We start from the raw sequence: 230686 nt of genomic DNA on the forward strand, positions 1-230686 counted from the left end.
TGAACTTTGCATATTTATAGATGGAAGTGTTGGGCTTATTAACTAGATATAAATTTGATAAGAATTTGGTATATGAGGATATCATTTCTAAATTAAAAATAGGTACTAACATAATTCTATTAGAAGACTTCCCTCTATCAGATTATGATTTTCAGTCATTCATTAATCATATTGGAACATCTGTTTTCGAAAACAAAAATAATGATAGACACGACATTTATGATGTAAAAATATCTAAACAAAATGATTTATTTAGATCAATAGCTAACTCAAATTTATCTTTCCCCTTACATACTGATTGTGCGGATTTTGATGTAATACCAAATTGTATTGGTTTATTATGTGTAGAACCTGCTATTCAAAAACAAGGTAATAGTACTTTTATGGCTTTAAACGATTTATTGAAACAATTATCAAAAAAACAAATTCACGAACTTGTAGAGAAAAAATGGAGATATAGAAATCAATCTAGAGGCATTCTAACTATTGATTCTGGGAAATATAAGTTATGTTATGATAGAATTACTATAGAATCATTTTCAAAAACAACAGATAAAGAAAAGGAACAATTAAGTAGATTAGATAGCTTGTTTAAAAAAAACTCACTTGAATTAAAACTAAAAAAAGGAGAATTAATCTTATTTAGAAATGATTTAATGCTACACGGACGAACTGAAATTGATATAAATTCAAACAGATTATTTAAAAGAATTAGATTCAACATTAATTAAAAAACTTTGTCTAACCATTGAGGCTGTTGCGCAACTATAGTTTAACAGAAAATCAAGCGTTTATAATCAATCATTGAATTCTAAATGTATAGTTTGTATAATATTATATAAGAAAAGGTTAACTCAATTTAAATATTTTATTCACCCTTTTCGGGAAGAAAACACAACAAACAAAGGACACAGTAAACTCTTCTCATCTTTCCTTAATTTCACAATATCTACAAACTAAAACACTTCTATAGATTAAAGTGAGATTCACTCTGGTAAACGTTTTTAACTTTTTTCGGAAAAGTAAAATACTAACAAACAAAGTAATCCTCAATGAAAGTTTCATTTATTAAACTTTTTTTAACATTATAAAGCAATTCGATACCCCACAATGCTATAAATTGCAAGACACAAATCACTCAATTAAAATAGGTTACTCATGAAGTTAAAATTACTTTTAGTATTATCCACTATTTTCTATTTCTCAGAAGTCCAGTATGGATATTCCCAGCAAGTTTTTATTAATGAAATTCACTATGATAATATCAGTACTGACAGCGACGAAGCAATAGAAATTGCTGGCGTATCAGGAACAGATATTTCTGGATGGACATTGGTCCTGTATAATGGATCTAATAGCTCTGTCTATAACACTTTTTCACTTTCAGGATCAATTCCTGATCAACAAAATGGATTTGGGACTCTCCTGGTTACAACTGCCGGTTTACAAAATGGGGCTCCCGATGGAATTGCATTAGTAGATGCAGATAATACAGTACTACAATTTTTAAGCTATGAAGGAGTAATAACTGCAATAGATGGACCTGCCGCCGGATTAACCAGTATCGATATAGGTGTAGAAGAATCAAATAATACACCCTTAGGAAGTTCGTTGCAATTAGTAGGTACGGGAACCATTGCTACAGATTTTATCTGGGAATCCGTAGCTACGAACTCTTACGGTATGATTAATACAAATCAGGTTTTTGGAACTCTTGTACTAACACCTGTTATTAATGAGTTTGTTTTTAATCATACAGGAGCTGATACTGATGAATTTGTAGAAATACTAGCAGCAACCGATATGAACCTAAGTGAATATTGGTTATTAGAGATAGAAGGAGATGAAAGTGGTTCTGGTATTATTGACGAAGTAATACAACTAGGTACAACAGATGCCAATGGATATTTTACAACATCATTAGCAGGTAATATTTTTGAAAACGGAACACTTTCTCTTTTATTAGTAAAGAACTTTACTGGAACTCCAGGACAAGATCTTGATGCGGATGATGATGGAATATTAGAGAGTACCCCTTGGGAAGAACGTGTGGATGGCATTGCTGTACAAGATAATGATATCACAGATATAACCTACGCAACTGTAACTTTGACAACATCATTTGATGGAAGTTCTTTTACCGTAGGTGGTGCTTCCAGATTTCCGAATGGACAAGATACTGATACAGCAATTGATTGGGTCCGAAATAATTTTGATGGCGAGGGATTACCAAGTTTTCCTGCAGCAGTAGCAAACCCTGGAGAGGCTATTAATACGCCTAACCAAGCTACTATAATCGCTGGTGGAGGTACTAACGATGCAACTATACTAATCAATGAGATTGATGCTGATACAGAAGGTACAGATGTCTTAGAATTTATTGAATTATATGATGGGGGTAATGGGAATATCTCTCTGGATGGATATACGCTGGTGTTTTATAATGGGTCTACTGATCAAAGTTATGCTACCTACGATTTAAGCGGTTTCTCAACCAATGATACTGGCTATTTCCTTATTGGAAATGCAGATGTCCCTAATGTCTCTATAACTTTTGCCAGTAATGGGTTACAAAATGGAGCAGATGCTGTAGCTTTATACAAAGCAGATGCTATCGATTTTCCTAATGGAACAGTAATCACTACAGATAACCTCGAAGATGCCATTGTATATGATACAAATGATAGTGATGATGTAGAACTAATAGCATTATTAAATGTTGACCAACCTCAGGTAAATGAAGATGAAAAAGATGCTAAAGACTTTCATTCTTTGCAAAGATTTCCTAATGGTTCCGGTGGATTACGAAATACGATTTCCTATACACAATCTATTCCTACTCCCGGCTCAGCAAATACCAATGCAACAGAGGTTGTCAACCTTGTTATTAATGAATTAGACTCAGATACAAATGGTACCGATACTTTAGAATTTATTGAATTATATGATGAAGGGGTAGGTAATACACCTCTTGATGGATATGTATTGGTATTATATAACGGAAACAATGACACTAGCTATAACACAATTGATTTAGCCGGGTTTTCTACCAATGAAGCAGGATATTTTGTTGTGGGTAATGCAAATGTTACTAACGTAAACCTTGTGGTTACTGGCAATACTTTTCAGAATGGAGCAGATGCTGTAGCATTATATTTAGGAGATGTCTCAAATTTTCCTAATGGTACAGCAATCACCACAGATAATATAATTGATGCTATCGTATACGATACAGATGATGAAGATGATACAGAATTGTTGGCGTTACTCAACCCGGAACAACCTCAACTAAATGAAGATGAGAATGGAAGTAAAGATAGTGAGTCTTTACAGCGAATTCCTAACGGAGAAGGTGGTGCAAGAAATACAAGTACTTATATAGCAAAAGCACCTACGCCTGGTGCGGATAATAATGGTATTATAGTCGTTCCAGGAGAAATTATATCGATCGCTGATGCCAGATTAGTAGCAGAAGGAACTCCAGTAACTATTACAGGAGTATTGACGGTAACTGATAGTTTTAATGGTCCGGCTTTTATACAAGATAATACGGGAGGAATTGCTGTTTTTGATCAACAGGTTCATGCTGATGCCAATATAAAAGTAGGAGATTCTATTACATTAACTGGAGCACGTGCTGTTTTTAACGAACAAATTCAAATTAGTGGTGTCGTAGAGGTTATACAACACGGAACTCCTCAGAATCCGATCATCCCACGAGATATCACCTTAGCAGAATTATCAGAATATCCAGGAGAATTAGTACGTATACTAAATACAACCTTTCCTAACCCGGGGGATCTTTTATTTGGTAATGCTAACTTTTCTATTATTGATGGCAGCGGTAATGGTGAATTGCGTATTGATAATAACACAGATATCGTAGGTTTAGTACAACCAATTACTTGTCCTGAAATCACTGGGGTTATAGGTCGTTTTAATGAATTCTTCCAGTTATTACCTAGACAATTTAGTGATATCCCCTGTGCTACCGAGTTTATTGCTCCTGGAGATACCGTAGGTTTTCCTAAAGAAGATACATTTGATGTAGTAGCCTTTAACATAGAATGGTTTGGAGATGAAAATAACTCTCCTGTTGGATCCAATCCATTATCTGATGCCATCCAAAGAGATAGTACAGCAACAGTACTCAAAAAATTAAATGCGGATGTATATGCCGTAGTAGAAATTGCGGATGATGTACTATTTGATGAGTTAGTAAATCTACTACCTGGCTATGATTATATTTTATCAGACGCCTTCTCCAACCCTACCTCAACAGATGTGGTTCAGAAACTTGGATTTATTTATAATACCGAAACGGTTTCTGTGGTAGAAACCAGAGCAATGCTTACATCCATACATCCGTTATATAATGGCGGTGATGATTCTGCTTTGGTAGATTATCCAGATGCAACTACACGATTTTATGCAAGTGGACGGCTTCCTTTTTTGATGACTGCAGATGTAACCATCAATGGAGCCACAGAACGTTTAGATCTGATTGCGCTTCACGCCAGAGCTAATAACAGCAGTGATCCACAGAACAGATATGATATGCGCAAATATGATGTAGAGGTGCTAAAAGATACTTTGGATGTACAATTTGCCAATAATAAAGTAATATTGCTAGGTGATTATAATGATGATGTAGATGTGACGGTAGCGGATATTAGTAGTACAGTTTCCAGTTTTCAGGAATATGTAGATGATACCGCTAATTATAATATTGTATCTTCTGCATTAAGTGAAGCGGGTCTTAGATCTTTTATTTCAAGAGAAAATATGATCGATCATATTGGCATTACTAATGAATTAGAAGAAGCCTATATCGAGAATTCAGTAACCGTTCATTATGATGTATATGATAGTGATTATGCTTTTACTGTCTCAGATCACCTACCCGTTTCTGCACGGTTTTTACTGACACCAGAAGTTGTGGCTAATGAATGTATAGGGGCAACTATCGTTGCTTTTGAACAAGGTAAAAGAAAAGATGGAAGAAACATATCAGGATATAGAAGTAATCCAGAGAAAGCATTAGGTAGTCCTAATGAAAACAGATTTTTTAATTTTGTGAGTTTAGGTTTTGGTGGAGCTATTACATTAGAGCTAACTAATGAGATATATGATAACCCAGATGGTGATGAATTTACGGTCTATGAAAGTACAGGATATACTTATACAATTCCTTGTAATTTTTATCCTGAAACCGCAGAAGTCTTTGCGTCTCAGGATGGGATTGATTTTGTCTCCTTAGGCACTACTTGTCAGGACGGATCATTTGATCTCGCAACAGGAAATTTAGATACTGCTAAATATATAAAAATAGTAGATGTAAGTGATCCTGCAAAATTCCCTTGGTTTTTCTCTGATGGGTATGATCTGGACGCTATCCAATGCATCGATACTTCAATTACAACTGATAAAACAACCGAAAAAACAGATCTTAATAGCATTGAAAACCATTCTGCTTATGATGCAGAATTAGTAACCGAAGAGTTTAGTTCAGGAAAAACAACTATGTCTGTAACTTCTAATCCTGTTGATGATGTGCTATCCATATCTTTTGAATCGTTTTCTGCAGAAAAAACAAACATCATTATTATGGATATCAATGGTAAAGTAGTGTACAATAATGATATATTGCCAGACTCTAATATTTTTATATGGAATATTGATTTTCAACCCTTTGCCTCAGGATTTTATATGATACATTCTACTACTAAAAATCAAAGATTCTCAGAGAAATTTATAAAAAGGTAATTTTTTAGAAATCATTCTATACGATAGATGTTGTTTATAATCTACTTCAGTTCACTAATTAATTAAACGAATTGAACTGAAGTAGTTTTTAAAAATTTAAATCCTTAATTGTTGCAGTTTCTATATCAGGAGGTATCGGTTAAGGTAGTAACAATAATTATCGTGATCCTCTGATGTTACTAATACACTCTTAAACCTCAAGCATTACATATCATATTGCGTAACAATCCCAGTAGTTGGTCTCTTAATATTTCTTGTATTAAATGGCATATAATGCTCCTGATTGACTAAAATACCGTTATGGAATATCTTGATCTCTGGTGGTGGTGTTTCCAGATATGCTTTTTTCTTCTCTAAGAATTTAATCCAAAAAAAGCCAATAATATCCAGTCGAAAACAAATTAGTTACCCAAGTAGTTATTAAAAAAGTTATAAGAGATCTATTAAATAGTAAAATTATGATGATAATCAATCCATAAATACACCAAAGCATATTACCCTATTTTTCTTATTTCTTCTTTCGCAAATCGTATCCAGTATTCTCTAGGATAAGAACATATTAGTTTTGGTTCTTTTTTTCCTTGCTTCAATATCTCCTTATAAAAGATAATATCATTCATATTAATTTTACCCATAAGGTTAAAAAGATACTATCCTATTAACATTGCTACTATAGAGCCAACAACATGCTTAAAAAAATATTGCATTACAAAACCATCATAATCAGACCCATATATTACAAATAGAAAATAGTGAAATTGTGATAAGACATATAGCCAAAAGCAAATAAATAAAAATACCAGCCGTTAGAGTCTTTGACAATTATTTTTCTAAATAAGATATTTCTGTATTATTTATTTGATTCATAATCGAATAAATAATACAGAAATATATTGTCATAAACTACACGGATTATATAAATATATATTAAGAAAACCGACCCCGAATATACTTTCTAGCAGGCTCTTCGATAAAGCGATAAGTTACATAACTGGTAAGAATACTAATCAAAATGATTATGAGTATAACGATTCCTGTCCATTTAGGATCTATATTGGGCATCATGTAATGTTGATAATACTTTATATAAGAATGGTGCAGCAAATAAAATGAAAAACTGATGTGCCCTAACATTTCCCATACAGGCTTAGAAAGAAACATAGTGATTTTACCCTGTACATTAGAAAAAACTGATATAATTATACCTATTGGAATCCAATAATATACACCTAACTTAAAATTGGCATGTACATAAGGCTGCAATATTAAAAAGAGCAAAAATACTAGTAATGCCCTATACTCCCATTTGGTAGCTTCATCAATAGATAATTGAAAACTTCTTCCTTTTATTAATAAAAATAAACCAATTCCCATGGTAAAATCGGCAATTCTTAAAACTGGGCTGATATATAACCAATAATAGGCATTTTCATATCCAATCAACAGAATTGCAAGAATTATAATAAGTGTAGTCACCGCAATGAGTGTTCTTTTTATAAACCGCTGCTTTATTAATACAGCTGTTATTAAAGGAAAACCTATATAAAAGAATAGTTCTGTAGAAATACTCCAGGAAACCCCATTAAATGAGAAGTAATAATCACTCACCGGAATCACACTCTGAACCATAAATATGGTAGACATCATCTTTTTAATATAAAAAAGAGTGTTTCCATATATAAGCTCTGAATAAGAAAGTGGTAATGCTACTAATAATCCTACATAATACATAGGTAAAATCCGTGCCAATCGCCTGCTAAAAAATGTTTTAAAAGAAAAACTCTTTTCTATGATTGCATCTGTATATCGATATGCTAAAATATATCCACTTAGCATAAAGAAAAAACTGACCCCTATATATCCCTCTCTAAAAATATAACGATACAAAAATGACCAAAATTTATTTTCTGAAGGAATGATATAATTAAGATGGCTCATAAAAACCATCAACGCAAAAATAAATCGAAATGCATGTAAACTACGTATCATCTAACTAAATAGGCAACGAAGATAGTTTTTTTGGTAACATCAAAAAAAGTAATCATTTTCTATCTACTGCTTTTTATTATCTGCTTTACTATGGATATTAATAAAATTTATTACTCCATGTTTTTTAAATTATACAGTAATACTTCTTGTTCATCAGTAGATAAAAAATTGGTATGTAATCCATATATAACTGTATCATTAACGACATCAAAAAATTCAATATAATTATCCAACACAAACATTTTTAAGGGTTTCAAATCATAATCAAAAACATATATTGTACTATTCTCAGGATGATCATCTACTACTTTTCGTCTTTTATATAGTGCATAAATATAGGTGTCAGACATTATAATATCATCAAATTCAAGGGTGAAATTTTGAGGCACTCCCACCATGGTTTCGCCCTCATTTTCGGTAACATTAAATAATGGTTCTTCTTGATGGGGTAAAACAACTGTTTTAGAGTAACATTCTACATATTTAAAAACACTTATATATTGAAGTATCAATTGATACTAATTCTTGCGTTAATTTTTTTTCTTGTACATAAGAATATGATGACTCGTTTGCCGAAACAGTTTCTTACGGAGAAGAAAATTGCATTGAGAAACCTATAGAAGGTAGTGATTATTTTTAATTATAGTCAATACTAATATTATCCAGCTCATAAGTTCCATCAAAATCTTCGGTGTCGCTACCTGTATAACGAAAAGCAATATAAACAACACCTGTTTCACAAGATAAATCTATGATTCCTGAAGAATACCACTCGTCAAAATCATCAGAATTTTGAATAATGTAACCCTCTGATAAAGTAATCCATCGTGCATTCGCTATAGTGGTTGGATTACCATCCCAATTTTTAGAAAATACAATATCTAAGTTACTTAGATCTGCAAAACTGTTTGATGTTTCAAAATGTAGCGTCTCTCCTTCTTGTTGATCCAAATTAATCGACGGCGTGACCAACCATGCGATTGTTCTCTCATCCTCTGATCCATAGGAACTCACTCTTGCAGATATCCCTTGGGATGGGTTGGTACCATCAGAAGTATAAGCCTCCCAGGTTTCTGTACCTTCTTGAGTAAAAATAGTCCATCCATTACCAGTAATGGGTTTTCTATTTGTTTGGGTTTCAAAATCATCAGAAAAAAGAACGGTAGTACCTGCTATATCAGCTGTGCCGCAAGAAAAATCAAATCGTTCAGGATTATCAAAAACTAATGCTGTAGGATCATTAATAACTATATTAAAAGCATCTCCAAAAAAGTTTTTAGTCAATATGCCTTCTATACTTCCTTGTTTTTCTGGTAATAATACACCTTTAAAATCTGAAAATGTACTCGTACTCAAAATACAGGAATATCCCAATGTACAACTTTCTAGTATGCGTTCTCCATCGTATTGATCTGTAGGTTCTGCAGCAAAAGTATGTGTTGTAGTACCCAAAACGGCATCTTTATTAAATTGTACATCATTGATTTTAATAAACATGCTGAGTTTATTGTTAGAGAAATCTTCAATACCCAATTCTAATGGGGTAATCGTTGTAATTTCTGATGATCTGATAATGTATTCGTTCTGCGAAAATGAAGGTATCTGTCCAATCACTTTTCCATCAAGTACTCCCAATGTTGGAACTCCATTTGATATTCCTAATGACAATCCAGCTAGTTTAATATACACTTTCCTTCCAAATTCATAACTGGTGAACATTGGGTTGACATCAATAGCAATTCTGATCCCAGCGGTTGGATTTTCTTTAGCATTCTGAATAATAAGTTCCTTAAAAAAATTACCTGCTCTATCACTGGAGATGACATATCCTTGTACAAACTGATCCGGGGTATCAAAAGTAATTATGGCCTCTGCATCATCCTTTAATTGTTCCTGTGCTAAACTTCCTAAAACGGCTCCTATTCCTATAATACCAGATTCTGGAATTACAGACTCTTCTATTGCTAATACAGGAATATCAAAATCATCGTTTTGTACACAGGAAGTTATTAGTATTGTTACTAACAATACGGTCACTCTTTTCTTTACATTCATTATATTCATTTCTATTCTTTTTATGTAGTCATTGACTATGATTAAATACCCCCTTGTTTTTACTAAAATCGTACATATATATTGAGGTAATATGAAGTTCTATTTCCATAAAAATATCTGGATCCGTAGACAGGAACAGTCCTATTTGATTCTTCTAAGGCGCTTCTGTAATCTACATTTCTTGCCTGCTCAAAACCACCTGTCTTGTATAAGGTATCGAAGACATTATTAACCGTTGCAAAAAAACCTACATAGTACTTTTTGACTCTCCATGACTTGCCTCCTATAAGATTTACAAGCATATACTCATCAAACTGTTCCTGTTTTAGTAATTCTCTGGCTATAATAGGATCATAATCATTAAAAGGAATACCATTTTCTGGATCTATACTAAAATTCTCTGTTCGTTTTAACGGACTGATATCAATATATGCATTAGAGAAATAGTTAGAGGTGATGCCTACCCACCAAAAATCAGGATCCCGATACTCAACTCCCAGTTGAGCTGCGCGTTCTGGACCCCCTGCGACGTGATAATTCTTCAGTAATGCTTTTCCTAAGGGTCTGGGCGAAGGCTTCACTGCATTATCACGTTCGTCAAAAACGGTAAAACTTTCACTTGTGCTTGTTAAAGTAAGATCAGGGTCATTAGTATATGTAAACTGACCTAATGCTGCTGCAGCTTTAAGTTTTATTGTTGGAGTGATCTGGTAAGATATTCCCAGCTCACCTCCAATATGTTCTTTACCAATATTTGTTAATGTTTCTTGTACAAAAGAGCCTGATAATGCATTAGTATAGAAAAAACCAATATCTGTAGCATCCTCAATAGCGGTATAATAACCTGTCAACCTAACTTTTAATTTAGGTGAGCTGATTCTATAACCTACATCAACAGATTGTATTTTTTCACTTTCCTGATCTCCTATAACTATATCTGATACTGTATTATTATTTTGTCTCACATTAGAATAAGCATTTCTAATCGTGGGTGCTTTTGTAAAATAGGTGGTTTGAAAATCTAACTGATTACGCCCATCAATTTTAAATGTTACTCCGGTTTTTGCTCCATAATCTGCAAAATTTAACGAAGAACCCTTCCCAAAAGATTCATTCCCTGGAAAATATCCGTTCTCAAATAATCCGTTTCTTTGATACGATGTTTGCGAAATTGTTCCTCCTATAAAAAAATTGATTTTTTTTGTTTTAACCTGTGCCTGTAAAAACCCTCCCAGTGTACTCGCAGTCATCTCATAGTTATACTCGTATCGATCCCCAACACCTACTATTCTATTGGGATTTTGTAAGTCACTCTGTGCATTATTGATTAATTCATTAATGGATAAATTAGCGTTATTTAACGCATAACCATCTACATCTAGAAAGCCTGTTCCTCCCATGAGATCCAATACCTCTGCATAGTTTTCACTAACCATTATTTTATAGTTGATACTTCCGTTAATCTGTATACGATCCGTAATCTCAGTATTTACTATTGAGCTAAGATGTAATTGGTTACTATCATTTCTATCCTGATACCAGATATATGTGGCATTTTTTCCTTGTTGTGTATTTAATTGATTCACTTGTATTAATTGATTCCAATCTAATTGACCATCCTTTATAAAACGTTGCTCTGCCAGGTACGCTTTCTGAAAATCCAAAGCAGTTGGGTTGACATCTCGTAAATAATAACTAGGAAGATTACTGGGGTGTGCAGGATTGGTATCATTACTCCCTCCTCCTCCTACATAACTTACCTGATCATTAAATGTTATTAAATCAGTTCCTCCATTATCCAGCCTAGTAGTGCTTATATTGCCTGTTTGTAGTCCAATATTGGTTTGTAAATTCGTCTTTTCTCCCATATTCCAATAATGATTGAGCATTACTATTGGTTCTTCTATTTTCCGAATTCTGGAATTTTTCTTTTTACCATTAAAGTAACCCCAATTTGGATTATACGTACTGCCTTTTAATGCAGACACCTCATCCGTTATTGCAGTAGATATCCCTCTCCTATTTGGGGTGTAAAAACTACTTATATTTATACTATGCGATTCATTTATCTTTTTTTCTATGGCAACAAATATAGAATTAGCATCATATAACGTTCCTTCTATGATTCCTTCATTGCCATACCGACGGGATAGTGCAATAGTGTATGCCCAACCATTATTCATAACTCCACTACTATAACTTCCCATGATTCTTCCTGTATAGCTTCTATTAGAGGACGCATAAGATATTCTCCCTCCTTTCCTGTACTGAGAAGCTCTCATATTAATATGAGTAGTTCCTGATAGTGCTCCAAAGGTGTACTCATTAGGGGCTATACCCATAGAAAATTCCTGATTACGCTGTACATCATTTAATCCTCCCCAATTACTCCATTGAGGTCTTCCGTTAGAAAACTTATTCATTTCTAAACCATTGATCAACACTTTTCCATACTCATTACCTATACCTCTGGGCCGAAAAAAAGTCGAGCTAAAATCAAATGCCGCAGCGCTAAGAAATACATCCCTCGATGCATTGAGTAAGCCAGAAAGGTTATATGAAGAAGTAGCATCACCCTCATCCAGTTCGTTATCTGAGAGGCTGATTGTACCTATAGATAGTTGTTCTTGTTTAAAATCATATTCTAAATCAATCGTTTTAAGATCCAGTATAATTCCTTGATTAATAGTGATAGGAAATTGTTTAGTGATATAGCCTTTTTTAAGTATGACAGCTATTTGTTCTCCTAGCGGAAGTACATTCTTGTTAAAGTCAAATTCTCCTTGGTCATTAGTGTTTGTAAAGATTAAGGTTCCTTTTATTGTAACGGTAACATCAGCAAGATATTCATTAGTGAATACATCCACAATGCTACCTTTAAGTCCAGCTTGTTGACTATAATTAATTGAAATAAAACCTACACATGCGAATAAAAAGAAGATCTTCTTTCTAAATTGAAATGTCTTCATCTACGCTTGATATAAAAAATTATTCTTTCTATAAAAATGAAAAAAAAAGAGCGTATTCTACCCTTGTCATAATAGAATACATAAGAGGTATTAAGATTCATGTGAGTGATTTATGTAAATTTGAAAAGCTCAAAAGTAGATGGGTACCACAGATATTATCAGGGGAATAGAACTAGAATTTGTAAGGGGACAAATACCCTTAGTCTTGATTCACTAAAAATAGTTGGACAAAAAATAAAAATTCATTTTTTATAAAAGAAAAAGAAAAAATCGTTTATAAAACTCTCTTTATCATAAACATACATTCCACACAGAAAATAATTCGGTAAAAAATCAAAGATAAGTTTATGATGTGAATACAGATATCCGTTTTTTTCATTGAGCAAAAAAAATGTCTTTTGTTCCAATTTGAACATATTTATCTGAACTCTATATTTATGAAAATCTCGTGCTTCTTTTTAACATTTATCTTTTTTTTAGGTTCTATTGGTCTCTACGCACAACATAAGAAAACATATAAAATAAACACGATCGCATTTTATAATCTGGAGAATCTATTTGATACAGAAGATGATCCTATTACCTATGATAATGACAGAACACCAGACGGAAAAGATCATTGGACAGTCCCTTTGTATAAAGACAAACTAAAGCATATGGCAGCTGTTATTTCTAAAATCGGATCAGACATTACAAAAAATGCCCCTGCATTACTTGGAGTAGCAGAAATAGAAAACCGTAAGGTGCTGGAAGATTTAATCAATGAACCGATACTGTTACCAAAAGATTATGGAATTATACACTATGATTCTCCAGATAGAAGAGGAATCGATGTAGGCTTATTATATCAAAAAACGTTATTCAAACCTACTCAGAGTAAAGTTCATGAATTGCTACTATACGATCTAAAAGATACTAATAAAAGAATCTACACCAGAGATCAATTAGTAGTAAGCGGTTATCTGGATGGTGATTTAATTCATCTTATTGTCAACCACTGGCCCTCTAGAAGTGGTGGTGAAGCCAGAAGTAGATATAAAAGAGAAAAAGCGGCAGCACTTAATGCCACAATAATTGATTCTATTTTTGACATCAATCCCTATGCAAAAATCATCACGATGGGAGATCTTAATGACAATCCGGATAATAACAGTGTCAAAAAAATACTAGCTGCAAAATCAGAAAAGCAACAAGTTCACTTAAAAGGGTTGTATAATCCTATGTATACCTTGGCAAAAAAAGGGTTAGGTTCGCTTGCCTGGAATGATAGTTGGCATCTTTTTGATCAAATCATTGTTTCTAAAAGCTTATTAGGCAAAGATTATACTTCTTATCGCTTTTATAAAGCAGGTATCTATAATCAATCTTATCTCACCAATGTACGGGGAAAATACAAAGGGTATCCCTATCGTAGTTATGCGGGTGGAATTTATACAGGTGGGTATAGCGATCATTTTCCTGTGTATGTCTATTTGATTAAAGAGGTGGAAAGTAGGTAAACATACATCAAGATCTGAAGCAAAAAAGAGAAAACAAAATTTAATTCGTTTTATAAAAGAAACAAGAACAAATACAATAGACACTACTGGAATATTACCTAACATCAAATTAAGAAAAATTAAAGAGTTAGCAATTTATCCATTTAAAGAGATTAAAGATTTAGATGTAGCTAGGTTTCAACTAGATGGTAATAAATCTAAAGAGCACAGGATATTTGTAGTAACAGACAAAGAAAAAACGAAAATCTTACAATATTTTCTCTTAACAGAAGATAAAGAAAAGATTATGTCATACTCTTTACTTACTAAAGGAAAAGAAGGTCCTTCTTACTTTTTTCTCTATTAGATTTTTATTTTATAATTAAGGAATTAATAACGAGCAATACTATAGGCCAAGTAAGATACAAAGGATGCCCTAATATGGTAGTCATACATTGAAATGTATACTTAGTCAATCCAGCATAAAAAAACTGCATGAAAATTACTTTTCATGCAGTTTTTAATATATTGTAAATTCTTAATTACAAGATCCGCCAGCTAACGCAATCAGGGCTTTAAAATCTTCTAATGAAAGACCAGTATCTTCACCATCTTCATCGATAATAGTTCCATTTTCTCCTTCGCAAAGCTCGGCGGTTTCTCCATCAAAAGAACAGGTTGTGCAACCACTATTACTTCCTCCATCATCATCACTTCCACAAGATGTAAATCCTAGAGCCATACTTAAAACGGCAACAAACATAATTTTTTTCATAATTTGGGGGTTTTTATAAATGAAGTGCAAACATATATAAAATTATGTTAATAAACAAAATAAAATGTTAAAAAAGAGTATTTCGTCGTAATAAAATATTTTTAATCTATGTTTTCTCTACCACTTCAATATCTATAGGCTTACCAATATATACTAAAAAACTATCTTCATCAATTTCTCGCATTTGCTCACTATATGCAGATATAATCCTAATGTTACTATCTGGATCTTTAATAAATAACGGAATCATATCTTCTTCCTGTTTTGTCATGGTAATCAGGGAAGCATAATGATCCTCGTCATCAATTTTAATTTCATTAATTCCCGGATACTTTTCAGCTAAATCTACAAGCTTCTCATAATCATCAGTATGTGAGAACAAACCTTCTTCAGGATTATTCTGTGGATCATTCATCTCATCAGTACTTACTAACCTAAATGATCCGTTTTCTCCAAACTGATCTCTGAATTTATTAATTGCAAATTTATTAATATCACTATTCCCTGTAAGTGCCATTAAGAAACCAATATCGTTAAGCTCTACATTATCGGTTAGCTGATCACTATATATACTACCCTCTATAGCATCAATACCCAAACTTTTTGCCTTTTTTACATTATCTCTATTACTATCTACCAGCACTACGTGTCGTTTATTACTCTTCAAGTAGGTCGCTATCAATCTTGAAACTTTTGAAGCTCCCACTATCATAATCCCTTCTGACCTAGATAAAAATACACCTACCATCTTTGCAAATACTCTAGCAGTAGTTGCATTTAATAAAACGGTTCCTAAAACAATCATAAAAACTAAAGGTGTAATATACTCTGCCCCAGGCTCTCCAATATCAGCTAATTTAATACCAAATAAAGAAGCAATACCGGCTGCTACGATTCCTCTGGGACCTACCCAACTAATAAATAATTTTTCATTGGTTTTAAGTCCGGATCGTATAGAGCTAAGAAATACACCTAACGGTCTGACTACAAAAACAACTACTGCAAAAAGCAATAAAGCATTCCAGTTTAAGACTAATAAAAGATCTTCAATATTAATATTAGCGGCTAATAAAATAAATAATATAGAAATCAATAAAACACTGAGAGATTCCTTAAAATATAGAAGCTCCTCAATATTAGGTAATTTTGTGTTCCCTAATACCATCCCCATAACCACTACAGATAATAATCCTGATTCATGTGCAAAAGCATCGGATAATACAAACACACCTAAGACAGTAGCTAGTGTAAAAACGTTTAATAAATAATGAGGGATTACTTTCTTCTTAATTCCAAACGCTAGTGCATGAGCAAAGGTGAAACCAAAAGTGAAACCAAAAAGCACTATTTTAGCAAATTCAATGAGTGCAGTAATAGTATACGCTTTTCCTTCACCTACACTAATAAACTCAAAAACCAATACTGCTACCAATGCTCCTATCGGGTCAATCAAAATTCCTTCCCACTTAAGAACAGTAGAAATATCCTTTTTTAATGGTACATTTCTCAATATAGGTGTTATTACTGTGGGACCGGTAACAATAATTAAGGAAGAAAACAGAAAAGATATAGGCCAGCTTAGATCAAAAATGAAATGGGCAGCTAATCCTGCTCCAAAAAACGTAATAATCACAGCAACCGTAATTAACTTTAGAATTACGGGGCCTACCGTTAAAATTTCGTTCTTTTTTAAAGTGAGTCCTCCTTCAAAAAGAATGATACTAATAGCCAGAGATACAAAATAAAACAAACTATCGCCAGGAAATAATCCCTTTGTACCGTTCCATATTGGTTCTATAAGCTTAACCGCACCCTCTGTATATAATGTTGCAATGGGTCCTACTAAAAGACCTATTAATATCAAGGGCAAAATCGCCGGTATTTTAAACTTCCAAGCCACCCATTGGGCTAAAATACCTAGTATTATTATTCCTGCTAATTCTAACATGTTTTAGGTCTTAAATAAATTGATTGCTAAAATATTGTGTTTTTTTCTATAATTAGTCATAGCCATCAGTTTTTATAATTTTAAAAATTAACACAATATTTTGACTTTTAAAATTTTGTAATATAATAATTTTGGACGGGCTTATAGATCATAAATGTAAAACAATACTAATAGGTGTCGTATTTTCTCCTAACCTGAAGAACAATATATATAAGGCTATGTACATAATAGATTTCTTTGGTTAAAGAAAGTAGTAGAAAAAGAAAAAACAATAAAGAATAAATTGCCGTTTTTCTATAGGTATTGATAAAATAAACTATCAAAAGGCAGTGCCATTTAGATATCAAAATAAAGTTAGTTGATCTGAATGAATTTTTATATATTCATTCTCCACTTTTTATATCTGCCCTGACTACTTCTCCTTTAGAATATTGTTCAACTGTATTTGCATAAATCCACTAGTCAAAAATTTACCTTAATGTCTCGATAGCTTTGAAACAGCTACTTAGCTGCTATACTTTTTAACATCGTAATCATTTTGGAAACAAAATAACCTGAAACACTTTAAATCAAAAGATAAACGTGGTTCAACACATAGCCAATCTCAATAAAAATGAACCTCATCATCCAAAATACGCTTTTACCTTCTGGGAGAACATGAAGAAAATATTAAATCATTTTTTACCCATGCATTGGTTCTGTTTTTTGAGAGTAATTTATACTATCATATTGAGTCAAATGGAAAAACATTCTTATTAATGAACAAGGAAGGAATTGACAATGTTAAGAAAATTAAAGCACAATTCGACTATGGTATTCGATTAGAAAATATAATATCAAATAATAATTATGATGAAATTTTGTTAAAAAGTCTACAAATTAAATCCTGATCATTCCCTTTTTTTCTATTTTGCAGAAATTTTCAAAAAACTAAGTTGCATATAAAGAACAAATAAGCATCCTACGTGAAAGTTATTTGATTAAAATAGCATATTTGCATATGCTAAGAAACGAATACTAATGTTTACTACATGAATTTATATCCTATAAGGGCGGGAAACTTTAAACTAGATGGTGGAGCCATGTTTGGTGTGGTACCAAAAACCTTATGGAATAAAACAAATCCTGCTGATACCAATAATCTTATTGATATTGCTGCCAGATGTCTGCTTATAAAGGATCACGATCGACTGATTCTTATAGACTCAGGCATGGGTACTAAGCAATCTGATAAATTTTTTGGATATTATTCTCTTTGGGGTACGGATTCATTAGATAATTCTTTAAACGAACATGGATTTCACAGAGACGATATTACTGATGTTTTTCTAACACACCTACATTTTGATCATTGTGGTGGTGTTGTACAATGGAACCAAGATCGCACAGGATATGAGTTAGCTTTTAAAAATGCAAAAATATGGAGCAATAAAAACCATTGGGAATGGGCTACTAAACCAAATGCCAGAGAAAAAGCGTCTTTTCTTACTGAAAACATCCTTCCAATACAAGAAAGTGGACATCTGTATTTTATTTCAAGAACAGAAGAAACCTTCCAAAAAAATACAGAATTAGGGTTTGGCGTATTATTTGTGGATGGTCATACAGAAAAACAAATGATACCTCATATTGAATATAAAGGAAAAACTATTGTATTCATGGCTGATTTGCTTCCTACTGCTGGTCACGTTCCATTACCATATGTCATGGGATATGATACCAGACCTCTACTAACCTTACCAGAAAAAAAATTATTTCTTGAAACTGCTGCTACTAATAATTGGTATCTTTTTTTAGAACATGATGCACATAATGAAATTATTACTGTACAGCACACAGAAAAAGGAGTGCGATATAAAGATACTATTACTTGTAATGAACTATTTAATTAATACATTTATGATCCCGAAATCAAATAAACATCTGTTAGCATTTATAGCTTTATCCTTACTATTAATTAGTTGTGGAACGCCAGCTATCGTGTCTACACCAATAGAAAATATAGATACTATTCCTTTAAAAAGTATCACTCTTTCTGAAGCTCAACTACAAAATTGGAATACTGCTGACTTAGTACTAGATACTATTCCTGGAATGAGTGTTAACAGGGCTTACAGCGATCTGATTAAAGATAAAAAAGGACAAACAGTAATTGTGGGTGTTATCGATAGTGGAGTCGATATAGAGCACGAAGATTTAGACGATGTAATCTGGACTAATCCCAATGAAATAAAAGGAAACGGAAAAGATGATGACCAGAACGGATATATTGATGATATTCATGGTTGGAATTTTTTAGGAGATGCTGAAAATGAAAATCTGGAATATACCAGAATAATTAAAAAGCTAAAGCCAAAATATGCGGGGAAGAATCTTGCTTCTGTAAGCGAATCTGATAAAGAAGAGTACCAAACCTACATACAGGCAAAGGCAGAATATGAAGAAAAATATCAGGAAGCTATAGCTAATAAAAACCAATATGAGCAAATATTAGGCATGGCTACGCCGTCTCACGGAGCAGTTTCTAAAGCGTTGGGTAAAGAAGACTATACATTAAAAGAACTGATGGCAGTCAAAGCAGATACGCCAACTATGCAACAAAACATTGCATTTCTGTCTCAGATGTACGGATTCCTTGAAAATGGAGAAAAAATTCCGGATTTGATTAAAAATCTAAATGAAGGAATTGAACATTTTGACGAACAATTAAAATATGATATCAATCTGGATTTTGACGGAAGAAAAATTGTTGGTGATAATGTAGATGATATTAATGATGTCAACTACGGAAATAATAATGTAATGGGTCCTAATCCTGAAAAGAAAGGAATAAAACACGGGACACACGTTTCTGGAATTATTGCAGCTGAAAGAAATAATGGAAAAGGTGTAAATGGAATTGCTCAAAATGTAAAAATAATGGCAATAAGAGCGGTTCCTAACGGAGATGAATATGATAAAGATATTGCACTTGCTATCAGGTATGCCGTCAATAATGGAGCAAAGGTAATCAATGCTAGTTTTGGTAAGTATTATTCTACCCATTCAGATTGGGTAAGAGACGCAATAAAGTATGCTGGCGAAAAGGATGTTCTAATCGTGAACGCTGCCGGAAATGAAGGGATTGATCTTGATCAAAAAGAAGTATATCCAAATGACCAAACCAGTACACTTCAAGAAGTATCCGATAATTTTATAACTATTGGTGCCCTTAATTATGAATATGGGTCTAATCTGGTAGCAGATTTTTCTAATTATGGGAAAAGTAATGTAGATGCATTTGCCCCGGGGGTAAAAATATGGGCAACCACTCCTAATAACACCTATGAATATCTTCAAGGAACATCTATGGCTGCTCCGGCAGTTTCTGGAGTTGCAGCAATGATACGATCTTACTACCCTACATTAAAAGCATCAGAAGTAAAACAAATACTAATGACTAGCGGACTCACAACTAATGCTACGGTAGTGGTAGGTGGAGAACCAACAAGTACTAATAAGTTTACTGAATTATCTAAATCTGGCAAAATGGTTAATCTCTATAATGCATTAATTCTGGCAGATAAAATGTCAAAATAAATAAAGGACGCAACTATGTTTAAATTCTTATCTATAGCATTTTTCTCAGCAGCTTTAAGTGTTTCTGCTCAAAATAACACTGCGTATTGGCAACAACATGTAGACTATACTATGGATATAGACATGGATGTAAAAACATATCAATATAAAGGAACTCAGGAATTGGTATACACTAATAACGCTCCTGATACATTATATAAGGTTTTTTATCACCTATATTTTAATGCTTTCCAGCCTGGTAGTGAAATGGATGTTCGTTCAAGAACAATTCCGGATCCGGATCCCAGAGTATTAGATAGAATTAGTAAGCTCACTCCTCAGGAAATAGGATACTTAAAAGTTTCTTCACTAAAACAAGATGGAAAAACTATACAACATAAGACTGTCGGTACCGTCTTAGAAGTTACACTGAATCAACCCATTCTGCCGGGAGAGAAAACAATTTTTTCTATGGAATTTAATGGACAAGTACCCGATCAGATAAGACGTTCAGGTCGTAATAATAAAGAAGGTGTCGCATTGTCCATGACGCAATGGTATCCAAAAATGGCAGAATACGATTTTGAAGGGTGGCATGCTGACCCTTATATTGCCAGAGAATTTCACGGTGTATGGGGAGATTTTGATGTCACTATTCATATCGATAAAGAATACATTATCGGTGGCTCAGGATATTTACAAAACCCTGACAAAATAGGATACGGATATTCAACTAAAGCAGTAAAACTAAAGAAAAAAGATACTAAACTCTCTTGGCATTTTAAGGCACCTAATGTACATGATTTTAGCTGGGCTGCAGATCCTCAGTATGTGCATGATACTATACAAGTTCCTGATGGTCCTACATTACATTTTTTGTACAAAAACAAGATAGAAAATCTGGATAAATGGAAAAAACTACAACCTAAAGCTGTAGAACTTATGCAATATTTTAGTGATAAAATAGGTCCTTATCCTTATGATCAATATTCAATCATTCAAGGAGGTGATGGCGGCATGGAATATGCTATGTGTACATTAATCACAGGAGAAAGAAGTTTTGGAAGCCTTGTAGGAGTAACTGCTCACGAAATGGCACATGCATGGTTTCAACACATTTTAGCAACTAATGAAGCTAAACATGAGTGGATGGATGAAGGCTTTACCACTTATATTTCTACATTAGCGATGAACGAAGTAATGAAAGAAAATAAACCTGATCCATTAGTTGGAGTATACCAAAGCTATTTTCAACTCATTAATTCTGGATTAGAACAACCACAAACGACTCAGGCAGATCGATATCATCATAATATGGCATATACTAATTCTGCGTATTCTAAAGGAGCTATTTTTCTTTCACAATTAGGGTATATTATAGGACAAAATAATCTAGAAAAAACAATCAAACAATATTATAATCAATGGAAATTTAAACATCCAACACCAAACGATATTAAAAGAATAGCAGAAAAAGTTTCTGGTATTCAATTGGATTGGTATTTAACTGATTGGACGATGACAACTAATAATATTGATTACGGTATAAAAAATGTTTCTGAAAAAGAAAATAGTACATTAATAACTTTAGAACGTATTGGATTAATGCCTATGCCAATGGATGTATATGTTGAATATACAGATGGAACACAAGAATCTTTTTATATTCCCCTTAGAATGATGAGAGGAGCAAAAGAAAACCCTTTTCCATCTCTAAAAAGAACAGTTTTGCAAGATTGGCCATGGACACATCCTGATTATTCTTTTACAATCTCAAAACCAAAATCCGAAATCAAATTTATACAAATTGATGTGACCAATAGAATGGCCGATAAAAATGGAGCTAATAATGGGTTTGCTCAATAAAAAATTATACATAGATGTTTTCTTTTATATTTTATGAATAAGTAGTATTAAATAATATGGAAGCAACTTTTGGCACTAAAGAAAAACTAAAAAGCAAAAAAGAAATAGAACTGCTCTTTTCTAATGGAAAATCGATTGCTAAATATCCCATAAGATTAATCTATAAAAAAAATCACACAGATCATATTGTTTCTAATAATACAGGAGTATCTGTGAGTAAACGTAATTTTAAAAAAGCAGTAGATCGCAATCGTATCAAGCGTTTAATGCGTGAAGGTTACAGAAAAAATAAGTATCTTGTACCTCATAGTACTTCTCATTACTTTACATTGATGTTTTTATTCACGGGCAATAAAATGCCTGATGCAGGATTAATTGAATCTAAGATAAAAACAATTTTAAAACAACTCGTTATAAAGGAACAATAAAGACAGTGCTATCTATGATATCACTTATCAGATTTCTGAAAAAGAAAATATATGAAAAAGAAAATTTTATATCCGGCACTTGCCCTTGTGTTATTGCTCTCTACCGTAAGTTTTAAATCAGATTTTTTTGAAATTGCAAAACAGATAGAAATCTTTACTACCATGTTTAAAGAACTAAACATGAATTATGTAGATGAAACGAATCCGGCAGAACTTATGGATACCGCTATCAAAGCTATGCTGGATGATCTGGATCCGTATACTAAATATTGGAATGAACAAGATGTAGAAGCCTCTAAGATTAGAAATGCAGGAGAATATACAGGTATTGGTGCATCTGTAAAAACAGTGAAAGATAAAATTATCGTAATTGAACCTTATAAAGATTACCCCGCTGATAAGGCTGGTCTTAAAGCAGGAGATGAAATTATTCAGATTGGAGATATAAAGGTTGCTGATTTTAAAGAAGATGCAGGAGAACTTCTTAAAGGAGCTAGCGGTACTACAGTAGATATTACTTATAATCGGCAGGGAGAAACAAAAACTACAGTACTTTCTAGGGAAGAAATAGAAGTAAAAGCAGTTCCTTTTTATACATTACTAGAAGATAATACTGGATATATTGTATTATCTAAATTTAATAATAAAGCTTCATCAGAGACCATTGCTGCTCTAAAAGACTTAAAAGCCAAAGGAGCTGATAAAGTGATTCTGGATTTAAGAGGAAATCCAGGAGGATTATTAAGTGAAGCTATCAATGTAACTAATATTTTTGTTCCTAAAGGAGAATTGATCACAACCACTAAATCAGTAGTAAAAAAGTATAACAAACAATACTCAACAAAAAAAGATCCTGTAGATATCAATATACCCTTAGTAGTATTAGTAAATGGCAGAAGCGCTTCTGCTAGCGAAATTGTAGCTGGAGGAATTCAGGATTTAGATAGAGGAGTTATAATTGGTGCGAGAAGTTTTGGAAAAGGATTGGTGCAACGCCCAAAAAAATTAACGTATGGCACACAAGTAAAAATTACTATATCCAGATATTATACGCCTAGTGGAAGGTGTATACAAGCTTTAGACTATTGGAACCGTGATGAAAACAATAAAGCTGTTAGAATTAATCAGAAGGACTTTAAAGCTTTTACAACAAAGAATGGAAGAACAGTCTATGATGGAGGAGGAATTCAACCTGATATTGAAATGGAAACTTCAAAATTTAGTAATGTAACTACTTCTCTCCTCCAATCAGATGCTATTTTTAATTATGGAACAAAATATTATTATACGCATCCCAAGGAGGACGTTACTAATTTTGATTTTACTGAAGCTGATTACGCTGATTTTAAGGCGTTTCTTAAAACAGAAAATTTTAATTATGAAACAGCTACAGAAACTGCATTTAAAAAATCTCTAGAGGCTGCAAAAAAAGAAAAACTCGACATTGAAATCTTAGAAGATTATAATGCGCTTATGGGTACTATAAAAACATCCAAAGAAAAAGGATTAGATACCCATAAAAAGGAAATTATCAATTTATTAACTGATGAAATTATCAAACGATATTCTTATAGAGAAGGACTCTACAATTACTATGTGAAACATAATCCTGAAATAGAAAAAAGTAAGGAAATACTGAATAATAAAATAACTTACGATAAAATATTAAAATAATAAATTGTGTTTTACACAATAGTCTTAATCCATTAATATCATAGCGATATGAGGAATACCATCTTCCAGATATTCTTCTCCTATTTGCTTAAAACCATGTTGTTTATAAAACTTTTTTAAATAGCATTGTGCTGATATTTTGATATCACTAGTATTAAAAAATTCATTCACTGCAGCGATACTTTTTTTTAATAATTCATGACCATATCCATAAGCTCTTTCTTTGTCCGATATTACAACTCTTCCAATACTTGCTTTTTCAAAATAATCTCCAGCATCAAATAAACGGGTATACGCAATAATTTTATCATTTTTAATACCTAACACATGTAATGCTTTTTGATCCTTATTATCAATATCCTGATATACACAATCTTGTTCTACAATAAAAACTTCTGCTCGTAAACGCAACATGTGATATAATTCCTTTATCTCCAGCTCATCAAAACGCTTTATTTTAAATTGTAAATCCATATACATAAACTTAATAAAATACTATATAACTAATCCTGAACGATAATATCCTTACTATCTTCTTTCTCGTATTCTGGTTGTAAAGTCACATGATTAATGCCAAATTTCATTCTTAAAACATCTTCTATCATATGTAAAATTTCTACAAACTCAGACACCTTAATATCATCATTAAAATCAATATGAGCTTCCAGATGTGTTTCATCTTCATTTAATTGCCAAACATGGATATGATGAATACTTTTTACAGCGGGTAATTTGTTTACCTCTATCACTACATCTTTTATAGCAATCTTATCCGGAGTATATAACATTAATATTTTAAACGAAGGTTTTAATAAATCATATCCTACAAATATCAAATACATAGCTATAATAAAGGTAAGTACACTATCTACCCAGTATAATCCATAAAACTTCATTAATAATCCTCCTGATAATACAGCAATAGACGCCATCATATCTGTTATAAGATGCATATATGCAGATCTCATATTCATATTTACTTTACTGTCTTTTTTAAGTAATAAAACACTAATTCCATTGCCTATAATAGCTACAGAAGAAAGTATTATTACTGTCAATGATTGTATTCTATGTGGATTTTGAAATCGTTCTATTGCCTCAATAATAAGAAATATTGCTATAACAATCAGAGTAGCTGCATTTATAAATGCGGCCATTATTTCAGCTCTTTTGAAACCAAAAGTTCTTTTGATAGAAGCTTCTTTTTTTGCTAATCGATTAGCAAAAAAAGTAACTACGAGTGAAAGTACATCACTAAAATTATGTAATGCATCTGATAATAAAGAAAGGCTACCAGAAACTAAACCACCAATTACCTGAGCAACCGTAATGATTATATTCAAAAAAATAGAAAAGATTAAATTTCTCCCGGTTAATTCATGATGCGAGTGTGAATATGTATGGGAGTGAACCTCTGACATATCATTATGAACACATAGAAATTTTTGCAACACGGTTCTGATGCCTTCCTCCTTCAAATGAAGTTGCCAGAAATGTTTTTACCATATCCAAAGCTTGGGGCATAGAAGTAAATCTTGCAGGAATACTAATAATATTGGCATTATTATGTTGTCTGGTTAATTCAGTTATTTCTTTTGTCCAGCATAATCCTGCACGTACATTTTTATACTTATTAGCAGTCATAGAAACCCCATTACCACTACCACAAATCAAAATTCCAAAATCAACGGCTTTAGTATCAACAGCCTTGGCAACCGGATGTACAAAATCCGGATAATCCACACTACTATTTTCATCAGTACCGTAATTAGTTATTTCAATACCTTCTGACTCTAAATATTCTTTGATTGCAAATTTATACTCAGTTCCCGCGTGATCATTTCCTATAGCTATTTTCACAATTCTATTTTGGTTTTTACTAAATGTATACTTAACTAAATCTACAACAAAGATACTTTAATCCATATTATTCTCCTAAAGTATAATCAGCCTATTATTTGCTAATAAAAACCTATAATACAATGAACTACCACAACCCAAGGATATGAGATATCAAAACAAGACTACTTCGTTACAAGAATTAGGAAACTAGACTCCTTATATTCTGATTCTATGCACTACACTAGAGGCAGATCCTCAAGGAATTATATTGTTCCAATCAGGCAGGTTTACCTCTAAATAATTACAATGTTAATAACCCCTTCTGTACTGTTAACATTAGATGTGTATAAATAGTTCCTAAAATTAAGTAAGTTTATTTTGTTCTTAAAATTTTTATTCGAATACAAGAATTAACAATTAAAATCAAAATTATTAAACTGTTTTTTTTGGATAAGTTGTACACAAATAAAAATACCTTATCAACTCTCCTTTTGATGAAAATCTATTAATAAAAATATGTATTTATAAGCTATTAACAACTGTTGATTAAATTTTATTTATACTAGATTTTCAAGGAGTTGCTATGATTATATCCTGTTCATATTTTTCTGAAAATTTTAGTTAACTTAAAAAACAAATAAAAAGTATGAAACTTATACCGCTATTCACACCACATAATAATCACTATTTTTTATTTTAAATTTTAAAAAAACACAAATGAATATATAATATATGTTGACAACTAAGATTAAAATTGAATACTTAAAAATGTAAAGTAAGATATTATATATTTAAACAATTGTTAAGTGTGAATTGGTATTTAAATCTGTTATAATTTGTAATGCTTTTTCTTTATCTTTTTGGTGTACTTTTAAATTAATTCCACCTAATGCGTTAGAGTAAAAAGGAAAGACTCCAATCATTGTTTCGTTCTCAAAAAAAAATGAAATACCTTCTCTTTCCAAAAGAAGTCGTAATATTGCATAATCGTTTGGATATGTAAAAGTCGCAATCGTAATAAAATCTTTCATAGAAACACTAGATAATAAAGTATCTAAATATACAAATTATAAAAAAAAGTAGATTCATTTATTTGTATAGCTTCTTATCAGAATATGTAGTACCATCCTTTATTTCTGATTACTTTTTTGTTTCAATTTTCTGATCTATTGTATTGCTGATTTGGTATGTAAAAAAATATAAATCTGATAAAGATATAAAAACATTATTTTTAAAATTGTAAACACAATGCTTAGTATCAAACGAATATAAATCCTTCTTATCTATATAAAAATGAAGTAATTTTTAGAAAAAAAGAATGATATTTAAAATATTAAACTGTAATTAATTGATTTACAGACATGATATTTTTTAACTTTAAAAACGATATTTAATGAAAGTTTATGCATAAAATAAAGTATGTTATCGGATAAACTGTAATTTTAGATCGTAATTATTTAATAAACGTTAATGAAAAGAAAAAATTACGGAAGAAAGAAATCTTCAAAAATTGATAATCTTACTCAAGAAATTTTAAGAGTATTAAAATCAGAACCTAATACTACTTTCAATTATAAACAAATAGCTTCAAAATTTGGAGTAAATGATGCTAGTAGTCGAAATCAAATTATAAAAAAATTAGCTCAATTAGCAGCAAAAAAGGAAATTAAAGAAGAAGAGCGTGGCAAGTTTAAGATCATTCCTAATACAAATACGTATACTGGTAGACTAGATATCACATCTAAGGGTACGGGGTATGTAATAGTAGAGGACTTAGAAGAAGATGTTTTTGTACCCAATAATAATCTGAATAAAGCGCTACATGGAGATGAGGTAGAAGTATATATCTATAAAAGAAAACGAAGAGGTAAAAGTGAAGGAGAGATTTCGAGAATTATCTCCAGAAAAAAAGATGAGTTTGTAGGAGTTATAGAAATACAGAAAAAATATGCTTTTGTAAACATACAGGACTCAAAAATGTATACAGATATTTTTATTCCCAAAAATAAAATTAATAAAGCAGAAGACGGAGATAAAGTACTTGTAAAGTTAGATGACTGGCCAGACAAGGCAGACTCACCTTTTGGTACTGTTATTAAAGTGCTTGGTAAACCCGGTGAACATAACACAGAGATTCATTCGATTCTGGCGCAGTATGGATTGCCCTATGAGTTTCCTGCAGAAGTAGAAGAATATGCAAATACCTTGGATACTTCTATTCAGGAATCTGAAATTAAAAAACGTAGGGATATGAGAAAAACTTTAACGTTTACTATAGATCCTAAGGATGCAAAAGATTTTGATGATGCATTATCATTTGAAATATTAGAAAACGGAAATTATGAAATAGGAATTCATATTGCAGATGTATCTCACTACTTACAACGAGGAACCATTCTTGATGATGAAGCATATGAACGAGCTACATCAGTATACCTTGTAGATAGAGTAGTACCTATGCTTCCGGAAGTATTATCAAACAATGCATGTTCTTTGAGACCGCACGAAGAAAAATATACATTTTCTGCGGTTTTTGAATTAAATGATAAAGCAGAAATTAAAAATCAATGGTTTGGTAGAACTGTTACGTATTCTGATGCAAGATTTGCTTATGAAGAAGCACAACATATTATCGAAACCAAAGAAAATAATATTCCAGCAGAAATTTCTATTACTGGAAAAGCATATCAGGCAGATCAAAAAATTGCAGATGCAACCTTAAAATTAGATGAACTAGCTAAAATTATGCGGGGTAAACGTATGCGTGATGGTGCCATTTCTTTTGATAAGGTAGAAGTAAAGTTTAGTTTAAATAAAGAAAACAATCCCGTAGGAGTGTTTTTTAAGACTTCTAAGGATGCTAATAAATTAATTGAGGAGTTTATGTTACTTGCTAATCGAAAGGTTGCAGAATATATAGGAAAACAATCGCCAAAGAAGACATTTATCTATCGTGTACATGATGAACCTAATGATGAAAAATTAGCGGCATTACAAAATATTATTGGTCGTTTTGGGTATAAGTTAGACTTAAGAGATCGTAAAACAACAACCAATTCATTAAATGGTTTATTACGTGATGTACAAGGTAAAAAAGAACAAAACTTAGTTGATACCTTAGCAATACGTAGTATGAGCAAAGCAGAATACACCACGCATAATATTGGACACTATGGATTAGCATTTCAATACTATTCGCATTTTACTTCTCCCATTAGAAGATATCCGGATGTTATGGCACATCGTTTGTTACAACATTATTTAGACAAAGGTACATCTGTACCAGAAGAAGCATATGAAGAAAAATGTAATCATAGTAGTTCCATGGAGAATCTGGCTGCCAGTGCAGAAAGAGATTCTATAAAATTTATGCAAATAAAGTTTATGAAGGATCACGAAGATGAACAGTTCTTAGGAGTTATTTCTGGTGTTACAGAATGGGGTATTTATGTAGAGATTATAGATAATAAATGTGAGGGCATGGTGCGTCTGAAAGATATAAAAGGAGATCATTATATTTTTGATCAGGATGAGTATGCTGCTATAGGTCAAAATACTAAAAAGGTATATCAATTAGGAGATGAAGTATATGTAAAAGTTAAAAATGCTGATTTAGTAAAAAGGCATCTTGACTTTACATTACTTGGTAGTAAAAGTGATATGGAATAATAATTAAGATTTGATATACTATTTATAGGTTTATTTTGTTGTAAAAATGTATAAATAAAATAGAATTAGTTTTAAAGATATAAACAGATGGGAAAAAGAATATTGGTTTTTTTAATTTTTTTTACTGTAGTTATGCAGGCACAGGATGTGATAAAAAAAACGGTAGGAGATTTTAATGAAGTGAAGGTGTTTGATAAAATAGAAGTGATCCTTCGTAAGAGTTCAGAAAACAAAGTTGAAATTTCTGGTATGAGTAGGGATGAAGTAGATATTGTTAATAATGATAATGTTTTAAAGGTTAAAATGTCTTTAGATAATTTATGGGATGATGATAATACAGTAGTCACAGTTTATTATACTGACATATCAAAAATAGATGTAAACGAAGGTGCTAAAATCATTGCGAAAGACGTGGTTACATCAGATAAATTAGACCTTAGAGCACAAGAAGGAGGTGATATAATTGCAAAAATAGAAACAACTAAATTAGCAGCAAAAGCAGTTACAGGTGGCAAATTGACGTTAGATGGAAAAGCTATTGAACAGGAAGTGACCGTGACCGCTGGAGGTCAGTATCTGGCAGAAGATCTAAAAACCAAAAGTACTATGGTTAAAATAACTGCTGGAGGGCGCGCTAATATTAGTGCTAGTGAATATGTTAAAGCAAATGCCACTGCTGGAGGAACCATTAAAATTTATGGTCATCCTAAAGAAATAGATACTAAGAAAGTTTTTGGTGGTAAGATTATAGAGGTAAACTAAGTTGTATTTTCTAACTTTGTAAGAAATACACTATATTTTTATGTTTCAAGATGCTCATGCAGCGATACCTTTAGGATTTATTTTAGCTTTTTTGATAGGGCCTGTTTTTTTTGTGCTACTCGAAACAGCAGCACTGAAGGGTTTTAGAGCCGCATTAGCAGTCGATTTAGGCGTGATCTTAGCAGATATTACTTTTATATTGATTGCTTATTTTGGTACCAATCAGATTTTAGAGAAGATTAAAGATGATCCGGCTTTATTTATTTTTGGAGGTATGTTATTAGCTACATATGGTATTATTTCTTTTATAAATGAAAAGAAAAACTATAATAAGTTAAGAGACACTTCTGTAGAAATTATCAATAAACACAACTATATTAGATTATTTATCAAAGGGTTTTTGCTAAATTTTATTAATATTGGTGTACTAGCTTTTTGGATAGGAATCGTTGTGGTTGCAGGACCACAAATGGATATGGACACCAATAGAATCATTATATTTTTTATAATGGTTTTAAGTACTTATCTTTTTATTGATGTTCTGAAAATTTTACTGGCTAAGTCGTTAAAACAAAAATTAACACCTAAGCGAATTTTCTTAATAAAAAAAATAATTAGTATTATTATGATTGTTTCTGGTGTATTTTTAATTTTAAAAGGTGTGCTTCCGGATCGTATGGAAAGACAAATAAAGGATCGCATTGAAAAAATTACGCCTGATACAGGATTCAAATAAAAAACCTCGTAAGAAAACTTACAAGGCTTTTTGAGGTGTCGAGCGGATTCGAACCGCTGTAGATGGTGTTGCAGACCACTGCCTAGCCGCTCGGCCACGACACCCTTTTCATCTTAGGTTGGCAAATTTATAAAAAAATATCAAACTAGCAGGTTTATTTATCTTTTTTTACTTCTGGTAATCGTTACCATTTCTACATTTCCACCAATAGGCGGATTTATTTTAGAAACGTGAACTATTGCTTTACGTATCATAGGTAATTCTCTTAATATACGTGTTAAAATTCGTTCTGCCGCATGCTCTAATAATTTAGAACGGATAGCCATCTCTTCTTTTACAATAAGATTAAGATGTACATAATCTACGGTATCTGCAAGATGATCTGTTTTTGCTGATGTTGTAAGATCAGCTTTTATTTTTAGATCAACTCTGTAATCAGAGCCAATTTTTTTTTCCTCTATAAGACATCCGTGATAAGCATATACCTTGATGTTTTTAAGTTTAATAGAACCCACTATATTTTTTTACAAAGGTATGAGAATCTTTGATAGGAAGTAGGGGAGATGAACCCTTTTTTACAAAGCTCACTAATTGAATTTAATTCTATGATGTTCTATCTTGGATATAGTGGTCAGATAATCAAAATATAACAGGAATTAAAATTAAGATGTAAAAATAAAAAATCTTTTTCCTGACATTTATTATGAAGTATTGGTAACTCTAATATACCGATGTTTATATTAGGTGTGTCATAGGGCATGATAATCACATAGATTTTATATAAATATTATGCACCATTAGAAATATTAGGTAGTTTTGTCTTTTTAAAGAAGTTTTGTTTGTAAACAAAAAAAATTGCATACAGATAGTTACAGAGTAGATCTGATGTGTACTATTATAAACAGCTATCAATAGTAAAGAAATGGCAGAAGAAAAGAAACCGCTCAATTTTTTGGAGCATATTGTAGAAGAGGATCTTAATAATGGGATGAAATCTGATAATTTACGTTTTAGATTTCCGCCAGAGCCTAATGGATATTTACATATAGGACATACGAAAGCGATAGGCATAAGTTTTGGGCTTGGTTTACGTTATAATGCACCAGTAAACTTACGTTTTGATGACACCAATCCTGCCAAGGAAGAACAAGAATATGTAGATGCTATCAAAGAAGATATAAGCTGGCTGGGATATCAATGGGATAAAGAATGTTATTCCTCTGATTATTTTCAACAATTATATGATTGGATGGAGCAATTAATTAAACAAGGTAAAGCGTATGTAGATAGTCAGTCTTCTGATGAGATTGCATCACAAAAAGGAACCACTACAGAACCAGGAATTAACAGTCCTTACAGGGATAGATCGGTTGAAGAAAATCTTAATTTGTTTGAGAGAATGAAGGCTGGTGAGTTTGATGAAGGTGTACATGTAGTACGTGCAAAAATTGATATGGCTGATCCTAATATGTTAATGAGAGATCCATTGACGTATAGAATCCTTAAAAAAGAACATCATAGGACTGGAGATGAATGGTGTATCTATCCTATGTATGATTGGACTCATGGAGAAAGTGATTATATAGAAAGAATTTCGCATTCCTTATGTTCCCTGGAGTTTAAACCACATCGAAAATTATATGATTGGTTTTTAGATCAAATTCACATAGAAGAAACTATAAGACCAAAACAGCGAGAGTTTGCACGTCTTAATCTTAGTTATACTATTATGAGTAAACGTAAGTTGCTTAGATTGGTAGAAGAAAAGATCGTGAAGGGTTGGGATGATCCCAGAATGCCTACAATTTCAGGATTACGAAGAAGAGGATATACTCCGGCTTCCATTAAAAAATTTATTGATACCGTAGGAGTTGCTAAAAGGGAAAATGTAATTGATGTCTCTCTTTTAGAGTTTTGTGTTCGAGAAGACCTTAATAAAGTTGCATCAAGAGTCATGGCTGTGTTAAACCCTGTAAAATTAGTGATAATTAACTATCCAGATGGGCAAGAAGAGTGGTTAGAAGCAGAAAATAATCCAGAAGATGCATTAGCGGGTTCTAGAAAAGTTCCTTTTTCTAAAGAATTATATATAGAACGAGAAGATTTTAAGGAAGAAGCTGGAAAAAAATTCTTTAGACTAACCTTAGGTAAAGAAGTACGTTTAAAGAATGGCTATATTATTAAGGGGGAAAGTGTAATAAAAGATACAACAGGTAAGATTACAGAAATTTATTGTACATATGATCCAAAAAGCAAATCGGGTAGTGGTACAGAAGAATCAAAGCGTAATGTAAAGGGAACTTTGCATTGGGTATCAATACCGCATGCTATTCCTGCAGAAGTAAGAATGTATGACCGTCTATTTAATGATGAGGCTCCGGATAGCCATAAGGAAAAAGATTTTATGGAATTCATTAATAAGAATTCATTGCAGGTAATTAAAGGATTTGTAGAGCCAAGTCTTAAAGAAGCAAAAGTATTGGATCAATTTCAATTTCAGAGGTTAGGTTATTTTAATGTAGATCCAGATAGTACCGCAGAAGCTTTGGTATTTAATAAAACAGTAGGGTTGCGTGATACCTGGGCAAAGGTAAAACCAAAACCGATAACACAATCAAACAATTCCTCAGGAACTCAAAACAAGCAAAAAGGAATACCTGCAATTGAAGAAATAAAAAGAGCAGGTAAAAAGTATACTAATCTACCAGAAGAGAAGCGAGAAGTGCTTAAAACAAAGATTATAAATGCGGCATCAGAGGTATCTATAGAAGAGTTAGTACCTTTATATGGAACAGCAGCAAAGAAGGTAGGAACTCGTATTGTTGTAACCATAGCTCTGGGAGTACTTTTAGATAAAAAAGGATTACAACCAGATGAATTAGCAACAGCGTTTATTATAAAAGGAGGTAATGATAGTAATGAATTATTAATGTCAGAAGCTTCTAAATTAATTACGAAGTATAAGTTAAACTAGTGAATCCAAAAAAGATTAATAGATTTATCAGATTTTTAAAATCTGATAAATCTATTATGTTTGAAGCTGGGGTTGTATCTAAAAAACTGTGTAAACAGAAATTATGGATACTGTCGGATACTACATAAAACCGCAAGTTATATTAGTTTTCTGATATATGTTCATCCTGTGGGATATCTATTTCTGTTTTAAAATCAGAGAATATATCTTTTGTTTCCGGATCATTTAAGAGTTTATCTGATTCAATAAAATGCCATTGGTCTTCCTTTTTATTATAAAAACCAAAAAGTGAACTTTTTAAGGTTACTTTTCTTCCGTTAAAATCCATTTTTATGGTGTTTGTAACAAGACAGCGATATTCTTTACCTTCTTTTCTGATATCTGCAAGTTTATCAACCTTAGAACTTATAATTTTTATTTTTTGTGCAGACATAGTTCTGTATACTTCTTCTATACCTTCTCTTAATTGTTTTTCATTATATTTTTTAGCAATTTTAGGATGGGTATATTTTACAATGGTATTTACATCTTTTTCCATAGATGCTTCAGAAAGTGCTTTAGCATCTTTTAATGCAGATTTTTTCAATCCATTTATATTTTGTGAAAAAGCACTTCCGGATACTAAAAATAAAAGGAGTATATATTTTTTCATCATTAGATATTTATTTTTAATAATCAATTATTCTTATGGTTCCAAATAAATCATCAATTTTAATTATAAAAAATGACTCAATATAAAACGTTTTAAGAAAGAAAAAAAGTTGAATAATATAATTTGATATAAAAACAATAAAATTTAAGTAAAACGCATTGCAAGCTGTTTAATTAAATTCTGAATGTTCAGTATATTATTTTTTTTAATTTTTACATGCAAAAACCGATCCTTTTTTTAGAGATCGGTTTTTGTGGCATAAAAAATTTTTAATGATCAGAATTTTTATTTTTTATAGCCTTTTTGGCATTTTGTTTTTTCATTTCTTCTCCAATCTGATTGGAAGCAGTAAAAGAAGCAATCATATTATTCAACATGTCGCTACCGGCTTGAGGGGAGTTAGGAAGTAGTATTAAATTACTATTTACATGTTCTCCGATTGATTGTAAAGTATCATAATGTTGAGTTACAACGATGAGGGCAGAGGCTTCCTGAGAATTAATACCTACATTATTTAATACATCAACACTTTCTTCTAGTCCTCTTGCAATTTCTCTTCGTTGATCAGCGATACCTTGTCCTTGTAATCGTTTACTTTCTGCTTCAGCGCGTGCCTTAGCCACGATCTTAATTCTTCCAGCTTCTGCTTCATATTCTGCTGCAACTTTTTCACGTTCTGCTGCATTAATTCTATTCATTGCTTCTTTTACCTGCATATCAGGGTCGATATCGGTTACTAGAGTTTTAATAATATCATACCCATAATTAACCATAGCTTCATTTAATTCACTTTTTACAGCAATAGCCACATCATCTTTTCGCTCAAAAACATCATCTAATTTCATTTTTGGAACTTCGGCCCGTACTACATCAAATACATAAGATGTAATCTGATCATGAGGATTTTCAAGCTTATAAAATGCATCATATACCTTTTCTCTAATGACTTGAAATTGTACTGAGATTTTAAGACGTACAAATACATCATCTTTAGTTTTAGTTTCGACCAAGACATCAAGTTGCTGAATTTTTAAATTAATACGTCCGGCAATGCGATCAATAATAGGAATCTTAAAATGTAATCCCGAATTTCTAAAACTAAGAAATTTACCAAAACGTTCAACTACTGCTGAGGTTTGTTGTTTTACTGTGAATATTCCCGAAATGAGAATAAAAATCGATAGTATAACTAATACCGGAATAGATAGATAGCTCATATTTTTATATTTAGAATATTAATAATTTATTGGTAATCAATTTACTAATTAATAATGGATGATATGATGTCATGTAAATATTATGTAAGCGTGCACGCAGAGCCTTTTTATATAAGTATATAATGCAGAGATTATGTTACAATATATAGTAAGATGTTTTTATTATTGTATTGAAATAGGTGAGGAGATATATAAAATTCATTTCTAAAATATTAAAAGTTGATACTCGGTATAATAAGAAATTTTAATCTATAGAATTACTTAAGTATTTACCTTGAGTGAAGGGTATAGAATAACGCAACAAGACTTTATTATCCTGATTTTTGCAGGGAAGTAGTCTTGTTTCATATATTATAAACCCCATTGATAGAGGTAATTAATTCTACAATTTTTCTATTGTATTTTCAATGCGTTTAATAGTTTCTTCTTTGCCTATTAGTGCAATAATTTCAAATAAATCTGGACCTTGCAGAGATCCAACTAAAGCAATACGAAGTGGCATCATAATTTTACCAAATCCTATTTCCTGAGCTGTGATCCAACCTTTAATTATGTTTGAAACATTTTCAGCAGAAAGATCGGTAATATCATTTATAATTCTTGTGAGCTCATGCATTAATGCAGGTGTATCTTCTTTCCAGGCTTTTTTGGTAGCTTTCTCATCATATTCAGAAGGAGCGATAAATAAGAAAGAGCTAAGATTCCATAAATCTTTAAAAAAGACGGCACGTTCTTTTACAAGATTTACTACGGTGGTCAGATCAAGAGAAGAAGTAATATTTTTATCTGCAAGTAATTGTTTTAATTGTTCCACGTGGAGTACAACATCAGCTAGCTGAAAATGTTGTTGCTGAAACCAGGTGGTTTTTTTAGGGTCAAATTTAGCACCGGCTTTATGTACTCGTGTAAGATCGAAGTCTGTTATAAGTTCTTTTAAAGAAAATAACTCTTGTTCTGTTCCAGGATTCCATCCTAGAAAGGCTAACATATTAACTACAGCCTCTGATAAATATTCATCTTCCCGGTATCCCGAAACAATTTCTTTAGTTTTAGGATCAGTCCATTGTAAAGGAAAGACAGGAAAACCACCTGTTATTCCATCACTTTTACTTAATTTACCTTTTCCATTAGGTTTTAAAATTAAAGGAAGGTGTGCAAAAGTGGGAGGAGTCCAGTCAAATGCTTTATATAAAAGGACATGCAATGCTAAAGATGGGAGCCATTCTTCACCTCTGATGACATGAGTGATTTTCATGAGATGATCATCCACAATATTAGCAAGATGATAGGTAGGCATTCCATCACTTTTAAATAATATTTTATCATCCAGCACATTAGTATCAATCTTCATTGAACCACGAACTTCATCAGTTAAAAGTAAATTTTCATCAGTAGGACATTTAAACCTGATTACGTATTCATCTCCAGCATTAATTTTTTTCTGAACATCTTCTGGTGATAGTGATAAGGAATTAGATAGTTTTTCTCTATTATGCCAATTATATATAAATGTTTTTCCCTTAGTTTCATGATCTTTTCTATGTGCGGTGAGTGCTTCAGAACTATCAAATGCATAATAAGCGTGACCACTTGCAATTAATTGATCAGCATATTGTTTATATAAGTGCTTTCTTTCACTTTGTTTATAGGGACCAAATCCACCATCTTTTTCTGGACCTTCATCATATGGAATATTACACCAGTCTAATGCATCTATAATGTATTTTTCTGCTCCCGGTACGAATCTATTTTGATCAGTGTCTTCTATACGTAAAACAAAAGTACCTTGATGTTTTTTTGCAAATAGATAATTGTATAAAGCAGTTCTTACTCCGCCAATATGTAATGGTCCCGTAGGACTGGGCGCAAATCGTACCCTGATATTTTTAGTCATGATGCTGTGTATTTATGAGCCCGTATCAATTAAATGGTGTGGTGATAGGATATTAAAACACTGCCAAAGATACGACCTAAAATAAATGAAGTAAAAAGTTTTATTAAAAATTTAAGTGAAGTCAGCAAGTGATTATGTTTTCATTTGATCAGGTATATGTTTATTCATAAGTTTAAACCAAATAGGAGGGAAGAATGATAAAACCATTGAGGTAGGGTAGCCATAAGGCAGTTGAGGACTTAAGTCATGATGATCTAGGATTTGATATTTTTTAGAAGCACGATAATGATGATCACTGTGTCTGGTAAGTTCAAAAAGCAAGATTCTACCTAATAAGTGATTAGAGTTCCAGGAATGAATTTCGCGAACACGTTCATACCTTCCGGATGTTGTTTTTTTTCTAACTAATCCGTAATGTTCTATATAATTGATAGTTTCTAATAACAGGAAACCTACAATTCCACATAATACAGCGAAGACTAATCCTGTTACATTAAAACATAAAAATATTATTGCTAAGTAAAAAATAGTAATGATTTGATACCAAAGCATATCATTTTTGATAGATAAAAACGATAATTTATGTTGTGTAAGTATAGATTTTTGAATTTTCCAGGCACTGTAATATTGTCCGATAACAGAAGTAAACCAAAAGAAATATAGAGGTTGATTAAAAGCTGCGGTTGCGGGATCATCCTTTGTAGCAGCTTTTTGGTGATGACCAAAATTGTGTTCCACATAAAAATGCATATATAAAGAAGGTAACAGAAGTACTTTTGCTATAAAACGTTCTTTAGTAAATCGATGTCCTAATTCGTGAGCAACATTAATACCATTTGCACCTAAGACAATTCCTGTAGAAATTATAATTCCTATAATTTCATATAGATGTAATGTAGTTGTGGTAATAGTAAAAAGAGCAAAAAACAGAATAGAATATATAATCGGAAGATTGATATACAGGAGCCAGTTAAATACTTTTCTTTTTGATTTTGAAAGACGTGTAGTATCATCTAGGTTTTCTGTTGAGGCTGGTGTAAAAAATTCAATAAATGGAATAATACCAAAAACATATACCGGAGTTAAAAAAGAATAATATCCTCGTAAAAATATACTTATAGAAGCAATGATAGGTATCGAGTATGCAGCAATATATTTTAAATCCTTCATAGTGAGTGCTATTCTTAATAGAATTGATTATAATAAATATAACAATTCTATTAAGAATATTGTTGTAGTTTTATAGATTAGTCAATTATAGAGGATTATATATGGATAGTTTTGAGCTTATAAAGAGCAAACTGGAAGAATTTATTAAGAGATATTATGTCAATGAATTAATAAAAGGAGTTATTCTTTTTTTTACAATTGGTGTATTATATTTTTTGGTGACGGTATTGATTGAATATGTGATGTGGTTAAGTATTGGAGCAAGAACTATTTTGTTTTGGCTTTTTATAATTGTAGAATTTAGTTTGTTTATTAAATTTATAGTAATCCCTGTTGCCGGTTTATTGAGGTTAACTAAAGGGATTGATTACAAAGAAGCATCATTAATTATTGGAAAGCATTTTGCGGATGTTAATGATAAATTATTAAACTTATTACAATTAAGAGAGAATGAAGAATCTTCCTCTTTATTAATAGCAAGTATAGAGCAAAAGTCAGAAGAATTAAAGCCAGTTCCTTTTAAACTCGCTATTGATTTTAAAGAGAATCAAAAGTATTTGAAGTATGCTATCATACCGATCTTAATTTTTATAGTAGTAAGTTTTTTTGGAAACAAAAACTGGTTTTCTGAAGGTTATGGACGCGTAGTAAATTATGAAGTCGCTTATGAACCGCCTGCTCCATTTCAGTTTTTTATTATTAACGATGAACTAACCGCTTTGGAGAACAAAGATTTTGTTATAGAAGTAAAGACCACAGGAGATGTTGTTCCGGAAAATGTTACGGTAAGTTATAACGATGAGATTTATTTTTTAAAAAATACAGGTGTCGGATCTTTTCAATATACATTCACTAAGCCAAAAGAAAGTATTAATTTTATTTTATCTTCTAATGATGTAAATTCTAAAGAATACGAATTAGAGGTTGTACCCGTACCTACATTATTAGATTTTGAAATGTTTTTGGATTACCCTTCATATACAGGAAAAAAAGATGAAGTGTTGAAAAGTTCTGGAAATGGAATAATTCCTGAAGGCACTAAAGTTTCGTGGAATGTACACGCGCGAAATACGGACGAAGTGCATATGAAAACCATGGATTCTCTGTATGTGTTTGAAAATAAAGAAGGGAATTTTCAGTATAAAAAAGGGTTGTATAATGATTGGGATTATGAGATCACAACATCAAATACAAATGTAAAGGATTATGATAATTTGTCTTTTAGTATTAATGTGGTAAAAGATCAGTATCCTGAACTTAATATTACTTCAAAAATGGATTCTATAGATAATAGCTCCTTGTATTTTTATGGACGAGTAAGTGATGATTACGGATTGCGTAAGTTACGTATGGTTTATTATGATGTAGATAATAATGAGGATAAAATTTATAAAAATATACAAGTAAATCCTTCTGTGTTTAGTGAATTTGTTTCGGTTTTTCCTGGTGATTTGTCGTTAACAAAAGGTGTGGATTATGAATTTTATTTTGAAGTTTTTGATAATGATGTCATTCATAATTATAAAAGTACCAGAAGTCAGGTTTTTAATTTTAGACAATTAACAAAAGGTGAAGAAGAAGATAAAAGGCTTAAAGAGCAAAACGAATCTATTTCAGGATTAAATAAATCTTTAAAAAAGTTTAAAGAGCAGCAGGAAGATTTACAAGCATTAAGTAAAATCCAAAAAGAAAAGAAAAGGTTGAACTTTAATGATAAAAAGAAGTTACAGGAATATTTGAAAAGGCAAAAGGAAGAAGAGAAGGTGATGAAGAATTTTGCTAAAAAGTTGAAAGAGAATTTAAATGATTTAGAGAAAAAAGAGGAACCCTTTAAAGATGCTTTGAAGGAAATGATGGAACGAAATGAAGAGAAACTGAAAAAGAATGAAAAACTTTTAGAAGAAATTAATGAAATGATGGAGAAGATGCAGAAGGAAGAATTAACAGAGAAGTTAGAAGAATTAAGTAAAGAAAATAAAAATGTAAAAAAGAATTTAGAGCAATTGTTAGAGTTAACGAAACGTTTGTATGTGATAGAAAAGCATGAAAAATTATCTGATAAGTTACTAGATTTAGCAGAACAACAAGAAAAATTATCTGATAAAAATGAGAAGGATAATACAAAAGAAGCTCAGGAAAAGTTGAATGAGGAATTTGAGAAATTTCAAAAGGAAATGGATGGGTTGAGAAAGGAGAATGAGAGCTTAAAAAAGCCAATGAATTTGGATCAAAAAGAGGAGGATGAAAAGGATATAGAAAAGGAACAACAGAAAGCGACTGATAATTTAGAGAAGAAAGAACAATCTGAAGCTAAAAAGAATCAGAAAAGTGCGGCTCAGAAAATGAAAGAGATGAGTAAAGGAATGCAGATGGAAATGGGCATGAGTGGTGAAGCACAGCAACAAGAAGACATGGACATGTTGAGACAAATTTTGGATAATTTGGTCGACTTTTCTTTAGAACAAGAAGATTTAATGAAGCAATTTAAAGGAATTGATGTAGATAATCCTGCTTATTCAGGTAAGTTAAAAAGACAAAGTGTATTAAGGGAAAACTTTATTCATATCGATGATAGTCTATATGCTTTAGCACTGAGAACACCAAAAATCTCTGATAAAGTAACGACTAAGTTAACAGATATAGAGTTTAATTTAGATAAATCTCTGGAGCGGTTAGCAGAAAATCAAGTTGTTTTTGGATCCACTAATCAACAATATGTAGTCACGGGATCTAATGATTTGGCATATTTTTTAAGTAAAGTATTAGAGCAAATGCAAAATAGCATGCCATCTAGTGGAAAAGGAAAGGGTGATTCGAAGGGTTTTCAATTACCGGATATTATCAAAAAACAAGAGGAGCTTAATGAAAAAATGAAGGAAGGCTCAGAAAAGGGAAAAGGTGAAAAGGAAGAACAAGGTAAACAATCTGGTAACAATCCAGGAGATAATGAAGGCGGCAAACAGGGTGGCAAATCAGGAAAGGAAGGAAAAGAAGGAAAAGAAGGGGAGGGTAATCAAGGAAAAGGTCAGGGTAAAAATGGAAAAAACGGCAAAGGCGAAGTAGAAGGAAAGGATGGAAATAATGGGGAGTCAGAATTGCAAAAAGAAAACATGAATGGAGAGTTGTTTGAAATTTATAAGCAACAGCAACAACTACGAAATGCGTTAGAGGAAAAGTTAAGTAAAGAAGGAAAAGGCAGAAAGTCGGGAAGTAATATTCTAAGGAGAATGGAGCAGGTAGAACAGGAATTGTTAGACAAAGGTTTTAATCAAAATACACTTAGCAAGATGTTAGAATTAAAACATGAGTTGTTAAAGATGGAAGATGCGACATTTGAACAAGGAGAGGAAGAGAGAAGAGAAAGTAAAACGAATAAAAATTCTTTTGATAATGAAACAATTGATCCGCTTGGGAAGGCTAAACAATATTTTAATACTACTGAGATATTAAATAGACAAGTATTACCTTTGCGCCAAAATTATAAACGTAGAGTTCAGGATTATTTTAAAAAATCAAATGATTAATTTTTATTACGAAATTGACGAATTAGAATTAGATGAGAAGGTTGTTTCTAATTGGATTAAAGATATAATCAAGTCTGAAAGTAAGAAAGAAGGCGAGCTTAATTTTATCTTTTGTAATGACGCGTATTTATTAAAAATTAATCAGGATTTTTTGAATCATGACACGTATACAGATATCATTACATTTGATAATTCGATTGGAAATGAGTTGCATAGTGATGTTTTTATTTCTTATGAAAGGGTGATAGATAACGCAGTGACTTTTGATGTTGTAGAAGAAGAAGAATTAAGAAGAGTGATGGCTCATGGTGTTTTGCATTTATGTGGATATAAAGATAAGTCCGATAAAGAGAAAGAAGTAATGAGAAAAAAAGAAGATGAAAAACTATTAATGTTTCACGTAGAACATTAATAGTTTTGTAGTTATCATGTTCCACGTGGAACATTTGGTTGTGTAAGGATAACATCGTTCCACGTGGAACAATTTATATAGAAGTATGTTTGATAAAGAGTATGATGTAATTGTAGTTGGAGCTGGTCATGCAGGAAGCGAAGCAGCGGCTGCCGCCGCTAATTTGGGTTGTAGTACACTATTGATTACAATGAATTTGCAGAATATTGCTCAGATGAGTTGTAATCCTGCTATGGGAGGTATAGCAAAGGGGCAGATAGTACGCGAGATAGATGCATTAGGAGGGTATAGTGGTATTGTTAGTGATCGGACTGCTATACAATTTAAGATGCTTAATAAATCAAAGGGTCCTGCGATGTGGAGCCCTAGAGTACAGAGTGATCGTATGCGTTTTGCAGAAGAATGGAGGATGATGATGGAGCAAACACCAAATTTAGATTTTTATCAAGAAATGGTAAGTGGTCTTATTGTGGAAAATGGACAAGTAAAAGGAGTTCGAACATCACTTGGAATAGAAGTAAGAGCAAAAAGTGTGGTACTTACTAATGGAACTTTTTTGAATGGGTTAATCCATATTGGAGACAAACAATTTGGTGGAGGTAGAGCAGGAGAAAGAGCGGCGACAGGAATTACTGAGCAATTAATTAATTTTGGTTTTGAGGCAGGAAGAATGAAGACAGGAACACCGCCTAGAGTTGATGGAAGATCGTTAGATTATACTAAAATGATTGAACAGCCAGGCGATGAACATCCAGAAAAATTCAGTTATTCTGATGTAACAAAACCATTGACTACACAGAGAGCTTGTCACATGACATATACATCTACGTTAGTTCATGATTTACTGCGAGAAGGTTTTGATCGTTCTCCTATGTTTAATGGTAGAATAAAAAGTATTGGACCTAGATATTGTCCCTCTATCGAGGATAAGATTAATCGTTTTGCAGATAAGGATAGACATCAATTATTTGTTGAACCAGAAGGTTGGAATACGGTAGAGGTTTATGTGAATGGATTTTCTACATCTTTACCAGAAGATGTTCAGTTTAAGGCATTGCGTTCTGTTGTTGGTTTTGAAAATGTCAAATTTTTTAGACCTGGATATGCTATAGAATATGATTATTTTCCACCTACACAATTAACACATACATTAGAAACAAAATTAGTTTCAGGTTTGTTTTTTGCCGGTCAAATAAATGGAACTACAGGATATGAAGAGGCAGCGTCTCAAGGATTGATGGCAGGAATTAATGCTGCGTTAAAAGTAAAAGAAAAAGAAGCCTTCATATTAAATAGGAGTGAGGCTTATATAGGAGTTTTAATCGACGATTTAATAACAAAAGGAACAGAAGAGCCTTATAGGATGTTTACCTCCAGAGCAGAATATAGAACTTTGTTAAGACAAGATAATGCAGATTTCAGACTAACACCAAAGGCACACGAGATTGGTTTAGCTACGGATCAAAGAATGAGGAAAATGGAACAGAAAGAAAAAAAGTCTGCTGCTTTTGTTCAGTTTTTTAAAGATACCAGCGTTTCTCCAGAAGAAGCAAACCCTGTGTTAGAAGACAAGAATTCTTCTTTAGTGAATCAAAGTGGAAAGTTATTTAAATTGTTTTCTCGCCCGCAGATTACCTTAAATGATATTAAGCATTTTGATAAAGTAGCAAAATATATTAAGGAGCATGATTTAGATAAGGAGGTGTTAGAACAAGCAGAAATTCAGATAAAATATTCGGGTTATATAGAAAAGGAAAAAAATAATGCAGATAAATTAACTCGATTAGAAAATATTAAAATACCCAAAAATTTTGATTATACTAAATTAAAATCTTTATCACACGAAGCTTGTGAGAAAATGACAAAGATCCAACCTGTAACAATTTCTCAAGCATCCAGAATAAGTGGTGTGTCACCAAGTGATATTTCTGTTCTTTTAGTGTATATGGGTAGATAATGGAAAAAGTTTTGATTAAAGAACGATTAACTATTAGACTTAAAATAATGGCGGTTCTTGTAATCGCTTTTTATTTGGTGATTTCATATTTGATGATCGATTTTTCTATGGTATTAGCTGTGATATCTTTGCTAATAGGTGTCTTTTTTACAAGTTTTTCTAAAGATCATTTAATAACAAAGAAATTTGAAAATGAAACATTATTTAGTTGCTTTGGACTTGTATTGTGGAGAAAACCATTAGTTCTTGAATTTCCGGATTACATTTCTGTTTTTCATGCTTCGTTCGTAAGTGTTGATGAGATTGAAGGAACCGAGGATAAATATAAAAAGTGGGTGCTTAGGTTTTTTAAGGAAAACAGGCATGTGACAATGCTAGAAGATTATCAATATGATTATATCGTTAGTAAGGCAAATGAGTTGAGTTTACTTTTGGATATTCCTGTTCACGATACATCAAAAATTTAGTTCCACGTGGAACATATATAGAAAGTTTATTTATTATAATTAATAGAATACAACCTGATAGACTTGTCAGGTTTTAAAAAGCTGACAAGTCCGATTTTATTTAACAATTTAGTAATTTGTGGAAGTTTCACTATCAATTAAGTTTTAAAAGAATAATATAGGCTGAATAGATAAAGGATTAAAATAAAAATACAGTAAAGGAACAGGAAGGTTTCAATAGCTGTTTATAAGAGTAATGAACAAAAAAGATTTGGATTTTTTTATTGAGTGTAAAGATTACACGGTTTCGGGAGAATATTTTAAGTTGCTGCTGGATGGTGAATATGATATGTTGGTAACGAATCCAAAACCGGATGATAAAGTATTAGGTACTTATTATGAAAGTGAAGATTATATTTCACATACAGATTCAAAAAGAAGTTTTTTTGAAAAAATTTATCATATTGTAAAATCATACGCTCTCAGAAAAAAAGTAAAGCTTATTTACGAAATTAACGGAGAAAAAGGTGATCTCTTAGATATTGGAGCAGGAACCGGTGATTTTTTGATAGAAGCAAAAAAATCAAACTGGAATATAGAAGGAGTGGAACCAAGTCAACAAGCCAGACAATTAGCAAATATCAAAGGAATTGAGCTAGTATCTGATACTACGCAATACACTTCCTCTTCATTTGATATTATTACCATGTGGCACGTATTAGAACATGTGCCGGATCTGCGTAATCAGATTAAGGAATTGAAACGATTATTAAAGCCAAATGGATATGTGCTTATAGCAGTTCCTAATTTTAAGTCATATGATGCTACTTATTATAAATCGTTTTGGGCAGCTTATGATGTGCCCAGACATCTTTGGCATTTTTCTAAAAAATCTATTCAAAAACTTTTTGAAGTAGAAAGTATTTTATTAGAAAATGTGCTTCCTATGAAATTTGATTCATATTATGTTTCGCTCCTATCAGAAAAATATAAAACAGGTAAAATGAATTTTAGTAAGGCTTTATTTTTAGGATACAAATCAAATCGTAAAGGGAAAGTTTCAAAGGAATATTCCTCACATATTTACATTTTGAAGAATAAAAATAAATAAGTATTCTTCTTTTTATGCTTTATCCGTTTTAATCAGTCAATTAATTTGATAGCAATAAGTGTTTTCGGATATGATGAAAAAAGTCATAAATCATCAAGATTATTGTTTTAGACAATACTTTTCATTATTATTTGTGTTTTTAAGTGATTTAGACGCTTTTTATTAGGGCAAACTGTATATAATTATTGTTTTTTTCTTAAAGTTGATTAAAACCTTTTATTTGCGGCTATCATCCATTGTTTTTTCTGATTGAAAACAATTATACTATTGTTTTTTCTTATTTATTAGTAATTTGATAAACTAATTAGTTATACATCAAATGAACTTTGATATTTTTGCGCAAACTAAATTTTTTGAATAATGAAAAAGTATATTTTAATTGCAATAGCATCAATAGGAATGATCTCTTGTAATCAACAAGTAGAAAAAACTGGATATGTTAATAATACAAAAGTGGTGTCTGAGTTTAAGGAGATGAAAGTTGCTCAAGAGAAGTGGACAAAAAAGAATAATGAAGTTAGATCAGAATTAGAGCAAAAGGCACAACAATTTCAGATGGAGGTACAAGGGTATCAAAGTATTATGAAATCGATGACGGCTGCTAATAGAGAGAAAAAAGAGCAAGAGTTAATGGCTAAGCAACAAGGTTTACAAAGAGAGCAGCAAACAAGAATGCAAGAAATACAACAAGGTAGCCAGACTGAGATCGATTCTGTTATAAGTAAAGTGAAAAGACTTGTAAAAGAATACGGAAAAAAGAATGGATACACATACATCTACGGAGAGACCGAGGCTGGAAATTTATTTTATGCTGATGAGAAATTGGATTTGACAGATGTAATAATCGCTGAATTAAATGGAGAAGAGGTGAAGAAGGAAAATGAAAATAAGGAAGATACCAAAAAAGAAACTCCAGTAACTGAAGAACCAGTGAAAGAAGAACCAGTGAAAGAAGAAGCTCCGAAAGAATAGTTATTTAAAACATAATTTTACTTGTTAATACAAGCAAAACCCTCATAAATTTTACTTTATGAGGGTTTATTTTTATGATAGCAGTATTTATTTTATAGAAAAAGATAAGTAATCTATAGTGTCCTGATTATTTTAAGTCAAATTCTACTTTTATATATGGTATAAAAATTAGATTTTACTAAGATAGTATGTCGAAGATCTATCATAATAGTACAGTACCTTTTTCCCAAGAAATCATAATTGAAATTCTTATATAAAAATACGAGAGTTTAATAATTATAATTTACAAGAATTAAATAGTAAATCAGGAGGAATATGTGCAAAAATAAACACACTTAATCGGAAAAAAATGCATTTTTTAGCTATATTTTCATTTAGAAAAAACTGAAAATAATGGTCGTTTTTTGGATTTTTATTAATTTCGACCTGTTTTTTGTCAACAAATCAGGCGGAATTAACCCTTGTTGTAAGTGCTCTAATTCTACATTTTTTTTAATTTAAGATGTTGAATAACAATTTTTTATGTATATTAATGGCGAACTGTAAATGCTATGATTAGAAACATTATTCTAAGACCATTTATATCGTAAGAATATTATTACAAAAAAAAGATAAAAATAAGCCAGATATAAACATATTATTTATAATTTTATAACTTTACAAAATTTATATTAACAATATTATTAACATGCGCCCCAAATCGCTGAAATAATATGTTCAATGTTCACCTTAAGAATAAGTGTGATATTATGATAAGAAGACTTAACCTAACGCGATTGATATGGATACCGTTTTTATTAATGGTATCAATGTTATGTGCTCAAAATAGAAATATTGGAGCACCAGATTTAGATAATAGTTCTAATAATCAAATTTGCGCTACACCAGAAACGTTAAGTACAGAATTCGTAATCATAGCTACGCTTTCTCCAGGAGATGCATTCCCATCTGGTAATCAGTTTATTTTGCAAATATCAGATCCTGACGGAAGTTTTCCAGATAATCCTGAAACATTGGCAATAGCTGATGGGCCCAACAATGGTACTGGATCTGAACAAGAGATAATTTTTGAAAATTTTCTTATCCCAGAAAATGCAAATAGTGATTTTTACAAATTACGTGTAATTTCTTCTACCGTCGATAATATAATAAGTGACTTATCTGAGGACTTTGCGATTCATTATTTTGAAGATAACTTGCGACGTATTTCTTTGAACAATAATGATGATCTTATTCTATGTGAAGGAGGAAGCTTTAGTGAGACAATTTCAATAACATTAGAGGATTTTGATGGAAATGTTGTGGATCCAGATGAGTATGCATGGGAATGGTTTAAAGACGGCACTTTGGTTTTAGGAGAAAGTGGTTCAAGTCTTACTATTAGTTCTGTAGGAAGGTACTATGCCAGATTACCTTTTGGTCTATGTAATTCTTCCTTTGAATTTGAAGAATCTAACCGCGTTGATGTGATCATTTTTTCTACTGATGATGTAACTATTAGTACTGATGCTGCGGATTTTTCATTTTGTCCTAATGAGGATAAAACACTAATTGGGAGTATTACTGATTTTTCATATCAATATCAATGGTATAAAGACGGAGCTTTATTAGAAGGTTTTACTACTTCTACAATTACATTACCAGATAATGATTTTGGAGGTGATTATGAATTAGAAGTATTTTTTGGTGGATGTTCTCTAAAATCGACACCTCCTACTACCGTTACTAATGAGGGTTCTAGTATTCTTATACCCTTACCAGAAAGATTAATAAAACTACCTACTCAGGATAATTTATTGTTAGAAGTCACTACAGATGCTCCCATAGGAAGTCCTGTAGTATGGCGCGTAGGTGGTAGTATCCAAAGTTCTGGAGCGTTAACAGAGGCAACATCTTCTTTTGTAGCTAATTTTTTTGAAACATATAGGGTTGAAATTAGTGCAAACGATCCTTGTGACTCTGAATTGTTCTCAGAAACTGAGGTGTTAGCACCTACTGGTTTTGATTTGGTAATTGGTACACAAGATGATGTATCGTGCGATCAGGATATCATAACCTTAGAATTATTAGAAATGACAGGTTCAACTTTTGAAGGGTTTAATGTACCTCTTACAGAAGATCAACTTCCTTTTTTTGATTTTGAATGGTATAATAACGGTGTTGCTACAGGAGAAACTTCTTTAACACTGGATATAAACCGCACAGACGTAGATGGTATTTATACCCTTCAAGCGACATTGCGTGATAATACAGAATTCGTAGATTTGCCTTCTAATCCAATACCTATTGTCTTTTTGGAAACAGATATTGTATTAGATATGAATCCGGAAGTTTTACCAGTAAATGGATCTGTTACGCTAACGGCTCCTTTTAATGCTGATTATTCCTATATCTGGTTTGAGGTAATAGATGGAGAAAATATAATTATTGAAGGAGAAACGGGAAATACTCTTGTAGTAAGTGAGGAAGGAGATTATTTTGCTGAAATAACATCATCTTTGTGTTCTACACCTACATTAATTACAGAGGTAAGATTAGAAGCAGCGGTTTCAGGACTCATACCAAATGTGATTACTCCAGGTGGAAATAGTGCTAATAATGACTGGGTATTGCCAGCTATATATAATGAATCTGATGTAGAAGTTACTATTTATAGTGCAAATGGTAAACTGGATTTTGAAAAATCAGGAGGATATAGTAATGATTGGCCAGAAAATTCTGCCTCTAATGCACAAGAAATGCTTTACTACTATATTATTAGAAAAAATAATGCCTTTGTTAGAAAAGGAACAATTACAGTAATAAGATAAGTCAATGATAAAAAAATTACTTATAATCACTTTAAGTCTCGTATTTGTAAATTATATAACGGGTCAGGAAGAAGATGCTGCTTCAACGAGTGGTGTTTTACCATCTGAGATTCCGTTACATAATTCTATCAAATACAATCGATTTTTATTCAATCCGACTTTTTCTTTAGTGAGAGAAAACAAGAATTCTATCAATATATATAATAGAAACCCAAGAGCTAGTTTTAATGATAATTCTCAAACGTATTTCTTAAATTATTCTGCAAGAATTGAAGAGAAAATGGGTGTAGGAATAGGTTTGTTTCAGCAAAATGTTGGAATATTTAGATTTTTTGGTGCCAGTTTAAATTATGCATATAATCTGGAATTGGATAGAGATATGAACTTTACATTTGGAGTGAATCTAAACTATTCTCAGAGTTCGTTAAAAAGTAATTTAGATTTGGCGGTAGTTAACGATGATATCATAGACAATTATGAAAATAACTCTGTTTTTTTACTACAACCTGGTGTTAATTTTAACTATGATAAATTTGATGTAGGTGTATCTGTGGCAAATTTGGTCGCCTATAATATTACAGGAAGCGAGTTAATTACTGATAATTTCGTGTATTCCGGTCACGCAATGTACACTACAGAATTAGATCTGAGGAGAATGGATAATGAGCTTAGAGGAATGGTGTATGCTACAAAACCTGGAGAAGAAGAATTGAGATATGGTGGAAATGTTTTATTCGAAATCTTAAAATATGGTTGGGGGCAAGCTGGTTATAATAGCTTTTATGGAGCCTCTATCGGTATAGGAGCAAATATTACTAATATGATCTCTGTAGGATATACTATAGAGCCAGGAATCGGAGGAACTGCGAATGCTGCAGAATTTGGTGCTACTCATGAATTTGGGCTAGCATTTAATTTTGAGAAAGAAAAACGTACAGCAAAGCGTAGAACGACCTCATCCACAGAAGCATATTTAGAAAGAGATAGTGAGATTAGAAGGTTGAAAAAAGAAATTTTAGATCAAAATAAGGTAATAAGAGAATTAAAAAAGAGCAATAGTGATTCCTTAAGTCAGGCACAAAGAACCATGAATAGACTTGAAAAATCTATCAGGGATGCTAAAGCTGAAGAAGCTGAAAAAGCAAGACTACTAGAAATTCAGAGAGCAGAGGAGGTAGCATTGCTAAATAAACAAGAAGAGGAACGTCTTAATGCACAGAATAGATTAACGCAAGAAAATTCAGAGCAAAAAACTGCAGCAGAAGAAGAGGAAGAAAGATTAAGAGCAAATAGTAGGTTATCTACAGAAATAGCAGAGCAAAAAGCTGCCGAAGAGGAAGAGGAGAGATTGCGAACCAATAGCAGATTGGCTTTGGAAATGGCTGAACAGAAAAGAGCAGAAGAAGAGGCCGCAGGAAGGCAAATAGAAGAAGAAAAAATTGCACAGGAAGAAGCTGCTAGAGAGGCAGAAGCGATTAGACAAGAAGAAGCAGAAGAGGCAAGAATAGCTCAGGAAGCAGAGGATAAAGTAGCAGAAGAAAAAAGAAAGCAAGAAGAAGCGTTGGCTATTGAAGCAGCAGAAATTGAAGCTGCAAGGATAAAAGTAGCAGAAGCAGCAGCTATAGAAGCTGCCAGAGTACAAGCAGTAGAAGAAGATCGTCTGGCATCAGAAAAAGCGCTGGAGGAAGAAGCTGCAATACAGAAAGCCGCAGAGGAAGAAGAAGCACGTTTAGCATCTGAGAGAAGACTTGAATTAGAAATGGCTACTCAGAAAGCTGCAGAAGAAGAAGCTGCTCGTTTAGCTTCTAGCAGAACATTAGAAAGAGAAGTATCAGAGCAAAAAGATCCGGAAGCAGAGGCAGCTAGAGTAGCTCAGGAAGCTGAGGATGCACGTATTGCAGAAGAAGCAAGAGTAGCTCAGGAAGCTGAGGATGCACGTATTGCAGAAGAAGCAAGAGTAGCTCAGGAAGCTGAGGCAGCTAGAGTAGCAGAAGAGGCAAGAGTAGCTCAGGAAGCTGAGGATGCACGTATTGCAGAAGAAGCAAGAGTAGCTCAGGAAGCTGAGGCAGCTAGAGTAGCAGAAGAGGCAAGAGTAGCTCAGGAGGCTGAGGATGCACGTATTGCAGAAGAAGCAAGAGTAGCTCAGGAGGCTGAGGCAGCTAGAGTAGCAGAAGAGACAAGAATAGCTCAGGAAGCTGAGGCAGCGCGTATTGCAGAAGAAGAAAGATTAGCAGCAGAGGCACGTTTAGTAGAGGAAGCAAGAATTATTAAAGAGGCGGAAGATGCTCGTATTGCAGAAGAAGAAAGATTAGCAGCAGAGGCACGTTTAGTAGAGGAAGCAAGAATTATTAAAGAGGCGGAAGATGCTCGTATTGCAGAAGAAGAAAGATTAGCAGCAGAGGCACGTTTAGTAGAGGAAGCAAGAATTATTAAAGAGGCGGAAGATGCTCGTATTGCAGAAGAAGAAAGATTAGCAGCAGAGGCGCGTTTAGTAGAGGAAGCAAGAATTATTAAAGAGGCGGAAGATGCTCGTATCGCTGAAGAGGCAAGATTGGCAGAGGAAGCACGTCTAGCAGAGGAAGCACGTATTGCTGAAGAGGCAAGATTGGCAGAGGAAGCACGTCTAGCAGAGGAAGCACGTATTGCTGAAGAGGCAAGATTGGCAGAGGAAGCACGTCTAGCAGAGGAAGCACGTGTTGCTGAAGAGGCAAGATTGGTAGAAGAGGCACGTCTAGCAGAGGAAGCAAGACTAGCAGAAGAAGCACGTATTGCTGAAGAGGCGAGATTGGCAGAAGAGGCAAGACTAGCAGCGGAGTCCGCTGTACCTGAACAAAATCAAGGTGATATTGATAAAATACAGGAAGAATTAGAGAACAGTAGTAGAATTACTGATAAGCTAATCGCATCAAGAGATTCTCTATTGACTACCAGTATTAATCTGGATAAAAGAGAGTTTAATGAATTATTAGAATCTTTAGTGGATATGAATACTGCTGCAGATGAAGTAAAAGAAGACACTGATCCATTAAGTTCTAAGAAATTGACTGCTAAAAACCGATTTATTAAATTCGCAGAAGCAACGAGACCGGAAGCTAAGTTTGCTACTAAATATATACCTGGATATCCAGAAGGTTATTACTTGATAGGAAATGTGTTTAAAGGAGGAACTTATGCTGATAGCTTTACTAAAACACTTGGCGATCTAGGGTTTAATGATTCTCAAGTTATTGTGAACCCGGATAATCAATTTCAATATGTAGCGATAGAAAGCTATACGGATAAGGATGAAGCTGCGAGAAATTATTTAAATAATCTTGATAATCGATATTTTGGAGATATGTGGATCTTACATATAGCTAAGAATAAAGTAGAGTCATATAAAAAATTATTACAGGAAACGCGTTTGATAAAAGAAACCGTAAGAGACGATACAGTACTTACAGAAAACCTTTCTTATATTGGTGGTCATAATATTGAAAATGGATATTACTTAGTAACTAATATTTTTAAAAGAGAAAATTATTTTGAACGTGGTATGGAAAGATTAAGATCTCAGGGATTAGAACCAAAATCTTTTAGAAACCCAAAAGATAATTATATATATGTTTATTTAGATCGACTAGACAGTCTTGATGAGGCAAAACAACGTCTATTCTCTAACGTAAACAATTCATATGACGGAGATCTTTACATATTAAAAATTCAATAATCAGAAGATATGAACACGATAGATGATTTTGAAAATTCAACGAAATAACAGAAAGCTTATGAAGACACTTATACCCTATAGATTAATAATACTACTGATAGCTTTTATATCAGTTGGTAACATAAGCGAAGCATTGTCACAAGTTAGTGCTCCATTTGTAGTAACAGAAACCCAAGATAATGTCAGAGGTAATTTAATACAGACAGGTAATGACATTGTTGGTTTAATTCGAAGAAATGGAACTAACTTTAATGCTAATGACCCAACGAATGTAACTTTTAATAATGGGGATTATACCACTGCATTTATTGATGTAGACGGTGATCCAACGACCTTTAGTTCTAGTGAGGCTCGATTATCAGCACCTAGAGAAGACTGTAGTACTTTAGTGTATGCCGGATTGTATTGGTCAGCAAACTATTATATTCAGAGAGGAGATAATGTTATAGATTATACAAATAATCAAATAAATTCCAGTACTAATACAAATACAGCGCTGATTATTAATAATGGAACCTTAGCACAAGAATATACTGTTCGTAATTCTGAATTTGGTGATGATAATTCTAATATAGAAACTGCGGCTGTTACTTCTTATTTAGTGGTTTCTCAGCCCGCTAACGGATGTGGGATTACGAATGCTGCTCAGTTAGCAGGAAATATTGCTGTGGTACAAGAGGGAGGTAGCTGTAGCAACAGAGAAAAGGTGATCAATGCACAAAACGCAGGAGCAATTGGAGTGGTGATTGTGAGTAGCAGTAATAGGTTACCAAGACTTACGGGCAATGGTCCTACCATTACAATCCCGTCTGTATCTATAGGTAATGATGATATTACCAATGCTAATGTAACTGGTCAGAATCTTGTAAATGCATTAAATGCACAAACAGAAGTGGTATTAGGAACGTTATCTACAACAGGAGGAGACAGGATAAACGGTCTTTCTGCGAGTGACCCCAGAAAAAGAGGACCTGCAGATTTTAGAAATATTAAATTTAAAGTTCCCGGCGGAACGTATGTTGATATTACTGCACAAGAGACGGTTTTTGATGGATATAGAAATACAATTTTTACTCCTGGTGATACAGCAAATGATGAATTACCTTATGTATGTTATGCAGAAGTCACAAATCTTTTAGACCCAGACAATCCATTTGGAACATATACTGTAGCGGATATGAATGCTACACAAGGATATACGCCTGGAGGAGATGGTGCCTGTGGTGGATGGGTATTAGTAGCTATTTATGAAGATCCTTTAGAATCTGCAAAATATATCAGTATAAGTGATGGTTTTGCACAAATCTCAAGAGGAGATCCTCCAGTAGATTTTGATTATAGTGGTTTTACTACGTTACAAGGAACACAACCTGTTGAAGCCAGATATGGAGTAGCATCCTTAGAGGGGGATAAAAGCCTTACAGGAGACGCATTATCAATAGAAAATACGTTAGGAGTATTTACTCCGCTGGGTAATGGAACAAATGTACTAGGTGATGTGAACCCAACAAATAACTTTTTTAATGGATCTATCTCTATTGATGATGTGATTATACCAGATCGTACACCTAATTCTACGAACACATTAGGTTTTGATGCGGATTTGTTTGAGTTACCCAATAATGGAAATGTTTTGATTGGTAATAATCAAACAAGTGCTACTTTCAGGCTTTCTACTAATGGAGATCGGTTTAGTGTATTCTATAATGCTTTTTCTGTAACTATTATAGAACCAGAATTAAGAATTACTAAAAGGGTATACGATGATAGTGGTGTATTAGATATAACAGATGCCAATGTAAATCCAGGAGATGAGTTATTTTATGAACTGGAAATAGAGAATATAGGGAATGAAATTTTTGTAGATGGTCAGGTGACAATAACGGATGTTCTACCTGCTAATACGGACCTTTTAGGAGTAGAAGACGCAACTTTACCTCCTGGGGTAACATATTTTGAGGTGTCTCCGGGTGTATTACAGTTTGATATTCCACGTGATTTGGTAGAAACCTTTAATGATAATATTCCCGGTGGGGATTTACCTATATTCATTAGATTTAGGGCACAACTAGTAGCTACTTGTGAGGATTTAAGAGATGCCTGTTCTGATGTAATTAGTAATCAGGCTACAGCTACCTATATAGGTGCTGTATCAGGAACGGTTGGAAATACAGCTAGTAGCTCTGCTATTGGTGCATGTGGCGATGGCTCTGGTACCGCTTCTAATATTTTAGTCAATGTTCCACCTTGTACTTTTGAAGTTACTTTTTGTAATGATGAGCTGACGTTAGTAGCTGGGACAGGATATGATTCTTATACATGGTCTGGACCAGGTATTTCACCCCCAGAAACTACAAATAGTAATATATATCCCGTTGCAAATCCCCAAAGTGGCGTTTATTCGGTAGTTAAAGAAGATACCAATCCTGCGGATGGTACTTGTATGACATTAACAGAAGAATTTGATGTAACTGCTTTTAGGGAAATTGAAAACCCCGTATTAGATTATGTAAATGGTACGACCGTTTATATCGAAACATGTGGTAGTTTAGATATTCCACAAATTTTATTATGTGGGGATCAAGATTTCTTAATAGAAACTGATTTTGCAGGTTTTAATTTAGAGAGTATTTCATGGCAGCGATTAAATGCTTCGGGATCTTGTCTTTTAGATCCTAATGATCCTTGTTCATTATTAGATGGTAACTGTACTGATACGAACTGGGTAGAGGAAGCAGGAGGAAACACTAACGACTTTACAGTAAGTGAAGCAGGAGATTATAGAATTCAGGCAGAGTTTGATGGTGGTTGTGTAATTGATTTTTATTTCAGTGTATATAAAAATGATTATCAGCCTGTATTAACCATGAATTTGATAGAGTGTGGTAATGATGGTAGTGTTACAGTAACTAATGTTCCGGATGATTTTGCGTTTAGCTTAACTTCTGGAGGGCCTTACACAAATACTACAGGTGTTTTTCCTATTTCTACTGCAGGTGATGTAACTGTATATGCAATTGATACTACTTTTTCAGGATGTGAATATTCTGCGACGATTAATGTTCCAGAGAGTAATCCTATATTTGTAGTAGATGTAACAAATCCATCTTGTGCAAGTGAAAACAGTGGTGACCCTAGAGGTACCATTTCGATAGGAGTTTCTGGAGGAAACGAGCAGTATTATTACGAAATTTCTGGAGGAGCACTGGTGAGCCCTATTGTGGTTCCTAATAATAATGATCCTAATTTTACCTCTACAGGATTACAGCCAGGAACTTATGACATACGAGTAATATCAAATCGACCGGCACCAGAGTGTGTATACGATGATATTGTAACAATTAATCCGCCTACAGAGTTTAGAGCAAGAGTAGAACCCTATGCTCCGGCAACTTGTGATACAGGGGCATTAGTTCAGATTATTGTAGAAGCTGGTTCTGGTGACTATTTATATGATGACGGTTCTGGTAATTTTATAGCAAGTAATATTTTTGAAATTCCAAATCCGGATCCTGCAACAACGTACACTTTTTATGTAAGTGATCAGACAGTTCCCGCAGGCACACCTGCGTGTATAATTACTGCAGATATTACTGGGATTTCTCCTTATGAAGCATTTACTATCGATACTATTACTCCAATCGATCCTGTCTGTCCAAATGAGGGAGGTCAGGTACGTGTAGAGATTTCACCAGAAGTAACAGGTAGAACATACTTATATGAACTATTGAGAACAGCCACATGTGATGTTAATGATACCATCTATACACAGATTGCTCAGATTAGTAGTCCTTTAGACGAAGTTACTTTTCCTAATGTACCAGCTTATGATTGTTATCATATCAGAGTATCTCATGAGAATACAACACCTCCGGGAACAACACCGCCTACCATCTGTCCGATTATAGAAGGTCCCTTTGCAATAGAAGCGGATGCTGCGATAGATGCTACAGTGATAACTCAACGTGAATTAAGTTGTGTACCAGGTAGTGAAGATGCAATTATACAGATTACAACAGCAAGTGGAGGTACAGGAAATTTTGCATGGAGTTTTAATCCTACTAGCGGGTATACAAATATTACCTCGTTCCCTGTTAATATTCCTGTGACTACAGCAGGTAATTATACTATATATATTGCGAATCAGGGAACACCAATTACGTGTGCAATATCCAGAGATGTGGTAGTAGCAGATTTGCTAGAAGTAGACAGTGTAGTGATTACACCTAATGATTCTAATTGTACCACACAAACCATTGATGTCACTTTATCTGCGACGCCATCTCCATTACCCACACCAGCAGTATATACATATCGTGTGACTCCTGATCCTGCAAGTAATACAGGAAATACTGGTTTTGTTGCTACGACTACATATACGTTTACTAATGGTGTTTCATATTTGGTAGAAGCAATGAGAAGCGATTCTCAGTGTACGAATTCTGATAGTTTCTTTCAGGATGAGATCGATGAGATAGAGATTACCAGTGCGGGTCAGACAGAACCCGTGACCTGTATTGGAGATAATGACGGAGAATTCTCTTTTACAGTAAGCAACAGTACTTCTTTTCAATATATTATTACAGATGCAGGAAGTGTGGAACTTTTAAATGCAACAGCTACCGGGACTGATCCTGTAACAGTAGTAGTAAATGGAATTCCTTTAATAGCAGGTACCTATACGATCGAGGTCATTGATCAAAGTATTATACCAGCGGCTAATAATTGTACAGCAACTACTACGGTAACCATTGCCGAACCAACAAATCAAATTACCTTTACTCCAGAGATAGTTTCACAGGATTGTATTACTGGAACGAATACGGTAGGAGTCAGTGGTGTATCCGGAGGAAATGGTCCTGCGTATACTTATGAATTGTTTGATAGTTTGGGTGTATCTCAGGGACCTTCCAGACCTATCAATCAAACCTATACGAATGTTCCTAACGGTACAGGTTATTATATTGTGGTCACAGATAGTGAAGCATGTCCTTTTGAAGGAGTACCATTTAATATCAATGCCTTGCCAGCGATTACCGTAACAATACCTACTAGTGAGTTATGTCTGGACGATGGTATAGTAACATTAGATGTAGTGATTACAGGAGGGACTCCTGATTACTCCTATCGTATAGAACGTAATGGTACACCAGTAATTGGAGATACTGCACTAGGTGCAGGTGTCACTACATTTACGACTCCGGATTTAACGCAGGAAGGAAGTTATGAAGTTTTTATAACAGATGCAGCAGGTTGTATCGGTAGTGTTATACAAGTAGTAGAACCCGCAGTAAATATAACAGCTACTTTTGTGAAGCATATTACCTGTGATGCAGGTAATAGTCCAACAGATGCTGGTGAAATCAGTTTATCTGTTGCAGGTGGATATGCTACTTATGATATTGATTATTCTACAGATGGTGGAGGTACGTATACTAATTATGTAACAGCAGGTAATAATCCATTTGCTAATTTCACGACCACTACGGCAGGAACCTATATATTTCAAGTAACTGACAGTGAAGGGTGTACTCATACATCGCAACCGATTCAAATTACTGAGCCTCTTGCACCAACAATTACTGCAAATGATATCACATTATTATGTGATGGAGATACTGGCACAATAGAAGTAACTGTAACAGGCGTAGATCCTGATTATGAAATCGCTTTTGGTCCTGCTCCTTTTACACCAACAAATGCTGATTATAATCCTATTACTGCAAGCAGTACACTCTTTCCAAATTTAGGAGAAGGTGTATATGATATTTTTGTTAGGGATAGTAGTGGTTGTGTGTATACAGAAGATGTAGAAGTGATAACTCCTGATCCTATCACATATGTTAGTGATACAGTAACAGGAGTTACTTGTGGAGGATTATCAACAGTAACTGATTTAGGAGAAATTGTATTGGAAATAACGGGAGGTACAGCTAATTATACCTTCAATCTAGTAAGAGCAGAAGATTTATTGACTTTTCCTTATGTATGGGCTACTACGGATCCTTCTACTCCAAACCCTAGAGCGTCTTCTGGTGTAATTAATTTTGAAGGGTTAGATTTTGGACAATATTATATCATTGCAGAAGATGCTAATGGTTGTACAGAAACCTTTGGAGTATTTGATGTCTTTTCAGAGTTAGGTGCGGTAATTCCAATGGTAACCGTAACTGGATCGTGTCCAGATGGAGTAATATATGATATTGAGATAACTCAAGGTCAAGGAATAAATCCACCAACAAATCCACCACCAGGGTTTGATATACGTATTGTAGGAGAACCATCTCCAGGTCTTGGAGATTTCATACCCCTAAATGATGAGCCTTTAAATGCTACGGTTGTAGATGCCAATACACCAATTAGGTTTCATAGGTATGGTGGTGGTGGTGCATTTGGTACTTTAGAATTCGAAAGAGCCTATATCATAGAAATTAGAGATAATGTTACAAATTGCTTATATCAACAATTAGTGCCTCCTGAACCTCTTCTTTCTGCACCAGCTATTACCAATGTAGTGGTGACGGATGTGACTTGTAATGAAACTCCAGCATTAGGTGATGGATCTATTAGTTTTGATATTTCAGGCTATGATCCTTCTGTTACACAAGTATCTTGGGAGGTTTTTGATCAATTTACAAATGAGTCATTAGATATTACCTATACACCTACTGTGTATTCAGGTTCTCAGGGAGGATTGACCGGAGCTGATGTTCCCGTAACTATTATTAATATACCACAAGGACAATATTATGTCGTGGTTAGAGAAGACGATGGAACCCAATGTCCATCTCGATTTGACTTTGTAATTGAAACTCCAGAGGCTATATCAGCGGCTCTCGATGGACAGACAGAAGCAAATTGTAATACAAATGCTACAGTGGTAATTAATACCAGTGGAGGTACACCTTTTGCGATACCCCCTACAGATGATGGATATACCTATGAACTAGTAGCTACTGGTGCTGTAGAACCTGCTACACCTTTTTCTTTGAATTCAAACACAATAGATATCGGTGCAGTAGACGGTGAAGTACAAGATATATGGGTGGCTGATGCTAATGGTTGTACCTTTGGCCCAATTACCGTAACAACAGTATTAACACCAGGACCTACTGTTACGGTTCCACCATTTGTAGATAATTTCTGTGATGATGATACCTATACGTTTGATGTAACCGGTACTGCGACTGTAGTAAACGCAGCTGGAAATATCTTCTATGGTATTGATGATGCCACAGATGCTACTGATCCGATTATATTTACGGAAGCACCACCAGGCACATTTACATTTACAGTACCAACTTCTGGTACGTATACAATTACCGTACAAGATGCTAATGGATGTATAGATACAGATACGATGTTAATTTATCCACCAGTGGATATCACTGCCGCTTTTACCACAATTACAGGTAATTGTAGAGACGCGGATAACATTATTACAACAACTATTGTTTCTCCAGGTTCTGGAGCAGCAAATCAAACATTTGATTTAGTCGATGCTACGACTATGGTATCAGTAGTTCCACCAGTGGTAAATGCCGGAGGAGGAGTATTCCAGCAAGTACCTCCTGGAGATTATATTGTGGTGATTACAGATACAGGTATGGGCGCTACTGCATGTACGGATAGCTTCCCTGTATCGCTTACGATTCCAGAAGACCCAGCACCAACTACAGATACAACACCAGTATCTTGTTCTGGAAGAACTGATGGATCTATTACCGTAACGCTAGCACCAACGGATACAGATAGTCCATATACGTATCAGCTTTTTAATTATAATGCAGTGACTATGACTACAGGTACTCAGGTGGGAGGGGATCAGATCGATGATGGATTATTTGATAATCTTCCAGCCGGAGATTATCAGGTGGTTGTAACAGCAGATACTAATTGTTCTGTCACAAGAGAACCGGTTAACGTAGGAACACCAACAGTATTAGACGCTAGCGCTACAGCAAGCACCTATGCATGTGCTCCCGCTGATACCCCAGTGTTACCAGAGATTACGGTAACCATTGTAGGTGGAACACCACCATATAGTGTATCCTATACAGGACCTTCTTCATCTGGTACAGATGTAGATGTGACTGATGCGGATCCTGCAGCAGGAGTACAATATGTAATCCCCGTACCGATAGGAGGTACTTATACTATTGATGTAACAGATGATAATAATTGTGCATTTGCTACGATTACTGAGATAATTCCGGATTTCCCTGTATTATTGAATCCAACGGTAACCTTAGATACACCTCTTAGTTGTACAGCAGGTGAATTTGTGACCGTTCGTGTAGAAGGTGGAACAGGTGCAGGTGGACTTTACGATTTTGTAGAAACTTCGGGAACAGGTCTTTCTGTACTTAACGTACCTTATACAACACTAGATGATGCAGGAACGGCACCAGTAGAAACAGGAGCTGTTTTTGAATTACCTTCTGTGGGGATATATCAATTTGAAATAACAGATCAGACTACTGGATGCACAGTAATAGTTGCTCATGAAGTAGAAGCCTTTGAGGAAGGAAAGATTATTGCAGATGAAGAAACCCCAGAAACCTGTTTTGAAGGTCAGGATGGTAGAATTAATATTACTATCAGCGATTATGTAGGTACTTTTGATTATACTGTGATTGATGTTGCCACTGGTATAGAAGCAGTTGATATTTTAGGAAACCCTATCCCAACGGCTACTGGTACGATTACAACAACAACAGATCCAGAAACGGTTGTATTACCTTTTACTGGTACGGTAGGTAACTATCAAATACAAATCGTTCAGCAAGCGGCTCCGTTCTGTACACGCTTATCTGATGTCGTACCGATCACAGGACCTCCGGTACCTTTTGAAATTTCATTTTTAGATGTAAATCCGGTAGAATTTTGTGATCCGGCAGCAAATGGAGCATTTCAGGTAAATTACACGGGAGCACAAGGAACAGTCAGTTTTGCTGCTGTAATGACAACTACACCTTTTACAGTAATTCCACCTAATACTACAGGATTGTTTGAAGGGTTAGCTGCAGGTGATTATGAGGTTACAGCGACCGATGATAACGGTGCATTTGTTTGTACAGATGTAGAAACATATACTATAGCTCCACCAGCAGATGATGTAGGAGTGACGTTAATACCTTTTGATAGTAGTTGTTATGAGGCGGCAGATGGTCGTATCGAAGTGACTGCTACAGGTACCGATGTACCATTCTTATATACGATTACTGTTGCAGGGGGTACAGAGAGTGGAACACAAACAGTTCCGGAATTTGGACCATTAACTCCAGGTACATATACAATCAATGTTTATGATAAATATGGTTGTACAAATTCGTCCACAACTACTATTACTGAGCCAGCAGAAGTAATTGCAGAAGTGGTGAGTGTAGAGGAAATTCAGTGTAACGAAACGGATGTAGATGTTGTAATTAGAGGAATTACATCTGCGGTAGGAGGTATTGTTGAATATTTTGTAGTAGATGTAAACGGAGTAGAGACTTCTAACGGTAATAACCCTAATTTTACTTTAGGAGAAGGAACCTATCAATTCTATGTAGTTGATGCAGACGGATGTAGATCCGATTTAGTAGGACCTGTAGTTGTGATCCCAATTGATCCAATTACCATAGATCTGGATACCGATTTTGCTAACATCAACTGTTTTAACGAAGAGACGGGAAGAGTAGATGCTACGGTACGTGGTGGTATTGGTGAATATAGATTTGTATTGACTAATACAACTACCAGTCAGGTTTGGCCGGCTATAGGAACACAAACTAGTAGCGAATTCACGGATTTACCTGCTGGAGATTATATATATAGGGTAGAAGCTGATAGAAATTGTTTTGCAGAGGCAAACTTTACAATCATTAATCCAGATGAATTCGAGAATATCGAGCCTGAAGTAACTGATGTATTATGTTTTGGAGAAGATAATGGTTCTGTAATTGTTTTTGCAGCGGGAGGTACTCCAGATTATTCTTTCTCTATCAGAGAGCTGGGTAGTACTGATATTGTCCCTTTCTTTGGTGATGATACGGATAATGACCCTAATCAACATACATTTACGATGTTAGCACCGGGAGATTATGAAGTCGTTGCTCAGGATTTAAAGGGATGTAGTCAGGTATATGAAGTTACCATAGGTGAACCGGATCAATTGATGATTGACCCAGATGATGTATTGATTTTACCTGAGACTTGTTTAGGAGATAATGATGGTTCAGTATCTATTATAGTTACTGGAGGTAGTGGTGTGTATTTCACTAACATTACTAATAATGATTCTGATTTTGCAGAAGGTGTATTTACCTATGATATGCAGCCAGGAGGTCCATTGACGATTTATGTAAGAGATGAGAATAATTGTAGAATTGATATTACAGTAGATATTCCTAATGGAGTAGATATTAGTGCTACTTTAGTACCCGCATTAGATTGTCCTGAGTATGATCCAATCACTGGTAATTTGATTCAACCTGCTATTTATTATGTAGATTTTCTAACGACAGGAGTAGATATTAATAATACAGATATTACCTATATTCTGGAAAGTGTAAATGGTGATCCGGCTCCTATACAAGACACAACAGAGCCTACACGATTTATCGTGCAGCCTAATGTAGTATATCAGGGAAGTGTAGAGCACACTTTAGGATGTGTAAGAGACCTAGGTACGATCACAGTGGATGATTATACACCATTGAGTACACCTATCGCAGAGATGACAGGAAATCCTGAAGATCCTAATGAGTATGAGATCTCAGTAACCGGAGGTAGTGGTGAATACCTCTACTATATTGCAATGCTGCCAGATGATTTATCAGCAGCCGAGTTAGAACAGGCGTTAGCACAACTTACAGATGCTGATTATACTTTACTAGATAGTAATATATTCTCGCTCCGTGAAACTGCTAATTACGTATTACGTGTGGTAGATAATGAGATTGGTTGTCAAATAGATATTATTCAGCGTTTAACGTATATCAATATTGCGATTCCTAATTACTTTACACCGAACGGTGATGGTACAGATGACTTATGGTATCCATATCAAATTTTTGAGAATGATCCAGATCCGTCTAATCCTACATTTTTCTTTGATGATATGGAAGTTAAAGTATTCGATAGGTATGGCAGAATGTTAGCTGAGTTTATTGGAGATCAGGGACCAGATGGTGGCTGGGATGGTATTTACCAAGGAAAAGAATTACCTTCTGGAGATTATTGGTTTACTATTATTCTAAATGACATTGATAATAGAGAGTTTACAGGTCACTTTACATTATACAGATAAAGATGAGAAATATCAAAAAGCATATTATATGGACCTTGCTACTGGGCGGTTTAGTAATGAACGTAGAGGTACTTGCGCAAGAGTTTTCCGCTCCTGTTCAGAACCAGTATATAGCTGATAACACCTATTTAATTTCTAGTGCGTATGCAGGTGTAGGAGATTGTTGGCAGGTACGGGCTTCCGGTTTTGAGCAATGGGTAAATATTGCAGATTCTCCAGGAACTCAATCAGTATCTATTGATGGACGAATATCCGATCGCTCTGGTGTAGGCGCTATATTATTCAATGATAAGAATGGCGCTACCTCTCAAAAAGGAATCCAAATGTCTTTTGCCCACCACCTGACTTTGAATGAATATAGCAATCAGTATTTGTCTTTTGGACTTAGTTATAAATTTACTCAGTTTGGTATAGATGCTTCAGAATTTAATAATGGTAATCCAGATAATCCGTCTAATCCAGGACTTGAGGATGTAAGTGTGAATAACTCTAATTTTGATATCAGTGTTTTGTATCGATTAGGTCGGTTTTTCTTAAGTGCTAATGCAGTAAATTTATTACCCAAAGAAATAGATGATTTTACTGGAACTGAACCTACATCCATTCAGAACTATTTTATTTACACAGGATATACATTATATGATCGATTTACCAATATAGAGATCGAACCTTCAGTACTGTATCAGAACTTTGCTAGTGATGGTCGTAGTACCGCGGATTTAAACTTAAAAGTAAGAAAGCTACACAGAGGAGATTATTATTGGGCTGGTGTTAGTGTACGTTCTTTAGTAGATCAGGATTTTAAACCATTATCAGTTTCACCAATGTTAGGGATCAAAAAGTCTAATTTTTATGTGGCTTATGGATATCAGATAAACGTAAATGAAGTATTACAAGCAACCACAGCGGCAGGATCTCATATGATCACACTTGGATTCGATTTTGGTTGTAGACAAAGTAAATGTGGATGTACCTATTAAAAAAAGGTAGTATACTAATCCAATATACCTGCTCCAATAGAGCAGGTATTTTTTTGAATAAAGGAAGCGTAACGTCATTTGGTACAACTGTTATCATTGTTTTGGTCAAATACTGCATCATGAAGAAGTAGGATTATGAACAAAATAACGCACTGTATAAATTAATAGTTACTATTATTAAAAATAGATAAAGAATAATGTAACAAAGTAAGGAGAAGTGACATTAATACATGACATTTTATTTAATCCATAAATCACTCTAATTTAAAATTAAAGAATATGAAAAAAACACTACTTACCAGAATTATTTTAGGATGCTTTCTATTCGTAAGTATTTGGGTAACTGCACAGGAAACAGTACCTTTTACTGAAAGAATTTCACTGGATAATATCAAGGGAGATCTTGTTATGACAGGAAATAGTATTGTAGGAGTAATCCAAAGAAATGGAGCCAATTTTAATGCAAATGATCCAAATAATGATACCTTAAATAATGGTGACTTTACGACTGCCTTTATTGACGTTGATGGAGATCCTACTACATTTAGTTCGAGTCAGGCAAGACTATCTGCCCCAGACGAGAATTGTAGTACCTTAATTTATGCAGGGTTATATTGGTCAGCTAACTATTATATCCAGAGAGGAGATACATCCAGAGATTTTACGGATAATCAAATAGATTCAAGTACGGATACAAATACAGCACTAATTATTAATAATGGAACATTAGCACAAGAATACACCGTACGTAATTCTGAGTTTACCAGTGATATTTCTAATATTGAGACTGCTGCTGTTACTTCTTATTTAGTAGTTGCACAACCCGCTACTGGTTGTGGGATCACTAATGACGTTCAATTAGCAGGTAATATTGCTGTGATACAAGAAGGAGGTAGTTGTACCAATAGAGAAAAAGTAGTGAATGCGCAAAACGCTGGGGCAGTTGGTGTGGTTATTATAAGCCAAACGAATCAATTACCACAATTGACAGGAGATGGTGAACAAATTAATATTCCTAGTGTATCGATTGGTAATGATGATATATCAAATGCAAATGTAACTAATCAAAACCTTGTGGATGCACTAAATGCACAAACAGAAGTAGTATTAGGAACATTGTCTACGACAGGTGGTGATAGAATAAGCGATCTTGCTATTATAGATCCAAGAAAACAAGGACCTGCAGATTTTAGAAATATTAAATTTAAATCCCCAAACGGTTCTTATACTGCTGTAACGGCAGATCAAGTGGTTTTTGATGGTTATCGCAATACACCCACCAATCCTTTAGGCGACTTAGCAAATGATGAAGTAGCTTATGTCTGTTATGCAGATGTAACCACTTTGATTGACTCTGATCATCCTTTTGGAACCTATACGGTAGCAGATATGAATGCTACACAAGGTTTTACACCTGGTGGAGATGGTACTTGCGGAGGATGGGTATTAGTAGCTGTTTATGAAAATTCATTAGAGACTGCAAAGTTTATCAGTATGAATGATGGGTTTTCACAAATTTTCAGAGGAGATCCTCCTGTAAATTTTACTTACACTGGGTTTAAAACACTTCCAGGAACACAACCTGTATCCGTAAAATTTGGTATTGCCGCTCTGGAAGGTGATAAAAGCTTGACGAGTGACGCATTGTCTATTGAGAATGTATCGGGTGTCTTTACGCCCTTAGGAAATGGCACCGATGTTCTTAATGATGTAAATCCTGTAAACAACTTTTTTAATGGTTCTATTTCACTTGATAACAATACTATTTTGGATCGTATTCCTGCATCTACAAATACTTTAGGATTTGATGCAGATCTTTTTAAATTACCAAATGAAGATAATGTATTAATTGGGAATGATCAAACAGAAGCCATATTTAGATTATCTACTGATGGAGATCGTTTTAGTACTTTCCTTAATGCCTTTTCGGTAACTACTTTAAATCCAGAACTTTCTGTGATTAATAGAGTATATGATGCCAATAGTCTTAACGAGATCACAGGGCAACCAGTGCAGTTAGGCAATGAATTAATCTATGAATTAGAGATCGAAAATACAGGAAATGAAAATTTAGTAGATGGTTCTATTATTATTACAAATTTAATTTCTGACAATGTGAATTTTATAGGAGTAGAAGATGATACATTACCTGCAGGGATCACATATTCAGAAATATCACCGGGTACAATACAATTTAATATTCCTTCTGATAGTGTAGAAAGTTTTAACGATGATAGCTCTGGGGCAGATGACCCTATTTTTATTAGATTTAGAACCCAACTAATAGCTTCTTGTGAGGATCTAAGAGATTCTTGCACTAATGTGGTCGAAAATGTGGTTACCAGTTCCTATGCTGGATCAGTGTCAGGTATCTCAATTTCGGATGAAGCGGTTACTGATGAAGATGCTTGTGGTAATAATATTGGTCAAACAAATAATATGTTAGACGTGCCTGTTTGTAGTTCTGAAGTGACCTTGTGCAGTGGAGATTTGACATTGGTTGCAGGTATTGGTTATGATCAGTATACCTGGACAGGACCTGGAATTGTATCAGAAGTAGTGACAACAAGCAATATATTACAGCTAAATAATCCTCAATCAGGAATTTATATGGTAGTAAAAGAAGATACTAATCCATCAGATGGCACTTGTATGACATTCGCAGAAGAATTTGATGTTTTAGGTCTAGCAGACATTCAAAACCCTATATTGGATTATGTAAATGGAACTACGGTAGTAACTGAGAATTGTACGGGTCTTGATATTCCTCAAATTTTACTTTCTAAAGATCAAGAGGTGTTATTAGAAACTAATTTTGATCTATCCAATTTAGAAAGTATTTCTTGGCAGCGATTAAATACTTCTGGAGCCTGTGTGGAAGATTCTACTGATCCTTGTTTTTTATTGAATGATAATTGTTCGAACGCTAACTGGATAGAAGAGCCATCCGGGAACACCCCTCAATTTACTGTCGTTGAAGCGGGAGAGTATAGAATTGAGATAGAATTTAATGGAGGTTGTATTTTATTATTTTATTTTAGAGCAGAAGAGGTAAATGCCTTAACCGTAGAAGATTTTAAAAAACGTTCAATTAATATATACCCTAATCCTTCTAATGGATTGGTAGCAATCAATACTGCAGTAAAAAATGTACGAGTGATCAATGTAACAGGAGCGGTTGTATTACAATCAAAAAATAATACGTTTAATATAGAAGAGCTACCAGATGGAGTCTATTTTGTAGAAACTGAGACCTTAGAAGGAGAAAAAGTATTCTTTAAATTAATAAAAGAATAAACTTTTAGCCCTTTAAATAATTAACAAAGAGCAACTCTACAGTTGCTCTTTGTTGTTTTATATTGGTTATATTAACTCTTAAGAGCCCGTTATATACAATCCAAAAATAGCCACAATAAAATAACAGGTAATAGTTAATGCACCTTGATAATCTTTTGCTACTCTCTGCCCAAAAAGGAGCATTAAAAGCGTTAAACAGGCTAAAAACATACCCCAGATAGCAACAGATACCTGAGCAAATACTATCAACTGATATATTCCAATGACACAAAGTACTGCTGTAATCATTTCCATAATCAAAATAACTGCAAGTAACAAAGGAACTATAGCCCCCATAAAGGTAGCTTCAAAATGACCTTTTAGCCAACTTAGATTTCCTTTCCAATCAATAGTTTTATCTACTCCAGATTGTAAAAATGTAATCAATAAAAAAGCCAGAATTGTTATTGAAACAATATGTGTCATAAAATTATCCATAATTCAGTTTTAAAATTTAATTATATATCAAAACAGTTAGTATGTTTTTTTAATTGCGTTTAAAAAGGGAAATATCAATTACTTATTGGTGGGTTTTTTTTATGAAGTAGCCGTGTAAGTTTAATTGATAAATCGGTTAAAATAATTTTTGCATTTCCGTTTCGCTCTATATGATACATAGCATCTTGCAGTTCATTACTGATATCCATGATATTAGCACTATGAATAAAAGGAGCAAAGTTCTCTAGTTTGAACCCATTTGTTTTAGGCTCCAGAAATACCAGTTCTTTTGCACCGTAATTCATAAGCATAGCTTGTCTAAAAAAATCAAGACAATAGCCTAAAAATTTCTTCTGTGTTTCTCTCCCTGATCCTGCGATAGATTCACTCCAGGTAATTAAATCATTGACAGCAGATTTGTTTCCTTTGGCTCTAAAAGCTGTACGAACCCACTGGATGAACCAATCTTCAAACTGATCTTCACCGCCATCGTGATGTAATATATGTAATGCTTTACTATAATCACCATTTGCACGATGCGCTATCTTTAAGGCCTCACTTTCTGTTACCTCGCTAATATTAAGAATAGCATTTTTAATCACTTGTTCTCCTAAAGCAGGAAAATGAAGTACCTGACATCTTGATCTAATGGTTTGTATAAGCTGTTCTTCGTCCTCTGTAATAAGAATAAAAACAGTTTTTTCAGGAGGTTCTTCAATTAATTTTAATAATTTATTAGAAGCAGCAATATTCATTTTATCTGCCATCCAGATGAGCATCACCTTATAGCCACCTTCATAACTTTTTAATGATAGTTTTTTAACCACCTCTAATGCTTCATCTACTCCTATTTGACCTTGTTTTTTTTCGATACCAAGGAGTACATGCCAATCAAAAATGTTTCCATAAGGGTTTTCTTTGATAAATGTCCTCCATTCTTCAGCAAACTGATTCGCTGTAGGGTGTTTTTTTACCTTATCATTTGTAGCAACAGGATAAGCAAAATGAAGGTCTGGGTGCGCCAGATGGTCAAATTTTATATTACATGAAGTAGCACCACCAGTATTTTCTCCATCTGTATTTTGACATAATATATATTGAGCATACGCAATCGCCATAGGCAAGGTACCACTACCATTAGATCCTACAAAAAGTTGTGCGTGAGGAATACGACCTCTATCCACACTAGTAGTAAGATGGTTTTTAATGTGCGTAAGCCCTAAAATTTGAGAAAAAAGCATATGCAAATATACTAACTTTTTAGAGTCATAATAGATGTGAAAGATGAGTAATCATATCAGAACTCTGGGACATTGCAATCAGTTTATTTATCTACATCTTACTGCATAGCGATCTTGATTCTTTAGCTTACCACATAATTTGCAAAATATGACTTTTTCATAAAAATCTCTATTTTAACTAAAAATCAATAAAAGTGAAGAATTCCTAAAGATTTAAGACGATTTTTTGATAAGTTTCCTGTGTTTTTGTCGAAATAGAATTATTTTCGTTCCTCAACATCAAATGATCTAATGAAGACAATCAACGATTTTAATTTTGAAAATAAAAAGGCATTAATACGAGTAGACTTTAATGTTCCTTTAAATGAAAAGTTTGAAGTAACGGATGATACTAGAATTCGGGCTGCTAAGCCTACGATTATCAAAATTCTTGAAGATGGGGGTAGTGCAGTGCTTATGTCCCATTTAGGTCGACCCAAAGGTGTACAAGATGAGTTTTCACTGCATCATATTATTGATGAGGTGGCAACTGTAATTGGAGTACAAATAAAGTTTGTAGCAAACTGTGTGGGTAGTGAAGCAGAGGAGGCAGTTGAAAAATTAAATCCTGGAGAAGTATTATTATTAGAGAATTTAAGATTTCATAAGGAAGAAACCAGCGGAGATACTGAATTCGCAGAGCAGTTGTCAAAGTTAGGAGATATTTATGTAAATGATGCTTTTGGTACAGCCCACAGAGCACATGCTTCTACAACGATTGTAGCACAATTTTTTCCGGAACACAAGTGTTTTGGAAATTTATTGGCCAAGGAGATAGAAAGTATTGATAAAGTACTGACTACAGGAGAAAAGCCTATTACAGCAATTTTGGGAGGATCTAAAGTCTCTTCTAAAATTACAATTATAGAAAATATTTTAGATAAAGTAGACCATCTGATTATAGGAGGTGGTATGACATATACTTTTATTAAAGCACAGGGAGGAAAAATAGGAGACTCTATTTGTGAAGATGATAAACAGGAATTAGCACTTGAGATTTTGAAGAAAGCTAAAGAAAAAGGAGTAGAGATACATCTTCCTGTAGATGTTATTGCTGCGGATGCATTTGATAATAATGCTAAAACAACGGTGACAAGTGTAGATGAAATTCCTGATGGATGGCAGGGACTGGATGCTGGACCTGAAACATTAAAACGTTTTCATGAAGTGATTCTTGCCTCCAAAACCATACTTTGGAACGGCCCGTTAGGAGTATTCGAAATGGAGAGTTTTGCAAATGGAACTATCGCCATAGGAAATTCTATTGCAGAAGCGACAGCAAACGGAACTTTCTCGCTTGTAGGTGGAGGAGATTCAGTGGCAGCCGTAAAGCAATTTGGTTTTGGCGATAAAGTAAGTTATGTCTCTACTGGTGGTGGAGCAATGTTAGAAAGCCTGGAAGGAAAAACACTCCCGGGTATAGCAGCGATCAAAGGTTCATAAAACCTCTTGATTTTGTAAGAAAACACCTAATAAATCAAAAAGTTATAAAAAATCAGTCGTTTTGGCTGATTTTTTATGTATTTAATCGCTTGATTTTTTGGATATTAGAAAAAAAATGCGATTTTCGCGTTGGTATTGATAATAAACAGATACTATTATGAATTAATGATGAAGTAGAGATACTTCATCCTACTAAATAAACTATTTCTAAAAATGTATAAAAACAGTTGGTTAGTCCTTAGTTTTATTTTTTGTGCAGTTATTACCAATGCACAAGATACCATACGCACTTCTTCTCCTGCTACTACAAAACCTTCTGAGGTGATTACTTCGCAAGAAGTAACGGATAAGCACAAAGATACAATTCATGCTTTTGATATCACCAAAAAAGAAATAACAAAGGTTGAAGCGCCTATAAAAACGCTGACTACTACCATCGCTAATGATAGTGTAAAATATGAGGTTACAGATAATCCTAAAATAGCTCAACTTGATGCTTTGTGGAAACAGGAATTATATAATACCGGGTTATTTGATACGATCTATAAGTCTGTAACAGAACTTGATTATGAACCTGTAGCGTATCCAGAATTACCTACAGATACGCTTAAAGCAAGACTAGCAGAGCTTAATACACGTACTCCGTTTAATGTAGAGTATAATCCATCTTTAGAAAGTGTTATAAAAAGCTATCTTAAAAATCGCCGTAAACATTTAGAGCGATTAATGGCATTGAGTGAGTTTTATTTTCCATTATTCGAACAGGAATTGGATAAAGAGAATATACCATTGGAAATAAAATATCTGGCTATTGTAGAATCGGCACTAAAACCACGAGCAAAATCTAGGGTAGGTGCTACAGGATTATGGCAATTTATGTTTGGAACCGGAAAAATGTTTGGATTAGAAGTAAGTTCGTATGTAGATGAGCGTATGGATCCCATTATGGCAACAGAAGCTGCCTGTAAATATCTGGCAAGTTTATATCGTGTGTTTGAAGATTGGGATTTGGCATTAGCATCCTATAACTCAGGACCTGGTAACGTAACAAAAGCAATACGCCGTAGTGGTGGTAAAAAAAATTACTGGAATATCAGACATAACTTACCAAGGGAAACGGCGGGGTATCTTCCTGCATTTTTAGCGACAATGTATATTTTTGAGTATGCAGAAGAACATGGGTTTAAACCAGCAAAACCAGAGTTTGCATATTTTGAAACAGATACGATTAAGGTAAAACAAATGATCTCTTTAGATCAGGTTTCAGAATATATGGGTATACAAAAAGAAGAATTACAATTTCTGAACCCATCTTACAAGTTAGATATTATTCCTTTTATAAAAGACGAAAATTACGTATTACGTTTACCATTGGATAAGATAGGTGCTTTTGTAGAAAATGAAAGTCAATTATACACAATCGCTCAAGCAGATCTTAATAAAAGAGAAAAACCGCTACCAAAATATCAAGAGGCAAATGATAAAATAAGATATCGAGTTCGTAGTGGGGATTTTCTTGGAAAAATTGCAGGACGTTATGGCGTGCGTGTAAGTCAAATAAAAAAATGGAATGGATTGCGAAGTAATAATCTTAGAATTGGACAACGACTTACTATTTATCCTCGACGACCTGTGGTGTCTTCATCAACTAAGAAAAAACCTGTAACACAGTCTATAGCTGGTTCTGATCAATTATATACAGTAAAATCTGGTGATACGCTATGGAGTATTTCAAAAAAGTTTAAAAATGTATCTATCGAAAACCTTAAAAGTTGGAATGACATTAGCGGTAGTGGTATCAAACCAGGAATGAAACTCAAACTGTCTAAATCATAGTTTGTCCGTAATCGTTATATTATCTAGTTAGCGTGCATTTTTGGAAAAAAGATGTGATACAAATGTCGTTTTAGATGTGATATCTCTGTTCTACTGTAAGGATTTTTATTAATTTTTTTCTGGTTTTCTGCGATATCTATGTGCATAATATAGTATGGAACGATTTATGATATTATAAAGATTGTATATATTATCATACTGATGAAACGCAATAAATAAGCTAAAAAATGAATATGATATAAGCTTATTTATAGTCTACAGGTATTAGGATATATTATATTTTTAATATCATTGTATCAAAAGTATATTTGTAATATGAAAAATCTATCACTAGCCATCCTCTGTGTATTCTTTGTAATAAGTTGTACAAAAACAAAAAAAGATACTTCTGTAAAAGTTAAAGGCTCTTTATCTCAATCTACAGGCAAGATAAATGAATTGTCTGTTATTATTGATAATGAGTTATGGAAAGGTCGTATAGGAGATACAATACGTAAATATTTTGGAGCAGAGGTTCCTGGTTTGCCGCAAGAAGAACCTTTATTCTCTATGAGGCAATTGCCACCTGAAGCTTTCTCAGGATTAGCAAAAAGAAATAGAACGTTTCTTAAAATAGAAAAAGGAAATACCGAAGATATTGTCACCGCTACTAATAATTTCTCAACACCTCAATTAGGGTTTGTAATTACTGGAACAACAGATGATACTATCATCGATTTGCTCCAGAAGAACTCAGAGAGTATCATTTCTAAATTTAAAAAGATGGAAATGACCGAAAAGCAAAATCGAATCAAAAAATCTTTAGAATATATTCCACAACTTAAAGAAAAAATGGGAATAACTTTAAAAATTCCTACGGCTTATCGAATTGCAAAAGAAGAAGAAAAATTCTTTTGGCTACGCAAGGATATTACGAATGGTGATATGAATTTGATTATATATGAAATGCCATTAGATGCTATCAAAAAAGACTCTACAACAATTACTAGTATTATTAAAATGAGAGATTCTGTCGGTGCCTTAAAAATCCCAACGTCATCCGGAAAATTTATAACAGAAGAATCATATGCTCCGTATTTATATAAAACAACATTAGATGGTAAGTTTACTTTTGAAACAAAAGGTACTTGGGAGATCAAAGACCGGTTTATGGCTGGTCCCTTTGTTAATTATGTAATAGAAGATACAACCAATAATAGATTATTAGTGATAGAAGGATTTATTCTGGCACCATCAGTAAGAAAACGAAATAATATGTTCGAACTGGAGTCTATTATTAATACTATAGAATTCGAAGAGCACTAGAAAATATTATTGTATAATAAATTAGGGATACTAACCCATTTTTGAACTTGTTTAAAAATGGGTTTTTATTATTCAATTTATAATATATTTAAAATCTGGAATTGACGTTATGCTTCAAGATACAGTACATGGTAACGTATGTATTATCAATTTCAGCTAAACAATTTATAAAAAACAAAGAATGAATATCGTTTCTTTTATTGCAAAACAGGTTTCTATTTCAGAAAAGCAAATCGCTAAAACGATTGCACTATTGGATGATGGTGCTACAATTCCTTTTATTTCCAGATATCGTAAAGAAATGACAGGAAACCTTGATGAAGTAGCCATAGGAGAGATCGTAAAATATAAAGCTGGTTATGAGGTACTGCAGAAAAGAAAAGAAAGTGTCCTAGCTTCAATAAAGGAGCAAGAAGCATTAACACCAGAGTTACAAAAACGTATCGAATTAGCACAGCTTTTATCTGAGGTAGAAGATTTGTATTTGCCATATAAGAAAAAGCGTAAAACCAAAGCTTCTGTTGCAAGAGAACAAGGACTCGAACCCTTGGCAAAAATTATAATAAAACAACGAGAGGAAGAGATTCTTTTTGTCGCATCGCAATACTTCACAGCCGACATTATTAATGAAGAATCAGCATTACAAGGAGCTAGAGATATTGTTGCAGAATGGATTAGTGAAGATGAAAAGGTACGTAATAGAATACGTAGATTATATCAAAGAAAGGCTACGATATCCGCCACAGTTATTAAATCAAAAAAAGCAGATGAAACTGCACAGAAATATCAACAATATTTTGAATGGGAAGAACCTTTACAAAAATGTCCATCACATAGATTGCTGGCTATTCTCCGTGCAGAAAATGAGAAAATTGTACGGGTAAAAATTACGGTTCCCGAAAATGATGCGTTGGATATTATTGACAACATTATGATCACATCAAGTATAGAAGCGTGTACAGATCATATGTTTTTGGCGATCGCTGATGCATATAAACGATTAATAGCACCAGCGATTGCTACAGAAATTTTAAATCAGGCAAAAGAAAAAGCAGATGATGATGCAATTAAGGTATTCGCTCAAAATTTAAAACAACTATTATTAGGTTCTCCATTAGGACAAAAAAGAATTTTGGCTTTAGATCCAGGTTTTAAATCCGGGTGCAAAGTAGTGTGTCTTGCAGCACAAGGAGACCTGTTACATAATGAAAATATATATCCACACCCTCCACAACGAGAAACAACTAATGCCATTAAGAAAATCCGTTCTTTGGTCAATGCCTATAAAATTGAAGCGATTGCTATTGGTAATGGCACTGCAGCAAGAGAAACAGAGACATTTATAAAAAAAATACCCTTTGACAACCAGATTCAGGTATTTATGGTCAATGAAAGTGGAGCCTCTGTCTATTCTGCCTCAAAAATAGCAAGAGCAGAGTTCCCTAATTATGATGTGACTGTTAGAGGTGCTGTGTCAATTGGTAGAAGGTTGGCAGATCCTTTGGCTGAATTGGTAAAAATTGATCCTAAAGCTATAGGTGTAGGGCAGTACCAACATGATGTAGATCAAACAAAATTAAAGAACGAATTAGATACGGTAGTCATGAGTTGTGTGAATAGTGTAGGGATTAACGTAAATACAGCCAGCGCTCCTTTATTAAGTTACGTATCTGGAATAGGAGAAAAGCTTGCAGAGAATATTGTGAAGTATCGATCCGATAATGGAGCTTTGCAGTCGCGTGAAGAGTTAAAAAAAGTACCCCGATTAGGTGGTAAAGCTTATGAACAAGCAGCAGCATTTCTTAGAATTAGGGATCCTAAAAATCCATTGGATAATTCTGCAGTACATCCAGAACGCTATGGATTAGTATCAAAAATAGCCAAAAATGTTGGAATCCCAGTTCACGAATTAATAGGAAATAAAGATGTTATTGCTAAAATTGAATTACAAAATTATATCTCAGAAGATGTAGGGTTACCTACGTTGACAGATATTGTCAAAGAGTTAGAGAAACCAGGGGTGGATCCAAGAAAAAAAGCAAGAGTTTTTGAATTTGACCCTAATGTGAAAACCATTAATGATTTGATTACAGGGATGAAACTGCCTGGAATTGTTAATAATATTACCAATTTTGGATGTTTTGTGGATATCGGAATAAAAGAAAGTGGTCTGATACATATCTCAAAACTAGCTAATCAATATATCAGTGATGTCAATGCTGTTGTTCAATTAAATCAACATCTTATGGTTACTGTGATCAGTGTGGATGTGCCTAGAAAGAGAGTACAATTGTCATTGATCGATGGATAATATCTTGTGTGATCATTTTTGTCTTAAAACAAAAACCCAACGACATTCGTTGGGTTTTATATGTTATACATATTAAAGATTACTTTTTATCCTCTTCTATTTTTCCAGGTTTTTCCTCATCTTCTTTAGTAGCATCTTTAAATTCTTTAATTCCACTTCCTAAACCTCTCATTAATTCTGGTATTTTTTTACCTCCAAATAAAAGAAGGATCGCTACAACTACGAGTGCGATCTGCCAAGGACCAAACATTCCTAAAAATATACTTAGTGATATCATGATATTATTATTAGGTTACAAAGTTAACAAGATTTACTTAAAAATGTCATTTTTATGCAATCAAAAACTCTTTTTAAGACAATTTCACACCGAGTAATAAGACTATTTACAACTAATTAACGTTTTGATGTAAGATTTAGCGTTTTTACAAGTACCGAAATGATAAATTCTGAGGTAAGAATAAAACTCAAAATGAATTCAATACGTATATTTGTTTTTAATTGCACTAACCCAATTATAAAAGAGTTCAAAATACTATATTGTGATATCTTAGTATGTATTGCTGACTGAAAGGCAATTTTGATACATTCATAGTATTAGAAATAATGTATGGCTAAAAAGAAAAAAGAACAAAAAAAAATTACTAAAAAGCTACTGAATAAGTATCGCTTAGTCATTCTTAATGAAGATACTTTTGAAGAACGTATATCTTTTAAACTTACTAGGTTAAATGTATTTGTTTTGGTTATGATCACTACGGTTGTTTTAATTTCCTGTACAACCTTTTTAATAGCCTTTACACCATTAAGAGAGTACATACCGGGATACTCTTCTACTTCATTGGATCTTAAAGCAAGTAGACTCGTAACGACAGCGGATTCCTTGAAGGCTGTAATCAATGTAAGACAGGAATATTTTAATTCTATCAAAAAAGTATTAAACGGTGAAGTAAAGACAGTAGAGTTTGATATAGATTCTGCATTACAATCCCAAAAACTGAACCCGCAGGAAGTAGATCTCAACCCATCAGAAGAGGATATACAATTAAGAGAAGAAGTTTCCAGAGAAGATAAATATAGTTTATTCGAAAGTGAAAAATCAAGCGCAGGTTTTTCTCTATTTCCACCAGTGCAAGGTAGTATTACTTCTTTATATGATGCTAATGAAAAACATTATGCAGTCGATATTGCGGTGCCTAAGGATACCCCGGTAAAAGCAGCTGCTGCAGGAACGGTAATTTTTGCAGAATGGACATCAGAAACGGGACATGTCATTATCTTGGATCACGGCAATAATCTACTGACAGTATACAAACACAATGCTTCACTCACTAAACAACAAGGGGAACAGGTAAAAGAGGGAGAAGTGATTGCAACAGCAGGATCTACAGGAGAACTATCTACAGGTCCTCATTTGCATTTTGAATTATGGAAAGATGGATATCATACAGACCCATCAAAGTTTATTGATTTTGAATAATACATATGTCGATTAAAGGATTAGCAGCTAAGATTTTTGCGAAACGAATTCGAAAAAGAATTGATACCTGGGCTAATAACCCAATAAAAACCCAGCAGAAAGTCTTTAAAGATCTACTACATACTGCAAGAGATACTGCTTTTGGGAAAGATCACTGTTTTAAAGATATTAAGAACCATAAAGATTTTGTAAAACAAGTTCCAATTAGAGACTATGAGCAATTAAGACCTTATGTAGATCGGGTAGTTGATGGTGAGCCTGATATTTTATGGCCGGGAAAACCTTTATATTTTGCAAAAACTTCTGGAACTACCAGTGGGGTAAAATATATTCCTCTTACAAAAGCCTCGATGCCCACACATATTAAAGCAGCACGTAATGCAATTCTATGTTACATAGCAGAAAGTGGTAAAACAGCTTTTGTGGATGGTAAAATGATTTTTTTACAAGGAAGTCCTGAATTGATAGAAAAAAACGGAGTACATGTGGGTAGGCTTTCAGGTATTGTGGCACACTATGTGCCAAAGTATCTTCAGAAAAACAGAATGCCAAGCTTTGAAACCAACAGTATCGACGATTGGGAAAAAAAGGTAGATGCTATCGTAGAAGAAACGGTAGATGAGGATATGACTATCATTAGCGGAATCCCACCATGGGTGCAGATGTATTTTGAAAAGTTACAACATAAAACGGGCAAGCAAATAGGAAAACTTTTTAAAAATTTCGAACTATTCATTTATGGGGGAGTAAACTTTGAACCTTACCGGGTTACTTTCGAAAAATTAATTGGAAGAAAAGTTGCAGGGATTGAATTATATCCAGCATCCGAAGGTTTTTTCGCATTCCAGGATAAACAAAATGAAAAAGGAATGCTATTACAATTAGACTCAGGAATGTTTTATGAGTTTGTTAAAGCGGATACTTTTTTTGATGAACACCCTAAACGATTAACGATATCAGATGTTGAGGTTGGAGTCAATTATGTTATGTTGATTTCCTCTAATGCCGGTTTATGGGCATATAATATTGGCGATACAGTACAATTTACCAATACAGATCCATATCGAGTTGTGGTGTCTGGGAGAATTAAACATTTTATTTCAGCATTCGGAGAACATGTAATTGGGAAGGAAGTAGAACAAGCTCTAAAAGAAGGCGCAGAAGCAACAGGTGCAATGATTAAAGAGTTTACCGTAGCTCCTCAGATTAATCCTGAAGCTTCAGAATTACCTTATCATGAATGGTTTATTGAGTTTCAGGAAGAACCTCTACATATAGAAAATCTGGCACTACAGATCGATAATTCTCTTAGAAAACAAAATTCTTATTACGATGATTTAATAGTGGGGCATATTTTGAGAACACTTAAGATTACAACAGTTCCTGCTAATGGATTTAATGAATACATGAAATCTGTGGGAAAATTAGGAGGGCAAAACAAATTACCCAGACTTTCTAATGATAGAAAAATAGCAGATGTATTAACTGCAATGACAACTACCTAAAATTAGGTACAAAAGATTTACTTCAAACATTTCCTTAATCATAATAAATACACTTTTCATCTTATTGATTATAAGTGGCCTGAAGGTCTTGTTTTTTATTTACTGTAGAATTGATAATAAGTTATATATTTGTTAGTAAAACGTATGACAAATCACAAATCACAAGGAAGAAACAGGGCACAAGAAAGTTCTAGTGCTATAGAGCGAATGTATATTACTATGAGACATTTGTTTAACAGAGGTTTTTATAAACCTATGGGAGTTTCTGGTGATACATTGCGTGAAGGATTATTAGCACTTCGACCAGAGATTTATGGTTCAGTATCCGAAGAAAAAGCAGAGCTTAATGGTCTGTTATATGTTATTGATCGATTACCTTTTGGGATTGAGGAGTGTCGCTTTATTAATCTAACCAGCGAAGAGGGTTATAAAGACTCACATTTTAAAGCGATTGTACCACCAAAAAGAAGAAGAAATTGTTACCGTATTGATGAGGAACAAATGAATATTGAGATTACTCGGGGACGGTCAGAAATCTACGATATTCTTACACACCTTACATTTTTGTTTATAGAATCGCATAAAATTATGAATCGTGTGGTTATTAATGAAGAAGGTAATGTGACCAGGGATTGGGACAAATTGGAAAAGGCAGTTTCATCAAAAAAAGAACTAACAAAAGCAGAGCGCGAAGTTGCGCTTACACATACAGCTAATATATTAGGAAGGACTTTTAAAGAAGTTTCTTCTATTTATACGAGTTTTTCATGTGCAGCAAATAAAGAACGGTTTTTACATATTATTTATTGGCTGGGAAAATTGGCAATAGAAGAAACCGTAAATGATAACAAAAGGATTGTCACATTTAGCCCTGTACTAAGAGAACGTTTAGGGCATCACATTCATGGGGAAATATGGGCAAATAATATTAAACGTGTTTTGGAAAAATTGGAGGCGTTAGACCGTCCGATTCATGTTATAAGTGCTAATATGCATAGTGTAATGAATACATTGTATGCACCTGTGGCATTAAAAACAGAACTAAAAAACAAAACTACTTTTGATATTTATGAACTTCTCAGTGATGGTAAAAATGATAAATTAAGAAAAAAGGTAGAAAAATTAGCGTTACAAAGAGGAATGACCCACATAGAAGATCACAGTGGAGCTAATATTAACGTTCAGATTTTTGATACGAAAAAATATGTAGATGGAGTATATACTGAATTTATAAAAGATATAGAAGACCATCAGAAACCTATTATTATTGTGATGGATTATGCATTTGGCGAGCAAGCGTATGAAACTATGGATGAATTGCTAAAGCCTTATGTAAAAGAGAATGATAGAAAGCATTTAAATGTTAAATCAGTTTCCATTATGGGTAAAGCTGGTATTCTGGAAGGAGGAAAAGGTGATATTATGATACCTACTGCTCATGTTTTTGAAGGTACAGCAGATAATTATCCATTTAAAAATGAACTAAAAAAGAAGGACCTAGAAGGAAATGGAATAGATATTTATGATGGAGCAATGATCACAGTATTAGGTACATCATTACAAAATAGAGATATTCTTGCATTTTTTCATGATTCAACCTGGAGTGTTATCGGTTTAGAAATGGAAGGAGCACATTATCAAAAAGCCATTCAATCTGCATCAAAACTTAGAGGTAGCATAAGTTCTAAGGTAAAAGTAAGGTATGCATATTATGCCTCTGATAATCCATTGGAAACTGGGAGTACCTTGGCCTCCGGTGGGTTAGGAACCACTGGAGTGAAACCCACATATTTAATTACAGAAAAAATTTTAGAACAAATTTTTAAAGAAGTATAAATAAAATGAATCAAAAAATCGCCAGTGAAGAAGAGATTGATGTAAATCAGGTCATAAAATTGATCAAAAGGGTTGTCATAAAAATTCTTAGACTCTTTTTCTCTATCATAACATTCTATAAGAAGAAATGGATATTTTTTTTACTTCTATTAGCTGTAGGAGCTACTGCAGGATATTTTATAGACAGGAAGATAGGAAGTACTATTTATAAACAAGAAGTTATTATTGAACCAAAATATAGATCGGTTTCATATATCTATAGTTTTATAGATAATTTATCTTATAAACTAGGAGATAAAAAATATATCCAATCTTTAGGAATGGAATCTTTGTGGAGCAGAAATATTGAATCTATTGAAATAACTCCGATAATAGCAGCGGATGATATTATGATAGAGCTAAAAGACACGTTTAACGATCAAGAATCTTATGAAGTTCTCTATGAAAAATCTGAAAATGATTTAAATATAGAGAAATTTAGAAACTTCTATAAACATCACAAAATCGTTGTCTATTTTAAATCTGATCAAGAATATAATAGTAAAATTACAGCTTCTATTTTAGAAAGTATTTCCAATAATAGTTATTTTAGAGACCAAATAGCTTTTGAATTTAATCAAGCATCTTCGGATTTAAAAAGAAATACTACATCACTTCAATTTATTGATCAATACCTTGCCAGCTTGAGTACCGATACTACAAAAAAAGATCAAGATGTAATTATTATTGCTGATGAAACTCAAACGACTACTATTGCTGCATTATTAAAGCAGAAATCCTCTCTATTAATAAATATAAAGAAAAATGAAGAAACACTAAATCTTTATAAAGAAGTGTTTCTTAAAGTAAGTGATAGTGATGTAATTAGTTACCAGAAGAAGATTTTTTATAATTTATTGGTTTTAATACCGCTATTTGCATTTATTGGGGTGTCAATATTTTATCTGATTAGGTATTTATATATCGAGCTTCAAAAACTGGTTACAACTTAATAAAAGTGAAAAGAACGATTTTAATTACAGGAGGCGCAGGTTTTATTGGATCCAATTATATAAATTTTAAATCCAAAGAAGAAGATACACGAATAATTAATCTTGATAATTTAACGTATGCCAGTGATTTGGATAATTTAGAAGTTACTAATACGAGCAATTATACTTTTATTCAAGGAGATATTTGTGACCAGAAATTGGTAAATGATATTTTTTCTACTTATAAAATAGATACGGTAGTGCATTTTGCCGCGGAATCTCATGTGGATAATTCTATAAGTAAACCAAGGGCATTTATAGATACTAATATAGTAGGCACATTTAATTTATTATCAGTAGCCAATAATTTTTGGATGAATGCGCCTAATAAATGTAAAGATAAGTACGAACAAGCTCGATTTTTACACATATCAACAGATGAGGTATATGGTAGTTTAGGGAATACAGGATTATTTACAGAGAGTACACCATATGCACCTAATAGTCCTTATAGTGCTTCTAAAGCATCATCTGATATGTTGGTTAGGAGTTATTTCCATACCTATGGATTACCAGTACTAACAACAAACTGTTCGAATAATTATGGGCCAAGACAGCATGATGAAAAATTGATTCCTACTATTATTAGAAAAGCAATACATCAGGAATCAATTCCGATTTATGGAGACGGTAAAAATGTAAGAGACTGGTTATATGTGGAGGATCATTGTTGTGGAATTGATTTAGTATTGAAAAAAGGTCGTCTAGGAGATACATATAATATTGGAGGGAAAAACGAAAGAGAGAATATATATATCGCTACTAAGATTTGTTCTATTTTGGATACATTAAAGCCTTTAAGTAATCAAAGTTCATATAAGGATTTAATTACATATGTTAAAGATAGACCCGGACACGATTTTAGATATGCAATTGATGCTTCTAAAATTGAGAGTGAGTTATCATGGAGAGCAGATGAAAATTTTGAGACGGGTATTCAAAAGACAATCGAATGGTATTTACAAAAATATAAGCCTAAAAACTAAGATATTAAATTACCTGTGAGAGATACAATTTGATCCCTTTTGTTTGATTTCGCTATATTTTTTAATCCATGTCTTAGATATGGTAATGATGTGGCAGGAAGATAAACTCTTTCCATTAGCTCACAGTAAAAAATTCTGAGTTCATTAAAACTTTAGGATGTCTTGTCATTAAATAATTATTAAAAATAAATAAATGAAAGGAATCATATTAGCAGGAGGATCAGGTACGAGATTGTATCCATTGACACTAGCAGTCAGCAAACAATTGATGCCTATATATGATAAACCTATGATTTATTATCCATTATCTACATTAATGTCTGCAGGTATTAAAGAGATCCTAATTATTTCTACACCACAAGACGTACCTCTATTTCAGAAATTACTGGGCAATGGCAAAAAATATGGATGTAATTTTCAATATGCAATACAGGAACAACCCAGAGGATTAGCTGAAGCATTCATTATTGGTGAGCAATTTATTGGGGGTGATAAAGTCGCGCTGATTCTAGGGGATAATATTTTTTATGGATCAGGACTGGAAGAACTTTTAGAGAGCAATAATGACCCGGATGGAGGCGTTATTTATGCGTACCATGTGCAAGATCCTCAACGTTATGGAGTAGTTGATTTTGATCATAAAGGAAATGCAATATCGATTGAAGAAAAACCAACGAATCCTGCATCTAATTTTGCTGTTCCCGGTATTTATTTTTATGATAATGAAGTAATTAAAATTGCAAAAAATAGTATCCCAAGTAATCGAGGAGAACTGGAAATTACAGATATTAACAATGTGTATTTAAAAAAGCAAAAATTAAAAGTTAGTATTTTAGATAAAGGCACTGCCTGGTTGGATACAGGAACTTTTAATTCACTAATGCAAGCATCGCAATTTGTACAGGTTATTGAAGAGAGACAAGGGTTAAAAATTGGTGCAATAGAAGAAATGGCTTATAAAAAAGGTTTTATAAATAAAAAGCAGCTAAAAGAATTAGCAAAACCATTAATCAAAAGCGGCTACGGAAAATATTTATTACAATTAGATTAATAATGGAGATAATAAAAACCTGTTTGGATGGATGTTTTATTCTAAAACCTAAAGTATTTAAGGATGAGAGAGGTGCTTTTTTTGAAAGCTTTCATAAAATTACTTTTGAAAAATTAACTGGAATGCAGATTGATTTTGTTCAAGATAATCAATCTGTTTCTTTCAAAGGAACAGTTAGGGGGTTACATTTCCAGACAGGTAAATATGCTCAAGCTAAACTAGTAAGGGTAATTGAAGGCGAAGTACTTGATGTTGCAGTGGATATCAGACCAACGTCTACAACTTATGGAAAACACATTGCTGTTATTTTAAATCATAATAATAACAATCAATTATTTGTTCCCAGAGGTTTTGCACATGGATTTATAACATTGAGTGAAAAAGTCATCTTAGGGTATAAATGTGATAATTATTATAATAAAGATTATGAATCCGGGATCTTTTATGATGACCCAGAATTAAATATTGATTGGAAATTGGACAATTCAGAAATCATATTGTCTAAAAAAGATAGGAAATTAAAATTCTTTAATGATTTATTTTAAATCTAAGAACGAACTATCAGGAGTTTAAAAGTAATTAGGTTATCGCACTGAATGAGTTGAGTGTTGTTCTATTAAAATTTATGATGAATTCGAATAAAATCAATGTTATGATAACTGGCGCCAGTGGACAGTTAGGTCAATGTTTGCAAAAACTTGATGGAAATTACCATAATCTCAATTTATGTTTCTATGAATCAGAAAAACTGGATATTACTAATAAAATAAACTTGAAAGTAATATTTGAATCTAAATCGTTTGATTATATAATTAACTGTGCGGCATATACTAATGTAGAATTAGCAGAAAAAGAAACAGAAAAAGCGTACCTTATCAATGCAGAAGGAGTAAAAAATTTAGCAGAGATTTGTGAAATGAATAATGCAACGCTTATTCATATCTCTACTGATTATGTTTTCGATGGTCAAAAAAAATCTCCTTATTTAGAAGAAGATGCAACGAGGCCTATAAATGAATATGGGAAATCTAAGTTGTTAGGAGAAAAATACATAAAGGAGATTGTAAACAGATACTTTATTATTAGAACTTCTTGGCTGTATTCTAGTTACGGAAATAATTTTTATAACACTATTTTGAAAAAAGCAAAAATTGTAAATGAGTTAAGTATAGTATCGTCGGAAAGAGGTACTCCAACAAACGCCAACGATTTAGCAGGATTTATATTACAGCTAATTTCTCATAAGAATATGATACATGGCTTGTATCATTATAGCAACCTTGGAGAGGCATCTTGGTATGATTTTGCTAAAGAGATATTACGTCTAGAAGGTAAACTTGATTCAATAAAACTAGAAAAAACAGATAATTATCCTACTTTTGCAGAGAGACCAAAATATAGCGTTTTAGATAAAAAGAAATGTTTGGACTTGCCCGATGTATGTATCCTGAATTGGAAAGAATCCTTAAGGATATTAATGAATAATAGACAGTAGACATATGCTATATCCACTAAAATTTTATCCAATCTTAAAAGAAAAAATTTGGGGAGGTACTAAGTTGAAGACATTATTAAATAAACCCTCAATTAAAGATAATATTGGTGAAAGCTGGGAAATTTCAACAGTAGGAGATGATATATCTATAATTTCTAATGGAGTTTATGAAGGTAAAAACTTAGTAGAATTAATAAAAGAAGGTAAAAGTAATCTTCTTGGAAAAAAAGTATACCAAGAATTCGGGAATCAATTTCCCTTATTAATCAAATTTATAGATGCTAAGCAAGATTTATCAATACAATTGCATCCTAATGACGAAATAGCAAAAAAAAGACATAATTCATTTGGTAAAACCGAAATGTGGTATGTAATGCAGGCAGACAAGGAGTCTGAATTAATTATAGGATTTAATAAAAGTACCTCAGAAAAAGAATACATTAGATATCTAAAAGAGAATAGAATTACCGAATTACTGAATTTTGAGAATATCAAAGAAGGCGATAGTTTTTTTATTGATGTAGGTACGATCCACGCTATAAATTCTGGTGTTTTAATTGCAGAAATACAGCAGACTTCTGATATTACTTACAGAATATACGACTGGGATAGAAAAGACGCTACGGGTATGACCCGAGAGCTGCATACGGATTTAGCCTTAGAAGCACTTAATTATGAAACCAGTGAAGATTCAAAATTGAATTATAATCGAGATGCTAATACGCCTAATATATTGGCTTCCTGTAAATATTTTAAAACAAATTATTTAAAGATTACTGAGAATTACGAAAGAAATTATATCGGTTTAGATTCTTTTAAGGTTTTATTATGTACAAAAGGAGAGGGTGATGTGCTGGTTGGAAACTATAAAGAAAAAATAAAAACTGGAGAATCTTTGTTAATTCCTGCAATTTTTGACTCGATACAGATCACAAGCTCATATGCCGAGTTTCTGGAAGTTTATATTAATTAAAGATACAATTTGTCAGGGTTAAAAAAAGATGTTTTAGTACCCCCCGACAAGAATTAGATACGATAATACAAGACACAAATTAAGAATATGACAACCAAAAAAGCATTTATAACGGGGGTTACCGGACAGGATGGGGCTTATTTAAGTGAGTTCTTATTAAAAAAAGGATATGAAGTACATGGGATGAAAAGAAGGTCTTCTCTTTTTAATACAGATAGGATTGATCATTTATATCAGGATCCTCATATAGAAAATCGTAACTTTCATCTCCATTATGGAGACATGACGGATAGTACCAATCTTATTCGTTTGATACAGGAAATTCAACCTGATGAGATTTATAATTTAGCGGCAATGAGCCATGTTCATGTTTCATTTCAAACACCTGAATATACAGCCAATGCAGATGCCACGGGCACACTTAGAATACTAGAGGCAATTCGAATTTTAGGATTAGAAAAGAAAACAAGAATTTATCAGGCTTCCACTTCAGAGCTTTATGGAAAAGTTCAGGAAGTACCTCAATCAGAGACCACACCGTTTTATCCAAGAAGTCCATATGCTGTTGCTAAGATGTATGCATTTTGGATTACTGTTAATTATAGAGAAGCTTATGATATGTATGCTTGTAATGGTATTCTATTTAATCATGAATCGCCAATTAGAGGAGAAACATTTGTTACGCGTAAAATTACAAGAGCTGTATCCAGAATTGCATTAGGATTGCAAGATAAATTCTATTTAGGGAACTTAAATGCTCAGCGAGATTGGGGACATGCTAAGGACTATGTGCGTATGATGTGGATGATTTTACAAGCTGAGGAACCCGAAGATTGGGTCATCGCAACAGGAAAGACTACAGCTGTAAGAGATTTTGTAAAGATGAGTTTTGCAGAAACAGGGATTGAACTTGAGTTTAGAGGAGAAGGGATTAATGAAAAAGCTTATGTTACTAAGTGCAATAACCCAGAATACCAATTAGAAATAGGTAAAGAGGTTTTGAGTGTAGATCCTAAATATTTTAGACCTACAGAAGTTGAATTGCTTATAGGTGACCCTACAAAAGCTAAAGAAAAGCTTGGTTGGACTTTAAAATATGACTTGAATGATCTAATTAAAGATATGATGAAAAGTGATTTAAAACTTATGAAGAAAGATCAGTATCTTAGAACTGGAGGTTATACAACACTTAATTATTTCGAATAAATAATGCATAAAGATTCCAAAATATATATTGCTGGTCATAGAGGATTGGTAGGAAGTGCAATTCTGAAGAATTTAGAAACAAGAGGATATACTAGATTTGTTACAAGAACTCATAAAGAGTTAGATCTTACAGATGCCAATGCTGTTAAAATTTTTTTTGAAAAGGAAAAACCTGAATATGTCTTCTTGGCAGCGGCAAAAGTAGGAGGAATAGTAGCTAATAACACGTATAGAGCGGATTTTATATATGAAAATTTGATGATTCAGAATAATGTGATTCATTACAGCCATATTCAAGGAGTTAAAAAGTTACTTTTTTTAGGAAGTACTTGTATTTATCCTAAGAGTTGTCCGCAACCAATGAAAGAGGAGTATCTGTTAACTGATACGCTAGAATATACAAATGAACCTTACGCTATTGCTAAAATTGCTGGTATTAAAATGTGCGAAAGTTACAATTTGCAATATGGGAGTAATTTTATTTCAGTAATGCCAACGAATCTGTACGGACCCAATGATAACTTTGATTTAGAAAAATCACATGTATTACCCGCTTTAATAAGAAAAATGCATGTAGCAAAATTGCTGTCAGAATCCAGAAATGATGAAGTGCTGGAAAATCTTAAGATGGATACGTTAACGGATGCAAAAAAGTATCTGAAAGCATTTGGAGTGACTAATGATACTGTAGAGATATGGGGAACAGGTGCTCCCATGAGAGAGTTCTTATGGAGTGAGGACATGGCAGATGCTTGTGTTTTTATTATGGAGAATAGAGATTTTAAGGACACTTACGAAACTGGTTCTATTGAAATACGAAACACACATATCAATATCGGAACGGGTAAAGATATATCAATCAAAGATTTAGCTATGTTAATAAAGAATGTTGTAGGTTTTAAAGGTGAATTAGTTTTTAATACAGATCGACCAGATGGCACAATAAAAAAGTTAACAGATGTTTCTAAGCTAAATGCTTTGGGGTGGAAGCATAAAATAGAATTAGAAGATGGAATTAAAAAAGTGTATGAATGGTATATCAATAGATAAAAATTAAGTCTTGGATTCAAAAAAAATTGTTTCCGGAATAAAATGGACAGGCATTGAATTTGTATTAAACACCATATTTAAGTTTTCTGTTCAGTTTATTCTAGCAAAATTACTTGTGCCTAAAGAGTTTGGATTGGTTGGTATGTGTATGGTGTTTATAGCCGTATCTGGAGCAGCGTCAGAATTAGGTATGAGTGCTGCGTTGATCCAGAAAAAAGATGATGATCAAGTTAAAATGATGTATCCAACTGCATTTTGGAGTGGTATTATTTGGGGGATAATTTTGTATTTATTTATGAGCTGCATAATAGGGCCATTTGCAGCCTATTTTTATGGAGAGCCTATTTTGATAAAGTTGATAGCAGTATTAAGTTTAGGAATTTTAATCAAACCATTTAGTTTAATTCATTCCGTTATTCTAACCAGAGCCCTTAATTTTAAAAAAATTGCTCAGATTTTTAATATATCGGCACTAATTGCGGGTGCAACCGCAGTTATTGGTGCAAGTTTTGGTATTGGTGTTTGGGCTTTAGTAATCAATAATGTCTTATCCGTGGGACTGACAGTTCCTATGCTTTATATAAATACCAGGTGGAAACCAAGTCTTGAATGGGACAAAGAACACTTCAAACAAATTTTTGGATTTGGAGCATATTCTACAGGAACAAGTATTTTTAGTACATTAACTTATAATATAGATAATCTTATTATTGGTAAGATGTTAGGATCTTCTTTACTCGGTTCATACACACTTTCGTTTACATTAACAGAACAAGTAAGGCAAATGATAAGTACTATATTAAATAAAGTGATGTATCCGGTTTTTGGAAAAAGTCAGGATGATAAAGTAAAACTGAAGAATTATTTTTTAAAAATTGTTAATTTTAATTCCATACTTATCTATCCATTGATGGCTTTTTTATTATTATTTGGAGAACAAGTAATCGGTTTTTTTGGAGAAAACTGGAAAGAAGCTGTTTTACCTCTGAAAATACTAGCTGTTGCAATGATGATTCATTTATTAATCAATTCTTTTACTTCATTAATAAGAGGAATAGGTAAGCCACAATTAGAAATGAAAATTATTATCGGATTAACTATCTTAGTACTTATACCCGGTTTATATATTGGAATTTTGTATTATGGGTTGGCTGGCGCAGCATGTGCTATTCTAGTTAACAAAATAGCCCTAGTAATTGTAGGAATAACAGTTCTCAATAGAGAGATCGGATTAACTATTTATAACATTTTTTCTGCTGTTAAAAGCGCATTAATTGGTGTTTTTTTTACTGCTTTAATTATATGTGCATTAACTTACGTATTTGAAATTAAAAATATATTTATTCTTTCATTTATATTCATAGTTTCATATGCAGGAATTATTTATCAGTTGGAGAAAAAAAATCTACAACTTCTTTTGAAAAAGTTATTATAATAATACTTATGAAAAAAATCTTAGTTAAATTATATTTAGGGTTTCAGTTTTTTATAGATAATGTCTTATCTCGATATTTTGTAGCGACACCTTTTTTTAGTAGTATTTATTACCTGTTTTTTAATAGAAAGTTTAGCAGAGAACAGTATTCAGTTTTAAAAGGAAAGGTAAGACATATTAAAGAACTAAAAATTAGAAAAGCTAATATTTATACATTGATAAGAAATACACATAGGATAGAAAAAGGTCTTTTAATGAGACCTAGAAGAGATATTTTTGCATTAGATTATATAGAAGAAACTGTGGATGCTTTTCTAAATATTTGGGATCCGTCAAAGTTAGATGAAGATAAACAGTATAAGTGGTTTTTTGATGTTCTAAATGAATATTTTCAAAGTAGTGGGAGACATCCTTTGATTGACGAACTATCCGAGCGCTTTTTTAATAAAGTTTCAAAGTATATGGAAATCGAAAAAGAGATGGTTCAAGATTCACAAAAGCTTATTCCTTATTATAGATCGTTAGAGGAGAATCCAATAATTTCATTCGATAGTTTTTATAAATTAACTCGTCATAGACGATCAGTTCGTTGGTTTGAAGATAAAAAAGTGCCTCATGACCTAATTGATAAGGCGATTAGTGCCGCCTGTCAATCACCAAGTGCCTGCAACAGGCAACCATTTGAATATAGAATTATTGATGAGCCAATATTGCTAAAACAGGTAGCAAACATCCCAGGAGGAGTAAAAGGATATGTAGATGGTATTCCAATGATGGTAGTAGTTTTAGGGAATTTAGATGCCTATTTTGATGAAAGAGATCGCCATGTTATATATATCGATGCATCATTAGCTAATATGACATTTATGTTAGCATTAGAAACCTTAGGGTTAAGTAGTTGTGCAATTAATTGGCCTGATGTTGAGCGTTTGGAAAAAAAGATGGAAAAAATATTGCAATTAGAAAAATACCAAAGACCTATTATGTGTATGGCTGTCGGGTATCCAGATCGTAATGGAAAAGTAGCATATTCAGAAAAAAGATCATTGAATAATATTAGAAGATATAATTAAGAGAATTATGAAAATTCAAATTGACGGAACAAATACCCTGAATAAGGGAGCAGAATTAATGTTATATGCAATTTTAGAGGAGATAGAAAATAAATTTCCAAATGCCTCAATCAATTATAATTCTAATTACCCTGGAGAAAAGAAATTAATTATTAAATCATCACTTGCTATAAAGAAAAGATTTGCTCTACAATATGGAAGATATCCTAAAGCTATTCTAAGAAGATTAAATCTTCCATATACTTATTTTATGGCTAAACATCCATTAAAAAATATTGATATAGTTTTAGATGGAGCAGGATTTCAATTTTCAGACCAATGGAACTATTCAAGTGAAGATTTATATATTTTAGAAAAATATTATAAAAACTTAAGAAAGAGAGGAACGAAAATAATATTTTTACCCCAAGCATTTGGTCCTTTTGAGACCTTAGAAGGAAAAAAATCAATAGAAATTATTAGTAAATACGCAGATTTAATTATTGCACGTGAAAAAGTTTCATATCAACATTTACTAGAAGCGGGAGGTAATAAGAATAAAATATGGACATATTCTGATTTCACCTTATCGGTTAAGGGAAATTTGCCTGTTCAATATGAGGGTATTAAAGGACAAGTATGCATAATTCCAAATCAAAAAATGGTTACACATGCTCAAAATGATTCGTTAGAATATATTAGTTTTATTGAGAAACTAATTAATAACATAGAGAAAAAAGGAAAAAAAATATTCTTATTAAATCATGAAGGAATTGGAGATTTAGACATATGTAATAAAATAAATAATAGATTTGATAATAAATTGAAAGTCATTAGTGGATTAGATGCAAAGCAGGTAAAAGGGGTTATTGGAGCCTCTTTTCTAGTTATTTCATCACGATTTCATGGTGTCGCAAGTGCCTTAAATCAAGGAGTGCCTTGTTTAGCCACGAGTTGGAACCATAAATACGAGATGTTATTTGAAGATTTTAATCAGTACAACAGAATTTTGGAGGTCAGAAACGATGAACATATAGAATTTTCTAAAATTGATGACGTTTTTGGAGATTATGAAAATATTCAACGGGTATTAATTGAAAGAAAGTATAAATTAAGTAAAGAACTAAGTGAGATGTGGAATAAAATTTGGGCTTTAATTGAATAAATTGAGGCTTTAAAAATGAAAGAAGTTTGAAACAAAGAAAAATATTGTTTGTACACCATGATGGCGGTATGGGTGGCGCACCGAAGAGTCTTGCCTACTTAATACAGGGTTTAGATAAAAGAAAATATGAACCAATTGTTTTATGTATTAAAAATGGACCGGTAGTTGATTTATTTAGAGCTTCTGGAGCAGAGGTTGTGGTTAAAAATAAAAAAATGTTTCCTTTTCATGGAACCACTGTTTCTGGAATGTCTTTTATGCTTTTTGTAAAAAATATCATTGGGGCATTAATTACACTTTTCAGAGCTCCTTTTATCCTTAAAAAGATAAATCCGGATATTATTCATCTGAATACTACTTGCTTATTTATGTTTGCGCTTGTATCTAAAAAATTTGTAAATAAGAACACACCAGTAGTTAGTCATATTAGAGAGCCTCTTTTACCAAACTTTTTTGGATCTATTCTTCGTTTTTTTAATGAAAAATATGTGGATAAGTTAATTGCTATTAGCGAGTTTGATGCATCATGCTTTAAACAAACAAGACCAGTAATTATCCCTAATTTTGTTAATTTTGATTTATATATTAAAAAGAAATCAGATTTACGAGCAAAATTAGGTATTGCAAAAGAAGATATAGTTTTTACCTTTTTATCGAGAATTTCTCCATCCAATGGAGCTTTGGAATTGGCTAGGACTGCAAAGGAAATAAAAAGTAAGATTTTTCACTTTCTTATGGTAGGCTATGATAAAGAAGATAAATCTATATATAATAATAATGTAAAATCCTTTGCATCAAGCAACATTCATTTTGTAGAAATGCAGAACGATGTAAAAGAAGTTCTTTCTATAACTGATGTTTTGGTAAGTCCTTTTACGGAGCCACATTTTTCACGTGCTGTAATTGAAGCTGGGGCACTACAGATTCCCTCAATAATATCAAATGTTGGTGGTTTGAATGAACAAGTAATTCATAATACCACAGGTCTTATTTATGAATTATATAATGATAAAGGTCTTTTTGATGAGATAAATAAAATGGAAGATAAAAAGCTTAGAGAATATTTAGGAAAGAATGCATATGAATTTGCGTATACTAACTTCAATTCAAAATTTAATATTCCAAAAACTGTAGAGGTTTATAATTTATTTTTTAATGATAAATGATTATAGTTATATATAAAATAGTAACTTTTATAAGACAAGTTTTTTACCAAGCTATCTGTGGGATACATTTTTCTTTATTTAAAGTATCTATTGGTAAAAATTGGAAGATTAATGGCATTCTATTTATTAGGAATAGTGGTACAGGAGGAATTACAATTGGAAAAAATTTTAGAGCCAATTCTGGAGCTTCTAATAATCCAATAGGAGGAGATACTATTCTAAGATTGATTACAAAAAAAGAAGGAAAAATCATAATAGGAAATAATGTAGGAATTTCCAATACCACTATATTTTCTGAAAATTCTATTTTAATTGAGGATGGCGTATTACTTGGAGGTGGCTGTCTGATCTGGGATACTGATTTTCATTCTCTGGATGCAAGTATTAGAGGTACTTCTCAGGATGAAGGAAAAACACTTCCTATTGTTATTAAAAAGAAAGCATTTATTGGAGCTAATTCTACGCTATTAAAAGGGGTAGTAATCGGTGAAAATTCTATCGTGGCAACCGGAAGTATAGTAACAAAATCAATACCGGATAATCAAATATGGGGTGGTAACCCAGCCAAATTTATTAGAGATATATAATGAATAAAAATCCAAAAATATCAGTTATAACTTCAGTTTATAATGGAGAAGAATACTTAGAACAAACTATTTTGAGTGTTTTGGATCAATCATATAATAATATCGAATATATTGTTGTTGACGGAAATTCAACAGATAGATCACCAGAAATTATAAAAAAATATGGAGAGCGATTAAAATTTTGGGTATCAGAACCAGATACAGGTATATATAATGCATGGAACAAAGCTTTAAAACATGTTTCAGGAGAATGGATTGTATTTATCGGAGCAGACGATTATTGGAAAAATCCTGATGTGATAACTACGATGATCCCATATCTTAAAGATGCAGAAAATAAAAAAATAAAGTATGTATACGGAAAAATAGAACATATAACCCTTCAGGGTAAATTAGTTGAAGTATCTGGTAAGCCGTGGGTTGAACAAAAAAGTAGATTTACTTATATTATGAATATCGGGCACAGCGGATCTTTCCACCATGCATCTCTTTTTGAAATGCATGGACAATTTAATGACTCTTTTAAAATAACAGGAGATTATGAATTTTTACTAAGAGAATTTAAAAATCCTGATAATGATGCCTTATTTGTTAATGAAACTACATTATCGATGAGAGAAGGAGGGGTAAGTGCTAGTTTAGACAATAGATATAAAGTAGTTAAAGAGTCGAAAAAAGCTAGAAAATTAAATGGAATTACATCTTTTTCTAAAGAATTGGCGATTTGGGAGATCAGAATTTTATTTATAACAGTTTTATCCTCTATATTTGGTCAATCATTTGCTGCTAAAACAGCAGATTTATATAGAAAAATTCTCGGTAAGGAAAAGAGATGGAGTAATTAATCCTATGGAAATCAATTGGTATGGCTTTTTTTGTGTATTCCTGTCAATATTGATAGTAATCGCTTACAAGAAAACAAGATTCATAGATTTATTTATCTTTTTTATTCCTTTTAATTCTACTGCTGTTTTTTTCATTAAAGAAACACCTCTTAGTCTACCATTAGTAGTATTTTTTCTGGCTTTTTTTAGTTTTGCTTTATTTTCTATCGCAAAGAAAAAAATCAGATACCCTAAGACCTTAAAGAAAAATCTGATTTGGCTGATCATTATTGGTATTGCAGCTGTTACTTCTCAGATTATGCCATTTATCATCAATGGTGATTATAAAGTATTAGACCGTTATAATTCTCTAGTATTTTACGCAAAGGAAATTCCGTTGGTTCCAAGTTTTCAATGGATAACTCAATTAATTTATTTCTTAATTGGGTTACTCATAATTTTTATGATCGTAGTGAATTACCAAACAAAATCTGACATCAAAAGATTGTTTAAATTCTTTATAGCAGGAATTAGTTTTATGATCTTTTGGGGATGGTTTGAATATTTTTGTTTCTTTACCAAGATACCTTACCCATATCAAATATTTGATCATATGGGAATGTCCAAAAGAGGTACATTGCTGGGTGCCAATGGCCTACCAAGAATGATTAGTGTTACGATGGAAGCGTCATATTTTGCTCAGATATTAACACCAGCTATACCATTTTTTTATTGGTTTAGTCAAAAAAAAATATCTAAAACATTTTCCTCTTCCAATAATCAGTTGCTATATATAATTTCTACTATAAGCCTCATAATTGCACAAACATCCACAGGAGTACTAGGTTTTCTGATGACTATTGGGTTATTGCTAAAAAATAAAATGAGAATTTTCTCCAGAACTATCAGAATATTATTAATTTTTTTGTTTGCCTTTTTATGTATAATGGGGCTGCTTTTTTCAATCACTATTTTAGTTGAAAAGTCAGGAAATTATTCTGGTATTGAACGGTTAAAAACGGTCACGTTAGGAGTTAAGTATTTTCTTCGCTATCCATTACTTGGCTTAGGCTGGGGTGTTTTTCCTACTTATGATTTTTTAATCAATTTATTAGCTAACTTTGGTCTTATAGGAACTATACCTTTTTTAATATTTTTGCGAAATATATATACAAAACTGAGTCATCTTATAAAATTGAATGACATTAATTTTCCCCTTGCAAAGGCAGGGATTGAAAGTTTAGTATTAATTCTGATTGTATCTCAATTGTCTGGATTTATTTATCATTCTCAGTTTTTTTGGATGTATATTGGGATAGCTATGAGTATAACGGCACTAGATAAAGCAAAAATCGAATGAGGTTTTCTATAATAATACCCACATTAGGCAGATCTGAAGAACTTATTTTAATGTTAGATTCATTATTAAACCAAAGTTTTAAAGATTTTGAGGCTATTGTGGTAGATCAAAATGAAAAGGATATATTAACATCGATAATTAATTCTTATAAAAATTCGTTAGTATTAAAGCATATTAGAATTCCTGCAAGAGGAGCGTCCCATGCAAGAAATGAAGGAATGAAAATTGCTGAAGGTAGTATTCTCACTTTTCCAGATGATGATTGTGAATACCCTAATGACTTTTTAATGAGAGTCAACACATGTTTTGAAGAAAATCCTGAAGATGGTATTGTGGCAAATACAATGGACAAAACAGATGGTAAGGCAATTGCCAACTTATCTTCTAATGAGATCAAGATCAGAAGATCAAATATTTTAAAGACCGTAATTGAAGCTGGTATTTTTATAAAGTCTAATATTGCTGATGGAATCTGGTTTGATGAAGATTTAGGTGTGGGCTCCCCATCTGGTTATTGCTCAGATGAAGGACCGGATTTTGTATTGCAGTTGTTAGCTAAAGGTGCAGAAATGAAGTTTTATCCGGATTTTAGAATGTTTCATCCTAATCCAGTTAGGGTTTATAATGAACAAACAGCTATTCGTGCTTATAAGTATGGAAAAGGAAGAGGGTATTTCTTGAGAAAAAATAAGTTTGGCCTCAAAGGAATCCTATATTTTTTATTGCTATATATATTAGGAATGCTAAAATCTATAGTATTTTTTAACAAGCAGATGTTTATGTATTTTGTAAAAGGATTCAAAGGAAGATATGAAGGCTATTTTAAATCTAAATAAAAATTCTGAAGTAATACTTACAGGTTTATTATTTATTACTGGCTTTAGTATTCCTTTTTCCTATGGATTTAATAGCATATGTTTTGGAATTTTGTTTTTGTATTCGTTTACTAGGTTTGAGAAAAGAACGTATCTTTCTTTATTCAATAAGAAATCTTTAATACCCTTGCTTTTTATATCTTTTTTTATTATTCAGGTAGTCGGAATAGTATACGCCCATGATATGAAAAGAGCTTCATCTAATGTTATCAAAAACATTCTTTTAATATTATTGCCAATCACTTTTATTAACCTATCAAAGTCAATTGACTATGTGAAAGTAAAAGCATCACTTTATGGTTTAATAGTTGGTATTACCGTAATTATTAGTAGTTCTTATATACATATTTTAAAAAAAATAATTTTAGGAGTACAAGGTCCAGGTTCATTACTAACGTATTTTGTGAGAGAAGAATTTGTAAAAGAGGCTATTGTTGTAGTACATCCACCATATTTGGCATTTTTGGTAGTTTTTGCAATTGTACCTATTTGGAAGCTTAGTTTTCCAGAAAATAAAGTACTCAGGTATTTATTGTTGTTTTATTTTTTGTTTGCATTGTATAGTATTTCATCTTTTATGTCTTTTATTATTCTGGGGATTTTGTTTGTATTTTATTTTATTTCCTTAATCAAAAAAAGAAAGCAAAAGCATGTTTTAGTAATATCTACAGCACTTATTTTGGGTTTGTTCTTAATAAATAATATGAACTATAAAGAGTCTATAAAGGGCTTCAGAGGAGGGACATTATTTAAAAGGATTGAGTGGAGTTTTTTGAAAGGTAAATGGGATACATCAAGACCAGAAAACTGGAAAAGTGTATGGATAGTTTCAAAAAATAATTTAGCCTTAGGTGTCGGATCGGATGGCGGACTTCATCAACTACAAATGCACCGTAATGATAGGAGTGAGTCCTATATAAATAAGCATAATGCCCATAATCAATATCTGGAGGTGTTATTAAGATTTGGACTCATAGGATTAGCAGTATATTTATTTTTACTGTATTCATTAATTGTGACAGCGATGCAATCACGAAATAGAATTTTTGGCTGGTTTTTGATAGTTTTTGTAGTCTCTTGTTTAGTGGAATCTTATTTACAAAGACAAATAGGGTTAACTTTCTTTGTATTTTACGCTTTATTGTTCAATACATTCTATAAATTTGATCTTTTAAAAAATATACATAATGAAAAAAGCCTTAGTGCATGATTGGTATTATGTAAATGGAGGAGCAGAAAAAGTAATTCATTCAATAAATGCTATATGGGATGATTTTGATCACTATGCTTTGATTGATTTTTTGTCAGAGAAAGACAGAAAGTATATTTTAAATAATAAGACAGTACATACTAGTTTTATTCAGAAACTACCTACTGCTAAGAGTAATCACAGAAAGTTTCTTCAATTGTTTCCCTATGCCATAGAACAATTTAATTTACAAGAATATGAGGTTGTACTTAGTTCCTCTGCTTCTATAGCAAAAGGAGTATTGACAAATCAAAATCAATTACATATTTGTTATTGTCATTCACCAATGAGGTATGCCTGGGATTTTTACCACGAATATCTCAAAGAAGCAAATCTGGAGAAAGGAATGAAAGGACTTTATGCCAAGTATGTTCTTAATAAAATTAGAATTTGGGATGTTATAAATAGTAATAGAGTAGATCATTTTATTGCAAATTCAAATTATATCGCAGGAAGAATTAAAAAAGTATATAATAGAGAGTCTACTGTTATATATCCACCTGTTGATGTCGAGAAGTTTTTATTGACTAAAGATAAACAGGATTTTTATTTTACCGCTTCCAGAATGGTGTCCTACAAAAAAATTGATTTGATCGTTAGAGCATTTAATGAAATGCCTGATAAAAAATTAATTGTAGCTGGCGATGGTCCCGATTTTACTAGAATTAAAAAAATAGCAAAATCCAATATTGAATTCATTGGTTTTGTAGGTGTAGAAGAATTAAAAAATTATATGCAGAATGCAAAAGCTTTTGTTTTTGCAGCAGAGGAAGATTTTGGAATTATTCCGGTTGAAGCTCAGGCATGTGGTACACCTGTCATTGGTTTTGGGAAAGGTGGTTTAAAAGAAACAGTAATTCATGAGAAAACAGGAATTCTTTTCAATAAACAAGAAGTTGGTTCGTTAAAAGATGCAGTTCTTTATTTTGAAGAAAAAGAGTTTAATCACGAACAGATTAGAGAACATGCGTTGAAGTTTTCCAAGGAACGATTTGAAAAAGAGTTTAAATTTTTTGTTGAAACAAAATATCAAGATTTTATAAAATTAAAATAAATGAAAATATCAGTTATAGGTACAGGGTACGTAGGATTAGTTACAGGGACTTGTCTGGCAGAGACAGGAAATGAAGTTGTTTGTGTTGATATAGATGAAAATAAAGTTCAAAAAATGCGTAATGGTGAAGTTCCAATATATGAACCTCACCTAGACGTTTTATTTGAAAGAAATATAAAAGCAGGTCGATTAAAGTTTTCTACTTCGCTTTCTGAAGGGTTAGAACATGGAGAAATTATTTTTTTGGCGTTGCCTACGCCAGATGATGGAGATGGAGCAGCGGATTTATCATTTGTATTAGGGGTTTCTGAGCAAATTGGTAAGATCATCAAGGACTATAAAGTAATTGTAGATAAAAGTACAGTTCCTGTAGGTACTGCAGAAAAAGTGCAGGCAGTTATTGCAAAAAATGCAATCTGCGATTTTGATGTAGTATCCAATCCAGAGTTTCTTAGAGAAGGTTTTGCTGTAGATGATTTTTTGAAGCCAGAAAGAATCGTAATTGGATCAAGCTCAGAGAAAGCTACAGAACTTATGAAAAAACTTTATAAGCCTTTTGTAAGATCTGGCAACCCTATTATTATTATGGATGAGAAGTCTGCAGAACTCACTAAATATGCGGCAAATTCATTTTTGGCTGCTAAAATTACATTTATGAACGAGATTGCAAATTATTGCGAAAAAGTGGGTGCAGATGTTGATAAAGTGAGAATTGGTATGGGAACAGACTCTAGAATAGGCAAGCGCTTTTTATTTCCTGGAATAGGGTATGGAGGATCTTGTTTTCCTAAAGATGTAAAAGCTTTGTATAATTCGGGAAAAGAATCAGATTATAATTTTGCAATGCTTGATGCGGTAATTAAAGTGAACCAAAAACAAAAAACGGCTCTGATTCCTAAAATCAAGGCCTATTTTGATAATGATCTACAAAACAAGACTTTTGCAATATGGGGTTTAGCATTTAAACCAGAGACTGATGATATCAGAGAAGCACCCTCATTATACATAATTGATGAGCTACTGAATAATGGTGCAAAAATCAAGGCATTTGATCCGGAAGCGATGGAAAATGTAAGCAATAAGTATGGAGATAAAATTAGTTTTTCTAAGACAATGTATGATGCAATAACAAATGTGGATGCATTGATAATCTGCACAGAATGGAGTATATTTAGAACACCGGATTTTGAAAAAATCAGAAAAAATTTAAAAAGCCAGGTGATTTTTGATGGAAGAAACCTCTATGACATTCAGGATATGGAAAAAGAACAGCTAGATTATATTTCTATTGGTAGGAGCAATGCATTTAAATCATAACACGGCAACTTTTTTATATTTTAACTTTTTATTATGTCTCTCGCTGTCGAATCACTAAATTTGGAAAAAATACGCACAGATTGAAAAAAATTTTAATTACAGGAGCAGCGGGTTTTCTTGGTTCTCATTTATGTGATCGTTTCGTTAAGGAAGATTTTCGGGTTATAGCGATGGATAATCTAATTACTGGAGATTTAAAGAACATAGAGCATCTTTTTAAACTGGAAAACTTTGAGTTTTATCATCACGATGTATCTAAATTCGTGCATGTAGCAGGTACCTTAGACTATATATTGCATTTCGCATCGCCAGCAAGCCCTATTGATTATCTTAAAATCCCAATACAAACCTTAAAAGTAGGTTCATTAGGAACGCATAATTTATTAGGATTGGCGAAAGAGAAAAATGCAAGAATTCTAATAGCATCTACAAGCGAAGTATATGGTGATCCATTGGTACATCCACAAACTGAAGAATATTATGGAAATGTAAATACCATAGGCCCCAGAGGAGTGTATGATGAAGCTAAGCGTTTTCAGGAATCAATTACTATGGCATACCATACATATCATGGTTTAGAAACCAGAATTGCTCGGATTTTTAATACGTACGGTCCTAGAATGAGACTAAATGACGGGCGCGTGGTTCCTGCTTTTATAGGACAAGCGTTACGTGGTGAGGATTTAACAGTTTTTGGAGAAGGTCTGCAGACCAGGTCATTTTGCTATGTTGATGATTTAATTGAAGGGATATATAGATTGTTGTTTAGTAATTATGTATATCCTGTAAATCTGGGTAATCCAAATGAAATTACAATTAGAGATTTTGCAGAAGAAATTATAAAATTAACAGGAACTGATCAAAAGGTTATATATAAGCCACTACCTGTAGATGATCCATTACAGAGACAGCCCAATATAGCAAAAGCTAAAGAAATTTTGGATTGGGAACCAACTATTCTTCGATCAGAAGGCATGAAGCAAACGTTGGAGTATTTTAAAAGCTTGTCCAAAGAAGAATTATCTAAAAGTGAACATAGAGAATTTTAGGTATTTGATGAATGATTAAATGAAGGGTAAAATTGGAAGATATTCAGCATATATAAAGCCACTCTTTTGTTTGGTCGATTTGTTTCTTCTAAACATTACGATATTATTGTTTGAAACCAACCTAACGGATTATTTTTTATTCTCCGTATATGTATCTATCGTATGGACTATTTTATCTATTAAAAATAAATTTTATGAAATAGAACGATTTTATAAAATTACTCATACACTGGCCTCTTTATTTAGTCAATTTTTAATTTTTGGACTCATATTATATGCATTTATTGGATTTTTTAAACAGCCTGGTATAAGTAGATTAGAAATTGCTAAGTATTTTGGTTCGGTTACGGCTTTAATTGCTTTCTTTAAGTTTCTTTTTCTGTATTTATTAAACAAGTACAGAACCGTATTTGGTGGAAACTATAGAAATGTAGTAGTTATTGGTGATAATAAGAAAACAGATCAACTAATAGAAATTTTCGAAGGAAAATTAGAATATGGGTATAAATTTCAAAAAAAGTTTTGCGTTAGAAATGAGAGTTTTGATTTAGATGATTGTTTTAATTTTATTGTGGATAACGATATAGATGAAATATATTGCTCAGTTGCAGAATTGTCAAATGACCAATTGAGAGAGATTGTAAACTTTACCGATAATAATTTAAAAGTCCTTAAGTTTATTCCAGATAATAAGGATATTTTTACTAAGAAGTTAATTTTTAATTATTATGGATATGTGCCCATCTTATCTTTTAGAGAGATTCCTCTGGACCATCCAATAAATAAATTTTTAAAGAGAAGCTTTGATATTACACTATCCTTACTTGTTTTAATCTGTATCCTGTCTTGGTTAACACCATTAATTTTTCTTTTGATCCAGATAGAATCAAAGGGTCCTGTTTTTTTTAAACAGAGAAGAAATGGATTGGATTATAAAGAATTTTATTGTTATAAGTATAGATCAATGAAATCTAATACGACTGGCAATCAAACTACCAAAGGTGATAATAGAGTGACTAAAGTTGGTAGGTTTATCAGGAAAACTAGTATTGATGAATTACCACAATTTATTAATGTACTTAAAGGTGACATGTCTGTGGTGGGACCCAGACCTCATATGGTAAAACATAATGAAGATTTTGTACATAAAGTAGATAAATTTATGGTACGTCATTTTGTGAAGCCTGGGATCTCTGGATTGGCACAAGTAAGTGGTTTTAGAGGGGAAATAGAAACGAATAAAGATATCGTGAACAGAGTAAAATATGATATTTTTTACATAGAAAATTGGTCCTTACTTTTAGATATTAAAATTGTAATTTTAACAGTTGTCAACGCAATCAAAGGAGAAGAAAAAGCGTATTAGTTACTATCAGGTTAATTGGTCCAAAAATATATTAAATGCATCATAAAAGAGGAGGATACTCATTTTTAATTAGACCATTGCTCACCATTTTGGATCTAAGTTTTTTGATGTTTTTTTCTTACTATTTATTAAGGTATCTATATAGTCTTCAGTTTTGTGTTTTTTTGATGACAGTCTGGTTGATTTCTTCATTTCTACTAAATTTTTATGAAGTATACAGGTTTACAAAAGTATTGAGAATCGTTTCTCTTCTATTTAAACAAGCGATAATGATGCTTATTCTGATGTATGCTTATTTCGGGTTATTAAGAATAAGTACAATATCATTTAGAGATAATTTTAGATTTATTCTGATTACAACTCTCACTGTTGGTGTTATAAAAATTATAACATATTATGCATTAAAGAGATATCGTTCATATCTGGGGGGAAATAATAGAAGGGTAATTATTATTGGAAGTAATAAGAGTGCGGACCAGCTAAAAGCATTTTTCAATAAAAGAAAAGATATGGGATACCAGGTACTGGGCACGTTTTCTAATTATCTCACGGATACCATAAAAGACAGTTTTGAATTTTTAGAAAAGGAAGATGTCGATGAGATATATTGTTCGATAGATGAGGTTTCTGATGATATTGTAAATGAATATGTTAAGTATGCCGATCAGAATTATTGTGTATTGAAATTTATTCCTAATTCACAACGAATCATTTCTAAACGTCTTAAAACTGATTATTATGAATATCTTCCCGTGCTATCTATGCCAGAAGTTTCATTAAATAGTGCTACAAATAGAGCAATAAAAAGAGGTTTTGATATTGTTTTCTCATTATTAGTAATCATTTTTCTTTTATCTTGGGTGATTCCGATATTATATCTTTTAATAAAAGCAGAGTCCAGAGGTCCTTTAATTTATAGTCATCGCCGTAATGGTATTAATTATAAAGAGTTTATTTGCTATAAGTTTAGATCCATGAGGCATGAACATTATTCTGACTTGGATCAGGTTAAAAAAGAGGATAGCCGTGTAACTAAAATAGGACGTTTTATGAGGAGAACGAGCATTGATGAACTACCTCAGTTTTTTAATGTATTATTTGGAGATATGTCTGTTGTAGGACCTAGACCACATATGCTCTCATACACAAAGGATTATGCAAAAAAAATAGATAAATACAATTTTGTTTTTCGACATTCTGTTAAACCTGGTATTACAGGCATGGCACAAGTAAAAGGATATAGAGGGGAAGTAGAAAATGATGAAGATATTGTAAACCGAATCAAATATGATATTTTTTATATAGAAAATTGGTCTTTACTATTAGACATAAAAATAATTATCAATACAGTTTTTAATATTATAAAAGGACAAGAAAAGGCATATTAATATAGGTATAGAATGATGTAGAGTCATTTTATGTATTTTGACTTGTTTTTATAAAATTATATTGAGGTACAGGTAAACTTAGAAAATAAATTGAGATTAAGTAAAAGAATAATAGAACTAACAGAACTACTCCATAGAGATGAAAGGGATAATATAGTCCTAACTATATTTTGGAATAGCCTGTATTTAGCTTTTTTTCTGTTACCATTAGGTATTAATTTATCTACCCCATTTTTTATAGTATCCATTATTCTTGGAGTAGTTAATATATTTAAATCACAGAAAAAGTTTTTTCTTTATAATAAAGCATTGTTACTTTTCCCTGTATATTTTATTGTACTTTCATTGAGTTTAGTATATACTGATAACCTTTCTGACGGAATAGAATTAGTACAGCGGTCATTATCTTTATTACTTTTTCCAATTATTTTTTTATTCGTAAAAGAAGATGCATTAACGGTTCGTAAGTTGTTCAATTTTTTACTTCTTGGATTGATTGTTTCGTTCTTTATTAATTTTGCTATAGCGATACACGATTCTGTATTATTTGTAAAAGGAGATGATAGTATTGAATTAACAAGTATTAGCTCACTTATAGAAACACTAATACTTGTGTGGAACTTTTTTATAGGAGCAGAGTTTTCTGTCTTAGTAAATCCAAGTTATGTTTCTGTTTATATTCTATTAGTTTTAAGTTATTTTCTAAAAAAGGAATTAATTACAGGTATTCGTTTTTTTATCGTTACTTTATTATTCTTATATCTCTTTTTATTAGCATCTCTTGCTGCTTACTTGATTCTATTTATGATGTCGGTTTTGCTAATTTTTGCAGTGAAGGATACAAGCAAAAGATACTTGATGTTAATTATATTTTTTTTGGGATTGATTGTTTTTTTGAATAATCCCAGAGTTTTTGATTTTTACTCTAGAGTGAAATCTTATGAAAATACCACAAGTTATGATCATACTGCATCAGAAAAATCAAGGATTTTGACATGGCAGGCTAGCCTTCAGTTGATAAAAGAAGCTCCTTTTTTTGGATATGGAGTGGGAGATGCTAATGATGTATTAATAGAAAAATATAAGGAATTGGGATATATCTACAATTATCAAAACAGGTATAATGCACATAACCAATTTTTACAAACATTACTGCATACAGGAATTATAGGGTTGGGTATTCTAGTATTCATCTTTGTATTGCTTGCCTTACGTATGAAAAGAAGTAGTAATGAATTAGCGGTTTTATTGATTCTTTTTATATCGCTTATGTTTGAGTCAATGCTGGTCCGATTTAATGGGATTGTCTTTTTCTCCATTGTTATTCCGTTATTACTTAAAAAAAGAAGTATTCTCGGAAGCAGAATTATCCGTAATAATGGAATCAATTAGGGTATTTGAATTACAGCATATTACTGTTTTGCTTTAAAATATATTGAGGTTGCCTTAGTATTTCGTTAAGTATGTCTTTAAACTTAGTTTTAGAACGTTGAAAGACATGAAAAAGAATTAATAATACTATTTCTTTTTCATGAAATTTAATCGTAGCTAAGGCGATGCCTGTATTTTATAATTTAAACTAGCTAAAAATTATCTAAACCTACAATAAAAATAGAATTGGTATAATTAGTAAGAAAAGAGCTAAAGAAGTATTTTTGATGTTATAAAAGTTAGTAAAGCCATACCATGAATATTTTAGTTTTAGGATCAGGAGGAAGAGAACACACATTCACCTACAAAATTGCGCAGAGTGATCTTTGTGAAAAGATATTTGTTGCACCTGGTAATGCAGGAACAGCAAAAATCGCAAAGAATATACCCATAGCAGTAAGCGATTTTGTTGCCATTAAAGCATTGGTGAAAACTGAAGGTATAGATATGGTTGTGGTTGGACCAGAAGATCCATTAGTATTAGGGATTTATGATTTTTTTGCGAAAGACGAAGAATTAAAGAAGGTTGCTGTAATTGGTCCTTCATTAGAAGGAGCAAAATTAGAGGGAAGCAAAGAATATGCAAAAAAATTCTTAATAAGACATAACATTCCTACCGCGGCATATCAAAGCTTTACACCAGAGACAGTTGATGAAGGAAAGGAATTTTTAGAAACACTGAATGCACCATACGTATTAAAAGCAGATGGTCTGGCAGCGGGAAAAGGAGTATTGATTCTTGAGAATATCGAAGACGCAAAAGCAGAACTTGAAAATATGTTAACCAATAAAAAGTTTGGAGTTGCAAGTGAGAAGGTTGTGATTGAAGAGTTTTTGGATGGGATTGAATTAAGTGTTTTTGTTCTCACTGATGGGAAAAACTATGTTACCTTACCCACTGCTAAGGACTATAAGCGTATTGGGGAAGGAGATACAGGATTGAACACTGGAGGAATGGGTGCTATATCACCAGTTCCCTTTGCTGATGAAATCTTTATGAATAAAATAGAAAAACGTATTATTAAGCCTACGGTAGAAGGATTAATAAAAGAAAAGATAGAATATAAAGGCTTTATCTTCATAGGTCTTATCAAGGTGGGAGATGAACCTAAAGTAATTGAATATAATGTACGTATGGGTGATCCGGAAACTGAAGCTGTTCTCCCAAGGTTACAAACAGATTTAGTGTCATTATTCACACACGTTGCAAAGCAAACCTTAAACGAGATTGATGTTGAGATAGACCCTAGAAGTGCTGCAACGGTAATGACTGTTTCTGGTGGATATCCTGAGGCATATGATAAAGGAAAACAAATTACTGGTATTGATACTATTAAAGATTCGCTGGTTTTTCATGCCGGAACAAAACTAGATGGAGATACTATAGTAACTAATGGAGGCCGAGTGATGGCAGTGACTTCACTTGATATTGACTTTAAAGAAGCACTAAAAAAATCCTATAAAAATGTTGAGAAATTACATTTTGATAAGATATATTATAGAAAGGATTTGGGCTTTGATTTATAAGCATATTATCCCAAAGTAGAACTTATATATCTTATGATTATATAATTACCTCTATAAGAGAATATTAATTTAAAAAAGAATGAGCCTTAGGATCTCTATCTTCTTCATTATTATCGTTATATTTCTTAAGCTCCTTCATCCAATATAAAAATGCTACAGAACCAATCAGCATAAAGAACCAATTAACGGCATTAGCAGCAGTCCAACTCTCTAGCTCTAAAGCTCTCAGCATATCTAGAGGTGCAAAAAGAAAATCTACAACAAGGGATTGTATAGCTTCAAAAAAATCTTTCATAATAGCATTTTAATTTTTTTATAAAAAGTAAAAAGGATGATCTAAAAACTTTTTTATAAAATAGTTATAGTATCTTTAAAAACAATAATATCTTGTTTGTTGCAAAAATATAAAAAATAGTAGTGCTAGCAAGTTTTTTTAATAAATCAAAACCAATTAATTTTATAATCATAGCATTATATATGCTTTTATTATATTCTGTAGCTGTTTATAAAAATGATTTTTCTTTAGAGTACACAAATATAATTTTGGTAATAGTAGTAGGGTTTATAGCATATGTTTTTTCGATGTTTGTATTGAATACGACTACACAAAGAAATAACCTCACTAAAAAAAGTACAAATACTATTGTATTGTTTGCTTTTTTAACAACAGTTTTACCTTACGGACTTACTAATCCTTCTATTTTGCTCTCTAATGCATTGCTAATCTTAGGGATACAAAACGTATTAAATTTAAGAACAGGAAAGTTTACCAAAATAAACATTCTTAATGCCTCTCTTTGTATTGGTTTGGCTTCATTAGCATATTTTTGGAGTATTGGGTTTATAAGTATTGTGTTTTTAGGAATTTTATATTTTGATTCAAAAAACTATAGAAATTGGGTTATCCCCTTGATATCAATACTTATTATATATGTATTTGCTACCTGTTTTTATTTAATAATGTATGACTCATTTTTTTCAATATCCGGATACATAGATACGGTATCATTTTCCTACGAAAATTATTTGACTAGAGATAAACTCTTTTTTATTGGTGTGTTTTCTATATGTATAGTATTCTTTGTTTCAGTATATCTGGCTAAGTTTAATAAGAAAGCGAAAAAAACGAAACCAATATTACAATTGGTGATAGCACAATTATTAGTAGGAATTGTAATAGTGCTCATTGTACCGGTAAAGGATACTTCTGAAATGATTTTTATAGCAGCTCCTTTAGCTATTCTGGGCACTACCTATTTAGAATTAGGACATAATAATTTAGTCAAAGAAATTAATATATGGGTATTTTTAATGGTACCCTTATTGGTTGCTTTATTTTGAAATGAGGTGACAAAGTGAAAATTAGGATGTATTGAGAAAAAGTTGAACGATGATATAGCAATGAATTATATAGGATCAAAACATAGGCTTTCTAATTTTATTAAGACCTCAGTAAAGGGAGTCGTCGGTAATACATTGAAAAATGCTGTGTTTTGTGATCTTTTTGCTGGTACCGGCATTATAGGCAGAACTTTTAAGCCCTTCGTTCAGAAAGTAATTTCTAATGATCTGGAATACTATAGTTATGTATTAAATCGTAATTATATTGGAAATCATGCTGCTCTAGATATCTCTTGTCTTATTAAAAATCTTAATGAATTAAAGGGAAAAGAAGGTTTTATATATACTAATTATTGTACTGGAGGTACATGTGAGCGTAAATATTTCAGTAATCAAAATGGTCAGTTGATTGATGCTATTAGAATAAAGATTGAATATTGGAGAACTTCCAATAAAATCACAGAAGATGTTTATTATTTTTTACTGGCTTCATTATTAGAAAGTGCAGATAAGGTCGCTAATACAGCATCAGTATATGCATCATATCTTAAGCAATTGAAGAAAACTGCGCAAAGAGAATTAACAGTTGTTCCCGCTAATTTTCAAAAAACAGAAAATTCACATCAGGTATTTAATATGGATAGTAATGTATTGATTAAGGAGATAGAAGGAGATATTTTGTACCTGGACCCACCATATAATGCGAGACAGTATGGTTCTAATTATCATATACTAAATACTATTGCAAAATATGATACCTTTGTGCCAGCAGGTAAAACAGGTTTACGACCTTACAAAAGATCAAATTATTGTAAAAAAAGACAAGTAAAAACAGCATTTGAAGAATTGATTAAAGAAGCAAAGTTTAAGTATATCTTTCTAAGCTATAATAATGAAGGCTTCATGTCAGAAAATCAAATAAAGCAAATTTTACAAAAGTACGGACGTTATGATTTAGCAACTACAGCTTATAAAAGATTTAAAGCGGATAAAACAGCAAGTCGCAATCATAAGGCTATTACAACAACAGAATATTTACACATTTTAGAAAAATAAAACGAATGTTTACAGATAAAGCAAACACAATTTTTAAGGAAGTTATTGATAAGTATCACTTAATAAATACCGTGGATCAGGAATTCTCTAATCCATATGACAGCAAATCACAAAGGTTAGAACATTTATTATATCGCAAATGTTGGATTGACACCGTGCAATGGCACTATGAAGATATTATTAGAGACCCGGATATTGATCCGGTGGCCGCTTTAGCATTAAAAAGGCAAATCGATGCATCTAATCAGGACCGTACAGACATGGTAGAATATATTGATAGTTATTTTTTAGAGCAGTATAAGGATATCGATGCTAAACCTAATGCTACTATTAATACAGAGAGCCCTGCCTGGGGGGTAGATAGGTTATCGATTTTAGCATTAAAAGTGTATCATATGCACGAAGAAACAGTAAGAAAAGAAGCTTCAGAAGAACACAGAGCCGCATGTGAGAAAAAATACCAGATTTTGTTAGAACAAAGAGTTGATCTTTCTACTGCGATTGATACCTTATTAAAAGATATCGAGAATGGAGATAAATACATGAAAGTATATAAACAAATGAAAATGTATAATGATGATGAACTAAATCCTGTGTTAAGAGGAGAGAAATAATAATACATTCCGTTAGATAGGTACTATTCTTAATGCCTGTTTAGTCTATCAATTGTTAAATTCGATGTTTTTGGAACAAAAAGTATCTACAATAACAAAAAAAGAAATCTCACCTAAAAGTATAGAGGCAGAACATATTCTGGTGATCCGTCTTTCTGCTATGGGAGATGTAGCTATGTCTGTTCCTGTAATAAGAATGGTTCGAACTATGTATCCTGATGTTAAAATAACAGTCTTAACACGAGCATTTTTTGAACCTATTTTTGATTCTATTGATAATATAGCTCTCTATCACGCAGATGTAGATGGTACGCATAAAGGATTACTGGGACTTTCAAAATTGTCTAAAGAGCTGCGAAAATTAGGAATTACCGCTGTAGCAGATTTACATAATGTACTACGATCTAATATATTAAAAAAGTTCTTTAGATTACATAAGATCAAAGTAATACAAATTGACAAAGGAAGAGCAGAGAAAAAGGCATTAACCAGAACATCTAATAAAAACTTTAAACAATTAAAAACGACGCATCAGCGGTATGCCGACGTTTTTGAGAAATTAGGATTTCCAATTGATTTACAGAATCATACATTTCCAAAAAAAGTAGAACTAACTCCAGAGGTTTTACGTATAACTCAGAATTCAACAAAAAAATGGTTAGGAATCGCTCCTTTTGCTCAATATGATAGTAAAACTTATCCTTTGGATCTTATGATCGCTGTCATAGAAGAGTTAGATAAACAAGATATGTTTGAAGTATTTTTATTTGGCGGAGGAAAAAAAGAGATAGATATCTTTAACAATATAGAAAGTAAATATAAAAATGTTATCAATGTGGCGGGTAAACTATCGTTTGCGAATGAACTAAAACTCATAGGCAATCTTGATGGAATGATCTCTATGGATAGTGGCAACGGACATCTGGCAGCTATGTACGGAGTACCTACCATTACATTGTGGGGTGTAACACATCCGTTTGCTGGTTTTATGCCTTTTGCACAGCCAGTTGAGCATGCTATTTTACCTAATCTGGCTATTTATGATCAAATACCTACCTCTATATATGGTAATAAATACCCAGAAGGATATGAAAAAGTAATGCATTCGATTCAACCAAACACAATTTTACAAAAAATTTACGCAATTTTGCAATGATATTGGGCACTATACATCATCAAAATCTACCTTAATTGAAGCTGTAACAGGGTGTGCTTGACATGCCAAAACTAAACCTTCAGCTATTTCTCCATCTGTAAGGATACTATTTTTTTCCATCACAGCAGTACCTTCTGTAATTTTACAGATACAAGAACTACAAACACCTCCCTGACAAGAATATGGAGCATCGATATCCTCATCCAATGCTGCATCAAGAATTGTTTTCTTTTGATCCATACTAAAAGTAGTCTCCTCATCATCCACTAATATCGTAATTTTGGTCTTGCCTTCAAGATTTGCATCTATATCTGTAGTTTCAGAACTACTTGTAAATAATTCAAAATGAATTTTATTTTTATCAATTCCGTTTTCTGATAAAACATCTGTTACTGTATTGATCATTTCTTCAGGCCCACACAAATAGAAGGCTTTAAAAGAAATGTCTTTAAATTTATTCTTTGTAATAAAGTTGATAGTTGATTTCTCTATTCTTCCAAAATGGGCTCCGTCTTCATCACTTCTACTGTAGAAAAACTCAATAAAAAGTTGATTAGGATATTGTGATTGTAATGACAACAATTCCTTAAAAAATATAGTTTCTTCGGGAGTACGATTTCCATACACTAATACAAAACGACTATTAGGTTCTTCCAGGAGTACAGTTTTAATCATACTTAAGACAGGAGTAATCCCACTTCCGGCTACAAAAGCTGCATAGTGGTTAGCTGCACCCTCTTTAGTTTCTAATAAGAATGAACCTTCAGGAGGATGTACTTCCAGTATATCGTCTACTTTTAGTGAGTTATTCGCTATGGTAGAAAAAGTACCTCCTTCTATTTCCTTTACTGCTACTTGCAGTTGACCACTTTCTGGAGCGCTGCATATAGAATAAGCTCTACGAATTTCTTTACCATCAATATAAGTTTTAATTGTTAGGTATTGACCTGCTGTAAAAGCAAAAGTATTTTTTAGCTCAGAAGGAACTTCGAATTCTATAGAGACTGCTTTAGAAGTTTCTCTAATAATATTTTTTATTGATAATTTGTGAAAATCTGACATAGCAATAGTATATATAGTATCAGAATCAACTGACCTATTTCGTAAAATATTTTTTGCAAAAATACTAAATGCAAAACAGGACAGATATGTTTTGACAGAAAATTATGCGCCCAAAGTACTGACACCTTTTTTGTTTTAACATTTCATTTGCTTTTTTGTAACAAATTTGATTTTTAGGCTACTAAATAAGATAAGAAGTCGTAGTTGTTTTAAAAATTAACTCATTGTATGTATAAACATTTTATAACCTTAGAGAAAAAGTCATTTTGGAGATCTGCATCACTTTCTTCAGAGATACTTACTAAAATTCTCGCTTGGTCTGGGAAGGTATATGTTGTTGGTATGATGATTTTGGCAAGTTTTATTGGATTTAAGTATATTGATCATGAATTATGTATTAATCCATTAGACGTTGCTAACACATTTTTAATCTATTGGTTCATTATTGATCTGATTCTTAGATTTATATTTCAGAAGATGCCAATGATCAACATAAAGCCATTATTGATTTTACCTATCAATAAGAAAAAAATAATATTTTTTGCCTTAGGTAAAACACTGTTTTCATTTTTTAATTTCGTGTATGCCTTCTTTTTTATTCCTTTTTCTATTCTTTTAATTGTAAAAGGTAATGTATCCATAGTTGACGTGTTATTTTGGAATTTTGGTCTGATTGGAGTAGTTTTTTTTAATAATTTTTTTAATATTTTACTCAATAAAAAAAATCATATTGTTTACATTTTTGCATTGGTTATATTAATTTTAGGATCATTACAATACTATGAGTATTTTAATATAACTCAATATACGGCTCCATTCTTTGAGGGGTTTTATTTATCAAAATTTTTAACACTTCTTCCAGTCGTTTTGGCAATTGGACTTTTCTTTTTGGTTTTTGCTTTTACAATTAAGGATGTGTATTTAGATACCAGTGTGAGATTGAAGTCAAAAAAAGTAAAAACAGAAAGTTTGGATTGGTTAAATACCTTCGGGAGAACAGCAATTTTTCTGAAGAATGATATAAAGTTAATTAAAAGAAACAAAAGAGCAAAGGCAACCGTTGTTTTAAGTGTGATATTTCTTTTTTATGGACTCCTGTTTTTCCCGGATTCCATGGGGGCGTATAAAGGTCCGTTTTTTGGGATTTTAGCTGGAGTACTGATATCCGGTGGTTTTTTGTTAAACTTTGGACAATTGGTCCCTAGTTGGGATAGTTCTTATTACCCACTAATGATGACACAAAATATAAGGTACAAAGAGTACCTCGCATCTAAGTGGTGGTTGATGGTTTTAATAACCGGGATTACTACGATCCTGGGATCAGGATATTTGTATTTTGGTTGGGAAGCATATCTGTCAGTAATTGTTGGGGCAATTTTTAATATGGGCGTTAACTCTCATATTATCTTATTATCGGGAGCATTTACAAAAACACCAATAGACTTGATGAGTAGTCGTAATGTATTTGGTGATATGAATGCTATAAATGTAAAAACGCTTACACTGTCTATGGTAATAATGGTTTTACCAATAGTTTTTTATGCAATAGGGCACGTTATCTATGGACCGCCTCTTGGGTATGTTTTAGTAAGTTTAGCAGGAATAGCAGGTCTGGCATTTAGAAATTTGGTTTTTGATAAAATTGAAAAAGTATATAAATCAGAGAAGTATGTAACTATTGATGCATACAAACAAAAAAAATAAAGAATGATAGAGATACAAAATATTACAAAAACGTATGGTGCGAGCACAGTGCTAAATATTGAGCATCTACTTATAAATAAAGGAGAAAGTGTAGGGCTAGTAGGCAATAATGGAGCAGGAAAAACGACCTTTTTTAGTGCTCTATTAGATTTGATAAAGCTTAGTACAGGTACTATTCAAAATAATGGGAATGTTGTACAAGAAAGTGAGGCATGGAAATCAACTACAGCTGCTTTTATTGATGAATCCTTTTTGATCGGATATCTTACAGCTGAGGAATATTTTTATTTCATAGGAGAATTGCGAGGTCAGAATAAAGCTACTGTAGATGCTTTATTATCTAAATATGAAACGTTTTTTAATGGAGAAATATTAAAACAGAAAAAATATTTAAGAGATCTCTCCAAAGGAAATCAGAAAAAAGCAGGTATTGTTGCGGCATTCATAGGTAATCCCGAAGTAATTATTCTGGATGAACCATTTGCGAATTTAGATCCTACTACCCAGATTCGTTTAAAACAAATACTAAAAGAACTTGCTGTAGATCCTAAAATTACATTGTTGGTTTCTAGCCATGATTTGATTCATGTAACAGAAGTTTGTGATCGAATTGTGGTAATGGACAAAGGAAATCTGGTAAAAGATATTAGCACTTCTGTTCAAACATTAAAAGAATTGGAGGAACATTTTAATCCGGCACATTTGATATAAGGATCTACATTTTCAGAAGTTATCTTTTATTTGGAGCTGTTTTTATAAATAACCTTAATTAAAAATTCTGGTGAGACCTATAGATGATGTTATAAATTCTTACAGCTATAATTGTTAATAACTCAGATAAGCATAATAAAACATATCTTTTTGAGAGAAAAATTTGTTAATAACCTGTTTTTTGCTCAAAGAAATGTATTTTTACATCTTACATGCATTTTTTGTAAGAGATGATACACTAAAACTCAAGTTTTTAAGTTATCAGCGTATAAATAATACAGAATTGAACAGAAAATTATCACAAATCACCATTCTTTCTTTCCTAGCACTTTTAGTGTTTAGTTGTTCGCGTAAAAAGGATAAATGGACAAATAGGACTTGGCACGAAGTTACTACAAAAAATAATACATTATATAATGGTAGAGTAGCTTTTGAACAAGGAAAGCAGGATATTGTTCAGACATATAATGACAATTTCTGGGAGTTGCTTCCTATAGAACGGTTAGTCGTTAGTGAAGATGTACGTTTGCCTAATGAAGTATTGAATCAAAATTTTGATAAAGCAGAAGAAAAAGCTGTAAAAGCTATTCAGAAGCATAGCATGTTGATTGACGACAGGGAGAAAAACCCTAAAATGGACGAATCATTTTTGTTACTGGGCAAAGCCAGATATAATGAGCAGCGTTTTATTCCAGCGCTGGAAGCTTTTAATTACATTCTCTATAAATACCCTACAAGTAATAATATCAACCACGCAAAGGTGTGGAGAGCTAAGACAAATCTTCGTCTTGATAATAATGAAAAAGCACTAGAGGATCTTGCTAAAATGGTTTCAGAAGAATATATGAAACCACAGGATTATTCTGATGCCATAGCCATGATTGCACAGGCCTACATTAATATGAAACAACCGGACTCTGCAGTAACTTATATTGGTAAAGCAGCGATTCATAGTCAGAATAATGAAGAAAAGGGACGTTATTTTTATATAAAAGGTCAGCTATTGAATCAACTGGGTTATAAGGATAGTGCTAATTATGCTTTTGATCAGGTTATCGAATTGAATAGAAGAACTCCAAGACGTTATATGTTAAATGCATATATGGCAAAGGCACGTAATTTTGATTATGAAAAAGGGAATAAAGAAGAGTTTCTGGAATTGCTTACTGATTTAGAAGAAAATAGAGAAAACAGACCTTTTTTAGATAAAATCTATAACCAAAAAGCAGTTTATTTTAAAACATTAGATTCCATAGACTTAGCGGTTGAGTATTACAACAAATCACTTCGTACGGATTCTGAAGATCAAATTTTAGAATCTTTTAATTACAAAACGCTAGGAGATATAAATTTTGATTTTAAAGAATATGCAAAAGCAGGTGCATATTATGACAGTACCTTAGAGAGAATGGTTGTAGACTCTAAAAAATACAGGGTATTAAAGAAGAAAAGAGTAAACCTGGATGATGTCATTTTGTATGAAGGGATTGCAAAGACTAATGATAGTATCCTTACAGCAGTGGCAATGTCACCAGAAGAAAGGATAGCTTTTTATTCGACATATACTGAAAAAATAAAGGCAGAAGCGGTTGCAGCAGAAGAAGCTGCAGAAATTGCAAGAATAAAAGGTGAATTACCTACAGAACAAAGATTTAATCAACTTGGAACAGGATTAAGTAACGTTTCTAGTGGTCCTAATACCGAGGGAGGGACATTTTATTTTTATAATCCTACTACAGTAGCGTACGGAAAAACAACCTTTAAAAGAACTTACGGTAATAGAGAGAATCAGGATAATTGGCGATTGTCTAGTGTAACCGATCCTAGTGCAGCGTCATCAGAGGTTTCAGATGAAAAAGAAGAATACTCTATTGATACGGATCCTGCTTTTGATCCGCAGACCTATATAGCACAATTACCTACAGATCCTGAAATTTTAGATAGTTTACATACAGATCGTAATTTTGCCTACTATCAATTAGGTGTTATCTACAAGGAAAAATTTCAAGAATATGAGTTATCCATTGATAAGTTTACTGGATTATTGGATAGTGATCCTGAGGAGCGTTTAATTGTTCCGTCAAAATATAATTTATACAAAATATATCTTGCTCAGGGTAATGCGACTAAATCTAATGAGTACATGCGGGATATTATAAATAATCATGGAGATTCTAGATATGCTAAAATCCTACAAAATCCTGAAGAAGCATTAAAAGATGATCAAAACAGTCCTGAATCTCTATATAATCGGTTGTATAAGGATTTTAAGGATCAAAAATATGCTCAGGTAATTAAAGAAAGTGATGAGTTGATTACTAAATTTGGAGGAGAAGAGTTTGTGCCAAAATTTGAGTTATTAAAAGCACAGGCAATAGGTCGTTATCGAGGATTCGAAGCCTATAAAGAAGCATTGAATTATGTTTCTCTTAATTATCCCCAAAGCCCGGAAGGTAAGCAAGCACAATTAATTTATCAGGTTACAATTCCACAAATAGAAAAAAGTAGTTTTATAGAAGGTGTAGACGGCGATCAAAATCATAAAATAGTATATGTTTTTTCAACTCTTGGTAATAATCAAGCATTAGGTCTTAAAGAGAACCTAGAGCTCATCATAAAAGAGCTGAGGTATGATAAGATGAGTGTTTCGTTAGATGTATATACAAAAGATCAGCAGTTTGTAGTCATACATAGTAAAAGGGATAAATTAGGAGCAGAAGGATTTGCAGAGCTTTTAGCACTTGGAAAAATAGAAGATTCACGAGGAGCTGATATGACTAAATGGAATAGAAAGAAAAAATACTACGAAAAGGTAGAAAAGGAGCCTTTTACGGTTGTGTCTCCTAATTATAGAATTATTCAGATTCATAAGAATCTAGATATATATTTACAAAGTTTACAACCTAAACCGGAATAATAAATTTAATCCCCCTCAATTATGTTTTCAGATAATAAAAAAGGAAAAGAGCAAACAAGTTCAGATTTTTCTAAAAATCAGAACAAAATTTCAGAAGGAACTAAGATCGTAGGAGATGTTATCTCTGAAGGCGGTTTTAGGGTAGAAGGTACTATAGAAGGTACATTTAAAACTACAGGAAAAGTAGTCGTAGGAAAATCAGGCTTTATAAAAGGAACTTTAGAATGTTCTGACGCCGATTTTGAAGGTAAATTTTCAGGTACTCTCACGATATCAGGAACATTATCACTAAAACCTACTGCGCATATCGAAGGAGAAGTATCTGTAGGTAAGCTAGCAGTAGAACCAGGAGCTAATTTTAATGCATCTTGTGTAATGAAAGGAGCAGTAAAATCGCTAGATGGTAAACAAAATGGGCACAAACAAGGACAACAAGGGAAATCAGCTTAGAAAATACCTGGCATTGTCCGGAATAGCTTTCGAAATGGGAGCTATCATTTTTGTTTGCGCATATTTAGGAAAAAAGGCAGATGAGTATTATCAATTAGAAAAAAATTGGTTTACTATGGGTCTGGTTCTTTTTGGAGTAGCTTCCTCACTATATCTAGTAATTAAACAATTAGAAAGAATTAATAAATCAAATAAATAAAGCGGTAAAAGAAATACAAAAAATAGCTGTTTTTTACTATTTTTTTGAAGCATATTGAAATCATTTTTATCTAATTTGTTGTTGTTACCTCATGCTTAATCGTTCACTTCGTTTTTTAGCAATCCTCTTTATTATATTACTGGTTAGTTATGTCACTCATACTTTCTTGGTTACCTGGTTTTCATTATCGGGTGATCCGGTTCTCAGAAATTTGTCATACCTTTTTAATGGCTTATATGCTGTTGTATTAATACTTGTTATTCATGTTTTTTATAAAAAATGGAAGGATCATATTGGGTTTCTTGTACTAGGAGGAAGTCTGGTAAAAATAGGAGTGTTTTTAGCAATAATTAAATTTAGTAATTATGAAATAAATAAAAGTGTATTTCTAGAGTTTTTTATACCTTATGTAATCAGTTTGATACTCGAAGTACATTATATTTCTAAAATATTAAACAATCTTAAATAATTGAATTTCAATACATTATTTATTATAATTTCCTCACAAACTTATTTACCTAAATAAGTTTAGAATTATAACTTTATTATGTACATTTGCACCGAAATTTAGGAACCGAAATCTGACCTAGAATGCAAAAAATTAGTGTAGTTAGAATTTTTATGACTTTGGCCTTGATTCTTACTTCGTTGAATCTGGTGGCAAAAGATGTCGAGAAAACAGAGAACGAAGGTAAAGGAGGGCTGAAAGCTGAAATTAAAGAGTTTATCGATCATCACCTTTTGGATTCTCATGATTTCACCTTGTTTTCAGACGAAAAGGAACATAAATATTATGGATTCCCTTTGCCTGTAATCCTTTGGGATGGAGGATTAAAGGTGTTTTCTTCTTCAAAATTCCATCACGGGCAAACTGTTGCAGAAGTTGATGGTAACTATTACAAGCTTTATCATAGTAAAATATATAAAACAGATGCGGCTGGTACGATTAATTACGATGAGCATCACCACGCTACAAATGTTAAGCCATTAGACTTTTCTATTACCAAAAATGTAGTGAGTATGTTATTGATTGGCATACTTATGTTTTTCTTATTTACCAGTTTAGCAAAATCTTATAAAAAGAATAATGGGATACCTGCTGGTGTAGGTCGTTTTTTAGAGCCTTTAGTTCTTTTTGTTAGAGATGAGATTGCTATCCCAAATATTGGAGAAAAAAAGTATAAAAAATACATGAGTTTTTTGTTAACAGTATTTTTCTTTATTTGGTTTTTGAATCTTTTAGGAATGACTCCCTTAGGAGTAAATGTTACAGGAAATATAGCAGTAACTTTTGCATTGGCTTTAATTACATTTTTGATTACAAATTTAACAGCTAATAAAAATTATTGGGGTCATATTTTTTGGATGCCAGGCGTACCAACATTTATGAAAGTAGTATTGGCACCAATTGAATTATTAGGTGTGTTTATCAAACCTTTTTCACTAATGATCCGTTTATATGCGAATATGACAGCGGGTCATGTTGTGATTATGAGTATTGTTGGTATGATGTTTTTATTTAAAAGTTGGATTGGTAGTCCATTATCTTTTGGATTAGCTTTTGCCTTGTCAATTTTAGAATTATTAGTAGCCGCTTTACAGGCTTACATATTTACGATGTTAGCCGCTTTATACTTTGGTATGGCGAATGAAGAGGCACATCATTAGAATTTTGAATGTTTAATTTTTAATTATATAGTTATGACTATCCCTAACATTGTTGGAGCAGGTTTAATAGTAATTGGTGCTGGTATTGGTATCGGAAGAATTGGTGGACAAGCGATGGAAGCTATCGCAAGACAACCAGAAGCTTCTGGTAAGATTCAAACAGCGATGCTTATTGCAGCGGCTCTTATTGAAGGAATTGGATTTGCTGCATTATTTGCTGCTTAATCCTTTTACATAAACAATAGCTGTAACGGTTGGTTACAGTTATTGTTTAATTTTAAAAATTAAACAATAAAAAATATAACATAAGTATTTATGGAAAAGTTATTAGATCAGTTTTCATTTGGATTGTTTTTCTGGCAGATTTTAATTTTTGTTGGATTACTCTTTTTACTTAAAAAATTTGCATGGAAACCTATTCTTAATGCAGTTAATGATCGTGAAGAAGGGATCAAAAATGCGTTAGAGTCTGCTGAGGAAGCTAAGAAAGAAATGCAGAACCTTCAGGCTGATAATGAGCGTATCTTAAATGAAGCTCGCGCAGAACGTGATGGCATGCTTAAAGAGGCAAGACAGTTAAAAGAAAATATGATTACTGAGGCTAAGGAACAAGCACAGGCAGAAGCAGATAAGATTGTGGCTCAAGCTCAGATAACTATAGAAAGCGAAAAGAAAGCTGCCATTGCTGATCTTAAAAGTCAGGTTGCAGGAATTTCTGTAGAGATAGCAGAAAAAGTAGTACGAAAAGAATTAGATGACAAAGATAAGCAACTAGCGTTGGTAGAATCTATGTTAGGAGACGTTACTTTAAACTAATCAGTTAAAATAATGAGTAGAGCAGCAATACGTTACGCTAAAGCAGTTTTGAGCCTGGCTCAGGATCAAAATGCTACTGAAAATGTTCAGAAAGATATGCAGGATGTGATCGCTACAGTTAATGGTAGTGCTGAGCTAAGAATGGTATTACATAGCCCCTTGATAAAAAGTGAGGTAAAACTTGCTTCTTTACGTGAGATATTCAAAAATACAGGAGATATCACGAAGAAACTCTTTGATATATTGATTGAGAATAAAAGAGTGGACATATTGGGAGAGGTAGCTACTCAATACCGTGTTTTATTTGATGAATTGCATAATACACAAATTGCGAAAGTGACGACGGCAGTACCTTTAAATGATGCTATTACAGCATTAGTACAGGCTAAAGTAAAAGAGTTAACAGGCAATGAAGCTACGATAGAAAATGTAATCGATGATAGTATTATTGGTGGATTCATTCTTCGAGTAGGTGATTTACAATATAACGCAAGTATATTGAATAAATTGACGAGCTTAAAAAGAGAATTAAGTAATTAGTACATACGATTTAAGTATAAATTTAATAATAAGAGAGTGAGTAGTAACACTTATTCTTTCAAACTATTATAAAATGGCAGAAGTAAATCCTGCTGAGGTATCAGCAATATTAAAACAACAATTATCTGGATTTGAAGCTACAGCTTCTCTAGAGGAAGTAGGAACTGTATTACAGGTGGGTGATGGTATCGCCAGAGTATATGGACTGTCTAACGCTCAATATGGAGAATTAGTAGAGTTCGAATCTGGTTTAGAAGGTATTGTACTGAATCTGGAAGAGGATAATGTTGGGGTCGTACTTTTAGGTGCTTCTACAGAAGTAAAAGAAGGAGTGACCGTAAAGCGTACACAGCGTATTGCTTCCATTAATGTGGGAGAAGGAATTGTAGGTCGTGTTGTGGATACCTTAGGTAATCCTATTGATGGAAAAGGTGCTATTGAAGGAGAAACTTTTGAAATGCCATTAGAGCGTAAGGCTCCTGGTGTAGTATTCCGTCAGCCGGTAACAGAACCCTTACAGACAGGTATTAAATCAATTGATGCTATGGTGCCTGTAGGTCGCGGACAGCGTGAGTTGGTTATTGGTGACCGTCAGACTGGTAAAACTACAGTGTGTATTGATACTATCCTGAATCAAAAAGAATTTTATGATGCTGGAGAGCCAGTATTTTGTATATATGTAGCGATCGGGCAAAAAGCATCTACAGTTGCATTAATTGCAAAAGTATTAGAAGATAAAGGAGCAATGGCGTATACAACTATTGTAGCAGCAAATGCTTCTGACCCTGCTCCAATGCAGGTATATGCTCCATTTGCAGGTGCTGCAATCGGAGAGTATTTTAGAGACACAGGTCGTCCTGCTTTGATCATTTATGATGATTTATCTAAGCAGGCTGTAGCATATCGTGAGGTATCCTTATTGTTACGTCGTCCACCGGGACGTGAAGCATATCCTGGAGATGTATTTTATCTTCACTCTAGATTATTAGAGCGTGCGGCAAAGGTAATTGCTGATGATACTATTGCTAAGGATATGAATGATCTTCCCGAATCTTTAAAAGATAAAGTAAAAGGTGGTGGATCTTTAACGGCATTGCCAATTATCGAAACACAAGCGGGTGATGTATCGGCATATATCCCAACCAATGTAATTTCGATTACAGATGGTCAGATATTCTTAACTTCTGATTTATTTAACTCTGGTGTTCGTCCGGCGATTAATGTAGGTATTTCAGTATCTCGTGTAGGTGGATCTGCTCAGATTAAATCTATGAAGAAAGTAGCTGGTACTTTAAAACTTGATCAAGCACAGTTCCGTGAATTAGAAGCTTTTGCTAAATTTGGTTCTGACCTTGATGCGGCTACATTAAATGTAATCGAAAAAGGAAAACGTAATGTAGAGATCTTAAAACAAGCACAAAATGATCCTTATACAGTAGAGGATCAGATTGCGATTGTATATGCAGGATCTAAGAACTTATTAAGAGACGTACCAGTTAATAAAGTAAAGGAATTTGAAAAGGATTATATCCAATATCTGAATGCTAAGCATAGAGATACATTAGATACCTTAAAAGCGGGTAAATTAACAGATGAAGTAATCGATGTATTGATCTCAGCTTGTAAAGAGATTTCAGCAAAATATAAGTAAATAGTATTGAGTACAGCGTAGTAAAACTTTACTACGCTGTATTTATAGAAGTTATCATATTAGAAAGGTGTTGTTTAAAAAAGTACTCAGTACTTATTACTCAATACTCAATACTAAAAAAAATGGCAAACTTAAAAGAATTACGTAGTAGAATCACCTCTGTATCCTCAACGATGCAAATCACCAGTGCCATGAAAATGGTGTCAGCTGCAAAATTGAATAAAGCGCAGGTTGCAATTACGGCAATGCGTCCGTATTCGGATAAATTGACTGAGTTGTTACAAAGCTTGAGTGCTTCTCTGGAAGGAGATAGTGCAAGTGTATATTCAGAAGAGCGTGAGGTAAATAAAGTATTAGTGGTAGCAATTGCTTCTAATCGTGGTCTTGCTGGTGCTTTTAATACTAATATTATTAAGGCCTCAAGAGATTTGTATGAGAATACATATGCGGGCAAGCAGGTTGATTTTGTGACTATTGGTAAAAAGGTAGATGATATTATTTCAAAAACGCATACTGTAATAGCTAATAAAAATGAGGTATATGATGAGCTGACATTTAGTAATGTGGCTGCTATAGCAGAAGAACTCATGGGATTATTTAGTAATGGTTCGTATGATAAAATTGTTATTGTATATAATAAGTTTAAGAATGCTGCTACACAAGATGTAACCATAGAGCAATTTTTACCAATTTTACCTATTGCAGGAGATGCGAATGTAAATCTGGATTATATTTTTGAGCCATCAAAAGAAGAAATTGTAGAGGAATTGATACCTAAGTCGTTAAAGACACAGTTATATAAGGGAATACGTGATTCCTTTGCATCAGAACACGGTGCAAGAATGACCGCGATGCATAAGGCTACAGACAATGCTACAGAGCTTAGAGATGCGCTTAAACTTTCTTATAACAAAGCTAGGCAAGCATCGATTACAAATGAAATCCTCGAGATTGTCGGTGGTGCTGAAGCATTAAATAATTAAAGTAAATTTTGTATTAAAAGTCTTAATAATAGGTGTTCAGCGATTTAGATATAGCTAAACGTGTATGATTAAAGAGTCAATTTATAAAATAAATTTTAAACCTCATTCATTTTATTGATTGAGGTTTTTTAATTTTTTATCTTTAAACAAAAAGTAGCAATTAAGAGTAAGCAAATAATGATGAAAACCGAATCGAGAATTTTATATGTATTAATAATATGTATCGCAGCTATATGCACACAATGCGCTAGCGGCCCAAAAATAGAAACTGTGGCACCTCTTAAATTATTAGATGCATATGTTCAACCTTGGGCATCAGAAGTTGAAGGTGGAAAAACTGGTTTTACAGTACATTTTTTTGTGGAAAAAAAAGCAGATATTATTTTAAAAGAGATATACTACAAAGGGAAAAAAATAGAGCTTCAATCTACTCAGAATTTAACAGAGTATATAGGTCAGTATACCAATTCTATAATTAGTAAGAAAGAGATCATTATGAGCAGTGATCCGATGGAAGAATTCAATAATCAAGTGCCATTAATTATAGAAAAAACACCTTTTGAACTAGAAGAAAATGAATGTATTATTGAGTACATTCAAGATGATAAAAAACAATATTTTAAATTAGGAATGTTACCAGAAAAAGAAATGGAAAGACAACCAACGGTGAAGCCTGAATAAAAATTGTATTTTTATACCATACTAAATACAATTTGGTATGCTAATGTAACTACAAGTTGGGGATATTTCAAAAACTCTTTAAACAAACCTTTATTTATGGGTTGGCAACTGTACTGCCAAGAGCGCTGGGTATTGTACTGGTACCTATTTATGTAAATGCTTTAGATCCTGAAGAGTACGGTATTTATGGCTCTCTAATGCCTTTAATTATTTTAGGAAATGTGTTGTTATCATATGGAATGGAAACAGCTTTCTTTCGATTTATAAATAAAGATAGTAGCAAGAAGAGAATTGTTCAGTCTACCGTATTAACTTCATTAACTACCTCAACGATTTTATTTTTGAGCTTAGGATTAATTTTTAAGCAAGAATTGGCAGTTTTTCTTGAATTTGAAATACATTATATTGTATATGCTTTACTAATTTTAGCACTTGATGCTTTGGTAGTGTTACCATTTGTTTGGTATAGATCAAATGAACGTCCCATGCGGTATGCAATAATTAAGATTTTTAATGTCTTAATTAATTTAGGACTTAATCTCTTTTTTGTTTTAATATTACCCACATTAGCAAAAGAAAACACCTCTTTTTGGAATACTATTTACTTAAAAGATGATTTAGTCTCTTATATCTTTATTGCTAATTTAATTGCAAGTGGAGCTACCTTTATAGTAATGATTCCTCTTTATACTAAAATTAGATTTGGATTTGATAAAACAATATGGAAGATGATGATGCGATATGCATTTCCGGTTTTAATTTCAGGGATAGCATTTTCTATTAATGAAGCTTTTGATAAATTATTGCTTAAGTATTTATTACCAGAAAATATCGCAGAAGCACAAGTTGGAATTTATGCAGCCTGTTATAAGCTTGGAGTTTTTATGACTCTTTTTAGTACCGCCTTTCGATTGGGAATAGAACCTTTCTTTTTCAATTATGCGAGTGCTAAAAATGCAAAAGAAACATATGCAAAAATTACATTGTACTTTTCTATTTTAGGGAGCTTTATTTTATTAGGAGTAATTGTCTTTTCTAATCTATTAAAAGGTCTTGTTGTAACAAACCCTGACTATTGGGAAGCTATGATCATCGTTCCAATTATATTATTAGCCAATCTTTGTCTTGGTATTTATCATAATCTTTCAGTCTGGTATAAAGTTACAGATAGAACAAAATATGGAGCTTATATTTCTGTTGTTGGTGCAATGATTACATTGGCTCTTAATTTTCTATTGATTCCTATATATAGCTATATAGGATGTGCTATTGCAACATTAGCTGCGTATGGAACAATGATGATACTGTCCTGGTATTTTGGAAGAAAATATTACCCAGTTCCTTATGATTTAAAAAAGATAGGAATGTATATGATGTTATCCATAGGTTTTTCGACCCTTTCATTTTATGTATTTGATAGCAATTATTACATATCAGTTCCATTGTTACTAGTGTTTTTAGTAGTTTTGTATACATTCGAAAAAAAGGAAATACAACAAATTTTAAAAAGATAATTTTATTAAAAAATCATAATTTCTGATGTATAAAGCTTGTCTATAAAGAGTAGACAATGAAATTGAGTAAAGAAAAGACAACACCAATAATATATGAAAATTAATATCATTAACAAATCGTCACATAAGCTGCCTCATTACGAAACTATTGCTTCTGCAGGGATGGATCTACGGGCTAATATTACAGAATCAATACTTCTTAAACCATTAGAACGTGTAATTATCAAAACAGGATTGTTTATAGAGTTGCCAGTAGGATATGAGGCTCAGGTACGTCCCAGAAGCGGATTAGCTGCAAAAAAAGGAGTTACTGTACTCAATGCACCAGGAACGATAGATGCAGACTACAGAGGTGAGATCGGAGTGATATTGGTAAATTTGTCTAATGAAGATTTTGTAGTAGAGAATGGAGAAAGAGTGGCGCAATTAGTAATCGCAAAACACGAAAGAGCAGATTGGAATCCAGTAGAAGAATTAACAGAAACCTCTAGGGGTGAAGGAGGGTTTGGAAGTACAGGAGTTAAGTAGTAAATAAAAGACGTTAAGCATTGAATTTAGAATATAACCTTATTATATGATAAAGTGATTTTTTAAAAATAAGGATGATGTAATTAACGCTAGTATAAATAACAATCAATCAAAATAGTATAAAAACATGAAAATAATTGTACCTATGGCAGGAAGAGGTTCTCGATTAAGACCTCATACACTTACAGTTCCTAAGCCTTTAATTCCCGTAGCTGGTCAGCCGATTGTTCATCGATTAGTTTCTGATATTGCCAAAGTACTGGGAGAACCTATTGATGAAATTGCTTTTATTTTAGGTGATCCTGCTTTTTTTGGGGATGATGTCGTAAAGAGCTTAATTGAGTTAGCAGAAGGTCTGGGGGCAAAAGCTTCTATTTATAGACAGGATCAACCGCTAGGTACAGGTCATGCGATTATGTGTGCTAAAGAATCTTTATCAGGACCAGCGGTTATAGCATATGCTGATACATTAATCAGAGCTGATTTTAATCTTGATAAGAATGCAGATGCAGTAATCTGGGTAAAACAAGTAACCGAACCAGAGGCATATGGAGTGGTAAAACTAAACGATAAAAAAGAAATTGTAGAGTTAGTAGAAAAGCCAGAACAATTTATTTCTGATCTTGCAGTCATTGGTATTTACTATTTTAAAGATGTCGCAGTACTTAAAAAGGAATTGCAGTATGTATTAGATAAAAATATCATTAACGGAGGAGAATACCAGATCAATGATGGTATTAAAAGAATGATGGCTGATGGCAAAGTATTTGTGACTGGTCAGGTAGATGAGTGGATGGATTGTGGAAATAAGCAGGTTACACTGGAGACAAATACTAAAATGCTGGGATTTTTAGAGAAAGATGAAGCACAATTAATTAGTGATTCTGTGATTATGGAAAATGCCACTATTATTCCTCCTTGTTACATAGGTGAAGGGGTTACCATTAAAAATGCTACAGTGGGACCTAATGTTTCTATCGGAAAAGGATGTCTGATTGAAGATACTACAATTAAAAATAGTCTTGTACAGACGCAAACTAGTATAAAAAATGCTACTTTAGACAATGCTATGATAGGAAACCACGTTCTCTATGATGGAAAGTATACTACCATAAGTATTGGTGATTATGCAACATTAGAATAATTGGCAATCCAGATTAATGAGAAAATGATTGAATGATAAAATATTGGCTATATATAAGGATTGGTTTAGTGTTTCTGGCTGGAAGTACTATAACGGTTGCGCAGGAGATTGAACCAACAATGGATATTAATGTTGATGATCTTGGGAATGTTTCTGATGAGTTTCAAGAAAACTTTTTTGAAGCACTCAAGCAAAAAGCCATTACTAATTATGAAAAAGCAATCGATGCGCTCGATAAATGTATTGCCTTAGATGCAAAGCCGCTATATTTATATTCTGAATTAGGTAAAAACTATTTGGAGCTCAAGCAATATGACCAGGCAGTAGTTAATTTTACAAAAGTATTAGATGATAAACCAAACGATCGTTATTTACTGGAGCTCTTGTATGAAGTTTACTTTAAGCAAAGAAAATATAAAGAGGCGGCTGAAGTAATCGAAAAATTAGTAGTTTTTGATATCACTTATAAAGAACAACTGGCAAATCTTTACTATCTAGAAAATAGATATGATGAAGCACTGGTGATTGTTGATAATTTGATCGATGAATTGGGCTCTGATCAATATCGAATGCAATTGAGAAAGAAAATTACACAGAAAATCAGTAATCCTGATTCTCAGATCGCCAGATTAGAGAAGAAAATAAAAGAAAACCCTAAAGAAGAGCAGAATTATCTAAACCTCATTTATTTATATAGTCAGGATAATCAAGAAGCAAAAGCTTATAAAATTGCAAAAGAGTTGTTAGATAAAAAACCAAAATCAAAGTTGGTACATCTGGCATTATACAAGTTTTACCTGGACGATAAGAAGACAGATGACGCTATTAAATCCATGAAAATTGCATTATCCAGTAAAGAATTAGAAGCAGAACCTAAGTATAAGGTGATTAACGATTTTTTATCCTTTGTGGATCAAAACCCATCCTATGAGGGAGAATTAATGGAGGTAGTAAAGCAATTTTCTGATACCTCCGAAAATTCAAAAATTTTTACAGAAATTGGAAATTATTTTTCAAAAAAAAATAAAAAGGAATTAGCGCTTGATTTTTATGAAAGAGGAATCAAGGATAATGTCACCAATTTTAATGTTTTAAGAAAGATGCTATTATTGCAATTGGATCTAAAGCGATATGAAAAAGCAAAAGAAGGGAGCGAATTAGCGATAGAGATATATCCCTCTCAGCCAATTCTATATTTGATACATGGTGTTTCTTTAATTAATCTTAACAGTCCGGATGATGCAATAGACATATTAAGTCTGGGGATGGATTATGTGATCGATGATGTTAAAATGGAGTCGGATTTTTATGATCAGATAGGAGAAGCATATCTAAAAAAAGGAGATGTAGTAAAAGCTACAGAATATAAAGAAAAATCGACACAACTTAAGGAAAAATCATAATAAAAAAATGAACAGATTACTGTATTTACTATGTTTTTCTCTGATGATATTACAGTCTTGTAAAGGAACTAAAGGACTAACCGGATCCACCATAAAAAAGTTGAAAGCAGAAAAAGTCATATCTAATCATTATAACAAAGCGTTTAATTTTGAAACTATTAACGCGAAGGTTAAGGTGAAATATGATGATGGGAAGCAATCTTTTAGCCCCAATGTTACAATCAGAATGGAGAAAGATAAAAAAATCTGGATAAGTGCTAAAATTCTGGGAATTACATTGGCTAAAGTGCTTATTACTCCAGAAAAAGTAAGTTATTATGAAAAAATCGATAATACTTATTTTGAAGGTGATTTTAAAGTGATTAGTGATTGGCTGGGAACAGAACTGGATTTTAACAAGGTTCAGGAGTTATTACTAGGTCAGGCTTTATTTGATCTTAAAGACGAGAAGTATTTAGCCTCTTTAGAAAATAAAAAATACCAACTACAACCCAAAAATGAGTTAGAACTATTCGAACGCATATTTGTAATTAACCCAGATAGCTTTAAGATGTTTTCTCAACAGTTAAAACAACCTCTTGAGAATAGAAATTTACAAATCAAATATCGAACATATCAAAAGGTAGGCAATCAGGATTTTCCAAAAGAAATAGATATAGAAGCATTTGAGGATGCTAAAAAAACACGAATTGAAATTGAGTATCGTACTGTGAATTATAATGCAAATGTAAGTTTTCCGTTTAAAGTACCGTCAGGTTACAAGCAAGTTACTATAAAATAATGAGGGTAAAAGAACTTATATATATACTAATATTATTTGTAAGCGTTTCTGGTTTTTGCCAAAGTACAAAACAAGAACAATTAGAGAAACAGCGAAAAGTATTGTTGGAACAGATTAAACAGATGCAACAATTGCTGGAAGATACTAAATTCAAACAACGTTCTGTATTAGACGAAGTAGAAACCCTTAGTTCTAAGATAAATACACGTGAAAATTTAATTAAAATTACCAATCAACAGGTTAATTTACTAACTCGTGAGGTAAACGCCAACCTTAAAAAGATGGAAGCATATCGAGAAGAAGTCAAGGTGCTCAAAGAAGATTATGCTAAAATGGTAGTTAAATCCTATAAGAGTAAATCTCATAAAAGTAGGATCATGTTCCTGTTGTCCTCAGCAGATTTTGCGCAGGCGTATAAGCGATTGCAATATATGAAACAGTATAATGAACATCGTAAGTCTCAAGCCGATCAGATCCAAACACGTTCAGAAGAGTTACAGAAATTAAATAAAAGTTTAGTAGATCGTAAAAAAGAGAAGCAGGCGCTTATCGAGGAAAATAGAAATACTCAGGAACGTCTTAAAGAAGAGAAAAAGCAACAGCAGGTTTTGATGTCTTCTATTAAAAAGAAAGAGAGTACTTATAAAGAACAAATTAAGAAAAAGCAACAAGAAGCGAGCGCTATAGATAAAGCGATAGAAAAACTAATTAGAGAGGCAATTGCCAAAGCAAATAAAAAAGCAGGTAAGAAGGTTACTAAAAAAGGATCTGCAACTACATTTTCATTGACTCCAGAAGACAAGAAATTAGCAGATGGATTTACAGCGAATAAAGGTAAATTGCCTTGGCCGGTAGGAACCGGTAGGCTGACTAAAAAATTTGGACGTCAACCCCATCCTACATTACCTAATATACAAATTAATAGTAGTGGTGTAGAAATTGAGACCAAGCAAGGAGAAAAGGCAAGAGCTATTTTTGAAGGAGAAGTAATGGCTATCCAGAAGCTAAAGGGAGCCGGTAGGTTGGTTCAGATTCGTCACGGTAATTTTATTACCGTATATTATAATTTAGAAAATATAACAGTTACTGAGGGTCAAAAAGTATCAACTAAACAAACCATTGGTCAGGTTCGTGTAAACCCAACAAACGGAAGAGCGATTATGAAATTTTTGATTTATCAAAATACGACAAAACAAAATCCACAGAGTTGGATATTTAAAATGTAGATTTAGGTTCTTGCTATTTGGCTTACAGAAAAATAAATTGCCTTTTTTATGTATCTAAAGCCTTATCAGGGGGTAGCTTTTATAAATATAATGATGAATTGACTATTTATAAAAAGCTATTTACGATTTTAATGAGATACGTTATCTTTTATTATTATAAAAACAACGCCTTTAATTCTGTGGCATCGTGAGGTTTCATTTTGCCAGCGAGTACAAGGCTTAATTGTTTACGACGCAGAGCACCATCATATCGTTGTTGTTCGAGTTTGGTTTCTGGTTGAATTTGTGGGATAGCAGTAGGCTTACCCTGTTCATCTACTGCGACAAAAGTATAAATAGCTTCATTTACACGGGTTTTTTGACCATTTTCCTGATCTTCTGTCCAAACATCGATCACTACTTCCATAGAGGTATTAAACGCACGAGAAACCATAGCTTCTACGGTAACTACACTACCAAGAGGAATCGCTTCGTTAAACGCTACATGATTTACAGAAGCAGTTACTGATATTTTTCTAGAGTGCCTTCTTGCAGCAATTCCTGCGGCGCGATCCATACGAGCCAACAGCTCACCTCCAAAAAGTTTATTTAACTGATTAGTTTCTCCTGGTAAGACGAGATCTGTTAAGACAGTTCGTGATTCTGAAGGATGTTTGGCTTCCATATTTTTTTAATTTTTGACAAATATAGAGAGCAGGAATGAAGAATACTAAACCAATAGCAAATATTAAAATAGACCAAAAATTCTCTATCTAAATCTTAAGGTGTACAGATATTTAGAAAAAGTAAATAATAACAATATAAAATAGTATTCAGTTCAATTTAGAATGTATTAGAGTTATTTTAGGAAGTATTTTATGGTTACTTTCGTTAGGAGATAAAGATTTTTGAATTTTTAAATAATACATTCTACGTTGCATAAGTTAGATGTATCTGCCCTTAATAATTAAATTTAATAATATTATGACATATTGCTTAGGTATAAAAACCAAACAAGGTTTAATTGCAATTGCTGATACGAGAATCACTTCTGGGACGAATAAATCGACTAAGAAAAAGGTACTGGTAGAACAAAGAGATAAGCATTCGTTATTTATTATGACAAGTGGTTTAAGATCAGTTCGTGATAAGGCAGTCATATACTTTCAGGAATTGTTTAATGAAGGATTAGTAGAACATACTAAAATGTATAAAGCTGTAAATGCATTTGGTGAACAAGTAAAACGGGTAGCAGAAGAAGATCGTGCCGCTCTTAAAAAGTCAGGTTTTCGGTTTAATTTAAATACTATCATAGGAGGTCAGTTAAAGGATGATGATGAGCACAAACTATTTTTAATCTATTCTGAAGGAAACTGGGTGGAGTTAAATGATGATTCACCTTATGTAATTATAGGAAATTCAGGTCACGGTAAAACATTATTAAATAGAGTGCTAAACAGCGATTCAACCATGAAGCAGGCGCTAAAAGCTGGATTTCTATCTTTTGATTCTACGAGATGTAGTGCGAATGATGTAGGTTTTCCTATTGATGTCGTACTGTATGAAAAAGACTCTTACGAAATGAAAGAAAATAGATATACAGCCGAAGACATGAAGGAGATTACAGAACTCTGGGATGCCAATTTAAAAAAGGTCTTAAATGAATTGCCTGAGAACTGGATGAAAGATTCTTTTGGGGATATAATAAGTAAATAATTGTCTATGAAATTTAGTGTAAATAGCTCGCTTTCCTATGTGGTTAATGGTCCTACAACGTTCATTTTTAATATTCACGCATTGAATACTACTAGTCAAACAGTTTTGACAGAACAATTAATTGTGGATCCACCCATGGAGATAGAGGAATATAAGTCTCACGATGGAAGCTGTAGATTTGTGCGATTAAAGGTACATCAACCTACTAATTTTACCATTACTTATGAAGCGGAAGTAGAAATGAAGTATACAATTATTGATGAACGTAATTCGGCAAAATTAGTTCCTGTTGTAGAGCTGGATAGCTACATTGCTTCTTTTCTTTACCCAAGTCGTTACTGTCAATCTGATAAATTAACGAAATTTTCTTTTAAAGAATTTGGACACTATCCTTCAATTTATGAAAAAGTATTGGCAATTACAGAATGGATTTATACTAATATTGAGTATATCAGTGGAAGTACGAATGCTCAAACGTCTGCTATGGATACAATAACCGAAAGAGTGGGAGTTTGTCGTGATTTTGCACATCTGGGTATTGCATTGTGCAGAGCATTATCTATTCCTGCAAGATATTTTACAGGATATGCTTATCAATTAAATCCACAAGATTTTCATGCTTGTATGGAGGCTTATATTGATGGAAATTGGATAATATTTGATTCTACTAAGTTGGCTCCGCTCAACGGTTTAATAAAAATTGCAACAGGTAGAGATGCAGCAGATTCTGCTGTTTCGTGCATCTTTGGAAATGCAGCAGGAACTTCAGTCTATGTAAATTGCAACATCGTAGAGGGCTCATTTACCCCATTTAGATATGACGGAAATCAAAAAGGTGTTTCTTTTCAATAGAAATATCAATTAGAAAGTTTTTATATGAGAAATTTTGAAATATACAGATAATTAAAGTGCCTGAACTAATAACCATGCACGACGATCTTGTTTCTTCTTGATGTCCGATAATGCTTTTAGTGCCATTATTCGATCTTCATAACTGCCATATACTACTTGATGCAATCCGTACTTATTAACACCAATAAGTCTGGCATTAAACCCTGTAGCCTTCAGTTTCTTAACTTTTTTGATGGCATTTGCTTTAATTCTATAAGCGCCAGCAATAATATGAAAATCACCAGTGTTATCCTCAGCAGAATTTATTGTAGAAATATCGTGATCGTTATTTATTGTATCCTCTGTTTCTTTAACAATTGTAAGATTGATAGCAGGAAAAGAAGGTTCAAAAGTAGCTTGCTGAAGTTTACTTTCATACAATTTATGACCTTCCAGACGCTCATTCGCATTAAATTGATTAAGTCCTAAAAACCCACCAACACCAAGTGCTATAATAGCAATTGCAGCATATTTTAAGTAAGGTCGCTCTTGTCTTCTTTCTGGAGTAAAAGCAATAGGTGTTGTTTCTTCTATGGCTTCTACTTCTTTTTTATAAACTTCACGAGTTACTTCAACCTCTTCCCGAATGATGGATGGAGAAATAAACGAGTGTAAACCAAAGGCTTCTGTAAGATAATTTGTTTCTTGAGAAGGTTCAAATTGCAATGTGTTTTCTACAGAAGTATAAAAAGAGCCAATTCCTTCTAATTCCATTCGCTGACCATGCGCCATTTTATTGTTTAACGATAAAACATAGCGTTGTATTTTTGCAACCGCATCCGTATAAGATATGTTCTCTGCGGTAGCTAGATAATTGGCTAATAAACCATCATTATTCTGTAATTGACTGTTAAAAGAAATTAATTTCTGAGGAGGAAAAAATGCATGAGTAGATTCTTGAATAACTGCGGGTTGGCGTTTTGTTAAAAATGCACCAAACCCAGGTAATATGACACATTCATATCGATATAGTAACTCGCTTATATATTTTGCAGTAGTATTCATTGCCCCCTCTTAAAAATTGTCAGTTTACAAAAATGATATTTCAAACCATATTTTGATGATCCAAAGGTAAAAAAAATAGAACTTTAGTTGGAACTAAAACCTTTGATTTTATTAACAGTTTTGTTTTTTTTCGTTTCTTGTGCTGACTAATAATAGATTAGATGACTGTCGAAAAACTTATTGCGCTACTTACACTTAAAAAAGCTCCGAATCTAGGAGATAGTTCTATTAAAAAATTAATACGAGAAGTAGGTTCTGCTGAGGCGGTACTGAAAGAAACATCTAATAATCTACTCAAAATTGATGGTATTGGGACTGTAAAAATTAAAGAACTTAAGAACTCATCAAATCACCAAGCTGCAGAAGATGAATTACGCTTTATTATAGATAATGACGTCAACTATATAGCATATGACGAAGATGAGTATCCAGAAAAACTGAAACATTGTATTGATAGCCCGGTGATACTTTTTAGTAGAGGAAATATTAATTTGAAACAAAAGAAAATGCTTAGTATTGTGGGTACCAGAAAGGTAACCAGTTATGGAGTTCGGTTTTGTGAAGAGCTTATCGAAATGCTTGCTCCATTAGATCCGGTTATTATTTCTGGTTTTGCTTATGGCATTGATATTACAGCACATCGCGCCGCTGTTAAATATAACTTACAGACTATAGGGTGTCTTGCTCATGGGTTGAATCAAATATATCCTAAAGTACATAAAAAGTATATGGCTCAGGTGGAGGAACATGGAGGTTTTTTTACTGATTTTTGGAGTACAGATACTTTTGACCGAAAGAATTTTTTAGGCAGAAATCGAATTATAGCTGGGTTAAGTGAAGCCACCGTTGTCATAGAAAGTGCAGATAAAGGAGGTTCTCTGGTAACTGCAGAAATTGCTAATTCGTATAATCGAGAGGTTTTTGCCGTTCCGGGTAGGGCAGGAGACCCATTTAGTAAAGGATGCAATACACTTATAAAGACACAGCGCGCACATATGCTTACAAATGCGGCTGATTTGATCTACATGCTTAATTGGGAACTAGAAGATAAGAAAAAACCGACTATACAGAAACAACTTTTTGTTGAACTAGAAGGTGATGAAAAGAAAATATATTCATTTCTCTCATCTAATGGTAAAGAATTATTAGATGTAATCGCATTACGATGTGAAATCCCAACATTTAAGATAGCGTCAGCACTTTTACAAATGGAATTAAAAGGTGTGATAAGACCTTTACCAGGCAAATTATTTGAAGTAATATAAATGTTTGCAGTGAAGTAAGCCTAACTCAATACTTGGATTGAAGTTAAGATTTTTTCACCATGTTGCAGGAACACCCGTCTCTATATATGAAATTAATTTTTATAGGGCATTTGATTCCCTGAGATAAAGAATTTCATAAGTGCTTGATACTTGGGATTATTTTTGTATTCAATTCCGTTAGGTTTGTATTACAGCGATTTCATATATAACCTGATGTAAATTGAGTATTAACGAATTCGGGATATAAAAATAAGTGTATTTATCTAGTTTATATTGTATCGTTCTTACTTCTTTGAACTTAGGTTAAGCCATTGAAAGTCAAATTATTTGACCTAATTTAATGAAGAGGATGTATAACAGTCAAAAACAGTTGTTTTTGAAACCAAATACTGTATTTTTGCTGACTTAGTTAGATAATTGGATATTTTATATTCCAATCTGTAATCATATTTTAGTAACAAGGAATGAATATAATTTTAACAGGTGTTACCGGGACATTGGGATCAAAGGTACTGCACGAATTATTAGAACAAAAGGCAGATAGTCTGGAAACTATCTACGTATTAGTTAGAAAAAAACAACGCCTTACTCCACAAAAGAGGATTGATAATATGTTAGCGTCTGATGCTACACCTGATTTTATTAAGAATAATTTATCTGCTTTTCAACATAAGATACAAGTGATTGATGCAATATATATGTTAGATCCAGCTTTTTTCTTAAAAAAGAATCAGGACAACTATTTTATTCATTCTGCAGGTTATGTAAATTTATCTTTAGACCCCAATCACAAAAAAGAAATTTTTGAAGAGAATTTTGAATTAACTAAATCTATTTTCAAAAAGTATAGTGAGTATATTCGTAAGTTTATTTACATAAGTACTGCCTTTTCTATAGGTGAAGTGACAGGCCAGATAGATAATGATTATTTATCTTCTGGATCAGGAAAGTATAGAAATAATTATGAAGCATCTAAGCATGCATCAGAACATTTTTTAAGAGAAGAAGCTAACAAAAAAGGAATAGCACTTCAGATTCTAAGACCAAGTGTATTAGGAGGTAATATTTTTGATACTAAGTTTTTTATATCAAAATATATGGTCTTCTATTTATTTGCCAAATTCTTTTATGCAACAAAATCTAATGACACGATAAGAATACAGGCTGGAGAAAAAGTGGGACTTAATATTATCCCTGTGGATTATGCGGCAAAAGTAATTGTCAAGGTTTTTGAATCAGATATAGAGCAGCTTAATATCGTTCATTCTAAAACTACACCTATGGTGAGTGGTATCAAGAAAATTTTAGATACGGTAGGGTTTACTAATTTTAGTATTACAGAAGATATGATTTCTGAAGCCGTTACTTTTGAGTCTAAACTAGAAAAATTTTATTATCAGACGATAGGAATTCACCTGAGTCCCTATTTTAATTCACAGCCTCACGAATGGGATACCACTTTATTAGAAAAAATATTACCAATTCCAGCTTATGATCTCGAAGATTATTTAGTAGGCGCTATAGAATATGCAACAACTAATGATTTTAAAAATCAGCGTTGGTAGCTTAGAGATAGGTTTGTTTCTCTTTAGGTTCATCTAAAAGGCAGATACATAATATGAAGTAAGAATAAAATTTCATTTTTTCAACTGATAATTGAAGATTGTATATTATAATCCATATTCTAAAAGAATTTCCTTTGGTAAATAATACTTTAACTGCCCAGTATTTTTATCGTAATAACTAAAACATTTATAGCCATTAGGTAATTGGTATAATATATTTTTTCTAAAATAGCTTCCTACTTTTTCTATTTTAGAAAAGATAATAGGTGTTACATTGGCCACAATATGATTTGCGTTATAATCAGGATCTTCTTTTTCTGTAAAAAATAGTGCGCCATATAAACCTTCTTTTTCTACAACGATTATATTGTCTAGGGTATTTAATACATCCAGAGAATCATAGATAGGTTCTAAAATTATTTCTTGATATAGTAAATCAAATAAACCTTTTTTATCATCGCTTGTAGTTAAAGCAATCATAGCAAAACGCTCAGAAAGAGCATGGGTTGTAAAAAGTAAATCGTCAAGTAAGATTTCACTAGAAACTTTGGTTTTAAAAATTGCTCTGTTGTATGTATCATACACTTCATAAGTATGATTACCTATATTCTTTAGAATGTACTTATCATTATTATCTTCATATAACCCAATAAATTCTCCTTCAATACCAGATGAAACTGCAAAATTTTCTGTTTTGTTTCCTTTTAAATCATAGACAAGAAAATTATCTCCACTAAACCTAGCAATGATATAGGTCTTATTTTTAAAATTTTCTAAGTCGATTTTTTTATATCTATCCCAGGGAATAAGAGGAACTCCTTTTTTATCTAGGATGCTTTTGTTTCCATTAATTTCAGCAATAAATAAGGTAGGTTGATTTCTATCGGATATGTGTTTTAAAGCATCATATTTTGATGGTGCGACTATCTTTTTTGTTGAGATATTATAAATCCCAAATTTATTGTTCTCTTTTACTTGTATAAAAGGAGTATGTAATGTTTTGTAATCTTTATATCCTGAAAGAATAGTTCTTTGATTTTTATCAATCAAAAAAACAGTATCTTTTATAACTACCTTATAAATGGGGTCATCATTAATAAAAGTGAAGTTTAAAGGTAAAAGATCATAACTAGGTGCAATTAAGATTGTTCCTGCCTTATCTACAAATCCCCATGCTGATCCATTATAAAACGGCGTCTGACTATATGAAAAGGTAATGAAACAACATAAAATCGGTATAATAAACAGACACTTTTTAATATGATATATCATATACTGATTTTATGGATTTTGGTAAATAAAGTTTTTTATTTTCACCAGCGGTTAAATATCCTTTACTGCCATTTGGTAAACTAACAATAAAAGTATTGTATGATTCATTATATTTTTTAATCTTAGAAAAGGTAGGTGTTGTAATTGTTTTGTATTTCAGTTTTCCGTTATAGTCTACAGTAAAAAATTCTAAACCGTATTTTTTATTGACAGCACTTACATAAAAATTACTGTCTTCAATTCTTTGAATCGTATCAAACTGAGGTTCAATGAGAACACTGCTATTTTTAATATAATAAACACCAGTTTTGTTTTGAGCAGTGATATAAGCAAAATTGGTAGTAAGGTTTTTTTGAGGATTGATCAAAGAGAGAATATTATAACCCTTTGGGATATTAATGTCCTCTAACCTCTTACAAGATTTAATTTGATATGTTCCTTCAGTTGTTTTGATTAATTCATCATCGTGTTTGCAACTTAAAGCACCACCAACGACAGATTCCTCCATCTCTGTGACTTCTTCAAATACTATTTCAGAAAAACTATCCTCATTACTTTCTATAACTGGAGTTTTTCTTTTTTTACCATTTATAGAAAGGTAAGTTGTCTGGTAATTCTGATCAGATAATTCTATAATATTTTTGGTTGTCCCTTCTTCCTTTATTTCTGTTATGTAAATATTTCTCCACTTTTTATCGGGAGTTACAATAACCTCATACTGATCATTAATTAACCCTACACCTTGATTATGATCTTTAATTTTGAAAAAGAGTTGATCTTTAGCATACGTATCGGTTATATCTTTATATTTAGTAGGAATTACTTCCTTTTTCTTATCCAGGTCATACACCCCTACATAATCGTTTTTATGACAAATCACAATATTTTTAGTAAGTCTGTATCCATTAAAAGCAGCATAGTCTTCATAATTACTGACCAATAATTCTCCTCGAGCATTTACCAATGATACATTCTTCTGATTAAAACTTTTGAACGCTTTTTTCTTTTCAGGTAATTGAACAGTCTTAGGACTAATACTATCCGACTTTTTTATAATTACTTCAATATCTTGACCGTCAGATAACCCCCAGTTTTTACCATCAAAATAAGGATATAAATCAGTATCCTGTGATAAAATATGACCATAAGATATTAATAAAGCAACGATTAAAGAATATTTCATTTTATTAAATTTAATAATTGGACAATGTATTTTCGCTCTTAAACGTATCATTTTTTAATTAAAATCGACTTATAAAACTAATAAACCATTTTCTCTTAGGATACTGATAGATTCTGAGTACCAAAACACTTCAAAAGCATCAAAACAGCGTTCATAGCTGGTTTTTAACTGTGCAAAGTTACAAAGAGTTGTATTTTCCATAACTGATATTTCCTCTAAGATTTCTAGTAACCATTTCGCTTTTTCTATTTCTACCGAAATTTCTATACTTTCTGAAGCATTATGAAAGGTCATTCGTGAGAACTCAATAGTCTTTCCTTTTTTTGATTTTGTAAAGTGAGAAGTAACAGGTTTACTACCTAACCAAATTATTTTGGATGTTGGTTTTGGTAATGTAGGTGTTTCTGAAGCCAGACAATCATATATAAGGTCACTATGAATTGTAGTTTGTGGAATTTTTAAATCAAACCATTCTTGTAATGGTAGATCAAATCCAATACCGTGCATATAATTGAAAAGAGATTTCTTTAATCCAAAACTAAATTTAGTGTGGTCAATGCCGGTTTCATCTCTAAAATCAATGTCATTATTAGCAAAGGAGATATCTTTATATTCAGGTATGATACCATAATTAGATGGGGTTTCGCCTATCGGACTATGTGTGGTAAGTGCAAATTGATGCCAAAACCCTGATTGTATGATACCCAATTCAAATAATTGTCGCACCATCTCCAAACTGTCAACCGTTTCCTGAATAGTTTGTGTTGGATATCCATACATCAAATAAGAATGTACCATGATGTCCGCTTCTGTAAAATTTCTTGTTACAGACGCTACCTGCGCTACAGTCACTCCTTTATCAATTAATTTTAATAAGCGATCAGAGGCAACTTCTAATCCGCCGGAGACAGCAATACATCCAGATGCTTTTAACAATAAACAAAGATCTTGGGTAAAACTTTTTTCAAACCTGATATTGGTCCACCATGTGACAGTTAATTTTCTTTTTATAATCTCAATGGCTAACGCTCTCATTAAAGCTGGAGGTGCGGCCTCATCCACAAAATGAAATCCCTTTTCTCCGGTTTGCGCAATGATATGCTCCATTCTATCTACCAGTAATTTAGCAGCGACAGGTTCATAGATTTTAATATAATCCAGAGAAATATCGCAGAACGTGCATTTACCCCAGTAACATCCATGCGCCATGGTTAATTTATTCCATCTGCCATCACTCCATAAACTATGCATTGGATTAGCAATTTCTATTACAGAAATATATTTTTCCAGTAATAAATCACTATAATCAGGAGTACCTACTTCACTTTGTTTATAATCCTTTCTAGTAGTGAAATTATTGTACACTACTTTTTTATTTTCTATAAGAAACGTTCTTTTAAAAAGGTTATGGTCAGGGTTTTCCTTTGCAGGATTCAGTATGTTAGACACTAAGAGTTCTATAGGTAGTTCTCCATCGTCTAGCGTGATATAATCAAAGAAATCAAAAACCCGGGTATCAGTAACAGTTCTCAACTCAGTATTAGGGAATCCACCGCCCATAGAAGTTTTGATGTTGGGATATTTTGATTTAATAAACTGCGCACAGCGAAAAGCACTGTATAAATTACCGGGAAATGGTACTGATATACAAACTAATGCAGGTTGTATCAGTTGTAATCTCTCTTCCAGAATTTTTAAAGTAATAGTATCAATGTAAGTTGTTTCTTCTTGTAAATATCCATGGAGTTGATCAAAGCTATTGGCACTTTGACCCAATCGCTCAGCATATCGACTAAATCCAAAATTTTCATCGATACATTCTACAATAAAATCAGATAGATCTTCAAGATAAAGTGTGGCCAGGTGTTTTGCTTTGTCCTGCATACCCATCGATCCAAAAGCCCAATCCATATCATCCAGTTGTTCAAATCTGGAAGCTTTTGGAAGAAAACTTTCAGTTATAATTTGTCTTGCAAATGTCTGTTGTTTCCCTTGTAAAAAGCTGACAACATCTTCGATTGTTTTTATATATGAATTTTTAAGAGCATAGATTCTTTGTGCATTATCTGATCGTATGTCGTCATTTTGAAGCGCAGCTTCGAATAATGCTTCTAATCCTTTTTTAGAATAGAGGTTAAGAATCACCTCAATACCCAGGTCCATCTGAAAAGAGCTAATATTTTTTGTGTTCAGGAATCCCTTTAGATAAGCCGTCGCTGGGTAGGGCGTATTTAATTGAGTAAAAGGCGGTGTTATCAGTAAAAGGTCATTCACAATAAGGATACTTCTTATGAGGTTTTTATATCCGCAAATATACGATGGGTTTTAGCTATAAAGAAAAAGAAAGGGTGATGTAGCGATCTTTCATTGTAAATTGAAAAATAATTTGTATTATTGTGATATCAAAATGATATCATTATGAAAATTGAAAAAAGTATAAAAGTTGCAAATGGGTATATAATGTTTGGAATATTAATTGTTTTAATAGCTGTTTTGCTTGTTGGAATGATTGTAACAGTAAATCCCTTGTTTTTGATTTTATTCCCTTTTATCTTATTGATTGTGAAAGGTTTTTTTATAGTTAACCCTAATAACTCTAAGGTACTAGTGTTGTTTGGTGCATATAAAGGAACTGTAAGAGATAATGGTTTCTTTTGGGCAAATCCTTTTTATTCGAAACAAAAAATTTCTTTACGAGCAAGAAATTTTGATAGTGAACGTGTCAAAGTGAATGATAAGGTTGGAAATCCTATTATGATTAATGTAATTTTAGTATGGAAGGTAAGTGATACATATAAAGCGGCTTTTGATGTAGATCATTATGAAGAATTTGTTAGAGTACAAACGGATGCGGCTGTGCGAAAACTTGCGGGATCTTATCCATATGATAATTTTGATGATGAAATGGCTGAATTAACATTGCGTTCTGGAATGGATGAGGTAAACGAGGCATTGGAAAATGAAATTACAGAACGTCTAGCTATGGCAGGAATACAAGTGCTAGAAGCGAGAATTGGTTATTTAGCTTATGCACCAGAAATCGCAAGCTCCATGCTTAAAAGACAGCAAGCTGTTGCTATTGTAGCTGCCCGTAAAAAGATTGTGGAAGGAGCAGTAGGCATGGTAGAAGATGCTTTATCAAAATTAGCTGCTGATGGTATTGTCGAATTTGATGAGGATAAAAAAGCGTCTATGGTTAGTAATTTAATGGTAGTTTTGTGTGGCGATAAAGAAGCTGTCCCTGTCATAAATGCAGGTTCTTTAAATTAATATTATGAGTAAGAAGAAATCATTTGCCCTACGGATTGATCCGGAAACCTTCAAGTCAATTGAAAAATGGGCAGATGATGAATTCCGAAGTGTTAATGGTCAATTAGAATGGATGATTCATAAATGTTTGAAAGATGCGAAAAGATTAAAAGATAAAAAGAAAACTGAAGGAACTATCAATGGAGATGAGAAATAGTAGCTAAATCTTTTGAAGTGTTAAAACCAATAAACTAATTTCATATAGCTACCTTTCTTTGATATTCTTTTTATATGATAAAAAACCAAAACTCTTTAGAGTTCTCGTATGCGACTTAGAACTTATAACCTATTTTTATTAGTAAATATCTTGGTAGCAAACGATATGAGGTACTTGATATAAAAGTATCGGTAATATTATAATCACCATACCTGCTTGTATTAAATAAATTATTCCCAATTAAGGAAAAACTCATGCGTGTATTTTTTGGCTTATACCTAAGCTCCATATCCATAAAATAATAACTGTTATCATTATTAGAAAGATTACTAAAATAATAACGTTCACTCTGGAATTCAAGTGTAAGTCTGGGGTCGACATAAAAAGAAAGATCTAAGAAAGAAGTATTTTCTGTAGCTTTGTTTTTACTGGCAGTAGTATTAATTTTATTAATATCCCAAGTAGTACCAAAATGATAATTGAATATTCCTTTAAAACCAGATCTTAATTCAAAGCCTATAGTATATTTCTCAAATTCTACTATTCTCAAATCAGAATCGTTTACTATATTTTTATACTCCGATACTGAGTACTCAGTTTTTAACTTAAAATTATTTCTAATTAACTTAATATAGCGTTCTATATGAACGTTTGCTCTATAAAATTCTCTGTTATTAATTTTAATTTTAGTGCTCTGTGTATAATTTGGTTCTATTTGCAAATTTTCACTTAAAAAATCAGAGTCCTTAACATAGGAAATTGAAATATTAGTAATAAATCGACTGCCGTAATTACCTATGTTATATCCTGCAAAGAGCTTATTAGAGTTCCATTGGTTAAAAGTTCCAGTTCCTCTGGAAAAATTTCTAAATCCAGTAAGGGCGTAATTGCTATAAACATCTGGTAAATTAGCATTAGAGGCTTTTTTTTCTGCAAAAGCAAAAAGCTTTTGGTTATCATTAATTTCCCAATTAAAATTAACCGTAGTATTAATCAAAAAGGGGGTTTCTTTTTTTAATTGTGTATCTTCTTGCAGTTCGTTTATTAATTGGTGACCTTCTAAATTTAATGCAAGATCAATATCTCTTAACTTTTTGCGATACCCAGCTGTAACATATATATCTTGTACCTGATAGGTTATTTCATTGGTATAGTCATTAGCATTAGTAAAATTCTGATCTTGATTTAGTAGAAGGCTTGATTGTAAATGATCTTTTCTGTAAGTATATCCCATACTAATATCTAATAAATCATCATTTTTTTTTCGATCTAATACATGTGATTTTAAGCCAAAAAAATCAAACTTATTTTCATTTACTTGTTGGATATTTGTGGTTTCTCCACTATTTGGAAATAATTCTTCGAATAGAAATTGATCATTATTATATATTTCCGGTCTTTTTTCACTTATAAATCTACTTGATAAAATCAATACTTTAGCATCCCTAAATCTATTGCTATATTTAATCATGTGATCATGTAATTGATTAGAGTCATTAAGAGACTCATTATTTTGTTGATCGTTAAAAAGTAGACTAGTATTTGTGGTAAAATCCGAATTATTGTACTTTCCTTCATAAAGAAGTGATTGGGCATTAGAAATATCATAGTTTAATTCTATACTACCATATCCAACAGCAGTATTTTTTATTAATTCATATGATTCGCTATTAGTAAACGAATCTTCTGAGAGTGCTGTAAAGGTATTTGTACCATTTCTAAAAAATGAGGCATCATCAGTGTTAAAAAGCCCAAGTATTTTGAGATTAATTTTTTTAGATATCTTGAAAATTGAATTAGCAGAAGCTAATTCCGCATTATTAAAATTGGTTCTTGATTTTTTTAAACCAGGTACAGAAAATGGCAAATCAATAAACGAGGTTGTAGTCTGGTTTTGGCCTATGGAACCTGGCTCATCTGTATCGTTTTGCGCATATATTAACCCTTTTACATCTTCTGTCACATCCTCTCCGATATTGTTGAGACTACTAATAATAAAGTAAATGTTTTTTTTTCCAAAATTAGAGAGAACAAGATCTACATCATATTGGTTTTCTGATATAAAACCATATCCTGAGGCTATATTACCGAACCAATCTCTTTTGAAGTCTTCATCCAGTTTTAAGTTAATCGCTACTTTTTGACTTTCTTCAATTCCTTTTAAGAGTTTATTGTTAGAATAGCGTCGTAAGACCTCGACTTTATTTATTGCGTTTACATCTAGGTTTTTGGTCAATAATTTATATCCTTTTTTAAAAAAATCATCCCCTTCTACCATTACTTTTTCTACCTCTTTTCCATCCACTTTGATCGTCCCATTTTCTAAAACATCAACTCCGGGGAGTTTTCTAAGTAAATCTTGTACGACGGTCTCTTCTCCTTGTTTAAAAGAGGACGCGTTAAAAACAATGGTATCTTTTTTTTCTGTAATCGCGAGTTCTGAGATGATGATGACCTGATCCAATTGTGTAGGAGCATCGTATAATATAACATCCTCTAACTTTTGATCACCCTGCTTAATAATTACAGGAATGTCTATAGTTTGATACCCTAATGAGGAAAAGCTCAGGGTTGCCTCACCTAGAATATCAGTCTTAATATGATATTTGCCAAGTGCATTTGTATGGGTATAGGCAACTATAGAATTACTAGGTAGCTGCTTTAGGTAGACATTAACTGATTCTATAGGCTGAGATAGGCTATCGGATATACTACCTGACAAAATGGATTGTGCAGATAAAAAGTTGCCTAATAATAAATATATTAGGCAACTATAAAATTTTAATAAATAGGTTATAGGCAATGTGTTATCTATTTATACCGTTCTATTAGATAATTATCAGGATCAGGGCAGGTAGTACAATCAGGACCTTTGAAAACTAATTTAGCACCCTTAGGTATGCGAGATTGTGCAATTGCCATCTGATCATCAAATGCATTCTTTACAGCGTTTTTATACACCTCAAAGTTTTTTGTATTTTTTTGATTTGGTTTTTTTAGATTTTCTTGCAGTATTTTTTGATCTGGTTTTAAATCAATTTTTGAGATTCTAAATCTATATTTGCCAGTGGCATCTATAACATCCATAATCAGGCCAGGTAAACCATTAAGTTTCCAAGGTCCTATATCAACAGGGATATCTGAGGTAAACCAAGCTGTATAATCTCTTCCTCTAAAGGTGGTTGTAGCTTTTTGACAGCTAAAGCCCTCAATATCTTTTTGTTCATCATACAGCACCCATATGATAGGTTCTAATGTGTTTTTTATTTCATAGGTGGTTTCCGCTATTTGTTCCTTAAACAAAATTTCATTTTGTTTCTTATCTATATAATAATAATCATAAAAACCTTTGCTAGGCATCTTTTTAGAGCTTCTGATGATTCCCTCTCGATCCATCTCTCCTTCTTTATAAGCCTCAGTTAGTTTTTTTCCTTTTCCTAATTCTATAAACAGCGATTGTTCTGTATCAAAATATAGTGCTTGAGGAGTAGCCCATAATTCCCCAGCTACATTGTTTAGTAACTTGTCATAATGTATGATACCCGATTGAGCTAGCGTAACATTTGCTAGCATAAAAGTGAAGTAAGGTATTAATGCTTTCATATTTAAATTAAAAACCATTTCTGTAATTGTTTATTTGTTAACAAGGCATTTGAATTGTATAGGATATTTGCCCATCATTACTTGTAAATGTTTCATATCTTACACACGTAGTATCTTCGATATCTGATGTGTTATCAATATCTAAAGAATTACATTCTGTTGCTGAAACAGCATAGTTTCCAGCTAAAAAGGCTAAGGTTAAAATGATATTTTTCATACTATAAAGTTTTAAAATTTAAGATTAAAAATTGATATAAAGATTGTATATATTACAGAAACGGTTTTTAAAGAATAAAAACAATTATGATCCTGAAAATTCAGAGGGGTAAATCATAGACGATAGTCAAATATACTTGTATAACTTTATTAAAAAAATCTTTACTTTCTTTTTTTTGAGGGTTTTTCCCTACAATTTATAGGGAAATATTTATTTTATTATAATGAATCAATATTCCTATTAATAAATACCAAGGGTGATTTTATGCAGTAATAATGAGAATATTATTTTCAATAAAATTCTAAATCACCCCACCACAGACTTTTAATCTCAATATCTTTTTTACAGATTGCATTACTTGTTTTTTATACTGGGGATCTGTCTTCATAGCTGTAAGTACTGCATTGATGGTTTTTTCTTCATCCTGAGGCATCAGAATAAGGTCGCAACCTGCCTTAGATGCCAATAGTGGAGCATTATCTAATATAGTGACAGCCTTCATAATATTAAGGGCATCAGAAATAATAATTCCTTTAAAACCCATTTCTTCTTTTAGTAATCCTGTTATTATTTTTCTTGAGCAACTGGATGGTAAACCGTTCGTTCCATATTTTTCATTGTTTTGTATAGTGATATGTGCGATCATAATAGATAAGACTCCATCTTCAATAATTTTTTTGTAATTATCTACCTCTTGCAGTGGACCATCAATATATACACTTTGCTTATGGGTATCTCCTTTGACCAATCCGTGTCCGGGAAAATGTTTTGCTGTAGCAATAATACCACCTTCCTGTGTGCATTTGATAAATTGATTTGCTAATGTAATCACAGTAGTTTTATCACTACCATAACTTCTGGATTTAATTGCCTCATTGCTGGCACTAATATCCAGTACTGGAGCATAATTATGGTGCACACCAATTTCTCTAAGTTCACTATTGATTATATTGACAACTTCATCAGATTGTGCTTCAGTTTTAATATCAATGGTTTTGCCTACATCTTTTGCTCCCTTAATTCTACTCGCAAAAAGACTAGGCTCTGCATCCATACTAAACAGTAAGGGTAGTGTTTTATTTTTTGCAGAAATAGCATTTAGCAGATTAATACTTTCTGTATGTTTAGCCTTCGTACCTTTTAGAAAAATAACCCCGCCTATAGCATCTGCATTTGCTAACTTTTCTACGGTTGCCATAGGTTTTCCAAGCTCTCCGGCAGAACTGATAATCATCTGAGCCACTTTTTGTCGGTCATTAAGGCGCTGATAGATAGAGTCAACGGTGTATTCCAGCTCAGAATTATAAGTGTAAAAATCCTGTAATGTAAATTTCTGGATTTGAGCCGAGCTAGAAAAATAGCATAAAAACGTTATTGTGAATAATAGAATAAGATTTCGCATAAGTGAGAACATTGTATGTTATAGTTGGTCTTTTATTTAAATTTTAGAGAATTGTTTCTGGTAATACATCAGAGACTCCTCGTCTAAGGTTTGTGATTTCTGTTTTTTTATCAAAAATCAACATTCGATAGGGATGCCGTCTATCTGTCCCCATTCACTCCAAGAACCATCATATACCTGAAGTTTTTTATATCCGCACATGTGAGCGGCTACTAAAATAATACAAGCGGTAATCCCAGAACCACAACTAAAGATCAGTCTTTTATTTTCAATATCAAAATCGTCAAAGATTTCGTTTAATTTTTCTTTAGGTAGTAGATGACCATTGTGTAATAGCCTAGTGTAAGGTAGGCTAAAAGAATTAGGAATGTGACCGCTTTTTAGATCATTTCTGGGCTCCGGAGCAGTTCCATAAAACCGTCCATGTGATCTGGCATCTAGAATTATAGAGTCTGAAGCATTTGTTTCAGAAAGCATTTTAGCTAGATCCACAACCATGGCTGAATTATAAATAGCCTTAAAATCCCCTTTTTTATAGTGAAGCGGATTTTTTGGTTTAGTTTCTGTAGGTAATGCTTGCTTCATCCAAGCGGGTAAACCGCCATCTAGAATTGCCACATTTTTATGTCCCATAATTGTGAACATCCACCATGCTCTCGGACTAGAGTAGATCCCATGTGTATCATAGATTATAATTTTATGATGGCTACATATTCCAAGACTTCTGCAGGCAATTTCAAATTCTTGTGCAGAAGGTACCATGTTTGGAAGATTGGTATTGGTTTCCGAAAATGATTTTTTAATATCAAAAAATCGCGCTCCTTTAATTTGGAGCCCTGGATTATTTGCAGTTTCTTCAGAAGTTACTTTTTTAATAGTAGCATCCAGAATTATAAGATTAGGATCATCAAGCTGTTTTAAAAGCCAATCAACAGATACCTTGGGTGATGGAAGTGGTATCATACTTTTTATCCTTGAAATTTATCAAGTGTCGCTTTTGTTTGCTGATGTAGTTTTTTCTTAAAGAAATTAGTACCTCCTAGCAATTTTCCTTTCCATCCCATTGCCTGAGATGCCCATTTATGTAAATCAAAATAATCAGTATGTTTACTGATTTTACCATCTTTAAACTCAAAACTGGCATCAATGATATTATGTACAGATCTTCCAGTTTGACTAAAATTGTACCATGCCTCCCAATGCGCAGACCCTGTTTGTTCGTTTGCTTTAATATTAGAAAATTCTACTTTTGTGCCCTTTCCATTTTTACAAAGCATCAACCACATTTTTTTAGCCCTTTCTCCTTCTAATTTTCCAAAGGCAGGATCTTCAAATACAACATCATCGTGATAACAGGATATCATTTGTTCTCCATTACTTTCTTTCAAACCTGTATAGAATTTTTTAATCAACTCTGTAGTTTCCATATGTGATTATTATTAGTAGCTTATATTGAATGCATTGATTACAAACACTGGTTTAATCTAATTTTTCAGATAATTTTTTAAAAATATTTTTCGGATTTTTATTTTCATATAATATAGCATGTACCGCATCAATGATTGGTGTTTTTGCTCCATTAGATTCATTCATCTTGTAAGCACTTTTTGCTGCATAATATCCTTCTGCTACCATGTTCATTTCCATCTGAGCACTTTTAACAGTATACCCTTTACCAATCATATTACCAAACATACGATTACGAGAGAAAATAGAATATCCTGTAACTAATAAATCACCTAAATAGGCAGAATCATTAATATTACGCTTCATTTTATGGACCTTTTTGATAAAACGCTTCATTTCTCGGATTGCATTGCTCATTAATACACTTTGAAAATTATCGCCATAACCCAATCCGTGTGCTATACCGGCAGCGATAGAATAAATATTCTTCAACATAGCAGCATACTCAGTACCAATAATATCATCACTGATCTTACAATTTATATATTCACTTTGTAAGTTATCTGCAACCACTTTTGCTTTAGACTCATCATTACAAGCGATGGTTAGATATGATAAACGCTCTAAGGCAACCTCCTCAGCGTGGCAAGGTCCTGTAATGACTCCTATATTATCAAAATCAATAGTATATTCATCATGAAAATGTTCTCCCACAATTAATCCTGTTTCAGGAACAATTCCTTTGATTGCCGAAAAGATAACTTTATCGTGTAATGATACAGTCAGTTTCTGTAATTCACTATGCAAAAAAGCGGAAGGTATAGCAAAAATTATATAATCAGCATAGGCAACAGCTTCATTAATATCATTAGTTAATTTTAATTGGTCTAGCTTAAACTCTACAGAACTTAGATAATTAGGATTATGACGTTGTCTTCTTAGGTGTTCTAATGCATATACGCTGCGCATATACCAACCTACTTCGTTTAAATTTTCAGTCAGCATTTTTACAATAGCTGTAGCCCAACTACCACCACCAATTACTGCAAATTTTAGTTTATCACTCATGGAAAAAGATTGTGGGTTCAAAAATACGGAAAATACTAATGAGTGTAAGTATTTGTTAAACAATAGTTTGTGAGTTTGGCACGTCTTTTGGTTTCTGTTAATTGAAATTGAAAACACATAGCTTATGAAAACTTTAAAATTACTTTCGGCTTTTATTATTGGTTCTTTACTATTAACTTCTTGTGTAGCAGAAGTGATTATAGAAGATGATATTCTTATTGAAGAACCTTCGATTACATTAAATCAATTATTAAATACCTATGAGATTTGGTATGTTGATATAGAACGTACTCAGGGAACAGGTGAAATTCCTTTTCTCCAGAAAGCATTTACTGTTTCTTTTAAAAATGGAGTATTTTATGCAAATAATAATCTGGTAGGAATTGGTAGTAACGGGAATGGCTTTGGATTGGACGTGGGTTTTTATGATACCAATAGAATGCAGTTAGATATTGACCATGATATAGACGGATTTTATGATCTTACGGTAGTGCAAATATCCAATAACGAAATAAAATTGATTGATCGTGTAACTAATACTAGTTACTTTTTAGAAGGATATCAACGAAATACATTTGATTATGATTTAGTATTTTATGATAACATCCATTACTTTTTACACGAGTACAGAGCTTGGGAAAAAGTGTATACAAGTCAGTTTGGTGCTCTAAATGAGTTTGATAATGAGAATTATTTGAAGTTTTTATATCAAGGATCAGGGGATAATTTTAAAAGCTCAAAAGATATTAATAATCTGAATATCAATGATATATACTACGATTATACAGGTTATTATGCAATAGATAATATTGCAAATACTGGGTACACAAAAATTTTAACACTTGATTACGATTTTTTAGGCAATGAATATTTCGAGTTAACCGTTATAAATGATAAAGAGATTAGATTATTTCATCCATCATCAGGAACAATATATGAATTTATAGGAAGAGGATTTCTTGAATTTAAAAGTACAGAGAATGGGAAGTCAGCACAAAACGACAAAAAAAGAATGAAAAAAGCTGATTTTATGAAACTTTCAAAATAAAAGTTTACTAAACAATATTTAATTTTTTTTGGTTGGTTATTTAGTTGGAAATCGTTCAACAAGAGAAATCTTGTCTGAGCGATTTCTTTTTAGTGAAACTCTGATTCTAAAGTCCTATGTATACAGATAATTGAACTAGATTCTATGTAAAACAAGATCCTTCATTTTTTATAATTATTGCGGATAAGATACTAGGAACTTATTACTTTCTTATAATAAAAAAATGATAAAATAATTGGAAACTAAATTAGATACATAAACTTCTGTATTTTTATATTTTAAAATTATACGTTTTATGTCTATTCAAAAACCATTCAATCTCAATAAGTGGATTGAAGAAAACAGAGATGTTTTAAAACCGCCTGTAGGGAATAAAAATCTATACAAAGATGCAGGTGATTATATTGTAATGATCGTTGCAGGTCCTAATGCAAGAAAGGATTATCATTATAATGAAACTGAAGAATTGTTCTATCAGTTAGAGGGCGAGATCGAAGTACATGTGCAGGAAGATGGTAAAAAGGTAACGATGAAGTTAGGTCCTGGAGATATGTATTTACATCCTGCTAAGGTTCCTCATTCTCCCGTTCGTCAGAAGGATTCTATTGGATTAGTTATTGAAAGAAAGAGAACGGATCTTGGGGCTGAAGACGGTTTGTTGTGGTTTTGTGACGTGTGCAATCATAAATTACACGAAGTATATTTTAAATTAGATGATATTGAGAAAGATTTTTTAAAACATTTTAAAGATTTCTATGGTGATAAGGAAGCCAGAACATGTAATAATTGTGGTACAATTATGCCAACCGATACCCGATTCGTATTAGAAGGATAAATATAAATTATTAGTAAATTGATGTTTTTATAAGCGTTTACATAAAGAATAATTAATTATCGATAATAAAATAAGGCAAAATTTAATATATTTTCAAAAGAATGTATCTTTGCTTTTTTATAATTAACTCAATTTACTATGGCAGCAATAGCATCAGATTTTGGAATAGAAAAGGCATTAAATCAATTAGGGATTTCTGAATTTAATAAAGGTACTTCTACGGGATCTGATTGGTTTTCTGGAGGAGATGAGATTTCATCTTATTCTCCAGTTGATGGTCTGTTAATAGGAAAGGTAACAACTACTACTAAAGAAAATTATGAGCAGGTATTAGAAAAAGCACAAGTAGCTTTTAAAGAATGGAGAACCGTGCCCGCTCCACAAAGAGGAGAGATCGTACGCCAGTTTGGAGAAGAGTTGCGTAAACTAAAAGAACCTTTAGGAAAATTAGTTTCTTATGAGATGGGGAAGTCTTATCAAGAAGGATTGGGAGAAGTACAGGAGATGATTGATATTTGTGATTTTGCAGTCGGTTTATCAAGACAATTACATGGGTTGACGATGCATTCTGAACGTCCCGGGCATCGAATGTATGAGCAATACCATCCATTAGGCATAGTTGGAATTATTTCAGCATTTAATTTTCCAGTAGCGGTTTGGGCTTGGAACACAACACTGGCTTGGATTTGTGGAGATGTATGTGTTTGGAAACCAAGTGAGAAAACACCACTTTGTGGAGTCGCCTGCCAAAATATAATAGCAAAGGTTTTAGAAAAAAATAATGTACCAGAAGGGATCTCTTGTCTGGTTAATGGAGATTACAAAGTCGGGGAGATGATGACTACAGATAAGCGTATCCCATTAATTTCTGCAACAGGTTCTACCAGAATGGGTAAAATTGTTGGTGCCACTGTTGGAGGACGTTTAGGAAAATCATTACTAGAGTTAGGAGGTAATAATGCTATCATTGTTACACCAGATGCAGATATTAAGATGACAGTAATAGGAGCTGTATTTGGAGCAGTGGGAACGGCAGGACAGCGGTGTACCTCTACACGACGATTAATTATTCATGATTCAATTTATGAAGGAGTTAAAAAAGCAGTAGTAGATGCGTATGCACAACTAAACATAGGCAACCCACTGGATGAGAATAATCATGTAGGTCCGTTAATTGATAAAGACGCGGTAAAGGGGTATGAAGATGCGTTGGTAAAAGTAGTAGAAGAAGGTGGTACTATGGTAGTAGAAGGAGGAGTACTTTCTGGCGATGGATATGAAAGTGGATGTTATGTAAAGCCAGCAATTGCAGAAGCAGAAGGTTCTTACAAAATTGTACAGCATGAAACATTTGCACCTGTATTGTATTTATTAAAATATACTGGAGATGTGGAGAACGCCATTGATATTCAGAATGGGGTTGCACAAGGATTATCCTCAGCGATTATGACCAATAATTTGCGAGAGGCTGAGCGATTTTTGTCTGTGGCAGGTTCTGATTGCGGAATAGCTAATGTAAACATAGGAACATCTGGAGCAGAAATTGGTGGAGCCTTTGGCGGGGAAAAAGACACAGGTGGAGGAAGAGAGTCAGGGTCCGATGCCTGGAAAATATATATGAGACGACAAACAAATACTATAAATTATACTACAGAATTACCGTTAGCGCAAGGTATTAAGTTTGATTTATAAATTGTTTTTTGATGCTTAAAGGGGGGTGATTTTTTATGGTCTGTGTATCTTAGCAGTGTAAAAGAAGCAACCTTTCCTATAAAATTGCATCTAATAAATACTTATGAATACTAAGAAACTGCTAATAGTATTGTTATTAATTTGTACTTCTTGTTCAGTAGATATCGACAATGACGAAGTAACTACAGATCCTGTTTTTTGTACAGAAGAGCTTCGTTACGGCCTAGAAATCACCGTTAGGTCTGCTGCTATTGATACTAATGCTATTATTATAAAAGAGGGTATTACTGTAGTAGCAAAAGATGGCGAATACAGCGAAAAATTAATAAATATAACGGGAACAGATGCTTTTATTGGAGCAGCAGAACGACCAGGTAATTATTTTATAACCATACGTGGGGAAGGTTATAAAACCTATACATCTTCTGATCCTATACTTGTAGAGAGCGATCAATGTCATGTACTCACCGAAAGTCTAGAAATTATACTTTCTCAATAGTTTGCAATTCATAAATATCTAGTTTAAAGCGACTTGGTAAAATCATTTTATTGTTGATTTTGATTAAATTAGAAAATATTAAACAACTGTTATTTTGTTTTTTTTTAACAGTTTATCCGTAATTATTAAATTAATTTAGTGGTTATTCACATAAATTAACTCAAAATGTATTTAAATTTACACAATTTTAGAAAAGGTTTTCTTGCCTTTTTTACATTGTGTTTGTGCAGTACGATAAATGCGCAGACACCAAAAACAACTCAACAAAATATTAAAAAGGGTCATGCACTGTACAAACAGATTAAAATGTTTGATAGTAAAAAAGGCTCTGCAACAACTAAGATAGAGCGAGTAGCTGATGATGCTGTGGATCGTGCTAACTACGAATTCGAACGTCTAAAAGATCCAAACACGGGTAAAATTCCGGATGGAATCAGAAAAGCTGAATTTCAGTTCTCCAGTAAAATAGCATTGGGAACAGATGTAAAAAATGCGGTCTCAAATGGACAACAGCAAAAATCAAATTCTAATTTTTCTTATTGGACAAAAAGAGGTCCATTTAACGTAGGAGGTAGAACAAGGGCCTTAGCTATTGATTACACAAACGAGAATGTAATTCTTGCAGGAGGGGTATCTGGTGGACTATGGAGATCTGAAAATAATGGTGAAACTTGGAGAAAGATTACACGATCGTTTCAAAATCCAAGTATCACAGGTATCATACAAGACCCCAGGCCTTCACAAAGCAATACGTGGTATTACATATCAGGAGAACGTTATGGAAATTCGGCCAGCGCTGGTGGAGCCTTTTATCAAGGTACTGGAATTTATAAATCACAAGATGGAGGTCGTACCTTTGAAAATCTAAGATCTACTAATGATGAAGATCCAGGTTCATTCTCGTCTCTTGACCTGCTTAATTCTATTGCTATTAATCCGGTGAATGGAGAAGTGTATGTAGGTTCCATTACCGGGATCCAACGTTCTACAGATGGAGGGAATTCTTTTACAGAAGTTTTATCAGGTGGTTTTGATGCTAAAGCAGAAGTAGTGGTAACTTCCACAGGTATATTATACGCCACCTTAGATTCTGATAGTGATCCAGGTACAGGGTTCTTTACATCATCAGATGGAATAAACTGGACAAATATAACTCCAGTAGATTTTGTTCCAGATTTTGGTAGAACCGTGATTGAAATTGATCCATCTGATGAAAGTATTGTTTATTTTCTATCACAAAATAATAGTGGTATAGGAACAGCTGCTCTCTTAAATAAATATAATTCGACTCCAACCGATACAGAAGAGATATGGATAGATCTAAGTAGTAATTTACCTTTTGGTATCGGAGGAAGTGTAGGTAATTTAAATCTGCAAGGTGAGTATAATATGGTATTAGAAGTGCACCCTACAGATAGTAATATTATTTTTGTAGGAGGGACTAATATATATAGATCTACTACTGGATTTACAACACCAACAGGTCAAGATAGCTGGATTGCAGGATATTCTCCATTAAATAATGTGAGTTTATACACGAATCAGCACCCTGATCAACACGCCTTTCTTTTTTACCCATCAAACCCTAATAAGGTATTGTCTGGAAATGATGGAGGCGTATATGTAACAGAAGATATTTTAGCAACAAATCCTGGTGTTGAGCCAGTCACTTGGGTTGATCTTAATAATGGATATCTTACTACCCAGCCTTATCACGTTGCTTTTGATCCAGAGCCTAATACAGACGATTTGGTTGCTGGTTTTCAGGATAATGGTACCTGGTTTACTAATAGTACAGAAACAAATGCTGTTTGGGAAGAAGATTTTGGTGGAGATGGAACGTACAGTGCTATAGCAGATGGAGGACTAACTCGTTATGTTTCTTCACAACGGGGAAACGTTTTTCGATTTAATTTTGATGAGGAAGGTACATTCGAATCCTTTTCAGCTGTAGAACCAGCAGCAGCAGGTGGATTTTCATTTGTGAATCCATTTGTTTTGGATCCTAATAACGATAATATTATGTATATGCCGGCACTTACTACGATCTGGCGTAATAATGATCTGGATGGGCTTCCATTATTTACTAATGGTGCTGCTACAGAAAACTGGGTAAATATTACCGCTTCTAATACACCGGATGGTTCTACGATTACTTCTTTGGATATTTCTAAATATCCTGTTGCTAATATTTTATATTATGGTACAAATAGTGGTTTGATATTTAAAATTGATAACGCTAATATAGATGATCAAATCGCTGAAGACCTTGCTACAGGAAAAGGATTACCTGTGGGAACTGTTAACGATATTAATGTAGATCCGTCAAACTCTGATAGAGTGGTTATTACTTTTTCTAATTATGGAATTCCAAGTTTATTTATTACCGAAAATGGAGGAGAAAGCTGGACAGATATAAGTGGAAACTTAGAAGAAAATAGAGACGGAACCGGAACAGGCCCATCCGTAAGAAGTACTGCTTTTTTAGGAGCAAGTCGTTCTACTCAATCTAACGGACAAACTATATTTGCTGCGACGAGTACGGGACTCTATTATACAAATCGCCTTAATGGGCAAAATACAGTGTGGAGAAAAGAAAACAATGTAATTGGTGACGCTGTAGCAGATGAGGTAGCTACTAGAAAAGATGGGTTTATTGCACTTGCAGTGCACGGAAATGGTTTGTTTAGTGCACGCCTTCCCGTTATAACTCCACTTCCTGAAGCTTCCTTGACCGCCACCTTTTTATTAAATGATATTTTTATTGATGAAGGTGAAAGTCAAGAAATAAGTATTGATATTACTGATTTATTTGTACAATCTGAGGGATTACCCATAGAGATCGAATTAACCAATTCTAATCCTGAACTGGTTACAGTTACAAGATCAGACGAAACCCTTCTCGTATCATATGCGGGTGAAAATATTGGTCAGGCAGCGATTGGTTTAATTGCTTCTTCTGGAGAAGAACAAGTTTCTGAGGGCTTTACAGTAACAGTTTCTGAGCCATCAATCTATGAGCAAACTAATGCAATTATTAGTAGTTTGCCATCTCAAAATTTTCTGGATTTTGGAGCTGTTGTTCAGGCTGCCGATGATTTTACGATACCAGAGGGTAATGTTTGGAATGTGGACAGAATCATTGCTTTTGGAGGGGCAAATGGCACTCCTATTTTTGATAGTGTAAGTATAGAAATTTATGAAGATACTAATGGTATACCAGGAGCTTCAATTTATAACAGTGGTGCAATTGCCCCGGTATCAGAATTAGATAGTCCTACTCTTTCAATAACATTGCCTGAGGCGGTACGCTTAGAAAGTGGTAATTATTGGATATCCATTTATGTTAATGTAGCGTTTGATGGAGAAAATCAATGGTTCTGGAGTTCACAAAATAATGAAGTAGGTGCAGAAAGTCAATGGATTGATGTGGCAAATCTCTTTGGTGTAGGAGCTACTGAATGGATTCCAGCTTCTGTTGCACTGGGTAGAGATCCGTTAGATCAGACTTTTCAGATTTTTGGGGATATAGAAGACGTGGGGATTACCCCTAATGGAGCAGAAATAAACGAACAAGAACCTTTAGCAGTATTAACCTCTGAAATTAGTTCGTTAGTGTGGCCTAATCCTTCCTCAGATCAGTTTACATTTAGTTTTGAAGCGCTTGACTTAGGAGAAAGGATATCAATTCAAATATTTGATATTTCTGGAAAATTAATTCATAATGCATCAAACCTAGATGTAAAAGAAAACCATCTATGGAATGCTTCTAATATGAATTCAGGGTTTTATTTCGTGAATTTATCTAGTGATGTGTCTAGTAAAAGTTTTAAAATTATTAAGAATTAAAATTTATAAAATGAAGAAGCCGTTAATTTTTTTTAACGGCTTTTTTTAATTTAGAATAATGAAAAGTATGAATCGCATCATTTGTTTTCTGACGATAATTGTTTTAATTTCTTGTAAATCTAATACGACCATAGCTCAGCAAAATGAAAGTGATTCCATATCAAAACCTCCGGTCGAAAAACCAAAATTCTATGAGGTTAATGCACCTCAGGTTGATCCTAATACAATTATTTTTAAAGGAATTATTACGGGTAAAACAACACAGCAAGATGTATGCGGAAAAAAGAACCTTAATACTATAGAAATAAAAGTTACTAACGTTGTTGCTTCTGGTGCCGGATTATCTTCAACTTTAACAATAGGAAATCATATTTTTTTAGTCCATATAGATAAGATTGCTAAACGTATAAAAAAAATGACTAATAATAGTACAATACAGTTTATTGCAAAAGAAAAATTATGTCAAGATATGAGCACTACTTCTTATGAACTTATAGAAATGAAGTAACGCTTGTAACTAACTTTATAATTTCTTTTATTTATTGTATAACCAGACAATGATTCCAATAATGGTAACAATTAATAAGATAAAGAAAAATATTTTCCAGAACGAATAAGGTCTTTTACCTGAAATATTACCGGTTTGCCCATTTATAAAGAAATGATATTTTTTACCACTGTATTTATATGAACTAATATATACAGGGAGCAGTATATGTTTAAAAGTTTCTTCTGATAAACTCATATCGATAGAGTGAACTCTTTGTGTGTCACCTCCGATATCAGTGCGTGCCCATGAGCGAGCAATATTTTCAGCTTCGCGTGTAGAGGACAAATGACCATCTTTTAACGGAATAGTATATTTTTCAGTTACAAAACCTGCTAAAAATGATGTATTAAAAGGTTCTAATGCATCTAAATTCCAGTGCGCTATTTTGGTGGGTATTGTATTTTGTTTTTGTGCTGATGCTTTAATAAGCGTATCATCTACAAAACCTTTAATACTTCCATTGCTCTGGGTCCATCTCGTTCTTCGTTCCTGTCTGGTTCTACGTACTGATTTTCCATTGACGGTGGTAGTATATGGAACGCTTACATAGTAGTAATCACCACGTTCTCCTGTATAGTCAGCGTATAATTGTGCGTCAAAAGTCCAATATGGTAGATACAGCCCTTTGGTATATTCTGGGTCTAATGCTGCTTTTTTTAAATTGTTAGGAGCAAACCAGAGTCCCTTTACCCATTTTGAAAATATTTGATGCGATTGTTTTTGATCAAATTGAAAAGGGAGCACAGCACCAGGTAGAATCCAATCCTCTTTATATGCATCTTCTACAATTAGTGGCATCGTACAATATACACAATGTAGAGATTTATAATTTTCCTCTACATGCTGGTTAGCACCGCAATTTTTGCAATGTAGCATGAGTATCTCTTCAGAATGGGATACCGATCCCATTTCTGAAAGATATGGTTTAAGTTCTAGTTCTTTAAATCCATCTTGATGAGGAATAATTGTTTCTTCATGCCCACAATAATCACACGTTATCTGAGTGGTTCCTGGTTTATAGGTTAACTCAGCACCACAATTAACACAAGACTTTTTTTGTTCAGAAAATGCTTTTTTTTCTTCTTCCATAACATGGTCATTCTGATGAAGACCAGAATTTAATGAATATGATTTTGTTTTAATTAGTTTCCTGGTAGTGGTGGTGGTGTATTACCTCCTAAGAATGATTTTAATTCTTCTACATCCTTAAGTGGAGTCCAATTATTCATTCCTTGTTTCCAGACAAGAGAATCTTTGTTTACGGTTCTGTTAGCGAATAATACTTTTAGCTGATCAAAGGATACAGGCCCTGCTTGTTGCCCATTAGTCGCATAAAAATATTGAACTTGCACTGGCATTGGTGGTGGAGCTACTGGTGAAGTTGGTTGGGATTGCACAGGTTGTTGAGCTGTCATAGGATTCATCATCCCACCCATCTGTTGAGCGAGTACAAACCCCATACCCATACCCATTCCAGCACCTGCGGTTCCTCCTTCATTTGCTGCGGCTGCTTCAATGGCTTTTGCCGTTTTAAATTTAGTTAATTTATCAAGATCTAACTTGTCAATTCTGCTATACTCAAAAATTTCTTTTTTCAACTCTTCTGGCATAGAAACATTTTCTATATAAAATCTTTCCAGCGAGATACCCACAGCATTAAACTCCGGTTGCATCACTTCCATACAAGTTTCAGATAACTCACTGGTATTTGCTGCATATAACTCAATAGGTAAGTTTGCCTCTCCAATGGTGTCTGTAAAGCGGGTAGCTATTAAACTCTTTAGATGTTCATTAATTTCGTAATTGGTAAAATTAGCGTCCGTGCCTACAATATCGACAATAAATTTTCCGGCATCGTTAATTTTAAAAGCATAGGTACCAAATGCTCTGATTTCAACTAATCCAAAACGATCATCGTTTAAAGTTATAGGGTTTTTAGTTCCCCATTTTTCATCTGTAAATAAATGGGTGTTTACAAAGTATACTTCTGCTTTAAATGGACTATTAAAACCATATTTCCATCCTTTTAAAGTGGTTAAAATAGGTAGGTTTTGAGTATCTAAAGTATAGGTTCCTGATGTAAAAACATCTGCTAACTGTCCTTCATTAATGAAAACAGCAGTTTGTCCTTCTCTAACGATCAGCTTTGCACCGTTTTTTATCTCATTTTGATAACGTTCAAATCTATGAACGATAGTGTCGTTAGTGCTATCTAACCATTCAATAATATCGATAAATTCATGGCTAAGCTTTTTCTTTATTTCGTCAAAAATTCCCATTAGTAAGTTGATTTATAATTTGTGTTCTAAAACTACGAAATCCTATGGTTGATGAAAAATTTTAGAGTAGTAAATTAAAAACTGAAAGGATATTACTCGTGTAGTTTATAATTACTGATTTGTGCTAAAAAAGTTTCTTCATCTTTATAAGCAATAAGATTACCATCCGGGTCATAGAATTTAGCAACCGTTCCCCAGTCATTTTCTTGATAATCAACCTCGATATTTTTTAATCGTAGTTGCTCTGCATGACCTTTAACATCATCTGTGTTGATTCGTATGCAAGAAAAAACCCTTTTATGTTCTGGAGGAAGATTCTTATAAGTGTTCCGATCTTCTATTTCTACCATAAGATACGTACCATGTAAATCAAAACAAGTTAATTGATTATTTTGAAAAAGTATGGTAAGCCCAACTATTTCCTGATAAAACTTAATACATTCGAGATAGTTTTGTACATACAGTATGGTGCCTGTTCTTTTAATTGTCATACTTGTCATTTTGAGAAAACAAGATAAAAAAAAGCAACTATTTTTATAGCTACTTTTTTTTACTTTTTACATATAAAAATAGATAGTAATACTATTAATGATCACATTTTATTTTTTTAGAAAAGATTCTACCTCATAATAATTAGAAAAATCAACGGCATTAACATCATTACCTGCTACTAGTACGAATCGAAAATCTAATGTCTGGTCAAATAGAGAGGTTAATATAATTTTGCCTACTTCTATTCTATCAATATCCAAGCGTGTTTCTCCGCCAATTACTATGGGTAAGGTTTCCCAAAAAGCATTGCCATTAACTGTCGTATATCCATATACGAAACCATTATCATATATCTCCTGGGTTAATTCAGGAACTTCGAATTCATTTTGACCTGTAGATATAGCATATGCATCAAAAGATATGGAAATAACATTGGCATTACCATCTTCTCCATCAGTTCCATCAGCACCATTTTGGCCATCTGCACCATCAGCACCAGCGACGCCTTGAACTCCATCTGCACCATCCATACCATCTTCTCCCTCACAAGAGATACTTGTTATTATTAAAGCAAAAGCCATTGTAAAATACGTTAAAAATTTTAGTGTTGTTTTCATCATTTTAAGTTTTGTGATTTATTATTAGTGTACATTGGAATAAAGAAGTAAACATGAATGCCTCTTTTTCTATGTTTAAAAATGGAATATATTTAGAAGGTCTCTTTTACGATTATTTTACCGTTCCAACCTCCTGGATCCAAGACAATACCCGAAGAAGTACCTGTATTGGTTCTTGCATATATCTGAACGGTATGATCTCCTATGTCAACATTTTCAAATACATCGAAAACAGAAATAAACTCTTCAGCATTACTTATGCCAATAGCACCATTATTTAGTAAGCTTCCTAGATTACCGTCCAGTCTAATTTCAAAACTAATACCAGAGGCTCCTCCAGCAAAAGTGCCGCTAGCTATGTTTGAGTTTAAAAACACCTCAATATATGAGTCGTCATATGTCTTTGTGAAATTTAAAACCGGTCCTACTGGAGTAGCGGTACTCGTAACATCATAGGAAGAATTATTGAGGGATCCGGATTCTGTGTAAATTGAAGATCGTGTAGGTCCAGGTTCCCCTTGTTCTCCAGGGATTCCCTGTTCTCCTTGTACTCCGTCAGCACCATCCATGCCATCTTCTCCTTCGCAGGATGTACTGGTTACTACTATGGCAAAAGCCATCATAAAATACGTTAAAAATCTTAGTGTTGTTTTCATTGTGTTACCTTTTAATTGTTTGTAGTTGGTGTCAATTACAATGAAGAGGTAAACATGAAATAACAAAAAGGATATTATTATTTGAAAATGCTATAGTATTTTATATTCCTTTTGGGATAGCATTAATCAATTTTTTAGTATAAGCTTTCTGGGGGTTTTGATAGATCTGATCAGCGTCTCCTTGTTCTTCGATTTTACCTTTATTCATGACCAATAGTTGATCAGACATATATTTTACCACCGCAAGATCATGTGAAATAAAGATATAGGTAAAGCCAAAATTTTCTTTGAGTTCGTTCAGTAGATTGAGAACTTGTGCCTGAACTGAAATGTCTAAGGCACTTACGGATTCATCACAAATTATCAATTTTGGTTCTAGTGCAATAGTTCTGGCAATACCTATTCGCTGACGCTGCCCTCCACTGAACTCGTGTGGGTATCTATTAAAAAAATCAGGATCGAGCCCTACTCTATGTAGGAGATCCATTGTTTTTTCTTTTCGTTCAGCGTCGTTTGCAAATAACTTATGTGTTTTCATGGGCTCCATAATTGCTTTTCCTACAGTGAGTCTGGGATTGAGTGAGGCAAATGGATCCTGAAATATTAGCTGAATTTCTTTTCTTAACTTTCTGATTTGTGACGATGATAATTTAGTAATATCTTCCCCTTTATATAAGATTTCCCCCTGATTAGCTTTCTGTAGTTGTAAAATTGTATTTCCTAGTGTAGATTTACCACATCCAGACTCTCCTACCAGACCCAGAGTTTCTCCTTCATATAATTTAAAACTTACATCATCCACTGCTTTAAATTCTTTTTTACCAAATAACCCTACTTTTGATAAAAAAAATTTTTCTACATTTCGGACTTCCAGTAAAGCCGGAGCACTATATAATTTTTTATGATGCGTGTTTCGCTGTTCTTGTGTTACAACTTCTGTTTCTTTTTCCTGATGACTTAGGTAATCCTGTATCGTTGGTAATTTTTTTAATCTAACATCGAGTGAGGGTCTGGCATAAATTAAGGCTTTAGTGTATTCTTGTTTTGGAGATTCAAAAATTTGATTTTTAGAGCCATATTCTACAATTTTCCCCTTAAACATTACAACTACTTTATCTGCAATTTCAGAAACTAAGGATAAATCATGTGAGATAAACAGAATACTCATTTTATATTCTTGTTGTAATTGTTTTAGTAAAGCAACAATTTCTTTTTGTACCGTTACATCCAGAGCAGTAGTGGGTTCATCTGCTATCAGTAACTTAGGTTTACAAGCAATTGCCATAGCAATCATAATTCGTTGCTTTTGACCTCCGCTTAATTGATGAGGATATGAGTTATATGCACGTTCTATATCGTGCAGTTGTACTTTTTTAAATAATGAAAGTACTTCGGATTTTGCTTCAGATTTTGATAGTTTAGTATGCTGTAAAATGATTTCAATTACTTGTTTTCCACATTTCATAGATGGATTTAATGAGCTCATGGGTTCCTGAAAAATCATGGCGATTTCATTTCCACGAATAGCTCTTAATTCTTTAGCATCCATATTTAACAAAGAACGACCATCATATTGAATGGAACCACTATTAATTGTAGTTACATTTTTTGGTAATAATCCCATAATTGCTAATGAGGTAACCGATTTTCCGCTTCCTGATTCACCTACCACTCCCAAAATTTCATTAGGAGCCATAGCAATTGAGATATTATGTAATACTTGATTCTCTTTATTTTCAGAAGAAAAAGAAACGCTTAGATTTTTAACAGAAAGTAGTGTGGTAGTATCCATAGGTTCAAAACTAGGTAAATGTAATGAATTCAGTATAAACAGACATATAGTTGGTTTATTCAATAGAATTCTCCTTGGGTGTAGTGCTTAGAAGCAAGATAAAAGTGAGTACAGTCTTGTTTCCAGGTTCTTGTAACAGAGCGATCTTGTTTCTGATACCTCTTGCCCTAGAGCAGAGATAGTTCATTAACAAGGTTTTTGACACGATAGTATTGGTGTGATATTTGTTATATTTACATTTCAAAGTATACTATGAATCTCACCAATCTCTCTCTTAGAACACGGATATTTATTTCGATGACATTTTTAGTGTTTATAGCGTCCATTTTGATTGCGGCGGTTACTATCTATCAATATAAAGAAGAGGCAGAGGATTATCATCGCCAGCGGTTAGAAAGAAAAGAACAACGTATACAGATTGCTATTGATAATGCACTCAGAAGTACTACATATCCTGTAAACGAGGAAAATATTACCTTAATTTTTAAGGAACGAGAAAGAATTTACCAGATATCTCAGGAACATTCTTTGCCCATTAATATTTATGACTTGTCGGGGGAATTATTATTAAAATCAGAAGAAAATTTCGTGAATGATACTATTAACAGGCAACTGAATCCTGTTATTATTGATACTTTAGAAAAGAGATATAAAAAAAGATACCTAATCGAATCAGAGAAAGGTGGGGAGAAGTTTTTGTCGTCTTACACTTATATAGAAGATGATAAAGCAAAACCATTGGCAATATTAAACTTACCCTATCTGGAGGATGATAATTTTATTACCAGAGAATTAGTAGAGTTTTTAAAGAGGCTTGGGCAAGTTTATCTATTGATGTTGATTATGGCAATTATCATTGCTTACTTTTTGTCAAAATATATCACTCGATCTTTGAAAACTATTTCGGATACTATTGATCAAACCCGTTTGAATAAAAGAAATAAACGTATCGAAACAGAAAATATAGGACAGGAGATATACACGCTGGTCACTGCATATAATAGTATGATTGATGAATTAGAAGAAAGTGCAGTAAAGCTGGCAAAAAATGAGAGAGAAGCAGCGTGGAGAGAAATGGCAAAACAGGTGGCTCATGAGATTAAAAATCCGTTGACTCCGATGCGATTGACCGTTCAGAGTTTTGAACGTAAATTTGACCCCGAAGATCCTTCTATTCAACAAAAGGTAAAAGAGTATAGCGATACATTAATACAGCAAATAGATACTATGAGCGCCATAGCGTCTGCTTTTTCTAATTTTGCACAAATGCCTGCACAAAAAAATGAAACATTAGACGTTGTAAACATCGTAGGATTGGCATTAGATATTTTTAATGAAGATTATATTATTTTTCCTTCAGAAAACGAACAGATTATTGCGGAGTTTGATAGAACACAGTTGATACGTGTGGTCACTAATTTAGTGAAGAATGCCAAGCAAGCTATACCAGACGATAGAACACCAAAGATTGTAGTCAATGTATTTGTAGAAAATGAAGAAGTGGTTATCACAATTGCTGATAACGGTATAGGAATCGAAGAAGATTATAAAAAGAAGATATTTGAGCCTAAATTTACCACTAAAAATAGTGGAATGGGATTAGGCTTAGGAATGGTAAAAAGTATTGTAGAAAATTTTAAAGGAACCATTACATTTACCTCATTAAAAGATAAAGGAACAGTTTTTAAAGTAAAATTTCCTAAAAAATAAGTAAGTATGAAAGAATACAAACTAGAGTCGTTAATTTATTATACAAAAATAACGTTTGATAAAGAGCATATTTTAAAATCTTCATCTAAGGATATACAAGAAAAACTAAATTTATATGCTCAGGAGGGATGGAGATTAGTATCTACTGATGTAGAAGATTTTGGAATGGGAATGTATTTTTATTTATATTTTGAAAGAGATATATAACCTCCGTCTTGCTCAATAATATGGTTAATAGAAAAACGACGTAAAGCCATTAAATTTATATCAAAACGGATTAGAATTATTTAAAAACAGATCACACACAAAAATATAATAGTATGTATACAAACATCTTGATTTCTAAACAGAATTCGATTACAACGATTACTATTAATCGTCCATCGAAGTTAAATGCTCTTAACAAAGAAACTATTGAAGAATTACATGAAGCCTTTAAAGCATCAGATAATGATACATCTACTACTGTGATTATCCTGACAGGAAGCGGAGAGAAAGCCTTTGTCGCAGGTGCCGACATTAGTGAATTTGCTAATTTTTCTGTAGATCAAGGTGGTCAATTAGCAGCCAAAGGGCAGCAATTACTTTTTGATTTTATAGCCAACTTATCAACTCCTGTGATCGCAGCCATTAATGGGTTTGCTCTGGGTGGTGGGTTAGAATTAGCAATGGCAGCACACTTTAGGATTGCAAGTACAAATGCTAAAATGGGCTTGCCAGAAGTATCATTAGGAGTGATTCCCGGATATGGAGGAACGCAACGTTTACCACAATTGGTAGGTAAGGGGAGAGCAATGGAAATGATTATGACTGCAGGAATGATTGATGCAGATCAGGCACTATCTTATGGACTAGTAAATCATGTGGTGAATCAGGCAGCATTATTACCTTTAGCAGAGAAGTTAGCAAGTAAAATTATAAACAATTCTTCTATTGCTATTGGTTCTGCAATTAAAGCAATTAATGCTGGCTATGAAGATGGTGTCAATGGATATTTAACAGAGATAACCGAATTTGGTAATTGTTTTGGAACAGAAGATTTTAAAGAAGGAACCACTGCTTTTTTAGAAAAGAGAAAAGCTGATTTTCCTGGGAAATAACAAAATGTCAGTTAGTATAATTAAATCTAAAAAAGTATCCGTATTCAAGTCCTTTTTGTAAAAGAAAAGGCTCAAAAGGTCTCCTTTCAGAAGGAGACTTATAAGGTTTATATTATGGTTTGACTTAAGATTTGTAAAAATTCATTTCATCAATATAGCTCCATACTGTTTCTGGTAGTAAGGGTCTCACATTTTTATCTTCTGCAATTGCTTTACGGATAAAAGTAGAGGAAATCTCCATAATGGGAGCGTTAATTTTATGAATGTTGGGGTTTGATAAGAACTGTGCTTCTACAATCCCTTGTGTTATTCTGGGATATACATAGATATGATGATTTTCTAGAATTACTTCATAGTTTTTCCACTTATGAAGGCTCTTCAAATTATCTTCTCCCATAATCAAACTAAATTGATGATTAGGATATTTATCAAGAAGATGTGCCAGTGTATGTACAGTATAGTTAGGTTGAGGTAAGGTAAACTCTATATCACTTGGTGAAAGTTTAGGATATGATTCTGTAGCCCGATACACCATTTCGAATCGGTGATTGTTATTGAGTAAAGAACTTTTCTTTTTGAATGGATTATGAGGTGTCACTACCATCCATATTTGGTCCAGATCAGAATATTCTGCCATGTAATTAGCGATAGCTAAATGGCCTGTATGAATAGGGTTAAATGTTCCAAAATAGAGTCCTATTTTTTTCATGGAATAATTTTCTTTATCTATTATATAAACTGGTCTTTTTTATGAAGGCTAATATTATGTATCTGTTACTTAATTTTAATGAATTTAGAACAGAATTATAAATTCATTTCTCTATAAGTTTTATCCTACTATAAATTTTTTCACTAGTTGTAATACTTCTGCTTTTGCCTTTTCGAGATCATCATTGGTTACGATTGCATCAAACTGCGGCGCAGTAGCTAATTCTGTTGAAGCCTTTGCAACACGCATGTTAATCTTGTCCTCTGACTCGGTTTTACGCTTTTTTAATCTGATTTTTAATTCTTCGATACTAGGAGGTTTTACAAAAATAGCAAGCGTTCGGTCTGGATATATTCTTTTAATATCTAACCCACCTACTACATCGATGTCAAAAATGACATGTTTCCCCTGATCCCAGATACGTTGTACTTCGGTTTTTAAAGTGCCGTAAAAATTGTCACGATACACTTCTTCCCATTCAAGAAATTCATCGGCCTTAATTTTATCTTTGAATTCTCTAAGCGAAAGAAAATAATAATCTTTTCCATGAATCTCTCCTCCACGTGGTTCTCTGGAAGCGGCAGAGATAGAGAAATCAAGATTTAAAACTTCCTCGTGTAATAAGTATTTAACTAACGTTGTTTTACCGCTACCGGATGGGGCAGAAAGCACAATAAGTTTTCCTTGTTTCATCTACATAAATTTTACCAGAATGTTGGATTTAATGTATAATTTACTTTCTATAAGATATTAAGTAATTGCTCTTTAATTTTCTCTAATTCATCTTTCATCTGTACTACCAATTGTTGCATTGGTGCGTGATTGGATTTACTACCAATAGTATTAATTTCACGTCCTATTTCCTGAGTAATAAATCCTAATTTTTTACCATTAGAATCTTTCGTATTTAACGTAGTCATAAAATACTCAATGTGATTAGCAAGACGTACTTTTTCTTCTGTAATATCAAATTTTTCCAGATAATACACCAATTCTTGTTCAAAACGGTTTTCGTCTACTTGTTCTTTCAATTCAGAAACAGCCTTACGGAGTCTATCTTTAACGACTTCAATACGTTCGTGATCAATTTCAATCACTTTTTCTAGTAAACTAGCAATATTGTCAATTCGTATCGTAAGATCTTTTTCCAGAGCCTTGCCTTCATCGGTTCTGTAGCTTTCGATCCCTTGTAGTGCTTCTGATAATCCTTTTTTTATTGCTTCGAATTCTGTAATATCAACTTCTGCACGCACTGTTTTTAGTGCATCTGGCATTTTTACCGCCATTTTCATCAATTCTAATGTATTAGAACTGGGATGAATCGCATTTAATTGTTTAATATAATCCGTTACTATTTCTTGATTGATTCTAGTAGAATTCTCATCTGCAGTTACTTCTACATATAAACTAAAATCCACTTTTCCTCTTTCTAATGTCTTAGCAATTGTTCGTCTCATTTCCAGCTCCTTCTCGCGATATTGAGATGGTATTCTGGCATTGAGGTCTAGGTTTTTACTATTCAAAGATTTTACCTCTATAGTAATTTTTTTTGTAGGTAGTTGAAGGATGGATTTCCCAAAACCTGTCATGGATTTGATCATATGCTTATATCAGTACTCGATTAAAAAATTACACGAAGATACATAAAAGTAGTGAGGTAAGCTTTTTTTAATTTTCAGCTTTATCTTTAACTATTTATTTCAAAAGATCACTATTTTGCTTAACTAGTTCTGTGTATTGTGATACTATAAGAATGCTAGCGTAGTCTTTTATATTGCCAGTTTAGAATAAAAGTATAAATTAAGACTCATGGCAGGAATTACGAAAATGCTAAAATATAAAAGGAATTATATAACTATTAAAAAGAAAATATCGATTTATATTATACAGCTCTACTCATAATAATTTTATCGATATATGAGTTATTTTCAAAAAAGAAATCAGGAATCAAACCTTGTGATTCAAACCCCATTTTTTGATATAAGGCAATACCTAATGAATTGGTATTATAAACTTCTAACCAAATCGTTTTGAGTATTTCATTTTCTTTTGCCCAGTCTAATACGTTTTGAAGTAATAAGGTGCCAATACCCTGGTTTTGCCATTCTGTATGTATTCCCATACCTATCATAGCGGTGTGTGCTGTTTTTTTTCTCCTGCTTCCTGTAAGGTCTATGTTGCCAATCATGGTGTCTTCAGAAACGGCTACCAGAATGATACTATTTTTCTCTAATTGATATTTTTTGATCATCTCCTTTTCTTGATCTGTATTGTTTGGGTATTCATAATCAAATAATGGTAATGTCTTTGTTTTTTTAAGATATTCTTGCTTCAATTGCAATAATGTGAATGCATCGTTAGGCGTTGCTTCTCTGATCAAAATAGTTTGATCATTTTTTATCGTATATGTTTTAGGAAGAAAATTCATGCGATGTCACGCATCTGGATTTTTATCCCGAATCCTTTTATATAATTTGATGCCTAACATCAATAAAACACCAAGTAAAAAAATACTAAGAACCCCGTAAATCCAATTAACAGCGTCACGCACAATCACAAGGAATATTACGGCAAACAAAATAATAGTGGAACCTTCGTTCCATATTCTCATTTGATTAGAGGACCACCTGATAATATCGCGTTGTAATTGGTTATATATAAGATGACTTTTTAAGTGATAGATGAAAAGCAATAGCACAAACCCTAATTTAACGTGCATCCAGGAATCGTTTAGTATTCCGGGTCTTAGAATAAGGAGTGAGGCTGCAAAAATTGTAGTTAATATAGCAGATGGCCATGTAATGATAAACCATAATCGTTTAGCCATTAGTTTTAATTGCTTTCCTAAAATCTCTTTATCAGGAGAAGGCTTTTGGGATGCTTCTATTTGATACACAAATAATCTGGGGATATAAAATAATCCCGCAAACCATGTGATTACAAAGATGAGGTGTAGGGATTTTATATAGTCGTAATATGCTTGCATTATTAATTTAGTAATGTTACATCCATTATTATAGTAAAGGACTTTTTATGATATTTAGCCTAGAGTCAATAGTACTATAGAATCTTTTAACCACTATTAGAATAACAGAATTATTATAAATTCAAAAATAAAAAAATTATCACCTATTGTTATGTCGAACAAGGTAAAGCGAAAATAAGATTATTACACCAAAATTAGGTTTCTTGATTCTTCTTTTTGGGTCATTACTCTTCTATAAATAAATAATTTAATTGTAAGGCGTTAAATTCTGTATTAAAACGTTTAATTTTTTCTGAGATTAAAGTGTCAAATGTTTTTAATTGCTCTTCAATTTGTTTGGTTAACTCTTCTTTTACAGCAATATCCTGATCAGTTGGTCCAAAATCTCCCATTCCAACCAACGAGTTTAAGTGTCCTAATTTATTTGTTAGTTTAATTGGAAAGTTAAGAGGGTCTTGTCGACTCTTATTTTTAGTTTGATAAAGCGCTTTTTCTATCTCTTTAAGTTCTTTTTGCAATTCTGAAGCTTTCTTTACTAGTTCTGATGTCTTACTATTGCTTTTATATTGCTTCTCAAATGATTCGAGTTGAGTGGTTAGATTTCTAATTTTCTTAATTGATTGATGTGCTTTATCTACTGTTTTATTAACATCAGTTATAAAATCAAATTGTGATTGCATCTGTTGTTGGTTTGCTTCCGCTCTGGGATCTGCAAGGATGGTAAAGGATTGATTTTGTTCCTTTCCATTTACATTCAGACTTGCAGTATAAGTTCCGGGAACTGCTTTGGGACCATCCAGATTTGCCCACCATAGAATCATTCCTTCTAGTTTTTCTGCACCATCCCCTCGCATATTCCAGTTAAATTGATTTGCTCCTTTTGCAATATTTTTTAAGGTGTCTTTTTTTTCTTTTGCAGCTGTACTAAAGGATTTTATAGTATCGTTTTTTTGATTTAAATAAGTTAAGGATATTGTGTCTTTTTCTTTATCAAAATTTTGCAAATAAAAATAGGTCATCACCCCAGCTGGATGATTTGTACCTGTAGTTTTAGAGTCTTTAGTACTCTTACCTTGCATGCGAAATGTTGGTTTTGGCTTAAATAATATATTTTTCTGATTTTTTGAATTGCTATTTAACTGATGTAATACGGTGAGATCATCGATTATCCATAAACTTCTGCCTTGTGTTGCCACAATAAGGTTGTTGTCTTTTATTACTAAATCGGTAATTGGAACAATAGGAAGATTCAATTGAAATGGCTTCCAATCTTTTCCGTCGTTAAAAGAAATGTACATTCCGGTTTCTGTTCCTGCATAAAGTAACCCTTTTCGTTTAGGATCAGCCCGAAGTACTCTGGTAAAGTGTTCTTCATCTATTCCTGTTGTAATTTTTATCCAGGATTTTCCATAATCTGTAGTTCTGTAAAGATATGGAGCAAAATCACCGGATTTATATCGGGTTCCAGCTATATAACAGGTTCCATCATCAAAACTACTGGGCTCAATACTATTGATCATCATCCATTCAGGCATTCCTTTTGGAGTCACGTTATCCCAGGTTGTACCGCCATCTCTGGTAAGATGAACCAGTCCATCATCACTACCAGTCCATAATACTCCTTCTGTTACAGGACTTTCTGCAGCAGCAAATATAGTGCAGTAATACTCTACAGATGTGTTATCCTGCGTAATAGGGCCACCAGAAGATTTGAGTTTATCAGGGTCATTTCGTGTGAGATCAGGGCTAATGATTTGCCAGCTTTGACCTTCATTTTCTGTTACGTGAACTTGATTAGAGAACGTATAAAGTTTATTTGGATTATGTTTTGAAAATAAAACGGGGAAATTCCATTGAAAGCGATATTTCATATCTTCTGCGCCATGACCCATAGGATTATCTGGCCAGACGCTTATAGATCTTACTGTTTCAGTTGTATGATTAACTCGAGTCAAGAAGCCATCATAGCTTCCACCATAGACAATATTGTTATTTTTTGGGTCTACAGCAATATGAGCTGATTCTCCACCAGCTGTTTTTTCCCAGTCATTCTCTGATATATTTGAACCTGTACTCCTATGATTAATTCTTATTGTAGAATTGTCTTGTTGTGCTGCGTAAATTTTATAAGGAAAACTAGTATCAGTGGTTACGCGATAGAACTGTGAAGTGGGCTGGTTATGATAGGTGCTCCAGGTTATTCCACCATCATAAGTAATTTGAGCTCCACCATCATCTCCTATAATTATTCGTTTAGGGTTTTCAGGAGCGATCCAGAGATCATGATGATCTCCATGGGGTGCATTAAAACTGCTAAAGTTTTTACCGCCATCCTTACTTTTATGATAGGATACATTGACTACATATATTACATCTTTATCTTTGGGATCTGCATATATTCGGGAGTAGTACCAAGCACGTTGTCGCAGACTTCGATCACTGTTAATATAATCCCAGGTTGCACCACCATCTTCACTTCTATAAATACCACCTTTTTCTTTATTTTCTACAATTGCCCATATCCGTTCACTGTCTACAGGTGATATTGTTACACCAATAATACCTAAAGTATCTTTAGCAAAACCTTTATTTTTTGAAATTTCTTTCCAGGTATTACCACTGTCCGTACTTTTCCACAGGGCAGAACCTTTTCCTCCAGAGCTTAAACTGTAAGGAGTCCTTCTGGCATTCCAGGTAGAGGCATATATAATTCGTGGATTATTGGGATCTAGTGTTAGATCTACAGCACCAGCATCCTGATTAGCAAATAATATTTGCTTCCATGTTTTTCCTCCATCTATACTTTTGTAGACACCACGATCTTGAGTGGGCTTATAAATATTACCTAATACACCTGCATATACAATATCCGGATTGGTTGGGTGAATAGAAATTCTTGGAATATGCCTGCTTTTAGGCAAACCTGATTGACTCCACGTTTTTCCTGCATCTACACTTTTCCATACCCCATATCCTGAGGATACATTACCACGTAGTGTTTTCTCTCCACCACCTACATAGATGACATTAGGATCACTTTTAGCCACTGATATAGCACCAACGGATCCACCAAAAAAACCATCAGAAATATTCTCCCAGCTACGACCACCATCTGTAGTTTTCCATACTCCACCACCGGTCGCGCCAAAGTAAAATAGATTCGGTTTATCTGGAACTCCAGTTACAGCAGCACTTCTTCCGCCTCTAAAGGGTCCGATTAAACGATATTCTATAGCATCATACAGTTTCTGATCGTATGTTTGAGAACTAACTGATGAAAAGCTAAAAAGAATATAAAGCGTAACAAGCGTAATCTTATTAAATGGCATGCGCATATAAGTTGAGTTCGTTAGTATAGTAGATAAGTGCCTAAATTGTAATAACAATACATTTAGGATCCTACTAAAATCTACAAATAATTACTATTGCAAAAGAATTTCACGTAATTTTAACCTAACACTTAGTCGTGTTTCTGTTTTTAAGCCTTAAGGTCATCTTAAAAGAATGATATAAAGAAATGTCAGGATGAAATAAAACCATCAGGTTTTGTTAGATTATTTTTTATTTCCTTATTGAGGTAATATCCGGTAAGTATTGTAGAAAGTACATCTGCTATTGGGAATGCAATCCATATACCTAGTACTCCAAAAAATGGAGGTAAAATTAAGATCAATGGAATTAAAAAGAATCCCTGTTTAGTGAGGCTTAATAATAATGCTGGGATCGCTTTTCCAATTGCCTGAAAGTAGGCAGATCCTATGAGTTGCACAATAATTACAGGTGTGGCTAAAAATACCAGACGCAATGCAGATGGAGTCCGCTTTAAGATCTCTGCATTGTCTGCCAGAGTTTTAGCATCTAGTGATTCTTTACTACTCACAAAAAGTGATACAAAACTCTCGGGAAATATCATGATGACTGTAAATATCACAACAGCGAGTATACCACCATATTTAATCGAGGTATTGATAGTTTCACGAACGCGTTCATATTTATTGGCTCCATAATTATACCCTGCGATTGGCATAAAACCCTGATTGATTCCGATCACAGGAAATAAAGCAAACATTAACATCCTACTTATAATCCCATAGGAAGCAACATCCAGAGCATCTCCGTAATCAATCAGTACATTGTTTAGCAGTATTGTAAGTACACTAATAGTTGCTTGTCTTGCCAGTGTTACAAAACTGAGGCCGCTTATTTCTTTTACAATTTTTTGTTTAAGCTTAAAACATTCAAAAGAGAGACGTAATTCGCTTTTTATAATAAAAAACCAAGCGATAAAACCAAAGCAAATAGCGTAACTTATGAAAGTGGCCCATGCTGCTCCTTCCATTCCGTAATCTAATACATTTATTAACACATAATCCATAAAAATATTACCAATTGCAGGTAATATCATGGCAATCATAGCAAACGTAGGTTGTCCTTCTGCACGGATAACTGTATTGCCCATCATACATAAGGAAAGCATGACAATGCCATATAAAACAATGCGGTAATATGTTAATGCGTATTCTTTGAAAGAGTCATCTGCTCCAAAAAACTCAATTAAATAATCCTGAAAGATTAATCCTAAACTGGCAAGTAGTGCAGAGGTCAAAAAGGTAAGTGTAACCTGATTTCCAAAAACACGAAGTGCTTTATCCTGATCATTAGCTCCCAGTGCTCTTGATAATACAGAGCTCCCACCTATACCAACAGCTAATCCAATAGCACCAATAAAAAAGGTAACGGGAATTACTACAGTTATAGCAGAGATTGCTAATGGTCCAATCCAGCGACCCAGAAAGATGGTGTCCACAATCATATTAAGTGACATCACCAGAATGCCAATAGAAGCCGGAACTGCTTGCTGTATAAGTAATTTACTGATAGGCTGCGTTCCTAGAGCTTCAGAGCTAATTTTAGCCATTATACTACTGTAGTTTCAACGGCAGCCCATTCTTTTATCCAGGTAGCTAATACATCTGCCCAGTCATCTCTGTCATTAATGCAGGGAATGGTGGTAAATTCTTCACCACCTACTTCGTGAAAAATTTCTTCACCTTCCATAGCTATTTCTTCTAGGGTTTCCAAACAATCAGAAACGAAAGCAGGAGTAACAATTGCCATTTTTTTAATACCTTCCTTTCCCATTCGTTCAATGGTCCTGTCTGTATAGGGTTGTAGCCAAGGATCAAATCCTAATCTGGATTGAAAAGTGGTAGAATAGGTTCCGTTTTTTAGTCCTAGTTTTTTAGCAACCTGTACGGTAGTTAGTTCACATTGATGGCGATAACAGAATTCGTGTTGTACTGCGCCCTTTTTAAAGCAGCACTTTCCGTCCATTTTACAATTTCCATTGCTAACATCACTCTTTCTAATATGTCTTTCGGGCACCCCATGATAAGAAAATAGAAGATGTTCATAATCTAAATTTTCTATATGTTCCTGGATACTTTTAGACAGTACATTGATATAAGCTTCTTTATTATAAAAAGCAGGAATATCTGATAAGGTCATATTTGGAAAATGCTCTTTACGGAGTTCTTCTGCTAAAACCAAAATAGTTTCGGTAGTTGCCATAGCGAACTGTGGATATAGCGGTATAATCAGGACTTCATTAATACCTTTATCGTGCATTTTTTGTAATCCTTCTTTGATACTCATAGCTCCATATCGCATCGCAAGACCTACGTGAATAGGAGTGCGATCGGCTACTTTTTTCTGTAAACGTTCAGAAAGTACGATAAGAGGAGACCCTTCATCCCACCAAATTTTTTTATATGCAGCTGCAGATTTTTTAGGTCTGGTATTTAGTATAATACCTTTGACTAATAATGTTCTTGCCCAAAGCGGAACATCAATTACTCTGGGATCCATTAAAAATTCGCCTAAGTATTTTTTTACATCTTTAGGATCAGTACTATCTGGAGATCCAAGGTTCACAAGGAGTACGCCTTTATTCATAAAATTTCTTTTTCAGAAAGTAAAAATACGAACTATATGAAAAAACGAAGTTAAAAAAACAATAAGACTTATTGATACTACTATCAAAAATGCAAACTTGAGAGTTTTACACTTCATTTCGTTTAGTATGAATGTATGCTCACAAGAAATTATGATTCCGTTAAAAAGTTCAAAATATTCCAATTTCAGAAGCTTGTTTTTTTAAATTGTAGTATTTTTATAAAGAACAAAAAAGCATTGATTATGAAACGTATTATCGTGGATGTCAAAGATGACAAGCTATCTTTTATTTTAGAACTATTAGAACATTTTGAGTTTGCATCGGTATTAGGTGATGCCTCTGATGAAGATACAGGAATGTATGACTCTATCGTTTCTCTACAAAAAGGAGAAGGAATACCAGATAGTAATTAACTGAGATTCATTACATATTTTTTTGGAGTAGTTCCGAATTTCTTTTTAAATGCGGTTATAAAGTGACTTGCGGTGCTATATCCTACTTTTAACCCTACTTCATTGACATTATGACCTCCTGTTGCTAGTAATTGTCGTGCAACTTCCATCTTATAATCAAATAGGAATGCATATACTGGTTCGCCATAGATTTGTTTGAAACCATCTTTTAATTTATTAAGAGGAAGTCCAATTTCCTTTGATAACTGTTGTAAAGTAGGAGGCTCTGCCATTTTCGCAATGATAATCTCTTTGGCTTTTTTTATTTTAAGTACATTTTCCTCGTCTACCAAAAACGGACATTGTTCTGTATCCGCATCTTCGGGTCGATTAAAATACAGGCTTAACAATTCATAAGCTTTTCCTTTAAAATACAAGAGTTTTATCGATTTATGGAGATTGTAATTTATTATTTGATTTAAAACTACAGTCATAGAAGGAGATAGATCTGTATCTGTATAATACTTTTTATCTCGATTACCTTCTCCCAAAAAAGGAATATAATCTGCCTCTTTAGAAAACAAAGAATGGAATTTTTTTATAGAAATTAGTATTGAAATTAACCAAGAATCTTTTTCTATTTCCAAATTCATAGGAAGATCCCGCTGAGGATTGTAAAGTAACAATGATTTTTCTTCTGGTAATGGTAACGAATAACTTCCATTGTTAAAATTGAATTGGGTATTCCCTTTTAAACAAAAATGAAATTGAATATAGTTACTGTCAATATCTCGTATAATTCTTTGGTTTTCAGCGGTTTCATTTTGAAATTTAAGAATATAAAAGCCATCTTCTATCTTAGTTTCTTCCAAAATCCCTGTAGCGTTATTTTTTAATTGAATTTCCATAAAAACAAAATTATTTATTTAGATTAATTCTAAACAATAATGATTAAAATCTTTGTTACCCTACAAAAATAGGTGTTTTTGCTGGTTTTTACATATTTCGGAGTATAAACATCGGATTTCGATACTAAAAAAACTTTAAGCGTTATTTTTTAAAGTTGATCTGAGATATTTTTGCATTGCAAAAAAGTAGATAATTTGTATGGAGTCTCACCTACGAGCAAATGGAACAAATTTTTATGCAATTGGCCTCAGCTATAAAAAAGCAGATGCGGAGATACGAGGTCATTTTAGTATTTCTAATGAAGCAAAGCTTCTGATACTCGAGCAAGCTAAAAAAGAAAAAATAGAAAGTCTTTTATTAATATCTACTTGCAATCGTACAGAGTTATATGGTTTTGCACAACATCCTTTTCAACTCATAAAATTATTGTGTGAACATACCCACGGTACTGTTGAAGAATTTGAAAAAGTAGCCTATATCCACAAAAACAGAAAAGCTGTTGCTCACTTATTTAGAGTAGGAACTGGATTAGAAAGTCAGATTCTGGGAGATTTTGAAATTATAGGTCAGATTAAATCAGGTTTTAAGACTTCTAAAAAACTGGATATGATCAATCCTTTCTTAGAGCGATTGACTAATGCAGTTATTCAGGCAAGTAAACGAATTAAAAATGAAACAGACATTTCTTCTGGTGCTACTTCTGTAAGTTTTGCATCAGTGCAATACATTCTGGCTAAGGTTCCTTATGTCTCAGAAAAAAATATTGCTTTGTTTGGTATTGGAAAAATAGGGCGAAACACTTGTGAAAACTTAATTAAACATACTAAAAATGATCATATCGTTTTAATTAATAGAACGAGAGATACTGCAGAGAAAGTAGCGGGAAAATTTAATTTAATTGTTAGAGATTTTGATAACCTTACGGATGAGGTAAATAAAGCAGATGTTCTTATTGTAGCTACAGGGGCACAAACTCCAACAATTGCTAAAAATATGATCAACACGGATAAACCACTGTTGATTTTGGATTTGTCCATTCCTAAAAATGTTGCTGCTGATGTTACAGAATTACCAAATATCACTTTAGTACATATGGATGATTTATCAAGGATTACAGATAATACATTGCATCGAAGAAAGTTGGAAATTCCTAAAGCAGAAGGTATCATTGAAGAAGTAAAATCAGAATTTGATGCTTGGATAGCAACCAGAAAATATGCGCCCACAATAAAAGCATTAAAAACTAAATTAGCTACTTTTAAAGATGCCGAAATTAATCTTCAGAGAAAAAAGATATCGGATTTTAACGAAGAACAAGCTACTATCATCAGTGATCGTATTATTCAGAAGATAACCAATCATTTTGCCAGTCATCTTAAAGATGAAAATACTGCTACTGATGAAAGTATTGAACTGATCCAAAAAGTATTTCAAATACAAAAGAAGTAATAGTGGTTAAGACAATTCGAATTGGTACCAGAGATAGTGAATTAGCACTTTGGCAAGCGCATACAGTACAAGATAAGCTTAGAAATTTAGGATATACTACAACATTAGTTACTGTAAAATCAACAGGAGACATCCTTTTAGATAAACCTTTATATGAATTGGGAATTACTGGTATTTTTACCAAAACCCTTGATATTGCAATGATCAATAATGAGGTAGATATAGCAGTACATTCTATGAAAGATGTGCCTACAGCATTACCAAAAGGAATCGTAGAAGCTGCTGTGTTAGAACGCGCTAATGTACAAGATATTTTGTTACATAAAGGATTAGATTTTCTGAATGGGCAAGGTATTATTGCTACAGGAAGTCTAAGAAGACAGGCACAATGGCTTCATAAATACCCTGGTCATACCGTTGTTGATTTACGTGGAAATGTAAATACCAGAATGCAAAAACTAAACGATAATAACTGGAATGGAGCTATTTTTGCGGCTGCGGGACTAGAACGTATCAATCTGAAACCAAAAGATTATCTAGATCTTGATTGGATGATTCCTGCACCTGCACAAGGAGCAATGTTGGTTGTGGCAAAACAAGATGACTCCTATTGCTTAGAAGCTTTGTCTCATCTCAATCATATAAATTCTGAAATATGTGTGCATATCGAAAGAGCATTTTTGAAAGAATTGGAGGGAGGATGCACTGCTCCAATTGGGGCATTGGCAAGAATTGATAAGGATCAAATACATTTTACAGGAGTACTCTTTAGTCTGGACGGAAAAGATAAAGTAGAAATTAGTAAAACGTGTAAAATAGCTGAAAAAAAAGATATAGGAGTAAAGTGTGCTCAATGGATTCTAGAAAATGGTGGTAGAGAAATAATGGAGTCGATAAAGAAAGAGATGAGTAAAGAATGAAAACCGTACTATCCACAAAAAAACTATCTACCGCTCAACAGGAATTGTTATTGAATGCAGGGATCGGGCTTGTGGAATATAATGCGCTTGACATAGAATTAGTACCAATAGACCTTTCTGAAAATATAAAAAATGGCATTTTTACCAGTAAAAATGCAGTACGAGCTATGTTGAATCTTAATATTGCTTATTCTTCAGATGATTTTAAAATTCAAAATACTTTTTGTGTTGGGGAAAAAACCAAATTATTTTTGGAAACAAATGGTCAGAAAGTTTTAGAGACCGCTGAAACTGCTGCTGATCTGGCAAAAATTATTTCAAAAAAATATAAAAATGAACAATTTAGTTTTTTTTGTGGCAATTTACGGAGGGATGAACTACCATTGATTTTAAAAAATAATAGTGTTCGTTTGAAAGAATATATAGTATATCGTACTCACTTAAACTCAAAAATATTCAATCGCATTTTTGATGGGATACTTTTTTTTAGTCCATCTGGAGTACAAAGCTACGTTCGTACAAATAGGATTGGTGATAGTGTAGTATTTTGTATAGGAAATACTACTGCTTCTGAAGCAAAAAAATATACGCAAACAGTGTGTGTTGCAAATAAAGCTACCATCGAAAATGTAATTGTTCAGGTAGTAAAATATTTTAAAAAAAATGGATAATCCTCACTTGAATCTCATGTTTAGGATGATGTAATATTAAAAGATTATGATAAAAAACGATTTATTTTTAAGAGCATTAAAAGGAGAAACTGTAGAGCGTCCACCAGTATGGATGATGCGTCAGGCAGGAAGATATTTGCCAGAATTTATGGCATTAAAAAATAAATATGACTTTTTTACACGATGCAGAACTCCAGAACTTGCATCAGAAATTACAGTGCAACCCATAGATATTATAGGACCTGATGCAGCTATCTTATTCAGTGATATTTTAGTGATCCCACAGGCGATGAATATTGAGGTAGAGATGAAAGATGGAATAGGTCCTTGGTTACCTAAACCTATACGAACTGCAAAAGATGTAGATGAGGTGATTGTGCCAGATGTTCAAGAAGAATTAGGATATGTAATGGAGGCGATTATAATGACAAAAGAGAAATTAGGTAATCGAGTTCCACTGATCGGCTTTGCAGGTTCTCCATGGACAATTATGTGTTATGCAGTACAAGGACAAGGGTCTAAAAATTTTGATAAGGCAAAAGGATTTTGTTTTACAGAACCTGTGGCAGCTCATGCATTATTACAAAAGATCACGGATACTACAATTACATATCTTAAAGCAAAAGTGGCTGCGGGAGTTAATGCTGTTCAGGTGTTTGATAGTTGGGGTGGGATGCTGTCTCCCGTAGATTACCAAGAATTCTCCTGGAAATATATACAGCAGATTGTAGATGCCCTAAAGGATGAAACAGAGGTTATTGTTTTTGGAAAAGGATGTTGGTTTGCATTACAGGATATGGCTAAGTCCGGAGCTGCTGCGCTAGGAGTGGATTGGACTTGTTCTCCCAGAAATGCAAGATACCTGACAGGAGGAAATATAACCTTGCAAGGGAATTTTGATCCATCCAGATTGTTGTCGCCACCATCAGAGATCAAAAAAATGGTGAAAGAAATGATTGATGCGTTTGGGAAAGATCGATATATTGCTAATTTGGGACATGGAATATTACCTAATATTCCGGTTGCAAACGCAAAAGCTTTTGTGGATGCTGTGAAAGAATATAAGATATAGGACAGTGAATATATGGAAGACGGTACAACAACTTAGCTTGAGACAATTAGTAGAGTTGTCTATACTTTTACTGCAAAAACCGCTATATATTCTTCCTACTTTAAAGGCAACCAGAAGTACGTTAAAGACCTGTAATAGGTTGTATAATAAGAAACATAACGCTAACGGAAGATCAAACGCTTTTAGGCATGCGTTATGGACGCTTTTAATTTGTCGTTATATTTTTACAGTTAGTAGAAATGAAGAAAAATCTGTATTTTGGGCAAAGAAAATAACGGATTTGCACGAAAAATTGGCGCCAAATGCACCCTTAGATATGGCAATGGATTTGCATAATAATAGTGTAGGTTTATTTTATTTTCGCAGGAGTAGAGATCATTTAGAAGAAGAAATTATAGCTTTTATTCAACAAAAAGCTCAACAAGCTATAAAAATAAGTTCTGTTGACGGGTTAGAAGAACATAAGGAAACATTGGTATATATTTCAGAAATTTAATTTTTTTTGAAACAATTTTTTATAAATTGATACTAATCTATGTAAAGGAATAAAATGGCTATTGAGGATTGGTTTATAAAAGAAATACAGAAGCCGACACGGATGCTTTCAGTATTGATTTCTAAAGCTGCAGGAATTACATCAGATACAGAAGCCGAAACTATAGAAAAAATACAGAAAGTATTCAAAGAGAGGATAGGGGTTACACTAGAAAATTTGATAGAGAAAGAGGATCATACACTTATCGATTTTCTAATAGATCGTAATCTTACTATAGAACAGATAGAGCTAACGGCGGACTTATTTTCTACAATAGGACAAAAAATAAACGATCAACGGTATTTGAATAAAGCATTGGGTATGTATACATATACGTTGCAAAACACAAAAACTTATTCTATAACATTGAATGATAAAATACAGTACATAAACAATCAATAACATCTATTATGATCAAAAGTATAATAAATGGAATAAAAGCTTATTTTGGATCTTTTTCATTAATATTCAAGTTGGGACTTTGGAAATATTTTGGAGTTCCAATTATCATTAGTTTGTGTACGGGTTTATTCTTTGCTACGCTTATTTATTTTTTTGCAGATGATGTGGGGTATTATATTGCAAAAGTTTGGATTTGGAAATGGGGTTCTGAAACATTTTCTACTATTAGTACAATTCTGGGTGGTTTATTAATTGCCGTCTTGGCATTGATTCCCTATAAGCATATTGTGATGGCTTTATCATCACCGTTTATGAGTCCGGTTTCAGAAAAAATAGAAGCGTACCTTCTGGGAGATATAAGACATGTGCATCGTAAAACTACTTTTAGTGAACAGCTTGGAAGAGGTATTCGGATTAACATACGCAATCTTATCAGAGAAGTACTGTTTGTAATTCCACTGGTTGTTTTAACATTTATTCCAGTAATCGGATTGGTTTTTACGATTTTGATTTTTGCAATTCAAGCATTTTATGTAGGTTTTGGCAATATGGACTATACAATGGAACGACATTTTAAGTACAAAGAAAGTATTCAATTTGTTAAAAATCATAAAGGAGTTGCCTTAGGTAATGGAATCATATTTATACTAATGCTATTTATACCCATTATTGGCTTTATTATTGTTTTGCCAATTTCTGTGGTAGCAGCGTCTACTGAAACAGTTAAAGCGCTCAAAAATGAAGGATTTATTAAACTATCCACTGCTGCTCCAGATGTCAATAAGATAGAGAGTTAATAGTATTATTACACCTCAAAAATGGTGTGATTCTTTCATTTGATACAATGTATAATTGATCAGAAATATAAAAAGTGATAGTATTACCAGGCTAAGAAAAAAGAGCTCATCTTTCATTAGTATTCAGATAATACTTGAAAGATGAACTCAATTCTCGAAAGTGTCCGGCATTCAAGCTTCCGGGTACAAAGCAAGAATACTCCAAACTGTTTTTACTGTTTGATGATGGTTTGTATTGAACTATTATGAGCACTTTCTGTTTTTAGAATATATATTCCTGTTTTAAATCTACTTGTATCTATAGTATAATCATCTGTTATTACTTCTTGCTGAAAAATACTGCTTCCCAAAATATTAAAAATTGAAACTTGAACAGGAGTCGTATTTTTAAGAGTAATTGTAAGTTCATCTTTAAAAGGATTAGGGTATGAAATTACAGAGGTGTCATCTACAAAAACTTCTGTAACAGATAATATGCTTTCATCTAAATCTGCATCAAACTGAATTTCCTGTCCTGTCACCAATCGATCTGATGTTATTGTTAAGCTTTCGCTTTCTGCGTTGGTATTAATAGTAAATGACCTGCTTTGACCACTGGTTAACCCTTTAAGACTTTCTGTAGACCGAATACCAGCTACTGTAGGATATGCATCGTAATAAATAGGAGCAAGTCCGGTGTTTGTTATTGTAACTTCGGTAATAGTACCATTTGTTCTAAACTGGGTCACTTCATAATGATATCCTATATTCATACCTGCTTCTTCTATTCTTGCAGAAGATTGATAATTTAATTGATCATTACCTATCATATAGCTAATATCATATAATGCCGCTAATTCTTCAAACGATGTTCCCCATGGACCATTAGGGGTATCAAGTACATGTTCCTGGTCATAATTAGAATAATAATTCAATTCTCCACCAGCAACATTAGTATTTGCTCTATTCTCACCGAACAGTAACCAGGAAGCTCTATTATACTCATTATCATTTTCTGAGTGTTCTTCGTGTAAAAAGGAATCATCAAATAATCCATAATTCAGGTTCTTAAGTGTATTGTTTGATGAAATAGGTGTGTGACTACCATCAGCTGCATCGATAGAAATCGCCCATTGAGTTTCATTAAATACAGCATCTACATGTTGAAGAAAAGTGGTTTGATAAGCTTTTGTTGGAAATGTCTGGCCAAATTGGAAAGGACCATCATACAAGTGATATTCTGAATAAGAACCAAACCCAATTTGTAGAAAAGCAACTCTTTCATCAGTATCATATCTATTTGCAAAATTGGTAAAGAATTCCATAGTGAAATCCTGTAATTCCTGATTTGACCAATCAGGAATATAAGTACTACTTCCTTCTACATTCATTATTTGATCTGTATAATCACCTCGATTTCTTATGTATTGAGGAACGCTGGGTGTTGTCTCTCCAGGATAGGTATATCGAAAACGTAAAATTACTTGTCTTCCTTGGTTAGCTGCATCTTCTAATAAATCGTCTACGACTGACCAATCGTATACGTTTTCTTGTGAAACAATGTCAGCATAAACAAGATATGAGAATGTAAGTTGAACTTTATCTCCCAGTGTATTGAGATCAGAGCCATTGTCAGTCCAGAAAACAATACCAGTCATGGGTTGTACATGATCTACTTGAGTATGTAAGCCTAGATTTCTAAATGTTTGAGCAGAAAGGGTACAAGAGATTAAAATGATAGTGAATAACAGTGTTTTTTTTAAAGAAAGAATTAAAAAGATTAGGTGTTGATTCATTATATACTTTTTTTATTTGTTTTTAAGAAGTTGTTTTTACCGATTGAAAAAGTAACTTTCACTTAATTATGTATACTAAGTTAATTTTTAGGCTTATTTATTAATGATCAAAAATAAACTTTCAAAACCTTTGCGTGCTATAATATTTAGAATTTGATGGTAAAATAGTAGAATTCGTATGGTTAAGTAAGGCTGACTCTCGTATACTTTTATAATCGTCACCTTTTCGGAAGCTTTTATAAAATATCGTTACTCGGTTTACATACATCTAATAATCTAGTATATTGCATGTTTTAGTATGTTTTATAATCCTCAATGAACAAAGTAACGTATGAAAGAAAAGTTTTATCAATATATCCAAAATCTTCAAGATACAATTTCTGTAAAATTAGAAGAAATCGATGGGAAAGCAACTTTTAAGGAAGATATATGGAAACGTCCGGAAGGGGGTGGGGGAAGAACACGTGTAATTGAGAATGGTAATGTATTCGAAAAAGGAGGTGTTAATATTTCTGGAGTTCACGGTAAATTACCTCAATCAATGCAAACATATTTTAAAGTAGGTGATGTAGACTTTTTTGCTTGTGGACTATCACTTGTGTTACATCCTAAAAACCCCATGGCACCTACTGTTCATGCAAATTGGAGGTATTTTGAGATGTATGATACTGATGGTGCAGTAGTAGGAAGTTGGTTTGGTGGAGGACAAGATTTAACACCATATTATTTATTTGATGAAGATGCGAGACATTTTCATAAAGTGTGTAAGGAGTCTTGTGATCGTCATCATCCTGATTTTTATCCGTTATATAAAAAAAAATGTGACGATTATTTTTATAATGAGCATCGGGGTGAGAGACGTGGTATAGGAGGGTTGTTTTTTGATTATTGTAAGACTACTGATGAGATGTCTATGGAGAATTGGTATGATTTTGTAACCGAAGTTGGAAATAATTTTCTGAATGCTTATGTTCCTATCGTATTAAAGAGAAAAGATATGCCATTTACTAAGGAACAAAAAGATTGGCAAGAAATAAGACGAGGGCGATATGTAGAATTTAATTTAGTTCATGATAAAGGGACACTTTTTGGGTTAAAAACTAATGGTAGAATTGAAAGTATTCTGATGAGTTTGCCACCTCAAGTACAATGGCGTTATGACCATCATCCTGAAGCCGGCACTGAAGAAGCGAGAATGTTAGCTATATTAACCGACCCAATTGATTGGATTTAAATAAGCGATCGTAGTAATGTAATACAACAAACCTAAAATAATCAAGTCTGATTATTAATTTTGAAATAAATAGGTTAGTCCTAATTTTTTTAAAATTCCCCTTTATTCTTAATCGAAAGTTTTTTCTTACTTATGTTGAGCTTTTAAACCTGTTTATTGATCCTATAATCTATAAAACCTATTTTTAATACGGTTTAGCAGTAGTTAAATATCGATTAAATGCATAAAAAATAGATAAAATGGTTGACCAATTGAATTTTTTTCCTATCTTTGAAATATATAATAAGGTTTAGCACAGTAAGTTAAACAAATTAAACACAAGAATCTATGAAAAAAATTCTACTATTATTAAGCGTAATTCTTCTTACAGGATGCGAATATATATCATCAGAAAAGAAAGCCTCTTCTGAAGTAAATTACAAAAAAAATACTTTTGAGTTTAAAGAAAACACTATTACATTAACAAATGGATACATAAAAATGTCTCCGGAAGAGTTTACATCAAGACTTGATTCTCTTAAAACAGGTAGTCCAAAATTAAAAAAAGTTGCCATTGAAGAATTGGAAAAAATTCAAGCTAAGAAGGTAGATTTTGAACTTTTTGTACATGAAAAGAATATTGAGAATTATGTATTTATATATGCTTGTGATTATTTCCAATTAGACGAAGATAGAGCTGCGAATGTAGTGACTGCTCTAAGTAATCAGTTAAAAATGGAATCCACTAAACAAAAAGTAAGATATAAAAGAATACACGGTCGCTTTTTCTTTACACCTACTTCTAAAGTGGTAAAATTAAAATATCTCAAAGCATTTGAGAAAGAGAAAAAATTTCAAACAGAATATATCGTTGCGTCTAAATCAGGTGGAATTGGACTACTGATCAGTAATCTTGAAAATGTAGATTTTGAAAGTTCGATAAAACGATTGGCTGCAAAATAACCCATATATTTATATAGGTAAGCATAAAAAATATTATTAATTATTTCTGGTAATTTTTAAAATACAGAAAGGTGATAATTTGGTGTTACCATAACTTCTCTACAGTTTTTTAAACTCTGAAGTTATGGTATTTTTGTTTTTAGTAAATTCGTTATCTTAGATATTGATTTATAGGCTAGGTAAAACGATGAGGAATATCCTGTTATTAATGTGTGTAATTACGGTTATCGCTTGTGCTCGCACTGTGGATCCTACAATTGAAAATATAAACAAAATATTTACCTCTAAAGATTTCACTTTTGAATTTCATAAAAAAGAGGCTCCTTCTGCATCACTTAGTTTTAGAGATGATTATCTAGTATTCAAAAGTGATCAACCTACTATAAGACGGGTAATTACTTATGATGAGGTAGTACTAATTAATAATTTTATACAAAACATAGTTAATTTACACTCAGAGACTCTGGATAAAAAATCTTCCTCTTACTATGTAATTAAAAACACGGCATACAAAACAGTAGTAATACCGGATCAGGAAGATTTTTATTTTGAAGCATTGCTAAAGACTTTAGATTTATACTGATAAAAATTTTAGCTTCACATAGGTTTCAGATTCTTTGTTTTATTCTTCCTCTTCTATTGTAAATTCTTTAATCGCAGCATTGGGCTCTATAATGGTATATCCTTTCCAGAAATTTGGATCATATCTGGATAGGTAGGCGGCTTCTATATTTTTATTTTCTTTAGCTGATGTGTATCCTTTTTCTGATATACTTTGTGTATCGAATACAATGACCTCATATTTGTTTCTATTAGTATTAAAAATATCTAGTTCGAGAGATAATTCATTTTGTTTGCGTTTTCCCTTTATATTTTTATTTTTTTCAATCACTTTGAGAGGTCTATCTACTCCAAATTTATTTCCAGTTATCTTTTCGATAAATCGAGGGCTGTATTTTCCATTGATTCCTTTAGAAAAGAATGTTTTTCCACTATACAGAGTTTCTTCATAACTAATGCCTAATAAATTATATTTTTTTAAAGGTTTCACGTTTTGATAATCAATTCGCATTACTGAGAAATCCTCAGTATTTACATATAAAGTTCCTTTAAAATCAGCCCATCTATTAGGTGAAAAATTTATAATATAAACTCCACTATCATCTATTGTGGTAAAATCAACTTTCTCAAAGGTGTACCGACCTGATTTTCTAATTATATTTAGTTTGGTGTCCTCCTGAAAAAACAGATCAGCAAACAGGTTTGTTAAATTGGTTTTTCTTGAAGTGTAAAAAAAATTTTCCTTAGATTCACCCAGTTCATTTTTGATATCTGCAGCATCCTGATTTGCTTTTAAAATAGAATCCACCTGTACTTTTTGACTAAAAATCCCGGATTTAATTTTTAGATAAGAATCAGGCTTAATATTTTCTTTCAGAATGGTCTCAATTTTTTTGTACAACGCTTCAACCGAACCCTCATTGTCTTTATCATATAATCTAGCACCTTTGCTAATATTTAGTTTTTGCTTTTCTAAATTGCCATAAAAATTACCTAGAACTTCTGTGTAAAATTCAGATTTTTTTGGGATTATCCTGACAATACTGTCAATTAGTTTTTTGTCTAATTCTACAATAGTTGATTTTTTAAATTCAATATCCAGTTTATTTATAAAGTTAGTATAAGATTCTCTGAAAAATAGCTTTTTATTAGTAAGATCAAAATCATAATTCTTACGGATTCCGTCCTCTACATTGTCAATTATCTCGTCAACACTTAGGTTTTTATTGGTTACGAACACGCTTTTTAATGCTACAGCTTTAGGATTAATATAAATAATAGTATCTATAGTATTTTGAACCGCAATACCTACTCGTTCATATCCCATAGAAGATATAAATATGGAGTCTATTGGCGTGTTTTTTTCTTGTATTGTTACACTGAATCTACCTTCTTCATTAGTAATAATTCCATCACTTTCTGATAATTGTATGGTTGCATACGGTATAGGCTGATTTGTTTTTTTGTCTACTATTTTAGATTCTATAGTTTGAGCAAACAGTGACCAGTAACTAATAAAAAATAGTATGGAAATAACCGTATGTTTCTGAATTTTCATTGTAATAATTTTTGTGATATACTAGTATAGACGGTATTCTGATAAAATAGTTGCCTCACCTATTTATCAAGACGCCATCAGCTAAGTATTGTTACAATTTATTCGGAGATAAAGTGGAATACTAACGACAATAAAAAATTATTTTGGGATAAAGTATTCTATACTGAATTCGTTGAAATTTTGAGAACAGTGATCAGGATGTTAGTCAGAGATTATAAGATCTTCTGCCCAATACAATGCATCATCTAAATTGTCACTTATATTTACAGGAATATCAAGAAATGCTTTTTCTAATTCTGCAACTTTAATGGTAATGGATGAGTAGCTCACAATAGCAAGACCAACCAAATTTGGAAATGTTTTAACTGATTTATAGTGATCAGTTGGTGTAATCGAGTATGAATTTAATCTATGACTTATATAAACAAAAGGGGTTTTATTTCCGTAATACTTTTTACCAAGTTCATATTGCATTTTTGAATTTTCATAGTTTAATGCTACACCTTCTTTCATTTCTGCTATTATAAAGTTTTTATAGAAAAAAAAAGAACCCATTTCGTTTTCGTGCCTTTCTAAAAACTGTTCTTTATACTTTGCTAACATCGAGTGGAAAATTAATTATATAAATTGAGCCAAAACAAGATACGTTATTGAAATGTTAAAAACAATGCTAAGGATTTTTTTTTGAAGATAATTTTCGATAAACGGCAAAAAAAATAGTTTAAAGGTTTATAGTGCAGATAAATACGATTAGTTTGGTCAGTCATATATGTTTCTTACTTTATTATTTCAGAATTGATAAAGGATATATCAGTATATTTACATACACTAAATTTTAGGTTCAGAGATGCTACAAATACGCAGAAACAGAAGATTAAGAACGCATAACGCTATTCGATCTTTGGTAAGAGAAAATGTGCTTACTCCCAATGATTTTTTAGTCCCACTATTTGTGGTAGAAGGTCATCAGATAAAGGAAGAAATTGCTTCTATGCCTTCATATTATCGATTTAGTCTTGATTTATTAAGGTCTGAAATAAGAGAAATCTGGGCAATGGGATTAAAAGCAGTTTTACTTTTTGTAAAAGTGCCAGATGCGCTTAAGGATAATAAAGGAACAGAAGCCTTAAATGCTGATGGGTTGATGCAGCGGGCGATTAAGACAATAAAAGAAGTGGCTCCAGATATGTTAATCATGACAGATGTTGCGCTGGATCCTTATTCATCTTATGGACATGATGGTGTTGTTGAAAATGGGTATGTTATTAATGACGCTACTTGCGAAATATTAGCACAGATGTCTTTGTCGCATGCACAGGCGGGTGCGGATTTTGTTGCGCCAAGTGATATGATGGATGGGAGAATACTGGCTATTAGAGAATTGCTGGAAAAAGAAAATTTTAAAAATACTGGTATTATGAGTTATAGTGCAAAGTATGCTTCTTCTTTTTATGGCCCTTTTAGAGATGCATTAGATTCTGCTCCTGGTTTTGGAGATAAAAAAACATATCAGATGGATTTTTCTAATCGTAGAGAAGCTGTAAAAGAGACTTTGATTGATGTAGAAGAGGGTGCTGATATCGTCATGGTAAAACCAGGATTATGTTATCTGGATATTGTAAGAGATGTCAAGGAAGCGGTTGACGTCCCTGTTGCAGTTTATCAGGTAAGTGGCGAGTATGCTATGCTTAAAGCAGCTGCAGAAAAAGGCTGGTTAGATCACGATGCAGTAATGATGGAACAATTAATTGCATTTAAGAGGGCAGGTGCTGATATGATTGCTAGCTATTTTGCTAAGGATGTAGTAAGGCTTTTAAAATAGCAACTTGTTACAAAATATAGAAGAAATTTTGGATAAAGTTCATTTGTAAAATAATTTTTTATGGTAAATAAAGATCGGTTATATCAAACTTTCGGAGAATTATTGTATGTAATAGCTATGAGTGATGGAGTTATTCAAAAAGAAGAAGTAAAAACTTTGGACGAAATTTTTAAAGCACATCCCAAAGGGCAGGAAATAAAATGGTCTTTTGATTATGAGCATAAAAATCAAAATGATTTAGAAACATTATATAAAAAGGTAATTGAAGTATTTTCTGATCATGGGCCGGATGAAGAATATGATTTTATGATATATGCACTCACAAGAATTGCTGAAGCACACGAGGGCATTAAAACTGAAGAAAAAAAGTTAATTACCGGTTTTTCCAGAGATTTATTAGAACGATTTAAGAAAGATATTGATAAGCTGTATAAATCCTGATGTCTGAATTATTTTGATATATTTTATATACTATACATAATGTTAAATTTAAACAAATGAACAAGGTTTTATCATTACTTTTAGTTTTAAGCTTCATATTTGTAAGCTGCCAGTCTGAAAAAAAAGCGGAGAAAGAGAAAATAGTTATTGGAACTAAAGAGAAGGAGACTAAACCCTTTGAGCTTGGAGAACAATTGTTTAAAGGTAAAGGAAATTGCTATTCCTGTCATAGGATTAATAAAAAGTCAATAGGTCCTAGTGTTACGACTATAATGAAGGTGTATAAGGAGCAAGACGGTGATATTATCAGTTTCCTAAAACAAAAGAGTGAGCCTATTGTAGATCCCGAAAATTATGCAGTAATGAAAACGAACTTTGCTCGTTTGAAAAAAATGTCTGATGAAGAACTTGCTTCCTTAGAGTTATATATGAAAGAAGTAAGTGTTGCGCAATAATATTGTTTATAAATTAGAAAAAGGCCTTTGATAATACTATTCAAAGACCTTTTTCATTTGGTGTTTGGGACACTTTATGGGTATATACAATCTAAGGATTGAGGAGAAATTTTTAAATTTCTAATATCATATCCTTGCAATGTAAGTCTGATTAATAATTTGAGTACAGATACTTTATGACTAAAAGTTGTAATTTTTGGAGTCCTGCTTAATATGAATAAGTTTTCTCTGGACGGACCACCCACTACAGCAAACTGATATTCTTCATTTACATCATCAGTTATAAGATCCAGAATCCAATAATCTGCAGGAAAAGGAATCCCGTCTAAGGTTAGAATAAGTTTAGCATTTGTTTGAGGGTCAGCCACTATAGCTTTTCCTGTAATACTATTCACTGCTCCAGTTGTCGACAGAATACAACTATTAAGAACATTTACTTGTCCATCTATTAATTCATAATCTGCAGTAGTACAGGTGCAATCCGCTTCAAAAGGATTTTCAAATTTTGCAATTTCATACCAACGACCATCATAGCGATCTAAATCGACATATTTGACAGTTCTTACAGAATCATATGCTTTTCTGGCTTCTCGAGGTTGTTCTGCTAACGCTTCATCGATCAAAGCATTGAATTCTGTAGTATCGTTTATAGTGTTATTGATAGTTTGTTGTGGGGATATTTCTGATTCATTTTCGCAAGAGATAAAGATAACAGAAATAACGAGAGCCATTAAGATAGCTAGTGTTTTTGTGTTTTTCATTGTGTATTAGTTGGTTCGTTTTAAGGCGGCAAAGATAGCTTTATCAGCTTTTGATTTGCAATCAAGATCTTAAGATTTAAGAATACTTTATGAATTCTTACATGTAACACTTAAAACCCTTACAATAAGGTTTCAAATCAATTATGTACATTAGCATTTCTAATAAAAATATTATGGCATTATTAATTGTTTATGGAGTTGGATCCATCTTTTTCTCATTTTTATGTTCAATTTTGGAGGCAGTTTTGTTAAGTGTAACTGCTACTTTTATTAATGTGAAAAAGAAAGAAGGTAAATCCTATGCGCTCTCATTAGAAGAATTAAAAAAGGATGTTGATAAGCCTTTGATTGCGATTTTGACAATTAATACTATTGCACATACAGTAGGTGCTATCCTTGTTGGGGTACAGGCAAAAAAAGCATTTGGTGATGAGGGGAATGGTGTGTTAATAGTGTCTGCTGTAATGACGTTGCTTATTCTTATTGCATCAGAGATCATTCCTAAAACTATCGGCGCAACTTATTGGAAGCAATTAGCTAACTTTACATCAAAGGCATTAAAATTTTTGATTTTTCCTTTAAAATGGACAGGGATTTTATGGATCTTGCAGTTAACCACAAAACTTATCGGAGGAAAAGGTCATGGAAGTATATTAAGCAGAGAAGATTTTTCTGTCATGGCTGATATTGCTCATGAAGAAGGTGTTTTTGAAGAATCAGAATCTAAGGTGATTAAAAATTTACTCAATTTTAATACTATTTTTGCAAAGGATATAATGACGCCACGAAGTGTATTAAAAATTGCACCAGAAGAACAGGATCTTGCCACATTTTTTGAGGCTAATAAAGAGTTACGTTTTTCCAGAATACCTGTTTTCCAGAATAATCCTGATAATATTACAGGATATATATTAAAAGATGAAGTTTTTAGAGAGATGGCAGAAGATCATCACACAAAAAAATTAGTAGATCTTAAGAGAAAATTAATTACGGTGGACAGAAATATTGCAGTGCCGGATTTATTTGAAAAGTTGGTGGAACAAAAAGAGCATATTACACTTGTAGTAGACGAATATGGATCTATCAGTGGTGTTGTTACTATGGAGGACGTCATTGAAACGTTACTGGGATTAGAGATTGTAGATGAGAGTGATAGTCATGCTAATTTGCAGGAATTAGCCCGAAAAAACTGGGAGAATCGAGCAAAGAAATTAGGAATTCTGGATAAGGATACCGAAGAATGATCAAAAGAGTTTACATAGAAACTCCTTTAGGGATAGCGTCTATCACAGCAAATGAGCAAGGTATTACAGATATTATAATTGTAGAAAATGCTGTAGAAGAGAAGGATCTTGAAATTCCGGATTTTTTAGAAGAAGCAGCTATTCAGCTAAAAGATTATTTTACAGGTGATAGAACTGATTTTGATCTACAATTACATCCTTCAGGAACCGATTTTCAGAAAAAAGTGTGGAATGAATTATCAAAGATCCCTTATGGTAAAACGGTGAGTTATCTGGATATTGCTAAACGCTTAGGAGATCCTAAAGTAATACGAGCTGCGGCAACTGCAAATGGTAAAAATCCTTTATGGGTTGTAGTACCTTGCCATAGAGTTATTGGAAGCGATGGTTCACTGACGGGATATGCAGGTGGTTTATGGAGAAAGAAATGGTTATTAGCGCATGAAAGTCCAGCAAAACAACAATCCTTGTTCTAATAACACGCTTATATTAGTTGATTAGCGTAGGAATTTAGATAAGTTTAATCAAAATACCATAGTTATGAAAATCATTAAAATACTGTTAAAAGGGTTTCTTCTTACTGTAGTATTAGGGGTGCTGTTACTATATATTTTTGATTATGACTATATCCTAAAAGGGATTAGGGTCGTTTATCTTACTGGACATACTACCGCATATATAGATGATCATACTTATTTTGATAATCATACAATAGCCAAAGGAGCAGAGTCTATCCCCTGGGAGTTACATAAAGAATACAACACAATAGCGCCAACAGAACGCTTAGTTGCAACTAATGCAGCATTGGGAACTGTCGCTTTTATGGTGATTAAAGATGAAAAAATATGGTATGAAAACTATGATGAAGGGTATGGGACAACATCAAAAACAAACTCTTTTTCTATGGCAAAAAGCATTATTACAGCAATGCTTGGTAAAGCTATAAAGGATGGGTCTATCAAAAGTTTAGATCAACCAATAAGTGATTTTTTACCAAAGTTTTCTGAAGGGTTAGCTGCAAAGACAACCATTGGAGATCTTTCTTCTATGTCCTCAGGACTTGACTGGACAGAACATTACAGCAGTCCGTTCTCCATTACTGCCAGAGCTTATTACGATCCTGACCTTAGAGATGTAATGCTAGGTTTAGATATCATAGAGGAACCGGGAAAATCTTATAAGTATTTAAGCGGCAATACACAATTACTAGGCATGGTAATCGAGAAAGCTACTGGTAAAACGTTGTCAGCGTATTTGAGTGAAAATTTTTGGAAACCTATGGGTATGGAGCAAGATGGCCTATGGCAGGTAGATAGTGAGGAAAATGGAATGGAAAAAGCCTACTGCTGCATTGCTGGTAATGCCAGAGATTTTGCTCGTTTTGGTGTTATGTTTAAAAATAAAGGGAGGTATGCCGGAAAACAAATTTTGACAGAAGATTTTGTTGAACTAGCTACCAAAAAACGATTTGAGCAGGATGATATGTATGGGTATGGCCTTTGGTTATCAGATCATTTGGGTAAAGAAATATTTGCGATGCGCGGAATTCTTGGGCAATATGTAATCTGTATCCCAGAGGATGACGTGATTATTGTGCGATTAGGACATAAAAGAGGAGAGTTTATGCCTGGAAAATCATTTACGAATGACTTCTTTATTTACATAGAAGAAGCTTATAAAATGTTAGAGAATGCTTCATAAAATTAATTTGGAACATGTTTTGTTTTTAGATATAGAAACAGTGCCTGAGTATTCTGATTACAACGACCTAAGTGATGAAATGAAATATCTGTGGGCGGATAAAACAAAATATCAGCGTAAGGATGATGTTACCGCTGATGAATTTTACGAGAGGGCAGGTATCTGGGCAGAATTTGGCAAAATAATATGTATTTCTGTTGGGTACTTCGCCAATAAAGATAATAAACGATCTTTTAGAACTACCTCTTTTTACGGAGAAGAAAAACCTTTATTAATCGATTTTAAAAAATTAGTAGAAACTCATTTTAGTCAACAACAGCATTTGTTATGTGCACACAATGGCAAAGAATTTGATTTTCCATTTATAGCCAGAAGAATGATTATCCATGGGATTTCGTTACCTTCTAAATTAGACTTGTTTGGTAAGAAACCGTGGGAAGTTACACATCTGGATACCTTGGATTTATGGAAATTCGGAGATTATAAACATTATACTTCGCTTAAATTATTGACCCATATTCTAGGAATACCTTCTCCTAAAGATGACATCGATGGTAGTCAGGTACGGCAGGTATATTATGAAGCTCAGGATATAGATCGAATCGTTATCTATTGTGAGAAGGATACCGTTGCAGTTGCTCAGATTCTATTGCGTTTGAGACAAGAAGAATTGCTTACAGAAAATGAGGTGATTTCTGTATAAATTATACCTTCCAGATAAAACGTTCCTTCTGTTTTGACAGAGCACCCAATCGTTGATAAAATTGTATAGCAGGGGTGTTAAATATAGGAGTTTGCCATTGAATACAATCACAGTGTTGCGATATTGCATATTGTTTCACTTTGTCCATTAACTTCAGTCCTATGCCCATCCCTCTTGTGTTTTCGTTGAGGTAAAGACAATCTAGATAGATGTAGAATTGGGAATCCCACGTGCTATATTGTTTCATAAAAGTAGTATACCCAATCAGCTTTTTCTTAGTTTCAACCACAAGACAGATAAACGCCTTTTCTTTACTAAAAAGATGTTTGATCCATAATTTTTCTTTGTGCTTACGATCATATGTCGCTTTTTCATAAGTTGCGTGAGCTGCGCATAGTTCTATAATTTGTGGGATATCTTCTTTTTGTGCAAATCGTATTACATAGTCCATTAGCAAGCGCATTGTATGATCGTTCCTTCTGATGGTTTTGTTCCTTCTGTGGCGTATCCGTCCAGCTTCCACCAGACGATGCCTCCTATAAGTTCCTTGACTTTGAAACCTAACTTTGCCATATTTAAGGCGCCTTTTGTAGAGGCGTTACAACCAATTCCATCACAATAGCAAATATAGGTTTTAGTCTTGTCTAAATGCTTGGTGCTTGTTATCGTCATTTCTCTATGGGGTAGGTTGATTGCTCTTGGGATATGTTCTTTTTCGTACCCAAAAGATTTTCGGGTATCTATAATAATCACATCTTCCTCATTTCCTAATGCGTCAAAAAGATCAGAAGGATCCATCTCATAGGCTAATTTGTTCTGGTAGTATTCAATTTGTTTTTCCATAAGTGGTGTTTTTAGTTTTTCAAAAGTATTTTAAATGATAAAAGTTGCCTAAAGATTTGTATGAAAGATTTTGATACGGTTTGTGATTTTTTTTCAAATTGTAACGAACTATTTTATTGTATTTTTGAAAGTATGGAGATCAAATATTTCAGACTTATAAAAACGATTGCAGAAGCTGGTAATATAGCTAATTCTTCTAAGCAGTTATTTCTTACTCAATCAGCATTAAGTCACCAATTAAGAATGGTAGAAAATCATCTGGGTTGCAAGGTTTTTACAAGAACCCGTAATACTTGGAAACTTACAGAAGAAGGAACAGCATTGTATGCACTGGCAAATGAATTATTAGAAACTCTGGAAAAAGGATTAAATTCAGTTACAGAAATTAAGGAAGGTGTTAAAGGTACAATTAAGATAAGTACAGAATGTTATTCATTTTATCAAGGATTGGCAAGTTTTATACAGAAAATGGGCGTTCTGTATCCTGAAATTGAGATTGATCTGATTTTGAACGCTACGCATCAACCTATTGCTAAAATGCTTACGAGAGAGATTGATATCGCTTTAGTAAGTAGCATACCTGATGCAAAAGAATTATCGGGTATTCCTGTTTTTGACGATGAGATTTTTGCTGTGATGCATAAAGAACATCCATTAGCTGATATTAAATACATAACAGCTAAAGATTTTGAGAATATCCATTTAATTATTCACTCTTTTCCATTAGATACAGTGTCTGTTTTTGAACATTTTCTGAGACCTGCCCAAGTGATGCCGTCAAAAGTTTCTGCCATACCACTTACAGAAGTTTCTCTGGAAATGGTGAATGCTAATATGGGTATTATGTGTATTCCTAAATGGGCATTGGCCTCTTTTAAACTATCAGAGGATTTTCGATTTAAAAAAATAGGAAGGCAAGGGCTTAAAAGAACCCATTATCTGGTCATTAGAAATGAAGATGTTGGTAAAAAGTATATCACCAATTTTATAGATAATTTTCAAGAAGAATTTTTAGTAATATAAATGTTAAAACTGAAAAATTAAGGTAACATTTTCTACAAGTAATACATTAACTAAAACAGATTATTAAAAATCGTTTTCTGATGTTCTTTTCAGAAAATATTATATAATGATACTAATCGATATCTAAAAAATCTGTACCAAAAACGAACAAGGATGTTGTGCTCAATGACATATCCGGTTATTTTATTGTAACCGGATTGTTACTGTGCTTTTGAGAAGGAAGTAATTATCTTACGCTAATTAAAAAGATTTAGTTGTATTGTTCTAGGATGCTTTTTGTCATTAGTTTACCATTTTGTTTTCTGGTTTCTTGTTTAACAAGACCTGCATCTTTAGCTATCCATTGTTTTACAGCAAGTGTTTGTCTTATTCCCATGCTCATCTTGGTTTCGTTGGTATATTCAATTAGATAACAGTCAAAAGAGCCAGCATTGGTACGTATGTTTTCTTTTGCAGTAACAGTTCTATTGAGGAGTTTAATATCCATAGTTATTCCCATGCCGCCTACATTTACTGACATGGTTACTTGACCGTCAGGTAATTCCTGACCTACAGTTAACAAGTTGGGTATAGAAATATCTGTGCCATCTATTGTGTACTCCATACCTTCATATTGACTAAATAATTGAGGCGAAATGATAGACTCAGGATCAAGATAAGTAGTTTCTCCATCACATGTGATTTTAAATTCGGCTTTTGAAATTGAGTTATTTCTTTTACCATCGATTAAATCCATATTCATAGTTATTTCTGTTTTTGAACCAGATGAATTTATGTTGGCTACACTATATGCTGTTTTGGATGAAAGTTTATTCTTGTGATTATAATGATGTAATATCATTGTTTTTCCTATTTCTGAAGGGTAAAACTGACTACAGTTATTTTGTGCGTTTAGGGTTCCTGTAAATCCTATAAAAAGTAATACTACCTTATATGATAAGCATGTATATAATAGATTTTTCATAATATGAGATTTGTTTACCTCTTTGTGTATGATTAATCCTTAAGGTAAACACAAAACAAAAAAAATCACTCGAAAGAGTGATTTTTAATGAGTTTGTGAATTTGTGTAAAGAAAAATAGTTTTTCGTACTATATTAAAGTTGATTAACTTATAATTTTATAAGTATAAGGTGACAATATAAGATGAAAATAATAAAAGAATGTCATAAAACTAGTATGTGATATGATGTAGGTAGTATTCGATTTGTTTTTTAAAGAAGTCGTTAATTTCTTCCTTTTTCATCTGGATACAATTGATATGCAGGATCACTTTGCCAAAATTCCTTAGTATCAATATCAATAGCGGTCATAGGACCTTTAAAAGCCGCTCCTGTATCTATATTCCAAACACATGCAGCTTGTACCGGAACAGTTTGGTTAATTCTGGTCACAGGTGTATGACCAATATAAATTTCATCAAAAAGTAATAAACGCTTTGGATAGTTGAGAGCTGTCTTTTCTAGTTTTGGATCCAGAGCTAAAGCCGTTTCCCATAAGGTTCTATCCCAGTAAAACAGCTTGCTAAAAAATTCTTTATTGGGGCCATTTATATTAGTAAAACCAGCATGTAGAAATAATCGATTATGATCATCTGTATAATAATCCGTTAGATGTTTATAAAAATGAAGATGCGTATCGATTTCTTCTTTTGATAGTTTTTTATAAGAGTCTATAGTAGCTTGTCCGCCATGAATCATCCAATCTGGATTATAAGTATCTTCTGTGAGCCAAGTGTAACATAGCTCATCATGATTCCCACGTATAAATACACAAGTATGAGTTTTTTGTAATTCTATAAGAAAAGAAACAAGCTGTGCACTATCACTCCACCCATCTACATAATCTCCTAAAAAAATTAAAGTATCATCAGTTGTTATATTCGCTTTATTAATTAATTGTTTTAATGCCTTTAATGCACCATGTATATCTCCAAATACGATTGTTCTGCTCATAATATGTATATGCTCCCTATTTTGGGTTTAAAATACGTTTGTTTAATTATATCTTACTTTTCTTAAAATCCGAATACTTTCTTTATATAAATCATACACTTTTTTATCAGAATAATTTTTTAAATAAGGTTGAGCCTCTTCTAATTTTTCTTTTGCGTTGCTAAAATCGTTAAAATAACAAATTAAATAAGTAGAAGGAAGATTAATAATATCTTTTTCTTCGTTTTTTGTTAGAGATATCTTTTTCTTAAGTTTTTCTACTAGTGCATGGTTACTATTGTATAAATGATGTAAGACTTTTTTATCAAATTGTGGGGGGTCAAATAATAATTTATTTTCTATATCATAACTTACATTATCCTTAAATTTAATAGTAACTTCCTCTAAGGGATAATATTTGTATGTATTTTGTAGCCCTAACTGCACAAATTCAATAATTTTGAACTCATCTTCTGTTATCGTAATGCTAACTTCATCAAATTGTGAGTAAAATAGCTTTACTTGTTCGTTGATCAATTCGATGTCAACTCTGGAACAATAAGTATCCCCGTTCACTTTTTTTTCTTTTCCTGCCCAGCATACCACAAAATATTCTTTAAAAACCTTGTAATTAGGGTTGTAGTCTTTTCTGGAATTCATAAAGTCAAAAACCCCGTCCAGTGTAAGTTCTATATTGTTTTGTGCATGACTTTCTATTGCATTTACAATCTCTGAGTTGACATCTTTGATTACAATATCAAATACTTTGGGCATGCTGATACTCCCGTCTCTGAAGAAAACAGTACCTCCATAATATTTCCAAATGTTTTTGCGTAAAGAACAGAGTTGTCCATCATTAGAACGAATAGATACTAATCCTACCACTTTATCACTGGGTAGATGAGGGAAAGGGATGTTTTCATACGATACGATTGGTGGATTAGACATATATGCATTCACCAAATTCTGAATTTTACTATCATCAAAAAAATCAACACCTATAATTTTATTATTTTCATCCTCTACTCCGATTACAATGTAAGAGTTGTTTTTAGGATTAGAATTAGATAGTGCGCAGATGTGTTTTAGGAATTTGGCTTTACCTTCTTTTTCGCCAATATTGAGTTTACGCTTCTTGTCATAAAAACTATTTTCGTCATTATGCGCCAGTAAATTTTTAATAAGAAGGCGTTTATTAATCACTATATCATATATTCATGCCGAATTTTTGTCAACATGTAATTTTCTAACTCTTTGAATGAATTGGGAATAAAAGTAACTAATAAATTAAAGAATACTAAATATTCTTATTTATAATAGTACTATTCGCTTGAGCTGTGGGAAACACAACAAGATCAGCTATATCTACATGATATGGCCTGGTGACTACAAATGTTATAATCTCAGCGATATCTTCTGGAGTCAGAGGGTCAAAACCTTTGTAAACAGCATCAGCTTTAGTGTCATCTCCTTTAAAACGAACATTACTGAATTCTGTTTCTACTAATCCCGGATGGATAGCCCCTACCTTAATACCGTATTTATTAAGATCTATACGCATTCCCTTATTAATTGCATCTACAGCATGTTTACTGGCACAATACACATTGCCTTTGGGGTATACTTCTTTGCCTGCTATAGAACCAATATTGATAATATGTCCAGAAGAATTAGCAATCATTTTTGGAATAATAGCTTTAGAAACATAGAGTAATCCCTTTACATTAATATCGATCATAGCATCCCAATCGTCAATATCGCCATTTTGTAAGGAGCTCAGACCATGAGCATTTCCTGCATTATTAATTAGGATATCGATACTGTCGAATGATATGGGTAACGACTCAATGCTCTTAAATACTGCCTCTTTATCACGTACATCAAAACAAAGGGTATGTACATTTACCTCTTCTTGGAGTTCGCTCTGCAACTTATCTAATCGATCCTGCCTTCTTCCACAAATAACCAGATTGATCTTGTGTTTTGCTAGTTCTATAGCAGTGGAGCGTCCGATACCGCTAGTCGCTCCTGTGATAAATGCTGTTTTCATAAATACTGATATTTACTCTGTTTTAGGTTTAAATTTTTTAATTAAAATCAAAACGAATTCAATGGCAAGACAAATAAACATATAAACATAGTTTCACGTCTATAATCTCATTGGCTTCGGAAATAGCTGTTAAGAAAAATCCAAAAACTGGATATGACAAAAAAGATGTTTTTTTTATCTTAAAATCCCAATAAAATGCAACACTTAGAAAGAGCTACCGTCTTTTGATAGATCATTGCTGATGGCAATGAAATTTACTTTGTTTATTTTATGATAAAAAGAGTTAAATATACAGCAAAATATGGGTTTCGGCGTATTTTTAACTTTTATTTTTAACCAATAATTAACAACGAAAAGAAAATAATTCAACAACTTGCAATGTTGAGTTAAGAATGTTAAATTCACGCCTTTAAAAAAATAATAAATGGAAGAAAATAGTTCTGTAGATATCGCTTCAATCAATCAAAAGATACAGCAAGAATCTGCGTTTGTAGATTTACTGACCTTAGAAATGAAAAAAGTTATTGTGGGACAAAAGCACATGGTGGAGTGTTTACTTATCGGATTGCTAGGTCAGGGTCATATTTTGCTTGAAGGGGTTCCTGGGTTAGCAAAAACATTGGCTATTAATACATTAGCAAAAGCGGTTCACGGGAGTTTTAGTAGGATACAATTTACCCCTGATTTGTTACCTGCAGATGTGACAGGAACTCTTATTTATAATATGAAGGAAGGAGATTTTCTGATTAAGAAAGGACCGATATTTGCCAATTTTGTATTAGCAGATGAGATCAACCGTGCACCAGCTAAAGTACAGAGTGCATTACTGGAGGCTATGCAAGAAAAGCAAGTAACCATTGGGGATGAAACTTTTCACCTGGACAAACCATTTTTGGTTATGGCAACGATGAATCCCGTGGAACAAGAAGGAACCTATGCGTTACCAGAAGCGCAAGTGGATCGATTCATGCTGAAAACTGTAATTGATTATCCAAAACTGGAAGAAGAGCAATTAATAGTTCGCGCTAATCTAAAAGGAACATATGAGCAAGTAAATCCGGTAGTTTCTATGGAACAAATCCTTAAGGCACAGAAGGCTGTAAAGGAAGTTTACATGGACGAAAAAATAGAAAAATATATACTTGATATTATTTTTGCAACACGATATCCTGAAAAATATGGACTTGAAGAGCTAAAACCTTTAATCAGTTTTGGAGCATCTCCCAGAGGAAGTATTAACATGGCCACAGCGGCAAAATGCTACGCATTTATCAAACGGAGAGGGTATGTAATACCAGAAGATGTAAGAGCGGTAGTACACGATATATTACGTCATCGTATTGGGATTACCTATGAGGCAGAGGCAGAAAATATAACTTCAGAAGATATTATCAATAAAATAGTAAATGAGATTGAAGTGCCTTAGGTGCACTTTTACGATGTAGTAAATAGTTTATAATGACATTATTTTTACACGGAATATTACAATTTCATTACAAATATTTAATCTAAATACCCAGTGTTTTAAACTGCGTACTAAAATGAGGTCAATGACCGAATTTCATGGATACTAAAGAGTTACTAAAAAAAGTTCGAAAGATTGAAATCAAGACACGTCGCTTGAGTGATCATATTTTTGGAGGAGAATATCATTCTACCTTCAAAGGAAGAGGTATGACATTTAGTGAAGTACGACAATATCAGTTTGGAGATGATGTAAGAAGTATTGATTGGAATGTAACCGCCAGATATAATGAGCCGTATGTAAAAGTCTTTGAGGAAGAAAGAGAGCTTACCATGATGCTAATGGTAGATGTGTCAGGGTCGCAACTTTTTGGAACCAAACAGAAGTTCAAAAAAGAAATTATTACCGAGATTGCTGCTACTTTAGCGTTTTCTGCAACACAAAATAATGATAAAATAGGATTGATTTTATTTACGGATCAAATTGAATTGTTTATTCCTCCAAAAAAAGGAAGATCCCATGTGTTGAGGATTATCAGAGAGCTACTAGAGCACGAACCAAAGAGTAAACTGACGAATATAACCGAAGCGCTAAAATTTATGTCTAACGTGATGAAAAAGAAAGCTATTGTTTTTATCCTTTCTGATTTTATTACAGAAGACTACCAACAAACATTAAAGATCGTTGGAGGTAGACATGACGTTACAGGAATAAGAATATACGATCAGAGAGAAGAAGAGATTCCTAATCTTGGAATCGTGCAGATGGAAGATGAAGAGACCGGAGAATTATTGTTAGTCAATACAGGTTCAAAGAAAACCAGAATTAACTATGCTGCATACTATAAAGAGCGTGTTGCGTATTTTAGTGACAGTTTTAACAGAAGTGGATCGGGTACATTAAGTAGCCGGGTCGATGAAAGTTATGTCAAAAAATTATTAGGATATTTTAAACGAAGAGGATAAGGGGCATTTTAAGAATGAAGAATTACGAATTATCAACGATATATACACAATTAACCCACAAAACCTTAAGGTTTTGTGCTTTTGTCATTTGTTTTAGCTTCCATACATACGGATGCTTTGCTCAGGTGGCTACAAGTATAGATTCCACGTCCATTCAGATTGGAGGAGAAATTCGCTATAAGATGCAGATAGAGGCAGATGCTGCAGAGGTAGTGGTTTTTCCAGAAGGGCAAACATTTGCACCATTAGAAGTAATAGAATCTTTTAAAACGGATACTACTAGGAATGGTAATAAATTAAGTTTGATTAAAGAATATGCCTTAACACAATTTGATTCGGGACGATATACTATACCCAGACAGAAAATAATGATCGGTAATCAGACGGTGTTTTCTGATTCTTTGCAAGTACAAGTCCGTGACGTACTGGTAGATACTACAAAACAGAAGATGTATCAGATTAAACCCCTTGTAGAAGTGGATGCTACCAGAGGGTTTTGGGATCGTTTTGGTACATTCATCACCTATTTCATTTTAGGACTAATTGTAATAACTATCATTGTATTCATTATCTATTTCTCTCGTAAGAAAAAGCAAAAAAAGGCATTAAATGAATTGCCGCCTTATGAAAAAGCTATTCTGGCCTTAAAGCAAATTGATGAATCGCATTTGTTAGAGCAGGATTCACATAAGGAATATTATTCAAAGTTAAGTGATACTGCACGTAAGTATATTGACGACGAAGTATATGATCATGCGATGGAGAGTACCACAGATGAGCTAATAGCACGCTTGGATCACGAAATTAAATATGGATCTTTAAATCTGGATACAAATACCATTAAAGAGCTTAAAGCTGTACTTAAAACAGCTGATATGGCTAAATTTGCTAATTCTAAACCTGATGTAATCACCGCGAAAGCAGATCGCAATGTGATAGAAAAAGTGATAAACGAAACTAAAGATGCAATTCCGGAGCCTACAGAAGAAGAATTATTAGCAGATGAAGAATATCGTAGGAACAAGGCCGAAAAAAAGCGAATACGACTTATTGCTTTTGGCAGTATTGCTGGAGTTATACTCCTTATGATTACGTTGCTTATTTTTATTTTGATCAAAGGTTTTGACACCGTAAAAGATTCGATATTAGGACATCCAACAAAAGAATTAGCAGAAGGAGAATGGATGAGCAGTGCTTATGGATCTCCGCCTGTTACAGTAGCTACTCCAGAGGTTTTAATTAGAAATCAATATCAATTAACTGAAGAACAAAAGCAGCAACTAAGAGGCAATGAAACGTTTGTATATGGAAGCCTTATTGGAAATTTTTATATAAATGTTTCAACAGTCAATTATAAGGAACCAACAGAGATAAATCTTAATGAAATCGTAGAAGGAGTAGTAGGGTATTTTGAATCTCAAGGAGCAAAAAACATTTCTGTAAAAGACGAAGAATATGAAACACTTGGTGGGGCAGAGGGTATAAAAGTTTTTGGTACCATGGAGGTTATGAATCCTGTAAGTAAAAAGAATCAGAAAAATGAATATGAGATGCTTAATTTTGCAGAAAACGGAGGGTTTCAACAGGTAATTGTGGTATATGATAAAGAAGATCGCTACGCGACGGATGTAGCTAAGCGGATTATAAATTCAGTTGAACTTAAAAGCGCGGAGTAGCTATGTTTGGAAATATTGTATTTGAAAATCCGCAGTTTTTTTGGTTATTTTTATTACTACCACTCGTTATTGTTTGGTATTTCTGGAAATGGAATAAACAACAGGCAGCACTTAAAATTTCTAGCATTAAGGGATTCAAGGTGTCAAGTAGTTGGTTAATAAAACTAAAACCATTGTTAATCGTAATGAGGTTACTTGCCTTATCATTAATCATCATTGCTTTAGCAAGACCAAGAACTGTAGATGTATCTACAAGAACTAAAACAACTAAAGGAATTGATATTGTAATGACAATTGATGTATCAGGTAGTATGTTGTCTAAAGACCTGAAACCAAATCGACTGGAGGCACTAAAAGAAGTAGCTGCAGAGTTTGTACAGGGAAGACCTAACGACCGTATAGGATTAGTCTTATATGCTGGGGAAAGCTATACTAAGACACCTATAACTAGTGATAAATCCATTGTACTTAGTGCGTTGAAGGATATACAATACAATGGGGTCCTCGAAGGAGGAACTGCTATTGGGATGGGTCTTGCAACATCAGTGAATAGATTAAAGGATAGTAAAGCAAAAAGTAAAGTTATTATTCTATTAACTGATGGTTCTAATAATGCTGGATTTATTGATCCTACCATTGCTTCAGAGTTAGCGCTTGAATATGGAATCAAAACCTATACCATTGGTTTAGGAACAAATGGTATAGCAATAGGCCCCGTAGACATCGCAAGAGATGGATCTTTTATCTATGGGAGGACAAAGGTAGAGATTGATGAAGAACTTCTTAAAGAGATTGCCAAAGTAACAAAAGGGAAGTATTTTAGAGCGACGAATAATAAAAAGCTGGAACAGATTTATGAAGAAATTAATAAACTGGAAAAGACAGATATAGAAGAGTTTAAGTTCTATAATTATGAAGAAAAATATAGAATCCTGGTACTATTGGCAGGTCTGTTATTATTGATAGAGTTTTTATTGAAAACGACCATTTTTAGGAGTTTCATTTGATAAAAATGTGAGTCTAGAACTTTTTTCTAAACTATACGTATTTTGAATTTTAATAAATGGGTATAATAAAAGTGATTTTAGGATTGTAGTGTATCACTGTGAGATTGGAAATTGTAAACTGAGAATTGAAAAATGTACATATTAGAAGAGAAAATATATTTTTGGTTATTATTGGTAATACCAATAGTGATAGTCTTATTTTTTGCTGTAATCTTATGGAAGAAAGCAATCCAGAAGAGATTTGCAGATAAAGAATTGCTAAGAAAATTGACTCCGGATCAATCTATTCAGAAATCTTTTCTAAAGATAATAATGTTAAGCCTGGCTTTAGCTTGTTTTAGTATTGCTCTGGTGAATCCTAAAATGGGAACTAAATTAGAAAAAATTAAACGAGAAGGAGTTGACGTTGTATTCGCGATTGATGTATCTAAAAGTATGTTGGCAGAAGATATTGCTCCTAGTCGAATTGAGAAATCAAAGCAATTAGTGACACAAATTGTCAATAATCTCACCAGTGATCGTATTGGTATTATTGCATATGCTGCCAGTGCATTTCCGCAGTTACCTATTACCACGGATTTTGCATCTGCTAAGATGTTTTTGCAATCTATGAATACGGATATGCTTTCTTCTCAAGGTACTGCAATTAATGAAGCCATAGAGTTAGCAAAGACATATTATAACGATCAGGATCAAACCAATCGTGTGTTGTTTATCATAAGTGATGGAGAGGATCATGAAGGAGATGCTGTGTCCATAGCGGCTGCCGCCGCAGAAGAAGGAATTAAAATATTTACAATAGGTGTTGGTACCTCAAAAGGTGGTCCTATACCTCTTAAAAAGAATGGTATTGTAGAAAGCTATAAAAAAAATAATAAAGGAGAGACGGTAATCACTAAACTAAATACGACAATTTTGCAGGAAATTGCAAATGAAGCAAATGGCATATACATTGATGGTAGAGATACAAAGGCAGTCGTAACGAATGTAAAGAAACTCATAGGAGATATGAATAAAACTGAGTTTGAGGCTAAGCAATACGCCGATTTTAAAGATCGGTTTCAGTGGTTCTTAGGAGCAGGATTATTTTTCCTATTTCTTGATGTTTTCTTCTTAGAAAGAAAGACATCTTGGCTTAAAAAATTAAATTTGTTTAGTACATAGAGAAGGTGTAAAGTGGATTTTATAATGTAAGTAGAAAACGAAATGAAAAAAGTATTAATTATCATTATATGCTTGCAATTTGGCATTGTTTTTTCACAGGAAGAGGATAGAAAAGAGATCATTGCCACCGCAAATCAATTGGTTGCGGACGGAAACGAATTATTAGTAAAAGATGGTAATTTTCCAAAGGCTGAAGGTGAATATAGAAAGGCAATAGCTAAAAACCCGATAGATGTATCTGCTAAGTATAATCTGGCTAATGCATATTATAATACAGAAAAATATGATGAAGCAACACAACGATATACAGAAGCTGTAAAAATAGCAACTTCTAAGTCGGAAAAGCATAAAGCATTTCATAATCAAGGGAATACTTTTATGGAACAAAAAAAGTATCAGGAAGCGGTAGAAGCTTATAAGAATGCGTTGCGTAATAATCCTAAAGATAATGAAACACGTTACAACCTGGCATTAGCAAAAAAAATGTTAGAGGAGGAAAAACAACAACAGGATCAAAACAAAGACGATAAAGACAATAAGGATCAAAACGAGGATAATAAGGATAAGGAAGGGGAAAACGAAGATAAAAAAGAAGGAGACGAAGGAGAAAAGGATAAAGATAAAAAAGAAGGAGAGGATGATAAAGATAAGAAGGATGGCGAAGGAGAAAAGGATAAAGATAAAAAAGAGGGAGACGATAGCAAGGATAAAAAGGATGGTGAGGGAGACAAAGATGATAAAGAAGAGGATAAAAATAACGAGAAAGATGGTGATAAGACTGAAGGAAAACCAGAAGGTCAGCCGCAACAAATGGAAGGAAAGTTATCACCTCAGCAAGTAAAAAACCTGCTGGAGGCCATGAGTAATCAGGAGAAAAAAGTACAGGATAAAATGAATGCCAAAAAAGTAAAAGGAGTAAAAAAGAAGGCAGAAAAAGATTGGTAAAAGATGAAATTTAAATTAACTTTTCTAATATTATTCTTATGTATTACTCATTTGGGTATTGCTCAGACCATTTTTGAAGCTAAGGTGGATAGAATCGTTTTAGGAGTAAATGAAAAGTTACAAGTCGATTTTATAACTAATAATGAGCAAGCAAAGGATTTTGTATCACCTGATTTTAAAAATTTTAAAATTATTAATGGTCCTAACCGATCTACGACTATTTCTTGGGTAAAAGAAAAAAAATCTTATAAAAGAAAGTATAGTTATTCACTTATGCCTATACGACAAGGTAAATTTGTTATAGAGAGTGCAAAGGTTAGAATTAGAGATTCTGTTTATAGAACAGCGCCTGTCGTAGTAGATGTCATCGCTGCTGTGGATAACCCTATTAATGGAAATATTACAGACAAAGAAGTTTGTGAAAATCTACACTTAGTTACTGAAGTTTCAAATTATGAACCTAAACTAAATGAATTAATAACAATAGCTTACAAACTATATAATACATCAAAACACATAGGTTTACATTCATTTTCTTCAGTAGAGATTCCAGAATATAATGGATTTAAAGCTAAGGAAATAGATATTGAAGAGTATAAAATACAATCAGATACTTTTAAGGAAGATTTGTGTGATTTTGTTATTTTATATAAAAAAGAATTAACCCCCGAGAAATCAGGTGAGTTAGTGATTGAACCAATGGAGGTACTAGCTTCAGCTAAAGCCTCAACAAATAAAAAAGATATATTCGGAAATAGCATAATGATTACGATAGAGAAAATAATAGCTTCGGATAGTGTAATCATTAAGGTAGAACCTTAAATAGAATATAAATGAGGTTTGTTAAATAATGCTAGATAGGTATAGTATATTCTATTTTGGTGAAAAATGAATAATAAAAAGGTAAAATCAGTTTTATATAGACTGATTCGTTTTAAGAAATAAAAAATGAAATTAAAATTAATTTTTCTAACACTATTTTTTGCGATAGCGCAACTAAGCTTCGCTCAAGTCAGTTTTGATGCAAAGGTTAGTAAAACAAGACTAGGTGTTAATGAAGATTTACGTGTAGATTTTGTGATGAATGCAGATGGAGATAATTTTAATCCTCCTGATTTTAAAGGGTTTACTATTTATAGACAACCTTCGCAATCAATCAATAAGTATAATCTATACGGAAAAAAGTCGTACGCTAAAACGATTACTTTTTATCTTAAACCAACAAAAAGAGGAAAATTTAGAATTGGGCAAGCAACTATAGAAATTGATGGAGAGACATACAAAACGCTTCCTGTAAATGTAGAAGTAACATCTGCAGTACAACCAGAAAAAAACAGAAACAGTGATAGTTATGTTGCCAGTGATGATATTCATCTTGTGGCAGAGGTTTCTAAATTGAATCCCTATCTTAATGAGGGGGTTACAGTGGTGTATAAACTCTATGTGAGTCCAGCTGTAAATCGTATAACTGGTGTTAGTATTATGGACACCCCGGATTATAGTAATTTTTGGAGTCACACAGTAAAAGTTCCTAACGCAACCAGATTCGAACAAGGAGAATATAATGGACAGCCTTATAATTATATCATATACGATAAGAAAATTTTATATCCACAAAAAACAGGAAAAGTAGAGATTGAGCCTCTCACAGTATCAGTTGGTGTAGTTGTTCCAACTATAAGAAGGGGTGTTTTTGGAAGTACGCGTGTCATGGAAAGTGTTGATAAAACCATTGCGGCAGGAATTAGAACTATCAATGTAAAACCGTTGCCTCTAAAGAACAGACCCGCCGATTTCTCAGGAGCAGTTGGTTCTTTTGATTTTCAGATTACTACTAATAAAAAAGAATTAGCAGCTACAGAATCTATGGAGGCTAAAGTATTGGTGTCAGGAACTGGAAATGTTACATTGTTTGATTTACCTAGATTAAGTGTGCCTAATGGGCTAGAAGAATATGAACCTGAACATAAGGAACAGTTAAGACCAAGTCAGGGTGGAATGTCAGGAAATATTTCTGATGCATATACCCTAATACCTCAATATAAAGGAGAATTTTCTATTCCACCGGTATCATTTTCTTATTTTGATTTAAAAAGTGAAGCCTATAAAACGATAACATCTCAGGAGATTGTAATTAATGTAAATAAGGGGCCTGATGCGTCAAGCATCAACAATACTGTTACCACTTCAGAAGTGAATAAGCAAGCAGTAACTCAGATAGGAAATCAATTTAGATTCATTAAATTAAATACTAATCTTCAATCTATTGGAGGTACCTCCTTCTTCAAATCAACCGCATATTGGGTTACGTTACTGACTCCATTACTGGCAATTCCATTGTTTATATTTTTTGGTAAAAAGCGAGAGGAACGATTAAGTGACATTAGTGGGAATAGAATCCGTAAGGCCGATAAACTTGCGCGTAAATATCTTTCTGAGGCTAAAAAGAATTTAGGCAATCAAATAGAATTTTATATTGCTATGGAGCGGGCACTTCATAATTATCTAAAGGCAAAATTACACATACAAACCAGTGATATGAGTAAAGATCGTATTCAGCGTTTACTTAAAGAGCGAGATGTAGATGATACAGTATCTATAGAGTTTATAGCACTACTAGAAAGTTGTGAATTTGCAAGATATACTCCTTCATCAAGCAGTGCTATGCAGCAAGATTATGACAAAGCATCGAGAGTGATTTCATCTATGGATAAACAATTATAAAAGACAAAATAATGAAGAATTTAATTATTATTATTATTGTTTTTGCAATAAGTAGTTTAACACTAGCACAAGAGCAGAGCATGTTCCAGAAAGCTAACGATTTATATACACAAGAGAAGTATCAGGAGGCGATTGAGGCATATGAATCCATAATTAAAAGTGGTCAGGAATCCGCTGAATTATACTATAATTTAGGAAATGCTAATTATAAAGTAAATAATATTGCTTCGAGTATTTATTACTATGAAAAAGGATTAAAATTAGCTCCGGATGATGAGGACATTAAAAGCAACCTGGCTTTTGCCAGAAAATCTACTATTGATGCTATTGATATAATCCCAGAAGGATTTTTAACAAGAACGATCAATGGATTTGCCTCAATGTTTAGTTTTAATGCTTGGGGTTGGATTTCTATCATTGGCGTTTGTGCATTTGTTGTACTATTTGTATTGTATTATTATGCACTTACTTCTACAAAGAAGAGACTATTTTTTATGTGTTCTTGGATAGGATTAGGTATTGGTATAATAGCAGTCTTATTTGCTTTTAGACAATATAATCGTATTCAAGAGAATCAATATGCTATTATTTTTGCTCAGGAAACTACGGTAAAAAGTGAACCTAATTTGAAAAGTGAAGTGATTTTTGAGCTTCATGAAGGGACTAAAGTGCGTATTACTGAAACTATTAATGAATGGAGAAAAATCAGACTGGCCGATGGAAAAATTGGTTGGATCCCTGCAACAGAACTTAAGGAACTATAATACATAAATTGCAAGAAAAATTTTAGTTGAAAGACTTACCGCAAGTAAAAATATTTTATACATTTACATTTGTAATGATGCTTCCAACAATAGTAATTTATAATTACTTTAACACTTTTTGAAAGTATTACTATTATTTTTACTATTTAATAAATAGAGTGGCAGTTAAAATTCAAATGGCAAAATTATTAGTTGGATTAGGTTTTGTTCTAAGCCTTACTCAGTGCAGTTTGAATTTATTTAATTTCTATACAGAAAATTTTCATAAAATATCTCTTATCTTGGATGATACTGAAGAAAAATCAGAATCTAAAGATAGTCAAGGATCCGAAAAAGAGGATTTAATAGAAAAAGAAAAAATTTCTCAGCATTATGAAAATTCGCTAAAAATACTATTAGCAGAAAAGCAAATTTCTTATCCAAATTTTCATTTGAATGCTCACAATGTTCATCTTGAGCAACATACACCTCCACCAAAGAAATCATAATTTTTTATTCGTTACTACCCGTTTTTTGTGAAATACCAAAATATCACGGTTTTGTTTAAATAAAAGAGTATACCAAAGTTGGTATTAAATTTAATATTAAATTATGAGTGTTTTTAAAAATTTAAAAAACGATTTCCCTGCTAGTATTGTGGTGTTTTTTGTTGCACTACCTTTATGTTTAGGTATTGCATTGGCGAGTGGAGCACCTTTGTTTTCTGGTCTAATAGCCGGAATAGTTGGAGGAATAATAGTAGGAGCAATTAGTGGATCTAAAATAGGGGTTAGTGGTCCGGCTGCTGGTTTAGCGGCTATCGTTTTTACCGCTATTGAAGACCTTGGAAGTTTAGAGATTTTTTTAGTTGCAGTAGTACTTGCTGGTATTTTTCAGGTGATTTTAGGAATTTTAAAAGCTGGTGTTATTGGGTATTATTTTCCATCATCGGTTATCAAAGGTATGTTAACTGGTATCGGAATTGTAATCATAAAAAAGCAAATACCTTACTTTTTTGGTCATGAATACGCTAAAGATGTTGGCTTTTTAGAATTTTTTCAAACATTTGACAAAACAAACTTAAGTTCAGTCATTATTGGATTAGTAGGCCTTTTTATATTAATACTTTGGCAGCAAATTCTTAGTAAAAAAGGAAAAATTTTTAAATTAATTCAAGGTCCATTAGTTGTCGTAGTAGTTGGAATTTTATACTATATAATGACCTCAGGAAATGCCCAATTAGCGCTAAACTCTTATGAATTAGTTAAAATACCTGAAGCCAATAGTTTTGATTCCTTTTTAAATTTATTTACAAGTCCAGACTTCAGTGAGATTGGTAATGAAACTGTATGGATTGTTGCGTTTACTATTGCAATTGTAGCAAGTTTAGAAACCTTGTTATGTGTTGAGGCTACTGATAAATTAGATCCTGATAAAAATGTGACACCTACCAATAGAGAATTAGTAGCACAAGGAGTTGGAAACATTGTATCTGGTTTAATAGGTGGCTTACCTATAACACAAGTAATCGTAAGAAGTTCTGCTAATATTGAATCTGGTGGTAAAAGTAAATTGTCTGCCATTATTCACGGTTTTCTTATACTAATTTCTATTATCATTATTCCTGGTTTGCTTAAACAGATACCTTTATCGGTATTAGCTGCTATATTATTTATTGTAGGGTTTAAGTTAGCGAAGCCTTCGACTTTTATGAATATATTTAAACTTGGTTGGAAACAATTCGTACCATTTATTGTTACTGTTATAGGAATTGTATTTTCTAATTTATTAGTGGGTATCGGTCTAGGTTTAGCAGTAGGTATTTTTGTCATACTTTATAAAAGCTATCAAAATTCCCATTTCTTGCATAAAGAAGGAGGAGATAATATTGATGGCAAAATCAAAATGACTCTTGCAGAAGAAGTAACTTTTTTTAACAAGGGTGCAATTTTAAAAGAGTTGGATGGTATTGAAAAAGATTCTTTTCTTATCTTAGACGTTAGTAAAACAAGATATTTAGATAATGACATCATAGAGATTTTAGAAGATTTTTCACAAAAAGCTAAAACAAGAAATATAAATATTCAGTTATTATCAGAACGTGGAACTATTGAAAACCCTGATAGTTTTATTCAGTTTTTTCAATTAAGACCAAAAACAGTATAATTATAGCTATGAAAGCATTTACCAAAGAAAAACAGGCAGAAATTACACCTCAGTCTGCATTGAATCTTCTTAAAGAGGGTAATACAAGATTTCAGCAAAAGAGAATGGCTGATAGAGATTTACTAGATCAAGTAAATGACACAAAAAGTGGACAATTTCCGTTTGCAACAGTACTAAGTTGTATTGATTCGCGGGTATCTTCTGAACTTATTTTTGATCAGGGAATAGGAGATATTTTTAGTGCGAGAGTTGCAGGTAATTTTGTTAACGAAGATATTCTTGGTAGTATGGAGTTTGCTTGCAAATTAGCAGGTACAAAACTGGTATTAGTGCTAGGTCACACCAGTTGTGGTGCTGTAAAAGGTGCCTGTGATGATGCTAAAATGGGCAACTTAACTGCTCTGCTGAGCAAAATAAAACCAGCAGTATTACAAGTGACTGAGCCATCAGACATTTCTCTTAGAAATTCTAAAAATATAGATTTTGTTAATGAGGTTGCTATAAAAAATGTAGAACTAACTATCGAAAATATAAGAAAAGATAGTGAAGTTTTACGAGAAATGGAATCGAAGGAAGAAATACAAATTATTGGAGGTATGTATGATATTAACGATGGTAGCGTTCGATTTTTTGATTAAAAAAAATATAAAAACAGAAGTTTAAAAATAAAAAGTAAGGTCGATTTTAACCTTACTTTTTATTTTTAAATTAATTATAGTTGGGTAGTAAATTATCATTTATACAAAAAATAATGATTATGAAAGGATTTTTTAGAAATCTTAAAGGAGATGCATTTGGAGGATTGACATCAGGCATAGTAGCATTACCTTTAGCTTTAGCATTTGGTGTGTCCTCTGGTATGGGACCGAGCGCGGGGTTATATGGTGCTATTTTCATTAGTTTTTTTGCAGCACTTTTTGGAGGTACAAATACACAAATTTCAGGGCCTACTGCACCCATGACTGCAGTTAGTATGGTTGTTATCGCTGGTATTGTTGCAGCAAATGATGGTGATTTAGGGAGTGCACTTCCGGCAATTTTAACCGTATTTTTACTGGCAGGATTAATGCAAATCGGACTTGGATTATTAGGCACGGGTAGATATATCAGATACATTCCATATCCTGTAATATCTGGTTTTATGACTGCTATTGGTGTGATTATTTTATTAACACAAATACTACCTTCACTAGGATATTATCCAAAAGAAGATCTTGACTATGTAAACAATTTTAAATCTGAAGCGAAAGAAGTACTCTTAGAGAATATCTTAAAAGATGAAGTTGGAGAGGGAATGCTGGTTTTAGAAAATTTGGAAGGAACTATTAGCAAAGCTGATGAAATTACAGAGGCCGTTATACTAAAAGAATCTCAAACTCTTGCTGCAAAAGAAGCTTCGGGAGCTTTAGGAGCTTTAAAAGTAATTTCAAGAGCGATCAAAAATATTAGTTGGATAGAGTTATTGCTAGCGTTAGGAACAATTTTCATTATTTATGGCTTTAAACGAATTACTATGGCGATCCCTAGTACATTAGTAGCATTAATAGTCATGTCTGGTATCGCTTATGGGTTCAATATGCCCTATCGGTCTATAGAGGAAATTCCAGTAACAATTCCTACTCCTAATCTTGAAATTTTCACAAAATTTAGCTTAGATAATATTACTCCTTATATTTTTACGGCATTAACCTTAGCATTGTTAGGAGCGATAGATTCTCTGTTAACAAGTGTCATTGCTGATAATATGACTAAGACAAAACATAAGCCTAATAGAGAATTAGTAGGACAAGGTATAGGAAACAGTGTGGCTGCGATTTTTGGTGGTATTCCGGGAGCTGGAGCCACTATCAGAACTGTTGTGAATATCAATTCGGGTGGAAAAACTAAATTATCTGGGATGATAGCAGGGATTATATTACTGGTAGTTATGCTTGGGTTAGGTCCTGTGGCATCTAAAATTCCTGCTGCAGTACTTGCAGGAATTTTGATTACAGTGGGTATCGGTGTAATGGATTATAAAGGACTAAAAGCAATCCCTAGCCTGCCAAGAGATATTAAATTGGGGCCTGTTCGTATAAGTTCAGAGGTATTGATTATGTTAATTGTTTTAGTATTGTCTACTTTCTGGAACCTTGTATATGCTGTAGGTATAGGGTTGGTGATAGCTTCCCTTACGTTCATGAAAAAAATTGGAGAGATTACCGCAGAGCGATCTGATGTAAAACCTTTGAAGGAAGAAGAATGGAAAGATGAAATTAATTTCCCTGAAGATCTAAAAGAAAAAGTTTTTATAAAGCACTTAAAAGGACCCTTGTTTTTTGGTTCTACAAGTGATTTTCAGCAATTAACTCTACAGATACCTGATAATGCATCTGTCGTAATTCTTAGACTTGAAAAAATGTCATATATGGATCAATCAGGATTATATGCTATGGAAGATATGTTACAGAAATTACAAGATAAAAATATAGAAGTAGTTTTTGTAAATGTGTTAAAACAACCTCGCTATATGATGGAAAGGATTGATATCATCCCTGATTTAATTCCCGAAAATCATATTTTTAAGAATTTTTCCAATTGTTTACTCCATATCAAAGAAATTATAAATCATAAAAAATTACTAGATAAAAGATAGACTTATGCCTTATATAATAATACATAAGGCAGATTTTCTAAACCAATAATATTATAAGTTTATCAGATGGTCTCCTCTTCCTTTTCTGAATCCAATATATTAGGTAATACCATGGGGGCAAATTTTCGCACAGGAGTATATAAGATAGAAGAACTTAGTGTTTCCTGAGGAATAACATTAAGAGATCTGTTTCCGGCATCTAAAAACACAATGACGACACTTGCGATAAAAGCAAACTTTAAAGCACCAAAAGTAGCTCCTAGTAATTTGTTGAGAATTCCAAGATGAGCAAAATCAGCAATTTTGGTTAATAGTTTTCCTGCTAGAGAAACCAATATAACAATGGTAATAAATGTAATTGCAAATGCCGCAAGTTTCATTGCTCCATCCTGCCAATCCACATATTGTGCTAAATATGCTCCAGCAACATCAGAAAAATGAACTGCAATATAAATTCCTGCAATTAAGGCGACTAAGGAGGCCAGAGAAACAAACAGCCCTTTACTATATCCTCTGATTACTCCCCAAAGAAGCAAAACGCCTAAGATAATGTCAATATAATTCATGCATAATTTTTAATGGGACTAATATAATGTTTTAAATCAAAAAATGAAGATAGGATAAAGAACAAGCTATTCGCAAAAAAAGAACATAACTTAAATGTAATGTATCGTTATAATTTTAATAAAGATTAGAGTATTTTGGTAAGATGAAAAATGGTTTAAAAATTAGTGTTTTACTCTTAGGGATTATTTTTTTCGGGTGTGTTCATAATAAAGAAGAACTCAAGGTAGAGTATTATGAAACTGGAGATGTAAAAGCTATTGGGACACTTAAAGATACGAAGAGAGTAGGAGTTTGGGCTTTTTATGATGAACTAGGAACGAGAGTAGATTCTATAGTTTATCAGAATGGAAAGAAAAATGGTTGGTTAAGAGGATATGATCTTAGAATCAGGCAATTAGATAAAGAAGGACAGTATAAGGATGATAAAGAGACTGGAGTTTGGAAAACATATCATGCCGGAGGCACGGTACATACAATAGAAACATTTGAAAAAGGGAACAAAATAGGAGAGTCTGTTTATTATTATGCAGGAGGCAATCCCAAAATAAGTATTTTGTATAATAACCAAGGACAGAAACATGGATTGACTACAGAATATTACACTAATGGATTGGTGGCAGTTACGGGGCAGTATGAACAAGATGTACCATCAGGAACATGGAAAGAATATTATGAAAATAATAAACTAAAAGAATCTTATAGCTACCAATCGGGACTATGGCACGGTGTTTATGAAAAATATCACGCTAATGGACTACTAGCTACAAAAGGGATGTATAATCAGGATACCAGAACAGGGATTTGGAAGTATTATGATGAGAAGGGGAACGAACTGGATAATGAGATTATTGAAGAATAATTGAAATAAAGGTTTTAGATAATTAAAGCATAAAACCGTATCAAATCGTATTTTTGCAGAATAAGAAGAATTATGGCTAGAGATGAACAGTTAAAAGAAAGATGGGAAGATTTAGTGTTTAAATTGTCACATCAGTTTGCAGATGGAGATACTCTGGATCTGGACGGTATTATTTACCTTATTGGAGTTCAGGAATTAGGTCAGATTCACCGAACCTTTAAAAAAGATGAGAAGTTAGATCTAATGCATATTGCTATATGTAGATTGCTGGAACCTTATGGATATTACGAATTTGATTATTTTGATGAGCAAGGTTGGCCTCATTATAAAATTAAAGAAGAATTACCGAATTTAAAAGCAGGTGAACAGTCCATACTGATGAAGGGTGCTATTGTAGATTATTTTGTAAGTAGTAAGTATATAGTCTAGAAAAAAAATAGAGTAAAACGAGAAAACTTCCTACATCCTGTAGGTAATATGTGATTTTGTAGCTTTTGTAATGCACTTTTTTATTTTTTGTGTTGACAAAGTAACAAAAACCGCTAAATTTGTTGCATTATTTAAGAACAAGGTCATGATCGATAAGATTAAAGAATATATTGCCGAAGTTGAAGAATTCAAAGCCAAAACGAAAGAAGAAGTTGAGTCTTTTAGAATCAGGTTCTCTGGTAAAAAGGGATTGATTAACGATTTTTTTTCTGAATTTAAGAATGTAGCTGCAGAACAAAAAAAAGAGTTCGGTCAGACTGTAAATGCGCTTAAAAATGCTGCAGAAGAAAAGGTTAGAGCTTTAAAAGAAGAACTAGAATCCCAAGAAGAAGATAAAGGAACGTATGGTGATTTGACACGTCCATCAGAGCCGATAACTTTAGGGTCAAGACATCCAATATCGTTAGTAAAAAATCAAATTATAGATATATTTTCCCGTATTGGTTTTAATGTAAGTGAAGGACCGGAAATAGAGGATGACTGGCATAATTTTACCGCATTAAACCTGCCAGAGTATCATCCAGCTCGTGATATGCAGGATACATTTTTTATACAAACGGATCCAGATATCTTATTGCGTACTCATACTTCATCAGTACAAGTGCGATATATGGAAAACAATCAACCACCTATCAGAACGATTTCTCCAGGGAGAGTTTTTCGTAATGAAGCTATCTCTGCCAGATCTCATTGCTTTTTTCATCAGGTAGAAGGGTTATATATTGACAAGGATGTATCGTTTGCAGATTTAAAACAAACTTTACAATATTTTACCACAGAGATGTTTGGTAAATCCAGAATTAGGTTAAGACCATCTTATTTTCCTTTTACAGAACCTAGTGCAGAAGTAGATGTATATTGGGGATTAGAGACAGAAACGGATTATAAAATGACCAAAGGAACAGGATGGCTGGAGATTATGGGTTGTGGTATGGTAGATCCTAATGTATTAAAGAATTGTAATATTGATCCTGACGAGTATAGCGGATTTGCATTCGGAATGGGAATTGATCGTATTGCATTACTTTTATATGGTATCTCAGATATTCGTATGCTGAGCGAAAATGATGTTCGTTTCCTTGAGCAATTTAAATCAGCTTTATAAGTTGCAGTGAGTCTTTTGTTTTTTTAGCAATAAGCCCTACAAATTCAGTTACTATTCCAAGTATATGATATGAAAAAAGATATCGAAATACCAGTTGTGAAAGACGTCTATATTGCTATTATTAAAGAATGGGATGATGATTTTTTGGCTAAAAACTGGAATTCTTATATTATCAACGATCAGGATATTGCTATAGAAATGGTACTAGTGGTAACTAAAGGTTATGATGAAAAAAGAAAAACTTCTTTATTAAGACATGGTATTGGGACTATAGAGGCTAAGTCATCTGCAAAAATTGAAATGATTCAGGAAGAGTTATTAGCGATGAACAATGAGTTTTCTGTTACATTCTTTATGGAAGATAAGCTATTTGATAAAAAATATATTTTTGAAAAAAATACGATAAATGAGGAAGCTTTTCAGAACCTTCCAATACTAGAGCAGCCAGGAGTTTTAGGTCGGTAACGTGTCTCTGTACAATAGAATTCTCCTCTTTATTATTCATAAATAGTATTCTATTTTTTTGATAATTATACCTATCAACTTATATTGAAATCTAAATACACCTATCTGGTTGAATAATAATCCGGTTCAATATTTTATTTAATACTTTACAAAAAGAAAACCACTATGATTTAATAGCGATTGCTCTCTTTTTAAGCTGAATAATTCCAATGCTATTAAGAAAAATCATAATGTAAAAAGTAGGGTCGATCTCATACCATCGTATTCCCCCAAAATTTGCTCTGTGGCTATATTTATGGTGATTATTATGATAGCCTTCTCCCATCATCAAAAAATCAAAGGGTAATAAATTCTTTGAGGTGTTATTTACCTGAAAATTAGTGTAGCCTACTATATGACCAAACCAATTGATAATCACTCCATGAATTGGTGCCATTAAGAAAGCCACTGGCAGAAATAGCCACTGCCACCAGGCAGTTGCAAAAAAATAGAAAAACAGCGTATATAATAAGCCCCAGATAACTCTGGAAGTCGTAGAACTTGCAAAGTTGTCAAATTTTGCCCACTGCGGGGTGTTTTTGGTAAATTTTGTATCTAGTTCGATTCTGTTATTATTAATATCCTGATAGATCGATTTAGTACGCCACATCATAGAGAAGAGATTGCTATCATATTTAGGAGAATGTGGATCTTTTTCTGTGTCTACATATGCATGATGCATTCGATGCATTACACCATATCCATAAGCACTTAGATAATTAGAACCCTGAAATACCCATGTAAGAAAAAAACAGACCTTTTCAGTAAAATTAGACATGGTAAAGGTTTGATGTGCAGCATAACGATGAAGAAAAAAGCTTTGAAAAAATAAGCCCGTATACCATAGAATAACCATAAAAAGCAAAATAGCCATTTTGTTGAGTTTTAGATTTGATGAGAATAGCACAAGAAACAAACCAATTTTTAGAGTTTATTAATAAAATTAGAATGATTAAATGTACAACGATCAAAGTTAGCCTATTCTACATAGTAAATTAGAAATTTAACGCTGTTTAAGAATTGTTTTCTATCAGGAATGTTGAAAAAAAATCCCTCTCACAATATTGGAGAGGGAATTTAGTAATTACAGGATATAATACCTTGTTCCCCAACAGGTGCAAATTTACTGTCCCCCAACAAATAAATTTACCCAGTACTATACTGATAATTACAGTGTAATGTAAAACGCATTTTACATTAGCAAGTATGCCTTATCGTATGAATATCAATTGTTTTTGTAATTGAACGATTTATAAACTACATCTTAAATCGATACAAGAAATAAATTCTGTATTCATATATATATTTAAAATAAAATTTGTGTGAGTTTTTAGTTAGATCGTAACTAAATTGGATGATGTGTGAAATGAATGGTTATCCATTATGATGAAACAAATATACGGACTTAATTTGGAAAAGAAAGTATTTTGTTAACGTTTATTTAAGAGTTTTTGTTACTTCTTAAATAAAAGGGAGACTTTCTAATATACGCTAGTAATGTTAATGATGATGGAACACTGACTTATAGACTTATTTTGTGAGGTATTCATTCATGATTCGGTAAATGAGTAATTTACAATCATTAATTAGTAGAACATTAATGATCACTTTCAATATTTAATTGTTGTCGCGTTCATTATATTTTTATAAATATATTATATAGGTTAATTTATTCATGATTTTTATTTTAGTAAGCTGTAATATGAAGCTTAGCAAAGGGGTTAGTAAAAGGTAGCTTCTACTTTTGTTAATAGTTTCATACAAAAATAATTTTAAAACTAAATTTTTAGTTTTTGATATAGTATTTTTAGATAAGCTGAGAACTTATAATTTTTAGTTGTAGCGATATTCCTTATTTTTGGTCTGTTACTTAAACAACTAAGATGAGATCAATAATTTATATTTGCTTTGTACTATCTTTAATTTTCTTTGGATGTAAAAAAGATACTGGTACTGTATCTGCAGAGGAGCAAACAACGGTTGAATTAGACAGTTTGTCAAAGGAGAAAATTAAAGTAAAATTATTAAAACTTTCTCCTGAAGCTAAAGAAAGTGTGGAGAAAATAGAAGATTTCCAGCATTTAAAAAATTTAATGCAATCTATGCAATCTTCTAATAGTTTTTATATTAAAAAGTATGCAGATAGTATGAATATTCTAATTCAAAATTTTAATGAGAACTTATCAAAAGAATGGAAAGTAAATACAATTAAATCAAGAATATCGGTATTACTTACAGAGGCTGGACTATTACTGGAGCTTTCTGGAAAAGAGCATCCTGAGTCAAAAAAATTGTTGAAAGCCAATACACAATTAGTAGCTGCTTATAATAGTCTTGTAATTCAATTGAATGAATTATCCCTTGCGATACCAGATAATATCGAGAAAGAACTTCTTAAAGAAAAATCACTTTTTAGAGATTCTATCATTGATGATCCTAAGAAATAATATGTATAAGATTATGACAAGAAATTATATCTTTCTAACCTTTTTACTGATATATACAATAGGTATTTCTCAAATAAAGACAGCAGCAGTTCAAAGTGATTCCGAGATTACAACTACCGTAGAACAATGGCATAAAGCTGCAGCTGATGCTAATTTTGAAGCTTATTTTAATTTGATGACGGCTGATGCTGTTTTTATAGGCACTGATCCTACAGAAAATTGGTCTCTGAAGTCTTTTAAAGCATTTGCTAAGCCTTATTTTGATCGTGGAAAGGCATGGAGTTTTAGTACTCTAGACAGAAATATATTTACACAACCTGAAAGTAATTTTGCTTGGTTTGATGAATTATTAAAAACACAGATGGGAATTTGTCGGGGTAGCGGTGTATTAGAAAAGACAATAGCTGGATGGAAAATCAAACATTATGTATTGTCAATAGCAATTCCTAATGAAAATGTGAAAGAAATTACGAGTATCAAGCAAGGATTTGACTCAAATTTGATGAAACTTTTGAAAGAAGATAAATAATTTCACTAGTAATTTATGACCAATAGACGATATTTTTACTTAAAAGGAATACTTTAAAGAAGCAATGAAATTTCTACCTGCAGCTGATATTCCAGAGGAATAAGGCCTATATCGCTGGTCTGTAAGATTTTCTATAGTAACGGTTGCTTGTATGTATTTATTAAACCGGTATTGAGATCTTACATTTAGTGTATACCAAGCGGGTGAATATGGATCACCATTCTCGTCTTTTGCATAGATATACTCTTTACTTTGTTCTGAAGAGGCCAAATCATTAAAATTAAATTCACCATTAAATGCCGCAAAAGTGTCTATTAACCATTTATCAGCCGTATAGGAAAGGTGTGCATTGCCAAACTGAGGAGCAACGTGTCTGGAAGGTGAAACAGAGCCGTCATCAAGTTCTTCTTCTCCGCCAGTAAATGTATATTGAGAAGAAAAGTTAAAGTTATTAGCGAAGTCATAACTAATTCCTGCTTCAAATCCATAGACATCAGCATTTGCAGCATTTTGAATTGCTTGAACATTACTTAATTCACCACCAAACAGGATTTCAGTTTCTCCATTAAGTTCAAAATCTCTGCGCACCAATGCGTTATCAAGTTTTGTGAAGAATAGAGCCATATCTACAGTAAATTTTGTGTGCACCTTTGCAGTAAGCCCAATCTCTGCATTATATGCGTATTCTGGGTCTAAATCAGGGTTAGGAACTACAACAGACCCCGGTTCGGATTCAAAAATTTTTCCAACATCATCAATATTAGGTGCTCTGAATGCTGTTGAAAAATTAAGTTTCCAATGCAATAAGTCATTTGGTAACCAGCTAAAACCAGCAGTTCCGGTAAGTGCCTCAGTATCTAAGTTTGCTTCTGTAAAAGGAAAATCAAAGAAATCATCATCAAATTGTGAGTATAATATAATTCTATTATAACGTAATCCTCCCTGAAACCTTAGTTGTTTACTAAACTTACTTTTTATGCTGGCATATGCCGCAATAGATTGCCAGGTAGAACCATCCGGATATCTGGAAGGAGCAGCAACAGCTTCATTTGTTATCATATTAAAATTTGAGCCTTCAGAATGAACTTGATTTAAAATATACTCTAAACCATAATATAGAGAAGTTTTTTTATCAAATGTTTTCTCAAAATCAAAATTTGCGGAATATGCATCTACATTTTCCCGTGTTCTGGATAAAATAGTATCTCCAAAATCACGATCATTTCTACTTTCTTCAAAATGCTGATACGCTGCGGTAATCTGCAATCGATTATATAATATACTTCTGGACTTATGAACTACCCGTGCATTTCCCATTAACCATTTTTGTGGTCCATAATACCATTCAGCTGATCGTAGGCTACCATCATCATTAGTGCGAATCAATCGGTCATAGCGTGCATAATCTGAGGTAGCGGTATACATAAACCCACCACTAAATTCCCAGTTTTCATTAGGTAAAAAATAAACTTTCTGTAAAAAATTTATTTGATCGTATCCTGTAT

192 protein-coding genes and 1 tRNA gene (2 of these 193 only partly in view) are annotated in these 230686 nt (G+C 32.8%); 131 read left to right on the forward strand and 62 right to left on the reverse strand.

Going from position 1 to position 230686, the window contains the following annotated elements:
- The 3 genes from ABD816_RS02995 to ABD816_RS03005 form a co-directional block, all read left to right on the forward strand.
- Nucleotides 1-46 carry the 3' portion of a hypothetical protein gene (locus ABD816_RS02995; RefSeq protein WP_344924615.1) on the forward strand. Its footprint begins 275 nt before the window's first position, so 46 of the gene's 321 nt are visible here — the last part of the coding sequence; the start codon falls outside the window, past its left edge; its stop codon occupies nt 44-46.
- A complete protein-coding gene (locus ABD816_RS03000; protein WP_344924616.1) occupies nt 21-731 on the forward strand; it encodes a TauD/TfdA family dioxygenase in 711 nt (236 codons plus the stop codon). The genes ABD816_RS02995 and ABD816_RS03000 overlap by 26 nt, the downstream gene beginning before the upstream one ends.
- Nucleotides 732-1158: 427 nt before the next feature.
- Entirely contained in the window at nt 1159-5766 is a 4608-nt protein-coding gene (locus tag ABD816_RS03005) for a lamin tail domain-containing protein (RefSeq protein WP_344924617.1), read from the forward strand.
- Nucleotides 5767-6260: 494 nt separating this feature from the next.
- Here the strand turns inward: ABD816_RS03005 and ABD816_RS03010 are convergent, their stop codons facing one another.
- The 5 genes from ABD816_RS03010 to ABD816_RS03030 form a co-directional block, all read right to left on the reverse strand.
- On the reverse strand, nt 6261-6401 hold the full coding sequence (locus ABD816_RS03010; protein WP_344924618.1) for a hypothetical protein: 141 nt from the start codon (nt 6399-6401) through the stop codon (nt 6261-6263).
- A gap of 292 nt (nt 6402-6693) precedes the next feature.
- The gene (locus tag ABD816_RS03015; RefSeq protein WP_344924619.1) at nt 6694-7755 is read right to left on the reverse strand and encodes an acyltransferase family protein; all 1062 of its coding nucleotides are present in this window, start codon (nt 7753-7755) and stop codon (nt 6694-6696) included.
- Between the two features lie 110 nt (nt 7756-7865).
- Nucleotides 7866-8267 (reverse strand): BF3164 family lipoprotein, encoded by a 402-nt coding sequence (locus ABD816_RS03020; protein WP_344924621.1) that lies wholly within the window; start codon nt 8265-8267, stop codon nt 7866-7868.
- 124 nt (nt 8268-8391) lie between these two features.
- Nucleotides 8392-9819 (reverse strand): DUF5689 domain-containing protein, encoded by a 1428-nt coding sequence (locus ABD816_RS03025; RefSeq protein ID WP_344924623.1) that lies wholly within the window; start codon nt 9817-9819, stop codon nt 8392-8394.
- A 53-nt stretch (nt 9820-9872) separates the two neighbouring features.
- Nucleotides 9873-12779: a TonB-dependent receptor gene (locus ABD816_RS03030; RefSeq protein WP_344924624.1), complete on the reverse strand. Its 2907-nt coding sequence runs from the start codon at nt 12777-12779 to the stop codon at nt 9873-9875.
- 437 nt (nt 12780-13216) lie between these two features.
- On the opposite strand from ABD816_RS03030, the gene ABD816_RS03035 reads away from it, so the two are divergent.
- Complete coding sequence (locus tag ABD816_RS03035; RefSeq protein WP_344924626.1) at nt 13217-14278, forward strand: endonuclease/exonuclease/phosphatase family protein; 1062 nt, start codon at nt 13217-13219, stop codon at nt 14276-14278.
- A 517-nt stretch (nt 14279-14795) separates the two neighbouring features.
- Here the strand turns inward: ABD816_RS03035 and ABD816_RS03040 are convergent.
- Together ABD816_RS03040 and ABD816_RS03045 are read right to left on the reverse strand one after the other, a co-directional pair.
- Nucleotides 14796-15032, reverse strand: a complete 237-nt coding sequence (locus ABD816_RS03040; protein ID WP_344924627.1) for a hypothetical protein — start codon at nt 15030-15032, stop codon at nt 14796-14798.
- Nucleotides 15033-15138: 106 nt separating this feature from the next.
- Nucleotides 15139-16980 carry a cation:proton antiporter gene (locus ABD816_RS03045; RefSeq protein ID WP_344924629.1) on the reverse strand — a complete coding sequence of 614 codons (1842 nt, stop codon included), beginning with the start codon at nt 16978-16980 and terminating at the stop codon, nt 15139-15141.
- A gap of 1031 nt (nt 16981-18011) precedes the next feature.
- On the opposite strand from ABD816_RS03045, the gene ABD816_RS03050 reads away from it, so the two are divergent.
- From ABD816_RS03050 to ABD816_RS03070, 5 genes are read left to right on the forward strand one after another with little or no spacing between them, the layout of a single operon-like run.
- Nucleotides 18012-18872: an MBL fold metallo-hydrolase gene (locus ABD816_RS03050; RefSeq protein ID WP_344924630.1), complete on the forward strand. Its 861-nt coding sequence runs from the start codon at nt 18012-18014 to the stop codon at nt 18870-18872.
- 7 nt (nt 18873-18879) lie between these two features.
- Nucleotides 18880-20559, forward strand: coding sequence for a S8 family peptidase (locus ABD816_RS03055; RefSeq protein WP_344924633.1), 1680 nt, complete (start codon nt 18880-18882; stop codon nt 20557-20559).
- Between the two features lie 15 nt (nt 20560-20574).
- A complete protein-coding gene (locus ABD816_RS03060; protein ID WP_344924634.1) occupies nt 20575-22404 on the forward strand; it encodes a M1 family metallopeptidase in 1830 nt (609 codons plus the stop codon).
- 56 nt (nt 22405-22460) lie between these two features.
- Complete coding sequence (gene rnpA, locus ABD816_RS03065; RefSeq protein ID WP_344924636.1) at nt 22461-22832, forward strand: ribonuclease P protein component; 372 nt, start codon at nt 22461-22463, stop codon at nt 22830-22832.
- A 51-nt stretch (nt 22833-22883) separates the two neighbouring features.
- Nucleotides 22884-24506 (forward strand): S41 family peptidase, encoded by a 1623-nt coding sequence (locus ABD816_RS03070; RefSeq protein WP_344924638.1) that lies wholly within the window; start codon nt 22884-22886, stop codon nt 24504-24506.
- A gap of 24 nt (nt 24507-24530) precedes the next feature.
- Here ABD816_RS03070 and ABD816_RS03075 read toward each other — a convergent pair whose 3' ends face one another.
- The 4 genes from ABD816_RS03075 to ABD816_RS03090 form a co-directional block, all read right to left on the reverse strand.
- On the reverse strand, nt 24531-24980 hold the full coding sequence (locus ABD816_RS03075; RefSeq protein WP_344924640.1) for a GNAT family N-acetyltransferase: 450 nt from the start codon (nt 24978-24980) through the stop codon (nt 24531-24533).
- Nucleotides 24981-25009: 29 nt separating this feature from the next.
- The gene (locus tag ABD816_RS03080; RefSeq protein WP_344924642.1) at nt 25010-25927 is read right to left on the reverse strand and encodes a cation diffusion facilitator family transporter; all 918 of its coding nucleotides are present in this window, start codon (nt 25925-25927) and stop codon (nt 25010-25012) included.
- A gap of 4 nt (nt 25928-25931) precedes the next feature.
- Complete coding sequence (gene rpiB / locus ABD816_RS03085) at nt 25932-26366, reverse strand: ribose 5-phosphate isomerase B (RefSeq protein ID WP_344924644.1); 435 nt, start codon at nt 26364-26366, stop codon at nt 25932-25934.
- Between the two features lie 773 nt (nt 26367-27139).
- Entirely contained in the window at nt 27140-27379 is a 240-nt protein-coding gene (locus ABD816_RS03090) for a putative signal transducing protein (protein WP_344924647.1), read from the reverse strand.
- 439 nt (nt 27380-27818) lie between these two features.
- On the opposite strand from ABD816_RS03090, the gene rnr reads away from it, so the two are divergent.
- The 3 genes from rnr (at nt 27819) to ABD816_RS03105 (ending at nt 31515) form a co-directional block, all read left to right on the forward strand.
- Nucleotides 27819-30017 carry a ribonuclease R gene (gene rnr / locus ABD816_RS03095; protein ID WP_344924649.1) on the forward strand — a complete coding sequence of 733 codons (2199 nt, stop codon included), beginning with the start codon at nt 27819-27821 and terminating at the stop codon, nt 30015-30017.
- 87 nt (nt 30018-30104) lie between these two features.
- A complete protein-coding gene (locus tag ABD816_RS03100; protein ID WP_344924651.1) occupies nt 30105-30779 on the forward strand; it encodes a head GIN domain-containing protein in 675 nt (224 codons plus the stop codon).
- 40 nt (nt 30780-30819) lie between these two features.
- Entirely contained in the window at nt 30820-31515 is a 696-nt protein-coding gene (locus ABD816_RS03105; protein WP_344924653.1) for a LysE family translocator, read from the forward strand.
- A gap of 33 nt (nt 31516-31548) precedes the next feature.
- Here ABD816_RS03105 and ABD816_RS03110 read toward each other — a convergent pair.
- A tRNA-Cys gene (locus ABD816_RS03110) sits at nt 31549-31619 on the reverse strand.
- Nucleotides 31620-31673: 54 nt separating this feature from the next.
- Entirely contained in the window at nt 31674-32030 is a 357-nt protein-coding gene (folB, locus tag ABD816_RS03115; RefSeq protein WP_344924655.1) for a dihydroneopterin aldolase, read from the reverse strand.
- A 407-nt stretch (nt 32031-32437) separates the two neighbouring features.
- Here folB and ABD816_RS03120 point away from each other — a divergent pair, with 407 nt between their 5' ends.
- Nucleotides 32438-34489 (forward strand): glutamine--tRNA ligase/YqeY domain fusion protein, encoded by a 2052-nt coding sequence (locus tag ABD816_RS03120; protein WP_344924657.1) that lies wholly within the window; start codon nt 32438-32440, stop codon nt 34487-34489.
- Between the two features lie 142 nt (nt 34490-34631).
- Here ABD816_RS03120 and ABD816_RS03125 read toward each other — a convergent pair whose 3' ends face one another.
- From ABD816_RS03125 to ABD816_RS03140, 4 genes are all read right to left on the reverse strand, one after another.
- On the reverse strand, nt 34632-35141 hold the full coding sequence (locus ABD816_RS03125; protein WP_344924660.1) for a hypothetical protein: 510 nt from the start codon (nt 35139-35141) through the stop codon (nt 34632-34634).
- A 269-nt stretch (nt 35142-35410) separates the two neighbouring features.
- On the reverse strand, nt 35411-36358 hold the full coding sequence (locus ABD816_RS03130; RefSeq protein WP_344924661.1) for an SPFH domain-containing protein: 948 nt from the start codon (nt 36356-36358) through the stop codon (nt 35411-35413).
- Between the two features lie 382 nt (nt 36359-36740).
- Nucleotides 36741-38252 (reverse strand): glutamate--tRNA ligase, encoded by a 1512-nt coding sequence (gene gltX, locus ABD816_RS03135; protein WP_344924662.1) that lies wholly within the window; start codon nt 38250-38252, stop codon nt 36741-36743.
- Nucleotides 38253-38384: 132 nt separating this feature from the next.
- Nucleotides 38385-39422, reverse strand: coding sequence for an alkane 1-monooxygenase (locus tag ABD816_RS03140; RefSeq protein ID WP_344924665.1), 1038 nt, complete (start codon nt 39420-39422; stop codon nt 38385-38387).
- Between the two features lie 101 nt (nt 39423-39523).
- On the opposite strand from ABD816_RS03140, the gene ABD816_RS03145 reads away from it, so the two are divergent.
- The 11 genes from ABD816_RS03145 (at nt 39524) to ABD816_RS03195 (ending at nt 69936) form a co-directional block, all read left to right on the forward strand.
- Nucleotides 39524-42946: a DUF4175 family protein gene (locus ABD816_RS03145; RefSeq protein ID WP_344924668.1), complete on the forward strand. Its 3423-nt coding sequence runs from the start codon at nt 39524-39526 to the stop codon at nt 42944-42946.
- Entirely contained in the window at nt 42939-43358 is a 420-nt protein-coding gene (ybeY, locus tag ABD816_RS03150; protein WP_344924670.1) for an rRNA maturation RNase YbeY, read from the forward strand. Before ABD816_RS03145 ends, ybeY begins: the two co-directional genes overlap by 8 nt.
- 85 nt (nt 43359-43443) lie before the next feature.
- On the forward strand, nt 43444-45315 hold the full coding sequence (mnmG, locus tag ABD816_RS03155; RefSeq protein WP_344924672.1) for a tRNA uridine-5-carboxymethylaminomethyl(34) synthesis enzyme MnmG: 1872 nt from the start codon (nt 43444-43446) through the stop codon (nt 45313-45315).
- Nucleotides 45315-45782 carry a hypothetical protein gene (locus ABD816_RS03160; RefSeq protein ID WP_344924674.1) on the forward strand — a complete coding sequence of 156 codons (468 nt, stop codon included), beginning with the start codon at nt 45315-45317 and terminating at the stop codon, nt 45780-45782. The genes mnmG and ABD816_RS03160 overlap by 1 nt, the downstream gene beginning before the upstream one ends.
- Nucleotides 45783-46017: 235 nt before the next feature.
- Nucleotides 46018-46872 carry a class I SAM-dependent methyltransferase gene (locus ABD816_RS03165; RefSeq protein ID WP_344924676.1) on the forward strand — a complete coding sequence of 285 codons (855 nt, stop codon included), beginning with the start codon at nt 46018-46020 and terminating at the stop codon, nt 46870-46872.
- A 360-nt stretch (nt 46873-47232) separates the two neighbouring features.
- On the forward strand, nt 47233-47844 hold the full coding sequence (locus ABD816_RS03170; protein ID WP_344924679.1) for an OmpH/Skp family outer membrane protein: 612 nt from the start codon (nt 47233-47235) through the stop codon (nt 47842-47844).
- Between the two features lie 749 nt (nt 47845-48593).
- Entirely contained in the window at nt 48594-50654 is a 2061-nt protein-coding gene (locus tag ABD816_RS03175) for a T9SS type B sorting domain-containing protein (protein WP_344924681.1), read from the forward strand.
- 4 nt (nt 50655-50658) lie between these two features.
- Nucleotides 50659-54363, forward strand: coding sequence for a PorP/SprF family type IX secretion system membrane protein (locus tag ABD816_RS03180; RefSeq protein ID WP_344924683.1), 3705 nt, complete (start codon nt 50659-50661; stop codon nt 54361-54363).
- Between the two features lie 58 nt (nt 54364-54421).
- Nucleotides 54422-65659, forward strand: a complete 11238-nt coding sequence (locus ABD816_RS03185; protein WP_344924685.1) for a T9SS type B sorting domain-containing protein — start codon at nt 54422-54424, stop codon at nt 65657-65659.
- A 2-nt stretch (nt 65660-65661) separates the two neighbouring features.
- Nucleotides 65662-66639, forward strand: a complete 978-nt coding sequence (locus ABD816_RS03190) for a PorP/SprF family type IX secretion system membrane protein (protein ID WP_344924686.1) — start codon at nt 65662-65664, stop codon at nt 66637-66639.
- 279 nt (nt 66640-66918) lie between these two features.
- Nucleotides 66919-69936 (forward strand): PA domain-containing protein, encoded by a 3018-nt coding sequence (locus tag ABD816_RS03195; RefSeq protein ID WP_344924688.1) that lies wholly within the window; start codon nt 66919-66921, stop codon nt 69934-69936.
- A gap of 78 nt (nt 69937-70014) precedes the next feature.
- On the opposite strand, the gene ABD816_RS03200 is transcribed toward ABD816_RS03195, so the two are convergent.
- Together ABD816_RS03200 and ABD816_RS03205 are read right to left on the reverse strand one after the other, a co-directional pair.
- A complete protein-coding gene (locus ABD816_RS03200; protein WP_344924690.1) occupies nt 70015-70413 on the reverse strand; it encodes a DoxX family protein in 399 nt (132 codons plus the stop codon).
- Nucleotides 70414-70487: 74 nt separating this feature from the next.
- The gene (locus ABD816_RS03205) at nt 70488-71654 is read right to left on the reverse strand and encodes a DNA polymerase III subunit (RefSeq protein WP_344924692.1); all 1167 of its coding nucleotides are present in this window, start codon (nt 71652-71654) and stop codon (nt 70488-70490) included.
- A 291-nt stretch (nt 71655-71945) separates the two neighbouring features.
- Here ABD816_RS03205 and ABD816_RS03210 point away from each other — a divergent pair, with 291 nt between their 5' ends.
- The 4 genes from ABD816_RS03210 to ABD816_RS03225 all read left to right on the forward strand — a co-directional run bounded on the left by ABD816_RS03210 (nt 71946) and on the right by ABD816_RS03225 (nt 78588).
- Complete coding sequence (locus ABD816_RS03210; protein ID WP_344924694.1) at nt 71946-73136, forward strand: phosphoglycerate kinase; 1191 nt, start codon at nt 71946-71948, stop codon at nt 73134-73136.
- A gap of 213 nt (nt 73137-73349) precedes the next feature.
- Complete coding sequence (locus ABD816_RS03215) at nt 73350-74972, forward strand: LysM peptidoglycan-binding domain-containing protein (protein WP_344924696.1); 1623 nt, start codon at nt 73350-73352, stop codon at nt 74970-74972.
- Nucleotides 74973-75287: 315 nt separating this feature from the next.
- Nucleotides 75288-76277, forward strand: coding sequence for a DUF4837 family protein (locus tag ABD816_RS03220; protein WP_344924698.1), 990 nt, complete (start codon nt 75288-75290; stop codon nt 76275-76277).
- A gap of 181 nt (nt 76278-76458) precedes the next feature.
- A complete protein-coding gene (locus ABD816_RS03225) occupies nt 76459-78588 on the forward strand; it encodes a Tex family protein (RefSeq protein ID WP_344924700.1) in 2130 nt (709 codons plus the stop codon).
- Nucleotides 78589-78667: 79 nt separating this feature from the next.
- On the opposite strand, the gene ABD816_RS03230 is transcribed toward ABD816_RS03225, so the two are convergent.
- The gene (locus ABD816_RS03230; protein WP_344924702.1) at nt 78668-78865 is read right to left on the reverse strand and encodes a twin-arginine translocase TatA/TatE family subunit; all 198 of its coding nucleotides are present in this window, start codon (nt 78863-78865) and stop codon (nt 78668-78670) included.
- 330 nt (nt 78866-79195) lie between these two features.
- On the opposite strand from ABD816_RS03230, the gene ABD816_RS03235 reads away from it, so the two are divergent.
- The 27 genes from ABD816_RS03235 (at nt 79196) to purD (ending at nt 110043) form a co-directional block, all read left to right on the forward strand.
- Nucleotides 79196-80065: a M23 family metallopeptidase gene (locus ABD816_RS03235; RefSeq protein ID WP_344924704.1), complete on the forward strand. Its 870-nt coding sequence runs from the start codon at nt 79196-79198 to the stop codon at nt 80063-80065.
- A 5-nt stretch (nt 80066-80070) separates the two neighbouring features.
- Nucleotides 80071-81570, forward strand: a complete 1500-nt coding sequence (locus tag ABD816_RS03240) for a GH3 auxin-responsive promoter family protein (protein ID WP_344924706.1) — start codon at nt 80071-80073, stop codon at nt 81568-81570.
- A 144-nt stretch (nt 81571-81714) separates the two neighbouring features.
- Complete coding sequence (locus tag ABD816_RS03245) at nt 81715-83406, forward strand: DUF6909 family protein (protein ID WP_344924708.1); 1692 nt, start codon at nt 81715-81717, stop codon at nt 83404-83406.
- A 5-nt stretch (nt 83407-83411) separates the two neighbouring features.
- Nucleotides 83412-84398: a hypothetical protein gene (locus tag ABD816_RS03250; protein WP_344924710.1), complete on the forward strand. Its 987-nt coding sequence runs from the start codon at nt 83412-83414 to the stop codon at nt 84396-84398.
- Between the two features lie 5 nt (nt 84399-84403).
- Nucleotides 84404-85423 (forward strand): dTDP-glucose 4,6-dehydratase, encoded by a 1020-nt coding sequence (gene rfbB, locus ABD816_RS03255; RefSeq protein ID WP_344924712.1) that lies wholly within the window; start codon nt 84404-84406, stop codon nt 85421-85423.
- A gap of 193 nt (nt 85424-85616) precedes the next feature.
- A complete protein-coding gene (gene rfbA / locus ABD816_RS03260; RefSeq protein WP_344924714.1) occupies nt 85617-86474 on the forward strand; it encodes a glucose-1-phosphate thymidylyltransferase RfbA in 858 nt (285 codons plus the stop codon).
- A 2-nt stretch (nt 86475-86476) separates the two neighbouring features.
- Entirely contained in the window at nt 86477-87019 is a 543-nt protein-coding gene (rfbC, locus tag ABD816_RS03265; protein ID WP_344924716.1) for a dTDP-4-dehydrorhamnose 3,5-epimerase, read from the forward strand.
- 80 nt (nt 87020-87099) lie between these two features.
- Nucleotides 87100-87969, forward strand: coding sequence for a dTDP-4-dehydrorhamnose reductase (gene rfbD, locus ABD816_RS03270; RefSeq protein ID WP_344924718.1), 870 nt, complete (start codon nt 87100-87102; stop codon nt 87967-87969).
- A gap of 4 nt (nt 87970-87973) precedes the next feature.
- A complete protein-coding gene (locus ABD816_RS03275) occupies nt 87974-88942 on the forward strand; it encodes a type I phosphomannose isomerase catalytic subunit (protein ID WP_344924719.1) in 969 nt (322 codons plus the stop codon).
- 87 nt (nt 88943-89029) lie between these two features.
- Nucleotides 89030-90148, forward strand: coding sequence for a GDP-mannose 4,6-dehydratase (gmd, locus tag ABD816_RS03280; protein WP_344924721.1), 1119 nt, complete (start codon nt 89030-89032; stop codon nt 90146-90148).
- A 3-nt stretch (nt 90149-90151) separates the two neighbouring features.
- Nucleotides 90152-91198, forward strand: coding sequence for a GDP-L-fucose synthase family protein (locus ABD816_RS03285; RefSeq protein WP_344924723.1), 1047 nt, complete (start codon nt 90152-90154; stop codon nt 91196-91198).
- A gap of 10 nt (nt 91199-91208) precedes the next feature.
- Nucleotides 91209-92633 carry a lipopolysaccharide biosynthesis protein gene (locus ABD816_RS03290; protein ID WP_344924725.1) on the forward strand — a complete coding sequence of 475 codons (1425 nt, stop codon included), beginning with the start codon at nt 91209-91211 and terminating at the stop codon, nt 92631-92633.
- Between the two features lie 8 nt (nt 92634-92641).
- Nucleotides 92642-93706: a nitroreductase family protein gene (locus ABD816_RS03295; RefSeq protein ID WP_344924727.1), complete on the forward strand. Its 1065-nt coding sequence runs from the start codon at nt 92642-92644 to the stop codon at nt 93704-93706.
- A 7-nt stretch (nt 93707-93713) separates the two neighbouring features.
- Complete coding sequence (locus ABD816_RS03300; protein WP_344924729.1) at nt 93714-94850, forward strand: polysaccharide pyruvyl transferase family protein; 1137 nt, start codon at nt 93714-93716, stop codon at nt 94848-94850.
- Nucleotides 94851-94876: 26 nt separating this feature from the next.
- Nucleotides 94877-96016, forward strand: a complete 1140-nt coding sequence (locus tag ABD816_RS03305) for a glycosyltransferase family 4 protein (RefSeq protein ID WP_344924731.1) — start codon at nt 94877-94879, stop codon at nt 96014-96016.
- Nucleotides 96013-96603 (forward strand): acyltransferase, encoded by a 591-nt coding sequence (locus ABD816_RS03310; protein WP_344924733.1) that lies wholly within the window; start codon nt 96013-96015, stop codon nt 96601-96603. Before ABD816_RS03305 ends, ABD816_RS03310 begins: the two co-directional genes overlap by 4 nt.
- Complete coding sequence (locus ABD816_RS03315) at nt 96603-97448, forward strand: glycosyltransferase family 2 protein (RefSeq protein WP_344924735.1); 846 nt, start codon at nt 96603-96605, stop codon at nt 97446-97448. The genes ABD816_RS03310 and ABD816_RS03315 overlap by 1 nt, the downstream gene beginning before the upstream one ends.
- A gap of 4 nt (nt 97449-97452) precedes the next feature.
- Nucleotides 97453-98787, forward strand: a complete 1335-nt coding sequence (locus tag ABD816_RS03320) for an O-antigen ligase family protein (protein WP_344924737.1) — start codon at nt 97453-97455, stop codon at nt 98785-98787.
- Nucleotides 98784-99623: a glycosyltransferase family 2 protein gene (locus ABD816_RS03325; RefSeq protein WP_344924739.1), complete on the forward strand. Its 840-nt coding sequence runs from the start codon at nt 98784-98786 to the stop codon at nt 99621-99623. The genes ABD816_RS03320 and ABD816_RS03325 overlap by 4 nt, the downstream gene beginning before the upstream one ends.
- Nucleotides 99598-100872 (forward strand): O-antigen ligase family protein, encoded by a 1275-nt coding sequence (locus ABD816_RS03330; RefSeq protein WP_344924741.1) that lies wholly within the window; start codon nt 99598-99600, stop codon nt 100870-100872. Before ABD816_RS03325 ends, ABD816_RS03330 begins: the two co-directional genes overlap by 26 nt.
- A complete protein-coding gene (locus tag ABD816_RS03335) occupies nt 100850-101965 on the forward strand; it encodes a glycosyltransferase family 4 protein (protein ID WP_344924743.1) in 1116 nt (371 codons plus the stop codon). The genes ABD816_RS03330 and ABD816_RS03335 overlap by 23 nt, the downstream gene beginning before the upstream one ends.
- The gene (locus tag ABD816_RS03340; RefSeq protein ID WP_344924745.1) at nt 101966-103282 is read left to right on the forward strand and encodes a UDP-glucose dehydrogenase family protein; all 1317 of its coding nucleotides are present in this window, start codon (nt 101966-101968) and stop codon (nt 103280-103282) included.
- Nucleotides 103283-103362: 80 nt separating this feature from the next.
- The gene (locus ABD816_RS03345) at nt 103363-104331 is read left to right on the forward strand and encodes a UDP-glucuronic acid decarboxylase family protein (RefSeq protein WP_344924746.1); all 969 of its coding nucleotides are present in this window, start codon (nt 103363-103365) and stop codon (nt 104329-104331) included.
- A 19-nt stretch (nt 104332-104350) separates the two neighbouring features.
- A complete protein-coding gene (locus ABD816_RS03350) occupies nt 104351-105697 on the forward strand; it encodes an exopolysaccharide biosynthesis polyprenyl glycosylphosphotransferase (RefSeq protein ID WP_344924747.1) in 1347 nt (448 codons plus the stop codon).
- A 107-nt stretch (nt 105698-105804) separates the two neighbouring features.
- A complete protein-coding gene (locus ABD816_RS03355) occupies nt 105805-107085 on the forward strand; it encodes an exopolysaccharide biosynthesis polyprenyl glycosylphosphotransferase (protein WP_425549104.1) in 1281 nt (426 codons plus the stop codon).
- A gap of 90 nt (nt 107086-107175) precedes the next feature.
- Nucleotides 107176-108477 carry an O-antigen ligase family protein gene (locus tag ABD816_RS03360; protein WP_344924750.1) on the forward strand — a complete coding sequence of 434 codons (1302 nt, stop codon included), beginning with the start codon at nt 107176-107178 and terminating at the stop codon, nt 108475-108477.
- A 294-nt stretch (nt 108478-108771) separates the two neighbouring features.
- Nucleotides 108772-110043 (forward strand): phosphoribosylamine--glycine ligase, encoded by a 1272-nt coding sequence (gene purD, locus ABD816_RS03365; RefSeq protein WP_344924752.1) that lies wholly within the window; start codon nt 108772-108774, stop codon nt 110041-110043.
- A 64-nt stretch (nt 110044-110107) separates the two neighbouring features.
- Here purD and ABD816_RS03370 read toward each other — a convergent pair whose 3' ends face one another.
- Nucleotides 110108-110338 carry a DUF6341 family protein gene (locus tag ABD816_RS03370; RefSeq protein WP_344924753.1) on the reverse strand — a complete coding sequence of 77 codons (231 nt, stop codon included), beginning with the start codon at nt 110336-110338 and terminating at the stop codon, nt 110108-110110.
- Nucleotides 110339-110460: 122 nt separating this feature from the next.
- Between ABD816_RS03370 and ABD816_RS03375 the strand changes: the two genes are divergently transcribed.
- The 4 genes from ABD816_RS03375 (at nt 110461) to ABD816_RS03390 (ending at nt 114210) form a co-directional block, all read left to right on the forward strand.
- Complete coding sequence (locus ABD816_RS03375) at nt 110461-111384, forward strand: DUF6427 family protein (RefSeq protein ID WP_344924754.1); 924 nt, start codon at nt 110461-110463, stop codon at nt 111382-111384.
- A gap of 60 nt (nt 111385-111444) precedes the next feature.
- Nucleotides 111445-112440: a DNA adenine methylase gene (locus ABD816_RS03380; protein ID WP_344925222.1), complete on the forward strand. Its 996-nt coding sequence runs from the start codon at nt 111445-111447 to the stop codon at nt 112438-112440.
- 5 nt (nt 112441-112445) lie between these two features.
- On the forward strand, nt 112446-113054 hold the full coding sequence (locus ABD816_RS03385) for a DUF4254 domain-containing protein (protein ID WP_344924756.1): 609 nt from the start codon (nt 112446-112448) through the stop codon (nt 113052-113054).
- Between the two features lie 70 nt (nt 113055-113124).
- Nucleotides 113125-114210: a glycosyltransferase family 9 protein gene (locus ABD816_RS03390; protein ID WP_344924758.1), complete on the forward strand. Its 1086-nt coding sequence runs from the start codon at nt 113125-113127 to the stop codon at nt 114208-114210.
- 9 nt (nt 114211-114219) lie between these two features.
- On the opposite strand, the gene ABD816_RS03395 is transcribed toward ABD816_RS03390, so the two are convergent.
- Nucleotides 114220-115272 (reverse strand): 2Fe-2S iron-sulfur cluster-binding protein, encoded by a 1053-nt coding sequence (locus ABD816_RS03395; protein ID WP_344924760.1) that lies wholly within the window; start codon nt 115270-115272, stop codon nt 114220-114222.
- A gap of 228 nt (nt 115273-115500) precedes the next feature.
- On the opposite strand from ABD816_RS03395, the gene ABD816_RS03400 reads away from it, so the two are divergent.
- The 19 genes from ABD816_RS03400 to ABD816_RS03490 all read left to right on the forward strand — a co-directional run bounded on the left by ABD816_RS03400 (nt 115501) and on the right by ABD816_RS03490 (nt 134188).
- Entirely contained in the window at nt 115501-116976 is a 1476-nt protein-coding gene (locus tag ABD816_RS03400) for a DUF5687 family protein (RefSeq protein ID WP_344924762.1), read from the forward strand.
- Between the two features lie 3 nt (nt 116977-116979).
- Nucleotides 116980-117687 (forward strand): ABC transporter ATP-binding protein, encoded by a 708-nt coding sequence (locus tag ABD816_RS03405; RefSeq protein WP_344924764.1) that lies wholly within the window; start codon nt 116980-116982, stop codon nt 117685-117687.
- A gap of 193 nt (nt 117688-117880) precedes the next feature.
- A complete protein-coding gene (gene porW / locus ABD816_RS03410) occupies nt 117881-120604 on the forward strand; it encodes a type IX secretion system periplasmic lipoprotein PorW/SprE (RefSeq protein ID WP_344924766.1) in 2724 nt (907 codons plus the stop codon).
- 21 nt (nt 120605-120625) lie between these two features.
- Nucleotides 120626-121054, forward strand: a complete 429-nt coding sequence (locus ABD816_RS03415; protein WP_344924768.1) for a bactofilin family protein — start codon at nt 120626-120628, stop codon at nt 121052-121054.
- Nucleotides 121017-121253 carry an AtpZ/AtpI family protein gene (locus ABD816_RS03420; protein ID WP_344924770.1) on the forward strand — a complete coding sequence of 79 codons (237 nt, stop codon included), beginning with the start codon at nt 121017-121019 and terminating at the stop codon, nt 121251-121253. The genes ABD816_RS03415 and ABD816_RS03420 overlap by 38 nt, the downstream gene beginning before the upstream one ends.
- A gap of 91 nt (nt 121254-121344) precedes the next feature.
- Nucleotides 121345-121722 (forward strand): hypothetical protein, encoded by a 378-nt coding sequence (locus ABD816_RS03425; RefSeq protein WP_344924772.1) that lies wholly within the window; start codon nt 121345-121347, stop codon nt 121720-121722.
- 122 nt (nt 121723-121844) lie between these two features.
- On the forward strand, nt 121845-122921 hold the full coding sequence (gene atpB / locus ABD816_RS03430) for a F0F1 ATP synthase subunit A (protein WP_344924774.1): 1077 nt from the start codon (nt 121845-121847) through the stop codon (nt 122919-122921).
- Between the two features lie 33 nt (nt 122922-122954).
- Complete coding sequence (atpE, locus tag ABD816_RS03435; protein ID WP_162880152.1) at nt 122955-123146, forward strand: ATP synthase F0 subunit C; 192 nt, start codon at nt 122955-122957, stop codon at nt 123144-123146.
- A gap of 90 nt (nt 123147-123236) precedes the next feature.
- Nucleotides 123237-123737: a F0F1 ATP synthase subunit B gene (locus tag ABD816_RS03440; RefSeq protein ID WP_344924783.1), complete on the forward strand. Its 501-nt coding sequence runs from the start codon at nt 123237-123239 to the stop codon at nt 123735-123737.
- Nucleotides 123738-123749: 12 nt separating this feature from the next.
- On the forward strand, nt 123750-124277 hold the full coding sequence (atpH, locus tag ABD816_RS03445) for an ATP synthase F1 subunit delta (protein WP_344924785.1): 528 nt from the start codon (nt 123750-123752) through the stop codon (nt 124275-124277).
- Between the two features lie 73 nt (nt 124278-124350).
- Nucleotides 124351-125928 carry a F0F1 ATP synthase subunit alpha gene (atpA, locus tag ABD816_RS03450; RefSeq protein WP_344924787.1) on the forward strand — a complete coding sequence of 526 codons (1578 nt, stop codon included), beginning with the start codon at nt 124351-124353 and terminating at the stop codon, nt 125926-125928.
- Nucleotides 125929-126050: 122 nt separating this feature from the next.
- Complete coding sequence (gene atpG, locus ABD816_RS03455) at nt 126051-126911, forward strand: ATP synthase F1 subunit gamma (RefSeq protein WP_344924788.1); 861 nt, start codon at nt 126051-126053, stop codon at nt 126909-126911.
- A 180-nt stretch (nt 126912-127091) separates the two neighbouring features.
- Nucleotides 127092-127592 (forward strand): hypothetical protein, encoded by a 501-nt coding sequence (locus tag ABD816_RS03460; protein ID WP_344924789.1) that lies wholly within the window; start codon nt 127092-127094, stop codon nt 127590-127592.
- A gap of 56 nt (nt 127593-127648) precedes the next feature.
- A complete protein-coding gene (locus tag ABD816_RS03465) occupies nt 127649-129106 on the forward strand; it encodes a lipopolysaccharide biosynthesis protein (protein WP_344924790.1) in 1458 nt (485 codons plus the stop codon).
- A gap of 93 nt (nt 129107-129199) precedes the next feature.
- Nucleotides 129200-129634 (forward strand): dUTP diphosphatase, encoded by a 435-nt coding sequence (gene dut / locus ABD816_RS03470; RefSeq protein WP_344924792.1) that lies wholly within the window; start codon nt 129200-129202, stop codon nt 129632-129634.
- A gap of 127 nt (nt 129635-129761) precedes the next feature.
- Nucleotides 129762-130778 carry a sugar nucleotidyltransferase gene (locus ABD816_RS03475; RefSeq protein WP_344924794.1) on the forward strand — a complete coding sequence of 339 codons (1017 nt, stop codon included), beginning with the start codon at nt 129762-129764 and terminating at the stop codon, nt 130776-130778.
- A gap of 32 nt (nt 130779-130810) precedes the next feature.
- Nucleotides 130811-132181 carry a tetratricopeptide repeat protein gene (locus ABD816_RS03480; RefSeq protein ID WP_344924796.1) on the forward strand — a complete coding sequence of 457 codons (1371 nt, stop codon included), beginning with the start codon at nt 130811-130813 and terminating at the stop codon, nt 132179-132181.
- 7 nt (nt 132182-132188) lie between these two features.
- Nucleotides 132189-132962, forward strand: a complete 774-nt coding sequence (lolB1, locus tag ABD816_RS03485) for a lipoprotein insertase outer membrane protein LolB1 (RefSeq protein WP_344924798.1) — start codon at nt 132189-132191, stop codon at nt 132960-132962.
- Nucleotides 132962-134188 carry a murein hydrolase activator EnvC family protein gene (locus ABD816_RS03490; RefSeq protein WP_344924800.1) on the forward strand — a complete coding sequence of 409 codons (1227 nt, stop codon included), beginning with the start codon at nt 132962-132964 and terminating at the stop codon, nt 134186-134188. Before lolB1 ends, ABD816_RS03490 begins: the two co-directional genes overlap by 1 nt.
- 154 nt (nt 134189-134342) lie before the next feature.
- On the opposite strand, the gene ABD816_RS03495 is transcribed toward ABD816_RS03490, so the two are convergent.
- The gene (locus ABD816_RS03495; RefSeq protein ID WP_344924802.1) at nt 134343-134852 is read right to left on the reverse strand and encodes an acyl-CoA thioesterase; all 510 of its coding nucleotides are present in this window, start codon (nt 134850-134852) and stop codon (nt 134343-134345) included.
- 299 nt (nt 134853-135151) lie between these two features.
- Between ABD816_RS03495 and ABD816_RS03500 the strand changes: the two genes are divergently transcribed.
- Nucleotides 135152-135883 carry a proteasome-type protease gene (locus ABD816_RS03500; protein ID WP_344924805.1) on the forward strand — a complete coding sequence of 244 codons (732 nt, stop codon included), beginning with the start codon at nt 135152-135154 and terminating at the stop codon, nt 135881-135883.
- Between the two features lie 6 nt (nt 135884-135889).
- Entirely contained in the window at nt 135890-136735 is an 846-nt protein-coding gene (locus ABD816_RS03505; RefSeq protein ID WP_344924806.1) for a transglutaminase-like domain-containing protein, read from the forward strand.
- Nucleotides 136736-136786: 51 nt separating this feature from the next.
- On the opposite strand, the gene ABD816_RS03510 is transcribed toward ABD816_RS03505, so the two are convergent.
- On the reverse strand, nt 136787-137779 hold the full coding sequence (locus ABD816_RS03510; protein ID WP_344924808.1) for an HU domain-containing protein: 993 nt from the start codon (nt 137777-137779) through the stop codon (nt 136787-136789).
- A gap of 161 nt (nt 137780-137940) precedes the next feature.
- On the opposite strand from ABD816_RS03510, the gene dprA reads away from it, so the two are divergent.
- Both dprA and ABD816_RS03520 read left to right on the forward strand, forming a co-directional pair.
- Nucleotides 137941-139044 carry a DNA-processing protein DprA gene (dprA, locus tag ABD816_RS03515; RefSeq protein WP_344924810.1) on the forward strand — a complete coding sequence of 368 codons (1104 nt, stop codon included), beginning with the start codon at nt 137941-137943 and terminating at the stop codon, nt 139042-139044.
- Between the two features lie 464 nt (nt 139045-139508).
- A complete protein-coding gene (locus ABD816_RS03520; protein WP_344924812.1) occupies nt 139509-140609 on the forward strand; it encodes an SDR family oxidoreductase in 1101 nt (366 codons plus the stop codon).
- 105 nt (nt 140610-140714) lie between these two features.
- On the opposite strand, the gene ABD816_RS03525 is transcribed toward ABD816_RS03520, so the two are convergent.
- From ABD816_RS03525 to ABD816_RS03535, 3 genes are all read right to left on the reverse strand, one after another.
- A complete protein-coding gene (locus ABD816_RS03525) occupies nt 140715-141881 on the reverse strand; it encodes a WG repeat-containing protein (protein ID WP_344924814.1) in 1167 nt (388 codons plus the stop codon).
- Nucleotides 141865-143064 carry a hypothetical protein gene (locus ABD816_RS03530; RefSeq protein WP_344924817.1) on the reverse strand — a complete coding sequence of 400 codons (1200 nt, stop codon included), beginning with the start codon at nt 143062-143064 and terminating at the stop codon, nt 141865-141867. The genes ABD816_RS03525 and ABD816_RS03530 overlap by 17 nt, the downstream gene beginning before the upstream one ends.
- Nucleotides 143065-143133: 69 nt before the next feature.
- The gene (locus ABD816_RS03535) at nt 143134-145338 is read right to left on the reverse strand and encodes a B12-binding domain-containing radical SAM protein (protein ID WP_344924819.1); all 2205 of its coding nucleotides are present in this window, start codon (nt 145336-145338) and stop codon (nt 143134-143136) included.
- Between the two features lie 144 nt (nt 145339-145482).
- Between ABD816_RS03535 and ABD816_RS03540 the strand changes: the two genes are divergently transcribed.
- Both ABD816_RS03540 and ABD816_RS03545 read left to right on the forward strand, forming a co-directional pair.
- The gene (locus ABD816_RS03540; protein WP_344924821.1) at nt 145483-146334 is read left to right on the forward strand and encodes an SPFH domain-containing protein; all 852 of its coding nucleotides are present in this window, start codon (nt 145483-145485) and stop codon (nt 146332-146334) included.
- Between the two features lie 4 nt (nt 146335-146338).
- Nucleotides 146339-146530, forward strand: a complete 192-nt coding sequence (locus ABD816_RS03545) for a type II toxin-antitoxin system antitoxin (RefSeq protein WP_344924822.1) — start codon at nt 146339-146341, stop codon at nt 146528-146530.
- A gap of 115 nt (nt 146531-146645) precedes the next feature.
- Here the strand turns inward: ABD816_RS03545 and ABD816_RS03550 are convergent, their stop codons facing one another.
- The 7 genes from ABD816_RS03550 to ABD816_RS03580 all read right to left on the reverse strand — a co-directional run bounded on the left by ABD816_RS03550 (nt 146646) and on the right by ABD816_RS03580 (nt 154227).
- Nucleotides 146646-149252, reverse strand: coding sequence for a carboxypeptidase-like regulatory domain-containing protein (locus tag ABD816_RS03550; protein WP_344924823.1), 2607 nt, complete (start codon nt 149250-149252; stop codon nt 146646-146648).
- 89 nt (nt 149253-149341) lie between these two features.
- Nucleotides 149342-150133, reverse strand: a complete 792-nt coding sequence (locus ABD816_RS03555; RefSeq protein ID WP_344924824.1) for a GLPGLI family protein — start codon at nt 150131-150133, stop codon at nt 149342-149344.
- A gap of 37 nt (nt 150134-150170) precedes the next feature.
- Nucleotides 150171-150350 carry a hypothetical protein gene (locus tag ABD816_RS03560; protein ID WP_344924825.1) on the reverse strand — a complete coding sequence of 60 codons (180 nt, stop codon included), beginning with the start codon at nt 150348-150350 and terminating at the stop codon, nt 150171-150173.
- 301 nt (nt 150351-150651) lie between these two features.
- The gene (locus ABD816_RS03565; RefSeq protein WP_344924826.1) at nt 150652-151752 is read right to left on the reverse strand and encodes a glycoside hydrolase family 3 N-terminal domain-containing protein; all 1101 of its coding nucleotides are present in this window, start codon (nt 151750-151752) and stop codon (nt 150652-150654) included.
- 117 nt (nt 151753-151869) lie between these two features.
- Complete coding sequence (locus tag ABD816_RS03570) at nt 151870-152715, reverse strand: sulfurtransferase (protein ID WP_344924828.1); 846 nt, start codon at nt 152713-152715, stop codon at nt 151870-151872.
- A 5-nt stretch (nt 152716-152720) separates the two neighbouring features.
- The gene (locus ABD816_RS03575; protein ID WP_344924830.1) at nt 152721-153179 is read right to left on the reverse strand and encodes a nuclear transport factor 2 family protein; all 459 of its coding nucleotides are present in this window, start codon (nt 153177-153179) and stop codon (nt 152721-152723) included.
- Between the two features lie 52 nt (nt 153180-153231).
- Nucleotides 153232-154227, reverse strand: coding sequence for an NAD(P)H-dependent glycerol-3-phosphate dehydrogenase (locus tag ABD816_RS03580; RefSeq protein WP_344924833.1), 996 nt, complete (start codon nt 154225-154227; stop codon nt 153232-153234).
- 124 nt (nt 154228-154351) lie between these two features.
- Here ABD816_RS03580 and ABD816_RS03585 point away from each other — a divergent pair, with 124 nt between their 5' ends.
- From ABD816_RS03585 to ABD816_RS03610, 6 genes are all read left to right on the forward strand, one after another.
- Nucleotides 154352-155275: a nicotinic acid mononucleotide adenyltransferase gene (locus ABD816_RS03585; RefSeq protein ID WP_344924835.1), complete on the forward strand. Its 924-nt coding sequence runs from the start codon at nt 154352-154354 to the stop codon at nt 155273-155275.
- 295 nt (nt 155276-155570) lie between these two features.
- The gene (locus ABD816_RS03590) at nt 155571-156110 is read left to right on the forward strand and encodes a 3-hydroxyanthranilate 3,4-dioxygenase (protein ID WP_344924837.1); all 540 of its coding nucleotides are present in this window, start codon (nt 155571-155573) and stop codon (nt 156108-156110) included.
- Nucleotides 156111-156248: 138 nt separating this feature from the next.
- A complete protein-coding gene (amaB, locus tag ABD816_RS03595) occupies nt 156249-157802 on the forward strand; it encodes an L-piperidine-6-carboxylate dehydrogenase (protein ID WP_344924840.1) in 1554 nt (517 codons plus the stop codon).
- Nucleotides 157803-157905: 103 nt separating this feature from the next.
- Entirely contained in the window at nt 157906-158301 is a 396-nt protein-coding gene (locus ABD816_RS03600; RefSeq protein ID WP_344924842.1) for a hypothetical protein, read from the forward strand.
- Between the two features lie 165 nt (nt 158302-158466).
- Nucleotides 158467-162150, forward strand: a complete 3684-nt coding sequence (locus tag ABD816_RS03605; protein ID WP_344924844.1) for a T9SS type A sorting domain-containing protein — start codon at nt 158467-158469, stop codon at nt 162148-162150.
- A 67-nt stretch (nt 162151-162217) separates the two neighbouring features.
- Nucleotides 162218-162658 (forward strand): hypothetical protein, encoded by a 441-nt coding sequence (locus ABD816_RS03610; protein WP_344924846.1) that lies wholly within the window; start codon nt 162218-162220, stop codon nt 162656-162658.
- A gap of 27 nt (nt 162659-162685) precedes the next feature.
- On the opposite strand, the gene ABD816_RS03615 is transcribed toward ABD816_RS03610, so the two are convergent.
- From ABD816_RS03615 to ABD816_RS03640, 6 genes are all read right to left on the reverse strand, one after another.
- Entirely contained in the window at nt 162686-163789 is a 1104-nt protein-coding gene (locus tag ABD816_RS03615; RefSeq protein WP_344924847.1) for a TFIIB-type zinc ribbon-containing protein, read from the reverse strand.
- A gap of 53 nt (nt 163790-163842) precedes the next feature.
- The gene (locus ABD816_RS03620; protein WP_344924849.1) at nt 163843-164979 is read right to left on the reverse strand and encodes an SPFH domain-containing protein; all 1137 of its coding nucleotides are present in this window, start codon (nt 164977-164979) and stop codon (nt 163843-163845) included.
- A gap of 92 nt (nt 164980-165071) precedes the next feature.
- Complete coding sequence (locus ABD816_RS03625; RefSeq protein WP_344924851.1) at nt 165072-165470, reverse strand: VOC family protein; 399 nt, start codon at nt 165468-165470, stop codon at nt 165072-165074.
- A 108-nt stretch (nt 165471-165578) separates the two neighbouring features.
- Entirely contained in the window at nt 165579-166088 is a 510-nt protein-coding gene (locus tag ABD816_RS03630) for a collagen-like protein (RefSeq protein WP_344924852.1), read from the reverse strand.
- 92 nt (nt 166089-166180) lie between these two features.
- Nucleotides 166181-166744 carry a collagen-like triple helix repeat-containing protein gene (locus ABD816_RS03635; protein ID WP_344924854.1) on the reverse strand — a complete coding sequence of 188 codons (564 nt, stop codon included), beginning with the start codon at nt 166742-166744 and terminating at the stop codon, nt 166181-166183.
- A 100-nt stretch (nt 166745-166844) separates the two neighbouring features.
- Entirely contained in the window at nt 166845-168536 is a 1692-nt protein-coding gene (locus ABD816_RS03640) for an ABC transporter ATP-binding protein (protein WP_344924856.1), read from the reverse strand.
- Nucleotides 168537-168788: 252 nt separating this feature from the next.
- On the opposite strand from ABD816_RS03640, the gene ABD816_RS03645 reads away from it, so the two are divergent.
- The 3 genes from ABD816_RS03645 (at nt 168789) to ABD816_RS03655 (ending at nt 171346) form a co-directional block, all read left to right on the forward strand.
- A complete protein-coding gene (locus ABD816_RS03645; RefSeq protein ID WP_344924858.1) occupies nt 168789-170246 on the forward strand; it encodes a sensor histidine kinase in 1458 nt (485 codons plus the stop codon).
- A gap of 6 nt (nt 170247-170252) precedes the next feature.
- Entirely contained in the window at nt 170253-170453 is a 201-nt protein-coding gene (locus ABD816_RS03650) for a DUF4177 domain-containing protein (protein WP_344924859.1), read from the forward strand.
- A gap of 113 nt (nt 170454-170566) precedes the next feature.
- On the forward strand, nt 170567-171346 hold the full coding sequence (locus ABD816_RS03655) for an enoyl-CoA hydratase/isomerase family protein (protein WP_344924860.1): 780 nt from the start codon (nt 170567-170569) through the stop codon (nt 171344-171346).
- 124 nt (nt 171347-171470) lie between these two features.
- On the opposite strand, the gene nadD is transcribed toward ABD816_RS03655, so the two are convergent.
- The 8 genes from nadD to hemH form a co-directional block, all read right to left on the reverse strand.
- A complete protein-coding gene (gene nadD, locus ABD816_RS03660) occupies nt 171471-172055 on the reverse strand; it encodes a nicotinate (nicotinamide) nucleotide adenylyltransferase (RefSeq protein WP_344924861.1) in 585 nt (194 codons plus the stop codon).
- Between the two features lie 120 nt (nt 172056-172175).
- Nucleotides 172176-172748 (reverse strand): guanylate kinase, encoded by a 573-nt coding sequence (gene gmk / locus ABD816_RS03665; RefSeq protein ID WP_344924862.1) that lies wholly within the window; start codon nt 172746-172748, stop codon nt 172176-172178.
- Nucleotides 172749-172795: 47 nt separating this feature from the next.
- Nucleotides 172796-173656 carry a YicC/YloC family endoribonuclease gene (locus tag ABD816_RS03670; RefSeq protein WP_344924864.1) on the reverse strand — a complete coding sequence of 287 codons (861 nt, stop codon included), beginning with the start codon at nt 173654-173656 and terminating at the stop codon, nt 172796-172798.
- Between the two features lie 281 nt (nt 173657-173937).
- Nucleotides 173938-174483: a GNAT family N-acetyltransferase gene (locus tag ABD816_RS03675; RefSeq protein WP_344924866.1), complete on the reverse strand. Its 546-nt coding sequence runs from the start codon at nt 174481-174483 to the stop codon at nt 173938-173940.
- Nucleotides 174484-174489: 6 nt separating this feature from the next.
- Entirely contained in the window at nt 174490-175041 is a 552-nt protein-coding gene (locus ABD816_RS03680) for a CopD family protein (RefSeq protein WP_344924868.1), read from the reverse strand.
- 224 nt (nt 175042-175265) lie between these two features.
- Nucleotides 175266-178370, reverse strand: a complete 3105-nt coding sequence (locus ABD816_RS03685) for a VPS10 domain-containing protein (RefSeq protein WP_344924870.1) — start codon at nt 178368-178370, stop codon at nt 175266-175268.
- A 191-nt stretch (nt 178371-178561) separates the two neighbouring features.
- Entirely contained in the window at nt 178562-179959 is a 1398-nt protein-coding gene (locus tag ABD816_RS03690; protein WP_344924872.1) for an MATE family efflux transporter, read from the reverse strand.
- Nucleotides 179959-180996 (reverse strand): ferrochelatase, encoded by a 1038-nt coding sequence (hemH, locus tag ABD816_RS03695; RefSeq protein WP_344924873.1) that lies wholly within the window; start codon nt 180994-180996, stop codon nt 179959-179961. Before hemH ends, ABD816_RS03690 begins: the two co-directional genes overlap by 1 nt.
- Nucleotides 180997-181239: 243 nt before the next feature.
- Between hemH and ABD816_RS03700 the strand changes: the two genes are divergently transcribed.
- A complete protein-coding gene (locus ABD816_RS03700; RefSeq protein WP_344924874.1) occupies nt 181240-181410 on the forward strand; it encodes a hypothetical protein in 171 nt (56 codons plus the stop codon).
- On the opposite strand, the gene ABD816_RS03705 is transcribed toward ABD816_RS03700, so the two are convergent.
- Nucleotides 181407-182297: a helix-turn-helix transcriptional regulator gene (locus ABD816_RS03705; RefSeq protein ID WP_344924875.1), complete on the reverse strand. Its 891-nt coding sequence runs from the start codon at nt 182295-182297 to the stop codon at nt 181407-181409. The two genes, ABD816_RS03700 and ABD816_RS03705, sit on opposite strands and share 4 nt — an antisense overlap.
- A 199-nt stretch (nt 182298-182496) precedes the next feature.
- On the opposite strand from ABD816_RS03705, the gene hemA reads away from it, so the two are divergent.
- From hemA to ABD816_RS03740, 7 genes are read left to right on the forward strand one after another with little or no spacing between them, the layout of a single operon-like run.
- A complete protein-coding gene (gene hemA / locus ABD816_RS03710; RefSeq protein ID WP_344924876.1) occupies nt 182497-183747 on the forward strand; it encodes a glutamyl-tRNA reductase in 1251 nt (416 codons plus the stop codon).
- Nucleotides 183747-184667, forward strand: a complete 921-nt coding sequence (gene hemC, locus ABD816_RS03715) for a hydroxymethylbilane synthase (RefSeq protein ID WP_344925224.1) — start codon at nt 183747-183749, stop codon at nt 184665-184667. The genes hemA and hemC overlap by 1 nt, the downstream gene beginning before the upstream one ends.
- Nucleotides 184664-185338 carry a uroporphyrinogen-III synthase gene (locus ABD816_RS03720; protein WP_344924877.1) on the forward strand — a complete coding sequence of 225 codons (675 nt, stop codon included), beginning with the start codon at nt 184664-184666 and terminating at the stop codon, nt 185336-185338. The genes hemC and ABD816_RS03720 overlap by 4 nt, the downstream gene beginning before the upstream one ends.
- A 46-nt stretch (nt 185339-185384) precedes the next feature.
- Nucleotides 185385-186410 carry a uroporphyrinogen decarboxylase gene (gene hemE / locus ABD816_RS03725; protein ID WP_344924879.1) on the forward strand — a complete coding sequence of 342 codons (1026 nt, stop codon included), beginning with the start codon at nt 185385-185387 and terminating at the stop codon, nt 186408-186410.
- A gap of 4 nt (nt 186411-186414) precedes the next feature.
- Nucleotides 186415-186906: a DUF6973 domain-containing protein gene (locus ABD816_RS03730; protein WP_344924880.1), complete on the forward strand. Its 492-nt coding sequence runs from the start codon at nt 186415-186417 to the stop codon at nt 186904-186906.
- A 54-nt stretch (nt 186907-186960) separates the two neighbouring features.
- Nucleotides 186961-187347 carry a hypothetical protein gene (locus ABD816_RS03735; protein ID WP_344924882.1) on the forward strand — a complete coding sequence of 129 codons (387 nt, stop codon included), beginning with the start codon at nt 186961-186963 and terminating at the stop codon, nt 187345-187347.
- Between the two features lie 8 nt (nt 187348-187355).
- A complete protein-coding gene (locus ABD816_RS03740) occupies nt 187356-188144 on the forward strand; it encodes an EI24 domain-containing protein (protein ID WP_344924884.1) in 789 nt (262 codons plus the stop codon).
- Nucleotides 188145-188356: 212 nt separating this feature from the next.
- Here the strand turns inward: ABD816_RS03740 and ABD816_RS03745 are convergent, their stop codons facing one another.
- Nucleotides 188357-189919: a T9SS type A sorting domain-containing protein gene (locus tag ABD816_RS03745; protein ID WP_344924886.1), complete on the reverse strand. Its 1563-nt coding sequence runs from the start codon at nt 189917-189919 to the stop codon at nt 188357-188359.
- A 331-nt stretch (nt 189920-190250) separates the two neighbouring features.
- On the opposite strand from ABD816_RS03745, the gene hemF reads away from it, so the two are divergent.
- The 3 genes from hemF (at nt 190251) to ABD816_RS03760 (ending at nt 192678) form a co-directional block, all read left to right on the forward strand.
- The gene (hemF, locus tag ABD816_RS03750; RefSeq protein WP_344924888.1) at nt 190251-191153 is read left to right on the forward strand and encodes an oxygen-dependent coproporphyrinogen oxidase; all 903 of its coding nucleotides are present in this window, start codon (nt 190251-190253) and stop codon (nt 191151-191153) included.
- A gap of 327 nt (nt 191154-191480) precedes the next feature.
- Nucleotides 191481-192095 carry a hypothetical protein gene (locus ABD816_RS03755; protein WP_344924890.1) on the forward strand — a complete coding sequence of 205 codons (615 nt, stop codon included), beginning with the start codon at nt 191481-191483 and terminating at the stop codon, nt 192093-192095.
- A 187-nt stretch (nt 192096-192282) separates the two neighbouring features.
- Entirely contained in the window at nt 192283-192678 is a 396-nt protein-coding gene (locus ABD816_RS03760) for a hypothetical protein (RefSeq protein WP_344924892.1), read from the forward strand.
- Nucleotides 192679-192717: 39 nt separating this feature from the next.
- On the opposite strand, the gene ABD816_RS03765 is transcribed toward ABD816_RS03760, so the two are convergent.
- On the reverse strand, nt 192718-194214 hold the full coding sequence (locus tag ABD816_RS03765) for a carboxypeptidase-like regulatory domain-containing protein (RefSeq protein ID WP_344924894.1): 1497 nt from the start codon (nt 194212-194214) through the stop codon (nt 192718-192720).
- Nucleotides 194215-194415: 201 nt separating this feature from the next.
- Nucleotides 194416-194817 carry a hypothetical protein gene (locus ABD816_RS03770; RefSeq protein WP_344924896.1) on the reverse strand — a complete coding sequence of 134 codons (402 nt, stop codon included), beginning with the start codon at nt 194815-194817 and terminating at the stop codon, nt 194416-194418.
- Nucleotides 194818-195061: 244 nt separating this feature from the next.
- Between ABD816_RS03770 and hemB the strand changes: the two genes are divergently transcribed.
- Genes hemB through ABD816_RS03785 form a run of 3 tightly spaced genes read left to right on the forward strand, consistent with a single transcriptional unit; the run spans nt 195062 to nt 196932 of the window.
- Nucleotides 195062-196036, forward strand: coding sequence for a porphobilinogen synthase (gene hemB / locus ABD816_RS03775; protein ID WP_344924898.1), 975 nt, complete (start codon nt 195062-195064; stop codon nt 196034-196036).
- A 60-nt stretch (nt 196037-196096) separates the two neighbouring features.
- Nucleotides 196097-196477 (forward strand): tellurite resistance TerB family protein, encoded by a 381-nt coding sequence (locus tag ABD816_RS03780; protein ID WP_344924900.1) that lies wholly within the window; start codon nt 196097-196099, stop codon nt 196475-196477.
- Nucleotides 196478-196533: 56 nt separating this feature from the next.
- A complete protein-coding gene (locus tag ABD816_RS03785) occupies nt 196534-196932 on the forward strand; it encodes a c-type cytochrome (protein WP_344924902.1) in 399 nt (132 codons plus the stop codon).
- Between the two features lie 74 nt (nt 196933-197006).
- Here the strand turns inward: ABD816_RS03785 and ABD816_RS03790 are convergent, their stop codons facing one another.
- Entirely contained in the window at nt 197007-197693 is a 687-nt protein-coding gene (locus ABD816_RS03790; protein ID WP_344924904.1) for a lipocalin family protein, read from the reverse strand.
- A 173-nt stretch (nt 197694-197866) separates the two neighbouring features.
- Between ABD816_RS03790 and ABD816_RS03795 the strand changes: the two genes are divergently transcribed.
- The 4 genes from ABD816_RS03795 (at nt 197867) to ABD816_RS03810 (ending at nt 201341) form a co-directional block, all read left to right on the forward strand.
- Nucleotides 197867-198937: a CNNM domain-containing protein gene (locus ABD816_RS03795; RefSeq protein ID WP_344924906.1), complete on the forward strand. Its 1071-nt coding sequence runs from the start codon at nt 197867-197869 to the stop codon at nt 198935-198937.
- Nucleotides 198937-199413 (forward strand): methylated-DNA--[protein]-cysteine S-methyltransferase, encoded by a 477-nt coding sequence (locus tag ABD816_RS03800; RefSeq protein WP_425549105.1) that lies wholly within the window; start codon nt 198937-198939, stop codon nt 199411-199413. The genes ABD816_RS03795 and ABD816_RS03800 overlap by 1 nt, the downstream gene beginning before the upstream one ends.
- Before the next feature lie 64 nt (nt 199414-199477).
- The gene (locus tag ABD816_RS03805; RefSeq protein ID WP_344924908.1) at nt 199478-200638 is read left to right on the forward strand and encodes a serine hydrolase domain-containing protein; all 1161 of its coding nucleotides are present in this window, start codon (nt 199478-199480) and stop codon (nt 200636-200638) included.
- The gene (locus tag ABD816_RS03810) at nt 200628-201341 is read left to right on the forward strand and encodes a 3'-5' exonuclease (RefSeq protein ID WP_344924910.1); all 714 of its coding nucleotides are present in this window, start codon (nt 200628-200630) and stop codon (nt 201339-201341) included. Before ABD816_RS03805 ends, ABD816_RS03810 begins: the two co-directional genes overlap by 11 nt.
- 1 nt (nt 201342) lies before the next feature.
- Here the strand turns inward: ABD816_RS03810 and ABD816_RS03815 are convergent, their stop codons facing one another.
- Together ABD816_RS03815 and ABD816_RS03820 are read right to left on the reverse strand one after the other, a co-directional pair.
- Nucleotides 201343-201792, reverse strand: a complete 450-nt coding sequence (locus ABD816_RS03815; protein WP_344924912.1) for a GNAT family N-acetyltransferase — start codon at nt 201790-201792, stop codon at nt 201343-201345.
- A complete protein-coding gene (locus ABD816_RS03820) occupies nt 201792-202184 on the reverse strand; it encodes a rhodanese-like domain-containing protein (RefSeq protein ID WP_344924914.1) in 393 nt (130 codons plus the stop codon). The genes ABD816_RS03815 and ABD816_RS03820 overlap by 1 nt, the downstream gene beginning before the upstream one ends.
- A 60-nt stretch (nt 202185-202244) precedes the next feature.
- Between ABD816_RS03820 and ABD816_RS03825 the strand changes: the two genes are divergently transcribed.
- The gene (locus tag ABD816_RS03825; protein ID WP_344924916.1) at nt 202245-203207 is read left to right on the forward strand and encodes a LysR family transcriptional regulator; all 963 of its coding nucleotides are present in this window, start codon (nt 202245-202247) and stop codon (nt 203205-203207) included.
- Nucleotides 203208-203457: 250 nt separating this feature from the next.
- Here ABD816_RS03825 and ABD816_RS03830 read toward each other — a convergent pair whose 3' ends face one another.
- The 4 genes from ABD816_RS03830 to ABD816_RS03845 all read right to left on the reverse strand — a co-directional run bounded on the left by ABD816_RS03830 (nt 203458) and on the right by ABD816_RS03845 (nt 207191).
- Nucleotides 203458-204171 (reverse strand): TapB family protein, encoded by a 714-nt coding sequence (locus ABD816_RS03830; protein ID WP_344924918.1) that lies wholly within the window; start codon nt 204169-204171, stop codon nt 203458-203460.
- Nucleotides 204172-204433: 262 nt separating this feature from the next.
- Complete coding sequence (locus ABD816_RS03835; RefSeq protein WP_344924919.1) at nt 204434-205162, reverse strand: metallophosphoesterase; 729 nt, start codon at nt 205160-205162, stop codon at nt 204434-204436.
- 42 nt (nt 205163-205204) lie between these two features.
- Nucleotides 205205-206344, reverse strand: coding sequence for an ATP-binding protein (locus tag ABD816_RS03840; protein WP_344924920.1), 1140 nt, complete (start codon nt 206342-206344; stop codon nt 205205-205207).
- Between the two features lie 94 nt (nt 206345-206438).
- Nucleotides 206439-207191 (reverse strand): SDR family NAD(P)-dependent oxidoreductase, encoded by a 753-nt coding sequence (locus ABD816_RS03845; protein WP_344924921.1) that lies wholly within the window; start codon nt 207189-207191, stop codon nt 206439-206441.
- Nucleotides 207192-207615: 424 nt separating this feature from the next.
- On the opposite strand from ABD816_RS03845, the gene ABD816_RS03850 reads away from it, so the two are divergent.
- The 13 genes from ABD816_RS03850 (at nt 207616) to ABD816_RS03910 (ending at nt 222681) form a co-directional block, all read left to right on the forward strand.
- Nucleotides 207616-208617 (forward strand): AAA family ATPase, encoded by a 1002-nt coding sequence (locus tag ABD816_RS03850; protein WP_344924924.1) that lies wholly within the window; start codon nt 207616-207618, stop codon nt 208615-208617.
- Between the two features lie 137 nt (nt 208618-208754).
- The gene (locus ABD816_RS03855) at nt 208755-209621 is read left to right on the forward strand and encodes a DUF58 domain-containing protein (protein ID WP_344924926.1); all 867 of its coding nucleotides are present in this window, start codon (nt 208755-208757) and stop codon (nt 209619-209621) included.
- A 14-nt stretch (nt 209622-209635) separates the two neighbouring features.
- Nucleotides 209636-211297: a DUF4381 domain-containing protein gene (locus ABD816_RS03860; RefSeq protein WP_344924927.1), complete on the forward strand. Its 1662-nt coding sequence runs from the start codon at nt 209636-209638 to the stop codon at nt 211295-211297.
- Between the two features lie 2 nt (nt 211298-211299).
- Entirely contained in the window at nt 211300-212304 is a 1005-nt protein-coding gene (locus ABD816_RS03865; protein ID WP_344924930.1) for a vWA domain-containing protein, read from the forward strand.
- Between the two features lie 132 nt (nt 212305-212436).
- The gene (locus ABD816_RS03870) at nt 212437-213468 is read left to right on the forward strand and encodes a vWA domain-containing protein (RefSeq protein ID WP_344924931.1); all 1032 of its coding nucleotides are present in this window, start codon (nt 212437-212439) and stop codon (nt 213466-213468) included.
- Nucleotides 213469-213510: 42 nt separating this feature from the next.
- Entirely contained in the window at nt 213511-214413 is a 903-nt protein-coding gene (locus ABD816_RS03875; RefSeq protein WP_344924932.1) for a tetratricopeptide repeat protein, read from the forward strand.
- Nucleotides 214414-214416: 3 nt separating this feature from the next.
- On the forward strand, nt 214417-215235 hold the full coding sequence (locus ABD816_RS03880) for a BatD family protein (RefSeq protein WP_344924933.1): 819 nt from the start codon (nt 214417-214419) through the stop codon (nt 215233-215235).
- A 126-nt stretch (nt 215236-215361) separates the two neighbouring features.
- Nucleotides 215362-217137: a BatD family protein gene (locus tag ABD816_RS03885; RefSeq protein ID WP_344924935.1), complete on the forward strand. Its 1776-nt coding sequence runs from the start codon at nt 215362-215364 to the stop codon at nt 217135-217137.
- Between the two features lie 11 nt (nt 217138-217148).
- Nucleotides 217149-217901, forward strand: a complete 753-nt coding sequence (locus ABD816_RS03890; RefSeq protein WP_344924937.1) for a tetratricopeptide repeat protein — start codon at nt 217149-217151, stop codon at nt 217899-217901.
- Nucleotides 217902-218077: 176 nt separating this feature from the next.
- Nucleotides 218078-218389, forward strand: a complete 312-nt coding sequence (locus ABD816_RS03895; RefSeq protein WP_344924939.1) for a hypothetical protein — start codon at nt 218078-218080, stop codon at nt 218387-218389.
- A gap of 103 nt (nt 218390-218492) precedes the next feature.
- Nucleotides 218493-220046 carry a SulP family inorganic anion transporter gene (locus ABD816_RS03900; protein WP_344924941.1) on the forward strand — a complete coding sequence of 518 codons (1554 nt, stop codon included), beginning with the start codon at nt 218493-218495 and terminating at the stop codon, nt 220044-220046.
- An 8-nt stretch (nt 220047-220054) separates the two neighbouring features.
- Nucleotides 220055-220684 (forward strand): carbonic anhydrase family protein, encoded by a 630-nt coding sequence (locus ABD816_RS03905; protein WP_344924943.1) that lies wholly within the window; start codon nt 220055-220057, stop codon nt 220682-220684.
- A gap of 119 nt (nt 220685-220803) precedes the next feature.
- Complete coding sequence (locus tag ABD816_RS03910; RefSeq protein ID WP_344924944.1) at nt 220804-222681, forward strand: SulP family inorganic anion transporter; 1878 nt, start codon at nt 220804-220806, stop codon at nt 222679-222681.
- Between the two features lie 62 nt (nt 222682-222743).
- Here the strand turns inward: ABD816_RS03910 and ABD816_RS03915 are convergent, their stop codons facing one another.
- Complete coding sequence (locus tag ABD816_RS03915; protein WP_344924946.1) at nt 222744-223247, reverse strand: CvpA family protein; 504 nt, start codon at nt 223245-223247, stop codon at nt 222744-222746.
- A gap of 143 nt (nt 223248-223390) precedes the next feature.
- Here ABD816_RS03915 and ABD816_RS03920 point away from each other — a divergent pair, with 143 nt between their 5' ends.
- From ABD816_RS03920 to ABD816_RS03935, 4 genes are all read left to right on the forward strand, one after another.
- Entirely contained in the window at nt 223391-224107 is a 717-nt protein-coding gene (locus tag ABD816_RS03920) for a toxin-antitoxin system YwqK family antitoxin (protein WP_344924948.1), read from the forward strand.
- 72 nt (nt 224108-224179) lie between these two features.
- Nucleotides 224180-224536 (forward strand): hypothetical protein, encoded by a 357-nt coding sequence (locus tag ABD816_RS03925; protein WP_344924950.1) that lies wholly within the window; start codon nt 224180-224182, stop codon nt 224534-224536.
- Between the two features lie 145 nt (nt 224537-224681).
- Nucleotides 224682-225701 (forward strand): phenylalanine--tRNA ligase subunit alpha, encoded by a 1020-nt coding sequence (gene pheS / locus ABD816_RS03930; RefSeq protein ID WP_344924952.1) that lies wholly within the window; start codon nt 224682-224684, stop codon nt 225699-225701.
- Between the two features lie 69 nt (nt 225702-225770).
- Nucleotides 225771-226166 carry a hypothetical protein gene (locus ABD816_RS03935; protein ID WP_344924953.1) on the forward strand — a complete coding sequence of 132 codons (396 nt, stop codon included), beginning with the start codon at nt 225771-225773 and terminating at the stop codon, nt 226164-226166.
- 163 nt (nt 226167-226329) lie between these two features.
- On the opposite strand, the gene ABD816_RS03940 is transcribed toward ABD816_RS03935, so the two are convergent.
- Nucleotides 226330-227079, reverse strand: coding sequence for an acyl-CoA desaturase (locus tag ABD816_RS03940; protein ID WP_344924954.1), 750 nt, complete (start codon nt 227077-227079; stop codon nt 226330-226332).
- Between the two features lie 1009 nt (nt 227080-228088).
- Between ABD816_RS03940 and ABD816_RS03945 the strand changes: the two genes are divergently transcribed.
- Both ABD816_RS03945 and ABD816_RS03950 read left to right on the forward strand, forming a co-directional pair.
- Complete coding sequence (locus ABD816_RS03945; protein WP_344924955.1) at nt 228089-228652, forward strand: hypothetical protein; 564 nt, start codon at nt 228089-228091, stop codon at nt 228650-228652.
- A 13-nt stretch (nt 228653-228665) separates the two neighbouring features.
- On the forward strand, nt 228666-229181 hold the full coding sequence (locus ABD816_RS03950) for a nuclear transport factor 2 family protein (RefSeq protein WP_344924956.1): 516 nt from the start codon (nt 228666-228668) through the stop codon (nt 229179-229181).
- Between the two features lie 39 nt (nt 229182-229220).
- On the opposite strand, the gene ABD816_RS03955 is transcribed toward ABD816_RS03950, so the two are convergent.
- Nucleotides 229221-230686, reverse strand: partial view of a TonB-dependent receptor plug domain-containing protein gene (locus ABD816_RS03955; protein WP_344924958.1) — the 3' portion only. The gene runs 949 nt beyond the window's last position; the window shows 1466 of its 2415 coding nt (coding positions 950-2415); its start codon lies beyond the right edge, outside the window — the gene reads right to left on this strand; it ends in the stop codon at nt 229221-229223.

The organism is Aquimarina addita, from assembly GCF_039539305.1.
Taxonomy (GTDB): Bacteria; Bacteroidota; Bacteroidia; order Flavobacteriales; family Flavobacteriaceae; genus Aquimarina; species Aquimarina addita.

What these genes read in the sequence shown, in the direction of transcription:
- ABD816_RS03325 (WP_344924739.1), top strand. Translation starts at nt 98,784, where the DNA reads ATGAGGTTTTCTATAATAATACCCACATTAGGCAGATCTGAAGAACTT.
- ABD816_RS03120 (WP_344924657.1), top strand. Translation starts at nt 32,438, where the DNA reads ATGGCAGAAGAAAAGAAACCGCTCAATTTTTTGGAGCATATTGTAGAA.
- ABD816_RS03525 (WP_344924814.1), bottom strand. Translation starts at nt 141,881, where the DNA reads ATGATATATCATATTAAAAAGTGTCTGTTTATTATACCGATTTTATGT.
- hemE (WP_344924879.1), top strand. Translation starts at nt 185,385, where the DNA reads ATGATAAAAAACGATTTATTTTTAAGAGCATTAAAAGGAGAAACTGTA.
- ABD816_RS03140 (WP_344924665.1), bottom strand. Translation starts at nt 39,422, where the DNA reads ATGAAGGATTTAAAATATATTGCTGCATACTCGATACCTATCATTGCT.
- ABD816_RS03370 (WP_344924753.1), bottom strand. Translation starts at nt 110,338, where the DNA reads ATGAAAGATTTTTTTGAAGCTATACAATCCCTTGTTGTAGATTTTCTT.
- ABD816_RS03240 (WP_344924706.1), top strand. Translation starts at nt 80,071, where the DNA reads ATGTCGATTAAAGGATTAGCAGCTAAGATTTTTGCGAAACGAATTCGA.
- ABD816_RS03395 (WP_344924760.1), bottom strand. Translation starts at nt 115,272, where the DNA reads ATGTCAGATTTTCACAAATTATCAATAAAAAATATTATTAGAGAAACT.
- ABD816_RS03025 (WP_344924623.1), bottom strand. Translation starts at nt 9,819, where the DNA reads ATGAATATAATGAATGTAAAGAAAAGAGTGACCGTATTGTTAGTAACA.
- amaB (WP_344924840.1), top strand. Translation starts at nt 156,249, where the DNA reads ATGGCAGCAATAGCATCAGATTTTGGAATAGAAAAGGCATTAAATCAA.
- ABD816_RS03355 (WP_425549104.1), top strand. Translation starts at nt 105,805, where the DNA reads ATGTTTTTTTCTTACTATTTATTAAGGTATCTATATAGTCTTCAGTTT.
- ABD816_RS03950 (WP_344924956.1), top strand. Translation starts at nt 228,666, where the DNA reads ATGACAAGAAATTATATCTTTCTAACCTTTTTACTGATATATACAATA.
- pheS (WP_344924952.1), top strand. Translation starts at nt 224,682, where the DNA reads ATGATCGATAAGATTAAAGAATATATTGCCGAAGTTGAAGAATTCAAA.
- ABD816_RS03285 (WP_344924723.1), top strand. Translation starts at nt 90,152, where the DNA reads ATGCATAAAGATTCCAAAATATATATTGCTGGTCATAGAGGATTGGTA.
- ABD816_RS03415 (WP_344924768.1), top strand. Translation starts at nt 120,626, where the DNA reads ATGTTTTCAGATAATAAAAAAGGAAAAGAGCAAACAAGTTCAGATTTT.
- ABD816_RS03600 (WP_344924842.1), top strand. Translation starts at nt 157,906, where the DNA reads ATGAATACTAAGAAACTGCTAATAGTATTGTTATTAATTTGTACTTCT.
- mnmG (WP_344924672.1), top strand. Translation starts at nt 43,444, where the DNA reads ATGTTTGATAAAGAGTATGATGTAATTGTAGTTGGAGCTGGTCATGCA.
- ABD816_RS03320 (WP_344924737.1), top strand. Translation starts at nt 97,453, where the DNA reads ATGGAAATCAATTGGTATGGCTTTTTTTGTGTATTCCTGTCAATATTG.
- hemF (WP_344924888.1), top strand. Translation starts at nt 190,251, where the DNA reads ATGAAAGAAAAGTTTTATCAATATATCCAAAATCTTCAAGATACAATT.
- ABD816_RS03820 (WP_344924914.1), bottom strand. Translation starts at nt 202,184, where the DNA reads ATGGAAAAACAAATTGAATACTACCAGAACAAATTAGCCTATGAGATG.
- ABD816_RS03565 (WP_344924826.1), bottom strand. Translation starts at nt 151,752, where the DNA reads ATGCGAAATCTTATTCTATTATTCACAATAACGTTTTTATGCTATTTT.
- ABD816_RS03510 (WP_344924808.1), bottom strand. Translation starts at nt 137,779, where the DNA reads ATGAATACTACTGCAAAATATATAAGCGAGTTACTATATCGATATGAA.
- ABD816_RS03420 (WP_344924770.1), top strand. Translation starts at nt 121,017, where the DNA reads ATGGGCACAAACAAGGACAACAAGGGAAATCAGCTTAGAAAATACCTG.
- ABD816_RS03560 (WP_344924825.1), bottom strand. Translation starts at nt 150,350, where the DNA reads ATGAAAAATATCATTTTAACCTTAGCCTTTTTAGCTGGAAACTATGCT.
- ABD816_RS03845 (WP_344924921.1), bottom strand. Translation starts at nt 207,191, where the DNA reads ATGAAAACAGCATTTATCACAGGAGCGACTAGCGGTATCGGACGCTCC.
- ABD816_RS03075 (WP_344924640.1), bottom strand. Translation starts at nt 24,980, where the DNA reads ATGGATTTACAATTTAAAATAAAGCGTTTTGATGAGCTGGAGATAAAG.
- ABD816_RS03070 (WP_344924638.1), top strand. Translation starts at nt 22,884, where the DNA reads ATGAAAAAGAAAATTTTATATCCGGCACTTGCCCTTGTGTTATTGCTC.
- ABD816_RS03200 (WP_344924690.1), bottom strand. Translation starts at nt 70,413, where the DNA reads ATGGATAATTTTATGACACATATTGTTTCAATAACAATTCTGGCTTTT.
- ABD816_RS03740 (WP_344924884.1), top strand. Translation starts at nt 187,356, where the DNA reads ATGATCAAAAGTATAATAAATGGAATAAAAGCTTATTTTGGATCTTTT.
- ABD816_RS03890 (WP_344924937.1), top strand. Translation starts at nt 217,149, where the DNA reads ATGAAGAATTTAATTATTATTATTATTGTTTTTGCAATAAGTAGTTTA.
- ABD816_RS03250 (WP_344924710.1), top strand. Translation starts at nt 83,412, where the DNA reads ATGAATCAAAAAATCGCCAGTGAAGAAGAGATTGATGTAAATCAGGTC.
- ABD816_RS03170 (WP_344924679.1), top strand. Translation starts at nt 47,233, where the DNA reads ATGAAAAAGTATATTTTAATTGCAATAGCATCAATAGGAATGATCTCT.
- ABD816_RS03580 (WP_344924833.1), bottom strand. Translation starts at nt 154,227, where the DNA reads ATGAGTGATAAACTAAAATTTGCAGTAATTGGTGGTGGTAGTTGGGCT.
- ABD816_RS03295 (WP_344924727.1), top strand. Translation starts at nt 92,642, where the DNA reads ATGAAAAAAATCTTAGTTAAATTATATTTAGGGTTTCAGTTTTTTATA.
- ABD816_RS03830 (WP_344924918.1), bottom strand. Translation starts at nt 204,171, where the DNA reads ATGAAAAATCTATTATATACATGCTTATCATATAAGGTAGTATTACTT.
- ABD816_RS03055 (WP_344924633.1), top strand. Translation starts at nt 18,880, where the DNA reads ATGATCCCGAAATCAAATAAACATCTGTTAGCATTTATAGCTTTATCC.
- ABD816_RS03590 (WP_344924837.1), top strand. Translation starts at nt 155,571, where the DNA reads ATGTCTATTCAAAAACCATTCAATCTCAATAAGTGGATTGAAGAAAAC.
- gmk (WP_344924862.1), bottom strand. Translation starts at nt 172,748, where the DNA reads ATGAAACAAGGAAAACTTATTGTGCTTTCTGCCCCATCCGGTAGCGGT.
- ABD816_RS03460 (WP_344924789.1), top strand. Translation starts at nt 127,092, where the DNA reads ATGAAAACCGAATCGAGAATTTTATATGTATTAATAATATGTATCGCA.
- ABD816_RS03105 (WP_344924653.1), top strand. Translation starts at nt 30,820, where the DNA reads ATGTTTCAAGATGCTCATGCAGCGATACCTTTAGGATTTATTTTAGCT.
- rfbC (WP_344924716.1), top strand. Translation starts at nt 86,477, where the DNA reads ATGGAGATAATAAAAACCTGTTTGGATGGATGTTTTATTCTAAAACCT.
- ABD816_RS03610 (WP_344924846.1), top strand. Translation starts at nt 162,218, where the DNA reads ATGAATCGCATCATTTGTTTTCTGACGATAATTGTTTTAATTTCTTGT.
- ABD816_RS03650 (WP_344924859.1), top strand. Translation starts at nt 170,253, where the DNA reads ATGAAAGAATACAAACTAGAGTCGTTAATTTATTATACAAAAATAACG.
- atpH (WP_344924785.1), top strand. Translation starts at nt 123,750, where the DNA reads ATGAGTAGAGCAGCAATACGTTACGCTAAAGCAGTTTTGAGCCTGGCT.
- purD (WP_344924752.1), top strand. Translation starts at nt 108,772, where the DNA reads ATGAATATTTTAGTTTTAGGATCAGGAGGAAGAGAACACACATTCACC.
- ABD816_RS03080 (WP_344924642.1), bottom strand. Translation starts at nt 25,927, where the DNA reads ATGTCAGAGGTTCACTCCCATACATATTCACACTCGCATCATGAATTA.
- ABD816_RS03680 (WP_344924868.1), bottom strand. Translation starts at nt 175,041, where the DNA reads ATGCAAGCATATTACGACTATATAAAATCCCTACACCTCATCTTTGTA.
- ABD816_RS03690 (WP_344924872.1), bottom strand. Translation starts at nt 179,959, where the DNA reads ATGGCTAAAATTAGCTCTGAAGCTCTAGGAACGCAGCCTATCAGTAAA.
- ABD816_RS03700 (WP_344924874.1), top strand. Translation starts at nt 181,240, where the DNA reads ATGAAACGTATTATCGTGGATGTCAAAGATGACAAGCTATCTTTTATT.
- ABD816_RS03785 (WP_344924902.1), top strand. Translation starts at nt 196,534, where the DNA reads ATGAACAAGGTTTTATCATTACTTTTAGTTTTAAGCTTCATATTTGTA.
- ABD816_RS03635 (WP_344924854.1), bottom strand. Translation starts at nt 166,744, where the DNA reads ATGAAAACAACACTAAGATTTTTAACGTATTTTATGATGGCTTTTGCC.
- ABD816_RS03900 (WP_344924941.1), top strand. Translation starts at nt 218,493, where the DNA reads ATGAGTGTTTTTAAAAATTTAAAAAACGATTTCCCTGCTAGTATTGTG.
- ABD816_RS03145 (WP_344924668.1), top strand. Translation starts at nt 39,524, where the DNA reads ATGGATAGTTTTGAGCTTATAAAGAGCAAACTGGAAGAATTTATTAAG.
- atpG (WP_344924788.1), top strand. Translation starts at nt 126,051, where the DNA reads ATGGCAAACTTAAAAGAATTACGTAGTAGAATCACCTCTGTATCCTCA.
- ABD816_RS03815 (WP_344924912.1), bottom strand. Translation starts at nt 201,792, where the DNA reads ATGGACTATGTAATACGATTTGCACAAAAAGAAGATATCCCACAAATT.
- ABD816_RS03940 (WP_344924954.1), bottom strand. Translation starts at nt 227,079, where the DNA reads ATGGCTATTTTGCTTTTTATGGTTATTCTATGGTATACGGGCTTATTT.
- ABD816_RS03905 (WP_344924943.1), top strand. Translation starts at nt 220,055, where the DNA reads ATGAAAGCATTTACCAAAGAAAAACAGGCAGAAATTACACCTCAGTCT.
- hemB (WP_344924898.1), top strand. Translation starts at nt 195,062, where the DNA reads ATGCTACAAATACGCAGAAACAGAAGATTAAGAACGCATAACGCTATT.
- ABD816_RS03505 (WP_344924806.1), top strand. Translation starts at nt 135,890, where the DNA reads ATGAAATTTAGTGTAAATAGCTCGCTTTCCTATGTGGTTAATGGTCCT.
- ABD816_RS03125 (WP_344924660.1), bottom strand. Translation starts at nt 35,141, where the DNA reads ATGAAAAAATATATACTCCTTTTATTTTTAGTATCCGGAAGTGCTTTT.
- ABD816_RS03380 (WP_344925222.1), top strand. Translation starts at nt 111,445, where the DNA reads ATGAATTATATAGGATCAAAACATAGGCTTTCTAATTTTATTAAGACC.
- ABD816_RS03310 (WP_344924733.1), top strand. Translation starts at nt 96,013, where the DNA reads ATGATTATAGTTATATATAAAATAGTAACTTTTATAAGACAAGTTTTT.
- ABD816_RS03185 (WP_344924685.1), top strand. Translation starts at nt 54,422, where the DNA reads ATGAAGACACTTATACCCTATAGATTAATAATACTACTGATAGCTTTT.
- ABD816_RS03275 (WP_344924719.1), top strand. Translation starts at nt 87,974, where the DNA reads ATGCTATATCCACTAAAATTTTATCCAATCTTAAAAGAAAAAATTTGG.
- ABD816_RS03855 (WP_344924926.1), top strand. Translation starts at nt 208,755, where the DNA reads ATGGATACTAAAGAGTTACTAAAAAAAGTTCGAAAGATTGAAATCAAG.
- ABD816_RS03810 (WP_344924910.1), top strand. Translation starts at nt 200,628, where the DNA reads ATGCTTCATAAAATTAATTTGGAACATGTTTTGTTTTTAGATATAGAA.
- hemA (WP_344924876.1), top strand. Translation starts at nt 182,497, where the DNA reads ATGGAGTCTCACCTACGAGCAAATGGAACAAATTTTTATGCAATTGGC.
- ABD816_RS03745 (WP_344924886.1), bottom strand. Translation starts at nt 189,919, where the DNA reads ATGAATCAACACCTAATCTTTTTAATTCTTTCTTTAAAAAAAACACTG.
- ABD816_RS03030 (WP_344924624.1), bottom strand. Translation starts at nt 12,779, where the DNA reads ATGAAGACATTTCAATTTAGAAAGAAGATCTTCTTTTTATTCGCATGT.
- ABD816_RS03225 (WP_344924700.1), top strand. Translation starts at nt 76,459, where the DNA reads ATGAATATCGTTTCTTTTATTGCAAAACAGGTTTCTATTTCAGAAAAG.
- porW (WP_344924766.1), top strand. Translation starts at nt 117,881, where the DNA reads ATGTATTTTTACATCTTACATGCATTTTTTGTAAGAGATGATACACTA.
- ABD816_RS03480 (WP_344924796.1), top strand. Translation starts at nt 130,811, where the DNA reads ATGATAAAATATTGGCTATATATAAGGATTGGTTTAGTGTTTCTGGCT.
- ABD816_RS03245 (WP_344924708.1), top strand. Translation starts at nt 81,715, where the DNA reads ATGACAAATCACAAATCACAAGGAAGAAACAGGGCACAAGAAAGTTCT.
- ABD816_RS03945 (WP_344924955.1), top strand. Translation starts at nt 228,089, where the DNA reads ATGAGATCAATAATTTATATTTGCTTTGTACTATCTTTAATTTTCTTT.
- ABD816_RS03570 (WP_344924828.1), bottom strand. Translation starts at nt 152,715, where the DNA reads ATGATACCACTTCCATCACCCAAGGTATCTGTTGATTGGCTTTTAAAA.
- ABD816_RS03645 (WP_344924858.1), top strand. Translation starts at nt 168,789, where the DNA reads ATGAATCTCACCAATCTCTCTCTTAGAACACGGATATTTATTTCGATG.
- gmd (WP_344924721.1), top strand. Translation starts at nt 89,030, where the DNA reads ATGACAACCAAAAAAGCATTTATAACGGGGGTTACCGGACAGGATGGG.
- rfbA (WP_344924714.1), top strand. Translation starts at nt 85,617, where the DNA reads ATGAAAGGAATCATATTAGCAGGAGGATCAGGTACGAGATTGTATCCA.
- ABD816_RS03160 (WP_344924674.1), top strand. Translation starts at nt 45,315, where the DNA reads ATGGAAAAAGTTTTGATTAAAGAACGATTAACTATTAGACTTAAAATA.
- ABD816_RS03640 (WP_344924856.1), bottom strand. Translation starts at nt 168,536, where the DNA reads ATGGATACTACCACACTACTTTCTGTTAAAAATCTAAGCGTTTCTTTT.
- ABD816_RS03895 (WP_344924939.1), top strand. Translation starts at nt 218,078, where the DNA reads ATGGCAAAATTATTAGTTGGATTAGGTTTTGTTCTAAGCCTTACTCAG.
- ABD816_RS03180 (WP_344924683.1), top strand. Translation starts at nt 50,659, where the DNA reads ATGATAAAAAAATTACTTATAATCACTTTAAGTCTCGTATTTGTAAAT.
- ABD816_RS03825 (WP_344924916.1), top strand. Translation starts at nt 202,245, where the DNA reads ATGAAAGATTTTGATACGGTTTGTGATTTTTTTTCAAATTGTAACGAA.
- rnpA (WP_344924636.1), top strand. Translation starts at nt 22,461, where the DNA reads ATGGAAGCAACTTTTGGCACTAAAGAAAAACTAAAAAGCAAAAAAGAA.
- ABD816_RS03615 (WP_344924847.1), bottom strand. Translation starts at nt 163,789, where the DNA reads ATGGAAGAAGAAAAAAAAGCATTTTCTGAACAAAAAAAGTCTTGTGTT.
- ABD816_RS03440 (WP_344924783.1), top strand. Translation starts at nt 123,237, where the DNA reads ATGGAAAAGTTATTAGATCAGTTTTCATTTGGATTGTTTTTCTGGCAG.
- ABD816_RS03035 (WP_344924626.1), top strand. Translation starts at nt 13,217, where the DNA reads ATGAAAATCTCGTGCTTCTTTTTAACATTTATCTTTTTTTTAGGTTCT.
- rfbD (WP_344924718.1), top strand. Translation starts at nt 87,100, where the DNA reads ATGATGAATTCGAATAAAATCAATGTTATGATAACTGGCGCCAGTGGA.
- ybeY (WP_344924670.1), top strand. Translation starts at nt 42,939, where the DNA reads ATGATTAATTTTTATTACGAAATTGACGAATTAGAATTAGATGAGAAG.
- ABD816_RS03100 (WP_344924651.1), top strand. Translation starts at nt 30,105, where the DNA reads ATGGGAAAAAGAATATTGGTTTTTTTAATTTTTTTTACTGTAGTTATG.
- atpA (WP_344924787.1), top strand. Translation starts at nt 124,351, where the DNA reads ATGGCAGAAGTAAATCCTGCTGAGGTATCAGCAATATTAAAACAACAA.
- ABD816_RS03190 (WP_344924686.1), top strand. Translation starts at nt 65,662, where the DNA reads ATGAGAAATATCAAAAAGCATATTATATGGACCTTGCTACTGGGCGGT.
- ABD816_RS03585 (WP_344924835.1), top strand. Translation starts at nt 154,352, where the DNA reads ATGAAAACTTTAAAATTACTTTCGGCTTTTATTATTGGTTCTTTACTA.
- atpE (WP_162880152.1), top strand. Translation starts at nt 122,955, where the DNA reads ATGACTATCCCTAACATTGTTGGAGCAGGTTTAATAGTAATTGGTGCT.
- ABD816_RS03920 (WP_344924948.1), top strand. Translation starts at nt 223,391, where the DNA reads ATGAAAAATGGTTTAAAAATTAGTGTTTTACTCTTAGGGATTATTTTT.
- ABD816_RS03685 (WP_344924870.1), bottom strand. Translation starts at nt 178,370, where the DNA reads ATGCCATTTAATAAGATTACGCTTGTTACGCTTTATATTCTTTTTAGC.
- ABD816_RS03545 (WP_344924822.1), top strand. Translation starts at nt 146,339, where the DNA reads ATGAGTAAGAAGAAATCATTTGCCCTACGGATTGATCCGGAAACCTTC.
- ABD816_RS03880 (WP_344924933.1), top strand. Translation starts at nt 214,417, where the DNA reads ATGAAATTTAAATTAACTTTTCTAATATTATTCTTATGTATTACTCAT.
- ABD816_RS03670 (WP_344924864.1), bottom strand. Translation starts at nt 173,656, where the DNA reads ATGATCAAATCCATGACAGGTTTTGGGAAATCCATCCTTCAACTACCT.
- ABD816_RS03165 (WP_344924676.1), top strand. Translation starts at nt 46,018, where the DNA reads ATGAACAAAAAAGATTTGGATTTTTTTATTGAGTGTAAAGATTACACG.
- ABD816_RS03630 (WP_344924852.1), bottom strand. Translation starts at nt 166,088, where the DNA reads ATGAAAACAACACTAAAATTTTTAACGTATTTTACAATGGCTTTTGCT.
- ABD816_RS03850 (WP_344924924.1), top strand. Translation starts at nt 207,616, where the DNA reads ATGGAAGAAAATAGTTCTGTAGATATCGCTTCAATCAATCAAAAGATA.
- ABD816_RS03005 (WP_344924617.1), top strand. Translation starts at nt 1,159, where the DNA reads ATGAAGTTAAAATTACTTTTAGTATTATCCACTATTTTCTATTTCTCA.
- ABD816_RS03870 (WP_344924931.1), top strand. Translation starts at nt 212,437, where the DNA reads ATGTACATATTAGAAGAGAAAATATATTTTTGGTTATTATTGGTAATA.
- ABD816_RS03865 (WP_344924930.1), top strand. Translation starts at nt 211,300, where the DNA reads ATGTTTGGAAATATTGTATTTGAAAATCCGCAGTTTTTTTGGTTATTT.
- ABD816_RS03780 (WP_344924900.1), top strand. Translation starts at nt 196,097, where the DNA reads ATGGTAAATAAAGATCGGTTATATCAAACTTTCGGAGAATTATTGTAT.
- ABD816_RS03765 (WP_344924894.1), bottom strand. Translation starts at nt 194,214, where the DNA reads ATGAAAATTCAGAAACATACGGTTATTTCCATACTATTTTTTATTAGT.
- ABD816_RS03705 (WP_344924875.1), bottom strand. Translation starts at nt 182,297, where the DNA reads ATGGAAATTCAATTAAAAAATAACGCTACAGGGATTTTGGAAGAAACT.
- nadD (WP_344924861.1), bottom strand. Translation starts at nt 172,055, where the DNA reads ATGAAAAAAATAGGACTCTATTTTGGAACATTTAACCCTATTCATACA.
- ABD816_RS03210 (WP_344924694.1), top strand. Translation starts at nt 71,946, where the DNA reads ATGAAGACAATCAACGATTTTAATTTTGAAAATAAAAAGGCATTAATA.
- ABD816_RS03205 (WP_344924692.1), bottom strand. Translation starts at nt 71,654, where the DNA reads ATGCTTTTTTCTCAAATTTTAGGGCTTACGCACATTAAAAACCATCTT.
- ABD816_RS03835 (WP_344924919.1), bottom strand. Translation starts at nt 205,162, where the DNA reads ATGAGCAGAACAATCGTATTTGGAGATATACATGGTGCATTAAAGGCA.
- ABD816_RS03045 (WP_344924629.1), bottom strand. Translation starts at nt 16,980, where the DNA reads ATGTTAGAATTAGCAGGAATAATAATACTAGGTATTTTAGCCCAATGG.
- ABD816_RS03735 (WP_344924882.1), top strand. Translation starts at nt 186,961, where the DNA reads ATGGCTATTGAGGATTGGTTTATAAAAGAAATACAGAAGCCGACACGG.
- ABD816_RS03195 (WP_344924688.1), top strand. Translation starts at nt 66,919, where the DNA reads ATGAAAAAAACACTACTTACCAGAATTATTTTAGGATGCTTTCTATTC.
- ABD816_RS03760 (WP_344924892.1), top strand. Translation starts at nt 192,283, where the DNA reads ATGAGGAATATCCTGTTATTAATGTGTGTAATTACGGTTATCGCTTGT.
- rnr (WP_344924649.1), top strand. Translation starts at nt 27,819, where the DNA reads ATGAAAAGAAAAAATTACGGAAGAAAGAAATCTTCAAAAATTGATAAT.
- ABD816_RS03520 (WP_344924812.1), top strand. Translation starts at nt 139,509, where the DNA reads ATGAATATAATTTTAACAGGTGTTACCGGGACATTGGGATCAAAGGTA.
- ABD816_RS03340 (WP_344924745.1), top strand. Translation starts at nt 101,966, where the DNA reads ATGAAAATATCAGTTATAGGTACAGGGTACGTAGGATTAGTTACAGGG.
- ABD816_RS03885 (WP_344924935.1), top strand. Translation starts at nt 215,362, where the DNA reads ATGAAATTAAAATTAATTTTTCTAACACTATTTTTTGCGATAGCGCAA.
- lolB1 (WP_344924798.1), top strand. Translation starts at nt 132,189, where the DNA reads ATGAACAGATTACTGTATTTACTATGTTTTTCTCTGATGATATTACAG.
- ABD816_RS03500 (WP_344924805.1), top strand. Translation starts at nt 135,152, where the DNA reads ATGACATATTGCTTAGGTATAAAAACCAAACAAGGTTTAATTGCAATT.
- ABD816_RS03625 (WP_344924851.1), bottom strand. Translation starts at nt 165,470, where the DNA reads ATGACAATTAAAAGAACAGGCACCATACTGTATGTACAAAACTATCTC.
- ABD816_RS03770 (WP_344924896.1), bottom strand. Translation starts at nt 194,817, where the DNA reads ATGTTAGCAAAGTATAAAGAACAGTTTTTAGAAAGGCACGAAAACGAA.
- ABD816_RS03405 (WP_344924764.1), top strand. Translation starts at nt 116,980, where the DNA reads ATGATAGAGATACAAAATATTACAAAAACGTATGGTGCGAGCACAGTG.
- ABD816_RS03235 (WP_344924704.1), top strand. Translation starts at nt 79,196, where the DNA reads ATGGCTAAAAAGAAAAAAGAACAAAAAAAAATTACTAAAAAGCTACTG.
- ABD816_RS03425 (WP_344924772.1), top strand. Translation starts at nt 121,345, where the DNA reads ATGCTTAATCGTTCACTTCGTTTTTTAGCAATCCTCTTTATTATATTA.
- ABD816_RS03300 (WP_344924729.1), top strand. Translation starts at nt 93,714, where the DNA reads ATGAAAATTCAAATTGACGGAACAAATACCCTGAATAAGGGAGCAGAA.
- ABD816_RS03040 (WP_344924627.1), bottom strand. Translation starts at nt 15,032, where the DNA reads ATGAAAAAAATTATGTTTGTTGCCGTTTTAAGTATGGCTCTAGGATTT.
- ABD816_RS03575 (WP_344924830.1), bottom strand. Translation starts at nt 153,179, where the DNA reads ATGGAAACTACAGAGTTGATTAAAAAATTCTATACAGGTTTGAAAGAA.
- ABD816_RS03555 (WP_344924824.1), bottom strand. Translation starts at nt 150,133, where the DNA reads ATGAAAGCATTAATACCTTACTTCACTTTTATGCTAGCAAATGTTACG.
- ABD816_RS03495 (WP_344924802.1), bottom strand. Translation starts at nt 134,852, where the DNA reads ATGGAAGCCAAACATCCTTCAGAATCACGAACTGTCTTAACAGATCTC.
- ABD816_RS03925 (WP_344924950.1), top strand. Translation starts at nt 224,180, where the DNA reads ATGGCTAGAGATGAACAGTTAAAAGAAAGATGGGAAGATTTAGTGTTT.
- ABD816_RS03605 (WP_344924844.1), top strand. Translation starts at nt 158,467, where the DNA reads ATGTATTTAAATTTACACAATTTTAGAAAAGGTTTTCTTGCCTTTTTT.
- ABD816_RS03675 (WP_344924866.1), bottom strand. Translation starts at nt 174,483, where the DNA reads ATGAATTTTCTTCCTAAAACATATACGATAAAAAATGATCAAACTATT.
- ABD816_RS03935 (WP_344924953.1), top strand. Translation starts at nt 225,771, where the DNA reads ATGAAAAAAGATATCGAAATACCAGTTGTGAAAGACGTCTATATTGCT.
- atpB (WP_344924774.1), top strand. Translation starts at nt 121,845, where the DNA reads ATGCAAAAAATTAGTGTAGTTAGAATTTTTATGACTTTGGCCTTGATT.
- ABD816_RS03475 (WP_344924794.1), top strand. Translation starts at nt 129,762, where the DNA reads ATGAAAATAATTGTACCTATGGCAGGAAGAGGTTCTCGATTAAGACCT.
- hemH (WP_344924873.1), bottom strand. Translation starts at nt 180,996, where the DNA reads ATGAATAAAGGCGTACTCCTTGTGAACCTTGGATCTCCAGATAGTACT.
- ABD816_RS03090 (WP_344924647.1), bottom strand. Translation starts at nt 27,379, where the DNA reads ATGAAAGATTTTATTACGATTGCGACTTTTACATATCCAAACGATTAT.
- ABD816_RS03175 (WP_344924681.1), top strand. Translation starts at nt 48,594, where the DNA reads ATGATAAGAAGACTTAACCTAACGCGATTGATATGGATACCGTTTTTA.
- ABD816_RS03015 (WP_344924619.1), bottom strand. Translation starts at nt 7,755, where the DNA reads ATGATACGTAGTTTACATGCATTTCGATTTATTTTTGCGTTGATGGTT.
- ABD816_RS03230 (WP_344924702.1), bottom strand. Translation starts at nt 78,865, where the DNA reads ATGATATCACTAAGTATATTTTTAGGAATGTTTGGTCCTTGGCAGATC.
- ABD816_RS03540 (WP_344924821.1), top strand. Translation starts at nt 145,483, where the DNA reads ATGAAAATTGAAAAAAGTATAAAAGTTGCAAATGGGTATATAATGTTT.
- ABD816_RS03655 (WP_344924860.1), top strand. Translation starts at nt 170,567, where the DNA reads ATGTATACAAACATCTTGATTTCTAAACAGAATTCGATTACAACGATT.
- ABD816_RS03790 (WP_344924904.1), bottom strand. Translation starts at nt 197,693, where the DNA reads ATGAAAAACACAAAAACACTAGCTATCTTAATGGCTCTCGTTATTTCT.
- dut (WP_344924792.1), top strand. Translation starts at nt 129,200, where the DNA reads ATGAAAATTAATATCATTAACAAATCGTCACATAAGCTGCCTCATTAC.
- gltX (WP_344924662.1), bottom strand. Translation starts at nt 38,252, where the DNA reads ATGACTAAAAATATCAGGGTACGATTTGCGCCCAGTCCTACGGGACCA.
- ABD816_RS03795 (WP_344924906.1), top strand. Translation starts at nt 197,867, where the DNA reads ATGGCATTATTAATTGTTTATGGAGTTGGATCCATCTTTTTCTCATTT.
- ABD816_RS03385 (WP_344924756.1), top strand. Translation starts at nt 112,446, where the DNA reads ATGTTTACAGATAAAGCAAACACAATTTTTAAGGAAGTTATTGATAAG.
- ABD816_RS03315 (WP_344924735.1), top strand. Translation starts at nt 96,603, where the DNA reads ATGAATAAAAATCCAAAAATATCAGTTATAACTTCAGTTTATAATGGA.
- ABD816_RS03215 (WP_344924696.1), top strand. Translation starts at nt 73,350, where the DNA reads ATGTATAAAAACAGTTGGTTAGTCCTTAGTTTTATTTTTTGTGCAGTT.
- ABD816_RS03400 (WP_344924762.1), top strand. Translation starts at nt 115,501, where the DNA reads ATGTATAAACATTTTATAACCTTAGAGAAAAAGTCATTTTGGAGATCT.
- ABD816_RS03330 (WP_344924741.1), top strand. Translation starts at nt 99,598, where the DNA reads ATGAAGGCTATTTTAAATCTAAATAAAAATTCTGAAGTAATACTTACA.
- ABD816_RS03130 (WP_344924661.1), bottom strand. Translation starts at nt 36,358, where the DNA reads ATGAGCTATCTATCTATTCCGGTATTAGTTATACTATCGATTTTTATT.
- ABD816_RS03805 (WP_344924908.1), top strand. Translation starts at nt 199,478, where the DNA reads ATGAAAATCATTAAAATACTGTTAAAAGGGTTTCTTCTTACTGTAGTA.
- ABD816_RS03335 (WP_344924743.1), top strand. Translation starts at nt 100,850, where the DNA reads ATGAAAAAAGCCTTAGTGCATGATTGGTATTATGTAAATGGAGGAGCA.
- ABD816_RS03220 (WP_344924698.1), top strand. Translation starts at nt 75,288, where the DNA reads ATGAAAAATCTATCACTAGCCATCCTCTGTGTATTCTTTGTAATAAGT.
- ABD816_RS03060 (WP_344924634.1), top strand. Translation starts at nt 20,575, where the DNA reads ATGTTTAAATTCTTATCTATAGCATTTTTCTCAGCAGCTTTAAGTGTT.
- ABD816_RS03915 (WP_344924946.1), bottom strand. Translation starts at nt 223,247, where the DNA reads ATGAATTATATTGACATTATCTTAGGCGTTTTGCTTCTTTGGGGAGTA.
- ABD816_RS03010 (WP_344924618.1), bottom strand. Translation starts at nt 6,401, where the DNA reads ATGGGTAAAATTAATATGAATGATATTATCTTTTATAAGGAGATATTG.
- ABD816_RS03875 (WP_344924932.1), top strand. Translation starts at nt 213,511, where the DNA reads ATGAAAAAAGTATTAATTATCATTATATGCTTGCAATTTGGCATTGTT.
- ABD816_RS03910 (WP_344924944.1), top strand. Translation starts at nt 220,804, where the DNA reads ATGAAAGGATTTTTTAGAAATCTTAAAGGAGATGCATTTGGAGGATTG.
- ABD816_RS03720 (WP_344924877.1), top strand. Translation starts at nt 184,664, where the DNA reads ATGAAAACCGTACTATCCACAAAAAAACTATCTACCGCTCAACAGGAA.
- ABD816_RS03755 (WP_344924890.1), top strand. Translation starts at nt 191,481, where the DNA reads ATGAAAAAAATTCTACTATTATTAAGCGTAATTCTTCTTACAGGATGC.
- ABD816_RS03490 (WP_344924800.1), top strand. Translation starts at nt 132,962, where the DNA reads ATGAGGGTAAAAGAACTTATATATATACTAATATTATTTGTAAGCGTT.
- ABD816_RS03000 (WP_344924616.1), top strand. Translation starts at nt 21, where the DNA reads ATGGAAGTGTTGGGCTTATTAACTAGATATAAATTTGATAAGAATTTG.
- ABD816_RS03350 (WP_344924747.1), top strand. Translation starts at nt 104,351, where the DNA reads ATGAAGGGTAAAATTGGAAGATATTCAGCATATATAAAGCCACTCTTT.
- ABD816_RS03620 (WP_344924849.1), bottom strand. Translation starts at nt 164,979, where the DNA reads ATGGGAATTTTTGACGAAATAAAGAAAAAGCTTAGCCATGAATTTATC.
- ABD816_RS03530 (WP_344924817.1), bottom strand. Translation starts at nt 143,064, where the DNA reads ATGAAATATTCTTTAATCGTTGCTTTATTAATATCTTATGGTCATATT.
- ABD816_RS03050 (WP_344924630.1), top strand. Translation starts at nt 18,012, where the DNA reads ATGAATTTATATCCTATAAGGGCGGGAAACTTTAAACTAGATGGTGGA.
- dprA (WP_344924810.1), top strand. Translation starts at nt 137,941, where the DNA reads ATGACTGTCGAAAAACTTATTGCGCTACTTACACTTAAAAAAGCTCCG.
- ABD816_RS03860 (WP_344924927.1), top strand. Translation starts at nt 209,636, where the DNA reads ATGAAGAATTACGAATTATCAACGATATATACACAATTAACCCACAAA.